This window comes from Sphingomonas sp. ABOLG, assembly GCF_003950435.1.
GTDB lineage: Bacteria > Pseudomonadota > Alphaproteobacteria > Sphingomonadales > Sphingomonadaceae > Sphingomonas > Sphingomonas panaciterrae.
On sequence record NZ_QQWW01000009.1, the window covers coordinates 1 to 175727 of the forward strand.

Here is a 175727-nt window from a genome sequence, read left to right on the forward strand (position 1 = left end):
CGAACTTGGCCGATTGCGACAGCGGCGCCATGATCCGGCCGAACATATTGGCATCGATCCCGGTGCCAGCGACCCATTGCCAGTTCACGCTGTTGTTGCCGTAATCCGCATCGACCAGCGTGTCCCAGAACCACCGCTCCCCCTCGCGCCAGTCGATCAGCAGATGCTTCACCAGGAAGCTCGCCGTGATCATCCGCACGCGATTGTGCATCCACCCCGTGGCCCACAATTGCCGCATCCCGGCATCGACGATCGGATATCCGGTGCGCCCCTCCCGCCACGCCTTGAGCTCGCTGGGCGCATGCCGCCATTTCAAACGGTCGAACTGCGATCGCCCATTCTTCTCTGCATAATCCGGCAGCGCCAGGATCAGCCCGGCAGTGAAATCACGCCACGCCAGCTCACGCCGGAAGGATTCAACTACCTTCCCCCGTCCGTTCAGGGCCTGCCAGACCTGCCGCGGCGAGATCTCACCCTGATGAAGATGCGGCGACAGCCGCGACGTTCCTTCAACGGACGGCAGATTACGGGCGTCGTCATAATCAGCCACCGCGTCAGCGAAGTCATCGATCGCCGCTGCCGCCCCCGCCTCGCCTGGGGTCCAGCCCTCGAACCCGATCGCCCAATTGGGCTTGGCGGGCAGCAGCGCCCAATCATCTAGAGAGTCGCTTTTCGGCCAACGCCCCGGCGCGCTCAGTTGCTTCGGCGCGGCAGATGGCGCTTCCGGCGGCAACATGGCCAACAGCGCCCGGTAGAAGGCCGAAAACATCCGGAACTGGCCGCCGCTACCCGTGCGTACACTCTCCGGCGGCCGAAGATGATTCCCCTCATGAAGGCACAATCGGTCGCCCAGAGCCTCCTCGGCTTGGCGCCACCATGGCTCATAATGCCGGATGGCGTGGATCGTCTCGGCGCCGCAATCGTCCGCAATGTCCGTCAGAACCGTAGCGGCAGGTCCGCGCCGCAGGATCAACCGGCTGCCAAGATCGCGTAGCGAGCGGTCCAGCGCTTGCAGGCTGTGGTGCAGCCACCACCGCTGCGCGCCACCGATCCGCCAGTCGCCCGGCCCTTTGTCATCAAGGACATAGACCGGAATGACGTCCCCTTCCGCCACTGCGGCGACAAGCGCGGGTTGATCGTGAAGGCGAAGGTCCTGGCGAAACCAGACGAGGGCAGGCATCGCGCGACTACGCAGATCGCGTGCGGGCGGTTCCCCCGCGCCAGCCGCGTTCAAAGGCCTGACCCAAGCGTAGGATCACATCCACATGCCGCCGCGCGATCGCCATAACGTCGTCGCCATATCCGCCCCCCACTGTGCTCGCGAGCGGCAAGCCGTGTTCCAGTGCCATTTCCGCCACCAGCATATCGCGTGCCGCCAGCCCTCCGTCCGTCAACGCGAGCCGGCCGAGCCGATCACCCGCGTAAGGATCGACACCACCTTGATAGAGGATGAGGTCAGGTTCAAACCGCGCGATCAGCGAGGGCAATGTGCTTCGGATCGCATCGAGGTACGCGTCATCGCTTGTCCCATCAGGCAGCGGGACATCCATGGTCGAGCAGGCCTTGCGCGCCGGAAAGTTCTTCTCGGCATGAACCGAGTAAGTCGCGACACCGGGAAAACCTGCCGTCAGCGCCGCCGTCCCGTCTCCCTGATGAACATCCAGATCCACCACCAGAACCCGGCGGCCTTCCGCGGCCAGCTGCACAGCGGCGATCGCAAGGTCATTCAAGACGCAAAAGCCTGCCCCGGTCTCCGCAAGAGCATGATGACTGCCCCCCGCGGTGTTGGCGGCAAACCCATGCTTCAAAGCAATCTGCGCGGCGAGGTAGGTCCCGCCCGACACAAGCTGCGAGCGGCGCGCGACGTTCGCTGTCACGGGGAAGCCAATCCGCCGCTCCTTCTCGCGAGGAACCGCGGCGGCGATTACCTCAGCCACATACGCCGGGTCGTGCACCGCCTCCAGCCAGCGGCGCGGCGCCGCTTCCGGACTCTGCCAGACGATCGAGTTCCCAGCCGCAAGCAGAAGATCGCGGATCGCGCCGTTCTTGCCCCACCGGTACGTACTCCTGACGGGCGCCTCGGTGACATAATCGGAGTGATGGACGACGGCGATCATCTGCGCCAAGATAGGTAGCAAAAGCGAACTTTAGGAGAGAGATCGTATGACCGACACGCTTATTCGCGCGGACGATACCGACGCTGCCGCCAATGCCGGCAAACCTTACGTGCGCCCCGACGTGCGCGGATTTCTCGATTATCTCAACAGCGTCGAAGGCCCCAAGACCCATGAGGGAACCGCAGAGGCGGCGCGCGCCATGTACCTCGGCATGAAAGATGTCGCCGATTTGCCCGTCGGGGAGTTGGCGACGATCAAGGACCTGACCATCCCTGGCCCCGCGGGCGACATCCCCGCGCGCCTGTTCGACGTTCGGGAGTCTCGCGAGCCGGGCCCGGTGGTAGTCTTCTTTCACGGCGGTGGCTTCGTCATCGGCAATATCGATACGCACGCTAGCTTTACCGCTGAGATGTCGCGTCAGCTGGATCTCCCGGTGGTGTCGGTCGACTATCGTCTAGCCCCCGAGCATCGCTTCCCCGCGGCACCAGCGGATTGTGAAGCCGCCGCGCGCTGGGTCGCCAGCAATCCGCCCGAACTGGGGCGGACCGCGACGAGCCTAGTCCTCTCGGGCGACAGCGCAGGGGGAACGCTGACCATCACCACTGCCATGGGTCTGCGCGACGAGCCTGCGCCCGTCCCCGTGATTGTCCAGGCGCCGATGTATCCGGCGGCCGACATGAACAAGGTGTACCCCTCGTTCGATGATTATGCCGAGGGCTTCTTGCTCACGCGCGATACGATGATCTGGTTCGCCGAACATTATCAGGCAGATTTCACCCATTTCCAGGGTTCGCCGATGGTGGGCAGCCTCACGGGCCTACCCCCCGCCGTCATCATCACCGCCAGCCTCGATCCGATCCGCGACCAAGGGCGCGCCTATGCCGCAGCATTGGTACTGGCCGGCGTTCCCGTCACCTTCCGAGAGGCGGTGGGCAACGTTCACGGCTTCATCACGTTGCGCCAAGCGATTCCGTCCAGCAGCGGCGACGTTGCGGGCTACCTCGCCGCGGTCAAGGACGCGGTTGTCGAGGCGGAGGGCCAAAGGGTGATGGCTCAGGCTGCGGGCTGAGGCCCCCAGCGCAAAAAAGGGGCAGGCTTTGGCGGCCTGCCCCCTTCGAGATCATTGCTGATCGGCTTGATCAGTAACGATAGTGATCCGGCTTGAACGGACCGTCGACCGACACGCCGATGTAGCTCGCCTGCTTCTCGCTCAGCTTGGACAGCTTCACGCCCAGCTTCTCCAGGTGAAGCGCCGCGACCTTTTCGTCGAGGTGCTTGGGCAGGACATACACTTCGTTCTTGTAGTTCTCGCCCTTCGTCCACAGCTCGATCTGGGCGAGCGTCTGGTTGGTGAACGACGCGCTCATCACGAACGAAGGGTGGCCGGTGGCGCAGCCCAGGTTCACGAGGCGACCCTTCGCCAGGACGATGATCTGCTTGCCATCCGGGAACTTCACCAGGTCCGTGCCCGGCTTCACTTCGGTCCACTCGTAATTGTCGAGCGCAGCGATCTGAATCTCGCTGTCGAAGTGGCCGATGTTGCACACGATCGACATCGGCTTCATCGCCTTCATGTGATCGGCAGTGATCACGTCGGCATTGCCGGTCGCGGTGACGAAGATGTCGGCGCGCTTCACCGCCTCGTCCATCGTCACGACCTCAAAGCCCTCCATCGCCGCCTGAAGCGCGCAGATCGGATCGATCTCGGTCACGAGCACACGGGCGCCGCCGTTGCGCAGCGACTGAGCCGAGCCCTTGCCGACGTCACCGAAGCCGGCGACGCAAGCGACCTTGCCGGCGAGCATCACGTCGGTGGCGCGGCGGATCGCGTCGACCAGCGATTCCTTGCAGCCATAAAGGTTGTCGAACTTCGACTTCGTGACCGAGTCGTTGACGTTGATCGCCGGGAACGGCAGCTCACCCTTCTTGGCGATCTCGTACAGGCGGTGGACGCCAGTGGTGGTCTCTTCCGAAACGCCCTTCAGGTTCTTGACGGTCTCGGTCAGGTAGCCCGGCTTCTTGGCGATGAACGCCTTCAGCGCGCGCTGGAACTCGACTTCCTCGGCATTCTCCGGCTCCCCGAAGCTTTCGCCGCGCTCGAGCTTCGCGCCCCACAGCGCGAACATGGTGGCGTCGCCGCCGTCGTCGAGGATGATGTTGGCGGTCTGGCCGTTGCCGTCGTCCCAGTCGAAGATCGAGCCGACATAGTCCCAGTAATCGGCCAGGCTCTCGCCCTTCACCGCGAACACGGGGATGCCCGCAGCGGCGATCGCGGCGGCGGCATGGTCCTGCGTCGAGAAGATGTTGCACGTCGCCCAGCGCACGTCAGCGCCGAGCGCCGTCAGCGTCTCGATCAACACGGCGGTCTGGATCGTCATGTGCAGCGAACCGGTGATGCGCGCGCCCTTCAGCGGCTGCGACGCGCCATATTCCTCGCGCAGCGCCATCAGGCCGGGCATCTCGGTTTCTGCGATGTTGATCTCCGCACGTCCGAAATCAGCAAGGCTGATGTCCTTGATGACGTAATCGGTAGCGGTGGGGCGATCGAGAACGGTGGCCACTACGGGTCTCCAGAAATTGTGACGCCGGCCAAGGTACGATTCACCGGCCGGCATGTACCCGCACATAATCGTGAGCGCGTAGCAATACAAATATAAAGATATCTTTATATGTGAATTGCGCTCTCGAACCTTCATTACGGGTGCGCATCGGGCGGTTCGCTATGCGCTTCCATGCCGTGCATCCTCCGGGCAAGAAGCATCGTTGTACGCCCACGATCCGCTGAATGAGGTTGATGATGGACAGTTTGCTCTCGCTGTTTACCGACCCTGCCGCCTGGGCAGCACTAATCGCGCTGGTGGTGATGGAGGTCGTGCTCGGCATCGACAATCTCATCTTCATCTCGATCCTTTCCAACAAGTTGCCAGAGGAACAGCGCACGCGCGCACGCCGGCTGGGTATCGGCCTCGCGCTTGCCATGCGGCTGGTCCTGCTCTCGATGATTGCATGGCTGGTGGGGCTGACGGCGGTCGTCTTCGACCTCGGCATTCGCGGGCCACTGAATGACTATGGTCAACCAAGTTTCGAAACGGCGTTCTCTTGGCGCGATATCATTCTTGTCGTCGGGGGCCTGTTCCTGATCTGGAAGGCCACCAAGGAGATCCACCACAATGTCGATCCGAGCCCCAGCGACGACCTGCTCGACAAGAAGCAGGCAGCAACGATGAATTTTGGCGCGGCGATCATTCAGATCATCCTGCTCGACATGGTCTTCTCGATCGACTCGATCCTGACGGCAGTCGGGATGACGGACAACCTGGCCGTGATGGTGATCGCGGTCTTGGTAGCAGTCGGCGCGATGGTTCTGGCGGCGGATCCGCTCGCCAATTTCATCGACCGCAATCCCACCGTTGTGATGCTGGCGCTCGGCTTTCTGCTGATGATCGGTGCCGTCCTGATTGCGGACGGCTTTGGCGTTCATGTCCCCAAGGGGTATATTTATGCCGCGATGGGTTTCTCCGTACTCGTCGAGGCGCTCAACATCCTCTCGCGCCGCGCGCAGAAGCGCAAGGCAGCGGCGGCAGGGAACGAGAGATGAACCAACGCGCCTGAGGGCCGGTCAAAAATACCTTCAGGCGTGGCCGCTTTCCGTGCCAAGCAGTCGCGGATCGATGCCGGCAGCGTTGAACCCCCGGGTCCAGCGCTGCGCGGTTTCCGTTTCGAACAGCATGCTCGCGTCATCGGAGACGTTCAGCCAGCCGTGCCGCGTCATCTCGGCATCAAGTTGACCGGCAGACCATCCGGCATAGCCCAAAGCCACGAGCCACTGCGTCGGCCCTCTCCCCTCCGCAATGGCGCGTAGCGCATCTAGCGTTCCGGACAGTGCCCATTTGCCGGCGACATCAATCGTGTCCTGCCCGCTCCAGTCGCGCGAGTGCAGCACAAAGCCGCGGCGCGTCTCGACAGGGCCGCCGAAATGGATCGGCGCATTGGGCGTATCGCCTGGCGCGATGTTCACTTGTTCCAGAACATCATGCAGCCCCAGTCCAGCAATCTGCGCACCGACGCCGATCCCGATCGCACCCTTTCCGTCGTGCGCGCACACCGCGATCACCGCTTGGTCAAAGCGCGGGTCGCCAATTCCGGGCATGGCGAGCAGGAACTGCCCAGTGAGAAAAGTCGTGGTCTCCATGGCTTACTTCTACGCCGAGCGGCGGCAAATCGTCACGCTTGAAAAGCCATTCCACCCCTGCGACGTAGTCACGCACACCAGCGCTGCACGGAGCAACAGAAAATGACAATCAACGTCGGCGACAAGCTGCCCAAGACCACCCTCGTCAAGGCGACGGATGCTGGCCCTGAGGCGGTCGATTCGCAGAATTACTTTGCCGGCCGCCGCGTGGCGCTGTTTGCCGTTCCGGGTGCATTTACTCCGACCTGCTCGGCGAAGCACCTTCCGGGCTTCGTGGAGAAGGCGGAGGACCTGAAGGCCAAGGGCATTGATGAAATCGTCTGCACGTCCGTGAACGACCCGTTCGTTCTTGGCGCATGGTCGAAGTCAGCGGATGCAGCCGACGTCACCATGCTGGCCGACGGCAATGGCGATTTCGCCGAAGCGCTGGGTCTCACCATGGACGGCTCGAAATTCGGTATGGGCAAGCGCAGCCAGCGTTATTCCATGATCGTGAACGACGGGGTGGTGGAGCAACTCAACGTCGAGGCGCCCGGCGAGTTCAAGGTGAGTTCGGCGGAGCACCTGCTGGGCAACCTCTGAGATTACAATGCGTTGGTTGTGGAGTTGATGAGGAGTATCGCACCATGACCAACGCAACCCAGAACAAGGCTACGTCGGCTCACGAAGCGAGCCTGGCAGAGCGCGCGCGCCATGCCGCGTCCGGTGCGCAAGCCAAGGTGAGCGCTGCAACGTCCGCAACCACGGGGGCCGTCAAGGATCACCCCTATGCCACGGCGGGGATCGTGGCCGGTGTCGCAGCAGCGATCGGGGGCGCAGCCTACGCTGCCAGCCGTCGCAACGCCGAGCAGGGTCACGGCAGCACGAAACACTGATGCGCAGGGTCGCTCCGGGTAAACACCCGGGGCCACCCATCGCGCTGGCAGACTACCCAGTCTTGCCAGTGTCAACATCGCGGCGTAACGATCCGCGATGACTGCTCAAGACATCGTTGCCGAACTCGATCGGCTCTATACCCGCGCTGTCGCACGCTTGCAGGCAGCGCTGGATCTCTACCTTACCGAAGGAACACCGCCGCCGCCCGAGGCACGCCGCGACGGCTCGTTCGCTTATCCCGAGATCCGCCTCACCTTTGCCGGCGGTGGTGACCATCGGCCGGCGCCGTTGCGCTCCTTCGGTCGGCTTGTCACGCCGGGCGAGTACCGGATTTCAGTCACGAAGCCCGCGCTGTTCGCGGATTATCTCGTCGAGCAACTGACCCTGTTGATGGAAGATTATGAAGTCTCCGTCCAAGCAGTGGCGGGCGCCACGGAAATCCCGTTCCCCTATGTTCTCGACGCCGGCCACGCGCTGAGCCTGGACGAGGTTTCGGCCGCCGAACTCGCACGCCATTTCCCCGCGACTGAGCTCGCCCATATTGGCGACGAGATCGCGGACGGTCTGTGGGCCTCTATCGATGGCACCCGTCCCCTCGCGCTGTTTGACGGGCTCCGCACCGACTTCAGTCTCGCGCGGCTGCGCCACTATACCGGCACGTCGCCGGAGCATGTGCAGCGCTACGTGCTGTTCACCAACTATCACCGGTACGTCGACGAATTCGTTCGCTGGGGCGCGAGCCAGGTGACCGGCGACAGCCGCTTTACGGCACTCGCTGGTCCAGGTGGCGTCATGTTCCACCCCGGCGATGATCCGGCGGTACTCGACGACAGCGCATGGCGGCGGCTGCAGATGCCAGCCTATCATCTGATGGCGCCGGATCGATCGGGCATCACATTGGTCAACATCGGCGTTGGACCTTCCAATGCGAAGACGATCACGGATCACCTGGCCGTCACCCGTCCTGATGCCTGGATGATGATTGGCCATTGCGGCGGGCTGCGCCCATCGCAGCGGATCGGCGATTACGTGCTGGCACACGCCTACCTGCGTGACGATCACGTGTTGGATGACATGTTGCCGCCTGAAATCCCGGTACCAGCGATTGCGGAAGTTCAGCAGGCATTGGCGCGCGCGGCCGAGACCGTGTCTGGCCAGTCCGGTGAGGAACTGAAGCGGCGGCTGCGGACCGGTACGATCGTCACCACCGATGATCGCAACTGGGAGCTGCGATACAGTCGCTCTGCGCTCCGCTTTTCGCTAAGCCGCGCAGTGGGGATCGACATGGAATCCGCCACGATCGCCGCTCAGGGCTTCCGCTTCCGCGTGCCCTACGGCACGTTACTATGCGTATCCGACAAGCCGCTTCATGGCGAGTTGAAGCTGCCGGGCCAAGCCAACCGGTTCTACGAGCGCGCGATCTCCGAACATATGCGGATCGGGATCGAAACCTGCGAGGAGCTGTGGCGTGAAGGCCAGAAGCTCCACAGCCGTAAGCTGCGGGCGTTCAACGAGCCGCCGTTCCGCTGACAAACCGTGCGAGCGGTGCGGCACCAGTGCTGCACTGCTCGCAACGAAACGATTTATCTCCCCGCTGCGTTACCGGCCTGACTGCATGCGAAAAGGGGAGCAGACCATGGCCGACAACGAAGACACCCCAACACCAAGCGCACCCAAGCCGCCTGCGCGGCGCGCGCCGCGCAAGAGAACCGCAGCCAAACCGGCTGACGCAACCCCGGCGAGCAAGCCGGCAGCCAAGCCGAAGCGGAAGCCGGCGAGCTCAGCGGCTCAGGCGAGCGGATCAACCAGCTCCGTGAAGAAGCCGGCCGCACCGCCGAAGCCGCGATCATCAAAGCGCGCGACGCCGCCCCCGAAACGCCCGGCCAAGCCAAAAAGCGCGAGCGCATCGTCGACTGCCAAGACGCCGATGTGGAAAAACAAGGCAGCCATCGCCGGTGGCCTGGCCGCGGTTGGCGCCGCTGCGACGGCGGCATTGCTTTCCTTGCGCGGATCGACGCCCCGGACGGACGATGGCAACGCCGATCCGGCGTCAAGCAAGGGCAAGAAGAACAGCAAGGCTTCCGAGCAAGCCCAGAAGCCGGCCGAGCCGTCAGGTCACGCGCACATGCCTGATGGCGCCGACGCGTCGGCATCGTTCAAGGCGGGGATCGCCGACGAGAACGTCATTCCCGATTGAACTGGACGCGCGCGGGGGCCTCTTCCCCGGCACCTGAAGCTGCCGGACGGGTCAGAAACTGACCCGTCCGGCCGCGCGTTTAGCAGCGCTTACCAGCCGCTGGGCTTGCCCTTGTTCTGCTCATCGAGCCACTTCTTGAGCGGCGCGAAATAGGCCATCATCGACTTGCCCGACATTTCCCTCGTGCCGGTGAAGGCCTGAAGCGCGTCGGGCCACGGCTTCGACTGTCCCATCTTCATCATCGCGTCGAGGCGCGATCCGACTTGCTTGTCGCCGTAGAACGAGCAGCGATGCAGCGGCCCCTTCCACCCCGCCTGCTTGCAGGCCGCCTCGTAGAACTGAAACTGCAGGATACGGGCGAGGAAGTAGCGGGTGTAGGGCACGCCCGCCGCGACGTGATATTTCGCCCCGGCGTCGAATTTGCTTTCGTCGCGTGGGACTGGGGGAACAATGCCTTGATATTGTAGGCGAAGCTTGTCCCATCCTGCCTGGAGCTGCACCGGCGCGATTTCGCCTGAGAACACCTGCCAGCGCCATTTGTCGATCAGCAGGCCGAACGGGAGAAAGGCGATCTTGTCCATCGCCTGCCGAAGCAGCAGGCCAATGTCCTTGTCCGCGGCCGGCACGCGTGCCGGATCGAGGAGGTTGATCTTTACCAGATAGTCCGGGGTGATCGACAATGCGACGAAATCACCGATCGCCTCGTGAAAACCGTCGTTCGCACCGTTCTTGTAGAGGAACGGCTGCTTGTTATACGCCCGCTGATAGTAATTGTGGCCAAGCTCATGATGGATCGTGATGAAATCATCCGAATTCACCTTGGTGCACATCTTGATACGCAGATCATCGACGTTGTCGACATCCCAGGCGCTCGCGTGACAGATCACCTCGCGGTCGAGCGGTTTGACGATCTGCGAGCGGGCCCAAAACGTTTCCGGCAATGGCGCAAAGCCGAGCGAGGAGTAAAAGCCCTCGCCCGTCCTGACCATCTTCACCGGATCATATTGCTTGGCTTTCAGCAGATCGCCGATGTCATAGCCAAGGTCGCCGGTTCCCGGAGGTGCAACGACATCATAGATATTGCCCCACTCCTGCCCCCACATATTGCCGAGAAGATCCGCGCGGATCGGACCCGTCTTTGACTGGACCGCGTCCCCGTACTTCTCGTTCAGTTTCCACCGCACATAGGTGTGCAGCGCCTTGTACAGCGGCTCCACCTCGGCCCAGAGCTTGTCGGTCATCGCCGCAAACTGGTCCGGCGGCATATCATAGCCGGACCGCCACAATGCGCCGGCATTCTTGAAGCCAAGGCCGGCCGCGCCCTCGTTAGTCAGCTTCGTCGCGGCGAGATAATCTGCGCGCATGGGCGCGCCGACATTGTCATGCCAGCTGACCCACATCTCCTTCAGCTTGGCGGGATCGCGTTCCTCGCCCATCGTCGCTTCAATGTCCGACCCGTTGATCGGCTTTCCGTTCAGCGTGCCGCGTCCCTTGCCGTAGCTGGACCCCATGCGCGTGAAGAGCGTGGAGAGTTCCTCGGCCGCTCCCGGGCGAGTGGGCGCCGGCAGGGTGATGCCGCCGATGATGAGGTCCAGCTTGCGGCGCGTGTCGGCGGACAAGCCGGGGAGCGAGCGGTAGCGCGCGGCCTCGTTCGCCACCTGTACGGCACGCTCGGTGTAGCGGCCGCCGGCGGCCGCCGCGAGCGCATCCGTATCCTCCGTGATGTAGGTCGCATTGACCCAGGAAATGCGGGCTACATCGACGCTGAGCTTGGCAAACTCTTCCTCCACGGCCGCGACAAAGGCGTCGGCCTGCGCCACGGTAGGCGCGGCGGCTGGGGCAGAGGCGGGCGCTGCCTGCTCGGCGACGGCGGGAAGCGCGGCAAGCGCCACTGCCAGCGCCATCAGCGAAGAAAATCGACGGATCATAGATTCCTCAGATATTTAGGCTATGCGGCAACACTGAAAGCTGGCCTCCGAAGGGTCAAGGCTGGAGAAATTCGGCCATTGCCTGACCAAGCTCGGCCTTGGTGACGCAGCTCATATGATTGCCGGGGATCTCCACCAGCCGGGCGTTCGGCAACAGTGCTGCGAGCGCTGCGGCAGAGCCATTGTCGTCGTCATCCACGCCGTTGACGACCAGCGTCGGCTGAGAAAACTGCGCCACGCTTTCACGCGGAGTGGAGACGAAGGTGTCGATCACCCGAAGCAGGGCGACGGGATCGCCGCCGGTCGTTTTCAGGAACGCCTCCGCGAGCCACGCCGGGCTTCCCCGTTCGTGCTGCCCAAGGTTGGAGAGGATGTGGCGGAAATGATCGGCACGCCGTTCAGCATTGGTCAGCCCCTCCAGCCCCATGCCGGAGAAGATCACGCGACCGGGCGTGGCACCGGTCGCCAGCATCCGTGCCGTGGTGCGCGCACCCAGTGAATAGCCGCCCAGGTCATAGTCGGTGAGCCCCAGGTGAGCGATCAGCGCGTGGCCGTCGCGCGCCAGCGCATCAGGCGGATAGTTGACGGGATCGTGCGGCTTGTCGCTGTCACCGTGCGCCCGCAGGTCCGGCATGATGACCTGAAAGCCCTTCGCTGCGACCGCCTCTGCATGGCCGTAGCGGATCCAATTGGTGTTCGCGTCGGAGAAATAGCCGTGGATCAGGACGATCGGGCGCCCCTCCCCCATGGTGTGCCATGCCAGCCGCGTTCCGTCGAAGCTGTTGAAATACTGCGTCTCAGTCGGGAGTTTTGCCACAAGCGTCCATCCAGCGTTTGATCACGCCCTCATTCTGCTCACTGCGCATGCGTGGCAAGTCGCGCGTGTCGATCCATGCCTCGTGCATGCTTTCGACGGCATAATGGTGCACCGGGCGGAAACGCGACGGATCGTCGAAGCTGCCGACCGTGACATCGACGTTCTCGACATTGCGCAGAAAGGCGAAGCCGAGCGGCGTGCCGCAGGCGGCGCAAAAGGGGCGACGTGCAATGGGGGAGGATTGGTACCAGTCGGGTTCGGTCAGCCATTCCAGCGATGAAGCGGGGATGTTCTTGAAGGCAATCGAGACGCCGCCGGTGGCGCGCTGGCACATGCGGCAATGGCAAAGATAGGCGTCATCATCCTCGATCACAGCAACGTAGCGGACACGGCCGCATTGGCATCCGCCCTCCATCCTCGATCCCGCGCTGCCCACCGCCATGATCCCGTGCCAGTCATGCCTTCGCCTCTCTAAACGCGAGCGCGGGATTTTGGTGGCACGCGGCTCGGGATGTTGATGGCTTCCAATTCATAAGCCTGCTTATTATGTGCAGGGGTATGACCGAGACATTCGGATTTCTGTTGAGCGATACGTCCCGCCTCCTGCGAAAGCGGTTCGACGAGCGCGCGCGCCAGCACGGCGCCACCCGCGCGCAGTGGAAGGCGTTGCTCGGCATCAGCCGGCATGAGGGGATCAATCAGGGCGGGCTCGCCGAGTTACTGGAGGTGGAGCCGATTACCCTCTGCCGCCTGGTGGATCGGATGGAAGAGGCCGGATTGGTCGAGCGCCGGCGGGATCCGAAGGATCGGCGCGCCTGGCGCTTGTACCTGACACCCAGGGCACGCCCCGTTCTCGACGAGCTACACGCCACCGCCGACGAGCTGATGGCGCAGGCGCTACGCGGCATATCCGGGGAGCAGACGGACATGATGATCGACCTTCTCCACCGCATTCGCGACAATCTGGACCCGGCCGACACGCAGGAGGCGAGCAATGGCTGATGCGGATCCGAGCCGCGGCGCGGCTGCGGGTGAACCGGCAGCAGATCGGATGACGATCGAGCCCACCGGGTCTGCGACATCGTCCAGTCCGCGTCATCGCGGCTGGCTGCGTCCGGTGCTGATGTTCGGCGTGCCGCTGCTGATCGCAGCCGTGGGCGCATTTTTCTATTTCACCTCCGGCCGCTATATCGCGACCGACAACGCTTATGTCCGGCAGAACATGATCTCGGTCAGCCCGGACGTGTCGGGCCGGATCGTTGCCGTCAATGTGCGCGAGAACCAACGCGTCAAGGCCGGCGACGTCCTGTTCCGTATCGATCCCGAGCCCTATCGCATTGCCTTGGCGCAGGCCGACGCCGACCTTGCCACGGCGCGGGTTTCCGTCGCGACCATGGCCACCTATACCGGGAGCGCCGCCGCCGACATCCAGAGCGCGCGCGCCGAGCTGACGCTGGCCGAGGCGACCTATCGCCGTCAGGCAGAATTGATGAAGCGCGGCTTTACCACGACGGCCAGCCTCGACGCGGCGACCCAGGCGGTCGAGGCCGCCAGGGCGAAGATTGCCACAGGAGAGGCCGCGGCCGCGCGCGCCCGCCAGCAGATCGGATCAGGAGGCGGCGCAAGTCAGCCGGCGGCGATCCAGGTGGCCCTCGCCAAGCGCGCGCAGGCTGCCATGAATCTGGAGCGTACCGTCGTCCGTGCGCGCACCGATGGCGTAGTCAGCCAGACGAACCGGCTGCAGGTCGGCAACATCACGCCGTCCGGCGTGCCGGCGCTAAGCCTGGTGGTCAGCGACCGCCCCTGGGTGGAAGCAAACTTCAAGGAAACCGACCTCAATCACATGAGGGTGGGACAGGCGGCCGAGATGGAGTTCGATGCCTATCCGGGGATCAAGGTTCACGGCCGCGTGGAATCGATCGGCGCTGGCACGGGCAGTGAATTCTCCGTCCTCCCGGCGCAGAATGCCAACGGCAATTGGGTCAAGGTGACGCAACGAGTGCCCGTGCGCATCGCCATTGATGGAGCCCCGCCGCGGGCGATGATCGCCGGCCTGTCGACCGACGTTACGATCGACACCGGGGCACGCTGACGTGGCCTCCAGCGCCGCTGCGCCGCGTTCGGCAGCGTCGGGCGGGCATGGTGCCCAGCCGCAGGCTCAGGGCAAGCCGCTGCTGGAGACCCGAAACCGCGGACTGCTGACCATCGGCATCATGGGGGCGATGATCATGCAGATTCTCGACACCACGATCGCCAATGTCGCCCTTCCGCACATGATGACGAGCCTGGGGGCGACGGTGGACACCGTCACCTGGGTGCTGACGAGCTATATCGTCGCCACCGCGATCGCCCTGCCCGCCACTGGCTGGCTGTCCGACCGGTTGGGCAGCCGCAACCTTTTCCTCATCGCCACCGGCGGCTTTATCATTGCGTCCATGCTGTGCGGCATCGCCACCAGCCTGGAGGAGATGGTGATCTTCCGTGTCTTTCAGGGCATCTTCGCGGCCTTCATCAATCCGCTGTCGCAAACGTCGATGCTGGACATCAACGCACCCGAAAACGCTGCCAAGGCGATGAGCGTGTGGGGCATGGGCGTGATGGTCGGCCCGATCATGGGGCCGGTGCTCGGCGGCTGGCTGACTGAAAGCTACAACTGGCGCTGGGTCTTCTACGTCAACGTGCCGGTGGGCGCCGCCACCTTCGCAATCCTGTGGTTCCTGCTGCCGAGCAGGCCCAAGGCAAGGCGATCCTTCGATTATGCGGGCTTCGTCTATCTGGGCGTTGCGGTGGCCGCGTTCCAGCTGATGCTTGACCGGGGGCAGAGCGAGGACTGGTTCGACAGCTGGGAAGTCATCATCGAAGGATTGGCAGCGCTGGCGTTCACCTGGCTTGCCATCTTCCACTTTGCGACGGCAAAGAAACCGCTGTTTGATCGCGCGCTGTTCCGAAACCGCAATCTCGTCACCGGGCTGTTGTTCATGCTGATCGTCGGCATATCGACCATGGCGCCGATGGCGCTGTTGCCACCGATGCTGCAGAACCTGTTCGGCTATCCGGTGATCGACACCGGCATGATGATGGCGCCGCGTGGGGTTGGCGTGCTTTTCACCATGTGGCTGGCCGGGCGGCTGATGGGCAAGGTCGATACTCGTATCGTCATCATGGTGGGGCTGATCATCTTCGGCATCTCGCTACGGCAGATGGCGGGTTACTCGCTGGAGCAGGATTACTGGCCAGTGATCACCGCCGGGTTCGTCCAGGGGCTGGGCATGGGACTGGTGTTCATGCCGCTCAACGCCATGGCCTTTGCCACGCTGGACGGGCGGTATCGCACCGACGGGTCAAGCCTGCTCAACCTGTTCCGCTCGATCGGCCAGTCGGCCGGCATTTCGATGGTGACCGTGCTGCTGGCGCGGAACACGCAGACCAGCCATGCCGATCTGGCGCAGCATGTGACCGGCACGGTGGTGTCCGGCTTTGACCTCAACATGCTGCGTGGGTTGGGAACCGTATCGGACGCGGCCATGTCGATGCTGGATGGCATGGTGAACAAGCAGGCGGCGATGATCGCCTATATCGACGATTTCTACCTGATGAGCTGGATTTCGTTCGCCGCCGTTCCGCTGGTCCTGCTGCTACAGAAGCCCCGCGGCAAAATGGAAGTCGTGCATAGCGAATGATGCAGATGGGTTGAATCGCGAGCGGCGGTTCTTCGGAAACTGAAACCTTTCCTTTCGCCCGCTGCGCTTGATCGACCGCGGTCGGCGGGCCACATGGATGGCATGCTGATCGAAACCGAACCCACGCCCAATCCGGCAACGCTGAAGTTCCTGCCGGGCCGCACCGTCATGGACGCCGGTACACGGGATTTCGCCACGCCCGAGGAGGCAGAGGTATCTCCGCTGGCCAAGGCGCTGTTCGACCTTGGCGATGTGACCGGCGTGTTCTTCGGACGCGATTTCATCTCGGTCACGATTGCGCCGGGCGCCGCATGGCATGAGGTGAAGCCGGACGTCCTGTCGATCCTGATGGATCACTTCACCGCGCAGATGCCATTATTCCGCACCGGCGGTACCGCCGGGTTCAGCGTACCCGCGGAGGAAGAAAGCTTCTCGGATGACCCCGCCGATGCCGAGATCGTCGCGCAGATCAAGGAGCTGATCGAGACCCGCGTGCGCCCAGCGGTGGCCAATGACGGCGGTGACATCGTGTATCGCGGGTTCGACCAGGGCAAGGTATACCTGCGCATGCAGGGCGCCTGCTCGGGTTGCCCCTCCTCGACCGCGACGCTGAAGAACGGCATCGAACAGCTGCTGCGTTACTACGTGCCCGAAGTGACCGAGGTTCGCGCAATCTGATCGCGAGGGGCGCTGTGGTAGCCGGCATCGCCCCACCTTTTCACGCCCGACCTTGCCCGCGCCGCACGTGGTATCGGGCGTCGGTCTGCCCCTTTTTCTGATGGAGAATCCGTTTGGCCACCCCGCTCGATGACGTCGCGCTCGATCAGTTGTTCCGCACCGCCCGGACCTACAACGGCTATACCGACGAGCCGGTACGCGAGGAGGAGCTGCGTGCGATCTGGGACCTGATGAAGATGGGACCGACCAGCGCCAATCAGCTGCCTGCCCGCCTAATCTGGTGCACAACGCCGGAGTCGAAGGAGAAGCTTGCGTCCTTCGCGAGCAGCACCAACGCCGACAAGATCCGCCAGGCGCCTGTGACGGTCATCATCGGCATGGACGTGAATTTCCATGAGCACCTGCCCGACCTCTTCCCGCATACCGATGCCAAGAGCTGGTTCGACGGCAACACTGAACTGCGCGAGGCTTCCGCGTTCCGCAATTCCTCGCTTCAGGGCGGCTATTTCATCCTCGCCGCTCGGGCGCTTGGCCTCGACACCGGTCCGATGAGTGGCTTTGACGCTGCGGAAGTCGACAAGGCGTTCTTTGCCGATCAGCCGGGCGTTCGAACCAACTTCATCTCGACCCTCGGCCACGGCGATCCGGCCACCATCTTCGAACGCAGCCCACGCCCGGACTTCGAGAGGTTCAACCGCATCGCCTGATAATCGTGTCGGCAGAGGCCCGGTCTGATTAGGGGTTGAGCCACGGTGCGGCTTTGGCAAAGGGATGTGATGCAGCGTACCCTTGTCATCGATACCGCCACCGCCGCCTGCTCTGTTGCCCTGCTGGAGGGCGATCAGGTGATCGCCGCAGGCCATGATGTGGTCGGGCGCGGTCACGCCGAACGGCTGGTGCCGATGATTGCGGCTCTCCCGGACGGCGGCCGCGCTGACGAGATCCTAGTCGATGTCGGGCCGGGCAGCTTCACCGGCATCCGGGTGGGCATCGCCGCCGCGCGCGGCCTGGCGCTGGGCTGGGGCGTGCCGGTTCGCGGCTATTCTTCCACCGCGCTGCTGGCGGCGGCGGCGATCGCCGATGGCGTGAAAGCCCCGCTTGCGGTCGTGCTTGAAGGGGGCCACGGTGAGGTGTTCATGCAAGGCTTCACCGCCATTCCGCTGCAACCCAGTGATCCGCTCGTGTCCCTGCGGCCCGACGCTGCCATCCTCGCGCTGGGAGACCGGCCGGCGGTCGGCAGCGGCGTTCGCTGGCTGTTGCCGATCGATCCCGGCTTGCAGGCCCACGATGCCCTGCCGGACGCATCGCGCGCGAATCTGCTGCCCGCGTCGCTCGCCGACTTGCCGCCACGCCCGCTGTACGGCCGCGCGCCCGACGCGAAGCTGCCGGCGTGAGCACCCGTCTGCACATGATTGAGCTGACCCGCGGCTCGCCCGGCGACATCGCAGCGGTCGAGCAGGTGATGGCCGACGCGTTCGATGGAAGGTTCGGTGAGGCATGGACCCGCGCCCAATGCCTGGGCATCCTCGGCATGCCGGGAGTCTGGCTGACCCTAGCCAAGATCGACGGCGAGATCGCCGGCTTTGCCTTGACGCGCGCGATCGTCGACGAGGCCGAGCTGCTGCTGATCGCCACCTCGCCCCGCTTTCGTCGCAAGGGTGTGGGGGCAGCGCTGTTGCGCAGCGTGATCGCCGATGCACGCGCGCGAGGTGCGGTTCGCCTGCATCTCGAAGTGCGCGCCGGCAATCCGGCCACTCACCTTTATAGCAGCCACGGCTTCGCCAAGGTGGGGGAACGCCGCGCCTATTACCGGGGCCGCGGCGGCGAAGCCTTCGACGCGCACAGCTATGCGGTCGCGCTAACCTAGGCTTGTTGCGAGTCGATAACGCTTTCGACCTGCGCCCTCAGCGACTACATGGATGCCATGCCACGCAAGATTGATCTCGAAGCCCTTTGTCAGGAAAAAGGCCTGCGCATCACCGAGCAGCGTCGGGTTATCGCCCGCGTCTTGTCAGAAGCCGACGATCACCCCGACGTGGAAAAGGTATATGAACGCGCCTCGGCGATCGATCCGGGCATCTCCATCGCGACGGTGTACCGCACGGTGCGCCTGTTCGAGGAAGCGGGCATCCTTGATCGCCATGATTTCGGCGACGGACGTGCCCGCTACGAGCCCTCGCCCGAAGCTCATCACGACCATCTGATCGACGTCGAGACGGGCAAGGTGATCGAGTTCGTCGATCCCGAGCTGGAATTGCTGCAGAAGCAGATTGCGGAGCGACTGGGCTTTCGCCTCGTGGATCATCGCATGGAGCTGTACGGCGTCAGCCTGAACCGCAAGGACTGACCTTCAACGGCCTTCTGCAGGCCGCTACCCCTATTCGGCCATGAAGAACGAGCTCGCGCTGAGCGTGAGCCCGGGCGGGTATGCCCAGGCTCACGCTCAGCACGCCGCGCATCAGGATGGCTGGAACACGCCGCAGGCGATGCGGGCGCCGCTATTGCCTGACGGGTCGGTCTTCAGATCGTCCGCATCGGCATGGACCACGAAGGCAGCGCCATCGGTGTCGAGCAGCCCGGCCATCGTCGCGCCGGGAATCGTCGCGGCCACTGTGCCGCGGCCGGCCGAATCGATAATCAGATTGGGAACGTCGCCCTGATGGGGGCCCCGCGGGTTCATCGTCCCGTGCTTCGCGCCCGTCGGGTTCCAGTGGCCGCCAGCCGTTTCGAAGCCGGGAGCATCACAACGACCGGTCGTGTGGACATGGGCGCCGTGTGTTCCCGCCGGCATGCCCTTTGCGTCGACCGTGAAGCGCAGGCCGCCCGTGACTTCGCTGGCGGTGACGCGACCGACATCGGCGCCGGCCGCAGTGCGCAGCATCGCAACCGCCGTCGCGCCGCCCGCGGTCGGCATGCCGGTTTCCAGCTTACCCTCATCACATGCAGCCAGTGCCAGGACGCATGCGCCCAGTCCGGCGATCGTGAAGCTCTTCATCATGTTCTCCCGTTTCGAGGACGAAACGAGGACTGGAACAGCCGGTTCCATGACGCAATCACGATCAAGGCTGCTGCGCTCCCTCGCGACCGGGGTGGCGATCAGCTCCGGCCCCGGGCGATCAGTGTGACGAGGCGACGGCATTGCACGCGCTGCCGCAGGATGGCCGCGACGAGGACGACGTTCAGGATGGTCAGTTCCACGAGGAAGAACCACATCGGACTCCCGGCGATCATGCTGAGGCCAAGGATGATCGTCCGCGGGTTGGCGCCGAGCACCCCCGGCAGGAACAGGAAAGATGGCCCAACCTCGCGCGCCAGCCTCGCGATCCGCTGCCGCTCGGCCGGATCGACTTCAGCGCCGGCGACAATCGCGTTCACCTTGGCCGTGGCGCCGGTCAACACGTGCGAAACCCCTAGATACGCCTTGCCGAGCGCGCCGCCGACGCCGGTCGGCGCGCTGCGATTGTGCTGGAGCCATGGCACGCCATAGGCCCACCATTGGTAGCTGCGCCGCGAACTCTCCGCGAAGACCGACTGGATGATGCGCGATCCGCCCGCCCCGACCGCAAGTACCCATGCGAATGCCCCGAGCGTATCATCGAGCAGCGCGCCGAGCAGAAGGTAAAGGACGACGTGGCCGCCGTAATCGCACAATCCGTCGACCACCTCGCCGCTCGGGCTCGCACGTCCGGTCAGCCGCGCGAGATCACCGTCGGCACCGTCCACGACATGCCACAACAGGTGGAGAGCGAACCCAGCCGCGATCGCTGCCGGCGTGCCGATCCGCGCGTAGAGGATGCCCGTTGCGACCACCATCATCGCCCCGAACACCGAAACCATGTTGGGCGTGATCGGAGTCGCGGCCAACGCTCGCGCCAGCCGCCGCGCCGCGGGATGATAAAGCGTCCTGTTGAGAAACCCTTGCAACTCGCGTGGCTTTCCGGTCACGCTTGGCTGCAGTTCGATCGTTGCCACTTTTCGTGTCCCCTTGCCGGCCCTCTACCACCGGCATGGTTTGCTTGACAGGCGTCGCGTATCTGTCACCACGCTGCCATTCATTTGTCACGTCGGGAACTGTTTCCCGGCGCTTCGGGGTTCAAGAGAATGGCGACGATCAAGGTGGCGGTTATCGGTGTCGGCAACTGCGCATCCAGCCTGGTTCAGGGCAAGTATCATTATGCTGCCAGCAACACGGCCCATGGCCTGATCCACGAGGAAATTGGCGGCTACCGCGTTTCCGACCTGGAATTCGTGGCGGCGTTCGACGTTGATTCCCGCAAGGTGGGGCTCGATCTCGGCCAAGCCATCTTTGCCAAGCCGAACTGCACCAAGGTGTTCCATGCCGATGTGCCGGCCACCGGCACGATCGTGAAGATGGGCGCGAAGCTGGACGGCGTCGCGCCGCACATGCTGACCGCGGCAAACGATCGAGGCTTCGAGGTGGATGAAACCCGCGACGCCACCAAGGCCGAGATCGTTCAGACGATCAAGGATTCCGGCGCCGAGATCCTCGTCAACTTCCTGCCCGTCGGCAGCCAGGACGCGACCGAATTCTACATGGAATGCGCGCTTGAGGCAGGCGTGGGCGTGGTGAACTGCATGCCCGTGTTCATCGCGAGCCGCCCAGAGTGGGAAAAGAAGTTCGCCGACGCCGGCCTGCCGATCATCGGGGACGACGTGAAGGCGCAGGTGGGTGCGACCATCGTCCACCGCGTTCTGTCCAACCTGTTCAAGCAGCGCGGCGTGACGATCGATCACACCTATCAGCTGAACACGGGCGGCAACACCGACTTCATGAACATGCTCGATCGCAATCGCCTGTCGAGCAAGAAGGAGTCGAAGACCGAGGCGGTTCAGGCCGTGCTGAGCGAGCGCCTCGCGGATGAGAACATCCACGTCGGCCCGTCGGACTACATCCCCTGGCTGCACGACAACAAGCTGTGCTTCCTGCGCCTCGAGGGCAACCTGTTCGGCGACGTGCCGATGAACCTGGAGCTTCGTCTCTCGGTCGAAGACAGCCCGAATTCGGCTGCTGTGGTGGTGGACGCGATCCGCTGCGTGAAGGTTGGCCTCGATCGCGGCATTGCCGGCGCGCTCACCGGTCCGTCGGCGTTCTTCTGCAAGCACCCGCCGGAGCAGTTCACCGACGACGTCGCAGCGCAGATGACCGACGATTTCATCCAGGCCGAATCGCCGCTCGCTGCCGAGTAAGTGAAAGCGCTGATCGTCGCAGCCGGCTTTGGCAGCCGGCTGCGCGCCGTTTCTCCCTCCAAGCCGCTGACCGAAGTCGCGGGCGTTCCGATGATCGCTCGCGTCATCGACGCAGCACGTGCTGGCGGCGCGACGGAGTTCGTGGTGGTCACTGGCCATGAAGGCGAACGCCTGAGCGGGTTCCTCGCCCGCCTTGACCCGGCCATCACCTGCGTCGCGACGCCGGATTGGGCACAGCCCAACGGCCATTCCGTCCTGACCGGCGCCGCGGTAATTGGGCCGGAGCGCCATCTGCTGATGATGGCGGATCATCTGTTCGACCCGGAGATCGTACGATCCGCCATCGCGGCCGTGCCAGCAGCGCTGACTCTTGCGGTTGATCGCAACCTCGACAATCCGCTTGTCGACCTGGACGATGTTACGCGCGTGCGGACGCAAGGCGACCGGATCGTCGCGATTGGCAAGCATTTGGACGGTTACGACGCGTTCGATTGCGGCATCTTCTGTGTCGACGGCCGGTTCCACGACGCGCTCCGGGCCGCAATTGCGGAGGGCCGCGCCGGCTCGATCTCCGATGGCGTAACGGCACTGGCGCAGACCGGCGATGCACGGGTCGTTGATGTCAGCAATCGCTGGTGGCTCGACGTGGATGATCCGCGCGCGCTGGCACAGGCAGAGGCTCATTGGGCGAGCGCGCTGAGCGCCTGATAACATCTCGCAAGAGAAACCAGCCGGCGCATGGCTGGTTGTCGCCACTCCACGGGAGAAGCGGCAATGACACAGGCGCAAATCTATCGCGAGCTGAAGGCGGATCACGACAAGCAGCGCGAGATGCTGAAGCAGCTCGGCGAGCTTCAGGGTGCCTCCGGAGAGCGCCAATCGCTGTTCGAGAGCTTCCGGCTGGAATTGCAGAGCCACGCCGCGGCGGAGGAGGAAGCGCTATATTCGGTCATGCTTGCCGACCCTGAGCTGCGTGACGATGCGCGCCATTCGGTCGCCGAGCACAAGGAAGTTGATGATCTGCTCGGCGAGATGATGGCGATCGAGTTCGGCTCCGAGGAATGGGAGCAGAAGTTTGACCATATGCGCCACCGCTACGAGCATCATATCGACGAGGAAGAGGAGGACATGTTCCCCGCCGCTGAAGCCGAGCTGGACGATGAGGTGGAGGCGAAGATTGCGGCGACCTATGAGGAGCGCAAGCCCAAGGAACTGGAGATTGCGCGTGAGAACCCGCCGGGCGGTGATGAGCGCGACTGAGGCGCTGCCGCACCATGCGGATCGTCACTCTGTCGGCACCCGACGACTTTGATGGATGGCGCGAGGCGGCACGTGGCTTGATGAGCCAAAGCGTGCCGCCGGATGATGTCGTGTGGCAGGTCGGCGGTGAGACGACCGATCTGTTCGCCGCAGCGAGGGCGCCCACGCCCGCTGCGGTCGCGCCGGACGCACCAGCGGCGAGCGCCTTCAAGGTACCCCGCTCGTTCATCGATCTTGGCCGAAGTGCCATCCTTCACCGCGATCCCGAGCGGTTCGCCATGCTCTACACCTTGCTCGACCGGCTGCGGCGAAGGCCCGGGGTGATGGAAGATCATGCCGACCCGCTGCTGCGCCGGTTGGAAGGTCTGGCGAAACAGGTTCGGCGAGACATCCACAAGATGCGCGCCTTCCTGCGGTTCCGCGAAGTGGCAGATGCAGATGGTGGGGATGCCGAGGAGGGGCGCTATGTGGGCTGGTTCGAGCCGGAGCACCATATCGTTCGCGCCAACGCCGCCTTCTTCGTCAACCGCTTCGGCAGCATGCGCTGGTCGATCCTGACGCCGGAGGTGTCGCTGCACTGGGACGGAAGCGCACTGCAGGAGGGGCCGGGCGCGACAAAAGCGGATGCACCGCAGGGCGATCCGGTCGAGGAGGTCTGGAAGACCTATTATGCCTCCATCTTCAACCCCGCGCGGGTGAAGGTGGGCGCGATGCTCAAGGAGATGCCGCGCAAATACTGGAAGAACATGCCGGAGACCGCTCTGGTGCCCGACCTGCTCGCCACGGCGCAGAAACGGGAGAGTGGCATGATCGAAAAGGCGAGGACGATGCCGGGCAACAACAGCGAGGCGGCGTGGCAGGCGCTTCGGGAGGAAGCGCTCAGTTGCACCCGCTGCCACCTGTACAAGCACGCGACACAAACGGTGTTCGGCGAGGGCCCTCTCGACGCCAGCATCATGTTCGTCGGCGAACAACCTGGCGATCAGGAGGATTTGGCGGGTCACCCGTTCGTCGGCCCCGCCGGTCAGTTGTTCGATCGTGCGCTGGCTGAGGCCGGGATCGATCGCGCACAAACTTATGTCACCAATGCGGTGAAGCATTTTAAGTTCGAACCCCGTGGCAAGCGGCGGATCCACGCAAAGCCCGACGCGGGGGAAATCGAGGCATGTCGATGGTGGATCGAACAGGAACAGGCGCTGCTGCGGCCCAAGGTGACGGTTGCGCTGGGTGCGACGGCAGCGCGCTCGCTGTTCGGGAAGGTGATGACGATCAGCCGCGAGCGGGGACGGCCGCTTCGCCTGCCGGGTGATGGCGGTGACGCGTGGATCACGGTTCATCCCAGTTACCTGCTGCGGCTGCCCGACGAGGCCGCGCGATCCAGCGAATACGCGCGGTTCGTGGAAGATCTGCGCCGGATCGGCGAAACCGCCGCCTGAAGCGCGCGGCAACAGCCGACTGTCGTGCCGTCGCCTCGGCACCACGCGCATCTCGATTGACCGGCCTGTCGCCTTCCCCCACAGGCGCCGCATGTTCGAGAAGATACTTGCTGCCCTCGCCATCTTCACGGTCGGCGTGATCCGTGCCGGTGGCTATTGGGGAATCGTGCTGCTGATGGCGATCGAAAGCGCCTGCATTCCGCTCCCCTCAGAGATCATCATGCCCTTTGCCGGCTATCTGGTCTCGACGGGCGAGATGAACATCTATCTGGCGGCAACCGCGGGCGCCTTCGGCTGTAATGTCGGGTCAGTGGTCGCTTATGAGATCGGGCGGCGCGGCGGGCGGCCCTTGGCAGAAAAGTGGGGCAAATATGTTCTGGTCGGCCCGGGCGAGCTCGACATGGCGGACCGGTTCTTCAACCGCTGGGGCGCAGCGGCGATCCTGATTGGCCGGATGCTGCCGATCATCCGGACCTTCATCGCCTTCCCCGCCGGGGTAGCACGCATGAAGCTGATCCCCTTCCACGTCTACACGTTCATCGGCTCCTGGCCGTTCTGCTACCTGCTGGCGTGGATCGGCGCGCAGCTGGGCCAGTCATGGAACAACGATCCGCGCCTCAAGGCCTTTTTCCATCAGGCGGATCTGGCGATCGGGCTGACGCTCGTCGCGGCCGGCGGGTTCTACCTCTGGCACAAGCTGCACGGCCTTAAGAAGAAGCACTGAAGGCAAGGGCATGACGCAGCGCCGGATGCGCCACCGTCCTTCCGGGACCAGCCTAGCGCAAGCCCAACAATTTGTGGGTTTGCAGCGACAATCGCCACCGCGGACGTTCCATGACCTTCGCCATCGCAGCAGCCTGGTTGGCGACGGCATTGGGATCATCGAGCGGCTGCAGGAGGAAGTGGCGAAATCCCCACTCTTCCATCGCCTCCAGGTTCGTGCCGGGCTGCGGCCACACGACCTTCAGTTCGTCACCACTACGCTGGACCGTCTCGCTGCCGGCCTTGGGGCTGATGCAGACCCAATCGATCCCTGGATGAACGGGGAGCGTGCCGTTACTCTCGATTGCCAGGAAGAAGCCGGCGGCGTGCAGCGCGTCGACCAGCGCATCGTCCACCTGCAGCATCGGCTCGCCGCCGGTCAGGACCGCGAAGCGGTCCTGCTCGCCGCCGTCCCACATGGCCACCACCGCAGCGACCAGCGCATCGGCATCAGCGAAACGGCCACCGCCCAGCCCGTCCATGCCGACGAAATCGGTGTCACAGAATTTGCAGATTGCGGTAGCGCGATCCTCTTCCCGGCCGCTCCACAGGTTGCAGCCGGCGAACCGGACGAATACCGCCCGGCGACCAGCCTGAACGCCCTCGCCCTGGAGCGTCAGGAACATTTCCTTGACGGCATAACTCATCGTCAGGGCGCCGGCGGTGTCGTCGCGTAAGCAGTCGGATCAACGATCCCCGCGTCCTGGAACCCCTTGTGCCGCAGGCGGCAGCTGTCGCACAGCCCGCAATGCAGACCGCCGGGCGCCGGATCGTAGCAGGACCAGCTCAGCCCCAGGTCCAGACCCAGTCTATCGCCTTCACGCACGATATCCGCCTTCGTCATATGCTGCAGCGGTGCCTGAATCCGGAAGGCATGACCCTCCACCCCCGCCTTGGTGGCGAGTTCGGCAAGGTTCTCGAAACCGGCGATGAACTCGGGGCGGCAGTCGGGATAGCCGGAATAATCGAGCGCGTTCACACCAATGTAGAGCGCGCGGGCGCCCACCGTCTCCGCCCATGCCAAAGCGAGGCTGAGGAAAACGGTATTGCGGGCCGGCACGTAGGTGATCGGTATCCCCTCCCCGACCCCATCCTTCGGCACGTCGATATCGGCAGTCAGCGCCGAGCCACCGAATGCGGAAAGATCGATCGGGAGCACCACGTGCCGAACCGCGCCAAGCTGACGTGCGATTTGCCGCGCCGCGGCGAGCTCCACCTGGTGGCGCTGGTTGTAATCGATCGATAGCGCATAGAGGCGATATCCGGCCTCCCGCGCCAAGGCAGCAGAAATCATCGAGTCCAGGCCGCCCGATACAAGGACGACGGCAGATGGTTGATCGTTGGTCATGATCGCGCGGCGGCTAGGCTCATCAGTGGCATGATGCAAGGAATGAGGCCGAAGAAAACGGCCGTCCGCACAGGCGAACGGCCAGGAAGTCCCGGCTAGAGGACTGAACTAGGGAGAGAAGTGCTCGGCTAGAAGCACGTCGTCAGCTTAAGGATCGATCGTTAAGATCGTGCTAACGAATGCCCGGCACCTGCCCGTCGGATCAGCCGGCAAGCTCCTCAACGGGAACGGGAAACACAGTCGAGCAAAAGGCGCAATCGACCCCGATCACCCCGTTCTCATCCGCCATGGCGAGACGTTCGTCGTGGGGGAACTTCGCCAACACGCCGCGGATGTGCTCCAGGGTGCACCGGCAGCCGCGCGAAAGGGCGGTATCCGCAAGGACGCGAACCTCATCCTCCTCGTTGAACAGGCGCCACAGCAGCGTTTCGAGCGGTAGCGACGTATCGGCCAGCTCATCCGCGCCCATGGTGGCACCCAGCGCCGCCACATGCTCCCATTCAGGATGATCGAGCTTGGTATGGAGACGCGCGCGACCTTCTTCGCCCTCGGGAAGATGCTGAAGCAGCAGGCCGCCGGCGACGCAGCGCCCGTCCTGCTTGGCAAAGCCGACGCGGACCTGCGTGGGGATCTGCTCGGACTGGGCGAAATAACTCTGCACGGCATCGGCGAGGCGATCGCCATCGAGCGGAACGATGCCCTGGTAGCGCTCCTTGGTGGTCGCCAGATCGAAGGTGATCGCGAGATAGGCCTGGCCGAACAAATCCACGAGCGCCGGATCTTTCGGGGCGGCCGCCAACAGGTCGGCATCGAACTGCACGTAACCGCGAATTTCGCCGCCCCGATAATCGCAGACGAGCAAGCGAACGACGCCCGTCTCGCTCTGGGTCTGGAGCGTCAGCTGACCGTTGGCGTCCTTCAATGTCGCGCCGACCAAGGCGGTGACGGTCAGCGCCTCTGCCAAAAGCGATTCGATGACCGGCGGATAGGCGTGGGCGGCGAGGATTTCGTCGAGCACCGGGCCGAGGCGCACCATCCGGCCGCGGGCATTCTGGCCCGGGATGGTGAAGCCAATCGCGCGGTCAAAATCAGGTTTGACGGTCTGCATGCTGTTCATTCAAGCCTTGCCCGCTGCAACTCCGCCCACGCAAGCGTGAGCGCCCTAGCCAATCCGGGGAGAACGGGAATGGCAGCCTAGATGGTGCGGGAGAAGATCGGGATCAACCGATCTGGCCCAAGCACCAGCGCAGAATGGATTTTTGCGCGTGCAGCCGGTTTTCCGCCTCTGCCCAGATCAGCGATTGCGGACCATCGATGACGTCGGGCGTCACCTCTTCCCCGCGGTGCGCGGGGAGGCAGTGGAGGAACTTCGCATCGGGCTTGGCGGCCGCCATCAGCGCGGCATCGACCTGGAACGGCATCATGGCCGCGAGCTTGGTGTCGGCATGCGCCTGGCCCATCGAGATCCAGGTGTCGGTGACGACGATATCGGCGCCTTCGACGGCCTCGCGCGCATTAATGACGACCTTTGCGCGGCCCTTGCCGAGCGCAAGGTCTTCTTCCGACGGCTGATAGCCCTGTGGGCAGGCAGCGACGACATCGAACTGCATCAGCCCAGCCGCCTCGACGATGGATGCCAGGACGTTGTTGCCGTCGCCGAGCCACGCGACTTTCAGGCCTGGGAGCGACTTGCCCTGTTCGATGATGGTGAGGAGGTCGGCCGCGATCTGACACGGATGCGACGCGTCGGTGAGGCCGTTGATGACCGGGACGCTGGCGTAATGCGCCATTTCCTCGACCTTGGCGTGATCGTCGGTGCGGATCATGATCGCGTCGACATAGCCGGAGAGGACCCGTGCGGTGTCGGCCACCGTCTCGCCCCGGCCGAGCTGCATCTGGCCCGCTTCCATCACGATCGACTGGCCGCCGAGCTGGCGCACCGCCATGTCGAAGGAGACACGGGTGCGGGTGGAATTCTTCTCGAAGATCATCGCCAGGACGTGACCGGCGAGCGGGGCGTCGGCGTCCACGCGGCCCTTGGTCCAGCCGGCGCGGGCCTTCTTGCGATCGAGCGCGTCCGCGAGAATGGCGGCGAGGCCATCGGCACCGGCGTCCGACAGGTTCAAGAAATGGCGGGTCACTTCAGCTCCTCCAATGGCCTCATGCGCATCATGGGTGGCCGCTATCCGGCGAAAATCGGCCTCGATCCAAACAGGCGCGGCCAGATCCGTCCGAACGGCTCCGGCGCATGGCACCGGAGCCTTTTCCATCAATCGTCGCTGGCGGGAACGTAGACGCGCGCCGCCTCGCTGAGCTTCTCGATACACTCGGCAATGTGGCTTTCGTCGATCACCAGCGGCGGCAGAACGCGCACGACATTCTCGCCGGCCGAGACCAGCAGCAGGCCATGGTTGTCGCGGGCGAATTCAACGAAGCGGCGGCTGTCGCTCTTGAGCTTCAGGCCGAGCATCAGGCCGTGGCCGCGCACGCTGTCGAACAGGTGATCGTGGTTGGGGATCATCTGTTCGAGGCCCGAGCGCAGCCGCTCACCCATCTGGGTCACGCGATCGAGGAAGCCGTCTTCGAGGATCACGTCGAGCACCGCCTCACCCGCGGCCATCGCCAGCGGGTTGCCGCCATAGGTAGAGCCGTGCGTGCCGATCACCATGCCCTTGGCCGCTTCCTCGGTAGCGAGGCAGGCGCCGAGCGGGAAGCCGCCGCCGATGCCCTTGGCCGATGCCATGATGTCGGGCGTGATGCCGTAGAGTTCGTGCGCGAACAGCTTGCCGGTGCGGCCATAGCCCGCCTGCACCTCATCGAGGACCAGCAGCAGGCCGTGTTCGTCGCACGCCTTGCGCAGGCCCTTGAGGAATTCGGGCGTCGCGGCGCGGATGCCGCCTTCGCCCTGGATCGGTTCGACCAGGAAGCCGGCGGTGTTTTCATCGATCAGCGCCAGCGCGCCTTCGAGATCGTTGAACTCGGCGTACTTAAACCCGGGTAGCAGCGGTTCGAAGCCGTCACGCATCTTGGCCTGGTTGGTGGCCGAGATGGTGCCCATGGTGCGGCCGTGGAACGCCATCGAGAAGGTGATGAGGTCGTGGCGCTGCGGATTGCCATTGGCGAAGTGATAGCGGCGCGCGGTCTTGATCGCACATTCCACCGCCTCGGCGCCCGAATTGGTGAAGAACACCGTGTCGGCGAAGGTGTTGTCGACCAGACGCTGCGCGAACTGTTCACCCTGCGGGCTGCCGTAGAGGTTGCTGACGTGCATCAGCGTGGCGGCCTGATCGGCGATCGCCTTCACCAGTTTCGGATGGCCATGGCCGAGCGCGTTCACCGCGATGCCGCTGGCGAAATCCAGGAAACGGCGGCCATCCTCGCTGATCAGATGGCACCCCTCGCCTCGCACTGGCCGCACCCCGCAGCGGGGATAAACGGGCATCAGGGCGGTGATCGACACGGGGCGTCTCCTTGAAAGAGCAAGGGCGGCCCAACAGGGACCGCCCTGACGCCCTGATACGGATTCGGTGCCGGGGGCGTCAACACCGTGAAAGGCGTGACGCCATAACCGGCGGATCAGCCCTTCGCCGCGTCCAGAGCCTGCGCCAGATCGGCGAGGATATCGTCGATATGTTCGAGCCCGATCGAGAGGCGGACGTAGCCAGCGGACACGCCGGTCGCGAACTGTTCCTCCTCCGACAATTGCGAATGGGTGGTGGAGGCGGGATGGATCGCGAGGCTGCGTGCGTCGCCGATGTTGGCGACATGGTAGAACAATTGCAGCGCATCGATGAAGCGGCGGCCGCCGTCGCGACCGCTGGCAAGCTCGATCCCGATCAGGCCGCCCAGACCCCCGGTGAGGTAGCGATCGGCACGGGCGCGCTGCTTCCCCTCCTGAACCGAGGGGTGGATGATGCGGGTGACGTCCGGGCGGCCCTTCAGGAAATCGACCACCTTCAGCGCATTGTCGCAATGGCGCGGCATGCGCAGCGGCAGCGTTTCCAGCCCCTGAAGGATCTGGAAGGCGTTGAACGGTGAGAGCGCGGCGCCGAGATCACGCAACAGCACGGTGCGGGCGCGTAGCGCATAAGCGATCGGGCCGAGCGGCTTTGCCGCCTCCGCCCAGACGGCGCCGTGATAGCTGGGATCGGGCGTGTTGAGCAGCGGCTGACGCTCAGGATAGGCCGACCAGTCGAAATTGCCGCCGTCGACGATCATGCCGCCGATCGAGGTCCCATGGCCGCCGATATATTTGGTGGTCGAATAGACGACGATCGCCGCGCCATGATCGAGCGGGCGGGCAAGCAGCGGGGCGGCGGTATTGTCTACGATGAGCGGGATGCCGAGCTCACGCCCCGCGGCGGCAATCTCCGCCAGCGGTGAGACAACCAGCTTCGGATTGGGCAAAGTCTCGACATACCAGGCGCGGGTGCGATCGTCGGAGGCAGCGGCGAAGGCGCCCGGGTCGCTCGGATCGACGAAACGGGTCTCGATCCCCATGTCGCGCAGCGTGTTGGCGAAGAGATTGTAGGTACCGCCGTAGAGGTCGGTCGCGCTGACGATATTGTCGCCGGCGCGGGCAAGGTTCTGCACCGCATAGGCCGACGCTGCCTGCCCCGAGGCGACCGCGACCGCCGCCGCGCCGCCCTCGATCGCGGCGATCCGCTGTTCGAGGATGTCGGTCGTCGGGTTGCCGATGCGGGTGTAGATGTTGCCGAGTTCCTGCAGTGCGAACAGCCCGGCGGCATGATCGGCATCGCGGAACTGGTAGGAGGTCGTCTGGAAGATCGGCGGTGCCACCGACCCGGTGGCGGGGTCCGCGCGCCAACCGGCATGCAGCGCCAGCGTTTCCGGACGGTAATTGGCCTTGCTCACGAACACTCTCCCTTGGCTTGGTTGCAGACAGGCTATCGCCTCGCGCCGCGATCGCGAACCTAGAAAGGGTTTCGATCCCCCAAGATGGTATCGCCGTGACGCCAGACCGAGTGGCGTGTGCGACGATCCCCCCTTCCCCGGCGATGCCCGGCCGGAGTATCGATGTGTGTTAAGTGATCAACACAGACGAATGGAGCATGTCACATGGCCGGTCCCTGGTCCCATCACGCCCGCACCGGGCTGTCGGACGATATCGATTTCGAGATCAAGGGACAGGAATTGCAGTTCGTCGAGATCGAACTGGACCCCGGCGAAAGCGCGGTCGCCGAGGCGGGGGCCTTCGTGTGGAAGGATGCCTCGATCGAGATGACCACCGTCTTCGGTGATGGGTCCGGCGGCAGTGATGGCGGGTTCATGGGCAAGCTGCTGGGGGCGGGCAAGCGCCTCGTCACCGGTGAAAGCCTGTTCACCACCGTCTTCACCCATCGCGGATCGGGCAAGGCGCGGGTCGCCTTCGCCAGCCCGACGCCGGGGACGATCCTGCCGATCCGCCTCGCTGACCTGGGCGGCACGCTGATCTGCCAGAAGGACAGCTTCCTTGCGGCGGCGAAGGGCGTGTCGATCGGCGTCGCGTTCCAGCGGCGGATGATGACCGGGCTGTTCGGCGGCGAAGGCTTCATCATGCAGAAGCTGGAGGGCGATGGCTGGGTGTTCGTTCAGATGGGCGGCACGCTGGTGGAGCGCGAGCTTGCCCCCGGCGAGCAATTGCACGTCGATACCGGCTGCCTTGCCGCGTTCACGCCGTCAGTCGATTTCGATCTGGAGATGGTGCGCGGCGTGAAGAGCATGATCTTCGGCGGCGAGGGCATGTTCTATGCGCGGCTGACCGGGCCGGGCAAAGTGTGGGTCCAGTCGCTGCCCTTCGCACGGCTTGCGGGCCGGATGATGGCCGCAGCGCAGGGCGGCGGCGGCAACCGTGGCGAAGGATCGGCGCTGGGCGGGTTTGGCGATTTCATCGGCGGCAATCGCTAGCCGCGCAACCGGGGCGGCGACCGGCGTCGCCCCGCGATTTTCGGGAGGTAGCCATGCTGGATCATGTGAGCATTGCGGTGGGCGACATGCGGCGCTCGCTCGCCTTCTATGACAAGGCGCTGGCGCCGCTCGGCATCACGCGGGTCATGGTGCAGGGCGGCAGCGAAGAGTTGCCCGACCAGGTGGGCTATGGCGTCGGACCCAAGCCGTTCCTGTGGATCGCCAAGGGACGGGCGATCAGCGGCGCCATCCATATCGCGGTTGCGGCCCCCGACTGGGCCAGCGTTGACGCCTTTCACGCGGCGGCGCTGGCGGCCGGCGGGCAGGACAATGGCGCGCCCGGCCTGCGGCCCCATTACCATCCGGGCTATTACGCTGCCTTCGTGCTCGATCCCGACGGGTGCAATCTGGAGGCCGTCCACCACAGTTTCTGAGGCGTGGCGGGCGGCCCCCGATGCTCAGCCGGCGGCGGCGTCGATCACCGCGGCGGTCATGCGCGAGAGGCAGATGAGCTTGCCCGCATCATCCTCGATCCGGATCGTCCAGACCTGAGTCGTGCGGCCGAGCTGCTCCGCCTTCGCGGTGGCGTGGACATAGCCGTCGCGCGCGGCGCGCACGTGATTGGCGTTGATGTCGAGCCCGACCGTCACCTTGCCGTCGGGCACGGCCATCGCGCCGGCGACCGATGCGACCGTTTCGGCCAGCACCACCGAGGCGCCGCCGTGGAGGCGGCCGAAGGGCTGATGCACCTTCTTGCCGACCGGCATTCGCGCGCGCAGCCAGTCATCGCCGTGATCGGTGAACTCGATCTCCAGCAGCCCGGGGAGGACGCCCTCCCCCAACGTGTTGAGCTGCGCGAGGTCGATCGGGCGGGTCCAGATCGCCATCAGTAGGACCGTCCGATCAGCACGCGCTCGACCGCCGGGCCGCCGGTGAAGATGCAGGGTGCGCCGGGGTGGCCGGTCTGTCCCATCGGTGCGTTGCGGATGGTGAGCTTCAGCGCCTTCAGCCGCTCGACCACCTTGTCGAGTTCGGCGCCGGTCGGGCGCGACCAGGCGACGTCGGCCCAGCCGGGCTTCGCCGCGCTGTCGGCGAACATCGCCTCGACGCCGGCCCAGTCATCGACCGGGCTGATGCTGGCCTTCAGCCGCTCGGACGCCTCCTTGTGGAGCGCGACCTGGATATCCTCGAGCATTGCGCCGGCCTGTTCGACGAACGTGTCCTGCGTGACGATCGCGCTGTCGAGCTTGCCATCCTCGCGATAGAGGCGATCGCGACGGACGACCGAGACGTTGCCGCCGGCCATGTCGCGTGGGCCGACCTCGACAATGATCGGGGCGCCCTTCTTCACCCAGCCCCAACGCTTCGTCGCGGCCTTGGCGGGCTTCAGGTCGAGCAGCGCGCGGACCGGCTCGCCGAGCGCGGTCTGCTTCGCGAGCGACGCCTGCAGCGCCTTGCAATAATCGACCAGCTCCGCGTCCTCCGGCTTGTCGCGCAGCATGGGGACGATCACGATCTGCCACGGCGCGATGCGCGGCGGCACGCGCAGGCCATCGTCGTCGCCATGCACCATGATGACGCCGCCGATCATTCGGGTCGAGACGCCCCAGCTGGTGGTGTTGGCGTATTCGAGCTCGCCGTTCGCATTCTGGAAGCGGATGTTCTGCGCATGGGCGAAATTGGTGCCGAGGAAGTGGCTGGTGCCCGCCTGGAGCGCCTTGCCGTCCTGCATCATCGCCTCGATCGAATAGGTCGCGACGGCGCCGGGGAAACGCTCATTCTCCGGCTTCTCGCCAGCGACGATCGGGAGCGCGAGGCAGTTTTCGGCGAAGTCGCGATAGACCTCGAGCATCTTGAGCGTCTCGTCGCGCGCCTCATCGGCGGTGGCGTGGGCGGTATGCCCTTCCTGCCAGAGGAATTCGCTGGTGCGCAGGAACATGCGGGTGCGCATTTCCCAGCGGACGACATTGGCCCATTGATTGATGAGCACGGGGAGATCGCGCCACGACTGCACCCAGCGCGAGAAAGCGGTGCCGATCACCGTCTCGCTGGTGGGGCGGACGACCAGCGGCTCCTCCAGCTTCGCCTCGGGGTCCGGCGTCAGGCCGCCCTTGCCGTCGGCGACGAGGCGATGGTGGGTGACGACCGCCATCTCCTTCGCAAAGCCTTCGACATGCTCGGCCTCCTTCTCGAAATAGGAGAGCGGGATGAAGAGCGGGAAGTAGCAATTCTCATGGCCGGTCGCCTTGATGCGATCGTCGAGCAGGCGCTGGATTCGTTCCCAGATGCCATAGCCCCACGGCCGGATGACCATGCAGCCGCGCACGCCCGATTCCTCCGCGAGGTCGGCTTCCGAAATGACGGCCTGGTACCAGGCGGCGAAATCCGCCTCGCGCGTGACGGGGAGTGCATGCTTGATCATCAGGCGCGGATAGCTTCTCGCGCGGTCGCTCGCTAGGGCCTGTTCCAATGGGTCAGGATAACGTTGTTCGCGCCATCGGCCTGCGCCTTACGTCCGTCGCGCTGTTTGCGACGATGAACGCGGTGATCAAGGTGGCGGAGGCTGAGGGTGCGGGGCTGGGCGAGATCCTGTTCTGGCGGCAATTCGGCGCGGCTTTGCTGGTGGTGTCGATCGTCGGGACGGGGCCGGGATTTGCCTCGCTCAAGACGCAACGGTTCGGGGCGCATGTGCTTCGCTGCGTGATCGGGCTGACGGCGATGACGCTGACCTTCTGGACGTTGCTGCTGCTGCCGCTGGCGGAGGCGACGACGCTGGGGTTCTCGATGCCGATCTTTGCCACGGTGCTGGGCGCGTTGTTGCTGCACGAAGCGACCGGGTGGCGTCGCTGGGCGGCGGTGCTGGCGGGGTTCGTCGGGGTGCTGATCGTGACTCAGCCGGGGGACGGACATATCCCGCCGCTGGGCATCGCGACCGGGCTTGGCGCGGCGTTCGGCACCGCGTGCATCTCCATCCTGCTGCGGACGCTGGGCAAGTCGGAGGCGGGGCTGACCACCGTGTTCTGGTTTTCCACGCTGTCGCTGGTGCCGCTGTCGGTGGTGTACGCCGTGTCGGTGAAGGCGCATCCGCCGCTGGTGTGGGTGCTGCTGCTTGCGATCGGCCTGCTGGGCGGGGTGGCGCAGATCGCGATGACGCGATCGCTGCAACTGGGTGACGTCAGCCTGGTGGTGCCGATGGATTATACCGCGCTGCTGTGGGCGACGCTGTTCGGCTGGCTGGTGTTCGGGATGCTGCCGGTGCCGAGCACGTGGCTGGGCGCGCCGATCATCATCGCATCGGGCCTTTACATCGTGTGGCGCGAGCATGTGCGGCGGCAGAAGGAGACGAAGGGCGCGATTTCGATGGAGTGACGGCTTGCGGGGATGGTGATGATCGGACACCTAGCCTGACATGCCCTTCGTCACCTCGCTGGCGCTTGTCGCCGCCGCCGTCGCCCCTGCCCCTGCCGCCACCGCCGCGGATGCCGCCTTTGACGCCATCTGGCGCGCGGAATGGGCGTGGCGACAAAGCGAGGGACTGGCGGATGCTGGCCCGGGCGTGGTGGATGACCGCCTGCCCGACGTGTCCGCCGAGGCGCACGCCAGGCGGCTCGCTTATTGGAAGGGGACGCTGGCGAAGCTCGACGCGGTGGATACCAAGCGGCTGTCGCCCGACACGCTGATCGACTGGCAGGTCTATCGCGCGCAGATCGCCGCGCTGATCGATGAGGAGCAGTTCCGCGAGTGGGAGAAGCCGCTGAACGGCGACAGCGCGTTCTGGAGCGACCTGCATTATACCGCGCGCGGCAGCTTCGCCGGGGGCGAGAAGGATTACCGCCGCTATCTGAGCTGGCTGCGCACCATGCCGCGCTACCTGGGCCAGCAGACCGACAATATGCGGCTGGGCCTGAAGCGCGGCTTCACCCCGCCCGCCATCATCATGCAGGGGCGCGACAAGGCGGTGGAGACGATCGCGACGGCGACCGACCCGACGACGGTGGTCTATTACCAGCCGTTCGCCAAGCTGCCCGCCTCCATCCCGGCCGATCGCCGTGCGGCGTTGCAGGCCGAGGCGCGCGCGATCATCGCGGACGAGATCGTGCCGGCGCACAAGACGCTGCTGACGTTCCTGCGCGGCGAATATTTCCCGGGCATGACCGACGAGCTGGCGGCGACGCGCTATGACAATGGCCAGGCCTATTACCGCAGCCGGATCCGCGCCTTTACCACGCTGGACATGACGCCCGACGCGATCCACGCGCTGGGCCTCGCCGAGATCGCCAAGATCCGCGCCGAGATGGAGCAGGTGAAGAAGGACGCAAAGTTCGACGGCGACCTGCCGGGGTTCCTGAAGTTCCTGCGCACCGACCCGCAATTCTACCCCAAGACCGCCGACGAGCTGATGAAGGAGGCGGCGTGGCACGCGAAGCGTTTCGACGCGATGGCGGGCAAGTGGTTCGGCCGGCTGCCGCGGCAGCGGTTCGCGATCATCGAGGTGCCGCCCGATATCGCGCCCTTCTACACCGCCGGGCGTGGTGGACCGGGAACGTATCTGGTCAACACCTATGACCTGCCGTCACGGCCGCTGTTCCAGCTGCCCGCGCTGACGCTGCATGAAAGTGCGCCCGGCCATGCGTTCCAGATGCCGCTGTCGATCGAGAACATCACGCTGAAGCCGTTCCGACGCAACAGCTATATCTCCGCCTTCGGTGAAGGATGGGCGCTGTACACCGAGCGGCTGGGCGACGAGATGGGTTTCTATCGCACGCCCTTTGAGCGGTTCGGGATGCTGTCGTATCAGGCGTGGCGCGCGGCGCGGCTGGTGATCGATACGGGTATCCACGCCAAGGGCTGGACCCGCGACCAGGCGCTGCAATATTTCCGCGAGAATACCGCGCTGAGCGAGCATGAGATCACGACCGAGGTCGATCGCTACATCGGCTGGCCGGGACAGGCGCTGAGCTATTACCTGGGCCAGCTGGCGGTGCAGCGATCGCGCGCCAAGGCGGAGAAGGCGCTGGGCGACCGGTTCGACATCCGCAACTTCCACGATCTGGTGCTGAGCCTTGGCAGCGTGCCGATCCCGGTGCTGGAGGCGCGGGTCGATCGCTTCATCGCGGAAGGGGGACCATCGCCCTACCCCAAGGAACCCGCCGCCTGACGCCGAGCGTTTAGCCCGGCATGGATGACAATCTGGCGCTGGGCCTAAAACGGTCGGCCGAAATGGCCGCGGTGTTCATGATCGGCGACGGCCTGCTCGGGCTGCTGCAGCCCAAGCGGCATGTCGCGCTGTGGCGATCGGAGGTCGACGCGGTCGACGCGCTGGTCCGCCCGTTCGGCGGCCTTCCCGGACGGCGGCGGCTGTACGGGCTGGCGCAGATCGGCGCGGGGATCGTGCTGGCGGCGTCGCTCAGGCCGAAGCGGAACAGCGACTGACGGTTGTCCGATCGGCCGGCGTGCTGATCAGGAGACGATCGCGATGAGGCCGGCGAGCGTGACGGCAAGCGCGATGCCGAACAGGATCAGCCACGGCCGCAAGGACTGCCCACGCCGCACGCGGCGCACCATCCCGATGGTGCCAAGCAGCGCACCGAGCGCCATCGAGATCGGCACCACGCCGCCAAGCATTGCGATGCCGGGCTTGGGATCATCGTTAAGCGGCGGCAGGCGCAGCACATTGTGCCACAGGTGAACGAAGAGCAGCGCGGCGAGCAGCCCCAGCGCCGCGCCGCCGACAAGGCCGGCGGTGCCCGCCAGCACCGCCCTGCCCGTCATTTACTCGGCCGCCTCGCTGGTGACGACCGGCGGCTTCCACACCAGCTTCGGCTTGCGCGCGGCCAGCGTCTCGTCGAGGCGGCTGCGCGGCGCGAAATGCGGCGCGGTCTTGAGGCTCTGGTCACCGGCCTTGGCGCGTTCGGCCACCGAGCGCAGCGCGCCGATGAACTGATCGAGCGCGGCCTTGGATTCGGTCTCGGTCGGCTCGACCAGCATCGCGCCATGGACGACCAGCGGAAAATACATGGTCATCGGGTGGAAGCCCTCGTCAATCAGCGCCTTGGCGACGTCGATCGTCGAGAAGCCTTCGGGGAAGCCTTCGTCCGAGAAGATCGCCTCGTGCATGCACGGGCCGGAGAAGGCGAACGGCGCGTCGAGCGTGTCCTCGAGGCTGCGCAGGACGTAATTGGCGTTGAGCACCGCATCCTCGGCGACCTGACGCAGGCCGTCGGCGCCGTGGCTGAGGATATAGGTCAGCGCGCGGGTGAACATGCCCATCTGGCCGTGGAAGGCGGTCATGCGGCCGAACGTGTCGGGGTGATCGTCGCCCGCCGTCTCTTCCTCGATCAGCGCGATATGGCCGTCCTTCATCCGCGCGGTGAAGGGCAGCGGGCCGAACGGCGCCAGCGCCTCCGACAATACGGTCGGGCCGGAGCCCGGGCCGCCGCCGCCATGCGGGGTGGAGAAGGTCTTGTGCAGGTTGATGTGCATCGCATCGACGCCAAGGTCGCCCGGACGCACGCGACCGACGATCGCGTTGAAGTTCGCGCCGTCGCAATAGACGTAGGCGCCGGCGGCATGGACCGCATCGGAGATCGCCTTCAGATCACGCTCGAACAGGCCGCAAGTGTTGGGGTTGGTGATCATCACCGCCGCGACATCCGGGCCGAGCCGCGCCTTCAGCGCCTCGGTATCGACGCGGCCTTCCGGCGTTGCGGGGATGTCCTCCACGCTGAAGCCGGCGAAGGCGGCCGTCGCGGGGTTGGTGCCGTGGGCGCTTTCGGGGACCAGCACGACCTTGCGATGGCCCTCGCCACGCTTCTCCAGCGCCGCCTTGATGCACAGGATGCCGCACAGCTCGCCATGCGCGCCGGCCTTGGGGCTCATCGCGACGCCGTGCATGCCGGTCAGCTCGATCAGCCACACCGCCAGTTCGTTGATGACGCCGAGCGCGCCCTGCACCGTATCGACCGGCTGGAGCGGGTGAACGTCCGCAAAGCCCGGCAGGCGCGCCATCTTCTCATTGAGGCGCGGGTTGTGCTTCATCGTGCACGAGCCGAGCGGGAAGAGGCCGAGGTCGATGGCGTAATTCTGCCGGCTGAGGCGCGTATAATGGCGCACCGTCTCCGGCTCGCTGAGGCCCGGCAGGCCGATCGGCGCGGTGCGCGCGAGATTGCCGAGGCGCGCGGTGGAAACGTCGCCGCCAGCGAAGTCGACGCCGGTGGTCTGATCATCGCCGATCTCGAAGATCAGCGCCTCTTCGAGCATCAGCGCCTTGTTGCCGGTGAAGGTGGCGGGGGCGCCGCCTTCATTTGCCTGGGGGGACGTGGGCTTCCAGCCGCTCTGGTTGATGGTCATGCCAGCACCTCCTGAAGCGCGGTCGCCAGCGCCTCGATATCCTCGTCGGTCACGGTTTCGGTCACCGCCACTACCAGGCCATTCTCCAATGCGCCTTCGCCCGGATAGAGCCGGCCGAGCGATACGCCGGCGAGCACGCCGCGATCGGCGAGCGTGCGCACCAGCGGGCGCGCCTCCTGGCCGAGATCGAGCGTGAATTCGTTGAAGAAGCTGTCGTTGACGAGCCGCACGCCCGGCACCTTCGCGAAGCGGTCGGCGGCGCGGCAGGCCTGGGCGTGGTTGATCCCGGCGAGCCGGCGAAGGCCAGCCTCACCCAGCAGCGTCATGTGGATCGAGAAGGCCAGCGCGCAGAGGCCGGAGTTGGTGCAGATGTTGCTGGTCGCCTTCTCACGGCGGATGTGCTGCTCACGCGTGGAGAGCGTCAGCACGAAGCCGCGGCGGCCGTCGGCGTCCACCGTCTCGCCGCACAGTCGGCCGGGCATCTGGCGGACATATTTGTCCTTGCAGCCGAACAGGCCGACGTACGGTCCGCCGAACTGGAGGCCGACACCGATCGACTGGCCCTCGCCGACGACGATATCGGCGTCCATCTCACCCGGCGACTTGACCGCACCCAGCGCCACCGGCTCGGTGACGACGGCGATCAGCAGCGCCTTCTTCGCGTGGCACGCGTCAGCCAGCGGCCGGAGATCGGTGATGCGGCCGAGGATGTCGGGGTACTGCACGACGACGCAACTGGTGTCGTCATCGATGCTGGCGATCAGCGCGTCGACGTCCGTCTCTGCGGTCAGTGCAGGGACCGAGGTTTCGAGCGAGTCGCCGGTGTATTTCGCCATCGTCCTGGCGACGGAGACGTAATGCGGGTGGAGGCCGCCCGACAGGATCGCCTTGGCGCGCTTGGTAATGCGGCGCGCCATGCCGATCGCTTCCCAGCAGGCGGTGGAGCCGTCGTACATCGATGCGTTGGCCACATCGGTCCCCAGCAGGCGCGCGACCTGCGTCTGGAACTCGAACAGCATCTGCAGCGTGCCCTGCGCGATTTCCGGCTGATAGGGCGTGTAGGCGGTCAGGAACTCACCGCGCTGGATCAGGTGATCGACGCTGGCGGGGACATGGTGGCGGTACGCGCCGCAGCCCAGGAAGAACGGCGCCTCGCCCGCGGACAGATTCTGCCGAGCGAGCTTCGTCATGTGGCGTTCGACCGCCAGCTCGCTCGCGTGCGCGGGGAGGTTCGCGATCGGGCCGGACAGGCGCGCGGATTCGGGCACGTCGACGAACAGGTCATCGATCGAGCCGGCGCCGATGACGGCGAGCATCTCGCGACGGTCGTGGTCGGTAAGCGGTAGGTAGCGCATTCGATACACTCCTCCCCTCCCTCGCGAGGAAGAGGCTGCTGGATCGGAGTCTCACCGCACCAAGCGCGTGCGGAGAGGCCCCACCCCAACCCCTCCCCTGAAGCGGGAGGGGCCAGTCTGGATCAGAGCTTGGCGACGAACGCCTCGTAGGCGGTTTCGTCCATCAGGCCGTCGAGCTGCGACGCGTCGGACAGCGTCAGCTTGAAGAACCAGCCCTCACCCTCGGGATCGGTGTTCACCAGGCCCGGCTCGTCGGTGAGCGCGGCATTGCCCTCGATCACGGAGCCCGAGACCGGCGAATAGACGTCGCTGGCGGCCTTCACGCTTTCGACCACGGCGGCCTCGTCACCCTTGGCGAGCGACTTGCCGGCTTCCGGCACGTCGACGAACACGATGTCGCCGAGTTGGCCCTGCGCGTAATCGGAGATGCCGACCGTGCCGACATCACCGTCGACGTCGATCCACTCATGATCCTCGGTGAAATAACGGCTCATTTACTTCGCTCCTCGGACGTAGCGGTGGGGGACGAATGGCATGGGGGTGACGGTGGCGGCGTGAACCTTGCCACGCTGCGAAAGCTGGATGCGGGTGCCGGGCGTCGCCATCGCGAGCGGAACGTACGCCATGGCGATCGGTGCCCCGACGGTCGGCGCGAAGCCGCCGGAGGTGACGTTGCCGACGGTGTTGCCGTCCGCATCGACCACGGTCGCGCCCTCGCGCACCGGCTGGCGTCCCTCGACCAGCAGGCCGACCCGCTTGGTGACGGGGCCGTTCTCACGCTCCGCCAGGATGCGCTCGGCACCAGGGAAGCCGCCTTCCTGGCGGCGGCGCTTGAACAAGGCGAAGCCGAGGTCCGCCATTACCGGCGTCGTCTCGGGCGAGAGGTCATGGCCGTAGAGCGGCAGGCCGGCCTCGAGCCGCAGCGAATCGCGTGCGCCAAGGCCGATCGGCTTCACCTCGGGCTGCTCCAGCAGCGCATCGGCGAACGCCTCGGCAGCCTCTGCCGGGATCGAGATTTCGAAACCGTCCTCGCCGGTATAGCCCGAGCGGCTGACCCACAGATCATGCCCCTGCCAGGTGAAGGGCGCGGCCTGCATGAACACCAGCGCATCGACGCCCGGGACGAGCCGGACCAGCGCATCCACGGCCTTGGGGCCCTGAAGCGCCAGCAGCGCATGGTCCTCCATCAGGTTCAGCGTGATGTCGTCGGGCAGATGATCGAGCATGTGCGCGATGTCGTCGTACTTGGTCGCGCCGTTGACGACCATGTAGATGCGCTCGCCATCCTCGTCTGCGGGCAGGCGCGTCAGCATCAGATCGTCGAGGATGCCGCCGTTTTCGTCGAGCAGCAGCGAATAGCGCGCGCGGTTGAGCGCGAGGCCGGCGATGTCGGCGGGCATCATCGCCTCGAGCGCGGGCACCAGCCCCTCGCCGCGGAAGGTGATCTGGCCCATGTGGCTGACATCGAACAGGCCGGCGCTTTCGCGTGTCCACAGATGTTCGGCCATGATGCCTTCGAACTGCACCGGCATCCAATAGCCCGCGAATTCGACCATCCGGCCGCCATGGGCACGATGCCACGCGTCGAGCGGCAGCGTCATGGTTTCGATGATTACGTCTTCGTCGTCGTGATCGCTCATCGCGGATCGTCCGTCTTCAAGGGCGATCGTCCCGCCGTGGTGGCGAAACGAACCGGACCCCCTCTGTCACGGAACCTGAGAGCTTTCGCACGGATAACCCGTGCTTACACCTTCGGTGGGCCACGCGTGTCAGCGGGGCCGCTTTCCAGAGCGTCGATGGGTATGCGCGGTCCCTGCTGCCTGAGAGATTCCGGGGTGGTTGCTCCTTCGGCGGCGGATCATGCCTGAAAGGCCATCCGCGCTCTCCCGCGCGCCCACGCCGGTTGCCCGGCATCGACAATTGCGCCTGTGGCGGCGCGCGCGGTGCGAGTCAATCGCCCATCAGTGCTGGCGCGGCCTGCGCGCCGGCAGGGCTTAGCGCTGGGCGTTGTAGCGCAGCTGGTCCTGGGTGAGCTGGAAGCCGACCAGCGCCTCGAAGCTGGCAGCGAGCACGGCCTGACGCACCTCCGGAGTCGCCAGCGGGTCGATCGCGGCATCCTGATCGCCGGCCTTGCGCTTCCGCGTCAGTTGCTCACGCACCGAATCGGGCAAGGTCGCGGCGGCGCGGTTCACGTTTGCGCTCGCCTGGCCTGACGTGCTCGCCAGTGCCTGACCCGGCTCGAAATGGACCGAGACCGCGCCCACGCGCTTCGCCACGACCTGAGTCCCGCCGCGCACGATGGAGATGAAATAGGGCAGCGTCACGTCGCGCGGGCCGTCCGTGCGCGTGCGGCGGGCGCGCACGTCGAAGGTCACGTTGCTGACCACCTCCGCCCCGGTATCGTCGCACGTGCCGCGCACGTTGGTGAGCACCGCCGTCACGTCAATCGCGCTGGCATCGCGGCTGGTCGCCGGATCGAACAGCGTGATGTCCCCCGTGCCGACCGGCACGCCCACGACCGGACAGGCCGAGCGAACCGCCGTGATCCCGACGCCGCCGTCGAGCGAGATGTCGCCGCTCTTGGCACAGCCGCCCGCAAGCAGGAGCAGGGCGAGCGGGGCAACGCCGGCGAACCGAACGGCGGGGCGGCGAGCGTGGGTGCGAAAGGACACGTGCGGAGAAACCTCATGCAATCGGGTACGAAGTGCCCGCGCGCTCATAACCGCCTTCCGTGCGGGCAGGCAATCGCGTAAGCGGCAGGGATGACCGACAAGCCATCGCTCGAACTGCTGATCGCCGCCCCGCGCGGCTTCTGCGCCGGCGTGGATCGCGCGATCCGCATCGTCGAACTGGCGATCGAGAAACATGGCGCCCCCGTCTATGTCCGCCACGAGATCGTCCACAACAAGTTCGTCGTCGACACGCTGAAGGCGAAGGGCGCGGTGTTCGTCGAGGAACTGGACGAGGTGCCCGACGACGCGCCGGTGGTCTTTTCCGCGCATGGCGTGCCCAAGTCGGTGCCGGCCAATGCGGAGGCGCGCGGGCTGGAATATCTCGACGCCACCTGCCCGCTGGTATCCAAGGTGCACCGCCAGGCCGAACGGCTGGTCGCCGCCGGGCGCCACATCCTGTTCATCGGCCATGCCGGCCACCCCGAAGTGATCGGGACGTTCGGCCAGGTGCCCGAGGGCGCGATGACGCTGATCGAGGATGCGGCGGATGCCCAGGCGCTGCAGCCGGCCGATCCCGAGAACCTCGCCTTCCTGACGCAGACGACGCTGTCGGTGGACGATACGGCGGAGGTGGTGCGGATCCTGCAAACCCGTTTCCCGACCATGCAGGCGCCGCGCGGCGAGGACATTTGCTATGCCACGTCGAACCGCCAGGCGGCGGTAAAGGCGATCGCCAGCCAGTGCGATGCCATGCTGGTGATCGGCGCGCCCAATTCGTCCAACTCGCTGCGGCTGGTCGAGGTGGCCGAGCGCGAGGGCATCCGCGCGATGCTGGTGCAGCGCGCCGCGGACCTCGACTGGTCGTTCCTCGAAGGCGTCGGCACCCTGGGGCTGACCGCAGGCGCATCCGCCCCCGAGCTGCTGGTGCGCGAGTTGGTCGACCTGCTGTCGACCCGCTATGCCGTGACCGAGCGGGAAGAGGAAACCACCCGCGAGACGATCGCCTTCAAGCTGCCGCGGTCGCTGGAACAGGCAGCGTAGCATTATCGGACGGACGGCCGTAGCCACGGCCGGGAAGGACGCCCTGTCGATCCGCCGGGGCGAAAAGCGGGGTGTGTGTGGCGGTCTATACTCACGTGTCGGCGGAGGCGCTTGCGACGTTCCTCCTCCAGTACGATGTCGGGGAACTGGTGTCGGCCAAGGGCATCGCCGAGGGTGTCGAGAACTCGAACTACCTTGTCGATACCACGAAGGGCCGTTTCATCCTGACGCTGTACGAGAAGCGGGTGGCGGCGGACGACCTGCCATTCTTCATGGCGTTGCTCGATCATCTGGATGGCAAGGGCCTGCCCGTGCCGCCGGCGATCAAGGATCGCGAGGGCCGCGAGATCCAGGAACTGGCCGGGCGGCCGGCGTGCCTGATCAAGTTCCTGTCGGGCGTGTCGCTGTCGCACCCCACGCCGGCGCAGGCGCTTGCCGCGGGCGATGCGATGGGCGCGATGCACGGCGCGGTTGCGGATTTCGCGCTGTCGCGGCCCAATTCGATGGGCATGGAGAGCTGGCGCCCGCTGTTCGAGCGATGCGGCCGCAGCCTCGATGATATCGCGCCGGGACTGTACGACGATCTCGCCTTCGCGCTGGACCACGTCGAGGCGCGCTGGTTCGCGGGCGAGCTGGACCAGAGCGCGATCCACGCGGACCTGTTCCCGGACAATGTGCTGATGCTGGGCGACAAGGTCACCGGGCTGATCGACTTCTATTTCGCGTGCACCGACATCCGCGTCTATGACCTGGCGGTGATGCACACGGCCTGGTCGTTCGACGCGCAGGGCCGCGGGTTCGACGCGCGGGTCGGCGATGCGCTGATCGCCGGTTATGAGCGGCATTTTCCGCTGTCGTCGGTGGAGCGCGCGCAGTTCACGACGCTCGCCAGCGGTTCGTGCATCCGCTTCGCTTTGTCCCGCGCCTGGGACTGGCTCAACACCCCGCCCGACGCCCTGGTCGTGCGCAAGGACCCCCTCGCCTATGTCCGTCGCTTGCAACATTACGACCCCTCGCTGGTGACGCGCGTCGCATGAGTGAGATCACCAAGGTCGAGGCGTTCACCGACGGTGCGTGCAAGGGCAATCCCGGTCCGGGCGGCTGGGGCGCGGTGCTGCGCATGGGCCAGCATGAAAAGGAATTGTCTGGCGGCGAGGCGCTGACGACCAACAACCGCATGGAGCTGACCGCGGCGATCGAGGCGCTGAACGCCTTCACCCGGCCGTGCCATGTCACCGTCTATACCGACAGCCGCTACGTCATGGATGGGCTGACGAAGTGGATCCACGGGTGGAAGCGGAACGGCTGGAAGACGGCGGACAAGAAGCCGGTGAAGAATGCGGAATTGTGGCAGGCGCTGCTGGAGGCGGCGGGACGCCACAAGGTCGAGTGGCAATGGGTGAAGGGCCACGCCGGGCACCCGGAGAATGAACGCGCGGACCGGCTGGCCAGCGATGCGGCGGTCGAGGCCGGCAAGCGCGGCTGATCGGCGCGCGGGCCGGGGCTAGTCCTTGCGGAAGCGCGCGGGGGCGTAGCGGTCCACATCGATGCCGAGCGTCGGGCGCGCTCCCAGCAGGAGCGATGCGCCGATCGATGCCGCGGCGGGGGCGGTCTGGATGCCGAACCCGCCCTGCCCGCCGAACCAGAAGAAGCCGGGCATGACGGGATCGAAGCCATAGACCGGGAGACGGTCCGGCGCGAAGCTGCGCAGGCCCGCCCATTTGCGCTCCACCTGGACGACGCGCCAGTCGACCGCCTGTTCAAACCGGTCGATCGCGATGGCGACGTCGAGCTCCTCCGGCTGCGCGTCGCCCGGCGCCGCCGGCGTCTCGTCATGCGGGCTGAGCCACAGGCGGCCACCAGCCTCCGGCTTGAAATAGAAATCACCGCCAACATGGACGATGTGGGGGATGCCGGCGGGCGGCGCAGGCTGGGTCGCCAGTTGCACCATGGTGCGGCGATAAGGCTGGATGCCGAGCGGCGCGGCGCCTGCCGTTGCAGCGACCGCATCGGCCCAGGCGCCGGCGGCGTTCACCAGCAGCGCCGCCTGATACCGGCCGCCGGGGGTTTCCAGCTGCCACCCCCGGGCCGTCCACGTCGCACCGGTGAGCGGCGCGCGTAGCACCAGGCTTGCTCCGGCCCGCCGGGCGCGAGCGAGCATGGCGGCATGCAGCGCCGCCACGTCGATATAGGCGCAGCTCGGCTCCATGATGCCGATCGTCCAGCCGTCCCGCAGACCCGCGACGTGATCGCGCGGGTCGACCGGCGTCAGCGCCACCCCGCTGTTGGCAAATTCGGTCAGGAACGCATCGGCCGCGGGCGCATCGGTTGCGCGCCCGATGTGCAGCGAGCCGAGCGGCTCAAGGAAGCCTCCGCTGCGCAGCGCGTCGCCAGACGCCGTCGTCAGCGGCTGGATGCCGGCGCCGCCATAGGTTTCGGACCAGAAGGCGGCGGAGCGGCCGGTTGCGTGGTAGCCGGGCACCTCCTCCGCCTCGAGCAGCAGCACGCGCGCGCGGTCGCCGATCTCGGCCGCGAGCGAGGCGCCGGCCATGCCGGCACCGACGATCGCGATGTCGTACGTCATCCGCGCTGCCCGTCGAGGAAGGCATCAATCGCTGCCAGCGCGCGGTTACGCACGGGATCGGCCTCGCGAAGGATTTCGTGCGCCGATTCGGCGCCGAAGCGCTGCACCGTCACGTTGGGCAATCTGTCGGCCACACGCAGCGCGGCGCGCGGGTCAACCAGCCGGTCCTGCTCGGCGACCAGCATCAGGATCGGCAGGGTCAGCGTCTTCAGCCGCGGATCATTCTGCTGCGCCAGGGTGGAGGCAAAGGCGCGGGCCAGCCAGCGCCAGCTTGGCGGGCCGAGCTGAAGCTCCGGCACCTGCTGGTACCACCATTGCTCATCGGCATAGCGATCCGCGTCGGCGGTGAGCAATTGCTGTCGGCCGAAGCGGCTGCCGGGCCGTTCATTGGCCTTCCATGCCGCGCGCGCGGGGTTGCCGATCCTGCACATCGCGCGCGCCACCCAGGCCGCGACATGTGCCGGGAACGGCGAGCGAAGGCCGAGCATCGGGGCGATCAACACCGCCGCCGCCGGATCGATCACCCGGTCGAGGAGGGCGCCGAGCACCAGGTGGCCGCCCATCGAATGGCCCATGACGATGCGCGGGCCGGGCGCGTCCCAACTGCGCCAGAAGGCGGCGAGATCGTCCACCAGCGGCGCGAAATCCTCGACATGCCCGACATGGGGGTTGGGTGACAGGCGCCCCGACCCGCCCTGCCCGCGCCAGTCCAGCGCGGTGACCGACCAGCCGGCACGATGCCAGTGATCGAACGATTCCAGATATTTCTCGAACACGTCGCCGCGACCGGTCTGGAACAGGATGGCGCCGCGCCCGCTGCCGGGCCAGTCGAAGCGCCGCAGCGGCCAGCCGTCGGGCGCGCGCCAGTAAGACACCGTCGCGTCGTCCGGTATCGCCCGGCGGATCGGGGGATGCGTGTTCATGATGAAGCGGCTTGGTTACGGTTTCGCAAGCCATTCCGTCTAGTGGCCCTTTTCCATGGGGTGGGAATTTCTTTCCTTGGCGCTGCCGCTGGGACTCGCGCTGTTGCTGGTTTCGGCCGGCATCGAAGACGCGCGTGTGCGCGAGATCGCCAATTGGAAGAACGCGGCGATCGCCTTGCTCGCGCCGCTGTGGTGGGTGTCGATCGGCATGGCGCCGTGGCCCGACATGGCGATCCAGGTCGGCGTTGCGCTGATCGTGCTCGCCGCCTTCTGCGTCGCCTTTCACTTCGGGTGGATGGGCGGCGGCGACGTGAAGATGATCGCTGCGCTGGCGCTCTGGGTGCCAGTACCGGCGCTGATCCAGATCCTGCTGGTCATGTCGATCGTCGGCGGCCTCATCACAGTCGTGATGCTGCTCGACCACAGAATTCGCAAGACCGCGGGCAATCCCGAAGTCCCTTATGGCGTGGCGATCGCAATAGCCGGACTGATGATCCTGCGCGAACCGCTTCTTAACCACTTTATCTTATGATGCCACAGCATGGACAGAACTGGCCAGCGCTGATGCGAAAGGCACGATGATCAATGGATAGTCGCAAGCTTATATTGCTGGTGGGGGCACTCATCGTTGCGGCGGTGACGGCTTTCATGGCGCGCACGCTGATCATGGGCTCGAGCGCGCCGCAGGCCTCCGCCGTTCCCGGCGATCCGGCGATGGTGCCGCAGGGCCCCAAGGTGCTGGTCGCCACCCGCGCGCTGCCGGTGGGCACGATCATCGATCCGGGCGCGGTCAAGTTCCAGCCGTGGCCGGCCGAACTGGTCGAGGGCGCCTATTTCCAGGAAGGCGCCGAGTTCGACATGAAGGCGGTGATCGGCACCGTGGTGCGCAACCCGATCACGGCAGGCCAGCCGGTGACCCAGGGCGCGCTGGTGAAGCCGGGAGATCGCGGCTTCCTGGCGGCGGCGCTCGGGCCTGGCATGCGCGCCGTCACCGTGCCGGTATCGACGCAATCCTCCGTCGCTGGCTTCGTCTTTCCGGGCGACCGGATCGACCTCTTGCTGACGCAGGAGGTCGAGGGTGGTGGCGACGGTCCGCCGCTGAAGGCGGCCGAGACGATCATGCGCAACCTGCGCGTGCTGGCCACCGACCAGCGCACGAGCCAGGAAAAGGACGAGGCCGGCAATACCGTCGTGCAGACCTTCTCCACCGTGACGATCGAGGCGACGCCCAAGATCGCGGAGGAAATCGCCGTGGCGCAGACGCTCGGCTCGCTGTCGCTGTCGCTGCGATCGATCGCCGACAATGCCGCCGAGCTGGAACAGGCAATCGCCTCGGGCGACGTGAAGGTGCCGGATGGTTCCGACGCCAAGGCCGAGCGCGCGATGATGCTGCAACTCGCCAGCGCGCCGCAGACGGGCAATCCCACCTATGCGGTCGGCGCCGACGTGTCGCGCTTCCAGCGCCGCACGGTGCCGGGCCGGACCGAACAGCCGGCGGCGATAGTAAGCACCGCAGGGCCGATAGCGGGGTCACCGCCCGCCACCTATCCGGGAGCGCCAGCGCGCGTGTCGGGCCCGGTGGTCCGCATCGCCCGCGGCAACAATGTGACCGAAGTGCCGGTCGGGGGGAAGAACTGAGATGCGTTTCCGCTCATCAGCCATGAAATGGCCGGCCGCCGCCGCGCTCGGCGTGGTCGCCATCGGGGGAACGCCTGCCGCGGCCCCGGCGCAGAATGCCGCCGCACGGGGGCCGTCCTCCGTCCTGCAGATCGCCACCAATCGCGGCCAGCTGATCACCCTGTCGCGACCAATGAGCGACCTGTTCGTCGCCAATCCGGAGATCGCCGACGTCCAGGTCCGCTCGCCCACGCAGCTCTATGTGTTCGCCAAGAAGCCGGGTGAGACGACGATCTCGGCCACGGCGAAGGGCGGCGCGGTGGTGTATGCAACCACGGTTCGCGTCGGCAACAATTTCGACTCGCTCAGCCAGATGCTGTCGCTCGCCATGCCGGAGGCGGCCGTGACCGCCACGACGATGAACGGCATCATCCTGCTGACCGGCACCGTCGCCAATCCCGAGGATGGCGCCGAGGCAGAACGCCTGGTCCAGGCATTCGTCGGCGAGGAGGTGCGGGTCGTCAGCCGCCTGCGCACCGCGACGCCGCTGCAGGTCAACCTGCAGGTGCGCTTCGCCGAAGTGAGCCGCAGCTTCGTCAAGAACATCGGCAGCAACCTGTCGACGATCGATGGCTCCGGCGGGTTCAAGTTCGGCATCGGCAGCGGCCGTCCGCCGGCAAGCTACGTGACGACCGATCCCAACCTGCCACTCGGCGTCGGCCAGAGTGTTCAGGGCTATACGATCGACCCGATCACCCGCCAGATTGTGCAGCGCCCCGGGACGACGATCACGCCGGGCCGGGAGCGCACCACCATCGGCTATCTGACTAGGCTTCTTGGTCTCGACTTGGTCGGCGCGCTCGATCTGGGCGAACGGATCGGCCAGGTGACGAGCCTCGCCAACCCCAATCTGACCGCGCTTTCCGGTGAGACGGGCACCTTCCTTGCCGGTGGTGAGATCCCGATCCCGATCGCGCAGGGACTGGGCGGCGTCGGCGTCGAATATAAGCAATATGGCGTCAGCCTGGCGTACACGCCGACGGTGCTGTCGGACGGCCGCATCTCTCTGCGGGTTCGGCCGGAGGTTTCGCAGCTCGATTATTCCAACGCCGTGACCGTGGGTGGCGCCCAGGTGCCCGGCCTGACGACGCGGCGTACCGAAACGACGGTCGAACTCGGGTCCGGCCAGAGCTTCATGATCGCGGGGCTGCTGCAGAACAACCACAACAATTCGATCGAAAAGACCCCGGGCGTCGGTGACATTCCGATCCTTGGCGCGCTGTTCCGTTCCAACGGTTTCCAGCGCAACGAGACCGAGCTGGTGATCGTCATCACGCCGTATCTGGTGCAGCCGGTCAACGGCAACGACATCAAGCTGCCGACCGACGGGTACAAATCCCCCACCGATGTGGAGCGCGTGCTGCTGGGGCAATTGTCGGCCGGTACGACGGGCGGCGAGCGGCCCAAGCCGTCGCTGGAGGCCGGCCCGCCGGTCGCACCCGCAATCGGCGCGGTGACGCCGATCACGCCCGCAGCACCGCCGATGCTGCCCGGCGCCGGACCCGAGCCCAAGGCGGTCGCCGGCGACAAGGGCAAGAAGGACCGCAAGAGCAAGGGCGCCGCCCCGGCCCCCGGCTTCTCGTTCAATTGATGATCATGGTCAGGAACAGCATCATGCTCTCGCGCACTATTCTCCCCTGCCTTGCCCCCGCGCTGCTGCTCAGCGCGTGCGGCGGCACGGCCAACCGCGGCCTGGAATCGGTCCACCAGCCGGTCGTCTCGCGCGCCGACTATGCCTTTGACGTCGGGGCGGGCCCGGAGGGGCTGGCGCCCGGCGAGGCGCAGCGGCTTGGCGCCTGGATGGGCTCGCTCAAGGTCGGCTACGGCGACCGGATATCGGTCGACGACCCGGCGAGCGACCCGGCGACCCGCGCGGATGTGGCCGCGGCCGCAGCCCGATTTGGCCTGCTCATCGCGGACGAGGCGCCGGTCACCGCTGCGCCGATCGCGGCCGGGACGGCGCGCGTCGTCGTCAGCCGCGCGCGCGCCTCTGTGCCGGGCTGTCCGGACCACAGCCGGATGTACCAGCCCGATTTCGAGGGGCACACCGGGTCCAACCACGGCTGCGCGGTCAATTCCAATCTGGCCGCGATGGTCGCGAACCCGACTGATCTGGTGCGCGGAGAAACCACGCGCGGCCTGTCCGATCCGGCGGTCGCGACCAAGGCGATCGACCGCTTCCGCAAGGCCGAGCCGACCGGCGGCGGTGGCACCGCGGTTCGCAGCGAAAGCACGGGAGGCCAAGCGAAATGAACGCGCCATGGAAGCCGGCGGGCGCCGCCGCTCGCGAGGATTTCGTCGCCTATGTCTGCGACGAGGGGACGGCCAACACGCTGCGGCCGATCGTCAGCGAACTCGGCTGGTCGGCGGAAAAGGTGCACAAGGGCGGCCTGCGCAATGCGGTGCAATCCCTGTCGGTCACCGCCTCGCCGCACATCCTGTTCGTCGACCTGGCGGAATCGGGCGATCCGCTGAACGACATCAATTCGCTTGCCGAGGTCTGCGAGCCGGGGACGATCGTGATCGCGGCGGGGCAGGTCAATGACGTCCGCCTGTACCGCGATCTCGTCGCGAGCGGCATCCAGGATTATCTGCTGAAGCCGCTGAGCGGCGACGTGCTGCGCGAGGCGTTTTCGCAGGCGCAGGCGCTGCTGAACGCGCCCAAGGTAATCGACGCGGCGGCGGAGCACCCGCATTGCTCGGTCGCGGTCATTGGCACGCGTGGCGGGGCCGGCGCGTCGACCATCGCGACCTCGCTGGCCTGGTTGATGAGCCAGAAGGAGCGCCGCTCCACCGCGCTGCTCGATCTCGACGTGCATTTCGGCACCGGTGCCCTCGCGCTCGATCTGGAACCCGGCCGCGGGCTGACCGACGCCATCGAGAATCCAAGCCGCATCGACGGGCTGTTCATCGAACGCGCGATGGTGCGCGCGTCGGACAAGCTGGCCGTGCTGTCGGCCGAGGCGCCGATCAATTCCCCGATCATGACCGATGGCGGCGCATTCCATCAATTGCAGGATGAGATGCGTGCCGCGTTCGAATGCACGGTCGTCGACCTGCCGCGATCGATGCTGGTGAACTACCCGCATCTGGTGAAGGATGCGCAGACGATCGTCCTGGTGACCGAGCTGACGCTGGCTGCCGCGCGCGACAGCATTCGCCTGCTATCGTGGCTGAAATCCAATGCGCCGGACGCCCAGGTGCTGGTGCTGGCCAACAAGGTGCATCCCGGCCAGCAGCTGGAGATCAGCCGCAAGGATTTCGAAACCTCGATCGAGCGCAAGATCGACTTCGTGGTGCCGTTCGACCAGAAGCTGGCCGCGCAGGCCGCGAAGCTGGGCAAGCCGCTGTACGAGGTGGGCAAGGCCTCCAAGACGGTCGCGCCGATCGTCGATCTGGTGACGCGCCTGTGCTTCATTTCCGACGATAGTGCGCCGGCCAAGGCCAAGGCGCCACGTCGCGCGGGGACGTCGCTGATGGGCAAGTTTGCCGACCTCAAGGGTCTGGTGCCCAAGCGAGCCGCCAAGAAATGATCCTGCGCGGGCACCCTGAAGAGGGGCCTGCCCTGCTGTTGCCAGGAGAACGGACCAAGACATGCCCCTGTTACCGGTGATCCTTCTCGCGATCGGCGCGCTCACCACATTGGGCCTGTTGTTCTTCGCCTTGAGCGGACCGTCGACGCAGCGCGCCGGCGACCGGCGGCTGTCCGCGGTCCGCGACCGCCACTCGCCCAACGCGAACACCGCGGTCGAAGTGCAGATGCGGCGGATCACCGGGCGGACCGCGACCAGGACCGACCAGGCAGCGATGCGCTTCCTGCCCCGGCCCGAGGAGTTGCAGAAGCGCCTGGCGATGACCGGCAAGCCATGGACCGTCGGCCAATATGGCGCGACGACGCTGGGCATCTTCGTGGGCACGCTGCTGCTCCTGCTGCTGCTGGGCTTTCCGCTGCTGCTGGCGCTCTTTCTGGGCCTCGGCATGGGCGCTGGCATCCCGCACTTCGCGGTCGGCTATGTCATCAATAAGCGTGTGAAGGCGTTCAACGCCAAGTTCCCGGATGCGATCGAGCTTCTGGTGCGCGGCCTGCGTTCAGGGTTGCCGATCACCGAGACGATGGCGGTCGTGGGTAGCGAGGTGGAGGGCCCCGTCGGGGAAGAGTTCCGCGCTGTCGCCGACAAGATGAAGATCGGCCGTTCGATGGACGTCGCGCTGCAGGAAACGGCAGACCGGCTGGGCACCAAGGAATTCCAGTTCTTCGTCATCACCATCGCGATCCAGCGCGAGACCGGCGGCAACCTCGCCGAAACGCTGCAGAACCTGGCGACCGTGCTGCGCCAGCGCGCGCAGATGAAGCTGAAGATCAAGGCCATGTCGTCGGAATCGAAGGCGTCGGCGATGATCATCGGCGCCCTTCCGTTCATCGTGTTCATCCTGATCTGGTTCGTGAACAGCGCGTACATGCAGAACTTCTTCGTCGACCAGCGACTGATCGTCGCCGGTGTCGGGGGGATGATCTGGATGTCGATCGGCGCCTTCATCATGGCCAAGATGGTCAGCTTCGAGATCTGATATGGAACCCACGCAGACCCCAACGCTCCTCGGTGTCGACGTCCTGTGGGTCGCGACCATCCTGGCGGCGATCGCAGCCGGTGCCGTCCTCGTCGCAATCTATGCCGCGCTCAGCGTCCGCGATCCGATGGCGAGGCGCGTCAAGGCGCTGAACGACCGGCGCGAGCAGTTGAAGGCCGGCATCACCGCCTCGACCAGCAAGCGCCGGGCGAAGCTGGTCCAGAAAAGCGAGAGCGCCGACAAGATCCGCGACATCCTGGAATCGCTGAAGGTCCTGCAGGACAGCCAGGTCAAGGAAGCGCAGACCAAGCTGCTGCAGGCGGGCATCCGCAAGAAGGAATGGGCAGTCGGCGTCATCTTTGGCCGCCTTGTCCTGCCGATCGTCCTGGGCGGCTTCATGGTCTTCGTCGTCTATGGCACCGACACGTTCGGCGACTGGAGCCCGCTGAAGCGCTACGGCCTTGTCGCCTGCACCTTCATCCTCAGCTACAAGGCGCCTGACCTTTACCTGAAGAACAAGATCACCAAGCGGTCGGACGCGATCCGCAAGGGCTTGCCCGACGCGCTCGACCTGCTGGTGATCTGCGCCGAAGCGGGCCTGACGGTGGACGCGGCCTTTCACCGCGTGGCGAAGGAACTGGGCAAGGCCTATCCGGAGCTCGGCGACGAATTTGCCCTGACCGCGATCGAGCTCGGCTTCCTCACCGACCGGCGTGCGGCGTTCGAGAACTTCGCCCATCGCGTGGCGCTGGACGAGGTGAAGGGCATCGTCACCACAATGGTCCAGACCGAGAAGTACGGCACGCCGCTGGCCAGCGCGCTGCGCGTCCTCTCCGCCGAATTCCGCAACGAGCGCATGATGCGCGCGGAGGAAAAGGCGGCGCGGCTGCCGGCGATCATGACGGTGCCGTTGATCCTCTTCATCCTGCCGGTGCTGTTCATCGTCATCCTGGGGCCGGCCGCCTGCTCGATCAGCGACTCCTTCGTCAACGGCAACATATAACAGGCGGGAACGCACGATCCGCGGCATCGTTGAACCTGCGTAACAGGAGGTTCGTCATGCTCTTCAGCACCCCCACGCAGTGGCTGGCGCTTGCCGTCGCGTTGATCGCTGGCTGGCTGTTCGGTCTCGCCAGTCATCCCGGCGGGCGCAAGTGGAAGCAGCGTTATGCCGATGAGCGCGACGTCCACAGCCGCAACCGCAAGGATTTCGACAGCCGCCTGGCGGAGCGGGACGCGCGGATCAAGGAACTGGAGCGCGAGAATGCGCGCCTGGCGGCGGCAACGCCGGGCGCACCGGTTGCGCCCAGCGCACCCGTGGTCACCGAGACGCACGTCCGCGAGCCTGTCGCGCCGAACCGCACGGTGGCGCAATCGGCGGCGCGCCCCGCCGGCACGACGCGGGCGCGCTGGTTCGACTGGAACAATCGCGCCACGACGAGCAGCTGAGCGCGGCGTGATCTGCCGCTGCTGAGCTGGACGTAAAAGAGGCCTCGCCGCGAGGATTTGCGGCAAGGCCTCTTTTTATGTGGACAGCGGAGCGCATCGGACCGGTTCATCCGGCCCGATCGCTCCGTTGGCACCTTACGCCTTGCGGCCGCTCTTCAGCGCCGCCTGCGCCGCGGCGAGGCGGGCGATCGGCACGCGATAGGGCGAGGCCGACACGTAATCGAGCCCGACGCTTTCGCAGAAGGCGATCGATGCCGGATCACCACCATGCTCACCGCAAATGCCGAGCTTCAGGTTCGGCTTGGTCGCGCGGCCACGCTCCGCTGCCAGGCTGATCATTTCGCCGACACCCTCGACGTCGATGCTGACGAACGGGTCCTTCGGGTAGATGCCCTGTTCGACGTAGGAGCCGAGGAAGCGGCCGGCGTCGTCGCGGCTGACGCCGAGCGTGGTCTGCGTCAGATCGTTGGTACCGAAGGAGAAGAACTCGCCCGCCTCGGCGATCTCACCCGCACGCAGCGCAGCGCGCGGCAGCTCGATCATCGTGCCGACCAGATATTCGACGGTCTTGCCGCGCTCCTCGAACACCGCCTTTGCCGTGCGATCGACGACGGCCTTCATCAGCTCCAGCTCGCGCTTGGTGGCGACCAGCGGGATCATGATCTCCGGGATCGGCGCCTCGCCCGACTTGTCCGCGACGTCGAGCGCCGCCTCGAAGATCGCGCGGGCCTGCATCTCGTAGATTTCGGGATAGGTGACGCCGAGGCGGCAGCCGCGGTGGCCGAGCATCGGGTTGAATTCGTGCAGCTCTGCTGCGCGACGCTTGAGCACGTCGACGTCAACCCCGGCCGCCTTGGCGACCTCGCTGAACTCCGCCTCTTCGTGCGGCAGGAATTCGTGCAGCGGGGGATCGAGCAGGCGCACCGTGACGGGGAGCCCGGCCATGACCTCGAAGATCTCGGCAAAGTCGCTGCGCTGTTCGGGCAGGAGCTTTTCGAGCGCGGCACGGCGGCCGGCCTCGTCCTCGGCGAGGATCATCTGGCGCACCGCGGTGACGCGATCCGCCTCGAAGAACATATGCTCGGTGCGGCACAGGCCGACGCCCTCGGCGCCGAAATCGCGCGCGGTGCGGCAGTCGAGCGGCGTTTCGGCGTTGGCGCGCACCTTCAGGCGGCGGACCGCGTCGGCCCATTCCATCATCGTGCCGAAATCGCCCGCCAGTTCCGGCTGGATGGTGGCGACTTCACCCGCCATCACTTCGCCCGTCGCGCCGTCGATGGTGAGAAGGTCGCCCTCCTTCACCTCACGGCCGCCGACGCGCGCGATCTTCGCCTTGGCGTCGATCGAGAGCGCGCCAGCGCCGGAGACGCAGGGGCGGCCCATGCCGCGCGCCACCACGGCGGCGTGGCTGGTCATGCCGCCGCGCGCGGTGAGGATGCCCTTTGCCGCGTGCATGCCGTGAATGTCCTCCGGGGAGGTTTCGGTGCGCACGAGGATCACGGCCTTGCCGTCGGCGGCCCACTTTTCGGCCGCGTCGGCGGTGAACACCGCCGCACCGCTCGCCGCGCCCGGCGAGGCCGGCAGCCCCTTGGTCAGCACGTCGCGTGCCGCCTCAGGATCAAGCGTCGGGTGTAGCAGCTGATCGAGCGCCTGCGGATCGACGCGCGCGATCGCTTCCTCGCGGGTGATGAGGCCTTCGGCGGCCATGTCGACCGCGATCTTCAGCGCCGCCTTCGCGGTGCGCTTGCCCGAGCGGGTCTGGAGCATCCAGAGCTTGCCCTGCTGCACCGTGAATTCGATGTCCTGCATGTCGCGGTAATGCCGCTCCAGCTGGTCGAACACGGCGGCAAGCTCGGTATAGGCGGCGGGAAGCGCCTCCTCCATGCTGAGCGGCTTGGCGCCGGCCTCTTCACGCGCGGCCTTGGTCAGATATTGCGGGGTGCGGATGCCGGCGACGACGTCCTCGCCCTGCGCATTGATCAGGAATTCGCCGTAATAGGCATTGTGGCCGGTCGAGGGGTCACGCGTGAAGGCGACGCCGGTCGCCGACGTATCGCCCATGTTGCCGAACACCATCGCCTGCACGTTGACCGCGGTGCCCCAGCTGCCGGGAATGTCGTTGAGACGGCGATAGACCTTGGCGCGGTCCGACTGCCAGGAGCCGAACACGGCACCGATCGCGCCCCACAGCTGGTCATGCACGTCCTGCGGGAACGGCTTGCCCTGCTGCTGCTCGACCAGGCCCTTGAACTCGGCGACGAGCGCCTTGAGGTCGGCCGCCGACAGTTCGGTATCGAGGGTGAAGCCCTTGTCTTCCTTGGCGATTTCCAGCGCCTCTTCGAACGCGCCGTGATCGAGGCCGAGCACCACGTCCGAATACATCTGGATGAAGCGGCGATAGCTGTCCCAGGCGAAACGCTCATCGCCGCTGGCGCTGGCGAGCCCCTCGACGGTCTGGTCGTTGAGGCCGAGGTTGAGGACGGTGTCCATCATTCCCGGCATCGAGACGCGGGCGCCGGAGCGGACCGAGACGAGCAGCGGGTCGGTGGCGTCGCCGAACGTCTTGCCGGTGATCGCCTCGATATGGGCGATGCCCTGGGCCACTTCGGCGCGCACGCTGTCAGGGAAGGTTTCGCCTTCCTCATAATAGCGGGTGCACATGGCGGTGCTGATGGTGAAGCCAGGAGGGACCGGGAGGCCGATGGAGGCCATTTCGGCGAGGTTCGCGCCCTTGCCGCCCAAGAGGTTCTTGTCCCCGCTACCACCGTCGGAAACGCCGCCACCGAAGCGGTAGACGTACCGTTCATCCGCCTGGGTCTTGACCGCGGTCGCCATGGGTTATCGCCTCCTGAAACTCGTTATGTGCGTCGCAACACACGCCCGGACGCCGGATTGCAAGTACAAAGCGGCACCCAAACAGATGTAACCGTTTACCCCCTCACCCTTCGATGCGGGAGAAGTCAGCGACCGCGTGAACCGCCGCGCGGACCCGCGCCAACAACGCCAGACGGCCGGCACGTTTTCCGGAATCGGCATCGTTTACGGTCACTTGGTCGAAGAATGCGTCGATCGGCGCGCGCAGAGTCGCGAGCGCAGCCATCGCCGCCTCGAAATCCTCGTTGGCGATCGCATCGGCCGAGGCAGGTTCGGCCGCATCCAGCGCGGCGACCAGCGCCGCTTCGGCCGGTTCCCGGTCATAATCGGCCGCGGATGGCGCGGCGTCGGCCAGATAATCTTCCTTCTTCAGGATATTGGCCGCGCGCTTGTAGCCAGCGAGGAGGTTTGCGCCATCCTCGGTCCCGACGAACGACTGCAACGCCTTCACCCGCGCGAGCAGGCGGACGAGATCGTCCTCCCCGCCGAGCGCGAACACCGCGTCGATCAGATCGTGGCGAACGCCGGCTTCGCGCTGCTGAACCTTGAGGCGGTCGGCGAAGAAATCGAGCACGTCGCCGCTGACGATGCGTGACAGCGGGAAGCGGAGGCCGTTGTCGAGGATCAGCGCGAGGATGCCCAAGGCGGAGCGGCGAAGCGCGAACGGATCCTTGGAGCCGCTGGGCTTCAGGTCGGCGCCGAAGAACTGGGTGATGCTGTCGAGCTTGTCCGCCAGTGACACGGCAACCGTTACCGGCGCGGTGGGGACGTCGTCGCCCTGCCCGACCGGCTTATAGTGATCGCGGATCGCTTCGGCGACTTCGGCGGGTTCGCCCTGCGCGGCGGCGTAATAGCCGCCCATCAGGCCCTGAAGCTCGGGGAATTCGCCGACCATGCCGGTGACGAGGTCGGCCTTCGCGAGGCGCGCGGCGCGCTCGGCGAGGTCGGGGTTCGCGCCCTTGACGATGCCTTCCTCGGACAGCCAGCGGGCGAGCTTCGCGACGCGGTCGACCTTGTCGGCGACGGTGCCGAGCTTTTCGTGGAAGACGATCTTTTCCAGCTTCTTCGCCTGATCGGCGAGCGGCACCTTGAGATCGGTCTCGTAGAAGAAGCGCGCGTCGGAGAGTCGCGCGGCGAGCACCTTGCGGTTGCCCTCCACGATCCGCTCGCCGCCGTCCGCCGCATCGATGTTCGCGGTGCAGACGAAGGCGTTGGCGAGCGCGCCGCCGGCGTCGCGGCAGACGAAATACTTCTGGTTCACGCGCGCGGTGAGCTGAATCACCTCGGGCGGCACGTCGAGGAACGCCGCGTCGAAGCGGCCGAGCAGCGGCACCGGCCATTCGGTGAGGCCGGCGTTTTCGCTGACCAGCCCCTCATCCTCGACCAGCGTGAGACCGGCCATGTTCGCGGCCAGCTTCGCACCGAGCGCGATGGTGGCGCGGCGTTCGTTCTGGTCGACGATGACATGGCAGGCGCGCAGTTTCTCGACATAGTCGGCGGCGCTGCCGATGGTGATGACGCCCGGGTGATGGAAGCGGTGGCCGACGGTGGCCGCGCCGCTTTCGACGCCGGCGATCGCGCAGGGCACCACATCGTCACCGAACAGCGCGATGATGCCCTGCAGCGGGCGGACCCAGCGCGGGCTTTCGGTGGAGATCGACGCCTCGCCCCAGCGCATCGACTTGGGCCAGGGGAAGGCGCGGATGATCGCGGGGATCGCCTCTGCCAGCACATCGGCGGTGGCGCGGCCGGGCTTGTCGATCACCGCGAACAAGGTTGCGCGGCCCTTCACCTCGCGGGTCTGGAGCGCGTCGCGGGTGAGGCCAGCCTTGCGCAGGAAGCCTTCGACGGCGGCGTCCGGGGCGTCGGCGGGCGGGCCCTTCAGCTCATCGCTTACCGCCTGCGTCTGCGCAGGCAGATCGCGGGCGATCAGCGCGAGGCGTCGCGGCGTCGCGTAAGTGACGAGTTCGGCGGCCTTCAGCCCGGCCTTGCCGAGTTCAGCGGCGAACAGGCGGGCGAGATCCTCGCGCGCCTTGTCCTGCATGCGCGCCGGGATTTCCTCCGAGCGCAGTTCGAGCAGAAAATCGGTCATGCCGCGCTCCAGTTCGGGAAGCGGGCTTTCCAGCCCTCGGCATTCTTTTCCATATACGCCGTGCAGGCCCCCTTCGCGAGATCGCGGACGCGGCCGATATAGGCCTGGCGCTCGGCGACGGAGATGACGCCGCGCGCGTTCAGCAGGTTGAAGATGTGGCTCGCCTCGATCGCCTGCTCATAGGCCGGGATCGGCAGCTTCGCGGCGAGGCAATTCTCGCACTCGGCCGCCGCCTTGCGGAACAGGTCGAACAACGTGTCGGTATCGGCGACCTCGAAATTCCAGGCCGACATCTGCCGCTCATTCTCGAGGAACACGTCGCCGTAGGATACGCCTGCATCGTTGAAGCGCAGGTCGTACACATTGTCGACGTTCTGGATGTACATCGCCAGCCGTTCGAGCCCGTAGGTGAGCTCGCCCGCGACGGGCTTGCAGTCAAAGCCGCCCATCTGCTGGAAATAGGTGAACTGGGTCACCTCCATCCCGTCGCACCACACTTCCCAGCCGAGGCCCCAGGCGCCCAAGGTCGGGCTTTCCCAGTCATCCTCGACGAAGCGGATGTCGTGGCGGGTGAAATCGATGCCGATCGCCGCGAGGCTGCCGAGATACAGCTCCTGCAGATCGGGCGGGCTTGGCTTCAGGATCACCTGATATTGGTAATAATGCTGCAGCCGGTTCGGGTTCTCGCCATAGCGGCCATCGGTCGGCCGGCGGCTGGGCTGAACGAAGGCGGCGTTCCACGGCTCCGGGCCGAGCGCGCGCAGCGTCGTGGCGGGGTGAAAGGTGCCCGCGCCCATGCGCATGTCATAGGGTTGCAGAATGGCGCAGCCCCGCGCTCCCCAATAGGAATGGAGGCGCAGGATCATGTCCTGGAAGCTTAACGGCGCGTCTGTTGAGGTGGCGTTCATCGCGCGCCGGGCAATGGCGGATGGCTCGCCAACAGGCAAGGCCCCCGCTAGGCTGGCTGCGCCCCGACCAAGGAAGGTTGCCAAGACCCGTGTTACGACCCTTCACCTCTTTGTTCGCCGCCCTCGGCCTTGCCTTCACCCTGCCCGCCTGCGCGCAGCCGGCGCCGGTGGTGCAGCAGGACGCCGACCCCGCGCTGTGGGTGGTGCGCGACAAGGATACGACGATCTACCTCTTCGGGACGATCCACGTCCTGAAGCCGGGCCTGTCATGGTTCGACGAGGCGGTGAAGAAGGCGTTCGACCGGTCGGGCACGCTGGTGCTGGAGATGGTCGAGCCGGACAAGGAGACGCAGGAGCGTGTCGTCGTGTCCAAGGCGTTCGACCCGTCGGGCCAATCGCTGATCGAGAAGCTGCCGGAGGACAAGCGCCAGCCGTTCATCAAGGCGCTGGAAGACAACAAGCTGCCGCGCGCGACGTTCGAGCGGATGCAGCCGTGGTTCGCCGCGATCAGCCTGTCGGCGCTGCCGGTGCAGAAGCTGGGCTATGACGCCAGCAACGGGCCCGAAGGCGTGCTGACCAAGGCGGCCAAGGCGCAGAAGAAGCAGGTCATCGGGCTGGAGACGTTCGAGGGCCAGATGTCGATTTTCGATTCGCTGTCGCAGAAGGCGCAGCTCGAGCTGCTGACGTCGACGGTGGAGGAGCTGCCCAAGGCCGGCGAGACGATGGACCGGATGGTGTCCGACTGGGCCAAGGGCAATCCCGACGGCCTGGCCAAGACGATGAACGACAGCCTGAAAGACTCGCCGGAGGTGAACAAGGCGCTGCTGGTCGATCGCAACGCCAAATGGGCGGCGTGGATCGCGGAGCGGATGCGCACACCCGGCCGCGTCTTCATCGCGGTGGGCGCGGGACACCTCGCCGGGCCCGACAGCGTTCAGGCGCAGCTGGGGAAGTACAGACTGAAGGCGGTGCGGGTTAAGTATTGAGCCCGGGGCAGCGGTGGGCGCAGGTTCGGCCGCGAGGATTGCCTTTCGCGCCCCTCCCCGCTATGCGCGCCCGCTTCCGGCCATGGTCATCCCTGGAGGCGTGGCGCGGAAGGACATACATGAGTTTCGGAGAATATTGATGAGCGACCAGCTGACGCTCGCAGCCGAGACGCGTGACCGGGTTGGCAAGGGAGCCTCCCGGGCGCTGCGTCGTGACGGCCGCGTACCCGCCGTGATCTACGGCCAGAACAAGGAACCGACCTCGATCCATCTCGAGGAAAAGGCGCTTGTGAAGGCACTGGGCACCGGCCACTTCATGAACACCGTCGTGATGATCAACGGTGAGCGCACCCTGCCCAAGGACGTGCACTTCCACCCGGTCACCGACCGTCCGGTTCACGTCGACTTCCTGCGCATCAGCGCGCACACGACCGTCACCGTCGCGGTGCCGGTCGTGTTCGTCGACGAGGAAGAAGCCCCCGGCATCAAGAAGGGCGGCGTGCTGAACGTCGTTCGTCACGAGCTGGAGCTGGTGTGCGACGCGAGCGACATCCCGTCGGAAGTCACCATCTCGCTGAAGGGCCTGGAAGTGGGCGATTCGCTCCACATCTCGGCCGTGACGCTGCCCAAGGGCACGACGTCGGCGATCGACGACCGCGACTTCACCATCGCAACGGTGGTTGCACCGTCGGCGCTGAAGTCGTCCGAGGGCGATACGTCGACCGAGGCGACCGAGGAAGCTGCGGGCGAGTAACATCGCCTGGTGCCGCCCGGGGCGGCACGGTTTCGCGGGCGGGTGGCGGCAACGCCCCCGCCCGTTTTCGTTTGGCGCCAAGCGGCACGCCCGTGACAGGGCGCTGACACGCCAGTGAGACGATGGGATTGGTGATGCAGCTATGGGTCGGCCTAGGCAATCCGGGCCCGCAATATGCGATGCAGCGGCACAATGTCGGCTTCATGGCGGTCGATGCGATCGCCGAGGTGCATGATTTCGGCGCGACGGCGAAGAAGTTCCAGGGCTGGGTGCGCGAAGGTCGGCTGGGCAACGAGAAGGTGCTGCTGCTGAAGCCCGCGACCTTCATGAACGAAAGCGGCCGCAGCGTTGCCGAGGCGCTGCGTTTCTACAAGCTGGGCGTCGAGGCGCTGACGGTGTTTCACGACGAGCTGGACCTGGCGCCGATGAAGGTGAAGGTGCGGATGGGCGGCGGGCTGGCGGGGCACAATGGCCTGCGCTCGATCGACCAGCATCTGGGGCCGGAGTTCCGCCGCGTGCGGATCGGCATCGGTCATCCGGGGCACAAGGACCGGGTGACTGGCCATGTGCTGGGCAATTACGCCAAGAGCGAGATCGATGCGCTGACCGACCTGCTCGGCGCGCTGGCCTCCGAGGCGCCGACGCTGGCGGCGGGGGACGACGTGCGGTTCATGAACGACGTGGCGCTGCGGCTGCAGGGCTGAGGGGGCGGCGGGGGTTGCCCCTCCACCCGGCCTTCCCCGTCGCCCTTCCCCATTGGCGCGCCGCGCGATAACGGATCGAGCCATGTTGTTTCCGCCCGCCTCCTGCCCGCGCCTCGTGGTGAAGATCGGCTCGGCGCTGCTCGTCGACCCGTCGGGCGCAGTGCGGCGCGACTGGCTGGCGGGGATTGCCGCCGATGTCGCGGCGCGCGCCGACACGGGGCAGCAGGTGGCGATCGTCTCCTCGGGCGCGATTGCGCTGGGCGCACGGCGGCTGGGACTGCCGCGTGGCGGGCGGGCGAGCCTGGAGGATGCGCAGGCGGCGGCGGCCACCGGGCAGATCGCGCTCAGCCAGACCTGGGCCGAGGTGCTCGCCGCCAACAGGCTGACCGCGGCGCAGATGCTGGTGACGCTGGATGATCTGGAGGATCGCCGCCGCTACCTGAACGCCGCCGCGACGCTGGGGCGGCTACTGCAGTTGGGTACCGTGCCGGTCATCAACGAGAATGACAGCGTGGCGACGGCCGAGATCCGCTTTGGCGACAATGACCGGCTGGCGGCGCGGGTGGCGCAGGCGGCGGGGGCGGACGGCGTGGTGCTGCTGTCCGATATCGACGGCCTGTATGATCGCAACCCGGCGCAGCCCGGCGCGGTGCATATTCCCGAGGTGGCGCAGATCGACGCGCGGATCGCGGGGATGGCGGACGATGGCTCGGCATCCGGCATGGGATCGGGCGGGATGGTGTCGAAGATCGCCGCGGCGCGGATCGCGACCGGCGCGGGAGTCGCGCTGGCGATCGCATCGGGGCGGATCGAACGGCCGCTGTCGACCAACGCGCGGCACACGATCTTCCTTCCCGAGAAACGCGCGCGGGCGCGCAAGGCGTGGCTGGCGGGGCGGCTGACGGCGAAGGGCGTGGTGACCGTGGATGCCGGCGCGGCGCAGGCGCTTGCCGGTGGGCGCAGCCTGCTGGCGGCGGGGGCGATCGCAGTGTCGGGCGATTTTGCGCGTGGCGACGTGGTGACGATCGCGGGCCCCGAGGGGCCGATCGCGCGCGGTCTGGCGGAATATGATGCGGGCGAGATGCAGCGCCTGCTGGGGCGGCGCAGCGAGGAGCAGGAGGCGCTGCTCGGCTATGCGCCGCGTGCCGCGCTGATCCACCGCAACCATATGGCGCTGCTGTGATCCTGGCGCTGACCGGCGGGACCGGCTTTGTCGGCCGGGCGACGATCGATGCGGCGCTGGCCGCGGGGCATCGGGTCCGCGCGCTGACGCGGCGGCCGCAGGCGGCGCGCGACGGCGTCACCTGGGTGGCGGGGGCGCTCGACGATGCCGCGAGCCTCGCCGCGCTGGTCGAGGGCGCCGATGCGGTCATCCATATCGCCGGGGTGGTCAATGCGCCCGACAAGGCTGGCTTCGTCGCCGGCAATATCGAGGGCACGCGCGCCGTCGTCAGCGCAACGGGGACGCGGCGGCTGGTGCATGTGTCGTCGCTGTCGGCGCGCGAACCGCAGCTGTCGATGTACGGCTGGTCGAAGCGCGAGGCGGAGACGATCGTCGCCGAGAGCGCCAGCGACTGGACGATCGCTCGCCCGACCGGCGTCTATGGACCGGGCGATACCGAGATGCGCGACATGTTCCGGCTGGCGCGGCTTGGCCTTGCCTTCCTGCCGCCGCCGGGGCGTGTGTCGCTGATCCATGTCGAGGACCTTGCGCGTTTGCTGGTGCTGCTCGCCGAGCGGCCGGGGGCGCATGAATTGTACGAAGTCGACGATGGCGAGACGCTGACCCATGCCGATCTGGCGGCGGCGATCGGGCGCGCGGTCGGGCGGCGGGTGATGCCGATGCATTTGCCCAAGCCGCTGATGCGGGTCGCGGCGCGGATCGACCGCAAGTTACGCGGTGGCGGGGCGAAGCTGACGCTCGACCGGGTCGAGTATCTGAGCCACCCCGACTGGACCGCGCGCGCCGATCATCGTCCGCCCGCGAGCCTGTGGGCGCCGCGGATCCCGCTGGATCAGGGCATGGCGCAGACCGCGCGGGCGTACGCCATCGCAGGATGACCACGCTTCCGCCGCATTCGATTGGCACCTCGCCCGCTTGCAGCTAAGGACCCGGCATGAGCGACCGCGACAGCATCTTCGACACCGTCAAGGCCCAGATCGAACCCTTCAACAAGAAGGGCGTGACGGTGACCGAGGCAACAACGTTCCAGGGCGATCTCGAATGGGATTCGCTGACCGTGATGGATTTCGTCGCCGCGATCGAGGACGAATTCGACATCATCATCACGATGAACATGCAGGCGGAAATCGAAACGGTGGGTCAGCTTGCCGATGCCGTGGCCAAGCTGAAGAACTGAACGACCCGTCCCTCGCGACGCTTGTTCTTCGCGACGGATGACCAGGAACGTGGCCGGGTGCGGTGCGCCCGGTGAATCGACACGACCCGATGTGAACGGTTGGGAATTGAACACATGACCGAAACCGGCCTCCAGGCTGAAGCCCTGCCCGTCGAGCCTGCCGCCGTGGCTCCGGAACGCGACCTGTTCGACAAGTTCGCGCCGCTGATCGCCGAGCGCCAGGCGCTGCTCGACAGCGGCGTGCGCGATCCGTTCGGCATCGTCATGGAAGAGGTGAAGAGCCCCACCGTCGCGGTCATCAAGGGCCGCGAGACGATCCTGCTGGGCACTTACAATTACATGGGCATGACGTTCGACCCCGACGTCATTGCCGCGGGCAAGGACGCGTTCGACAAGTTCGGCAGCGGCACCAACGGCAGCCGCGCGCTGAACGGCACGTTCCACGACCATATGGAAGTCGAGCAGGCGCTGCGCGACTTCTATGGTATGTCAGGTGCGATCGTCTTTTCAACGGGTTACCAGGCGAATCTCGGCGTTATCTCTGCCATTGCGGCGAAGGGCGAGTACATCATCCTGGACGCCGACAGCCATGCGTCGATCTATGACGGATGCGCGATGGGCAATGCGGAGGTCGTGCGTTTCCGCCACAATTCGGTCGAGGATCTCGACAAGCGGCTGGGTCGCCTGCCCAAGGAGCCGGGCAAACTCGTCGTCCTTGAAGGCGTCTATTCGATGCTGGGCGACATCGCACCGCTGAAGGAGATGGTCGCCGTCGCCAAGAAGCATGGCGCGATGGTGCTGGTCGACGAGGCGCATTCGATGGGTTTCTTCGGCCCCAACGGCCGCGGCGTCTATGAAGACCAGGGGCTGCAGGACGAGGTCGATTTCGTGATCGGCACCTTCTCCAAGTCGGTCGGCACGGTCGGCGGCTTCTGCGTGTCGAACCACCCGAAGTTCGAGATCCTGCGCTTCGTCTGTCGACCCTATATCTTCACCGCCAGCCTGCCGCCCGCGGTGGTCGCGTCCGCAACTGCGTCGATCCGCAAGCTGATGCACGCCAAGGACAAGCGCGAGCGGCTGTGGGCCAATACGCGCCAGCTGCATGGCGGGCTGAAGCAGCTCGGTTTCCGCCTGCCCACCGACGAGCCGGAATCGGCGATCGTCGCGGTGATCCTGGACGACCAGGAGCAGGCCGTCCGGATGTGGCACGGGCTGCTGGAGGCCGGCCTCTACGTCAATGTCGCGCGTCCGCCCGCGACACCGGCCGGCATGTTCCTGCTGCGCTGCTCGGTCTGCGCAGAACATACGCCCGAGCAGATGGCCAAGGTGGTCGCGATGTTCGAGGCCGCTGGGCGGGCGACCGGCGTGATCGCCTGATCGCCATCGCATCGCTTCCGCCAGACGTGCAGCTTTGATAGACCGTGAGGCCGTGGCTGCCGCGGGCATAGGATCGGCTTTCAAAAGCGTGGCTTCGGCCTGGCGCCTCATCACCTTTGTCGTGATGGGGGTGGCCGGCGTCGGCGTGCTGGTTGCGCTGATCCTGACGCTGGGCGAGGCCAACAACCAGCGCAACCGCGCCTCCTCGCTCCAGTCGCACAGCTATGACGTGATGATCCTGGCGCGGACGCTGTCGGGCACGATCGCACGGTCCGAGGCGGCGCTGGGGCGCTACGTCATCTCCGGCGACAAGCAGCTGGGGCGGCTGTATTTCGAGGATTGGCGCCGCGCGAGCGACCAGTTGCAGCGGCTGTCGTCGCTGACGCGCGACAATATGGCGCAGCGCCCGCTGATCGGCCGGTTGCAGGCAGCGTTCAACGAGCGCGGCGAGCAATTGTCGATGACGGCGCTGGCGACGAATTACGGCAAGAACCAGCAGGCGCTGTCGCGCTATTACGAAGCGCGGCAGGCGTCGGCGCTGACCGAGATCAACCGGCTGCTGGACGAAGTGATCGCCAGCGAGCGCACGCTGCTGATCACCCGCACCGAGGCGACGATGGCGCTGGTCGAACGGTCGACCCGCGCTGCGTTCGTGCTGTCGGCGTTTGGCGTGCTGCTGCTGATCGGGGCGATCATCCTTGGCTGGTTGACGATGCGGGCGTCGACCGATCGCGCACTGGCCCGTGCCGAGGCCGATGCCGCGCGCGCGCGCGCCGACGAACTGGCGGTGGCGGTGGCGGAAGCCACCGAGGAATTGCGTGCGCAGGAAGCGCGGTTGCGGCAGGCGCAGAAGATGGATGCGATCGGCCAGCTGACCGGCGGTATCGCACACGATTTCAACAACATGCTGGCAGTTGTGATCGGCGGGCTCGAACTGGCGCAGCGCGCGATTGCCAATGGCGGGGCGGACGCCGCGCGCCATGTCGAAAGCGCGCGTGAGGGGGCGGTCCGGGCGGCGGAACTGACCCGCCGGCTGCTCGCCTTTGCCCGCGAGGGGGCGATCGCGCCGGAACGCATCCATGTCGGCGCCTTGCTCAACGGGATGCGCGACCTGCTCGACCGCACGCTCGGCGATGCGATCCAGGTCGAGATCGCCTGCCATGGCGAGGACGCCTATGTCCGCGCCGATCGGGTGCAGTTCGAGAATTGCATCCTGAACCTCGCGGTCAATGCGCGCGATGCGATGGACGGGCGCGGGCGGGTCAGCATCACGTCGGGGGTGGAGCGTTCAACCAACGGCACCTTCGTCACCATCACGGTGCGTGACGACGGATGCGGCATGACCCCGGACATCGTCGAGCGCGTGTTCGAGCCGTTCTTCACCACCAAGCCGGTCGGCAAGGGCACAGGCCTGGGGCTGAGCCAGATCTTCTCCTTTGCGCGCCAGCTGGACGGCGAAGTGGCGATCGATTCCACGCCTGGCGTCGGGACGAGCGTGATCATGCGGCTGCCGCACGACAGCGAGGCGGAAACGCCGGAACGCGCCGACGAGGAAGCCGCCATCGCCACCGCGGCGCCGGAGGAGCTGACCATCCTGGTGGTGGAGGATGACCAGCGCGTGCTGCGCGCCACCGTCGGCGCGCTGGAGGAGCTGGGCCATCGCGTGATCGCATGCGACGATCCACTGCGCGCCCCCGCCCTGCTCGACCAGCACGCGCCCGTCGACCTCATCATGAGCGATGTGCTGATGCCGGTGCAGACCGGCCCGGAAATGATCGAGGCGCTGCCCGAACGCCACGCGCGTACCGCCGTGCTGTTCGTCACCGGCTTCGCCGGCGAGGCGAGCGACGCCGCGATGTTCAACGGCCATCATGTGCTGCGCAAGCCCTTCACCCTCGCCGCGCTGGCGCGCGCGCTGGCCGATGCCTTTGCGCGCAGCCCGGCCGCCGCGCCTGACCGGATGGCGGCGGAATAAGGCAAAGCGAGAGGAAAGCGTCGCGGCGCTGGACCGAAAAGGGCTGGCGCTCGTTACCTTCTCGCCTATACCGGCGCACCCATCCGCAAGATCGAGCCCCTTAGCCGCGCCTCATGAAATCGATCGACCGCTACATGGCCCGGCTGATCGCGCTGCCGCTGTTCTCGACGCTCGTCATTGCGGCGATGCTGCTGCTCCTCGATCGCATGCTGCGCCTGTTCGACTTCGTCGCCACCGAGGGTGGCCCGGTGAGCGTGGTGTGGCAGTTGCTGGCCAACCTGCTGCCGGAATATCTTGGCCTTGGCATTCCGATCGGCTTGATGCTGGGCGTTCTGCTCGCCTTCCGGCGCCTCGCCACCTCGTCCGAGCTGGACGTTATGCGCGGTGTTGGAATGAGTTACGGGCGATTGCTGCGCGTCCCTTACATGTATGCGGTGGGGCTGGCGCTGGTCAATCTGGCGATCGTCGGCTTCATCCAGCCGCGCGCGCGTTATGCCTACGAAGGGCTGCGGTTCGAGCTGCGCACCGGGGCGCTGGGGGCGTCGATCAAGGTCGGCGAATTCACCCATCTGGGCGATCGCATGACGATGCGGATCGAGCGCAGCCGGGACAAGGGCCGCGAGCTGTCCGGCATCTTCGTCCATGCGCAGACACCCAAGGGTGACTGGATCGGCGTGACCGCGGAGCGCGGCCAGTTCTTCGCCACCGACGATCCCAACACGATCATCTTCCGCCTGACCAACGGCACGCTGATCCACAACCGGCCCGATTTTCCGAGCCCGCGCGTGCTGACCTTCAGCGCGCATGACCTACCGATCGACCTGCCCAAGTTCGAGCAGTTCCGCGCGCGCGGCGGCCGTAACCTGGAATATACGCTGCCTGAGCTGGTGAAGATCGGCACGACGAGCGGGAGCGAGGAAGCGCGCGATTCCAGCCAGGCGGAGTTGTATTTCCGGCTGGCGGAGGTGCTGATGATGTTCCTGCTGCCGCTGCTGGCGGTGGCGCTGGGCGTGCCACCGAAGCGATCGACATCGGCGCTGGGCGTGTTCCTGTCGATCGTGATGGTCGTCGCCTATCACAAGGTGAACCAATATGCCGCGTCGATAGGCGAGCTTGGCCGCGTTGACCCGTTCATTGCGCTGTGGACGCCGTTCGCGATCTTCGCCGCGCTGATCATCTGGATGTATTACACGCTGGCCTATGTTCCGGGCGGACAGCCGATCGGCGCGCTGGAACGGGTGGCCAGCAAGACCCTGAAAGCGATCACGCGTCGCCTGCCCGGCCGCCGTGCGCGAGAGGCACGGGCATGACGTCTTTCTTCCCGTCCAAGACGGTGGCGCTGTACATGGGCCGGATGTTCCTGGTCCGCACGTTCGGCATCCTTGCCGGGCTGGTGCTGGTGCTCCAGGCGCTCGACCTCTTGGGGGAATCCGGCAAGATCCTGGCCGTTCCGGGCAATACCGACGCGCAGGTGTGGCAGTATATGTCGCTGCGCGTGCCGCAGATAATCGCGCGCTTCCTGCCCTTCTCCGTCCTTCTCGGCACCATCCTGACGCTGATCACGATGAACCAGAACAGCGAGATCGTGGCGCTGAAATCGTCGGGCATGTCGGCGCACCAGGTGCTGGCGCCGCTGATCACCGCAAGCCTGGCGATCGCCGCGATCAGCTTCGTGTTCAACGACCGGGTGGTGTCGCGCGCGACGGCGACGCTGAGCCAGTGGCAGAAGGTGAATTACGGCACGCTGCCGATCGACCGGGGTGACCGGTCCAACGTCTGGGTCAGGACCGGGGACGACCTGGTCGAGGTGGACCAGATCCGTGGCCGCGGCGATGCCGCGCGGCTGGGCGGCGTGACGCTGTACGAACGTGACGGCGGCAAGCTGCGCACGATCATCACCGCGCCCACCGGGCGGCGCAGCGGCGATGGCTGGGCGATCGGGCCGGCCAAACGCTTTGACGTGGCGACCGGCCAGCAGCGCGATGTCGGCACGATCGTGATCGCGCGCGGCGTGACGCCGGACCAGTTCACCCTGTCGTCGGTGAATGCCGACGGACTGTCGTTCCGCGCGCTGAACGAGGCGATCGACGACCTGGCCGCGGCCGGGCGGCCGACCGCGGCGCTCGAGGGATCGCTGTGGCACAAACTCTCCGGGCCGCTGTCGTCGGTGCTGATGCCGCTGCTGGGCGCGGTGGCCGCGTTCGGCATCGCACGGTCCGGCAAATTGTTCGTCCGCGCCGTGATCGGCATGGCGCTGGGCTTCGCCTATTTCGTGGCGGACAATTTCGCGCTGGCGATGGGCAATCTGGGCGCCTACCCGCCCTTCCTCGCCGCCTGGGCGCCGTTCCTGCTGTTCCTGCTGATCGGCGAAGCGGTGCTGCTGCGCACCGAGGAATAAGCCGGCGGCGGCCGGGATGCTCCCGGCTGTAGCGGGAGCCAGATGCGAACTTATGGATCGATGGCCGGGGCGGCGGTGACCGCCCCCGGCCGATATCAGCGCGGCAGCATCGTGCTGCGCGCGATCTTGGCGATGAGGCCCGGCATGCCGACGTAATTGGCCTTGTAATAGGGCGATTCGCGATCGAGCACGGCGCTCAGCCGGCGATGAGCCTCGCCCAGCGCGTGATAGGGGACACCCGGCAGCAGATGGTGCAGCGCGTGGTAGCGCAGGCCAACCGGCGCCCAGAGCGCGGGCAGCGTGGCCGGCGGCGGCACGTTAACCGAGTCGAGATACTGGGCGGTGACGGTCATCACCTCGCCCTCATTCTCCCACAGGTGCGCGACCAAGGTCCGCAGCTGATTGATGACCGCGACGCCCGAGGCGACCGCCATCATGATGGCAAAGGCGCGCAGCGGCAGCGTGCCGGTGGCAACCAGGGCGATCAGCGACATCGCCCAGACGGCGCATGCGGTCTCGATCGCGATCCACTGGCGACGGAAATCCCCCTCCGGCAGGCGGCGGCGGAATTGCGGGTTGATCGCCAGCGCCGAGAAACGCTCCACCACGATGCGGCGCAGCGACGGCGACAGCAGCGACAGCGGCGACAGCACGCCGTAGCGGAAAATCAGCGCGAACGGCGCGAGCGCGGCGACCAGCACGAACACCGGCAGCGACCACGGCTTCATCAGCGCGAGCGGCAGGTATTCGGGATCGTCGCTGGTACCGTAGCGGGTGCGCGCGTGGTGAAGATTGTGGACGCCCTCATACATGAACGAGGGCACCAGCATCGGCACGCCGATGAAGATGTTATAGCCCAGCCGGAAATGCGGCAGCGACGCATGCTTCACATGGGTGAGTTCATGGATGAAGCTCATCCCGCGATAGAGCGCGAACATCGCCACCACGCCGGCGACGATCGTCAGCCACAGCGGGGTCGCGGCGATCGCCACGGCAAGACCGGCATAGCCGATCGCCACCGAGCCGAGGAAGTCAGCCCAATAGACGGCGGGCCGCGGCGCGTTCAGATCCCGCGTCAGTTCAGCCGCCGCCTTCAGCATCGCGCGGTCATCGGCGATGCGAACACGCGCGGTCGGGGTGGCTGCTGCTCGTGACAGAGTCGTGGTCGTCATGGGGGTGTCCATTGGCCCAAGATAGTGGCGATACGGTGGCTGGAACAGGTGCGCGCCGCGCGGAAAGGCCGCTCGCCATGATCGCTTCGGGCGATTACACGCAGCGCCATGACCGGCTCTCTCACCATCCGCCCCGTGACGGGCAAGCGCGACCGCAAAACGTTCATCGACCTGCCGTTCCGCCTGTACAAGGATGATCCCAACTGGGTTCCGCCGCTGAAGCGCGAGGCGCTGGGGCTGCTCGATCCCGAGAAGAACGGCTGGTACAGCCACGCCAAGGCGCAGCTGTTCCTGGCCGAGCGCGACGGGCGCGTGGTGGGGCGTATCTCCGCGCATATCGACCTTCTGGCGCTGGACATGCCGGCCGCGCAGGGCTTTGGCCCCGGCACCGGACAATGGGGGCTGATGGAGGCGGAGGACGACGGCGTGTTCCGCGCGCTGATCGAACGCGCCGAGCAGTGGCTGCGCGAACAGGGCATGACCCGCGTGCTGGGTCCGATCTCGCAATCGATCTGGGAAGAACCGGGGCTGCTGATTACCGGCTACGACCATCCGCCCTCCGTGATGATGGGCCATGCCAAGCCGGAATATCGCGGGTGGATTGAGGCGGCCGGCTATGCCCCGGTCAAGCAAATGATGACCTATGAGCTGGATATCACGCAGGAATTCCCGCCGATCGTCCAGCGGATCATCAAATCGGGCGAGAAGAACCCGCGCATCAACGTGCGCCCGGTCGACAAGTCGCGGTTCGACGAGGAAGCGGCGATCATCCTGGGCATCCTGAACGATGCGTGGAGCGACAATTGGGGGTTCGTTCCCCTCACTCCGCCCGAAATCCGCGACGTTGGCGTAAAGCTGAAGCCGATCGTCTTCAATGACCTGATCCGCATCGCCGAGGTGGATGGCGTGCCGGTCGCCTTCATGATCACCCTCCCCGACCTGAACGAACCGCTGAAGGGCCTGAACGGGTCGCTGCTGCCGTTCGGCTGGGCGAAGCTGCTGCTGTGGCTGCGCAAGCCGAAGGTGCGTACGATGCGCGTGCCGCTGATGGGGGTGGTGAAGAGCCTGCAATCGTCGCGCATGGCGAGCCAATTGGCGTTCATGATGATCGAGTACATCCGCCGCGCGGCGGTGCAGGATTATGGTGCCTCGCGCGGCGAGATCGGCTGGATCCTCGATGACAACCAGGGGATGCGGTCAATCGCCGAGACGATCGAGAGCCACGTCAACAAGGTCTATCAGGTGTACGAAAAGGCGCTGTGAGCGCCGGTGAACCGCGGGGTCTCGCGCAGCGGCCAGACCGGCCGTGCGCGAGCCCGGTAAGCGGCACTTAACGGCGCGCGAGCGGGTCAGTGCCCTGTGCGACCCAGGTCGCGCGCGTCTGGCAATAGCGACGGGCGATGCCCGGGCCACTGAGCGTGTCGATCACGCACACGCGGCGCTGGTCGGTTTCGGGATCGAACGAGCGGGCGCCATACTGATCGGCGGGGATGGTCGGCGCAGGTGCCGGCGCAGGTGCCGGGCGCGGCGCGGGTTCGGGGGCGGCGCCCAGCATGAGGGCGGCGGTGGCGATGGCGGTGATGGTCATGGCGTATCCTCTCAGGTTCCGAACAGCGCCCCTTTCGCGCTGTCACCTGAGACTTTGCATTGACCGTGCCAATTGCCTCACGGACGCCATTTCAATGACTTAGCAAAAGCATCAATGTGCGTGTTGCCGATGATGGGCGCCGTGCACCAAGTGACGGCGCGTTTTACCATCCAAGCGATGTGCGCTGACGGACGCACGGGCGCCCCCTGTCCGACAGTGAACGATTGAGAAGCCAGCGGACCGCCGTGGCCGCCGCCCGCCGCCCCGGGGCTCAGTCGCGCAGGCGAACCCAGGTGGGCGCGTGATCGCTGGCCTTGTCCCGGCCACGATAGTCCTTGTCGACGCCGGCCTCGACCAGCCGATCGGCGACGGCGGGTGACAGCAGCAGGTGATCGATGCGGAAGCCCGCGTCGCGGCGCCACGCGCCCGCCTGATAATCCCAGAAGGTCCACACGCCGCCGGCGGGATGACGCACGCGCAGCGAATCGGTCCATCCTTGCGCGAGCAGCGCGCGATAGGCGGCGCGGCTTTCCGGCTGCATCAGCGCATCATCGGCCATGGCGCGGGTGGAGAAGGTATCATCGTCATTGGGGATGACGTTGTAATCGCCCGCCAGCACGGTCGGAATTTCAGCGGCAAGCAAGGCGCGCGCACGGGCGGCGAGCCGGTCCATCCAGCGCAGCTTATAGTCGAACTTCGGCCCCGGCTGCGGATTGCCGTTGGGCAGATAGATGGACGCGACGGTCAGGCCGTCGACGTCGCATTCCAGATAGCGGCTGTGATCATCGTCGGGCTCACCATCCAGGCCCCGCTGACGCTCGACCGGATCGGCGCCGCGAGCGAGCACGGCGACGCCGTTGAACCCCTTTTGCCCATGCCACACCGCGCCATAACCGGCGGCGCGGATGTCATCGATCGGGAAGGTATCGTCAGCGGTCTTGAGCTCCTGCAGGCAGACGATGTCCGGCTGCTGCTCGGCGAGATATTCCAGCAGGCGCGGCAGGCGGGCCTTGATGCCGTTGACGTTGTAGCTGACGATTTTCACGAGGACGGCTTACACCGAGAAGCTGGTGCCGCAACCGCATCCTGATGCTGCAATCGGATTGTCGACCTTGAACGCCGCGCCGCCGAGCGATTCGACGAAGTCGACCGAGGCACCGCGCACGAGATCGAGGCTGATTTCGTCCACGACAAGCTTGACGCCATCCGTCTCGGCGACCTGATCACCCGGCTCCGGCGCGTCGGCCAGACCAAAACGATATTGGAACCCGGAACAGCCGCCCCCCTCCACCGAGAGGCGCAGGATGGCAGGCTTTTGCTGCTTTTCCGCAATCGCCGCCACACGGGCGGCGGCGGAGGGCGTCAAGGCGATATCGGGTGCGAGCGTTGCCATGAGAGCGAAATAGGATCGCCGCGGCGCGCCCGCAACCGGATCAGTGACCCAGGCCGTCCTGTGCCGCCGGGCCGCTGGTCGACACCGGAATCTGGCCGACCGAGCGATCCTGCGCCGCGAGCAGATAATCCGCCGTGGTCAGGAAAGGGATCGGATTCACGGCGCGGCCGTCGATACGCACTTCATAATGGAGGTGCGGGCCGGTCGAGCGGCCGGTGGAGCCCATCAGGCCGATCATCTGACCGCGGCGCACGCGCGCGTTGTTGCTGATCAGGATCTTCGACAGGTGGCCGTAGCGGGTGGTGATGCCCTTGCCGTGATTCAGCTCGATCATGTTGCCATAGCCGCCCTGACGCGCGGCATGGTTCACGACGCCATCGGCGGTCGCATAGATCGGCGTGCCGGTCGGACCGGGGATATCGACGCCAGCATGCATCGCGGCGGTGCCGCGGAACGGATCGCTGCGCACGCCGAAATTGCTGGTGAAGGTGAGGTGCTGGACCGGCTGGACCGACGGGATCGAGATAACCCCCTGCTCCAGCGTGTCGAGCTTCTTCCAGGTCATGAACAGCGAGCGGAATTGCGCATCGGCGTTCAGATCAGCCGTCGCCTCGGCGCTGGCGGCCGGGATCAGCGGGCCGCCCATGCTGGTGTTCTTGCCGCCCTTGGCGACACGCTCCGGCCGCAAGCCGCGCTCACGCAGCGCCTCTGCTGCCGACTGATAGCGGTCGTTGAGGTGATCGAGCGCGAGTTCGGCCAGGATCTCTTGGCGACGCTCGATCTTGGCGAAGGGAGCGACCGCATAGGCGGCCAGGCGGTCACCCGCCGGATCGATCTTCAGCGTGGCAAGCGCCAGCTTCTTCTCGTCACCCACGCCAGTCAGCGCGGCAGCGAGCAGTGCCTGGCGATTTTCGAGCTGAGCAGCACGCGCCTCCGCAGCCTTGCGGACATTGGCCACGCGCTGGTGCATGTGGACGAGCTTGCGCTCCATCGTCTCGATCCGCTCGGCCTGCGGCGCAGCGGCGCCGGCCTGACCGGCGGCAGCGGCGGCGCCGTAGCCCGCGAAGGCGACCACGACCGCGGCGGTCCCGGCCAGCGCGCCCTGCGAGAGGCGGCCCAGGCGGATCCGGCGCACAGCGCGGCCATCATGGAAGATCACGTTGCGTGGGGAGAAGAGCAGGCGGGCGCCAGCAGCGATGCGGTTGGCCGGCGCGGAAGAAATCTTGGACATCGAACCCCGAGCAAGATTGTTGAAGCGCGCGCGATCAGGACGAGCCCACGCACGACGCATGTTCAAAAAACTGGTCTGGATTGCGGCCCCCCGCTCACCGGACACCGTCAACTGCCCTTCTTTTGAGCAGTTAAGCAATAGCGCCGTAGTAATCCCGCGTCAGGCCGGCAGACTCGCGCGCTGAGTCGTTGAACGGACCTTTCACGATGCCCCGAAAACGGCCTCCAATGAGGGATTTCCAGTGGGTGGCCGGGTGCAAACCGGCCGCCGCGCACCGCTCCTCGAACCACCGCGTGCCGACCGAAACGTGCCGGATTTCATCGGTGTAGATGCGGTGGAGGATGCGCGCGCTGGCCGCATCGCCGGCGGCGTGGAAGCGGTCGACGGTGGCCGGCGTCACGTCGAGCCCCCGCGCCTCCAACGCCATCGGGACGACGGCGAGCCGGGCGAGAACGTCATCGGCGGTCGCATCCGCTGCCTCCCACAGCCCGGCATGGGCCGGGAGCGCGCCATAATGGCTGCCCATCGCGCGCAGCCGGCGATCGAGCAGTGCGAAGTGCATCGCCTCGTCCGCGCCGACGCCAATCCAGTCGTCCACGAATTCCCGCGGGAGAGCCGCGCCAAAACGCCCGGCCATGTCGAACGCCAGGTCGATCGCGACGTATTCGATATGCGCCAGCGCGTGAAGCAGCGCGATGCGGCCCCGTTCCGACCCGCCCTTCCCCCGTTTCGGCATTCGGCCCGGGGGCAGCAATTCGGGCTGCTCGGGCCGTGCCGGTGCATCGGGCATGACGATGTCGAAGCTGTGAGTGAGCCGCCCCGCCCGCCACGCGCGGGCCGCCTGACGCGCGGCCTTCACCTTGGTGGCGGGATCCGCCGCATTGAGCACGTCGCGCGCGGCGGCGGCGAGCGTTGTCACAGGGCGCGGGCCGCCTGACGCGCGGCCTTCACCTTGGTGGCGGGATCCGCCGCATTGAGCACGTCGCGCGCGGCGGCGGCGAGCGTTGTCACAGGGCGCGCGCCGCGGCCAGCACCTCCGCCGCATGTCCGGGGACTTTCACCTTGCGCCAGGCGCGGGCGAGCTGGCCGTCGCGGCCGAACAGGAACGTTGCGCGCTCGATGCCCATGTAGCGGCGGCCGTACATGGATTTTTCCACCCAGGTGCCGAACGCCTCGCAGGCGGAGCCATCCTCATCGCTGGCGAGCGCCACGGCGAGATCGTATTTCGCGACGAACTTCTCATGCTTGGCGGGCGGATCCTTGGACACGCCGATCACGACGACGCCTGCGGACGCAAACTCCCCGGCCATGGCGGAAAAATCCTGCGCCTCGCGCGTGCAGCCGGCAGTATCGTCCTTGGGATAGAAATAGACGACCAGCGGCAGCGGCTGATCCTTCAGGCGGAGCGGCTGACCATCAATCGCGGTCAGCGTCACGTCCGGCAGTGTGTCCATCGGTCAATCCTTTCCACGCCGCCGTAACCTGCTGCCGGGCGGTGTCAAAGCCGGCGAGCACCGCGTCCCAATCATCGAGATGGAGCACCCGCGCGACCAAGGCGCGCGTTGCTTCCGAGGGTGGCTCGGCCGCATCCGGCGCGACCAGGCGAAGCGTGACGATGAGGCGGGTGAGCAGATCGTGCGCGTGGTGGAGGTCTACACCGAGCCCGAGCAGATCGATCGCGCGGCCGAGATTGGTGTCGAAGCCCTCCCGCCGGGTCAGCTGCGCGACATGGACGGTGAATTCCAGATCGACCAGCCCGCCGGGCAGCAGCTTGGCGTCGAGCGCCCCGGCGGGCGGCTTGTGCGCCGCCATCTCGGCCCGCATCGTGATGGCATCGGCCACGACGTCGCGCTGCGGCCGGTCGCCCTTGAGCACGCCGTCGATGATCGCCTGTAATTCGGCGCGCGCCTTTGCGGAGCCGAACACCGGCCGGGCGCGGGTGAGCGCCATATGCTCCCACGTCCAGGCGCTTTCGCGCTGGTAGCGGGCAAAGGAATCGACATTCACCACCAGCGGGCCCTGTGTCCCCGACGGGCGAAGGCGCGTGTCGATCTCGTAGAGCGGGCCCGCGGCGGTGGGCACGGAGAGCGCGGCGGAAACGCGCTGCGCAAGGCGATTATAATAAAGCGTCGCACCCAAGGGCTTGGGGCCGTCGGACTCCGCCGCAAAATCACCAGTGAACAGGTAGATCAGGTCGAGGTCGGAGGCATGGGTCAGCGCCCCTCCCCCGAGCCGCCCGAGCGCCAGGATGACGAATTCGCTGTCCGGTACCCGGCCATGCGCCTGGGCGAATTCCGCCACCGTCTCGCTCGCCAGCACCTCGATCGCGGCCTCTGCCACGCGCGAATAGCCCGCCGCTACGTCGAGTGGATCGGCCACCGCGGAGATGATCTGCGCGCCCAGGGCGAAGCGGTGTTCGTTGACGATGCGGCGGACGTGATCGAGCTTGGCCTGGAAATCCGCGCGCCGTTCATTGCTGCGCATCATCGCGGCGATGGCGGGCACGTCTGGCACGGGATCGAAGGCGGAGGCGTCGATCAGCCCGTCGAGCAGGTCAGGCCGACGCGCGAGTTCCTCGGCCAGGGTCGGCGTGTGGCTGAGCAACCGGACAAGGAGGGCGATGAGCGCGGGCCGCGCCTCCAGCAAGCGGAAGATGTTCACCGCGCTGGGCAAGCGTTCGAACAGCCGGTCGAGGCGGTTGAGCGCGGCCTCGGGCGCGGGTGCCTCCCCCAGCGCCGCGACGAGGCCGGGCAATACGGCCTCAAGCGCGGCCTGCGCGGCGGCACTGCGCAGCGCGGGATAGCGCGCGGCACGCCATGCCGCGATCCGGGTTGCCGCAACGTCGGGATCTGCGAAGCCCGCCGCGACAAGCTGGGCGGAAAGGGCATCGCTGTTGGCGGACAAATTGTCCCCGGTGGTAGGCGCGAGCTGCCCGAAGATGGCGCCGACGCGCGTGACGTGCGGTTCAAGATGGGCGAGCAACGCCGCGCCGTCGGGGCGCCCGTCCAGCCGTGCCACGCGCTCCAACGCGTCGCCGGTCGGAAGCGCATGCGTCTGGCGATCATCGATCATCTGGACGCGGTGCTCGGCCGTGCGCAGCGCGACATAGGCGTCGCAGAGCGCCTGTGCGTCATCCGGGCCGATCCGGCCAGCGGCGGCCAGTGCGGCGAGCGCCCCGCGGGTATCGCCGGTACGCAGCGCGGGATCGCGCCCGCCGTGTATGAGCTGGTGAATCTGCGCAAAGAACTCGATCTCACGGATCCCGCCTCGCCCCCGCTTCAGGTCATAGCCCGGGCCGAAGGTCTGCCCCTGCGAGTGGTGATCCCGAATCCGCCGGGTGATCTCCAATATCTCCCCCACCGCGCCGAAATCGAGGCTGCGGCGCCAGATGAAGGGGCGGATCGCGTCGAGGAACTGCTCGCCCAAGACGATATCGCCGGCAGCCGGGCGTGCGCGGATGTAGGCTGCCCGCTCCCATGGCAGTGCTTGCGATTCATAGTAAGTGATCGCGGCTTCGATCGGCAGCGCGATGGGCGTGACCTCGGGCGTGGGACGGAGCCGCATGTCGACGCGCAGGACATAGCCGTCAGCGTCGCGGGCCTGGAGCAGTTCGATCACGCGCCGGCCGATGCGCACCGCTGCGTCGACCGGCTCCTCGTTGCGGCGCGTGGGCAGCGTCCGGGGATCGAACAGGAAGATGGGGTCGATGTCGGAGGAATAATTCAGCTCGCGGCTGCCCTGCTTGCCAAGCGCCAACGCAACAAAGCCCTCTGGCCCCGCCCCTGGGCTGCGCTCCGCGATCGCAGTGCGGATCGCCTGGTCGAGTGCGAAATCGGCAAAATCGGTCAGTCGGTGCGTGACGGCGGTCAGATCGAAGATGCCGGACAAGTCGCCGATCGCGACCTGAAGCGCCAACTGACGACGGGCAAGACGCAGCGCCCGGCCTATCGGCACATCGGGGTCGAGCGTGACCGGCCGGTCGAGCGATGCCGCGGAAAAATGGTCGCCGCGGTCCAGCAAGTTCGCGAGAAATGGCGAGAATCCGTGCGCCCGGCCGACCGCGTCCGCGACCAGCAGTTCGACATTTTTTTCGCTTGACAAGGGGAAATCCGTAGCCTGGACCATGAAACCAACGCGTCTCCTGATCCGTTCTATCGCGCATGACGACACATGAACATCATCATCGCGAAGGAGGCAGTGACGGTTACTATGTCCGGTATCCGCGGGCTACCGACGCTATCGGCGAATCGCTGCGTTTCGCATTCAATGATGCGCGCAGCACCCCTGACGACCTCAAGACACTGGTAGAGGCGCTTTATGGCGTTCCAAGAAACTAGGTCCGAAAGGCAGGTCTAGCAGTCGCGCCCTGACAGGGCGGTGGCAAGCCCACCCCGCGATCAGCGATCGCGGCTGAGCTCGTCCACCTCGTCCATGATCTCGTCGAGCGTCGGTTTCAGGCTGGGGATCATGTGATCGGTCCGCGACGTCATGTCACTACCGCTCATGAGCGCCTCCAGCGCGACACGGCCGCGCGCCACGCGGCTCTTGATCGTGCCGACCGCCACGCCGCAGATCTCCGCCGCCTCTTCATAGGCGAAGCCGCCCGCACCGACGAGGATCAGCGCCTCGCGCTGTGGCTGCGGCAGATGAAGCAGCGCGCGCTGCATGTCGGCAAGCTCGACATGCTTGTCCTGGCTGGCGGGTGCCGCCAGCAGGCGATCAGCCACGAGATCGTCCCACTCACCCTTGAAGCGCGCGCGCCGCATCTGCGAGAGATACAGGTTGCGCAGGATGATGAAGGTCCAGGCGCGCATGTTGGTGCCAGCCTGGAACCGCTTGCGCGCGGCCCATGCCTTCAACAGCGTTTCCTGCACCAGATCGTCGGCGAGATCGCGGTTGCCCGACAGCGAGCGCCCGAAGGCGCGCAAATGCGGGATTACCTGAGCAAGCTGCTTCTTGAATTCCGGATCGGATAGCGAAACGTGCTCGACCGATGCTCCATCGGCCGCGGCATCATCACGCGGTTCAGCTTCGGTCATAATATGTCGTTCGGTCCCCGCACCGGAATGAACCGGCATCCTCTCCGTAAGATAGATAGTACCGGCGTCGTTTGCCACCCGTCCGGTCAACATGGTGATCGCGTCTACAACCGCGTGAACAGCAGAAACGCGAATATCGCGATCACCAGCACCAGCGAAACGGGCAGGATATACCGGGTCATGTGCGGCGTAGTGCCAGCGCGAGCCTCGTCAGTGCTCAGCTCGACCTTGTGATTTTCGTCAGCCATACAGCTTTAACGATCCTGCACCGTTTTGGGTCCGTATCGTTTTTACGAAACCGGCGCGGTTGATTGATCGAAGAACAGCGCCTGGCTGATCGCCGCCTTCACCGTCGACCGCTGGAACGGCTTGGTGATGAGGAACGTCGGCTCCGGACGCTCACCGGTCAGCAATCGTTCCGGGAAGGCGGTGATGAAGATCACCGGCACCTGGAATTCACCCAGGATGTCCTTCACCGCATCGATGCCCGACGAATCGTCGGCGAGCTGGATGTCAGCGAGCACGAGGCCGGGACGATCGTCCATCGCCAGCGCAACCGCTTCGTCACGGGTCACGGCGACACCGGTCACTTCATGGCCGAGATCGCGCACGATCGTCTCGATATCCATTGCGATGATCGGTTCGTCCTCGATGATGAGGACGCGGGCGCGGGTCTGATTCTCGATCTCCGACAGCGCGTCGGCGACGAGCGATTCGACCTCGCTGGGCGAGACGTTGATGAGATAGGCCGTGTCCTCGACCGTGAACCCCTCCATCGCGGTGAGGAGCAGCGCCTGGCGCGACAGCGGCGTCATGCGTGCGAGGCGCGCGCGGGCCACCGCCTCTTGATCGTCCACATCCCCCGGATCAGCCTGCTGATCGTCGTTGGTCGATCCCCAGATCGCCTGGAACGTACGGTACAGGCCAAGGCGCGGATCGACGTCGCGCGGAAATTCCTCGGGAGCGGCGACGATCGCTTCGAGCGTGGCGCGGACATATTTGTCGCCGTGCGACTGGCTGCCGGTGAGCGCCCGCCCATAACGACGCAGGAAGGGCAGATGTGGGGCGAGCTGTTGTCCAAGCGACATGAGGCGGAACGACTCCCAATAGATTAGGGTTTCGGCTTTGCGCGCCAAACCCGGATTGATCAACTTCGACAAACCCCCGCAGGCGCGCGGCGCCCAACGACGCAATTCGTCGTCGAGCGGTGGAACCAACGAACCGGTATTTTGTTTCCATGACGCGAGCCTTGATGAACAGGCTGGTGCCAAGGCCCGTAAGCGGCCAAGGAATCGTCACAGCATGTCAGACAGGTGTTTCGGGGGGTAAGCGTTGGTTTCGGACAAGGAAGCGCCAAAAAAGCCGGTCAAGAAGAAGGGCAGCACTGCGGTGCAGTCCAAGGACCGGGACATGGGTGCGGCGCTGCGATCAATCTATCAGAAGACGATCGACGAGCCGGTCCCGGACGAGTTCGTTTCCCTCCTGGGCAAGCTAGACTAAGCACAGACATGGCAACGACGGCGGACGATTCGCGCGTTGGCGCGACGACGCCGACGTTCATGATGCGCTGGCCCACGGGCGCGAAGCTTCTGGTGATCCTGTCGATCGCGCTGCTGCCGCTCGCGATCATCGCAGTGTTTGCGACGCTGCGCATCACCCAGATTGCCGATACCGAGGCACGCGCGGGCCTGCGCGTCGCGGCGGCCGAGAGCAGCCGCGCGATCGCGATCGAGCTGATCGGCGACATGACCGCGCTGCGTGCCGCGGTGGATGCGCTGGAGGCGGACCCCGGCGACACGCCCAGCTGCGCGCGCGTTCAGGGCGTTTTCGCGCAACAGGCATTCAACGGCGCGCGATTCGCGGTGTTCGGCCCCAAGGGTCGGCTGCTGTGTGGCAGCAGCTTCCCCGGGGCGCTGGAGGTGGCGCGAACCGCCCGCGACGCGGCCGTGGCAGCGCAGATCCTGCCCCAGCGCGGCCTGCTGCTCGGGGTGGTCGGTCGTTCGGGGCAGGTCACCGCAGCGGCATACTTCCCGACCGACTTCCTGGCGGAGCTGAGCCGCCCGAGCGGATTCACGCCGGCCTATGCCGCGACCCTGATCCACGGCGCGAACGAGCTGGTGCTGCGGTCGCTGGCGCGCGAGAACGCATTTGAGCGGCGCGAGAACAACCTCACCGACCTTGGCATCGGCGACCTGAAGCTGGCGATGGAGGTGCGCACCGCGCCGATCACCTCGCCGCTGGTCATCGCGCTGCTGCTGCCGCTGGTCATGTGGGCGGCCGCCGCCGGCATCGCCTGGTTCGTCGTCGATCGCCTGCTGATAAGGCCGATGCGCCAGCTGCGCGCGCGCGTCGCGGCCTTCACGCCGGGCGAAGAAACCGATTCGCAAGTAATCCGCGCGCTGCCGGCGCAGGAATTGCGCGAATTGGGCGATACGTTTCGCGCGCTGACCAAGACGGTGGCAATCCACGAGGCGGGACTTGCCGAAGGGCTGGTGCGCCAGACGAAGCTGACGCGCGAAGTGCATCACCGGGTGAAGAACAACCTCCAGGTGATTTCCTCCCTCATCAACTTTCACGCGCGTGGCGCGAAGTCGCCCGAGGCGTCGCAGGCCTATGCGTCGATTCAACGCCGGGTCGATGCGCTCGCGGTGGTGCATCGCAACCATTACGCCGAGATGGAGGAAAATCGCGGGCTCTCGCTGCGGCCGATGCTGGGCGAGCTGGCGTCCAACATCCGCGCGACGGCGGCCGAGGGCACACAGCTGCGCATTCAGCTCGACATCGATCCCTATCTGGTGACGCAGGACGTCGCAGTCGCGGTGGCCTTCCTCGCCACCGAGTTGATCGAACTGGCCGTCACCTGCGATTCCGCGGCGCAATTGCGCGTGTCGGTCAAGGAAGCGGCGACGCCGGATCGCGCGACGCTGCGCGTCTCGTCGCGGGCGCTGATCGAAAGCCCGGAACTTCGCGACGGCCTCGCCACCCGCTTCGGGCGCGTGATCGAAGGCCTGTCGCGCCAGCTGCGCGCGCCGCTTCACCACGATCCACTGGCTGGCGCGTACGAAATTTCGATCGCGGTGCTCGGCCGGGATTGAGGCTGGGCCGGCGGCAGCGCCGCGGCTCAACTTTTTTCCACGATTGGCGCGAAAGCCTAGGAACCCCCGCCGCCGATCGACGTTCTACACTTCGGATAGCGACCTTATGCCCCCCCGCTCTCGCTATCCGCGACATAGGCCCGGAAGCGTCAACCCTCCCCCCCCGGTGACGCTTTCGGGCCTTATTTCATTTCCTTGAGATCGATGGCGCGAAGGAACGAAGTTCCTCACCACGCATTTTCCCGAATGCGAAATGACTGCGCGCAGGAGGGCTTGATGAAAAAGTTGTTCGGAATGGTTGTGGTGGCTGGCGCCCTGATGGTTTCGGCGTGCAACACGGTCGAAGGTGTCGGGCGCGACGTATCGTCGGCGGGCCACACCGTCGCCAAGACGGCGGACGACGCCAAGTAACCACGGCTTCATTGTCAGGAGACGGGCGGCGTCGAGGAGACACTCGACGCCGCCCTTCTTTTATTCGCTGGCGGCGGCGGCCGTTTTCTCTCGCGCGCGGCGGCGCTCGGTAAACCAGATGCCGATCAGCGCGAGTTCGTAGAGGATGCACAGCGGGATTGCGAGGAGCAGCTGCGACCCGACGTCGGGTGGGGTCAGCACCGCGGCAATCGCAAAGGCGGCGACGATCGCGTAGCGGCGTGCCGACACAAGCTGCTGGCGAGTCACCACGCCACCGCGTTCGAGCAGCATCAGCAGCACCGGCAGCAGGAACGACAGGCCGAAGCCGAACAGGAACTGCATGATGAAGGACAGGTAATTGCCGATCGACGGCAATGCGTCCTGGCTTACCCCGCCGATCTCCCCTTGGAAGCCGAGCAGGAAGTGCAGCGCCACGGGAACGGCAATATAATAGGCCATCGCGGCGCCAGCGAGGAACAGGATCGGCGTCGCGAGCAGGAAGGGCAGCAGCGCACGCCGCTCATTGCGGTAGAGGCCCGGGGCGACGAACTGCCACAATTGGTTGGCGATCACCGGGAACGACACCATCATCGCGGCGAAGAAGGCCACCTTGATCTGGACGAAGAAGGCCTCGAAAATCTGGGTGTAGATCAGCCGCTTCTGGCCGGCCGCGAGGAGCGGCTGCACCAGGAAGGCGAAGATCGCCTCCGCGAAATAATAGCAGACAGCAAAGGCCAGCAGCAGCGCGCCGATGCAATATAAAAGACGGCGGCGCAGCTCGATCAGATGGTCGAGCAGCGGGGCGCGCGTGTCATCCAGTTCGTCGGCCGGGTTCATGACGGGGCCTTGCCATTGGCGTCAGGAAGGGCCGTCTCGTTTGCCGGGCGCAGCACAGGCTGTTCGACCATCACTGGTTCATCGGGCTGGGACGCGTCCTGCGGGGCGACGTCACCACTTGGTGCGGTCCCCGTCGGGTCCTGGGCAACAGGCGGCTGCCCGGCCGCGGGCTCGGCCGGCGCAAGCATCGGATGCTCGCGCATGATCCGCTCATTTTCCGCCTTCCACTTCTTTTCCATCTCGGCGAGCTCGGCCTCGCGCACCATCTCGTCAAAGCCAGCGCGGAACTGGCGGGCAACGCCACGCGCCTTGCCGACCCAATAGCCGAGCACCCGAAGCGCCTTGGGCAGGTCCTTCGGGCCGATGACGAGCAACGCCACCACGGCCACGACGGCCATTTCGGAAATGTTGAAGTCGAGCATGGCGGACGATGGCGACGCGGATCAGATCAGCGCGCGACCTTGTCTTCCTCGACGATCGTCTCCGAGGCGGGACGCGCCGTCTGCTGCGCCTCGATCCGCTGCGCGGGCTTCGCAGACGCTTCCTCGTCTTCTTCCGACATGCCCTTCTTGAAGTTCTTAACGCCCTTGGCGACGTCACCCATCATGCTCGAGAAGCGGCCGCCACCCAGCAGAAGGATGGCAACGATCGCGAGAATAAGGATGTGCGGGAGGCTGAAGCTACCCATGGGGATTCTCCTGAAGTCCCGACCATCTAGTGCTCATCGTCGTTCTTTTCCACCGCGAGTTGTTCGACTGCCAGATCGACCGGATCGAGCAGGCCGGCGGCGCGCAGATCCTCGATCCCGGGCAAGTCGCGGCGCGATTTCAGGCCGAAATGCGAGAGGAACGCCGGTGTCGTGACGAACGTGAGCGGCCGGCCCGGCACCTCGCGCCGGCCAGCCGGGCGAACCCAGCCCGCCTCCATCAACACGTCGAGCGTGCCCTTGGAGATCTGGACGCCGCGAATCGCCTCGATCTCGGCGCGGGTCACCGGTTCGTGATAGGCGATGATGGCCAGCGTCTCGATCCCGGCGCGGCTGAGGCGGCGAACTTCCTCCCGGTCACGGCGCAGCACATGCGCCATGTCGGCCGCGGTCTGGAAATGCCAGGCGTCGCCGCGCTGCACAAGATTGATGCCGCGCCCGGCATAGTCGCGGGCCAGTTGCTCCACCGCGGCGCGCACGTCGCCGCCCCCGACATAGGCGCGGATCGAATCGATCGTCATCGGATCAGCTGCCGCGAACAGAACCGCCTCCACTGCCCGCACCACGTCATTGGGGGGGGTCACGCGGGCAGCCTCAGGTACAATGGCGCAAAGGTGCCGTCCTGCCGCAGTTCGACCCTGCCCTGCCGCGCCAGTTCAAGCGCGGCGAGAAAGCTGGAGGCGAGCGCGGAGCGGCGAAAGGCACCGTCCACGCCGTCGGGCAGGAAGCGGTGCAACATCGACCAGTCGATCGCCGTGCCGAGCAGGGCGGAAATGCGCGCGATCGCCGACTCCAGCGTCATCACCTGCCGATCCTGCACGACATGCATGACCGGGCGGGTGCGCGCGCTGATCCGGCCATAGGCCGAGATGAGATCGTAGATTTCCGCCGACCAGCGCGCCTTGCGGATGGTGCGCAGCCCGTCGGGCGCGGGGCGGCGGAACACGTCGCGGCCGAGCCGATCACGCGCCATCAGCCGCGCCCCCGCCTCCCGCATGGCGGCGAGCCGCTCGAGCCGCAATTGCAGCCGCAGCGCCAGTTCCTCGGGGTCGGGCTCCACCTCTGGATCGCGCGGCAAGAGGAGCGCCGATTTGAGATAGGCCAGCCACGCCGCCATGACGAGATAGTCGGCGGCCAGTTCCAGCTGCAGCGTGCGGGCGCGTTCGACATAGGCCAGATATTGTTCGACCAGCGAGAGAATCGAGATCTGCTTCAGGTCGACTTTCTGCGAGCGGGCGAGATTGAGCAGCAGGTCGAGCGGGCCTTCCCACCCGTCGAGATCAAGCGTCAGCTGCTCCCCACTCACGCGCCGATCGCGAGCAATTCGTCGCGCTTGGCGACCAGATCCGCGAACACGCCCTCGGCTGGCCGCAGCGTCGCCATCGCCCGATCGAGCCGGTCGCGTGACGGCTGGGCGATATCGTCCAGCCGATCGGCGATCGCGACCATTTCATCGAGCCGCGCCCAGCAGTCGAGCACGATGTCGCAGCCAGCGGCGATCGCCCCCGATGCCTTGTCCGCCGGCGTGCCAGACAGTGCCTTCATGTCGATATCATCGGTCATCAGCAGGCCATCAAAGCCGATCTTGCCGCGGATCACATCGTTGATGATGGTCGGAGACATGGTGGCGGGGCGCTCAGCATCCCACGCCTCGAACACGATGTGACTGGTCATGCCCATCGGCGCATGGGCCAGCGCGCGGAACGGCGCGAGATCATCCTCCAGCTCCGCCGCGGTCGCCGTGACGGTGGGGAGCAGATGGTGCGAATCTACCTTGGCCCGGCCGTGGCCCGGCATGTGCTTGAGCACCCCGACGACGCCGCCGGCCGCCAGCCCTTCGAGCGTCGCGCGGCCAAGCGCGGCGACACGCTTTGGCTCGCTGCCGAAAGCGCGGATCGAGATCGCCTCAGTGGTGCCGGGGCCGATCACGTCGAGGATCGGGTGGCAATCGACGGTAATCCCGACCTCCGCCATCATCAGCCCGAGCGCCTGCGCATTGGCGCGCGCTGCCTCGATCGCGGACATAGGCGCGATGTCATACAGGCGGTCGAAATCGGGGCCGGCGGGAAAGGCGGGCCATTCCGGGGGTCCCAGCCGGGCGACGCGACCGCCTTCCTGATCGACCAGGATCGCGACGTCCGAGCGACCCTCCAGCGTACGCAGCTCGTCGGTCAGCGCGCGAAGCTGCTGACGATCGAGGCAATTGCGCTTGAACAGGATGTACCCCGCCGGACGCGCCTCGGCGAAGAATGCGCGTTCGTCGGAGGTAAGCGTCGGCCCGGACAGGCCAAAGATCACTGGCTTCATGGCCCGGTATTAGCGGGTCCGCCGGGGGTTTCCACCCCGGCGCGCGGGCGTCCCGCCGCGGTCAGCTGGTGACGAAGCACTTCTCGCCGGCGACGGTCAGGCGGCCACACAGATCACTCGCGGCGTCCGCGCTGCCGGCATTCACCTTCAGGCGATAGACCTTGCGGCCGTTGACCTCGGCGGGCTGGACGGTTTTGCCCAGCGTCGCGACATAGGAGAAGCGCTTGGCCACCGCGCTCCACGCGGTGTTCGCCGCCGCCTCGCTCGGGAAGGCGCCGAGCTGGACCAGCGACCCGCCCGAGTTGGCACCCGGTATCTGCTTCTTCGGTGCGGCCATCGGTGCGGCGGCGACCAGCCGTCCGCCCGAGCCGGGAACCTCAGCGACGGTGCGTGCGCTGCCGTCGGTGGCCGGTGCCGGCGCGTCGGCGCGGCGGCCGGCGATCGGCGCCTCTGGCACGGCCTTCAGATCGATCGCGGCGGTGGCGCTTGCCCCCGCGCTGGCGGCGATCGCCGAATCCCCTTCCCCGTCGACCTTCAGCCCGCCGGGATCATCCGGCTTCACCTTATAGTCGCCCGGCTGCGCGGCGATCAGTTCACCCTGGCCGTCCGGCGCGCGGGTCTGGAAGCTGAATACGGCAAAGACGATGGCGGCGAGAAGCACGAGGCCGACGGCGACCAACAGCAGGACGCGCAGCACGCCCGGCCCTTCCGGCTCGTCCGGCTCCACCGTCTCAAGCCACGGAAGCCGGTCTTCATCCCTGAGATCGAATTCCTCGGTCGCCATGAATCACATCTCCGAGACTGCCTCCACGCCCATGATGGAGAGACCGTTGCGGATAATTTGTCCGACGCCTTCCGCCAAGAACAGACGCGCCGCCGTCATCGCCGGGTCGTCGGGCAGCAGGAAGCGGCGGTCGGGCCGATCGTTACCGACATTCCATAGCGCGTGAAATGCCGCTGCCAAGTCATACAGGTAGAAGCCAATTCGATGCGGCTCACGTGCCGCAGCGGCCGTTTCCACCACACGCGGGAATTGCGCCGCCAGCTGCACCAGCGCCAGTTCCTCCGTATCAAGCCGGGACACGTCGGGATGGGACAGGTCCAGCCCCGCTTCGGCTGCACGACGCCGCAGCGAGGCGACGCGCGCATGGGCGTATTGGACGTAGAAGACGGGATTATCCTTCGACGCCTCCACCACCTTGGCAAAGTCAAAGTCCATCTGCGCGTCGGAGCGGCGAGTCAGCATGGTGAAGCGGACGACGTCCTTGCCGACTTCGCGCACCACGTCCGCCAGCGTGACGAAGTTGCCGGCGCGCTTGGACATCTTCACCGGCTCGCCGCCGCGCAGCAGGCGCACCATCTGCACCAGCTTCACGTCGAAGCGGGTGCGCCCCTCGGTCAGCGCCGCGACCGCTGCCTGGATGCGCTTCACGGTACCGGCGTGGTCCGCGCCCCAGATGTCGATCAGCGCATCCGCCGTCTGCGCCTTTTGGAAGTGATAGGCGAGGTCGGCGCCGAAATAGGTCCACTGGCCGTTCGACTTCTTGATCGGGCGGTCCTGATCGTCGCCGAACAGCGTGGAGCGGAACAAGGGCAGCTCGACCGGCTCCCAATCCTCAGGTGTCTCTCCCTTGGGCGCTTCCAGCGTGCCGTCGTAGACGAGGTCGCGGGCGCGCAGCCACGCCTCGGCCGCCTGGGGCTTGCCCTCGGCCTGAAGCTCAGCCTCCGACGAGAATACGTCGTGGTGGATACCGAGCAGCGCCAGATCGGCCTTGATCAGCACCAGCATGGCATCGACCGCGCGCGTGCGGAACAGGGGCAGCCAGTCAGCCTCGGGCGCAGTCGCATAGCGATCACCGAATTCCTGGGCGAGCTGCTGGCCCACCGGGACCAGATAGTCGCCGGGGTAAAGGCCTTCGGGAATCGCGCCAACATCCTCGCCCAGCGCCTCACGGTAACGCAGGTGTGCGGAACGCGCGAGCACGTCGACCTGACCGCCCGCATCGTTGACATAGTATTCGCGGATCACGCGGTTGCCGGCAAACTCCAGCAGCGACGCCAGGGCATCCCCTACCACCGCGCCGCGGCAATGGCCCATGTGCATCGGGCCGGTCGGGTTGGCCGAGACATATTCGATGTTGACGGTGGTACCCTGCCCTACGGTGGAGCGACCATAGTCAGCGCCACGATCATGGATCGCGGCAAGTTCCGCCCGCCAGCTGTCATCGACCAGCCGGAGGTTGATGAAGCCAGGACCGGCGATCTCGACCGCGGCAACCTCATCCAGCTGCTGCAATGCAGCGCCGATCTTCTCGGCCAGCGCGCGCGGGTTCGTCTTTGCAGCCTTGGCCAGCACCATCGCCGCATTGGTGGCGAGATCACCATGGGCGGGGTCACGCGGCGGCTCCACGGTCACGGCGCGGCGCTCGATCCCCAACGGCAGGTCGCCAGCTGCCTCGAGCGCATCGAGGGCAGCGTCAACGTAAGCGGCGAAACGGGAATAGAGCGTCATGGCAACCAATCGTGTTCGTGAAGACGCGCGCGATAGACCAATGCGACGAGCGCGACAAATCCGCTCGCGATTGCGTCCGCTGCAACTGTATTTTCGACTTTTGCGCTTTGGTTGGTGCGGCGCAGCATCTATTGTGCACTTGCGAAAAGATTTGGTTTCAAACCGAGGAATCCTACCATGCGCAAGCTCATCATGACCGCCGCTTTCCTCACTGCACTGGCGCCGTTTGCTGCGCAGGCGCAGGACGAGAAGAGCTTCCAGCACGAGAACCAGACCTACGTTTACAAGACCAGCGAAGGCCGCGAAGGCGCGACCGTGATCACCGGCCGTCGCGTCGGCGGTGACCGTTTCCGCCTGGTCGTCGAGGGCGAGAAGGTCCGTGGCAACGTCGGCGGCACGCCGGTCGCTTTCCGCGCGCCGCAGGGCGGTGCGGTGTCGGTGCTGACCGCGAACTGATCCACTCGGGGGGGGGCCAAGCCCCTCCGCAGATGATCAATGGGCCGCTGGCGCTGAGATGGCGCCGGCGGCCTTTTTCATGGCCGCTGCCCGGCGGCGTGGGCTGCCCTCTAGCGCAGGGCGCCGCTTTGGGCGGTGACGCTGATCGGATGCTTGGGTTCTGGCGAGAGGGTCCGGGCCAGGGTTTCGAACCGGCCATCGGCGATCCTGATCTCGTTGAACGCCGGCGGTGACGAGCGCAGCCGTTTTGACAATGTTCCCGCGCCGATCATCCGTACCGTCCAGTCGCCAAATGTCACTGGCTTGTCGAAGGGATCATGCACATGGCCCGACAGGACGGCATGGGTGCCGGCCTCCGCCAGCGCCTTCAGTGCCTCGTCACCATTGCGTGTCTTGGCGGTGCCGCGCGTCCCTCCTTCGATCAGGGGATGGTGACCAGCGACGAAGATGAGGTTGCCTCGCGGCGCCGCGGCGATCAGGTCCAGCGTATTGTTCAGCGCGTCGCGGCTGACATGCCCCTTTGACCAGTTGAGCCGCAATTGCGCGCGGGCCGTTGTCTTGAGCGGGACGATCGTGATGCCGGGCAGGTCGAGAGTCTTTTCGATCATGCGTTCCGCCGCACCATAGCGCTTGTACGGACTGAACAGCCGGCGCAACGGATCCCAATAATAGGGCAAATCATGGTTGCCGACCTCGATCGTCACCGGGACGCCGAGCGACATCAGCCACTTTCCACCGGCGTCAAATTCGCGGGTGCGGGCGCGCATGGTCAGGTCGCCCGTCATGATCACCGCATCGGGCGACTCGTCGGCGACGCATTGCGCGAACCAGTCGAGCGCAGCGGGATCCTCAGCACCGAAGTGCACATCGCTTACGTGGAAAAGCTTCATCGACATGCCAACGCGCTGCCCGCGATTCGGTTCGCGGGCAAGCGCCTAGCGTGTCGCAGGTCAGCTGCGTCGGTGCTTCCCGCCGTAATGCGGGCCGATATAGCTGGCGATCTTCGCCATCTCCTGCGCGGCGCTGCGCGCGGCCTCGGCGCAACAGGGGATCGGATCGCGCTCTGCCTGGCTCGCGCGCATCGCCACCCGATCGGTCAGCGTTTCGATATCCGCGCGGGTCAGCACGTTTTTCTCCCGGAGCAAGCAAAGCAGGCTTTGCAGGATCACCAGGGATTCTTCGCCCGCGCGCTCTTGTGGCGTCATTGGCTCTCTCCTCTTCCTAAGTACGGGAGAGTAACAAAAACGTTCCGGGAGGCAAGGCAGTTAGTTTAATCCACCACCCAGCGACCGGTAGAGTTCCACAAGATTGCTTCCGCGCGCCAGACGCGTCGTCACCAATTGCTGTTGTGCAGCATAAGCGGTGCGCTGTGCGTCGAGCGCCACGAGGAAGGAATCCACGCCTGCCCGGTAGCGCGCGTCGGACAGGCGGGCCGCCACCGAGGCTGCCTCCGCCCGCGCCGCCTGCGCGGCGACCTGCTCCTCGATCGTGCCGCGCTGCGCGAGCGCATCGGACACTTCGCGGAACGCGGTCTGGATTGCGCGTTCGTAGGTGGCGACCGCCACCTGCTGCGACGCCTTGGCATAGTCGAGATTGGCGGCGTTGCGACCGCCGTCGAACAGCGGCAGTGCGACCGACGGCGCGGCATTGTAGGTGAAGCTGCCGCCGCCGAACAAACCCGACAGCGCGGTAGAGATCGTCCCGATCGTCGCGGTGAGCGAGATACGCGGGAAGAATGCCGCGCGCGCCGCGCCAATGTTGGCGTTCTCGGCAATCAGCTGATGCTCCGCCTGGAGCACGTCAGGACGGCGCAGCAGCACTTCCGAGGACAGATTGCCGGGCAGCGCATCGCGGGTCACCGGTGCGTTGCCGAGTTCGGTCGGCAGCTGGTCCGCGGGCACGGTGGCGCCGACGAGGAGGTTCAGCGCATTCTGATCGCGGGCAACCTGAGTCTGCAGCGCCGCAATGTCATTGCGCGCGGCCTGGTAATTGGTCTCCGCCTGCCGCGCCTCCAGCTCGGACGCGACGCCGATGCGGAACTGCGCGCGGGTGAGCTCCAGCGATTGTTCGAACGCCTTCAGCGTCTCGCGGCTGATCCGCAGCTGTTCCTGGTCCGCCGCCATGGTCAGCCAGGCATTGGCGATTTCGGCGATGAGGCTGATCCGCGCGGTGCGCTGCGCCTCTTCGGAAGCGAAATATTGCTCCAGCGCGGCGCGCGAGAGGTTGCGGACGCGACCGAAGAGATCGAGCTCGAACTGCGAGAAGCCGGCGTTGACCGAGTAGAACTCAAGGTTCGACGAGGCCGAGCCGATCCCGCCGCCAACCGCGCCAGCCCCTGCCCCGGCGCCGACACCCGTGCCGCCGCCAACACCGCCGGTGCCGGTGCCAGACCCGGTGCCAGTGCCCGTGCCGCCGCCGGCCATTCCGCCAGCGCCGAGCCCGCCGCCGGCCGCGCCGAAGACGTTGTTGGTGTAGGTGCCCGAACCGGAAATGGTGGTGTTCGGCACCTGGCTGGCACGCTGGACGCGATATTGCGCCCGCGCCTGCAACACGTTGCCGGCGGCAATCCGCAGGTCACGATTGTTGGCAAGGCCGGTATCGATCACTTGCCGAAGCCGCGGATCGAGGAAGAAATCGCGCCAGCCCACCTGGGTGATGTCCGGCGCATCGGTCGCGGCGCGTGGATAGATCCCACCTTGCGGCAGGGTTTCCGGGGCGGCGCCGACCGGGCGGACATATTTGGGCGCGAGATTGCAGCCCGACAGGGTGGTGGCGACGGCGAGCGCCGCCAGGAGGGAACGGGACTTCATCTGGATCATGCTCCCTGCGGCGTCGGGCCACGATCGCGCCCTGCGTCGCCATCGTCCCCGTCGTCACGCAACGGTTCGTAGTTGTTGACGTTCTGATCCCCCTCATCGTCCTTGCCGTGGCCGAACAGCCGCGAGACGACGACGAAGAAGGTCGGAACCAGGAAGATCGCCAGCACCGTCGCGGAGAACATGCCGCCCACCACCGACCGGCCAATTGCATTCTGACCACCGGCACCCGCGCCGGTCGAGATCGCCAGCGGCAGCACGCCGAAGATGAAGGCAAGGCTGGTCATCAGGATCGGACGTAGGCGTAGTCGCGCAGCCTCCACCGCCGCGTCGAACGGCTTCATCCCTTCCGCGATACGTTCCTCCGCGAACTCCACGATCAGGATCGCGTTTTTCGCCGCCACACCAATCGTGGTGATGAGGCCGACCTGAAGGTAGATGTCGTTGTTCAGCCCGGTCAGCGTCGCCGCCAGGAGCGCACCGATCACGCCCAAGGGGACCACCAGCATCACCGCGATCGGCACCGACCAGCTTTCGTACAATGCCGCGAGGCACAGGAAGACGATCAGCAGCGACAAGGCATAGAGTGCCGGTGCCTGGCCACCAGACAGCCGTTCCTCGAACGACAGCCCGGTCCACTCCAGCGCGGTGCCGGGTGGGAGCTTGGCCTGAATTTGCTCCATTGCCTCCATCGCGGCACCGGTGCTGACGCCCGGCGCCGGTGAACCCTGCAACTGCATCGCGGGCTGGCCATTGTAGCGAGTCAGCGACACCGGCGCGTTGGTCCAGCTCACCGTCGAGAAGGAGGTGAACGGCACCATCTGGCCCTGGTCGTTGCGGACGTAGAAGTCGGCAATATCCTCCGGCCGGACACGATAGGGCGTATCGGCCTGGACGTAGACGCGCTTCACGCGGCCGCGGTCGATGAAGTCGTTGACGTAGGAGCCGCCCCACGCCGTCGCCAGCGTCGAATTGACCGTCGCCAGATCAAGGCCCAGCGCGCGCGCCTTGTCCTGATCGATATCGACCTTCAGCTGGGGCGCGTCCTCCAGGCTGAGCGGGCGAACCTGCGCGATCAGCTTGTCCTGCATCGCCATGCCCAGCACCATGTTGCGCAGCTGGGTCAGCTTTTCATGGCCGATCCCGCCCGTGTCGACGAGTTGCAGGTCGAAGCCAGTGGCGTTGCCCAGCTCCTGCACCGCGGGCGGCACCAGCGCGAAGATCATGCCGTCCTCGTACTTCGAGAATACCCCCATGGACTTAGCCGCGATGGTCTGCGCCTTGTTGTCGATCCCCGGCCGTTCGTCCCACGGCTTCAGGCTGATGAAGGCGAGACCCGCATTCTGCCCCTGCCCGGCGAAGCTGAAGCCGTTGATGGTGAAGACGGACTGCACGCCCGGCTGCTCGAGGAAATAGTTGCGGACGAGGTCGAGGCCCTTGTCGGTGCGCGCGGTGGTGGCGCCCGCCGGTCCCTGCACCAGCGCGATGACCGTGCCCTGATCCTCGTCGGGCAAGAAGGCGCTGGGCAGCCGGGCGAACAGCAGCACCATGCCGCCGACGATCAGCAGATAGACGAGCATCGAGCGCTTCCAGCTGCGCGCGGTCTTCTTCACGCCCCGCTCGTACTTGACCGTCCCCTTTTCAAAGGTGCGGTTGAACCAGCGGAAAAAGCGGGCGAAAATCCCGTTGCCTTCGTGCTTGGTCGGATCGTGCGGCTTCAGGATGGTGGCGCAAAGTGCCGGCGTCAGGATCAACGCCACCAGGACCGACAGGATCATCGCCGAGACGATCGTGATCGAGAACTGGCGATAGATGACGCCCGTGGAACCGCCGAAGAACGCCATCGGCAGGAACACCGCCGACAGCACCATGCCGATGCCGATCAGCGCGCCCGAGATTTCGTCCATCGACTTGCGCGCGGCGTCCTTCGGGCTGAGCCCCTCGTCGACGATCAGACGCTCGACGTTCTCGACCACAACGATCGCGTCGTCGACCAATAGACCGATGGCCAGCACCATGCCGAACAAGGTCAGCGTATTGATGGTGAAGCCCGCCACCTGCATGATCGCGAACGTGCCGAGCAGCACGACCGGCACCGCGATCGTCGGGATCAGCGTGGCGCGCCAGTTCTGCAGGAACAGGAACATCACCAGGAAGACGAGGACCACAGCCTCGACCAGCGTGTGGATGACCTGTTCCACCGACAGGCGGACGAACGGCGTGGTATCGAACGGGTAGACGACCTTGACGTCGGCCGGGAAACCCTTGGCGATCGATTCCACTTCGGCCTTCACCGCGTCGACGGTGTCGAGCGCGTTGGCACCCGCGGCAAGACGGACGCCGAAGCCCGAGGCGGGCTTGCCGTTGAACTTGGTATCGAAGCCGTAATTCTCGGCGCCAAGCTCAACCCGAGCCACGTCGGCCAACCGAACAACCGCGCCATTTTCCGTCGTCTTCAGGCGGATCTGACCGAATTGCTCCGGCGTCTGGAGGCGTGACTGGACCGAGACGGTCGCGTTCAGCATCTGCTCCTTGGGAGCGGGCTGAGCACCGATCTGGCCGGCCGAGACCTGGGCATTCTGCGCCCGCACGGCATTGGTCACATCGGCGATGGTGAGCTGATAGTTGTTCAGCTTCAGCGGATCGATCCAGATGCGCATCGCATATTGCGAGCCAAAGATCTGAAGCTCGCCCACGCCGTTCACGCGGCTGACCGGGTCCTGCAGCCGCGACACGACCATGTCCGACAGGTCAGTGATCGAGTGCGAGCCGTCTTCCGAATACAGGCCGACGATGACGAGGAAGCTGGCGGCGGACTTCTGAACCTGAATGCCCTGTTGCTGCACTTCCTGCGGCAGCAGCGGAGTCGCCGCCTGCAATTTGTTCTGAACCTGCACCTGCGCGATGTCAGGATCGGTGCCCTGTTCGAACGTCAGCGTGATCGTGAGCACGCCCGACGAGGAGGACGAGGACGAAAAATAGCGCAGGTTATCGATGCCGCGCAGCTGCTGCTCGATAATCTGCGTGGTGGTGCGTTCCAGCGTCGTCGCATCCGCGCCCGGATAGGTCGCGGTGATCGACACCGTGGGTGGCGCGATCTCCGGGAACTGCGCGACGGGAAGGCTGCGGATGGCGATGACGCCAGCCAGCATCAGGACGATCGCGATCACCCATGCGAAGATGGGTCGATCGATGAAATAGCGTGCCATGTAGGGTTACTTCGCCTGAGCCTGGCCGTTGGGCTGCGCCTGGGGTTGGCCAGCCTGGGCCGGTTGTCCCTGCCCCTGCCCCTGCCCCTGCGGCTGCCCTTGTGGTTGCCCCTTGCCTTGCGGCTGACCGGGCGCGCCAGGGGCACCCGTGCCAGCGGGCGCCGCATTCGGGTTCCACGGCTTGGGCGAGACGGGCATGCCCGGACGCAGCATGCCGCCGCCACCTTCCACGATGACACGATCCCCAGGCTTCAGCCCGGCGGTTACCAGCCAGTCCTCGCCAATCGTGCGATCGGTGGTGAGGATCCGCGGTTCGACCTTGTTGTCCCGTCCGACCACCATCGCAGTGGCCTGGCCGCTTTCGTTGCGCTGCACGGCGCGCTGCGGCACCAGGATGCCGTTGCGCTCCGTCCCCTCGACCAGTTCGGCGCGGACGTACATGCCCGGCAGCAGCAGGCCGCGCGGGTTCTGGAAGATCGCTCGGATCGTCTGCGTTCCGGTGGTCGGATCGACGGTGACGTCGGTAAACTGCAGCTTGCCCTCGATCGGGTAAAGCGAGCCATCCTCGAGCCGCAAGCGAACGCGCGCGGCGCCGCCGCCGCGGGACAGCTCGCCAGCCGCGATCGACTGACGCAGGCGCAGGAGGTCGGCGCTCGATTGCGGCACATCGACATAGATCGGATCGAGGCGCTGGATGGTGGTCAACGGATTGGTCTGGCCCGAGGTCACCAACGCGCCGGTGGTCGACTGCGCGCGACCGATCCGGCCGGAGATCGGCGCGCGGACCGTGGTGCGCTCAAGATCGATCTGTGCGGAGCGCAAGGCCGCCTGCTGGGCCGCGACGTCGGCCTGCGCCTGCTGTGCAGACGTGATCGCATTGTCATATTCCTGGCGCGAGATCGCGTTGATCTTCACCAGTTCGCCATAGCGACGCTGCAGCGCCGCGCTGGAGGCGATGGCGGCGCGGGCTCGCGCGAGCGACGCCCGCGCGCTGGCGACCGCGGCGAGATAGGGCTGCTGATCGATGCGGAAGAGCGGCTGGCCGCGACGAACCGAATCGCCCTCCGTGAACAGGCGCTCAACGATCAGGCCATTAACCTGCGGGCGCACTTCGGAGGTTTCAAACGCGGCCGTGCGGCCCGGCAAGGTCGTTGTCAGCGTCACAGCCTGCGGCTGGACGGTGATGACCGATACCTGAGGGGGTCCCGCCTGCTGTTGCTGCTGACCCTGATCGTTCTGCCCACCACAGGCGGACACCGACGCCAGCAGCAGGGCTGATAGCGCGACCCTCTTGAATGCCATATCGTTCTCTGAAATAAAGTGAGTGATCGTTCACTCACGTTTGCTGCTACTGCGAACTGGAAAACGCGTCAAGTCGAGGAGAGAGGTCATCGAACAATGTGGCGCAGCCCTCCCCGGCTTGCGCATCGGGCGGGCAAACGCACGGCGCGAGAAATTGATCCAGGCGGCACGTGAAGCCTTTGCGGCGACCGGGTTCCACGGCACGGGCATGGCGCAGATCGCGCAGACGTCGGGAATTGCCGTCGGGCAGATCTATCGCGATTTCGCCAACAAGGAAGCGATCGTGGCGGAGATCGTCGCGCGCGATCTGGAAGACTTTCTGTCGGAACGTGGCCTGTGCGCCGCGGGCGCCACGGGTGATCCCGCCGTGGTGCGCGCGTGGATCGGTCAGTTCGTTGCGTGCGAGAACCCGAGGGGGGACGACTCGTGGCGGAGATCATGGCCGAGGCATCGCGCAACGAGCGGATTGCCGAAATCGTCCGCGCGGTGCGGGAGCGGATGCGCAGCGAGCTGACGTCTGCCTTGTGCCTGCTTGTGCCGGCATCGGTGTCGTCGAGCCGGTTCATCCAGGTGGCGGAAATGATCCAGACGATTGCTGCCGGCGTTTTCCAGCGACGCGTGACCGAGCAGGATCAGCCCAGCCCGGACGTGATCCGCGCGTTGATGACGTGCATCAACGCGGCCATCGACGGACTGCAGCACGACGCGGGCGCCAGCGAAACGGACGCCAGCGCCGAAGCCGCCCTTTCGTGACGGGCGCGCCTAGCCGCTGAAGCGCACGCCGATCCACAAGGTGCGCGGCGTCGCACGTTCAATCACATCGGCGCCGCTGACGCCCGCTTCGACCAGCGCATCGAACAGGTTTTCGCCCCGCGCCTCGATCGCAAGCCCTCGCGTCACCGGCACCGACAGATACGCGTCGAGCGTCGTTGCGGGGGCAAGCACGCGGGCGTTCTGATCGTCCTCGAACTGGCCGGACATGTGGCGCAGCGTCGCCGACGCGGTCCAAGCGCCCTGACGCCAGCCGAGCGTGCCCGACAACTGATCGCGCGGCGTCTGCGCCGGGCGCAGGCCGTCGAGCGGCGCGGCGGCACCTGATGCTTCCACCCGCGGATCGACATGGCTCCACGAGGCGATGGCGAACACCGGCCCCGCCTGCCAGCGCGCGTCCAGCTCAAGCCCCTTGGAGCGGATCGCGTCCAAATTCTGCCGCACGCGATAGGCGCCGTTGACGAAGCCGACGCCCGGGAAGGTGCCCGGCCCCTGCCCCGCGGTCACATTGGCGATGGCATTGTCCAGCCGGTTCCAGAACACGGTGGCGGACAGCGTCAGATTGGCCAGGGGCGCCAGCGTCACGCCGCCGTCGACGCCGCTCAGCCGCTCGGGCGCGAGATCCGGGTTGGCGGCGGTGGCATCGGCGCCGACCCGGAACGGGCGGTACAATTCGTTGAGCGTCGGCAAGCGCCAGCCGCGATAGCCGCTCACCCGCAAAATGACGGCCTCCACCGGCGCGAAGGCGAGACCGGCGCGACCGGTCCATTCGGTGCCGTCGCGCTCCGGAAAGCGGCTGGCCGTCAAGGGCACGCCGGTCGCCAGCGTATATTCGTCAAGCTGCCCGTCGGCGATGCGCCAGCGATCGAGGCGCCCGCCCAGGGTGAGCGTCCAGCGTCCTGCCTCCACGCTGCCGTCGGCGAAGATGCCGGTCGTCTTGCTGCTGCCGCCGGCGATGCGCCGCCGCGTGGGCGCACCGCCGACATAGGTGTAATTTTCCTGGGTGCGCCCGGTCACGTCGCGCACGTCGATGCCCAGGCGCAGGTCGCGGCCCGCACCGACGGGCGGCACGATCTCGAACCGCGCGCCGATACCGGTGGCAGGGGTGTTATACTGGTCGAGCGTCTGGCTGGCGCTGACCCGGCCTGCGGAGACACTGGCGAATTGCGACGCGAAGGAGCGGGTCTGGAGATAGGCCAGCGCCGAATAGCCCCACGCCCCGCGCCCGACGATGCGCAGGCTGGCGTCAGCCCCCTCGCTGCGATTGGCAGTGAAGGCGGTGCCGCGTTCGCGATGATCGGTGAAGCCGCTGACATTGGCCTGAAGCTCGGTATCGGGCGCCACGCGGATGACCCCGCGCAGCGCCGCCGATGCTTGTTCGTAAGGCGCGGGCCGGTCGGCCGGACCGCGATCTGCCGCGACCACCGGGATGAAGCCGTCGCCACGCGCATAGGCGGCCGAGACGGTGGCAAAGCCCGGTCCCGACAGAAACGTGCCCGACGCCTGTGCATCGAGCGAATCGCGACTGCCATAGGCAAGGCTGCCGAGCAGCGTCGGGCGATCGCGCGGGTCAGCGCTTTCCAGTTCGACCGTGCCAGCAAGCGCGCCGGGGCCGAAATAGCCGCTCCCCCCGCCGCGGGTGACACGGATGCGGCCGATCCGATCGGTGGCATAGGCCGGAAATGGCACCCATCCGCCGAACGGATCTGCCTGCGGCACGCCATCGAGCACCAGCAACGCGCGGCTGGACGCGTTGCCGCCGATCCCGCGCAGCGAAATGCCCTGGCTGGTCGGATTGGCCGAGCGCGAGTCCGAGCGGCGAAACTGCTGCAGCCCCGCGACATCAGCGAGAACGCTTTCCAGCCGATCGCTGGCATTGGCGCTGATCCGCTGCGCGTCGATCGTGACTACGTCTGCGGTACGGTCGCCGGGACGGTCGTCGAGCCCGCGGCCAGTGACGACGATGTCGGGACCCGCCTGGGCGTGGGCCGCAGTGGGCAATAGGATCAGGACGAGGGCAGCGCTGGCGCGAGAGGTCATGCGCCGCCTATGGGTTGCCACGCCCCCTTCGTGCAAGCGGCGCAAGCGCGGTCAGACCTCCAGCGCCACCTCTGCCACCCGCTCCGTCGACGCCAGCACCTCGGTGAAGCGCTTGCGCCACCAGATCACGTCCTCGTCGACGACATTGTCGAACATCGGACGCCAGCGCGCGATCCGCTCGTCACGCGGCATGTTCAGCGCATGCTCGATTGCGTCCGCCATCTCGTCGGGGCTGTAGGGGTTGATCAGCAATGCCCCGGTAAGCTGCGCCGCGGCGCCAGCGAAGCGGGACAGGATCAGCACGCCGGGATCCTCGGGATCCTGCGCCGCCACAAACTCCTTCGCGACAAGGTTCATGCCGTCGCGAAGCGGGGTGACCAGCCCGATCTTGGCGGCGCGATAGACACCCGCGAGCACGCCGCGCGGCAGCCCGCGGTTGACGTAGCGCAACGGCACCCAGTCGATTTCCGCATGCGCCCCGTTGATGCGGCCGGACAGCGCGTCGAGTGTTGCGCGAATGTCCTGATAGCTCTGCACGCTGGCACGCGACGGAGGCGCGATCTGGAGCATCGTGACCTGGGCATGGGCGTCGGGCCAGGTATCGAGGAAGCGAAGATAACCGTTGAACCGTTCCTCCAGCCCCTTGGAATAATCCAGCCGGTCGACGCCGACGATCAGGCGACGGCCGCTCAGGCTTTCGACGACGCGGTTCTGGGTCGTCACCGCCTCATTGCTCTGCGCGCTGGCGATGAATTCGCGCGCGTCGATGCCGATCGGACAGGCGATCGCCCGGATCGTGCGGCCGCCGACGGTGACGCGGTCATCATCCTCGATCGTGCCGCCCATCTCCCGGACGACATAATCGTGGAACGTCTCCAGCCATTCGCGCGTGTGGAAGCCGACCAGGTCATAGGCGAACAGCGCCTCCACCAACCGCCGATGCTCGGGCAGGGCATGCAGCAGGTCGGTCGGCGGCCAGGGGATGTGCAGAAAGAAACCTAGGCGATTGGTGATGCCCTGCTGGCGCAGCAGCCAGCCGAGCGGGATCATGTGGTAATCGTGAACCCAGATCAGGTCATCGGGCTCGATATGTGGGCTGATCACTTCGGCGAACAGCCGGTTCACCCGTTCGTAGCCGCCTTGGAAATCGCGTTCGAACTCGGTCAGGCCGAGGCGATAGTGGAACAGTGGCCAGAGCGTGCGGTTCGCATAGCCGTCGTAATATTCCTCCACGTCCTGTTCCGGCAGATCGATCGTGGCGGAGGTCACCCCATCGAACGTCTCGAACTTCAGCTCACCCGTCTCGCCCGTCTCCCCCGACCAACCGAACCATATGCCGTCCGCCTCGCGCAGCGCGGCGGTCAGGGCGACCGCCAATCCTCCTTGTGCGCTTGGCTGTTGCGGGGTTGGTGCAGAAACGCGGTTGGAGATGACGATCAGACGGCTCAACGTTTGGCACTCCAGGGTTTACTGAGCAGGACGGCGCAATTGATCACGCCGACGAGCGAGTAGGTCTGGGGATAATTGCCCCACAATTCACCGGTATTCGGGTCGATATCCTCCGACAACAGGCCGGCGGGGGTGCAGCGCGCCAGCATTTCTTCAAACAATTCACGCGCGTCGGCATCCCGGCCGGTGAAATGAAGCGCCTCGATCAGCCAGAAGGTGCAGACGTTGAACGCCGTGTGCGGCAGGCCGAAATCATCCTCCGTCGCGTAGCGCAGCATGTACGATCCGCGGCGCAAGCCCCCCTCCACCGCCTCCAGCGTCGTGCGGAAACGTGGGTCGTCGGGCGAAAGGAAGCGGAGGTCGAGCAGCTGCAGCAGGCTGGCATCGAGGTCGTCGCCGCCGAAGGTCGCCGACATGCGCTGCGTGTCGGGGCGCCAGGCCGCTTCCTCGATCCGCACGCGCATCGTCTCTGCCCGCTCGCGCCAGAAATCGGCGCGGTCGTCGAGCTTCAGCGCCTCTGCGGCATTGGCGAGCCGGTCGCATGCCGCCCAGCACATCGCCGCCGAATAGGTGTGCACATGGCTCTTGGTGCGCAATTCCCACAGGCCCGCGTCAGGCTGATCGAACTTCTGCCAGGCACGCTCGCCGATCGGCTCCAGCGCCTCGAAATCCTCGCGCCCGGCGACGCGCAACAGGCGATGATCGAAGAAGGCTTGCGCGTTGGAAAGGACGATCTGGCCATAGGCATCATGCTGGATCTGCTCATAGGCCTGGTTGCCGACGCGCACCGGCCCCATGCCGCGATAGCCCGACAGCGCCGGCGCCTCCCACTCGATCAGGGTCGCCTCCCCGCCGACGCCGTAGAGCGGCTGGATGTGGCCATCCTTGGCGTTGTCGACGATGTTGCGCAGATATTCGAGATACCCTTCGAGCACATCGAGCGCCCCCAGCCGGTTGAGCGCTTGGACGGTATAGTAAGCGTCGCGGACCCAGCAGTAGCGATAGTCCCAGTTCCGCTGGGAATCTGCATGTTCGGGGATCGACGTGGTCAGCGCGGCGACGATCGCGCCGGTTTCCTCATGCTGGCACAGCTTCAGCGTGATGGCGGAGCGGATCACCGCCTCCTGCCATTCATAGGGCGTCGCGAGCCCGCGTACCCAATGCCGCCATTCTTCGATCGTCCGCTCGAGCATATTGTCGAGCGCAGCGTGAAGGTCGTCGGAAAAGCTTTCGTCTGGCCCGAGGAAGAAGTGCAGCGGACGCTCCACGCGGAACATCCGCTCATCCTCGATCCAGCCGACCGGCGCCGTGGTCGACAGGCGAAGCACGCTGTCGTCCAGCAGGTAGCGGATATGGTTGGACCCACGCGTCGTCCTGGCCCGGGCGGAGCCCCAGGTCACGGCGGGGCGCAGGCGAACGCGGATGCGCGGGCTGCCTGCGACGGGTCGCACAATGCGGGCGAACGCCACCGGGCGATAGCGCCTGCCATTACGGGTGAAGCGCGGGCAGAAATCGATCACCTCGATCGCATTGCCGTCCTCATCCTCGTGCCGGGTGACCAGAATGGGCGTGTTGCGCAGATAGGATTGCGTCGTCGTGCGGCAGCGATCGATGTCGATTTCCCAAAAGCCGAACGCATCGTCACCGGCCTTGGGATTGTCATCGAGCAGCGAGCAGAAGGCCGGGTCGCCATCGACGCGCGGGGTGCAGCCCCACACGAAGCGGCCGGCGCGGTCCACCAGCGCGGATACCTGGCAATTGCCGATCGGCCACAGATCCATCGTCGCGGTCATGCCGCCTTCTCCAACCAGGCGCGCACGGCGGCCACATCATCCAGGCGGAACTTCGCCGCCGTCTCGCGCGGGGCGCCAACCAGCACGCCGACACCGCCGCGCTCGGCGACGAGCGCCAAGCCGGATTCGTCGGTCACGTCATCACCCGCGAACACTGGCATGTGCCCGGCAAACGGCTCATGCCGCAGCAGCGCATCGATTCCAGTGCCCTTGTCGTGGCCGCCGACGCGCAGTTCGACCATCATCTTGCCGGTCTGCAAAACCAGCCCGTCCCGATCAGCATATTGTTCGGCGAGCCGCCGGGCGGCTGCGCCATGCTCCGGTGCCATGCGATAATGAACGGCAACGCCCAGCGATTTCACCTCGACCACAACCCCCTCTTCGCCCGCGAACGCCGCGGAGAATGCCCGCTCGGCCTCGACCAGCGCGGACGGACGATCCGGCGCGATGTTCCGGCCTCCCAGCCGCAGTTCGGCGCCATGACTGCCCACCACCGCGATTTCCGCGGCAGCATCACCCAGGAACCCCTCGATCTGCGCCACTGATCGTCCACTGACTAAGGCGAAACGGCCGGCAAAGGTTCCAGCGAGCTGGTGAAGAAGATCAATTAGCTCGGCATCGACCACGATCGCGTCGGGCCGATCCACCAGGTCGACCAAAGTGCCGTCGAAATCGAGAAGGAGGCAATGGCCGCTCGCACGAAGGGGCGGCGGCGGGGGAAGCGACGCAACTGGGCTCATGGCCGACGCTCTAGCGTGCGCGCCCGCGTTCGTCAGCGTCCGATGCTGGCGCCATCCCGCCAAGTCTGTCATCAGCGGCAAAAGAGCAGATAAATGATGGGGCGGATGGCCGATGTTCCTCAACTTCCTCGATGAGCTGCGCGTCGCGGGCATCCCGGCGAGCCTGAAGGAGCATCTGCTCCTGCTCGAAGCGCTCGATGCGGAGGTGATCGATCGCACGCCCGAAGATTTCTACTATCTGTCGCGCGCTGTGTACGTGAAGGACGAGGGCCTGCTCGACAAGTTCGATCAGGTGTTCGCCAAGGTTTTCAAGGGGATCGAGAACAGCTTCATCCAGGAAGGCGCGCAGATTCCGGAAGACTGGCTGAAGGCGGTCTCCGAGAAGTTCCTGACGCCCGAGGAGATGGAGGCGATCAAGTCGCTCGGCTCCTGGGAAGAGATTATGGAGACGCTGAAGAAGCGGCTCGAGGAACAGCAGAAGCGCCACCAGGGCGGCAACAAGTGGATCGGCACCGGCGGGACCAGCCCGTTCGGAAACTCCGGCTACAACCCCGAGGGCGTGCGCGTCGGCGGCGAATCGAAGCAGAAGCGCGCGCTGAAGGTGTGGGACCAGCGCGAGTTCAAGAACCTCGACAACACCAAGGAGCTGGGCACCCGCAACATCAAGATCGCGCTACGCCGGCTGCGCAAGTTCGCTCGTGAGGGCGCGCAGGACGAACTGGATATTGACGGCACGATCGACGGGACTGCGCGGCAGGGCTGGCTTGACATTCGCATGCGCGCGGAACGGCGCAATGCGGTGAAATTGCTGTTGTTCCTCGACGTTGGCGGATCGATGGACCCGTTCGTCAAGCTGTGTGAGGAACTGTTCTCGGCCGCCACCAGCGAGTTCAAGAACCTGGAGTTCTTCTACTTCCACAACTGCCCTTACGAAGGGGTGTGGAAGGACAACAAGCGCCGCTTTTCCGAGCGGACGCCGATGTGGGACGTGCTTCACAAATTCCCGCACGACTACAAGCTGGTGTTCGTCGGTGACGCGTCGATGAGCCCGTATGAGATCACCCATCCGGGCGGCTCGGTGGAACATTTCAACGAGGAATCGGGCGCGGTGTGGATGAACCGCCTGACGACTACTTACCCGGCCGCCGTCTGGCTGAACCCGGTCGCGCAGGCGCAATGGGGCTATTCGCAATCGGTGAAGATCATTCGCGAACTGATGAACGACCGCATGTACCCGCTGACGCTCGCCGGGCTGGACGATGCGATGCGGGAACTCACGCGCAAGCGGTGACCTTGCGCTGATCCGCCCGCCCTGCCCCCGTTCGTCGCGGGGCGGGCGAGCGATCGTTCAGCGCTTGCCGGTCCAAATGCGGACGCGGGCGTTTGGCTTCACGCCGCCCTGGTGCGCCGGGCAGCGGGTGTAGCGGAACTTCCTGTCCATGCAGATCCAGACCTCGTTCAGCCAGCCCATGCGGTCGGTCGTGACGCGCATCATGTCGGCGCGCATGCCGCGATTGACCCGCGCGATTGCGGTGGCGAGCTTGCCGGCGGTCAGGCTCTGGCGCGCGAGGGCGTTCATGTCGGGATAGCGGACCTCGTTGAAGAGCGAGGTCGCCTTGCCGAAATAGCTGTCGGGCGTTTCGCCGGGCATGCAGGTGCCGTGCTTGGCCCATTCATGCTGCAGCAGCTGCGCCGACGGGGTCGCGCACAGGTTTGCCCGCACCGTGCGTTGCGAAATCAGCGGCGTCGCCTTGCAATATTGCGGCCACTCCTTGCCGAACCCGTCGGGCCAGAGGCCGTGCAGGACGAAGCCGAAGCGGTTGCCGCTGCCGCACTGGAACGTGGAGCGGGCGGCGCGATCGGGGGTGCGGCAGTGCTGCGGCGACCAGCTGATCGCCAGCGTATAACTTCCGATTGGCAGCAGGCGCTGTGGCTCGCTCTTGCTTGGCAGGTCGGGACGCACCCGCAGGTCCGTGCCGGCCGGAACCGAGCATTGATATGCCTGGGCGGCGGCCACGCCCGGCATCAGCGCCAGCGCCAGAGCAAAGCCACGGATCATTCGGTAAACTCCTGTTCTTCAACGGCATGTTCGCCGAACCAAAGCCTGGCATCGGGGCGAAACAGATAGGCCGCCGAAACGACGTACAGCGCGCCCGACGCAAGGCCGGCGAGTGATGCCGCCAGCGACGGCGTGGCACCGACGATCAGCGCGACCAGGCCGAACAACAGGATCACGAAGGCGATCGCCGCAAGCACCACCACGAACCATTTGGCCGCGATGCTCGGCTGGCGGGCGGTGAAATACCACAGCAGCAATCGCAGCGTGATGTTGAAGACCACCGATGTCGGCAGCAGCCAGCCCATCTCCGCCAGCGCAGGATTGCTGGCGAAGCTTGCGACACGCTGAGGCCAGTCGAGCATGGTGCTGAGCAGGCCGAGCGCGAGCGCCAAAAGGTACAGGCGCTCAAAGCGCCTGATCGACAGGGGACGGATCAACGGCGAGGTTCCTCAGGCGAGAGCGAAGTCGAGGCCGATATCCGCGGCAGGCGCGGACTGGGTGAGACGCCCGACGCTGACGTAGGTGACGCCGGTTTCCGCAATGGCGCGGATCGTATCCAGCGTGACGCCGCCGGATGCCTCGGTGGGTACCCGCCCACCGACGAGCGTCACCGCACCGCGCAGGATCTGCGGGGGCATGTTGTCGAGCAGCAGCCGCGTCGCGCCGGCGGCGAGCGCTGGCTCGATCTGCTCCACCCGGTCGACCTCGACGATGATGTCAGCGACGCCGGCATCACGGGCGCGGCGCACTGCTTCCCCGACGCTGCCGGCGACGGCGATGTGATTATCCTTGATCATCGCCGCATCCCACAGCCCCATGCGATGGTTCTGCGCACCGCCCATGCGGGTGGCATATTTCTCCAGCAGCCGCAGTCCCGGGATCGTCTTTCGCGTGTCGAGCAGGATGGCCCCGGTGCCGCGGATACGATCGGCATAGGCGGCGGTCAGGGTTGCGATGCCCGACAGGTGCTGGACGGTATTGAGCGCCGACCGCTCCGCCGTCAGCAGCGCCCGCGCGCGGCCGGCCAGCCGCATGACCGGCGTGCCGGCCGCGACGCGATCGCCATCGCTGGCCAGAAGGTCGACCGAGGCATCAGGATCGAGCCGGCGAAAGAAGGCAGCGGCAATCGGCAGCCCGGCGACGGCAATCGCGTCGCGCGTGGCCATCACCCCCTCAAACCGGGCGTCGGCCGGGATCACCGCCTCGGACGTGACGTCGCGGCCGCCGCCGAGATCCTCGGCAAGCGTCGCGCTGACAAAGGCGTCCATGTCAAAGCCAGCGATCACGGCAGCACTTCCTCTTGTTCCACGCCCCAGAGGCGGCTGATTTCCACGAAGCCCGCCTGGCCGCGAATATCGAGGCGGCACCAGCCGCGCGCGCATTGGCTGACCCGGCCGATCACGCCCGGTTCGGCGCGCCACAGGATGCGCGCGCCATAGGCGGGCCGGTCACGCAGTTCGGCGATCGACTCCTTGATCATCGCGGTGCGCGTGCTGCTGATCAGCGAGCCGAGCATCCACCCCTGGGTACCGCCGGGATCCTCCACCTTGCGCCATTCCTTGAACACGTCGACGACGCGGACCGGCAGGTCGGCGCGGACGTAGAGCCAGGTCGCCGGATAACTGCGTCCGGGGCCGGAGCGCATCCGGGCCTTTCCGGCCGAAATGGAGGCGAAATAGGGTGGTTTCGGCCTGTCCTTGGCCTGCGCGGCGACTTCATTGGCCACCAGCCCGAACAGCACGGCAAGCGCCACCCATCCCGCCGTCCATCGCCGCATCGATACACCCCCGTCGACCAAGCCGTTCCTGTAGCGCCCGCACGGCTGCCGCATCAACCGATCGTTGACGCCCGCGCCGCGCTTCGCCAATCCAATGCCATGGTCGATACTCGCCGCTGCGCCAATCCCCGCGTGATCGTGACGCGCGAATTGCCCGACATCACCATGGACCGGCTGGAGGCCCTGTTCGACACGGTCAACAACCGCGGTGACAAGGCGATGACCCGCGAGGAGCTGGCCGCTGCCATGTCCGATTGCGACGTGCTGGTGCCGACGGTGGTGGACACGATCGATGCAGAACTGATCGAGGGTGCCGGCGAGCGGCTGAAGCTGATCGCCAATTTCGGCGCGGGCGTGAACCATATCGACCTGAAGGCGGCGCGCCGGCGCGGCATCATCGTCACCAACACGCCCGGTGTGCTGACCGAAGATACCGCCGACATGACGATGGCGCTGATCGTCTCCGTCCCGCGCCGGCTGGCCGAGGGCGAGAAGCTGGTGCGGTCGGGCGAGTGGAAGGGTTGGAGCCCGGGCGGGATGCTCGGCCATCGCATCGGCGGCAAGGCGCTGGGCATCGTCGGTATGGGCCGCATCGGCCAGGCGGTGGCGCGCCGCGCGCGCGCGTTCGGCCTGTCGATCCATTATCACAATCGGCACCGGCTGCCGAAGGTGGTGGAGGCCGAATTGCAGGCGCAATGGCATCCCAATCTGGACGAGATGCTGGCCAATATCGACATCCTGACGATCCACACGCCGCGCAACGCCGACAGCGAAAACCTGATCAGCGCCGAGCGGATCGCGCTGCTGCGCCCACACGTCTATCTGATCAACGCCAGCCGCGGCGGGATCGTCGACGAGGATGCGCTGATCGACGCGCTGGAGGCGGGCCGGCTGGCGGGCGCGGGGCTGGACGTATGGAAGCACGAACCGGCGATCGACCCGCGGTTGCTGGCGCTGCCCAATGTCGTGATGACGCCGCATATGGGATCGGCCACGTTCGAAGGGCGGCTGGCCACCGGCGAAAAGGTGATGACCAATATTCGCATGTGGGCCGATGGTCATCGGCCGCCCGACCAGGTGCTGGAAGGCTGGGTCTGAGTAGCCGAGAACTGTAAAGTTGCGTGTCCTGCCGGAACGCAACCTATGTTGGGCGCATTGTCCGGTTGTTAATTCGATCGGAGAATGTGCGATGAAGAAGACGTTTCTTCTGTTGATGCTTGGCGCCACCGCCGTGACTACCTCGGCCTGCTCGACGCTGCGCGGCGCGGCAATTGGCGGTGCAGGTGGCGCTGGCGTAGCAGCGGCCACTGGTGGCAGCGTGGAAAAGGGCGCGGCGGTGGGCGGTACCGCCGGCGCGGTGATCGGCACCATCGACAATTGATGCGCCCCCCCCTGGCCGTCATCCTTCTGGCGCAATGGCGCCAGGCAGGATGACGGTGGAGGGGTTGAAGGCCGGAGCGCGGACCCCGGCCAGACAGGATCAGTCGCCCGTCAGGATCCGGTCGACCAGCTGCTTCACCGTCGGCACGAAGCCGTTCGAGTAGAAGGGATCACGCTTGAAATTATAGGCTGCATGGCCGGCGAACATCAGGTTCGCCTCCGTATCGCCGCCGTGCGCGATATCCTGCAGCGTCTTCTGGATGCAGAAGCTGCGCGGGTCGGCGAGACGGCCGGTCGAGTTCGTCTCGGTATCCGCCCAGCTCGAGAACAGGCACTGGCTGAGGCAGCCCATGCAATCCGCCTGATCCTTGCGGATCTCCGCCTTTTCCTGCGGCGTCACGAACACGAGCGTATTGTCCGGCGTCTTCAGCGCATCGGTGAAGCCGTGGCCGAACCACTCGCGCGCGCGCAGCAGATCACCCTTGGTGACCCAGAAGTTCTTGCCCTTCACGCCCACGTCCAGCTGGAAGATGTGGTCGCCAGCCTCCTTCGTCGAGAAAGCGATCTGGCGTTCCGAGCGCGCCTCAAGGCTACGCAGGAAAGGATTGCGGACGGCCGACGAATAGAAGCCGGTCGGCGAGAAGCGATGCAGGAGGACATCGCCCTCCTCGATCGTCATCAGCCGCTCCTTCCACTGCTGCGGAATCGGGCTTTCCTGCGTCAGCAGCGGGCGCGTGCCGTACTGGAAGGCGATGGTGCCGAGTTCCGGATTGTCGATCCAGTCGTTCCAGTCGCGCAAATACCAGACGCCGCCGGCCATGATGATCGGCGTGGTGTCGGGAATGCCACCCTCGCGCATCGTTTCGCGCAGCGCCTTCACGCGGGGATAGGGATCCTCCGGCTTCAGCGGGTCTTCGGCATTGGACAGGCCATTGTGGCCACCGGCGAGCCAGGGATCCTCATAGACGACCGCCGCCAGCAGCTCCGACACCTTGGAATAAGCGCGCTTCCACAGCGCGCGGAAGGCGCGGCCGGAGGAGACGATCGGCAGGTAATTGACGTTGTACGAAGCCGCGATCTCGCTCAGCTTGTACGGCATGCCGGCACCGCAGGTGACACCGGCGACCATGCCGCGGGTCCGTTCCAGCACGCCTTGCAGCACGCGCTGCGCACCGCCCATTTCCCACAGGACATTGATGTTGATCGCGCCCTTGCCACCGGCGATCTCCCAGGCGCGCTGCACCTGCTGCACGGCGCCTTCGATGGCGTATCCGATCAGTTCCTCGTGCCGGTCACGGCGCGTCAGCGCGTGATAGACCTGCGGTATGATCTTGCCTTCGGGATCGTAGCTGTCGGCGTTGACGGCGCTGACCGTGCCGATGCCGCCCGCGGCCGCCCATGCGCCGGCCGACGCATGATTGGTAGCCGCAACACCCTTGCCGCCTTCCACCAGCGGCCAAACCTCACGGCCATTGTAGACGATGGGCTTGAGCCCCTTAAACACGGCAGTCGCCACGGCCTTAAATCACCTCTCGAAAATCCAATAAGGCGCCCTAGCGAGAAAGGTTGCACGGCGCGAGCAATTTACGCCCTTGTCAGTGCGCCCGGCCGTCCGAGCGCTGATTCATACAGCGCGGCGTACCGTGCGATCATCTGCCGCTCGTCATATTCCGCCTGTGCCTTGCGGCGGTTGGCGTTACCGACGGTGCGTCGCAATTCAGGGTCGGCGATCAGCGCCTGCATCGCGTCGCGCAGCCTGACCTCGCCCGGATAATTGGTGATGAAGGGCGCGTTTTCCGGCGCCACCATGAACGGAACGTCGCCGACCGGCGGGGCGACGATCGGCAGCCCGGCGGCCATCGCCTCGACCACCGCAATGGGAAATTGCTCGGACCGTGAGGACAGCGCCAGCATGTCGAAATGCCCCATGAAACGATACGGCCGGTCGAGGAAGCCGGGAAGGACCAGCTCGTCCTCGATCCCCATCGCCAGCGCCGCCTGTTCGATCGCGGCGCGTTCCGGCCCCTCGCCAACGATCACCAGCCGGAAGCGGTGCGACAATCCTCCCGCGGCGCGGACCAGCGCCGGCAAATCCTTCACCGCGCGAAGGCCAGCGACGGTGCCGATCACCACTTCCTTGGGCTTGCGCACGAAGCCGGGGATCGCCTTTGGCTCGGGGCGTTTGGCATAGAGCTCGGTGGCAATGCCGTTGACGATGCGGTGAACTTTCGCGCGCGGCTGTTTCCAGGTTTCGAGCGCGATCCGCTCCAGCGTGGTGGAGGGCACCGCAAGACCGTGCGCGGCCGACAGTGCGAGCCGGCGGTAGAGGTTGCGTTCGCGCTTCAGCCCGCCGGCCTCATCCTCGTTGAAGCCATCCTCGTGGTGCACCACGGGCGGCACGCCGCGCCCGAACACCCGGCGCGCCATGACGCCGTCGATGGCGCCCCAATTGTAGGTCAGCACCAGATCGAAGCGGCGCATGTAGCGGGCGATCGCATCGTAGCGGCCAACGGAGGGCTTGCCCTGCAACGGCGGGGGCGTCTGCGCGATTTCGTAGCGGATGCCCCTGGCGATCCGCTCGCGCGCACCATAGCGCCCCTCCATGCCCGACACGATCGTGTGCCGGGCACGATCGCCAAAGGCGTTCATCAGCCGCACCGCGCGCGCCTCCTTGCCGCCCAGGTCAAAGGTGGAGTGGAGGTGCAGGATGTTGATCGGCTGTGGCATCGCGCGCCGCTTTAGCGGTGATCAGGGCGAATGTTGAGCCATTGCCGCGATGCGCCTTCTTGCCGACGCGGACCCATGCCGGCTCCCGCCAGTTAGACCGCTGAGACAAGCGGAGAACAACATGGATCAGGCGTTGCACGGGATCGTTCAGGACATTGCCCGCGAGATTAAGGCTGATGCGGTGGAGATCGAGGCCGCGGCGGATGCCAAGGAGGAGGGCAAGGCGCCGGGCGATTTCGGCATGGCCGTGGTGACGATGGACGAGGAGGTGATCACCGGCGGCGCGGCGGACACCCCCTTCCCGCTGCAAAGCATCGCCAAGGTCTTTGCACTGGAGCTGGCGCTGTGCGCGCTGGGCGACGACGTGTTCAAGCGCGTCGGGCGCGAGCCGTCGGGTGACCCGTTCAATTCAATCATCGACCTGGAGCGGACCGGCGGCATCCCGCGCAATCCCTTCATCAACGCTGGCGCGCTGGCCGTGGTCGACATCCTGGTCGAGCAGCTGGACGACGACAAACAGGCCAGCGCGGTGGTGGATTTCGTGCGCCATCATGCGTGCGTCGACGACGTGGCGCTGAACCAGGACGTGCTCGATTCCGAGCACAAGGGCGGCGACCTGAACCGCGCGATGATGAGCTTCATGCGCCACCACGGCAACCTCAACAGCGACCCGGACGAGGTGATGGAAGCCTATGTCAAGCAATGCGCGATCATGCTCGATTGCCGCGGGCTGGCGCGGACGGGGCTGTTCCTGGCGCATACCCGGCGCAATCCCGACGATGAGGATGCCGATGCCGTAGCAGTGCGGATGCGCAAGCTGCTCGCCCTGATGATGACGTGCGGCCATTATGATGGCTCGGGCGACTTCGCGATGCGGGTCGGCCTGCCCGCCAAGAGCGGCGTCGGTGGCGGCATCCTGGCGGTGGCGCCGGAACAGGGCGCGATCGCGGTCTGGTCCCCCAACCTCGACCAGAACGGCAATTCGATGCTGGGCGTGCGCGCGCTGGAGATGTTCGCCGACCGGACCGGCTGGTCGGTGTTCGGGCCGCCTATGGTGGCGTGAGCGCGCGCGGCGGTCGCGCCTCAGCCGGGCACGATCGCCGTCTTGGGGATGTGGGTGATGCGGCAGGCGAGATCAGCCTCGCCGCTCGCCACGATCCAATGGTCGCCCGCGTCGACGATGCCGGTCGTGAAGACCACATTGTCGAGGTACATGAGGTCCTTCAGCGGCTCGGTCAGCGCCGGGTTGGGCTCCAGCAGCGGCTGGTGCTGGGTGGCGACGGTGCGCCAGGGCTCGTCACGGTCGAGCAATGTCCAATAGGTGCGGTAGATGCCGACCACGCCCGATGGCTCGACGCCATGCCAGAGCGTGAGCCAGCCGTCGTCGGTCATCAGCGGCTGCGCGCCGCCGCCCATCCGCGCGGTGGCGACGGTCGCGGCATGGGGGCGAATGCCGGGATGGTCGCTCGGCTTCCAGTGCAGCGAGTCGGGTGAGGAGGCGAGGTTGATCGACGGGCCGGCGCGCCATTCGCTGTCGGGCGGATAGGCGAAATAAAGGTCGCCCAGCGGCCGCGTCTGCGACCAGAACTTGCCGCCGATCCGCCCTTCGAAAATCAGCATGTCCTTGTTCTGGTGATCGAGGACGATCCCCTCGAGCTGCCAGTCGCGCGCGTCATCGCTGGTGTAGAGCGTGGTGGAATGCCGCTCCGGACTGACCGAGCAGGTGGTCATCAGATAGCGGCCGTCGACACGACTGATGCGCGCATCCTCGACACCGTAATTCTGGTAGCTGGCACGCGGCGCGATCGCCTGGTCGTAACGCACCGCCTCGACGCGGCGGCCGCTCGCGTCGAGCTCGACCGGAAGCAGCCAGGACAGCGAGGTCAGCGCCATCACCTTCCACCCGCCGCCGCGCATCATGAACTTGCGTGGATCGGCGGTGTCGACGAGCTGCAGCGGCCAATTGTCGAGGTGATAACGCCCGTCGTGCCAGCGGATGGCGCGGACATGACCCTCGCGGATCGGCGTGCGCAGCGCCTCCGCCACCCGGACCATCATCAGCAGATTGCCATTGGGCAGCCGCGTCATGCCCGGGTTGAATGCGCCCAGGACATAGGTTTCCTCGTCGATGTGCCCGGCGAGCGGGGAGCGCGACAGGTCGACGTCGTGCGGGGTGAATACCAGATGGTCGAGCGGGAAGGTCATTCTTCGTCCTGCATCCGGGGAGATATGGTCAGTTGCTGGACGACCGCGCGGCGCGGCTGGGTCAGCAGGTAATGGACGCCGACGGCGATATCCTCCGCGCGCAGCATCTCTTCCTTGGCGATCCGCTCCGCCTGTTCCTCGGGCGTGCCGCCGACCATGTCGCTGCCGGTCAGCCCGGGCTCTACCAGCGAGACTCGCACGCCCTTGCGCCCAAGCTCGCGCCGCAGAGCAATGGCGAAACCCTGAATACCGTATTTGATCCCGGCATAGACGGTCGAGCCCTTGCCAAGAACATAGGCGCTCATCGAGCCGATCAGGACGATGTCGCCGCTGCCCTTCGCATCCTCGCCGTGCGCGCCCATCGCCTTCGCCGCAGCCTGCGCCGACAGGAGATAGGCGGTGAAATTGCTGCCGATCGTGTAGCGAAGCTCCGCCTCGCTCATGTCGGTCAGCCCCTCGGCGCCGCGTGCGGCGTTGATCACCGCGACGTCCACGCCACCGAGATAGGCGCTTGCGGCATCGAACAGCCGGGCGACATTATCTTCCTCGGCGAGGTCGATGCTCATGCCGTCGCACTCGCCCACCTCCCGGATGCGCTTCAGCGCGTCGGCGAGATGGGTTTCGTCGCGGCCGCAGACGAACACTTTTGCGCCCTCGCTCGCCAGCAGCACCGCGATCGCGCGGCCGATCCCGGTGGTGCCGCCGGTGACCAGAACCCGCCGCCCGGCAATCGGCGTCGTTGCGGTATGCGCATCGGAAATGTCGGCCATGAAAGCTCCTGTTGGCGGGAGCAGTTCCGACGTTTCAGGCGCTTGCGGGTTCCACGGCAGCGCGCGCGAGCCATCGGTCGATCGGCCCCTGCACCGCCGGCTCGGTGAGCAGCGGTGCGTGCCCCACGCCCGGCACCGTCACCAGTTCAGCGAGCGGCAGGCTGGCGACCATGCGTTCCGCCACGCTGGCGCTGAGCACGTCCGATCGGCCGCCGCGAACGATCAGCACCGGGACCGACGCCAGCGCATGAAGCGCGCCCCACATGTCAGGGCCCGTCTCGTTGCCCGGCACGCGAAACGGCTCGGCAATGCGCAGGTCGTAGTCGAGCACGATGCGGCCATTGCTGGTCAGCCGGTACAGACGCTTGGCCATCGCCAGCCAATCCTCGATCCCGAAATCGGGATAGGCATCGGCATTCGCCTCCCGCGTGGCGCGCGCGGCGTGCATCCAGGTCGGCCAGGTGCTGGACCGCCCGACATAGCCCCGGATGCGCGCGAGCCCAGCCGGTTCGATCTCTGGCCCCACATCGTTTAGCAGCGCCCCGGCAATGCGGCCCGGCACCAGCCCGGCGAGCAACATGGTCACGATGCCGCCCAGCGCGGTCCCGATGGCGATGAACCGGTTGATCCGATGTTCCGACAGAAATGCCGCCACGTCACGGGCATAGGTGGTCGGCACGTAGCTCATCGGATCCCTGGCGTGGGCGCTTTCGCCGCGGCCGCGCAGGTCGAGCGCGAAGACCCGCCGCTCTCCCGCGATCCGCCGGGCGAGCGCGTCATAGTCGCGCGCATTGCGCGTCAGGCCCGGGAGGCAGACCACCGGCAGCGCGGCATCGTCACCGGGATAGTCGCGGGCGTGAAGCCGCAACCCGTCGTCCGATGACCAAAATATGTCCTGCCAGGCGGCCATCCTTGCACCTTTCGTCGCGCGCGCCCCATATCCACGCATGGCCCCAGAACCACAAGCTGCCCCGCACGCCTATCAACCAGAGACACTGATCCTGTCGCTTGGCGACGCCTTTTACGATCCGGTGACGGCGGCCGATTTCCCCGAGACCACGCTGCGGTTCCGCAATGATCGCGCGGCGGCGGAGGTTGGCCTCGACACGCTCGACGATGCCGCGTGGCTGGCGCATTTCGGCCGCTTCCGGCCGCTTCCGGCCACGCTGCAGCAACCGCTGGCCCTGCGGTATCACGGCCATCAGTTCCGCGTGTACAATCCCGATCTGGGCGACGGGCGCGGCTTCACCTTTGCCCAGCTGCGCGACCGCAACGGGCGGCTGATGGACCTTGGCACCAAGGGATCGGGCCAGACGCCGTGGAGCCGCGCCGGAGATGGCAGGCTGACGCTGAAGGGCGGCGTGCGCGAAGTGCTGGCGACCGAGATGCTGGAGGCGCTGGGCGTCCGCACGTCGCAGACGTTTTCGCTGATCGAGACGGGCGAAGCGCTGGAGCGCAACGATGAGCCCTCCCCCACCCGCGCCGCGGTGCTGGTGCGGCTGAGCCATGGCCATGTGCGCATCGGATCGTTCCAGCGGCTGGCCTATGAGCGCGACGAGGAATCGATGCGCCGGCTGGTCCGCTATGTCCTGACCAACCTTTATGGCGAGGACAGCGATGATCCCGTCCGGCTGCTGAACCTGGTGGTCGACGGCACGGCGCGGCTGGCGGCGAGCTACATGGCGGCGGGGTTCGTCCATGGCGTGCTCAATTCCGACAATATCAACGTCACGGCCGAAAGCTTCGACTATGGCCCGTGGCGGTTCGCGCCGACGTGGGAGCCGGGCTTTACCGCCGCCTATTTCGACCATGCCGGGCTGTACGCCTTTGGCCGGCAGCCCGAGGCGATCCATTGGGACGTGATGCAGCTTGCCGCGTCGCTGCGGCTGCTGTCCGAGGCGGAGCCGCTGATCGCCGCGCTGGAGCGGTTCGCGCCGGAATATCAGCGCGCGGTGGTCGATGCTTTCCTGTGGCGGATGGGACGCCGGCCGAGCGGGAGCGACGCCGACCGGGCGCTGGTGCAGGCCACCGAGCGCGCGTTGCGCGAAACGGCGACGGGGATCGACCGTTTCTTCTTCGACGCCTTCGCCCAACCGCTGCCGCCCACTTATGGTGAGCCATGGACGGAGGTGCGCGCACTGCTCGACGCCGCGCCGCTGCGCGCCGACCGATCACATTCCTATTGGCAGGGTGAGCCCTGTTCGATGCTGATCGAGGAAGTGGAAGCCATCTGGCAGCCGATCGCCGAGCGCGACGACTGGGCACCATTCCATGCCAAGGTCGCCGCGATCAGGGTTATGGGCGAGGCACTTCGCTGACCTTGTGACACCGCCGGTTCCTATCCTAAAGCAAGCGACGTGACGTCAAAGGGCCATCCGTGAGCGAGATCATCTCCTTCGAACCAGCGACCGGCGCCGAATTGTGGCGCGCGGCGGTGGGAGACGTCGACGCGGAGGTCGCGGCGGCGCGATCGGGCTGGGCCACCTGGGCGGCTCGCCCGCTGACCTATCGCATCGAGACGCTGCGCCGCTTCGCCAATGTCGTGCGATCGCGGCACGAGGCGTTCGCCGACGTGATCGCGCGCGAGACGGGCAAGCCGCTTTGGGAGGCGCGCACCGAGGTCGACACGGTGATGGCCAAGGTGGATATCTCGGTGTCCGCTTATGCCGACCGGACGGCGCAGCGCCGGCTGGACGCGCCGATGGGGTCGCGCATGGCGGTGCGGCACAAGCCGCATGGCGTGCTGGCGGTGCTGGGGCCGTACAATTTCCCCGCGCATCTGCCCAATGGCCACATCGTCCCCGCGCTGATCGCGGGCAATGCCGTGGTGTTCAAGCCATCGGAAAAGACGCCGGCGTCGGGCGCCTTCCTGGTCGATTGCTATCGCGCGGCAGGCGTGCCGGAGGAATGCATCCGGCTGGTCATTGGCGGGCCGGACGAGGGCCGCGCATTGGCCGGGCATGACGGGATTGACGGATTGCTGTTCACCGGATCGGCGCGCACCGGCCTGGCGCTCAACCGTGCGTTCGCCGAGAAGCCGGAGAAGATCCTGGCGCTGGAGATGGGCGGCAACAATCCGATCATCGTGTGGGACACGCCCGACCTGTATGCCGCGTCGATCATCATCATCCAGTCGGCCTTCACCACCGCCGGCCAGCGGTGCACCGCGGCGCGGCGGCTGATCGTTGACCAGAAATTGTTCGATCCGCTGATGGAGCAGCTCGACAAGCTGATCTCGCGGCTGATCGTCGGCGCGCCGCATGATGACCCGGCACCGTACATCGGCCCTGTGATCGACAATGAGGTGGCCGACCAGCTGAGCGAGAGTTTCCTTGCGCTGCTGATGCGCGGCGGGCGGCCGATCCGGCATCTCCAGCGCACGCAGCCCGATCGCCCGTTCCTGCTGCCTGGCGTGATCGACATGACCGAGGCGAGCGAGCGGCCCGACATGGAATTGTTCGGTCCAATCCTTCAGGTGGTGCGGACCGAGACGTTCGACGAAGCGATCGCGGAGGCGAACAACACCCGCTACGGCCTGTCCGCCTCGCTGATCAGCCAGACACCGGGGCTGTACGATCGTTTCTGGTCCGGCGCGCGGGTGGGCATCGTCAACTGGAACCGGCCGACCAACGGCGCCTCCTCCGCCGCGCCGTTCGGCGGCATCGGCTGGTCGGGCAATCACCGGCCGAGCGCTTATTATGCGGCCGATTATTGCGCCTATCCGGTGGTGTCGAACGAGGCGGATGCGGCGCGTGCGTCGATCGGCATCGGGCTGCGCGACGCCTGATCCGGGCGCAACCCGACGGCTGGTCGGCCGTTCAGCACGGATGCGAAACCTTTCCCCGGCGCTGATCCTGGCGGTCGCGCTTGCCGCCTGCTCGTCCGAGCCCGAGAGCCCCAACAGCGCAGCGCCGGTCGATGCAACGACCGAAGCGACGGAGGGAGCCACCGTGCCGGCAGCCACCCCCACGCCGCTCAGCAGCCCGACACCGGTCGCCAGCCCGACTGCGGCGCCGACACCCGCCGAAACCCCAGCGCCGGGCAAGACGCTGGCCCTCGAGGGGTTGGGCGCGTTGCGCATTGGCGAGGCGGTGCCGCGCGGCAGCGGCTGGGCCGAGCGCGGCGCGCAGATCGATGAGGGCTGCCGCACGGTCAGCTCGCCCGCCTATCCCGGCGTCTATGCGATCGTGACTGAGGGCAAGGTGCGCCGAATCACCGTGGGCCAGCGATCCGACGTGAAGCTGGTCGAGGGGATCCGCGTCGGATCGAGCGAACAGGCCGTGCGGCAATGGTTCGGCGGCTTTCGCGCCGAGCCGCACAAATATGAGGATCGCCCGGCGAAATATCTGACCGCGCCCAATGCCGCGAGCGGCGACCCCGCGGTGCGGTTCGAGATCGGGCAGGACGGCAAGGTCAGCCTGATCCATGTCGGGACGATGCCGGTGCTGGCCTATGTCGAAGGCTGCGCCTGATCTCGGCGGGCAGCTCGCGGCAATAGCTGACCTAGGGGCTCGGCAATTATCGCTCGGTTGCTGCGCTGTCACGGCAGGACCATGTTCACGCAACGATGGCCAGCCTTCTTGATCCTGATGCACGCGGACGCGTGATCCTTGTTGGTGCCGGCCCGGGCGATCCGGGCCTGCTGACCGTTCGCGCCGTGGAGGCGCTGAAAGCCGCGGACGTGGTGGTGCACGACGGGTTGATCGACCCGCGCGTGCTCGACATTGCGCCGGCCGATGCGCACCGCATCTCGGTGGCGAAGCGGCGCGCGCGCCACACATTGCCGCAGGAGGCGATCAATGCGCTGATCGTGGCGCATGTGCGCGCGGGCAGCCAGGTCGTGCGGCTGAAGGGCGGCGACCCGTTCATCTTCGGGCGCGGCGGCGAGGAAGTGGAGGCGGTGCGTGCCGCCGGTCTGCCCGTCGAGGTGATCCCCGGCGTCTCGGCGGCGCTCGGCTGCGCGGCGGAGGCGATGCTGCCGCTGACGCACCGCGATCATTCCAGCGCGGTCAGCTTCGTCGCTGGCCAGTGCAAGGGGCTGACCGAACAGGATTGGTCGGGCCTCGCCGGCCAGGGGCGCACGCTGGTGATCTACATGGGCGTTGCCACCGCGGATGCGATTGCGGACAAATTGATCGCCGATGGCGTCGCGCCCGACATGCCCGTCGCGGTGCTGGAAAAGGGCACCTGCCCTGGCCACCGCGCGCTGAAGACGCTGCTGGCGGATCTGGGCGCGATGGTGGGACGCGAGAAGGTGGCAAGCCCGGCGATCATCGTCGTGGGCGAAGTCGTCGAACTGTCGGATGCGGAGGACAAATTGGTAGCCTGGGCACGTGCTGCGGAGAGCATGAACGGATGAAATTGCTGACGGGGAATGATCTGGTGACCGGCGACGTCACATGGTGGACCGGCGAAGGCTGGTCGCGCCATGTCGAGGATGCCGTCGATGTGGGCGATCGCGGCGAGGCGATCGCCAAGGCGGAGGAAGGCGCGCGCCGGGTCAACGTGCCCTATGTGATCGACGCGGTGGCGACGCCCGAGGGGCCGCGGCCGGCGCATATCAAGGACCGCATCCGCGCGCTGGGGCCCACCGTCCGCCCGGACCTGACGCTGAAGCCGGCTGATCCCGATGCGGGCAGCTGGGTAATTTGACCCGCGATCCCGCCGGCGAGCGGCGGGGACCAGGAAGACACGATGTATCAGTATGACCAGTATGACCAGTCGATCGTCGACGCCCGGGTGGAGGAATTCCGCGACCAGGTGAAGCGGCGCCTCGCGGGTCAGATGACCGAGGACCAGTTCAAGCCGCTGCGGCTGATGAACGGCCTGTACCTGCAGTTGCACGCCTATATGCTGCGCGTGGCGGTGCCCTATGGCACGCTGAGCAGCCGGCAGATGCGGATGCTGGGGCATGTCGCGCGCAAGTATGACCGCGGCTATGGCCATTTCACGACGCGCCAGAACATTCAGTTCAACTGGATCAAGCTGGAGGATGCGCCCGATATCCTCGCCGAGCTGGCAACGGTGGAGATGCACGCCATCCAGACCAGCGGCAATTGCATCCGCAACATCAGTTCGGACCAGTTCGCCGGCGCGGCCGCCGACGAAGTGACCGACCCGCGCCCCTGGGCGGAGCTGCTGCGGCAATGGTCGACGTTCCACCCCGAGTTCACCTACCTGCCGCGCAAGTTCAAGATTGCGGTGATCGCGGCGGCGGAGGATCGCGCGGCGATGCGGCTGCACGATATCGGGATCGAGCTGCTGAAGAAGGACGGCGTGCTGGGCGCCAAGATCTTCGTGGGCGGCGGCATGGGCCGCACCCCGATGATCGCACACGAAATCCGCGATTTTGTCACCGCCGACGAGCTGCTGAGCTACCTCGAGGCGTGCCTGCGCGTGTACAATCGCTACGGCCGGCGCGACAATATCTACAAGGCGCGGATCAAGATCCTGCTGCACGAACTGGGCCCGGACGAATATCGCCGCCAGGTCGAGGAGGAATTCGCCCATGTGAAGACGCTGGGCATCGACCCTCCGGTGGCGGAGCTGGAGCGGATCAGCGCCTTCTTTGCGCCGCCGTCGTTCGAAAGCGGCCTGTCGGATGAGGTGGATCGCAGCGATCCCGATTTCGCCGTCTGGCTGGATCAGAATGTGAAGCCGCACAAGCAGCCGGGCTATGCGATCGTGAACGTCTCACTGAAGCCGGTCGGCGGCATCCCCGGCGACGCCTCCGCCGACCAGATCGACGTGATGGCGGACCTCGGCGAGCGTTACTCGTTCGACGAGCTGCGCGTCACCCATGCGCAGAACATCGTCCTGCCGCATGTGCGCAAGGCGGACCTGTATGCGGTGTGGCAGAAGCTGACCGAGGCGGGGCTGGCCGAGGCGAACCTCGACCTCATCAGCGACATCATCGCCTGCCCCGGCCTTGATTATTGCAGCCTCGCCAATGCGCGGTCGATCCCGCTGGCGCAGAAGATCGCGCAGCGCTTCAGCGATCTCGATCGCCAGCGCGATCTGGGCGAGCTCAAGCTCAAGATCTCGGGCTGCATCAACGCCTGCGGCCACCACCATGCTGGGCACATCGGCATCCTGGGCGTCGATAAGAAGGCCAAGGAAAACTACCAGCTCTCGCTCGGCGGATCGGGGGCGGAGGACGTGAGCCTCGCCAAGATCACCGGCCCCGGGTTCGACGAGGATGGCGTGGTCGACGCGATCGAGCGCGTGACCGACCGTTTTGTTCAGGTGCGCGAGCCGGGCGAACGCTTCCTCGACACCTATCGCCGCGTTGGCTTCGAGACGTTCAAGGAGGCGATCTATGGATAATCTGCTCCGCTTCCGCGACGATGAGGCGCATGACGAGCCGGCGATCACGCTGGATTCCTTCCTCGACGGCCAGACCAATGCCGGCGCGGTGCGGCTGGAAGCGGGCGACGATGCGCGCGCGCTGCTGCCGCTGCTTGGCCAGCTGGCGCTGGTCGAGGTGAGCTTTCCCAGCTTTCGCGACGGGCGCGGCTATTCCGCGGCGCGGATCCTGCGCGAGGCGGGTTACACCGGCGAGCTGCGCGCCGCGGGCGACGTGCTGGTCGACCAGATCCCGCATATGCGCCGCTGCGGCTTCGACAGCTTCGCGCCCGAAGCGCCGGTCGATGCCGAGACGCTGAAGCGCAGCCTCAACCGCTACGACCATCCCTATCAGCGCGCGGCCGATCCGGCGGTGCCCGTTTGGAAGCTACGCCATGGCTAGTGCTGCTCGTTGCCTCGACATGATCGATGTCGCGCCCGCCTTCACCGCCGAGGACGCGGCGGCGATGGAGGCGCGCTTTGCCGGCGTGTCCACGCAGGACATGCTGCGCGATCTGCTCGGCGGCGAGCTGAAAGGCCGCATCGCGGCGGTTTCGTCGTTCGGGACGGAATCGGCCGTGCTGCTGCACATGGTGGCGCAGGTCGACCAGGACGTGCCGGTAATCTTCACCAACACGCAGAAGATGTTCGGCGAGACGCTGGAATATCGTGACGAGCTGTCGGAGCGGCTGGGCCTCACCGACCTGCGCGTCTTTCGTCCCGATCCGCGACTGCTGGCGGCGAAGGACGCAAACGGGCTGCGCTGGTCCTACGATCCCGACGGCTGCTGCGACCTGCGCAAGGTGGAGCCGCTGCGCCGGGCGCTGCTGCCGTTCGACGCCTGGATCTCGGGTCGCAAGGGCTTCCAGTCGGCGACGCGCGCCGCGCTGCCGCGGTTCGAGGTGGACGACGGGCGGTTGAAGCTGAACCCGCTGGCCGACTGGGACCGCGCGCGGCTGGAGGCCTATTTCGACGAGCACGAGCTGCCGCGCCATCCGCTGGAGGCGAACGGCTATCCTTCGATCGGATGCAAGCCGTGCACGTCCAAGGTGCAGCCGGGCGAGGATCCGCGCGCCGGCCGCTGGCGCGGCTGGGACAAGGTTGAATGCGGCATCCACGTGCCCGAGAAGCCGGGCGAAGAACCCGCCTTCTGACCCTTTGCGTCGCGGGGCGGGCGACCGTCGCCGCCCGGCCCCGCCGCGCGATCAATAGCCGGCGTAGTCGCTGAAACGCGTCACGCTCGGGTCGAACTTCATCGTCACCTTGCCGGTCGCGCCGTGACGCTGCTTGGCGATGATCAGCTCGGCAAGGCCATACACGCGCTCCATGTCGCTCGCCCATTGCGCGTGATCCTCAAAGATCTTCGCCGCGTCCCCCTCGGTCGGGCGCTTGGGCTCCTTCGCCGCGACGTAATAATCCTCGCGGAACACGAACCAGACCATGTCGGCATCCTGCTCGATCGAGCCGGATTCACGAAGATCGGACAGCTGCGGGCGCTTGTCCTCGCGCTGCTCCACCGCACGGCTGAGCTGTGAGAGCGCGAGCACCGGGACGTGCAGATCCTTTGCCAGCGTCTTCAGGCCACGGCTGATTTCCGAGATTTCCTGCACGCGGTTGCCGTCGCTCGCCTTGCCGCTGCCCGACAGCAGCTGAAGATAGTCGACGATGACGAGGCCAATCTCGTTATTGTGGCGGCGCTGGAGCCGGCGGACGCGGGTGTGTAGCGCGCTGATCGAGAGGCCGCCGGTGTCGTCGATGAACAGCGGCAGGCTTTCGAGATCCGCCGCCGCCGCAGCGAGCTGGTGAAACTCGGCGCGGCTGATGTCACCGCGGCGCAGCTTTTCCGAGGTGATGCGCGATTGTTCGGCCAGGATACGCGTCGCCAGCTGATCGGCGGACATTTCGAGGCTGAAGAAGGCGACCTTCGCACCGATCGATTCGCTGGGCGCGATGCCGGCCTTCATGTCCATCATCCACCGCTGCGCGGCGTTGAACGCGATATTGGTGGCGAGCGAGGTCTTGCCCATGCCCGGACGGCCGGCGAGGATCATCAAGTCCGACCGGTGCATGCCGCCGATGCGGGCGTTGACGGTGTCGAACCCGGTAGTGATACCCGAGACCTTGCCGCCGGAGTTCAGCGCCGTCTCCGCCATCTTCAGCGCGACCTTGGTCGCCTGCGCGAAGCTCTTGATCGCATTCTCGGTCGTGCCGTCGGCGGCGACCTTGAACAGTTCCTCCTCGGCGAGTTCGATCTGGGCGCGCGGGTTCACCTCCTCCGACGTGTCCATCGCGCGCTCGACCAACGTGCGCCCGACCGTCACCAGCGAGCGGAGCATGGCGAGGTCGTAGATCTGCTGCGCGAACTGGCGTGCGCCGATCAGGCCCGCGCCCGAGCCGGTGAGCTGTGCGAGATAGGCCGGGCCGCCAAGTTCGCGCATCCCCTCGTCCGCCTCGAACATCGGGCGTAGCGTGACCGGGGTCGCCAACATGTCGTTCGAGCGCAGCGTCTTGATCGCGGCGAAGATGCGGCCGTGGACGGGCTCATAGAAATGCGCCGGGTCGAGCCGGTCGGCGATATCGTCAGCCAGCCGATTGTCGATCATCATCGCGCCGAGCAGCGCGGCCTCCGCCTCGACGTTGCGGGGCAGCTGAACGGGTTCGGCCGGAGCCGGTTGGGGGAATGCCAGAGTAGCCATCAGACGACCGCATCTACCCCCGATCGCGCGTTGCGTGAACCGGCAGGACGTTGAAAGCTGTGGATGAGATTGCCCCACCCCTCATTGCCGCGCCCGCCGTTGGCCAGTATCGGGTCGTGATGGCCGATCCCCGGATCATCGATATCGAACTGGACGAGCGCACGATCCTGTGGCGTTCGGCCGATATCGAGCAGGAACGGCGGATTGCGATCTTCGACCTGATCGAGGGCAATTACTTCGCCCCGCAGAAACTGCACCCCGATGGCTATGCCGGGCCCTACCGACTGGCACTGTCGGTCGAGGAAGGACGGCTGATCCTGCAGATCAAACGCGAGGATGGCAGCCCGCTGGAGGCGCATATCCTGGGCATGGGGCGGTTCCGCCGCCCGATCCGCGATTATTTCGCAATCTGCGACAGCTATTACCAGGCGATCCGGCAATCCACGCCGCAGCAGATCGAGACGATCGATATGGCCCGTCGCGGGATTCACAATGAAGCGGCGGAGTTGCTGAAGGATCGACTGGCGGGCAAGATAGAGCTCGATTTCGATACCGCGCGCCGGCTGTTCACGCTGATCTGCGTGCTTCACATCAAGGGTTGATTTGTCTTGTTTCGGTTGAGGGGTTTCCTGCTGCTCGTCGGCGTGCTTGTCGTTGGCGCGCTGTTTGCCTGGCGTGCGGCGGTGCAATGGCATCCGGCGGTGGCGGACTATGCGGTGCAGGGCGTCGACGTGAGCGATGCCAATGGCGCAGTGGAGTGGAAGGTGGTCGCCGGGGGCGGAGCCGATTTCGCTTATGCCACCGCGACGCATGGGGCGCGGCGGCGCGACCAGCGGTTCGAGGAGAATTGGGAGGGAATCGCCGGCGCCGGGATGCGACGAGGGGCGGTGCACCGCTGGTCCTTGTGCGACCCGGCGATCGACCAGGCAAATGCCTTCAACACCATGGTCCCGCGTGATGAGGAGGCGCTGCCCGCGGCGATCGATTTCGACTTTGCCGAGGATTGCGCCAACCGCCCCGACGCCGCGACGCTGATCGAGGATGTGCGCAGCGCCGCGGCGCTGATCGAGGCGCATACCGGCAAGCCCGTGCTGCTGCGCGTATCGCGCGCGTTCGAGCGCGATTATGACTTGGCGAGCGCCCTCCCCCGCCCGGTGTGGGCGAGCGGTTTCTTCTTCAAGCCCGATTATGCCGCCCGGCCGTGGCGCATGTGGCGGGCGAGCGACATACGGCGTATCGACGGCATCGACGGTCCCGTGAACTGGAACGTGGCAGCATCATGAACGACGAAGCGACTACCCTGATCGACCAAGCCCGTGCCGCGGCGCGCAATGCCCATGCGCCCTATTCCAACTTCGGCGTCGGCGCGGCGGTGCTGCTGAGCGACGGCCAGGTGGTGAGCGGGGCGAATTTCGAGAACGCCAGCTACGGCCTGTCGCTTTGTGCGGAAACGGTGGCGATCGCCACGGTCAACGCACAGGGGCGGCTGGCCGATGTGGTGGCGATCGGCGTCGTGGGCGGCATGATCCGCGATGGCGCGATCGTCGGCGCCGACGTGGTGCGCCCGTGCGGCCGCTGCCGACAGGTGATCAACGAGGCGGCGCAGATCGGCGGGCGCGACATCCGCGTGCATTGCGCGGGCGCCGAGGGCGACGCGCTGACCAGCTATCGCCTTTCGGAGTTGCTGCCCGACGCCTTTGGCCCAGCGGACCTGGGCATTTCCGCCCGCCGCGACTGATCGACACGCCACCCACAGACAAGGGTGGCGTGCCGTTGGTGGATCAGCCGAGTGCGTTGGCGCTGGCGTCGCCCAGATCGCTGCCGCCGTCGACGTTGAGGATCGCGCCGGTGACATATTTTGCCGCCGGGCTGGACAGCCACAGCGCCGCCTCCGCCACGTCCGACTTGGTGCCGTAGTCGCGCAGCGCGAGGCGGCCCTTGATCTGCGCCTCGCGCGCGGGATCACCGCCAAGACGCTTCATCCCCTCGGTATCGCCGATCGGGCCGGGCGAGATGCCGTTGACGCGGATCCCGGCCGGTCCCCATTCCAGCGCCAGGCACTTGGTGACCATGTTGACGCCGGCCTTGGCGGCGCAGGCGTGGATCTGGAACGCGGACGGATGCACCGCCTGCCCCGCGGTGATCGCGATCAGTGATGCGCCCGGCTTGGTCAGGTGATCGTAGCCGGCGCGGAACACGTTGAACGTGCCAAGCAGGTCGATTTCGACCACGGTCTTGAAGGCATTGGCCGACAGCTTCACCGCAGGCGCAAGGAAATTGCCCGCCGCACCCGAAATCAGCACGTCGATCGCACCGAACTTGGCCGTCGCCTGCGCATAGGCGGCCTCCAGCCCGTCATAGTCGCGCACGTCGCAGGCGATGCCGAGTGCCTCGCCACCGGCATCGCGGATGCCCTGCGCGGCAGCCTCGATCTTGTCGGCGCTGCGGCTCAGCACCGTCACCTTTGCGCCGGCCCGCGCGAAGCTGTGCGCGATCTCCAGATTGATGCCGCTCGATGCGCCCGCGACGAACACGTGCTTGCCGGAATAATCCTGGCTCATGGCTTTCCCCTCCGTACCATAACTATAGTTACGCCCCTCCATCGCGTGATCCGCGGACGAGCGCAAGACCTGCCCTTGTCGCCACCATTGCGGGCGGCTAGCGCAGCGGCAGGGAGCGGGAGCACAGATGCAGTCGGATCGATCGGCAGCCTTGTCGTGGGAGGATGTGGACGCACTGGCGGCCGAGGTAGTCGCCTATGGCGCACGCGTCGGCCTCCCCTATGTGGCGGCGCAGAGCGACCTCGGCGATCCGGTGCCGATGGCCGATCGCGACGGCCGCGCCTATGCCGAGCGGATGCCGTGGGTGTGCGCCAACGACACCTATTGGCGCAACCGCAGCCTGGCGCTGCGATCCAGCTTCCTTCACGCCGCGCGGATCTTTGCCGAGCCGATCTGGTATGCCGACGGGCGGCTGGGATCGTGGCGCGCGACCGGGTTGCTCGAGGCGATCGATTGTTCGCGGGTGACGGAGGAATTCGGCTTTACGGGCGCACTGATCGCGCCGGTGCATCTGGCGGGCGGACAGGTGGGCACGGTGCTGTGGGTCGCGACCCAGCCGGTCGACATGCCGGCGATCTTTGCCGAATGGGCGGAGCCGCTGTTCGCGCTCGCCTATCGCCTGCTCGCCGCGCATACCGAGCTGACGATGCGGCGCGTGCGCACGCCGCCGGGGCAATTGTCCGCGCGCGAGGCGCAATGCGTGCGCTGGGCCGCGGCGGGCAAGACCAATGCCGAGATCGGCACGATCCTGTCGCTGTCGGTCTCCACCGTCCGCTTCCACCTGCGCAACGCGGCGGAGAAGCTGGGCGCGACCACGCGCGCGCGGATGATCCAGATCGCCACTGGTCACGGCTTCCTCGGCCCGCACGCCTGACAAGCCTGCTCCCTGACAAGCCTGCTCCCTGACAAGAGCGTCAGGTGCATGGCCGGCGCGCGGCGCGCACGGTGGCGGCATGGAGAGCCTGAACAGCGCAGACGCGCGCGCCTTTCGTGATGAGGTGCGCACCTTCCTGTCCGAGAAGCTGACGCCCGAGCTGCGCCGCGGCGCCCGGCGCGGGACGAGCGTATTCCTGCACCCCGATGTCGCCGACGCGTGGCAGCGCATCCTGCACGCGCAGGGCTGGGCCGCGCCCGACTGGCCGGTCGAATATGGCGGCACCGGCTGGAATGAGATTCAGCGCTATATCTGGGCGGAGGAATATGCCCGCGCGCACGCGCCCGGCCTGTCACCGATGGGGCTGAAAATGGTGGCGCCCGTCATCATGCACTACGGGTCGCCCGAACAGAAGGCGACGCTGCTGCCGCGCATCCTGTCGGGCGAGGATCGCTGGTGCCAGGGCTATTCGGAGCCTGGCTCCGGATCGGACCTCGCCTCGCTGAAGCTGCGCGCCGTGCGCGACGGCGACGATTACGTGCTGAACGGCTCAAAGATCTGGACCACGCATGCGCATTTCGCCAACCGCATGTTCTGCCTGGTGCGCACCAGCACCGAGGGGCGGCCGCAGACCGGAATCACCTTCCTGCTGCTGGAGATGAAGACGCCGGGCATCACCGTGTCGCCGATCCACACGCTGGCCGGCGAGCATGAGTTTAACCAGGTGTTCTTCGACGACGTGCGCGTCCCCGTCAGCGGGCGGCTGGGCGAGGAGAACGACGGCTGGACCGTGGCGAAGCACCTTCTGACCTTCGAACGGTCGGGCCGCTACGCCCCAGGGCTTGCCGCGTTCCTCGAGATGGTGCGCGAGGCGGCGGAGGCCACCGGCTGGCTGAGCCATGAGGGCAATCGCGAGCGGCTGGCGCGCGAAGCGATCGCGGTCGACGCGCTGCGCGCGATCGAGCTGGCCGGGCTGGAAGGCGGCGGGCCTGCCGATGCGGTGCGGCCGTCGATGCTGAAGGTGCTGGGCACCGAGGCGTCGCAGCGGATCGACCTGCTGGCGCTGGAGATCGCCGCCCGCTGGGAGGGCGACCTCGAGGACGCGCCCGACGCGATCGCGATCGCCATGCCCAAATATCTCAACAATCGCGCGGCCAGCATCTACGCCGGGTCGAACGAGATCCAGCGTGACCTGATCGCGCGCGTGGTGGTGGATCAGGCGGCCTGATCGGGAAACCGTCGCCTCCGACAGTTCACGGGGCGGGCGGCGGCGAGGCGGTTACTGGATCATCGATCCGCATGCGCCGGAAGGCTCAAGAGGTGAGGACGATCCAGCCCTTCGCCTGCCGCTTCCGGGCCGACCGGCCGCCGGGCGGTGAGCGCGATCCATGGTCCCTGCCCGCTTTCATAGCCGCCGCCCACATATTCGACGACAGACAGCAGTTCCCAACTCGCGCTGCGCTGATAGGCCGCGACCAGCGCGTTGCCGTCGGGGTGATTGAAGTAGCGGCCGGCATGGTCGCGGCCCGGCGTTCCGGCCGCTTTATAGCTCGCAAAGTGCAGACCGCCCGGCCTCAGCGATCGGAACACCCGGCCCAATACAGCGGGCAACTTCCCCAAAGGCACATGCAGCAGGCTGGCGCTCGCCCATACGGCGTCATAGGCTTCGACGCTGGAGAGTTCGTCGAAGCGCATCACCCTGACTGGGCGACCTAGCCTCTGCTGCGCCTTTGCGGCGATCGCTGCGCTTCCATCCGTCGGCTCAACATCAAGGCCGCGGAGGAGCATCGCCTCCGCGTCCCGGCCGCCACCACAGCCCAGTTCAAGCACGCGGGCGCCGACGGGAAGCATGTCGATGAACTGCGGCAGCCAGCGGCTGACACCATCCTTGCCGCTCGCAACATATTCGGGCGCCTCGGCGTCATAGAAGGCCAGCGTCGCCGGATCATAGGCGCCGCCGGGTTCAGCAGGCGCGCTCATTCGGCGCTGCCTGACGCACTATCGTCGATCATCATCGCGGCACCGCAGGGCTGCATCAGCTCTATCCGATTGCCGAACGGATCGGTGACGTAGCGTCGGTCATACCCCTCGAGCGGCTCGTCCTCGATCGATGTGAAGCCAGCATCGGCAAGGCTTGCGATCAGGGCGTCGAGATCGGTAACCAAGAAGGCGGGATGCGCTTTTCGGACTGGGCGAAAGTCCTGCTCCGCGCCGAGATGAATCTTTAGCGCGCCGCGTTCGAACCAGCAGCCGCCGCGCTCGGCGAGATGGGCGGGCTTGGGAACTTCGGGAATACCCAGCAGACCGGCGTAGAAGCGGCGTGCCGCATCTTCGCCGCCGGGCGGCATGGCAAGTTGAACATGGTCTGGCGCCTCGACTGGCATTTCACCCCTCCCCCCCGCACATGGTGACCGGTGCGCGCATCCTACAAGAATTGCCCCCGGCGCCGAGGCATGTTGCCGTTTGGCCGCGCACCTGTTGTGATGGGGCATGATACGGGCTTTTGCCAGATCGGTACTCGCCGGCGCGCTCGTCGGGGCGGCGCCCTATCTGCTCTTTTCCACCTTCTTCGCGCTGCTGGGCCTGACCCGGGTCGAGCGCGCCACCGACGTTCCGGCCTCGCTGCTGCTGGCGATCGCGCCGCTTCTGGTGGCAGCGCCGATCGTGGCGGGCGGCGCGCTGCTGATCGGTCTGCCGTTCACGGCGTGGCTGACCCGCCATGATCGCGAAAGCGCGCTGGCCTATATTGCGGGCGGCCTTGTCGCCGGGGCAGCATTCGCCGCGCTGCTCGTCTTCGTGATCGACGTGCGCGATGGTTACTGGCTCGCTGGCCTCGGCGCGGCGAGCGGCGGCGTAACCGGCTGGACCTGGTGGGCGTCCGCGCGACGGCCGGACGCCCGTTAAGACCGGATCAGGGGATTCGTCAGGCGGCGTAGCGTCGCAGGTGATGGCGGGCGGTGCCGTCGCCTTGCGCCAGCGTGCGCGCGCGGCGGAAATAGCCGCCCAGCCGCAACTCGGCGGTCAGCCCCATCGCGCCGTGGATCTGCACCGCGCCCTCGCCGATCAGGCGCGCGGCGTCGTCGCAAACCACGCGTGCGGCGGACACCGCCCGCGCACGGCCGGTCTCATCGCCGTCGAACGAGGTGATCGCAGCAGCCGTGATCGCCTCTGCCTGCTCAAGGATCATCGCCATGTCCGCCATGCGATGGCGCAGCGCCTGGAAGCTGGCGATCGCGACGCCGAACTGGCGGCGCTCCTTGGAGAAGGTCGCGGCGTCGCGCAGCATCGTCCGGCACAGGCCGACGATCTCCGCGCAATGCAGCACCGTCAGCGCATCCTCGGCCCATTGGCGCTCGCGCGGCTCCCTTGCACGCGCGAGCGCCGCGACGTCGGCATCCGCACGCGGGCCATTCTCCCCCCGCGCACCCAACCGGGTCGCAACCCAATGTTCCGCCCAGGGCAACGCAGCGTTCGCACGCCCGAAGGCAGCCGCAACTACCGCCGCATCGCGCAGGTCGGTGCCAAGCCCCTCCTCGTCCGCCGACACGCCCAATTGGCCGAGCCCGGTGTCCACCACGGCCGCCTGCCAGTCGGCCCCGTTCGAAAGGGCAACGTCCAGCGTCTCGGCCAGCATCCGCTGTTCGTCGGTGCGTGCGAAGCTCGTCAATTCACTCTCCGTTCGTGGCCGGCCCAGAAAGGCTCGCGCAGTGTGCGCCGCAGGATCTTGCCCGACGGATTGCGCGGCAGCGCCTCGATGAACTCGACGCTCTTGGGGCATTTGAAACCGGCGATCCGCTCGCGGGCATGGGTGATGATCGCGTCGCCGTCACACTCGGCGCCGGGCTTCAGCACCACCATCGCCTTCACCGCCTCACCCCATTTGGGATCGGGAACGCCGATCACGGCGACGTCCGCCACCGCAGGATGGCCGTAGATCGCGCTTTCCACCTCGGCGGGATAGACGTTCTCCGCGCCGGTGATGATCATGTCCTTGATGCGATCCTGGATGAAGAGATAGCCCTCCTCATCGAGGATCCCCGCGTCGCCGGTGCGCAGCCATCCATCGCCGATCAGCGCTTTCGCGCTTTCCTCCGGCTTGTTCCAATAGCCGCGCGTGTTGTTGGGGCTGCGGATCGCGACCTCGCCGATCTCGCCGGGCGGCAGCGTGTTGCCATCCTCGTCGATGATCTTCAGCTCAACGCCAGGCAGCGCCTTTCCGGCGGCGGTCATCTTGTGCTCGCGCCCGGGCAGGTGATCCTCCGGCGGGAGGGCGACGATCGAACCCCACGTCTCCGTCATGCCATAGACCTGGACGAAGCCGCACCCGATCCGCTCCACCGCCTGCTGCAACAGCGGCAGCGGAATCGGGCTGGCGCCGTAGGACAGCGTCTCGATCGAGGAGAAATCGGCCGTCGCGGCCTTGGGATGCTGCAGCATCAGGCCGATCGCGGCCGGAACCAGGAACAGCCGTCGCACGCCATGCTCGGCGATCGCGTCCATCACCGCGCCGGCGTCATATTCGGCGTGGATGATGAGTTCCTGCCCGCTGTTGACGGCGCCGAGCGCGACGCCGACGCCGCCGATATGGCCGTAGGGCATCGCGATGATCGTGGTGTCACCCGGATCAGCGAGCAGCCAGTCGATCCGCGCGTCGATCTGCTTCTGCCGCTGCTGAATGCCATTGGCGTGGCTCAGCATCACCCCCTTGGGCGCGCCGGTGGTGCCCGAGGTGTAAAGCTGGAGCACCACGTCGTTCTCGGTGACGGTCACCGGCGGGGGCGTGCTGCTCTGCGCGTCGCGCCAGCGGGCGAAGCCGTCATCCATGACCACCACCTGCGCGGCCGGAAAGTCGCGGGCGAAGGCAGGCTCGACGAACAGCGTCTGCGCACCGGAATCGGCCAGGATCCCGTCCACTTCAGCGGGGGCGAGCCGCCAGATGATCGGCACCAGCACCATGCCAGCGCGCGCGGTGCCGAGCGCCAGTTCGACCGCCCAGTCGCTGTTCTTGCCGACATAGGCGACGCGATCACCGTGCTTCAGCCCCATCGCCAGCAGACCGTTGGCGATCTGCGACGCATGGGCATCGAAGGTCGCATAATCGGTCACCCGGTCCTCGAACCGAAGCGCCACCTGTTGCGGCCGTTCCGCCGCGTGCCGCGCCAGTGCCTCACCGAATGTCGGCGGCAAGTTCGTCATGCCTCTCCCGCTCCTCTCTCCACGCCTCAGAACCGGAAGGTCGCGGTGGCACCGTATGTGCGTACCTGGCCGGGGAAGCGCACGACGATGTTGGCGTTGCTGGCGACCGCGTTCCAGTAATATTCGTCGAAGAGGTTGCGACCCCAGACGTTCACCGCCCAGCTTTCGTCCGCCGCCTTCACGCCGAAGCCGGCGTTGACCACCGCGTACGGCTTGATGTCGTACAGCGGATTGAATTCGAAGATCGTCGTCTGGCGCGACTGCCAGCGTACGTTCGCATTGGCGGTGAAGCTGACATCGTCATTGACCGGCTGGTCGAACAGCGCGGTGCCCGACAGCGTCCATTCCGGGCTGTAGATGAAGCGTGCACCGTCGAAATCCTGCGGGCGGCCGGCGGCGTTGGTGCCGACATAGCCGTTGATCCGCGTCTTCAGCCACAAGGCGTTCGCCATCAGCGTCAGCGGGCGGGCGGGGCGGACCGTCAGCTCGCCCTCGATGCCATAAGCCTCCGACTTCGGAATGTTATCCAGCCGAGCGAGCGCGGTGTAGATCGGATCAGCGAAATAGGCGCTGATCTGCTTGTCCTTATAGTCGTAATAGAAGCCGGCGACGTTCAGCTGCACGCGGCGATCGAGGAAGCCGAGCTTCGCACCGATTTCGTAGGCGGTCAGCCGCTCCTGCTTGGCCGGCAGGTTCTGCGCCGCGTTGCTGGCCGCGTTGATCGGCGAGGTGCCCGATTTATACCCGCGCGAGATCGAGGCGTAGAACAATGTCGTCGCGTTGGGCGTGAAGTCGAGCGCTGCGCGCCACGCGAAATTGTCCTCGTCCAGCCGCGAGTTGACGATGCCGAAGCTGTTGGTCGCCGGATTGAAGGTGTTGCAGTCGTTGCGGCCGATCGGCGCGGCGAGCGGCTGCGTCGGGTTGAACAGCTGCTGATAGAGGCCGCGATTGAACAGGTTGATGTTGGTCTGCATGCTGCCGTTGAAATCCCGCGAGCAGCCAGTGAATTTCTGCAGATCCTGGGTGTAGCGCGCGCCCAGCGTGAGCTTCACGAGGTCGGAGAAGGCATAGTCGCCATTGGCGAAGATGCTCCACGTCGTCGTGTCGAACGCGCCTTCGTCGCGGTAGGTGCGGAACGTCGTCGCCGCATCGGCCAGCGTATAGCCGAAGGTGTTGATCGGCGAGTTGATCAGCTGCGACGTCGCGAAGCGGAGCAGCGCCGAATTGGCGTTTTCGCCCAAGAGCGTACGGTTCGTGTCGCGGATCTTGTCCTTGGCGTAATAGCCGCCGACCAGCCAGTTGAAGCCGGGGCCATCGCCCTCGACGCGAAGCTCCTGCGCGAAGCTCTTGATGTTGCCGTCGGCCTGCTGGATCAGCACCTCATTGGGAATGCCGGACCAGTCGAACGTCGCCTTGCGATCGAACTCGTTATAGCCGGTCAGCGACACCGCGCGGACATTGTCCGAAATGTCGAGCTGGACGCGCGCCTTCAGCCCGATGAAGTAATTGTCCTCGGCCAGCGGCCCCTTCAGGCCAGCACCGCGACCGATATCGGCGGAGCGGCGGGCATAGGGCGCCCAGTCTGCCTGGCTGCCGCTGGTCGGGCGGTTGGCTGCGATATAGGCCGCCGCGCCGGGCGCGTTGAAGTTGCTCGCCGCGCCGCCGCTGCCCGGCGTCGTGGCGGGGGTGAAGCCGATCGCCTGGCCCGCCACCGTGTCCGACTTGTTGACCCAATAGGTGGCCGACACGTCGATTTCGAACGGACCCGGCTGCGCCGCCAGCGAGCCGCGCACGCCGTACCGCTTCACGCGGCCAAGCCGCTCGTTGGGGCGGCTGTTGCTGATCTGCCAGCCCTCGTTGCTGAGATCGACGCGATAGCCGATGCGGCCCTGGATACCTTCGGCGATCGGGCCAGTGACATAGCCGCCGACATTGAAGGTCTGGTAGTTGCCGACATCGACCGACATCGCACCCGACGCATCCTCGCTCGGCTTGCCGGTGACGAAGTTGATGAGGCCGGCGGTGGTGTTGCGGCCGTAGAGCGTACCCTGCGGCCCCTTCAGCACCTCGACCCGCTCGATATCGATCAGCGGGCCGGTGTTCATGATCGGATAGGCATAGGCGACCTCGTCGACATAGGTGCCGACGGTCGACTGGGCCGACAGGTTGATCGAATTGAAGCCGATGCCGCGCAGCGTGTAGGTGGGCACGCCCTGGTAGCTTTGCGCGACGGTGAAGCTGGGGACGACCGCGGTCAGGTCACGCACGTTCTGGACGCGCAATTCCTGCAGCGTCTCGGACTCCAGCGCCTGCACCGAAATGCCGACCCGGTTGATCGATTCCGCGCGCCGCTGCGCCGTAACGACGATGTCGCCGAGCGCGGCGTCACTTGGCCGTGTCTGCTGACTGGTCGTTGCCGGCGCTTCCTCCTGCGCCGGCGCGGTGGCATCGGGCGCGCCCGCCGCCGCGTCCTGCGCCTGCGCGGCGCCTGCCATCACCGCCAAGATGCTGGCGCCCAAATACATCGCCCGGCGCGTACGGCCCATTGCGGTCATCGATCCTCTCCCCGATCAAAGCTCAAGCGCCCTTTTCGGGCGTCTTCATCCTGTTCTACTAGCAGCGCCGCCGGGCGCAGCGCCTGACACCTGTGTCAGGTGGCGGGCGCGGCCTGTGTGCCGATCCCGGCGTGGCCCAGCATCCGCGCCTGCGCGCGCGGCGAGCGCCAGGCGAAATCGCCCGGCAGGCCGAGCCGCCGTGCCGCCTGCCACGCGGGCGAACGCGGGTCGCGCACCCGGTCTGCGAGCGTACCGGCTGCGAGCAGCATCAACCGGTCGCTGCGCCGCAGATCATAGTCGGCGCCAAGCTCCAGTCGCTGGCGCACCGCCGTCGGCAGCAGCGACACCGCCGCACGGGCGAGCGCCTGGTGAAGGAAGCGCGGCACGGCCGGCGCGGCCTTCCCCGACTGGATGATCGCCAGGAATTCCATGTTGATCGGGTGCGCCTCGAACCGGGGCAGCAAGCGATCCAGCATGGCGAAGAAATCCTCGTCGCTGGTGAGCGGGTTCTCCACGCCGTACAGGCGCACCACGGGTTCGCCGTCGCGGTAATAAGCGCGTCGCTCCGCCTCGCTGAGGGGTGCGACGAAGCGATGATAAGCCTCCAGGAAGCCATAGGCCGCCGTCGCGCTGACCCAATCGAGCAACTCGGGATCAAGCGCGCGATAGGCTTCGCCGCCGGGCGTCTCGCCGGTCACCTTGCGGTGCATGCGATTGACGCCGCCGATGATCCGCCGCGCCGTGCTCGCCGGCCCGAATACGCCCGCCATGGCGGCAACACCGGTCCGCTTCGACCGGCCGATCGGATCGACCTTGTAGGTGGAATGGTCCCACACGCCCGAGCGTATCCGCGCGTCGGCGAACTCCAGCAGCACCGCCGCCACGCCGCCGACCGCGATCGCCACCGGGTTCTTGAACACGCGCCATTGCGGCGACGTCGGCGGGACGAGCGACGCCTCCCCCACCGGGTTCGCATAATCCACCTGATAGCCCTGATGTCCGACTGACATATACAATTCCGATCGTTCGATAGGATTTGATATGCTGCAATGGGCTGTCACGCAACCCCGGTGGGCCGTATGGAGGGTGGCGTGACCAGCACCTCGCCCCCTCACCCGCGCCCGCCGCGCGGCCCGTATCGCAGCAGCGCGGAGACGCGGCAGCGCCTGATCGGCGCCGCGCTGGCGCTGTTCAGCAAACACGGGTTCGAAGGGACGAGCACGCGCGAGATCGCCGCGAGGACTGGCGTCGCGCTGCCGGCGATCACCTATCATTTCGGGGGCAAGGAAGGCCTGTACCGCGCCTGTGCCGAACATGTGGTGGAGCGCTATCGCGCGCGCATGCTGACCGGTGTGTCGGCGATCCAGGCGGGGATGCCCATGCCGCCCGATGTTGCGCGCGCGGCGTTGCAGGAAGTGGTGTCGCTGCTGGCAGGAATGCTGCTCGACGTCGCGGAGGACGACAGCTGGGCGACGTTCATGATGCGCGAGATGAACCACAAGGGGCTGGCGCATGACCTATTATACCGCGACCTGTGGGAGCCGGGGCTGACGCTGGTCGCGGGGCTGGTGGCGGCGATCGGCGGCCGCGCGGAACCAGCCCAGGAGGACCGGCTTGAGGCATTGCTGCTGCTGTCCAGCTTCTCCGCGTTCACCACGGCGCGGCGGGTCGCGCTGGATTTCGGCGGATGGGCGGCGGTCGATCCTGCGCTGGTGGCCGCGATCGTGGCTCGTCTCCAGGCCAGGATCGCGGCGCTTTAGCCAGCGGCGAGGATCACCGCGCGGCGATCATTCCTTGCCCGATCCCGGCTCGGCCATCGCACGATGCCGCTCGGCCAGCACCGACTGCGGCACGACACCGGAGCCCAACACCTGGATCTTGTTCTTCAGGCCCGACACGATGTGCCCCTTGCCGGCCATCAACGCGTCCCAGCCGTCCTTCGCCACGTCGGCAGGATCGGACTTGTTCTCGCTCTGCCCGACGGAGGTGTCGAGCATGTCGGCGCGGGCGAAGAATTCGGTGTCCACCGGCCCGGGCATCAACGTGGTGAGCGTCACGCCGTCCACATCCTTGATCTCGTTGCGTAGCGCCTCGGTGAAATTGTCGATGAACGCCTTGGTGGCATTGTAGATCGCGTTGAAGCTGCCGGGGATGTAGCCGGCGATCGATCCCGTCACCAGGATCTTGCCCGATCCGCGCGCCACCATGTCGCGCAGGCTCTTCTGTAGAAGATAGACGGTGCCGGTGACGTTGGTGTCGATCGAATGGCGCCAATCCTCGATGCTTTCGTCGAGGAAGGGCCCGCCCTTGCTGATCCCGGCGTTGGCGCAGACCAGGTCGATCTGGCGCCCGGCCGCGGCGGCGAGCGCGGCGTCCACGCCTTCCAGCGTGGAAAGGTCCGCCTCTACCGCCACGACATTGGTGGCGAACTGCTCGAAGTCGCGCGCGGCGGCATGGATCAGTTCCTCATCGGCGACCACGATCAGGTCATGACCTTCCCGGGCCGCGATGGTGGCAAGTTCGAAGCCGATGCCGGTCGAGGCGCCGGTAACAAGGGCGAGCTTATTGGCCATGGCACCTCTCCTCAAAGGTCGATTTCGATCCGCTCAAGGCCCGGCTTCAACACCACCTTGGTCACTTCATTCTGCTTGTCGTGGAAGATGCGGTAGCCGTCCGGGGCATTTTCCAGCGGCAGCGTGTGGCTGATCAGGAAGGTCGTATCGATCTTCTCCTCCATGATCGCGTTGAGCAGCCCGGGCATATAATGCTGGACGTGGGTCTGACCGGTCTTGAGCGTCAGCCCCTTTTCCATGAACGCGCCGAGCGGAAATTTGTCGACGAAGCCGCCATAGACCGCCGGCATCGACACCCGCCCGCCCTTGCGACACGCAAGGATCGCCTGGCGAATGGAGTGCGGGCGATCGGTGCCGAGGAAGGTCGACGCCTTTATCTGATCGATGACATTGTCGACGAACAGGCCGTGCGCCTCCAGGCCGACGGAATCGATGCACGCATCCGGCCCGATGCCGCCGGTCATCTCCATCAGCGCCTCATAAGTGGCGGTTTCCTCGAAGTTGATCGTCTCGGCGCCGAACTTCTTCGCCAGTTCCAGCCGGCGCGGAAAGTGATCGATCGCGATCACCCGCGCCGCGCCCATCAGGAAGGCGGACTGTACCGCGAACAGGCCGACCGGCCCGCAGCCCCACACGGCCACCGTGTCGCCCGGTTCGATCTCGGCATTTTCCGCCGCCATCCAGCCGGTGGGCAGGATGTCCGACAGGAACAGCACCTTCTCATCGGGGACGCCGTCCGGCACCACGATCGGGCCGACGTCGCTGAATGGGATGCGGACATATTCCGCCTGGCCGCCCGAATAGCCGCCGGTCAGGTGACTGTAGCCGAACAGGCCCGCCATGGGCTGACCATACATCTCCTGCCCCAGATCCTGGTTGTCGGCGGGCAGGCCGTTGTCGCAGGCGGAATATTGGTGCTTGCTGCAATGGTAGCAGGCGCCGCACGAGATGGTGAATGGCACCACCACGCGCTGGCCCTTCTTCAACGTCGATTTCGGGCCGGTCTCGACCACCTCGCCCATGAACTCATGGCCCAGGATGTCGCCCGACTGCATCGTGGGGATATAGCCGTCGTACAGGTGAAGGTCGGACCCGCAGATCGCCGTCGAGGTGATCTTGATGATTGCATCACGCGGGTTGAGGATTTCCGGATCGTCGACCGTGTCGACGCGCACGTCATGCTTGCCGTGCCAGGCCAATGCTCGCATCAGTTCTTCCCCTCGTCCAGAAGGCGGCGGTTGCGCGCGCCGGTGGCGATTTCGCCGGTTTCCATCAGTTGCTTGAACCGACGCAGGTCGCGCCGCGCCTGGATGGCGGGTTCGCGCTGGAACATCTTGGCGATGACCTTGCCGATCAGCCCGGCGGGCGGATCATAAAGGATCGTCGCGGTGACGATCGTGCCGCGATCGCCCTGCGCGTCGCGGAAATCGATACGCCCGCTGTTGGGCACGTCCGCACCCTCCTCCGACGCCCAGGCGATATACTCGCCCTCCTTTTCGTCGGTGATTGCCGCCACCCATTCGACGGTGTTCCCGCCTGGTGCGGTCACCGTCCAGTGCGAGCGGCGGTCGTCCAGCACCTCAATCCGCTCGACATTCTCGAGCACGTGGGGAAGGTTGGTGAAGTCTCGCCAGAAGGCGAATAGTTCGGCGCGCGGGCGCCGGATCGTCACGGTGCGCCCGATCAGCGTATCGGCATTGCCGTCCGCCGGATGCGGCAGCGTCGCATTGCCCGCTGCCTCCACGGCAGCACCGCGGTGTTTCGATGTGGAAAGCGGCGCGTCGTCGGCACGCGCCGGGTCGATCGTGTCGGCCATTGCATCCTCCTGAGGAATGCGGCCTTAACGAGTGCAATAGCAGGCCCGTTCCCGACACAATCCGATGAAATCAAAAACTTGCCCGACCAGCCCCTAAAGATTGAAGAAGAAGCGCAGATCGCATCCTGTCGTCGCGCACATCAGATGCAACGTCGATCACCTTCTATATTGATGCAGATCATATCTCATCTGGTCACGATACTGACCCACATCGCATCGTCCGCAGCTTCGAACATGCCACGACTACATCAAGACTGATGGACCCGTCGGCGTGATACTCCTCGCATCGATCACCCTCGCAGCCAACGCACGAGCGCGCCGGCGGATGCACTCAGCGGCGACGGCGGCGCTGCGTGCGCGCCGCCGCAATGCTCGCCATCATGGTTTCATACTGACCATGGGTGAAGCCGGCGTCGAAGAAGGCGCGAAGCTCGCTTGCCGCGACCTGGAAGCTCTGGTGCCAGGCGAGCACCGCCATCCGCCGCAACGCCTCAAGCCGCTCGTCGGCAAGACGGGGATTGTTCTGCCGCATCACCGCCCGCAGCGCGACCGACAAGCGACCTGGCTCGCGCAAGGATGACAGCCGATCATTGCGCGCCAACGCAATGACAGACCATTCCAACGCGCCGAAGCGGGCATCATCGGCATAGCGATCGTCCCGCGCAGTGCTGGCGGGGATCGGATCGGCGATCGGCGCCAGCGGAAGCGCAGCGTCGATAGTGTTGAAGGCGAGATAGGCCATGATGCTTCCCTTCTGCCCTGTTGGGCGCGCGACCGGGCACCGTCGCGCGAGCGACGGGCGGGCGGTGGCAATCTGAACAGTTAATCTTCCCGGCGTCGGTCGCCAGGCATCCTCGGCGCCGTTCCCGCATCATGGCCGATGATACGGGAGCAGCTGTTGTGTACCGGTTGGTATAGAGACGCTGCCAGTGCCGGTCAACCATTCATACCGATCGGTATGTTTTGAATCAACTGCTGGTCGGGAAGTGTCCGACCTACTGCGCGACGAGACTGATGCTCGTCAGGCGATCCACTCGGGCGCGCCACGATGATTGCGGATGCCCGCCCACCATCCCGCCAGCGCGTCGCGCCATTGCCGCACCGCGCCGCGCCGGGCGAAGCGTGCCGCACCCAGTACCAGCGCCGACACCGCCGCGAGCGGCAGATGCGCCGGCGTCGTATCGCGCACCACGTGCAGCTTGTTGCGCTCATCAAGGAAGATCGGCAGCCGCGGCCGCTGCCGAATGGCCGCGGCGGAGCCGGTGGTGCCACCCTGTCCATGACAGACACGGGCCCCTGGGGCGAAGCCCAGCCGCAGGCCCTGCTGCTGCGCGCGAAGGCACCATTCGATCTCTTCAGCGTAGAGGAAATAATCGTCCCGCATCGGCCCGGCGGTCTGCACAAAGGCACGGCTGACCAGCATGCACGCCCCCAGCAGATAGTTCATGTCCCGCTCGACCCGGGCCGCATCGGGCGGCGCATCGATCGAAGCACCGACCCCGATCGAGGTTGCCCGCGCCAACACCGGGTACCAGCGCCCACCATAGGCCTGCACCCGGCCGCCCGGGTGGTACAGGACGCCGCCCACCGCGTCGCAACCCCCCTGCCCCAATCGCGTCACCAGTGCGGTGAGCGCACCGGGTTCCGGCGTCGTGTCCGGATTGAGCACCCACCAGGCCGCGGCGTCGCGCCGCGCGGCGATGCAGGCATTCACCCCGCCGGCATAGCCCAGATTGTCGGACTGGGGGACGACCGTGACCGGCTGCCCGCCGGGCAGCGTCGCGGGCAACCGGTCCTGCAACGCACGCCGCGCCGCTGCCCCGCCATTCTCGCAGATTACCACCGCGAAGTCGGTGAACGTCGAACGGGCCAGTGCCGTGAGGCATTGTACGACCAGCGCCGGATCACGGAACGACACGATACACACTGCGACCTCGATCACGGGCGTGCGCCCACCAGCCGCAACATGCCATCGGCACAGCGCCACAATCGCAGCCGCGCGAGCGTCGCGAGACCACGCCGACGCTCCCGCCAGTTGGTCAGCGCGGGGCTGGTCAGGATGCGCAGCCCATGCACCAGAATCGACACCGGCATCGCCGCGCTTGCCACGAACCACCGCAACCGCCCGCCCCGGCGCTCGCGGGCAAAGGCGAACATCTCCGCGTTGAGCCGGCGCCATTTGCACAGCAACGCCGGCCAGTCGCCGCGCGCGGGGTGCCCCACCACCGCTGCCGGAGCGTAGCCGATCCGAAATCCCAGCGCCCGCGCCCGGACGCACCAGTCGCGATCCTCCGACGTGCCGGCGAGAAACGGACCAGAAGCGGCGAAGACCGTCCGGCGACAGAACAGATTGGCCGTGACCGAGAAACCCTGCTGCTCGACATAGCGCCGGTTGCGAAAGGCGAAGACCGCCTCATACGCCTCCGACCCGGTCTTCTCCCCGTCATTGTCGATCAGCACATCGACCTGCCCGCCGACAAAGTCATGATCCCATAGCGCCGCCAATCCCGCCTCGAGCCAGCCGGGGGCCGGCACGCAATCCGCATCGGTGAAGGCAAGCACCGCGCCGCGTGAATGCGCGACGGCGACGTTGCGCGCGGGCCCGGCCCCGCGCTCCCGCGCCAACACCACCCGCGCTCGCCCTGCCACCAGCGCACGCACGGCGTCCTCCCCGCACATGCTCATGTTATCGGCCACGATAATCTCAAACCGGTCGCGCGCCATGGTCTGCCGCGACAACGCATCCAGGCAGCGATCAAGCCCCGCCAGATCATCATGATGCGGGATGATCACGCTGACCTCCATCATCGTGCTCATGCGGCGCTCGCCAGCCCCGCCGCCGTGGCGACGTGCGCGCGCCCCGCCGGGTCAAACACGAACCCGGGGTCGCGCAGGACCAAGTCACGCAGCTGCGCGAGATCCATCTGCCACCATTGGCTTCGCTCCAGCACGGCCTGAACCTCCGGCGTGAAACGCTCGCGCAGCACGCGCGCGGGGTTGCCGGCGACAATCGCATAGCGCGGTACGTCGCGGGTCACGACCGCCCCCGCCCCGATGATGCTGCCCCGGCCGATCCGTCGGCATCCAGGCAGGATCACGGCATTGTGGCCGATCCACACGTCGTCCTCGATGACCTGCGGTGAATCATAATGCAGGTCGGCGTCCACCACGCCGAACTGCCGCTCGTACAGCACCGGGTGGGTCGAGATCGCGGCAATGGGATGGTTGATCGGCGCCGAATGGACCGTCTTGGCGATCGAACAATACCGCCCGATCACCAGCGGGCCTGGCATGCGCCACGGATCGAAGCAGCCGTACGTGTAGAGCCCTACGTCAACCCGATAGCGTTCCCGCAACCAGCGACGCAGCGCCAGGCTATGCAGCGGATCGCGTTGCCAGCGCCACAAACGCGCCTTTTCGATCGCGCGTCCCACCAATCGCCGCATCGCTTGCCCTCAACCGCCAACACGCGAGGGGGCATACCGCGCCGGAACGGAGATGCCGCTCCAGCCGCTCGGAAATGGACCTAATTTCGGAAGACCATTGGTGGCGGCATCATCAACTGCGCACGGCGAATGCAGCCACCACCAGCCCGGCGACGATCGCGATCAGCTGCACCGTTCGCCAGTCGATCACGCCCACCGCATCGGGATCGTGCCGCTGGGTCCGGCGCCGATCGCCCCAGGCCGCGCCCGCGGCCGCCGCTGCGCATGATGCCGCCACCCCGTACAGCATCGCTTGCGTTGACATTCACTTGCCTCCACACCCCACCGGCGTTTTGCCGGGAGAGATAAAGATAATGCGCACCATCGCCATTGCGACCGCCCTGCTAGCCAGCGCCGCGGCGGTTTCCGCCCAGACGGCACGGCCCGCCGCACCGCAACCCTCAGGCGCCATCAGCAGCGCCGTCAATGATGCGCAACGCAGCGCCGCCAACCGGCAACGCGATCAATATCGCCGCCCCGCAGAAACGCTCGCCTTCTTTGGCGTGAAGCCGACCGACACGATCGTCGAATTCAGCCCTGGCGGCGGATGGTACACCGAAATCCTCGCGCCCATGACCAAGGGCAAGGGCCGCTATGTCGCGCTGGTCAACCAGCGCGGCGTCGACAGCGCTCAGAAGATGCTGACGGCGAAGCAGGCGTGGTTCGGCCCGGCGACGGTCGCCACGATCGATCCCGCCACCGGCACCAGCACCGTTCCGGCCGGTAGCGCCGACGTGGTGCTCACCTTCCGCAACGTGCACAATCTGCTGATGAACGACGATCCCGCAGTGGCCGCGCGCACGTTCAAGGCGTTCTTCACGATGCTGAAGCCGGGCGGGGTGCTGGGCATCACTGACCACCGCCTACCCGAAACGATGGACACCGCGCTGGAAAAGAAAAGCGGCTACATCAAGCGATCGACGGTGGTGCAGCTTGCCGAAGAGGCCGGGTTCAAGCTGGCCGGCGAAAGCGAGATCAACGCCAATCCCAAGGACACGCACGATCATCCCAATGGTGTGTGGACCCTCCCGCCGACGCTCGCGCTGAAGGACGTCGATCGCGCCAAATACGCAGGGATCGGCGAGAGCGACCGCTTCACGCTGAAGTTCGTCAAGCCGCGCTGAGCGGAAGACCGGGCGAGGCGGGAACGGTCAGGCGCCGCATAGCGCCTGCCCACCTCGCGTCGCCTGCCGAAGGGGACGAGTACCCGGCCCGAAGCTTGCGCAGCGGGAGCGTTGTCTCGGCAGCCGATAAGAGCGCTCAACCGGGATCGGAGCTGAAAACTCGGCCGGCGCATCCGCCTTTCAACTCTTGTTCTAGTACCTTTTGATTATGCTAAAGGCACAATCTTATGGTTCCAGATCTTCCTGAGGCTTTGACCCTGCTACGTGCAGCGGCCAACCGCTTGCTTAAGCTTTGCCACTCGCCAACATCGTTCTGACGCTTCCTGATCTATGACCAATGTCGCTTCATTTGGTCGCGCCGTACGGTGCTGGTCTGCCGCATCTTCTGACGGTCACCAATCCGGTAGCCGCTGCTCCCGAACCCGCACTTGGTCAAAACGCGGCGAGAAAGCTCCCGACCAGTCGCACGCGATCGCTCGAGAGTTCGGCCACCGTGCGATGGACGTCGGTGAGCAATGTCATGTCGCGCCGCGCAACGATCAGGCCGTAGCGAACGCCCATCGCGATCTGCCGCGCGTCGCTGCTGCCGTCGGTTGCGGGGGTGTCGACGATGGTGAACTCATAGGCGCGCATGCAGTCATCGATGATCTGCTTGAAAAGGCGGCTGGCGATCAGATCGTGCGCGCGCGGTGATGCGCCACCGGCATAGAGCACCGACAGGTTGGGGCGCACCTCTCGCCGGATCTCGTCGGATCGCTGCTCGGCCCCAACGGACAGCATCTGCACCAGACCGCGTGCGGGCTGCTCCGGGCGGATGAAGTCCTGCACTGCCGGGCGGTGCAGATTGGCGTCGATCAGCAGCGTGTTGATCCCGGCCTGGGCAAAGGCCACCGCGAGGTTCACCGCCACGCTGGTGCAGCCGCAGGCCGGCGTGGGCGCACATACCGCCAATCCCCGCCGTCCATCGCGCACATGGCCGGCGAGCAGATGCGTCTGGAGGGCGCGATATCCCCGTGCCGCCACGCCGGCGGGCTCGGAAAGGCAAGCGATGCGTCGGGAAAAGCTGTAGTCAAACGTGCCCCGGACTGGCGGCTCCGAAGCATCGTCAGCAGACACCTTCTCGTGCTCGCCCCCCCTGGCCTCGGCATCGGCCCTGCCGTCCTCCGTCGGGCCCATCGCGGTAGCAGCAGCAGCGGGCACTGAAGCAGAGGTGGAGACGGCCGATTGCGCCAAGGGACGGTCGCCCTCCACTTCATGGTCCTGTCCGCCGCCCGCCTCCCCGCGGACGCCAGCCTCCTCCCGTCCCGCCACTCGGTGATCAGCGACGTTCAGCGCAGTCGCCTCGCTCGCAAGCGCCTGTGCCGAAGGGCGGTGGTCCATTCCGTTGGCTGCCGGCACCGTCATCGTTTGAGCGTCCATGTCGCTTCTTCCCCCATCGCCTTTGGCGTCGCGCCGATGAGCCGAACGATCGCCCTTGGTCATTCCGGCGCTCCGCCCTATCGCGCCCCGCCCGGAGAAATCTCCGCGCGCTCTTCGCCGTGCGTGACTGCCTTCATGCCTTGGCGAGCAGCGGGGGGAGCGCCCGAGGCGGCGACGGTCACCATGCGCGCTGCGGCCGTGCAAACAGGCCGCGCCATCCGGCGGTCGCCGTCGGGCGCGGCAGATCCAGCATCCCGATCAGGGGCAATCCGTCGATCTGCTGCAGATCCTCCGCACCGCGCACCCGCCGGGCGAACAATTCGGCGGCAATCGCCAGCATTGCGCCCAGGATCATCCCTGCGATGCTGCCGGCCAGCACCAGCATCCAACGCGGCGGATTGATCGGCGAGCGGGGCGTCGCCGCGGCCCCGAGCCGGCTGAACCCGGCATCGGTCGATTGCGCCTGCAGCTCAAAATCGGCCGCGCGCTGCATCGTCTTGGCCACTTGCTCGCGAAGCACGACAACATCGCCCGCGAGTCGCCGTGCCGCATCCACCAGCCCCCGCTGCGCCAGCACTTTCTGCGTCTGGGCGCCGAACTCCGCCGCCTGACGATTGCCCGATGATCCCGACCCGCCACGCATGCTGCCCATTTCTCGAGCGACCGCGGCGGCAAGCGCGCCGCGTTGCCGCTGGAGCGCCACCATCTCCGGATGGTTCACGCCCAGCGTCTGTCGCGCCGCCGCAAGCTGGGCATCGACCTGCGCCAATTGCCCGGCCGACGGCGCCACCACAGGCCCCGTAGCGATGGCTGCGACCGCCGCCGGGGCGCTGCTGGCCAGTGCGCGCAGCTTGGACGACTCTGCGTCGATATTGTCATCCTGCAGCACGATGTTGTTCGCCCGCTCGAACGCGGCCTTGCGCTCCTCGGCAGCGGCCAGGCGCGCCTTGAGCGACGCCGCCTGCCGCGCGAACCAGCCGGCGTTCTGCGCCGCGTCACGCCGCTTGCTGTCGAGCGCCTCTGCCAGAAACGCCTCGCGCACCGCGTCCGCGCCGCGCCGCGCGGTCCCGGGCACGGCGGACACATAGGCGATCTCGAGGATCGGACTACCGCGGATCAGCTCGGCACTGGTGCTGGCCGACGCCTGTTCCGCCAGCCAGTCGCGCAGCCCCGCCCGGGACCCCGCGGCTTGCGCCGCGGCATGTTTCGCGCGCAGCTCGGGCGATTGCGTCCACCCGAACTGGTCCGCCACCCGCCGCGTAACCCGGGGGTCACGGATCAATTCGACCTGCGCGGCCAGAAAGGCCTCCATCGTCTTGGGCGGAAGCGCCTGCCCGGTCACCGGGTCGGCGCGCAGCAGGTCGACGACCACGCGGGACCGCGCCTCGTAGCGTTTGGGAATCTGCCGCGCGGCGATCAGCCCGGCCACCGCACCGATCACGGCGAGCAGCACGATCAACCAGTAGCGCGCCAGAAGCATGCGAAGGATCTGTTGCGGTCGCATAGGGGCCTCAGAAAAACCGCTCGCCGACGACCAGCACATCGTCGGGACGCAAATTCTCGCTCAGCGCCACCTTCGTCTCACTGCCCCCGCGCACCAGCTTCACCCGCCGCACCGAGCCAAGCGGCGTAAGGCCGCCGCTCCGCGCCAACGCCATTTCCACAGTCAGCGGCCGATCGATCGGGTAGCTGCCGGGCGCATTGACCTGCCCGTAGATGAAGAAGGTGGCAGGCGCGGCGACGAACACCTTGTCGCCCGATTCCACCGTCGGATCATCGCTGACCGCGCTGGTCGCGAGCGTCCGCAGCGACAGCGCACGGGACGAACCGTCCGGGCGGGTCAGCGTTACTGCGTCCGCCGCCTTGTCGCTGGGCCCGCCGGCCCGCGCGACAATCTCCGTCAGGCGATAGGCGCGGTCGATCGGCACCACCCCCGGCTGGTTCACCTGCCCCAGCACCGTGACATATCGGCTGCCGTAGCTGGCCACCATCACGCTGACCGCCGGGTTCTCCAGAAAACCGCCCTGCTGCAGCCGGGCGCGCAGATCATCGCGCAGCTCCAGCACACTGCGCCCAGCCGCCGGAACGCTGTTCACGAAGGGCAGCTGGACCGTGCCATCCTCCTGCACCTGGACCCGCGCGGTAAAGTCGCTGCGGCCCAGCACCGCCGTCTCGATCACGTCGCCCGTGCCAAGGAGGTAGCCCGTCGCGGCGGGAGCAGTCCCCACCGGCGACGTCGTCCCCTCCCGCGTGCCGGCCGCGGCGTCATTCCTCGCCTGAGCCGCCACCGACGACGGCGCCAGCGAGCACAGCGTGGCCCCAGCCAAGGCTGTCGCCATGATCCAACGTCGCATCGTCTGCATGCCGCCCGCTCCTGCCCGGCCGGATGAATCCTGCCGTTGATCGCCATCCGCTTCTGCGCCGCCTGATCGACCACCATCCCTGACAAGCGAACAGAAGAACAGCGCGTGTCGACCGTGGTACAGCCAGGGAGCGTTTGCTCAACACCTCCGCAGGACTACTCGCTCCGTTCTGGATCAATTGCCCCGGTTACTGGTCCAGAACAGAGGCTCCATTCATGCCCGCGCGCCATTTGCTTTATGCCTCGCCGCACTGACTGAGCGGCGGCGCCGGATATACACGGCATGGTAAGCCGCACGACGCAGTCGGATCGCGTCCCTTAGCCTTGGCGACGTGCCTGGAAAGTAGCCCGCCGGGTCCGTGCACGCATGAACGAGAGGATCATTATGGCCACCCTGATGGCATCCACTGCCGCCGAGTTGATGAGCCTCGCGGGCGCGGCACGTGCGGGAGACGTGATCGCGCTGGCCCCCGGCAGCTACGATCGCGTCGCCCTGCGCGATCTGCGCTTTGACGGTGAAGTCATCATCACCTCGGCCGATCCCGCGCGACCCGCCCAGCTTACGGGGCTGAAGGCGTTCGGGGTCGAGAACATCACCTTTCGCAATCTAGTGCTGGCCGATCATGAACCGGGCGGGCTGTTCGGTTTCGAGGTGAGGCAGGCCGCACGGGTGGCGTTCGACCAGATCCTCGTCCACGGCCCGCCGGGGGAGCGCGGTTACGACACCAACGCCTTCATCATCCGGGACAGCATCGACATCTCGATTACCCAGTCGGAATTCACTCACCTGCGACATGGCATCAACATGCTCGACAGCGTCGGGGTGACGGTGCGCGGCAACTACTTCCACGACCTGCGCTCGGACGGGGTGCGCGGCGGCGGCGTGTCGGACATCGTGGTCTCTGATAATCTTTTCACCAACTTCCGACCGGCATTCGGCGATCACCCCGACGCCATCCAGTTCTGGACGCTGAACCAGCCGAACAGCGCCAGCGCGATCACCATCACCGACAATGTCATCCTTCGCGGGGCGGGTGCGGCCGTGCAGGGCATCTTCATGGGCGATGAGAATGGCGCCAGGCCCTATGTCGACGTCACCATCGCCGACAATCTGGTGCTCGGCGGGATGTTCAACGGCATCTATGTGGAACGCGCCGACGGCCTGTCGCTCACCGACAATGTCGTGGCGGGGTATCTCGATCAGCCGTCCTGGATTCGTGTGTCCGACGTGGATCGAATCGTGGGGAACGTGGCACAGGTCTATATCATCGACGGCATCATCAAATGGCCGCCGGCCGGCAATCAGGCGACCTTGCCCGCCCTCGACAAGGGAGCCGGGCTGATCGGCGCCTGGCTCGCCAGCCATGGCGACTGGGTCACGATGGCGGCCGAATCGCCGGTGCTGGCGGAAGGACTCGCCGACCTCCTCGACCTAACGGGCCCCCGGCCGCCCGCCGGCCCGGTCACCACGATCGAGGGGACGCCGGGTGCCGATCGACTAGTGGCAGCGGCCAAGGGGGACAGCATCCTCCTGGGCGGCGATGGAGACGATCACCTGACCGGCGGTGCGGGCCAGACACGGATGGACGGCGGGAATGGTGACGACACCTATATCGTCGCCTCGTCGCGCGATCGGGTGATCGAGCGCGCCGGCGGCGGCAACGACACGGTCTGGACGTCGGTCGATCACACCCTGGCCGCGCATATAGAGACCGTACGGCTCACCGCGGGGGACCTTACCGTCCACGGCAATGTACTCGACAATCGCATGATCGGCTCCGACGAACAGGACCGGCTGTACGGAGGCGCTGGGCATGACCTGATCCAGGGTGGCGCCGGTGACGACCACCTTCATGGCGACAATGGCAACGACACGCTGCACGGCGGCGACGGTGCCGACCGGATCGAGGGCGGCTCGGGCGACGATCTCCTGATCGGCGGCGCGGGGGGTGACCGGCTGCTTGGCGGCACGGGGCGCGACACGCTGGACGGCGGCAGCGGCAACGACGTCCTCACTGGCGGCAGCGGGCCGGACATGTTCCTGTTCCGCGCCGACACTCTGGGCGACCAGGACACGATCGCAGACTTCTCACAGCGTCAGGGTGATCGGATCGGCCTGTCGCCGATCGATGCGGACATCAGCACGGCGACCGACGATCCGTTCCGCTTCCTGGGCACGGACGCATTTTCGGGTCAGGCCGGCGAGCTGCGCTACGACTCCAGCGCCGCGGGCGCGATCCTGTCGGGCGATGTGGACGGGGATGGCCGCGCGGACTTCACCATCCTCATCGAAGGGGTCGATTGGCTGAGTCGCGACGCCTTCATCCTCTAGCGCTCGCGACAGCGAACAAAATGCGTGATCGTTACGCCTTCGCAACACCGCGCACGAGAGGCCGGAAGGCATTGGTTAACCATGTTGCGCAACCTCTCGCATAGAAACGGCGGTTAGTTTTTGCCCCGTGATGAAGCGCTCCCCCCTCGCTCTCGTCGCAGCGTTCGTTTGTGCCCTCGGCTCCCCCGCGCATGCGCGATCGCTGCTGGACTATAATGGCCAATGCGTGCCCTTCGCGCGCCAGGCGTCAGGCATCCAGATCTATGGCGATGCCTGGACCTGGTGGGATCAGGCACACGGTCGGTACAAGCGCGGCGATCAGCCGAAGGTCGGCTCGGTCATTGCCTTCGCGCGTCAGTCGCGTCTTCCGCTCGGCCATGTCGCCGTGGTCAGCCGGATCGTCGAGGATCGTGTGCTGATGCTGACCCACGCCAATTGGTCACGCATCGACGGTACGCGCGGCCACGCCGAACAGGATGTCACCGTATTCGACGTCAGTGAGGCGAATGACTGGAGCCGGGTGAAGGTCTGGTACCGCGATTCGAACGGCCTAGGCGGCACGATCTATACGGTGCACGGCTTCATCTACGCGCCTGGGCGCCCGCACGAACATCTCACCGCGCAGAACCCCGATTACGTCGGCGCGCTGATCGACGCCTATGTGCCTGGGGCGGGAGCCGGCAGCAGCGCACACGCCTCGCGTTAATCCGCGCGGCGGTAGCGGAAGTACCAGACCTCATGGCCCTGCCGCCGGGCCTTGCGTTCATAGCGGGTCTCGGGCCAGTCCGGCGGGCGCTCCAGGAAATCCGCCGGCCGGTGCGCCAGCCAGGTGAAGTCCGTCCGCTGGGCCATGATCATCATCGACCAGCGGCAATAGGTCGGATCATCGGTGCCGAGGCGGAACTCAGCCCCCGGCTTCAGCTTGGACGCGATCAGGTCCAACGGCCCGTGGTTCATCATCCGCCGCTTGGCATGGCGCGCCTTCCGCCACGGATCGGGATGGAGCAGGTAAACGATGTCGAGCGACTGGTCCGGCAGTCGCTCAACGACGTCCAGCGCATCACCCATGTGCAGCCGCACATTCTCCAGCGCGCCATCACGGATATGGCCGAGCGCGCCCACCACCCCGTTCAGGAACGGCTCGCAGCCGATGAAGCCGGTATCCGGCGCCGCCGCGGCCTGCCCGGCCAGATGCTCGCCCGCGCCAAAGCCGATCTCCAGCCGCAGCGGGCGATTGTCGCCGAACAGGTGCATCGCATCGAGCGGCCCCGTCTCCGGCACGGCAACGCGCGGCAGCAATTCCTCGACCAGCGCGGCCTGGCCCTTGCGCAGCTTGTGGCCCTGGGCGCGCCCATAAAGCCGACGGATCGTAGCGGGATCGTTCATCGGCCGGCGCGATAGCGTCCTGAGCGGCGGGAGCAAAGCGACCCGCGCATCGTTTTCCGCCCGCTATGGGAAAGAAGCACAAGAAGGCGCGCGATCTCGCCAAGGCAGAGCATGACGCAATCGGCGCCGCGGCAAAGGCCGCCGACCACCCGCCCGTCGCGCTGGCCGGCAAGGCGAGCGAGATCGCCGATCAGCCGCCGCTCGTCGCCCTGTCGCTCGCGACGATCGGCGTCGGCCTGATGCTGCGCCGGCGCGATGTGACTCGCACCGGCACGCGCATGCTGCTCGCCCATGCGCTCGCCACCGCCGGCAAGACGGTGCTGAAACGCGCGATCGACCGCTCGCGCCCGCGCCGCGCGCTGAAGGATGGAGAGCATGAGGCGCGCGCCGGCAGCGGCAGCGACGATACCGAGTTCAATTCTTTTCCATCGGGCCACACCGCGGGCGCGGTCAGCGTGGCGGAGGCGATCGCGCGTACCGCCCCAACCTATGCCGCGCCGGCGCGCGGTGGCGCGGCGTTCGTCGCGGCGGTGCAGTTGCCGCGCGGCGCGCATTATCCCAGCGATGTCGCGGTGGGCGCCGGGATCGGCTGGGTCGCCGACAGGATCGCTGGCTTGGCGATCAACGCGGGCGAACGCGCCATCGATCGCCGGCGGCAGAACAAGGAAGATGCGGGCGCGCTCGCCGAAGCGGAGGCGCATCCGAGCTGACTCGCGATATCCCGCCGGTTAGAAGAAAGGGGCCGCCGTTCCCGGCAGGCCCCTCATCAGATCATCAGGCGAGTGCCGCCTTCAGATCATCGACCAGGTCCAGCTTCTCCCACGGGAAGAAGTCACCCTCGGCCTGACGACCGAAGTGGCCATAGGCCGCGCTGCGCTCATAGATCGGCTTGTTGAGGCCGAGGTGCGTGCGAATGCCGCGCGGCGTCAGGTCGCCCAGCTTCTCGATGCCCGCGATCGCCGCCTCGATCTTGTCGTCGCCCACCGTGCCGGTGCCATGCGTATCGACATAGAGCGACAGCGGCTTGGCGACACCGATGGCATAGGCCAGCTGGATCGTGCAGCGCTTGGCAAGGCCCGCCGCGACGATGTTCTTCGCCAGATAGCGGGTGATGTACGCCGCCGAGCGATCGACCTTGGTCGGATCCTTGCCGCTGAACGCGCCGCCGCCGTGCGGGCTCGCGCCGCCGTACGTATCGACAATGATCTTGCGGCCGGTAAGGCCAGCGTCGCCATCCGGCCCGCCGATCTCGAAGCTGCCCGTCGGGTTGATGTGATAGACGGTGGCGTCGGACAGCAGCTCTGCCGGCAGCACATCGGCCACCACCTTCTTCACATAAGCGTGAAGCTCGGCTTCCTGCTCGCCCTTGTCATAGCCGGCGGCATGCTGCGTCGAAACGACGATTGCGGTGCAGGCGACGGGCTTGCCATCCTCGAAGCGCAGCGTGACCTGGCTCTTGGCGTCCGGCTCCAGGAACGGTGCCGCGCCGGAGTGACGGTCGTCGGCCATGCGCTGAAGGATGCGGTGGCTGTAATACAGCGTCGCCGGCATGAGGTCCGGCGTCTCGTCGCAGGCGAAGCCGAACATGATGCCCTGGTCGCCGGCGCCTTCGTCCTTGCTCGCGCTCGCATCGACACCCTGCGCGATCTGCACCGACTGGCCGTGCAGGTTGTTCTGGAAGCGGAAGGTCTCCCAGTGGAAGCCCTCCTGCTCATAGCCGATGCGCTTCACGGTGTTGCGGACCGTCGCCTCGATCTCTTCCTTGGCGCCCGGCACCCACTCGCCATTCTCGTACACGCCCTTGCAGCGGATCTCGCCCGCCAGCACGACCAGCTGCGTGGTGGTCAGCGTCTCGCAGGCGATGCGTGCCTCCGGGTCCTTGGACAGGAACAGATCGACGATCGCGTCGGAGATCTGATCGGCGACCTTGTCCGGGTGGCCCTCGGAAACCGATTCGCTGGTGAACAGATACGATTGGCGCATGGTTACTCCGCCTGAGCTGGTGAGGGAGATAAGGATATAAAGATAGCTTTATATGGCTCTACCGATGGCGGCGGCGGATGGCAATGGCTGCCCCCGCCAGCAGCAGCGCCGTCAGCCCCGCCAGCCAGTTGCCCCACCGCGAAAAAAAGGTCGGCGGCAGCGGCTCGGGAATCGCCACCTCGATCGCGCCAGCCTTCTGATGCGGCACCGTGCTCACCAGCCGGCCATCCGCGGCGATCACGGCGGAAATGCCGTTGGGGGTGGCGCGAATGACCGGCAGCCCTTCCTCGATCGCGCGCAACCGTGCCTGCGCCAGATGCTGCGGCGGTCCCCAGCTGCCGAACCAGGCATCGTTGGACGGATTGAAGATCAGCCGCGGCCGGTGCGCCGGATCGACCACCTCGCCCGAGAAGATGATCTCGTAGCAGATCTGCATCCCGATCGACCCGAAGCCGGGCACCTCCAGCGCGCGCGGCCCCGGCCCCTCGGCAAAGTCCATCGAACCCGGCACCAGTCGCGCCAGCCCGAGCGGCTTCAACAGCCAGGGCATCGGCAGATACTCGCCATAAGGCACCAGATGCGCCTTGTCGTAGCGGCCGCGGATGCGCGCACGCGGATCGATCGCAAAGACCGAATTGGTCGCGGTGGTCGCCGTCCCCGCCTTGTCGAACTGGAGCGCCGTGCCGCCAGTCAGCAGGATGTCCCGCGGGCCAAGCAGCTTCGCCATCCGCCAGCGGAGCCAGAACGGATCGGCATCATAGACATAGTCGGGATAGCCATCCTCGAAATAGTCGCGGATGACGCCTTCCGGCCACAGGATCAGCCGCGGCGCCTCGCCCGGCCGGCCCGACAGCTCCGACAGGCGGGCGAGCATCATCTCCCCGTCGCTCTCCCCACGCTGGTCCTGCGGCACGTTCGGCTGCACGACCCGCACCCGCGGCGTGTCGATCGCCACTGGCCCGTCCGCGTCGCGATAGCTGAACAGCTGCGCCGCGATCAGCGCGGCAAATCCCGCCAGCGCGGTCGCGAACGGCGCCAGCCGACGCGGCAGGAGCAGCAGGCTTCCCGCCAGCAGCACGGTCAGCCCCGACAGGGCATAGGTGCCGACCCAGGCCGACAGCGCCGCAACCGGCTGCACCGGCACCCAGATCACGCCGATCGGATCCCAGGCATAGCCGGTGAACATCACGCTGCGCAGCCATTCGGCGACGATCCACGCCGCGGCGAACGCCAGCACATAGGCGGCGTCCACACGGGTCCCGCGCATCTTCCACGCCAGCCCCGCGGCGAGCGCCGGATAGACGGCGAGATACAGTGCCAGCGCGATCGGCGCAGCATAGCCAAGCTCCGCCGGCATCGCATCCTGGAAGGTAAAGGCGTGCTGGAACCAATTGTTATTGATCGTAAAATGCCCCAGCCCGAACATCCACCCGCGCCACAGCGCGGCCTTCAGCGTGGGCGCGCGATGCACCAGCAGGATCAGCAGCGAGAGCGCGGCAATGGTCAGCGGCCACAGCTGCAACGGGGCAAAGCCACAGGCCGCCGCCGCACCCAGCAGCAGCGCGGCCAGCCGCGGATATTTATCGAGGAGGGACATCATTGCCCGTGCCGCTACCAAATCATGCGCCCGGCGGGGAGAGGCGATACGCGCGGCGGCTCACCGCGCAGAAGCACTGGCGCCCTCACCCCCTTCCCGCTGGCGCCGCAGTTGGTGTATCAACCGCGCATGACACTGCGCCCCTTTCACCTCGCCTTTCCGGTCCATGATCTCGCCGCCGCGCGTGCCTTCTACGGCGGCGTGCTCGGTTGCCGCGAGGGTCGCTCCAGCGACCGCTGGATCGACTTCGATCTCGGCGGGCATCAGATCGTCGCCCATCTCGACGATACCGCGCGCCCGGCCGGCGCCAGCAACCCTGTCGACGGGCATGACGTGCCCGTGCCGCATTTCGGCGTGGTACTGATGATGGCGGACTGGCAGGCGCTGGCCGCTCGGGTTGAGGCGGCCGGGGTGCCGTTCGGGATCGCGCCGCACGTCCGCTTCAAGGGGCAGCCCGGCGAGCAGGCGACGATGTTCTTTCGCGATCCCTCCGGTAACGCGCTGGAGTTCAAGGCGTTTGCCGACGACGCCCAATTGTTTGCCACGGAGTTCACGGCATGAGCGCCCCGATCGAAGTTGATATCCCGCACCAGCTCGGCACCGCCGCCGCCAAGCAGCGGATCGGCAGCAGCTTCGGCAAGCTGGCGGATTTCATTCCCGGCGGCGCGATCACCGAACATCGCTGGGAGGGCGATTCGCTGACCTTCACCGTGGAGGGTCTGGGGCAGCGCGTCGGCGCCCGGCTCGACGTCAGCGACAGCAACGTCCACGCCACCTTCGAATTGCCGGCGTTCCTCGCCATGTTCTCCGACAAGATCCGCGACAAGCTGCAGCGTGAGGCGCCCAAGCTCCTCCAATAGCCGTGGATGAAAAAGGGCCGCGCTCCCGGGTGGAAGCGCAGCCCTTTTTTTTATGCCAACGCATCACGAAGCGCAGGCAAATCGTTTTGGTTAAACGATAATCAGAACAGCAGCGTCAGCCCGTAAAAGGCGCTGCCAACGATCGCCGAGCACGGAATCGTGATGATCCAGGCGACCACCACGTTGCTCGCCGTGCCCCACCGCACCGCAGAGGTGCGGCGTGCGACGCCCGATCCGATGATCGCGCCGGTGATGGTGTGGGTGGTCGACACCGGGATGCCCATCGCCGACGCGGCAAACAGCACGATCGATCCGCCGGTCGAGGCCGCAAAACCCTGATGCTGCGACAATTTGGTGATCCGCGAGCCCATCGTCTCGATGATCTTCCACCCGCCCGACAAGGTACCGAGCGCGATCGCGACATAGCAGCTGATCGCCACCCAGTGCGGCACTTCGAACTCGCCGGTCAGCTGGCCGGTCGAATACAGCAGGACGGTGATGATCCCCATCGTCTTCTGCGCGTCGTTGAGCCCGTGGCTCAGCGAATAGGCAGCCGACGATACGAGATGGAGCGAACGGAAGGTCCGCTCCGCCTGGCGGGCGGTATAGCGGCGCAGCGCCCAGCTGCTCGCCAGCATCACCAGCAGCGCCAGGATCATGCCCAGCGTCGGCGACACGACGATCGCCACCATGGTCTTGGTCAGCCCGCCGACATGGATGCTGTGCACGCTGGCATGGGTCACGCCAGCACCGACCAGCCCGCCGACCAGCGCGTGGCTGGACGATGAGGGGATACCCTTTTGCCACGTCACGACGTTCCAGAACATCGCCCCGCCCAGCGCACCGAAGATAACGGCTGGCGTGACAACATCCTGATCGATCAGTCCCTTGCCGATTGTTTCTGCGACAGCATGCAAGCTGGGAAAGGCAAGGGTGACGAAATAGGCGGCGAAGTTGAAGAAGGCGGCAAAGGCCACCGCCTGCACCGGCGACAGCAGGCGCGTGGCAACGACGGTGGCGATGGAATTGGCTGCATCGTGCAGCCCGTTGAGAAAATCGAACGCAAGCGCGACGAGGATCAGGCCGACGAGCAGCGGGAACGCGAGTTCATGCATGGGGCTGCGATCGCTCAGGCGTGATCGATGACGATGCCGTCGATCTCGTTCGCCACGTCCTCGAACGCGTCAGAGATCTTCTCGAGATGCTTGTAGATTTCGCGGTCGACGACGAACTGCATCGCGTCCCCGCCCTCATGGTGATGCTTTTCGAAGAGGCGGCGCAGGCCCTGTTCGTGGAGGCCGTCAACCTCGCCCTCCAGCCGCACCAGTCGCTCCGTCAGCGTGTGCAGGCGGGGGCCGTTGCGCGCGACATCCCGCAGCAATTGCATCGCCTCGACCGACACGCGCGACGCCTCCAGCATCAGCTTGGACATGGCGTGCATGTCGGGCGCGAAGCTGCGTACGCCGTAGAGGCTCACTGCGGTCAGTGCCGCGTCCATCGCGTCGATCGCATCGTCCATGCGGTTGATTAGATCGCTGATCGCGCTGCGATCGAACGGCGTCAGGAAGGTGACGCGGACGGTCTGCAGCACGGTGCGGGTGATATCGTCGGCCTGGTGCTCATAATCCTTCACCTCGGCGATCAGCGCGTCGATGTCGCCGTCACCGGCGAAGATCTTGGTGGTGGCCTCCGCAGCCTTCAGCGTCACCGCCGCATGCGCGTCAAACAGTTCAAAGAAATTGCCGCGCTTGGGAAGAAGGCGCTGGAACCAGGCGAACATCAAGAGAATCCTTGAAGAGAAACAGAGGAATAGGGATCAGCGCCCGAAACTGGCGGGCGCCGGTGACACGACGGCGGTGTTGCCGCTGCGGATTTCCTGAACTTCCAGCGCGCGCTCGGCGATGCCGTCCCGGCCGAAGCGGAAGGCACCATCGATGCCGGAGAAGCCCTCGCCCGACCGCAGCCGCGCTTCGGGGAAGGGCGCGCCGACCTTCCAGTCGCGCGCAATGCGTGCCGTCAGCAGCACCGCATCATAGCCAAGGCTCGACAGGCGATAAGGTGCGGCGCCGAAGCGGGCGCGATACTTGGTCGCATATTGGCGGTACAAACCATTGGAAACACTGGCATACCATGCGCCGTTCAGCGCCGGACGCGCAGCCACGCCGCTGTCGGTGTTCCACAATTCGGTGCCCATCACCTTCATGTCCGGGCTGGTCTTGCGCAGCAGCGGCACGGCGGTGGCCGCGGTCCCGGCCGAATCGGCGATCAGCACCCCGTCGAACGGCGCGTCCTTGGCCATCCGCGTCACCGCCGCGCCGATCGCGCCGGGGGTGCGGTCATAGGTCTGCAACGCCACGACGCGCCCGCCGGCGGCCTCGACCGCGCGCAGGAAGGTGGTGGAGGCACGGGTGCCATAAAGCGCGTTGGGGACCAGCCCGCCGAAATTGGTGACCCCCTTGCTGCGCGCATAATCGACCACCCGCTCGATCGACTGCGACGGGGTATAGCCCATCAGGTACACGCCATCGCCCGCGACGCTGACGTCGTTCGAAAAGGACAGCACCGGCACCCCCGCGCGCCGCGCGATCGGCGCTACCACGCGCACGTCATCGGCCAGCAGCGGGCCGAGAATCAGCTGCGCCCCATCGGCCACCGCGCGCTGGGCGGCGGCTGCGGCGCCTTGCGCGGTGTCATAGTTGGTGACGCGAATCTGCTCGTTCTTGGTGTCGAGCAGCGCCAGCTGCGTCGCATTGGCGAGGCTCTTGCCCACTCCCGCATTGGCGCCCGACAGCGGCACGAGCAGCGCGACCCGATTGCGCGCGGTATCGCGCGGGATGCCCGCTTCCACGCCGACATCGGGCCGGGTGCTGGGCGGCGGCGCCTTGGTCGGCGGCGGCGCGGAGGGGCCCCGCGGGACAACGGTGGAGCAGGCAGAGACCAGCAGCGCGGTGAGCGCGACAGCCACCGGGCCGGCGATGCGGCGCGGCGATGACACGCCTCCGGGAATTCCACGAACGATCACGTTCGCCCGTTGCGATACGGTTGCGGCCTCTGCCATGACACTCCTCGTGGAAAACCTAAGTCCCGGCCTGTACATCGTCGCAACCCCGATCGGCAATCTCGGGGACCTGTCTCCACGCGCCGCCGATATTCTGTCGCGCGCGGCCGTAGTCGCTGCAGAAGACACTCGTGTTACAGCTGTGTTACTACGGCACATCGGGACGAAGCGCCCGATGGTCCCCTATCACGATCACAATGCCGATCAGATGCGGCCGCAATTGATCGCCCGCATGGCGAGCGAAGCGGTCGCGCTGGTGTCCGACGCCGGCACGCCGCTGATCTCCGATCCCGGTTACAAGCTGGTGCGCGATGCCCGCGCCGCCGGCCATGCGGTGGTCACCATCCCGGGGCCGTGCGCCGCAATCGCCGCGCTGACGCTCGCCGGCCTGCCCACCGACCGCTTCCTTTTTGCCGGCTTCCTGCCCTCCAAGGCAAAGGCGCGCAGCGAGACGATCGCGGAGCTCGGCGCGATACGCGCGACGCTGGTGCTGTACGAGAGCGGCCCCCGCCTCGCCGCGACGCTCGCCGCGCTGGCGGAAGGGTTGGGCGATCGCGACGCCGCGGTCACGCGCGAGATCACCAAACGCTATGAGGAAGCGGTGACCGGCACGCTCCCCGTCCTTGCCGCGCGCTATGCCGATGCCCCGCCCAAGGGGGAGATCGTGATCGTCGTCGGCCCGCCGGGTGAGCCGCCCCCCGCCAGCTCCGAGGATGCCGACGCCGCATTGGTCGAGGCGCTGATCCGGCTCCCGGTCGCCAAGGCTGCCGGAGAGGTCGCAAAAAAGTTCGGGCTCGATCGCAAGGAACTCTACGCCCGGGCCCTCGCGCTGAAGGACGCCTAGCCACCGACCACTCCCGATTCGTTGGGGGCTGAGGGCGTCGCTCGCATCACCCCTCGCCCTCCTCCTCCGGGCGCGCTAGCATCGCTTCTGCGCCCTCGGGCTGGCGCAGGCGATGGGCGAGGCAGCATGATGCGGACGCACAAGGAAAGCCATCTTGTCACGCGAGTCGGTTGGCTCCGCGCGGCCGTGCTGGGCGCCAATGACGGGATCGTCTCCACCTCCAGCCTGATCCTCGGCGTCGCCTCGGCGGGGTCGAGCCATGGTGCGGTGCTGACCGCCGGGGTCGCCTCGCTGGTCGCAGGCGCCATGTCGATGGCGGCGGGCGAATATGTCTCCGTCAGTTCGCAGGCCGATACCGAGAAGTCGGACCTCGCGCGCGAACGCCGCGAACTCGCCACCCGGCCGGAGGCGGAGCTGCAGGAACTGACCGGCATCTACATCGATCGCGGCGTCGATCCGGCGACCGCGCGCACCGTCGCCACCCAGATGATGGCGCATGACGCGCTCCAGGCGCACGCCCGCGATGAGCTTCACATCACCGACGAGACGATCGCCCGCCCGGTCGTCGCCGCGATGGCGAGCGCCGCGAGCTTCACCGTGGGCGCGGCGCTGCCGCTCGCGCTCACCGCCGCGCTGCCGCTCGCCACGATAGGTCCGGGTGTGGCAATCGGATCGATCCTGTTCTTGGCGCTGCTCGGCGCGATCGGCGCGCGCACCGGCGGCGCCCCCATGATGCGCGCAGTCGTGCGCGTCGTCTTCTGGGGTGCGATGGCGATGGCGCTGACCTCGCTCGTCGGGAAGCTGTTCGGCGCCGCCGTCTGATCGCGCGGGCGGACCAGCACTTGCGCCGCCACGCGCGCCTGCCACACTGCGCCTGATGCCGCCCGCCCCGCCCTCCCGCAGCAGCGACGATCGCCGCCGCGCCGACGCCGCCGGCCGACGCGGCGAGCGATTCGCCGGTTGGTGGCTGCGACTGAAAGGCTGGCAAATCCTCGACCAGCGCGTCCGCACCCCCGCCGGGGAGGTCGATCTGGTAGCGAAGCGCGGCGCGCTGATCGCCTTTATTGAGGTGAAGACCCGCGCCACCGCCGCCGCGCTCGACATGGCAATCGACCAGCGCCGGCTGGCGCGTGTCGCCGCGGCCGCGGAATATCTGATGCCGCGCTATGCACTGGACGGCGAAGACATCCGCGTCGACGTCGTCCTGCTCGCCCCCGGCACCGCGCTGCGCCATATCGAGAATGCCTGGATCGGGTGACAATCCGGCGCCGCGCGCCTACCTCCCGCCACGCATCCTGTGTGGAGGAACACCTTGGCCCTGACCGTCGCCGTCCAGATGGACCCGCTCGAAACGATCAACATCGCGGGCGATTCCAGCTTCGCCCTGATGCTCTCCGCGCAGCAGCGCGGCCATCGCCTGTTCCATTACGCCGCGGAGGATCTGAACTGGTCCAACGGCCGCTTGTGGACCAAGGCGCGGCCCGTCACGGTGCAGCGGGTCGCGGGCGACCATTTCACCGCCGGCGCCCCGGTCAGCCTCGATCTGGGCGAGGAGGCGGACGTGGTCCTGATGCGCCAGGACCCGCCGTTCGATCTCGGCTATATCACTGCCACTCACTTGCTGGAGCGGATCTCGGACCGCACGCTCGTCGTCAACGATCCTGCGAGCGTGCGCAACGCCCCCGAAAAGGTGTTCGTGCTCGATTATGCGCGCTTCATGCCGCCGACGCTCGTCACCCGCTCGCTCGATGAGGCGCGCGCCTTCCTGAAGGAACATGGCGCGATCGTCGTGAAGCCGCTGCACGGCAATGGCGGCAAGGCGATCTTCCGCGTCGGGCCGGAGGGCGAGAACCTCTCCGCGCTGATCGAGGTGTTCAACCAGACGTGGCGCGAACCGCACATGGTGCAGGCCTTCCTTCCCGGCGTGGCGCAAGGCGACAAGCGGATCGTGCTGGTCGATGGCGAGGTCGCCGGCGCGATCAACCGCCTGCCGGGTGAGGGCGAGTTCCGCAGCAACCTAGCGGTCGGCGGCTCGGCGGAAAAGACCGAGCTTACGGCGCGAGAGCGGGAAATCTGCGACGCGCTGGGGCCGGAGCTGAAGCGACGCGGGCTTATCTTCGTGGGGATCGACGTGATCGCGGGGCAGTGGCTGACGGAGATCAACGTCACCTCCCCCACCGGCATCGTCGCGATCGAGCGGTTCGACGGCACCGATGTCGCCGGCCTGATCTGGGACGCGATCGAGCGCCGCATCGCGGAACGATCCCGCTAGGACGCGCGCTTTCGCCCCTGCGACACGCTCGATCGACCGGGCTGGTCCTGCGCGGGACAGATCACCCCGCCATGGCCGACCGGCAGATGTGCTGCATGGACCGGTGATCTTCTCAGAGGCGCATGACCGAATTCATCATCGATTGGATCGCCTGGGGCGGCTACATCGGCATCTTCCTGCTGATGGCGCTGGAAAACGTGGTGCCGCCCGTCCCGTCGGAAGTGATCATGGGCCTCGGCGGCATCGCCGTCGCGCGCGGCGACATGGCGATGATCCCGCTGATCCTGTGGGGCACCGCGGGCACCACCGTGGGCAACATGTTCTGGTATGAAATCGGGCGCCGCATGGGCGTGGTGCGGTTCAAGCCGTTCGTCGACCGGCACCAGCGATGGCTGACGATGGACTGGGAGGATGTGGAGCGGCTCAACCGCTTCTTCCACCGCCATGGCCATTGGGTCGTATTCGTCTTCCGCTTCCTGCCCAGCTTCCGCACGCTGATCTCGCTGCCCGCCGGCATGGCGAAGATGCCGCTGTGGAAGTTCCTGCTGTTCACCTTTGTGGGCAGCGCGATCTGGAACACCGTGCTCGCCGGGGCCGGCCTGTTCCTCGGCCGGCGGTTCGAGGAGCTTGATCGCTATGTCGGGCCGGTCGCGATCGGCCTGACCGTGCTGATCATTGCCGGCTATCTCTACCGGGTCATCACCTGGAAACCGAGCGGCGAGCGTCCGGGCAACTGACCGGCCCGCCCGCGCCGCAGGACGCGGCGGCGCGGGGGCAGGACATCAGATCAGGCCCGCGAGTGGCGAGGACGGGTCGGCGTAGCGGCGGATTCCCATCCGGCCGGCGCGATAGGACAGGCGCCCCGCCTCGACCGCGGACTTCATCGCCGCCGCCATCAGGATCGGGTCCTTCGCCTCGGCGATCGCAGTGTTCATCAGCACGCCGTCGCAGCCAAGCTCCATCGCCACCGCCGCGTCGGATGCCGTGCCGACGCCGGCGTCGACCAGCACCGGCACCTTTGCGCCCTCAACGATCAGGCGGATCGTCACCCGGTTCTGGATGCCAAGCCCCGATCCGATCGGCGCACCCAGCGGCATGATCGCCACCGCGCCCGCATCTTCCAGCTGCTTCGCGGCGATCGGGTCATCGACGCAATAGACCATCGGCTTGAAGCCCTCCTTCACCAGGACCTCGGTCGCCTTCAGCGTCTCGCGCATGTCGGGGTAGAGCGTCCGCGCCTCGCCCAGCACTTCCAGCTTCACCAGATCCCAGCCGCCCGCCTCGCGCGCCAGCCGCAGCGTGCGGATCGCCTCGTCCGCGGTGAAGCAGCCCGCGGTATTGGGCAGATAGGTGAACTTCTTGGGATCGATGAAGTCGGTCAGCATCGGCGCCTTGGGATCGCTGACATTGACGCGGCGCACCGCGACGGTGACGATCTCGGCCCCCGATGCTTCCAGCGCGGCGGCGTTCTGCGCGAAATCCTTATACTTGCCGGTGCCCACGATCAGCCGCGATCGAAACGTCTTGCCGGCAACGCTCCACGTGTCGTCGCCGCCGGATACAGCATGGTCGCCGCCGCCGACGAAATGGACGATCTCTATATCGTCGCCATCCTCGACACACACATCCGCGAGAGTCGAACGCGGCACCACTTCCAGGTTGCGCTCCACCGCGACCTTCTCGGGCACCAGCCCGAGTTCGGTCGCCAGTTGCGCCAGGGTCATGCCGGCGCTGACACGGCGATGCGCGCCGTTCACGGTGATCGATACGGTTCCGTCGGTGTGGGGCATGATATCCTTTGCGGGGCTGCGCGCCCCATCGTCCTGGCAGGCGGGGTGATTTGCCTTCCACCTAGGCTTGGCGCACATGGCGTTCAAGGAAGGAGCCGCCTTTGCCTCTCGTCTATGTCCTGAACGGGCCGAACCTGAACCTGCTCGGCACGCGTGAGCCGGAGATCTACGGCCATGACACGCTGGACGATATCGCCGGCCAGCTCGAAGATCGCGGTCGCGAGCTCGGCCTCGAAATCGACATGCGCCAGTCCAACCACGAGGGGCATCTGGTCGACTGGCTGCACGAGGCGCAGGCTCAGGGCGCCCGCGCCGTGTTGCTGAACGCGGGCGCCTTCACCCACACCTCGATCGCGATTCACGACGCGATCAAGTCCGTCCGCACCCCGGTGATCGAGGTGCATTTGTCCAATCCGCACAATCGCGAAGAATTTCGCCATGTCTCCTTTGTGGGGCGTGCGGCACGGGGAACTATCGCCGGGTTTGGCGCGATGTCATATCTGCTCGCGCTTGAAGCGGCGGCGCGATTCTGACACAGCGCGCGCCCTGTTACAGGGAAGGGGTCGCAATGAGCGATAAGGAACATGGAGCGATGAAGGTCGACGTCGATCTCGTCCGCCAGCTTGCCGAGCTGCTCGACGCAACGCAGCTCACCGAGATTGAGGTCGAGGACGGCGACCGCCGCATCCGCGTCGCGCGGGAAGTGACCGCCGCACCGGCCGTTTACCACGCACCGGCGCCCGCCGCTGCTGCCGCGCCGGCACCGGCGTCGGCCACCGCCGCGCTGCCGCATGCAGAGCCGGCCGCTGCCGAGCCGTCGCTTGCCAATGCGGTCCGCTCGCCGATGGTCGGCACCGCCTATCTCGCCGCCGAGCCGGGCGCCGCGGCGTTCGTCGCGATCGGCAAGCAGGTGCAGGCTGGCGACACTTTGCTGATCGTCGAGGCGATGAAGGTCATGAACCCGATCACCGCGCCCAGCGCCGGTACGGTTAAGGCGATCCTGGTCGACAACGGCCAGCCGGTCGAGTTTGATCAGCCGCTGGTGGTCGTCGAGTAAGATGCCCGAGATCAAGAAGCTCCTGATCGCCAATCGTGGTGAGATCGCGCTGCGTATCCACCGCGCGTGCCACGAAATGGGGATCAAGACCGTCGCGGTGCACTCCACCGCCGATGCGGACGCCATGCATGTCCGCCTCGCGGATGAGGCGATCTGCATCGGCCCGCCGTCCGCGGCGGAGAGCTACCTCAACATCGCCAACATCATTTCCGCGGCCGAGATCTCGGGCGCGGATGCGATTCACCCGGGCTATGGCTTCCTCAGCGAAAACGCCAAGTTTGCCGAGATCGTCGAGGCGCACGGGCTGATCTTCGTCGGCCCCAAGCCCGAGCATATCCGCACCATGGGCGACAAGGTGGAGGCAAAGCGCACCGCCGGCGCGCTCGGCCTGCCGCTGGTCCCTGGTTCGGACGGCGCGCTGACCGATTCGGCGGAGGCCAAGCGCCTCGCACGCGACATCGGCTATCCGGTGCTGATCAAGGCTGCATCGGGCGGCGGCGGCCGCGGCATGAAGGTCGTGCCGTCGGAGGACATGATGGACACGCTGATGGCGCAGGCCGGCAGCGAGGCGAAGGCCGCGTTCGGCGACGCCACCGTCTACATGGAAAAGTACCTCGGCAATCCGCGGCACATCGAATTCCAGGTGTTCGGCGACGGCAATGGCAATGCCATCCACCTCGGCGAGCGTGACTGCTCGCTGCAACGCCGCCACCAGAAGGTGCTGGAGGAGGCGCCCTCGCCCGTCATCACGGCCGAGGAGCGTGAGCGGATGGGCGGCATCGTCGCGAAGGCAATGGCCGACATGGGCTATCGCGGCGCCGGCACGATCGAGTTCCTGTGGGAAGACGGTGAATTCTACTTCATCGAGATGAACACCCGCCTGCAGGTGGAGCATCCGGTGACGGAGGCGATCACCGGCCTCGATCTCGTCCGTGAGCAGATCCGCATTGCCGAGGGTCATCCGCTGACGCTGCGCCAGGAGGATGTCATCTTCCGCGGCCACGCCATCGAATGCCGCATCAATGCCGAGGATCCGCGTACCTTCGCGCCCTCGCCCGGCCTCGTGAAGCAATATCACGCCCCCGGGGGCATGCACGTGCGCGTCGATTCGGGCCTCTACGCCGGCTACAAGGTGCCGCCGTATTACGACAGCATGATCGCCAAGCTGATCGTCTATGGCACCACCCGCCAGGGCGCGCTTCGCCGCCTGCGCCGCGCGCTGGAGGAATTCGTCATCGACGGGATGAAGACCACTATCCCGCTCCACCAGGCACTGCTGGACGATCCGGAGTTCCAGGAGGGCGAATATACCATCAAGTGGCTGGAGGACTGGCTGGCCAAGCAGCAGGCCTAGTCACCCCTTTCCCCGCGGCCGCGCCATGGAAGCGTGCGCCGCGGGGCCACCGCCCGCCCCCTCGACATGACGCGCGCACTGCGTTGCGCTAGGCTCCCCCCTCACGGATGGGAGGAACCATGTTCATCGGCCATTACGCGCCGGCACTTCTTGCAGCCGCCCTGCCCCATGCGCCGCGGCTCGGCACGCTCTTCGTCGCCGCCCAATTGGTCGATCTCGCCTTCTTCGCGCTGACCTTGCTCAACATCGAACATCTGCGGCTGGTGCCCGGTAGCAATGCGCAGACCTCGCTCGATCTGTATCACATGCCCTATACGCACAGCCTGCTCGGCACGATGGCCTTTGCCGCCTTCTGGGCCGCCGGCGCGCGGTTGGCGCATGTGCCGTGGCGCGCAACCATGATCGGCGCGCTGGTGGTGCTGTCGCATTGGCCGATCGACTGGCTGGTTCACCTTCCCGACCTCACGCTCGCCGGCCAGCCGCCAAAGCTGGGCCTTGGCCTTTGGGCGACCCCGCTCGTCGCCCGCCCGCTGGAGCTGGCGCTGACCGCCGCCGCCTTCGCCTGGTACGTGAGATGCACGCGCCCCGCCGGGCGTCATGCGACACTTGCCCTCGTCACGCTGGCGGGCGCGATGCTGGCGGCGCAACTGGTCGACTGGTCCGCGGCGCCGCCGACCCGCATCGTCGACCCGATCCACCCCGCGCTGCCGCTCACCGCGCTGGCCGCATTCACCGTGCTTGCGCTGCTCGCGACCTGGGTCGGCCGCACCCGTCGCTTCGCGCTTGGTCCACGCCTGCGGACGCTATAGACGGGGCCAATGAAGGCGACGATCTGGCACAATCCCCGCTGCTCCAAGTCCCGGCAGGCGCTCGCGCTGCTCGAGGAGGGGGGCGCGAGCGTCACGGTGGTCGAATATCTGAAGGCGCCGCCGACGCGCGATGAACTGGCGCGGCTCTATGCCCGCGGCGGGATCGCCCCGCGCGACGCGCTGCGAAAGGATGCGCCGGCGGTCGACAGCGATGCCGCCGCGCTCGACCTGATGGCCAGCGATCCGGCAACGATCGAACGGCCGTTGGTCGAAACGGAGAAGGGCGTGGTGCTGGCCCGCCCGCCCGAGCGGCTTCGCGACATTCTGTGACGCTCGACGAGAAGAGCCGCTGGCGTGTCGAGCGCGCCTCGCGCGCGGCCGTGATCGTCGACGCCGATGATTATTTCCGCCTCGCCCGCGCGGCGATGATGAAGGCACAAAAGCAGATCCTGCTGGTCGGCTGGGATTTCGATGCCCGCATCCGGCTGGCGTGGAAGAACGAGCCGCCCGGCGTCCCGACCGAGGTGGGCGAGTTCATCAACTGGCTGGTGAAGCGCCAGCCGGACCTGAACGTCTATATCCTGCGCTGGGACAAGGGGGCGCTGAAGACGCTGTTTCGCGGCAAGACGCTGCTGACGCTGACCAAATGGCGTTTCCTGCGAAAGCGGATCCATCTGAAGCTCGACGCGCATCATCCGATCGGCGCCTCGCATCATCAGAAGATCGTGGTGATCGACGATTGCCTCGCCTTTTGCGGCGGCATCGACATGACCGACGAGCGGTGGGACACCCGCCAGCATCGTGACGAGGACCCGCATCGCACGTCGCCCAACGGCTTTGCCAATGCGCCCTGGCACGATGCCACCACTGCGCTGCAGGGCCCCGTCGCAACCGCGCTGGGGGAGCTGTGTCGCGCTCGCTGGGAAATCGCCGGCGGGGAACCGATCGCGGCGCCGGTCGGTGAAAATGATTGCTGGCCGCAGGATCTCGAACCGGATTTCCGCGACATCGACGTCGCCATCTCCCGCTCGCAGCCCGATCACGGCGGTCAGCCCGAGGTGCGCGAGATCGAGAATCTCTATCTCGAACTGATCGGCCGCGCGAAGCGGCGGATCTATGCCGAAAGCCAGTATTTCGCCTCGCGCCGTGTCGCCGAGGCGATCGGCAAGCGGCTGGATGAGCCCGATGGCCCCGAGATCGTCATCATCAATCCGGTCACGGCGCAGGGCTGGCTGGAGCCGGTGGCGATGGATACCGCCCGCGCGCGGCTGTTCCAGGCGCTGAAGCAGCGCGACACCCACAACCGGCTGCGCATGTATCATCCGCACACCGCCGGCGGCACGCCGATCTATGTCCACGCCAAGGTGCTGGTGATCGATGAGGACGTGATCCGCGTCGGCTCGTCCAACTTCAACAATCGCTCGCTCCGGCTCGACACCGAATGCGACGTGACGATCGAACATGACGGCGACCGTATCGCCGCGATCCGCGACGATCTGATCGCCGAGCATCTCGCGGTCGAACCGGCCGAGGTAACCGCCGCTATCGCCCAGCATGGCCTGATCGGCGCGATCGAGCGGCTGCGGGGCCAGGGCAAGACGCTCATCCCCTATGAGGTGCCCGACCTGTCGAGCGTCGAGGAATGGCTGGCCGACAACAAGATCCTCGATCCCGAAGGGCCGGGCGAGATGTTCGAGGCATTGTCAGCGCGCAAGCCGCTGCTCGGCCGGCTGCGCCAGCGGATCGGGCGGCGGCGCCAGCGGCGGTGACGCGGTTGCGGCGCTGATCTGCGCGTGGCTGGTGACACCGGCGGGCTTGGCCGCTATCGCGCGCGCATGACCGCCATCACGCCAGAAGTCGTCGCCGAGCACGGCCTTAGTCCCGAGGAATATGATCGCGTCCTCCACGCGCTCGGCCGTGAGCCGAACCTGGTGGAACTCGGCATCTTCTCGGTGATGTGGTCGGAGCATTGCTCCTACAAGTCGTCGCGAATCCACCTGAAGAAGCTGCCCACGGAAGCTCCCTGGGTGATCTGCGGCCCGGGCGAGAATGCCGGCGTCATCGACATTGGTGATGGTCAGGCTGCGATCTTCAAGATGGAATCGCACAACCACCCCTCGTACATCGAGCCCTATCAGGGCGCGGCGACGGGTGTCGGCGGCATCCTGCGCGACGTCTTCACCATGGGCGCGCGCCCCATCGCGAACATGAACGCGCTTCGCTTCGGCCGTCCCGATCACCCCAAGATGCGCCACCTGATTTCCGGCGTCGTCCATGGCATCGGCGGCTATGGCAATTGCGTCGGCGTGCCGACCGTTGGCGGCGAGGTGAACTTCCATCCAGCCTATGATGGCAACATCCTCGTCAATGCGATGACGGTCGGCGTCGCCGATCAGGACAAGATCTTCTATTCGGCCGCCAGCGGCATCGGCAATCCGATCGTCTATGTCGGCTCCAAGACCGGCCGCGACGGCATCCACGGCGCCACCATGGCCTCGGCCGATTTCGGCGAGGATGCCGAGGAGAAGCGCCCCACCGTCCAGGTTGGCGATCCCTTTACCGAGAAGCTGCTGATCGAGGCCTGCCTCGAGCTCATGGCCTCCGACGCGATCGTCGCGATCCAAGACATGGGCGCCGCCGGCCTCACCTCCTCCAGCGTCGAGATGGCGTCCAAGGGCGGCGTCGGCATCGAACTGATCATGGACGACGTGCCGCAGCGTGAAGAGGGCATGACGCCCTATGAAATGATGCTCTCCGAATCGCAGGAGCGCATGCTGATGGTGCTGAAGCCGGGCCGCGAGGCCTTCGCCGAGGCGATCTTCCGCAAGTGGGAACTCGACTTCGCCGTCATCGGCCATGTCACCGACACGGGCCGCATGGTGCTTAAGTGGAAGGGCGACACCGTCTGCGACATCCCGCTCGCCCCGCTCGCCGACGAGGCCCCGCTCTACGATCGCCCGCACGTCCCCACCCCGCCGGCCAAGGCGCTGGTCGACGTGCCGGAGTGCAAGGACATCGCAGCCGATCTCGTCACGCTGATGGGCTCGCCCGACATCGCCAGCCGCCGCTGGATCTGGGAGCAGTATGACCACATGGTCGGCGCCGACACGGTGCAGCGCCCGGGCGGCGACGCCGCGGTGGTGCGCGTCCACGGCACCGACAAGGCGCTGGCGATCACCACCGATTGCACCCCGCGCTATTGCTACGCCGACCCGGTCGAGGGTGGGAAGCAGGCCGTCGCCGAGACCTGGCGCAACCTCACCGCGGTCGGCGCAAAGCCGCTCGCGATCACCAACTGCCTCAACTTCGCCAACCCGCAACGCCCGGAGATCATGGGCCAGATCGTCGGCTGCCTCGATGGCATGGCGCAGGCGTGCCGCGCGCTCGACTATCCGATCGTCTCCGGCAACGTCTCGCTCTACAATGAATCGAAGGCGACCGGCGGCGGTTCGGCGATCCTCCCCACCCCCGCGATCGGCGGCGTCGGCCTGATGCAGGACTGGACCAAGAGCGCGACCATCGCCTTCAAGGGCGCGGGCGACGTCATCCTCGCGGTCGGCACCCGCCGCGGCGATCTCGGCCAGTCGCTCTGGCTCCGTGAAGTCCACGGCCGTGAGGAAGGCCCCCCGCCCCGCGTCGATCTGGCGCAGGAGAAGGCCACCGGCGATCTCATCCGCACCGCCATCGACCTCGGCCAGCTCTCCGCCGTCCACGACGTCTCGGATGGCGGCATCGCCGTCACGCTCGCCGAGATGGCGCTCGCCGGCAACATCGGCGCGATCATCGACCGCAAGCAGCCGTTCGACTGCGCGCATTCCTTCTTCGGCGAGGATCAGGGCGTCTACATCGTCACCGTCCACGATCACGCGCTGGCCGATTTCCTCCAGGCCGCGCTCGAGGCCGGGGTCGAGGCGGAGCCGATGGGCCGCACCGGCGGCAAGCGCCTGATCTTCGAGCGGCCCGACCGCGACGATGTCGTCACGCTCGACACGCTGCGCGACGCGCATGAGGGCTTCTTCCCGAAACTCATGAGCGCGGAGGTATCGCTGGAGGGCTGACCGGCCCTCCCGCCCCTCCCCAGCCCCTCTGTCCTACGGCTGCATGTTCGCGCTACGTTCCGCGACATGCAGCCGTAGGACAG

179 protein-coding genes, 1 pseudogene and 1 riboswitch are annotated in these 175727 nt (G+C 66.5%); of the genes and pseudogenes, 89 read left to right on the forward strand and 91 right to left on the reverse strand.

Annotated features, from left to right (window positions below):
* Window positions 1-1180 (reverse strand): deoxyribodipyrimidine photo-lyase (locus CA236_RS11505; RefSeq protein ID WP_164518925.1); only part of this gene is annotated, 1180 nt, incomplete at its 3' end.
* Window positions 1181-1187: 7 nt separating this feature from the next.
* Window positions 1188-2117, reverse strand: a complete 930-nt coding sequence (locus CA236_RS11510; protein WP_125945718.1) for a histone deacetylase — start codon at window positions 2115-2117, stop codon at window positions 1188-1190.
* 46 nt (window positions 2118-2163) lie between these two features.
* Here CA236_RS11510 and CA236_RS11515 point away from each other — a divergent pair, with 46 nt between their 5' ends.
* Window positions 2164-3186 (forward strand): alpha/beta hydrolase, encoded by a 1023-nt coding sequence (locus tag CA236_RS11515; protein WP_125945719.1) that lies wholly within the window; start codon window positions 2164-2166, stop codon window positions 3184-3186.
* Between the two features lie 70 nt (window positions 3187-3256).
* On the opposite strand, the gene ahcY is transcribed toward CA236_RS11515, so the two are convergent.
* Complete coding sequence (ahcY, locus tag CA236_RS11520) at window positions 3257-4678, reverse strand: adenosylhomocysteinase (RefSeq protein ID WP_125945720.1); 1422 nt, start codon at window positions 4676-4678, stop codon at window positions 3257-3259.
* A 236-nt stretch (window positions 4679-4914) separates the two neighbouring features.
* Here ahcY and CA236_RS11525 point away from each other — a divergent pair, with 236 nt between their 5' ends.
* The gene (locus CA236_RS11525) at window positions 4915-5715 is read left to right on the forward strand and encodes a TerC family protein (RefSeq protein ID WP_125945721.1); all 801 of its coding nucleotides are present in this window, start codon (window positions 4915-4917) and stop codon (window positions 5713-5715) included.
* Window positions 5716-5748: 33 nt separating this feature from the next.
* Here the strand turns inward: CA236_RS11525 and CA236_RS11530 are convergent, their stop codons facing one another.
* Window positions 5749-6309: a YqgE/AlgH family protein gene (locus CA236_RS11530; protein ID WP_046410858.1), complete on the reverse strand. Its 561-nt coding sequence runs from the start codon at window positions 6307-6309 to the stop codon at window positions 5749-5751.
* Between the two features lie 102 nt (window positions 6310-6411).
* Here CA236_RS11530 and CA236_RS11535 point away from each other — a divergent pair, with 102 nt between their 5' ends.
* From CA236_RS11535 to CA236_RS11550, 4 genes are all read left to right on the forward strand, one after another.
* Window positions 6412-6891: a peroxiredoxin gene (locus tag CA236_RS11535; RefSeq protein WP_125945722.1), complete on the forward strand. Its 480-nt coding sequence runs from the start codon at window positions 6412-6414 to the stop codon at window positions 6889-6891.
* A gap of 44 nt (window positions 6892-6935) precedes the next feature.
* Window positions 6936-7184 carry a hypothetical protein gene (locus tag CA236_RS11540; RefSeq protein WP_125945723.1) on the forward strand — a complete coding sequence of 83 codons (249 nt, stop codon included), beginning with the start codon at window positions 6936-6938 and terminating at the stop codon, window positions 7182-7184.
* 97 nt (window positions 7185-7281) lie between these two features.
* A complete protein-coding gene (locus CA236_RS11545; protein WP_125945724.1) occupies window positions 7282-8715 on the forward strand; it encodes an AMP nucleosidase in 1434 nt (477 codons plus the stop codon).
* 106 nt (window positions 8716-8821) lie between these two features.
* Window positions 8822-9382 (forward strand): hypothetical protein, encoded by a 561-nt coding sequence (locus CA236_RS11550; RefSeq protein ID WP_082103254.1) that lies wholly within the window; start codon window positions 8822-8824, stop codon window positions 9380-9382.
* 89 nt (window positions 9383-9471) lie between these two features.
* On the opposite strand, the gene CA236_RS11555 is transcribed toward CA236_RS11550, so the two are convergent.
* Genes CA236_RS11555 through CA236_RS11565 form a run of 3 tightly spaced genes read right to left on the reverse strand, consistent with a single transcriptional unit; the run spans window position 9472 to window position 12569 of the window.
* The gene (locus CA236_RS11555; RefSeq protein WP_125945725.1) at window positions 9472-11310 is read right to left on the reverse strand and encodes a M2 family metallopeptidase; all 1839 of its coding nucleotides are present in this window, start codon (window positions 11308-11310) and stop codon (window positions 9472-9474) included.
* Window positions 11311-11365: 55 nt separating this feature from the next.
* Window positions 11366-12127 (reverse strand): alpha/beta fold hydrolase, encoded by a 762-nt coding sequence (locus CA236_RS11560; protein WP_125945726.1) that lies wholly within the window; start codon window positions 12125-12127, stop codon window positions 11366-11368.
* On the reverse strand, window positions 12108-12569 hold the full coding sequence (locus CA236_RS11565) for a GFA family protein (protein ID WP_241212622.1): 462 nt from the start codon (window positions 12567-12569) through the stop codon (window positions 12108-12110). Before CA236_RS11565 ends, CA236_RS11560 begins: the two co-directional genes overlap by 20 nt.
* 140 nt (window positions 12570-12709) lie before the next feature.
* On the opposite strand from CA236_RS11565, the gene CA236_RS11570 reads away from it, so the two are divergent.
* From CA236_RS11570 to CA236_RS11605, 8 genes are all read left to right on the forward strand, one after another.
* Window positions 12710-13129, forward strand: coding sequence for a MarR family transcriptional regulator (locus CA236_RS11570; protein ID WP_346962771.1), 420 nt, complete (start codon window positions 12710-12712; stop codon window positions 13127-13129).
* Window positions 13122-14219 carry an HlyD family secretion protein gene (locus CA236_RS11575; RefSeq protein ID WP_125945729.1) on the forward strand — a complete coding sequence of 366 codons (1098 nt, stop codon included), beginning with the start codon at window positions 13122-13124 and terminating at the stop codon, window positions 14217-14219. Before CA236_RS11570 ends, CA236_RS11575 begins: the two co-directional genes overlap by 8 nt.
* A 1-nt stretch (window position 14220) precedes the next feature.
* Window positions 14221-15807, forward strand: coding sequence for a DHA2 family efflux MFS transporter permease subunit (locus CA236_RS11580; RefSeq protein WP_241212623.1), 1587 nt, complete (start codon window positions 14221-14223; stop codon window positions 15805-15807).
* A 102-nt stretch (window positions 15808-15909) separates the two neighbouring features.
* Entirely contained in the window at window positions 15910-16485 is a 576-nt protein-coding gene (locus CA236_RS11585; RefSeq protein WP_046411803.1) for a NifU family protein, read from the forward strand.
* Between the two features lie 113 nt (window positions 16486-16598).
* A complete protein-coding gene (locus CA236_RS11590; RefSeq protein WP_046410874.1) occupies window positions 16599-17192 on the forward strand; it encodes a malonic semialdehyde reductase in 594 nt (197 codons plus the stop codon).
* A gap of 69 nt (window positions 17193-17261) precedes the next feature.
* The gene (gene tsaB / locus CA236_RS11595) at window positions 17262-17879 is read left to right on the forward strand and encodes a tRNA (adenosine(37)-N6)-threonylcarbamoyltransferase complex dimerization subunit type 1 TsaB (protein ID WP_125945730.1); all 618 of its coding nucleotides are present in this window, start codon (window positions 17262-17264) and stop codon (window positions 17877-17879) included.
* Window positions 17876-18352, forward strand: coding sequence for a ribosomal protein S18-alanine N-acetyltransferase (gene rimI, locus CA236_RS11600; protein ID WP_164518926.1), 477 nt, complete (start codon window positions 17876-17878; stop codon window positions 18350-18352). Before tsaB ends, rimI begins: the two co-directional genes overlap by 4 nt.
* A 57-nt stretch (window positions 18353-18409) precedes the next feature.
* Window positions 18410-18832: a Fur family transcriptional regulator gene (locus CA236_RS11605; RefSeq protein ID WP_046411805.1), complete on the forward strand. Its 423-nt coding sequence runs from the start codon at window positions 18410-18412 to the stop codon at window positions 18830-18832.
* Between the two features lie 111 nt (window positions 18833-18943).
* On the opposite strand, the gene CA236_RS11610 is transcribed toward CA236_RS11605, so the two are convergent.
* Both CA236_RS11610 and CA236_RS11615 read right to left on the reverse strand, forming a co-directional pair.
* Window positions 18944-19480 carry a superoxide dismutase family protein gene (locus tag CA236_RS11610; protein WP_125945731.1) on the reverse strand — a complete coding sequence of 179 codons (537 nt, stop codon included), beginning with the start codon at window positions 19478-19480 and terminating at the stop codon, window positions 18944-18946.
* A 101-nt stretch (window positions 19481-19581) separates the two neighbouring features.
* Entirely contained in the window at window positions 19582-20457 is an 876-nt protein-coding gene (locus tag CA236_RS11615; protein WP_241212624.1) for a CDP-alcohol phosphatidyltransferase family protein, read from the reverse strand.
* Window positions 20458-20586: 129 nt separating this feature from the next.
* Here CA236_RS11615 and CA236_RS11620 point away from each other — a divergent pair, with 129 nt between their 5' ends.
* The 5 genes from CA236_RS11620 to CA236_RS11640 all read left to right on the forward strand — a co-directional run bounded on the left by CA236_RS11620 (window position 20587) and on the right by CA236_RS11640 (window position 25113).
* Window positions 20587-21693, forward strand: a complete 1107-nt coding sequence (locus tag CA236_RS11620; protein ID WP_125945732.1) for an inositol-3-phosphate synthase — start codon at window positions 20587-20589, stop codon at window positions 21691-21693.
* On the forward strand, window positions 21694-22401 hold the full coding sequence (locus CA236_RS11625; protein ID WP_125945733.1) for an NTP transferase domain-containing protein: 708 nt from the start codon (window positions 21694-21696) through the stop codon (window positions 22399-22401).
* Window positions 22402-22467: 66 nt separating this feature from the next.
* A complete protein-coding gene (locus tag CA236_RS11630) occupies window positions 22468-22953 on the forward strand; it encodes a hemerythrin domain-containing protein (RefSeq protein WP_046410885.1) in 486 nt (161 codons plus the stop codon).
* A gap of 14 nt (window positions 22954-22967) precedes the next feature.
* Window positions 22968-24389 (forward strand): UdgX family uracil-DNA binding protein, encoded by a 1422-nt coding sequence (locus CA236_RS11635; RefSeq protein ID WP_125945734.1) that lies wholly within the window; start codon window positions 22968-22970, stop codon window positions 24387-24389.
* Between the two features lie 91 nt (window positions 24390-24480).
* On the forward strand, window positions 24481-25113 hold the full coding sequence (locus tag CA236_RS11640; RefSeq protein WP_046410888.1) for a DedA family protein: 633 nt from the start codon (window positions 24481-24483) through the stop codon (window positions 25111-25113).
* Window positions 25114-25165: 52 nt separating this feature from the next.
* Here the strand turns inward: CA236_RS11640 and queE are convergent, their stop codons facing one another.
* The 6 genes from queE to CA236_RS11670 form a co-directional block, all read right to left on the reverse strand.
* Window positions 25166-25798, reverse strand: coding sequence for a 7-carboxy-7-deazaguanine synthase (queE, locus tag CA236_RS11645; RefSeq protein ID WP_125945735.1), 633 nt, complete (start codon window positions 25796-25798; stop codon window positions 25166-25168).
* A 2-nt stretch (window positions 25799-25800) separates the two neighbouring features.
* Window positions 25801-26499, reverse strand: a complete 699-nt coding sequence (queC, locus tag CA236_RS11650) for a 7-cyano-7-deazaguanine synthase QueC (RefSeq protein WP_125945736.1) — start codon at window positions 26497-26499, stop codon at window positions 25801-25803.
* A 202-nt stretch (window positions 26500-26701) separates the two neighbouring features.
* Window positions 26702-27616, reverse strand: coding sequence for an Hsp33 family molecular chaperone HslO (locus CA236_RS11655; RefSeq protein WP_241212625.1), 915 nt, complete (start codon window positions 27614-27616; stop codon window positions 26702-26704).
* A gap of 103 nt (window positions 27617-27719) precedes the next feature.
* Window positions 27720-28640 carry an ornithine carbamoyltransferase gene (argF, locus tag CA236_RS11660; RefSeq protein ID WP_241212626.1) on the reverse strand — a complete coding sequence of 307 codons (921 nt, stop codon included), beginning with the start codon at window positions 28638-28640 and terminating at the stop codon, window positions 27720-27722.
* A gap of 128 nt (window positions 28641-28768) precedes the next feature.
* Window positions 28769-29959 (reverse strand): aspartate aminotransferase family protein, encoded by a 1191-nt coding sequence (locus CA236_RS11665; protein WP_125945738.1) that lies wholly within the window; start codon window positions 29957-29959, stop codon window positions 28769-28771.
* Window positions 29960-30075: 116 nt separating this feature from the next.
* Complete coding sequence (locus CA236_RS11670) at window positions 30076-31374, reverse strand: PLP-dependent transferase (protein ID WP_125945739.1); 1299 nt, start codon at window positions 31372-31374, stop codon at window positions 30076-30078.
* Between the two features lie 204 nt (window positions 31375-31578).
* Between CA236_RS11670 and CA236_RS11675 the strand changes: the two genes are divergently transcribed.
* A complete protein-coding gene (locus CA236_RS11675; RefSeq protein WP_046410897.1) occupies window positions 31579-32406 on the forward strand; it encodes a TIGR00266 family protein in 828 nt (275 codons plus the stop codon).
* Between the two features lie 53 nt (window positions 32407-32459).
* Window positions 32460-32840 carry a VOC family protein gene (locus CA236_RS11680; protein ID WP_125945740.1) on the forward strand — a complete coding sequence of 127 codons (381 nt, stop codon included), beginning with the start codon at window positions 32460-32462 and terminating at the stop codon, window positions 32838-32840.
* A 24-nt stretch (window positions 32841-32864) separates the two neighbouring features.
* On the opposite strand, the gene CA236_RS11685 is transcribed toward CA236_RS11680, so the two are convergent.
* Both CA236_RS11685 and proS read right to left on the reverse strand, forming a co-directional pair.
* On the reverse strand, window positions 32865-33293 hold the full coding sequence (locus CA236_RS11685; protein WP_125945741.1) for a hotdog fold thioesterase: 429 nt from the start codon (window positions 33291-33293) through the stop codon (window positions 32865-32867).
* Window positions 33293-34828, reverse strand: coding sequence for a proline--tRNA ligase (gene proS, locus CA236_RS11690; protein ID WP_125945742.1), 1536 nt, complete (start codon window positions 34826-34828; stop codon window positions 33293-33295). Before proS ends, CA236_RS11685 begins: the two co-directional genes overlap by 1 nt.
* 47 nt (window positions 34829-34875) lie before the next feature.
* On the opposite strand from proS, the gene CA236_RS11695 reads away from it, so the two are divergent.
* The 3 genes from CA236_RS11695 to CA236_RS11705 are packed head-to-tail and all read left to right on the forward strand — an operon-like array spanning window position 34876 to window position 37839.
* Window positions 34876-35775, forward strand: a complete 900-nt coding sequence (locus CA236_RS11695) for a DMT family transporter (RefSeq protein WP_046410901.1) — start codon at window positions 34876-34878, stop codon at window positions 35773-35775.
* Between the two features lie 40 nt (window positions 35776-35815).
* Entirely contained in the window at window positions 35816-37564 is a 1749-nt protein-coding gene (locus CA236_RS11700) for a DUF885 family protein (RefSeq protein ID WP_125945743.1), read from the forward strand.
* A 20-nt stretch (window positions 37565-37584) separates the two neighbouring features.
* Window positions 37585-37839 (forward strand): hypothetical protein, encoded by a 255-nt coding sequence (locus tag CA236_RS11705; RefSeq protein WP_125945744.1) that lies wholly within the window; start codon window positions 37585-37587, stop codon window positions 37837-37839.
* 27 nt (window positions 37840-37866) lie between these two features.
* On the opposite strand, the gene CA236_RS11710 is transcribed toward CA236_RS11705, so the two are convergent.
* The 6 genes from CA236_RS11710 to CA236_RS11735 form a co-directional block, all read right to left on the reverse strand.
* A complete protein-coding gene (locus CA236_RS11710) occupies window positions 37867-38178 on the reverse strand; it encodes a hypothetical protein (protein WP_125945745.1) in 312 nt (103 codons plus the stop codon).
* Complete coding sequence (gcvPB, locus tag CA236_RS11715; protein ID WP_125945746.1) at window positions 38179-39756, reverse strand: aminomethyl-transferring glycine dehydrogenase subunit GcvPB; 1578 nt, start codon at window positions 39754-39756, stop codon at window positions 38179-38181. It lies immediately after the preceding gene.
* Window positions 39753-41111: an aminomethyl-transferring glycine dehydrogenase subunit GcvPA gene (gcvPA, locus tag CA236_RS11720; protein ID WP_125945747.1), complete on the reverse strand. Its 1359-nt coding sequence runs from the start codon at window positions 41109-41111 to the stop codon at window positions 39753-39755. Before gcvPA ends, gcvPB begins: the two co-directional genes overlap by 4 nt.
* 122 nt (window positions 41112-41233) lie before the next feature.
* Window positions 41234-41605, reverse strand: a complete 372-nt coding sequence (gene gcvH / locus CA236_RS11725; protein ID WP_125945748.1) for a glycine cleavage system protein GcvH — start codon at window positions 41603-41605, stop codon at window positions 41234-41236.
* Entirely contained in the window at window positions 41606-42751 is a 1146-nt protein-coding gene (gcvT, locus tag CA236_RS11730) for a glycine cleavage system aminomethyltransferase GcvT (protein WP_125945749.1), read from the reverse strand.
* A 157-nt stretch (window positions 42752-42908) separates the two neighbouring features.
* A riboswitch (glycine riboswitch) is annotated at window positions 42909-43010 on the reverse strand.
* Window positions 43011-43105: 95 nt separating this feature from the next.
* Window positions 43106-43714, reverse strand: a complete 609-nt coding sequence (locus CA236_RS11735) for a hypothetical protein (RefSeq protein ID WP_046411818.1) — start codon at window positions 43712-43714, stop codon at window positions 43106-43108.
* A 159-nt stretch (window positions 43715-43873) separates the two neighbouring features.
* On the opposite strand from CA236_RS11735, the gene ispH reads away from it, so the two are divergent.
* The 3 genes from ispH (at window position 43874) to rnhA (ending at window position 46310) form a co-directional block, all read left to right on the forward strand.
* Complete coding sequence (gene ispH / locus CA236_RS11740) at window positions 43874-44824, forward strand: 4-hydroxy-3-methylbut-2-enyl diphosphate reductase (RefSeq protein WP_046410911.1); 951 nt, start codon at window positions 43874-43876, stop codon at window positions 44822-44824.
* A gap of 77 nt (window positions 44825-44901) precedes the next feature.
* Window positions 44902-45861, forward strand: coding sequence for a homoserine kinase (gene thrB, locus CA236_RS11745; protein ID WP_125945750.1), 960 nt, complete (start codon window positions 44902-44904; stop codon window positions 45859-45861).
* The gene (rnhA, locus tag CA236_RS11750) at window positions 45858-46310 is read left to right on the forward strand and encodes a ribonuclease HI (RefSeq protein ID WP_046410915.1); all 453 of its coding nucleotides are present in this window, start codon (window positions 45858-45860) and stop codon (window positions 46308-46310) included. The genes thrB and rnhA overlap by 4 nt, the downstream gene beginning before the upstream one ends.
* An 18-nt stretch (window positions 46311-46328) precedes the next feature.
* Here the strand turns inward: rnhA and CA236_RS11755 are convergent, their stop codons facing one another.
* Window positions 46329-47408: an FAD-binding oxidoreductase gene (locus CA236_RS11755; RefSeq protein ID WP_125945751.1), complete on the reverse strand. Its 1080-nt coding sequence runs from the start codon at window positions 47406-47408 to the stop codon at window positions 46329-46331.
* Window positions 47405-48331 carry an alpha/beta hydrolase gene (locus tag CA236_RS11760; RefSeq protein ID WP_125945752.1) on the reverse strand — a complete coding sequence of 309 codons (927 nt, stop codon included), beginning with the start codon at window positions 48329-48331 and terminating at the stop codon, window positions 47405-47407. Before CA236_RS11760 ends, CA236_RS11755 begins: the two co-directional genes overlap by 4 nt.
* 55 nt (window positions 48332-48386) lie before the next feature.
* Here CA236_RS11760 and CA236_RS11765 point away from each other — a divergent pair, with 55 nt between their 5' ends.
* The 8 genes from CA236_RS11765 to CA236_RS11800 all read left to right on the forward strand — a co-directional run bounded on the left by CA236_RS11765 (window position 48387) and on the right by CA236_RS11800 (window position 56026).
* Window positions 48387-48863, forward strand: coding sequence for a prepilin peptidase (locus CA236_RS11765; RefSeq protein ID WP_125945753.1), 477 nt, complete (start codon window positions 48387-48389; stop codon window positions 48861-48863).
* Between the two features lie 53 nt (window positions 48864-48916).
* Window positions 48917-49969: a Flp pilus assembly protein CpaB gene (cpaB, locus tag CA236_RS11770; RefSeq protein ID WP_125945754.1), complete on the forward strand. Its 1053-nt coding sequence runs from the start codon at window positions 48917-48919 to the stop codon at window positions 49967-49969.
* A gap of 1 nt (window position 49970) precedes the next feature.
* Window positions 49971-51599: a type II and III secretion system protein family protein gene (locus tag CA236_RS11775; RefSeq protein WP_125945755.1), complete on the forward strand. Its 1629-nt coding sequence runs from the start codon at window positions 49971-49973 to the stop codon at window positions 51597-51599.
* Between the two features lie 23 nt (window positions 51600-51622).
* On the forward strand, window positions 51623-52261 hold the full coding sequence (locus CA236_RS11780) for a CpaD family pilus assembly lipoprotein (RefSeq protein ID WP_241212627.1): 639 nt from the start codon (window positions 51623-51625) through the stop codon (window positions 52259-52261).
* Window positions 52258-53541, forward strand: coding sequence for a pilus assembly protein CpaE (locus CA236_RS11785; RefSeq protein WP_125945756.1), 1284 nt, complete (start codon window positions 52258-52260; stop codon window positions 53539-53541). Before CA236_RS11780 ends, CA236_RS11785 begins: the two co-directional genes overlap by 4 nt.
* 61 nt (window positions 53542-53602) lie before the next feature.
* A complete protein-coding gene (locus tag CA236_RS11790; protein ID WP_046410928.1) occupies window positions 53603-54577 on the forward strand; it encodes a type II secretion system F family protein in 975 nt (324 codons plus the stop codon).
* 1 nt (window position 54578) lies between these two features.
* Window positions 54579-55580, forward strand: coding sequence for a type II secretion system F family protein (locus CA236_RS11795; protein WP_125945757.1), 1002 nt, complete (start codon window positions 54579-54581; stop codon window positions 55578-55580).
* A 56-nt stretch (window positions 55581-55636) separates the two neighbouring features.
* Complete coding sequence (locus CA236_RS11800; protein ID WP_046410931.1) at window positions 55637-56026, forward strand: hypothetical protein; 390 nt, start codon at window positions 55637-55639, stop codon at window positions 56024-56026.
* A gap of 135 nt (window positions 56027-56161) precedes the next feature.
* Here the strand turns inward: CA236_RS11800 and ppdK are convergent, their stop codons facing one another.
* From ppdK to CA236_RS11815, 3 genes are all read right to left on the reverse strand, one after another.
* Window positions 56162-58861 carry a pyruvate, phosphate dikinase gene (gene ppdK / locus CA236_RS11805; protein WP_125945758.1) on the reverse strand — a complete coding sequence of 900 codons (2700 nt, stop codon included), beginning with the start codon at window positions 58859-58861 and terminating at the stop codon, window positions 56162-56164.
* A gap of 103 nt (window positions 58862-58964) precedes the next feature.
* On the reverse strand, window positions 58965-60992 hold the full coding sequence (gene glyS, locus CA236_RS11810) for a glycine--tRNA ligase subunit beta (protein WP_125945759.1): 2028 nt from the start codon (window positions 60990-60992) through the stop codon (window positions 58965-58967).
* On the reverse strand, window positions 60989-61858 hold the full coding sequence (locus CA236_RS11815) for a glycine--tRNA ligase subunit alpha (RefSeq protein ID WP_125945760.1): 870 nt from the start codon (window positions 61856-61858) through the stop codon (window positions 60989-60991). Before CA236_RS11815 ends, glyS begins: the two co-directional genes overlap by 4 nt.
* 131 nt (window positions 61859-61989) lie before the next feature.
* On the opposite strand from CA236_RS11815, the gene CA236_RS11820 reads away from it, so the two are divergent.
* From CA236_RS11820 to lptG, 10 genes are all read left to right on the forward strand, one after another.
* Window positions 61990-62886: a TraB/GumN family protein gene (locus CA236_RS11820; RefSeq protein ID WP_241212628.1), complete on the forward strand. Its 897-nt coding sequence runs from the start codon at window positions 61990-61992 to the stop codon at window positions 62884-62886.
* Window positions 62887-63025: 139 nt separating this feature from the next.
* Window positions 63026-63640, forward strand: a complete 615-nt coding sequence (locus tag CA236_RS11825) for a 50S ribosomal protein L25/general stress protein Ctc (protein WP_125945762.1) — start codon at window positions 63026-63028, stop codon at window positions 63638-63640.
* 134 nt (window positions 63641-63774) lie between these two features.
* Complete coding sequence (gene pth / locus CA236_RS11830) at window positions 63775-64344, forward strand: aminoacyl-tRNA hydrolase (protein WP_125945763.1); 570 nt, start codon at window positions 63775-63777, stop codon at window positions 64342-64344.
* Window positions 64345-64426: 82 nt separating this feature from the next.
* Window positions 64427-65527 (forward strand): glutamate 5-kinase, encoded by a 1101-nt coding sequence (gene proB, locus CA236_RS11835; RefSeq protein WP_125945764.1) that lies wholly within the window; start codon window positions 64427-64429, stop codon window positions 65525-65527.
* Window positions 65524-66405 carry an NAD-dependent epimerase/dehydratase family protein gene (locus CA236_RS11840; RefSeq protein WP_125945765.1) on the forward strand — a complete coding sequence of 294 codons (882 nt, stop codon included), beginning with the start codon at window positions 65524-65526 and terminating at the stop codon, window positions 66403-66405. Before proB ends, CA236_RS11840 begins: the two co-directional genes overlap by 4 nt.
* A gap of 56 nt (window positions 66406-66461) precedes the next feature.
* Window positions 66462-66704 carry an acyl carrier protein gene (locus tag CA236_RS11845; RefSeq protein ID WP_046410945.1) on the forward strand — a complete coding sequence of 81 codons (243 nt, stop codon included), beginning with the start codon at window positions 66462-66464 and terminating at the stop codon, window positions 66702-66704.
* 114 nt (window positions 66705-66818) lie between these two features.
* Window positions 66819-68081, forward strand: coding sequence for an aminotransferase class I/II-fold pyridoxal phosphate-dependent enzyme (locus CA236_RS11850; RefSeq protein ID WP_125945766.1), 1263 nt, complete (start codon window positions 66819-66821; stop codon window positions 68079-68081).
* An 88-nt stretch (window positions 68082-68169) separates the two neighbouring features.
* Window positions 68170-70056, forward strand: coding sequence for an ATP-binding protein (locus tag CA236_RS11855; RefSeq protein ID WP_346962772.1), 1887 nt, complete (start codon window positions 68170-68172; stop codon window positions 70054-70056).
* A 113-nt stretch (window positions 70057-70169) separates the two neighbouring features.
* A complete protein-coding gene (gene lptF, locus CA236_RS11860) occupies window positions 70170-71366 on the forward strand; it encodes an LPS export ABC transporter permease LptF (protein ID WP_197075567.1) in 1197 nt (398 codons plus the stop codon).
* A complete protein-coding gene (gene lptG, locus CA236_RS11865) occupies window positions 71363-72454 on the forward strand; it encodes an LPS export ABC transporter permease LptG (protein ID WP_125945767.1) in 1092 nt (363 codons plus the stop codon). Before lptF ends, lptG begins: the two co-directional genes overlap by 4 nt.
* Window positions 72455-72549: 95 nt before the next feature.
* On the opposite strand, the gene CA236_RS11870 is transcribed toward lptG, so the two are convergent.
* Window positions 72550-73626 (reverse strand): fatty acid desaturase, encoded by a 1077-nt coding sequence (locus tag CA236_RS11870; protein WP_241212629.1) that lies wholly within the window; start codon window positions 73624-73626, stop codon window positions 72550-72552.
* Between the two features lie 108 nt (window positions 73627-73734).
* Between CA236_RS11870 and CA236_RS11875 the strand changes: the two genes are divergently transcribed.
* Complete coding sequence (locus tag CA236_RS11875) at window positions 73735-74889, forward strand: GNAT family N-acetyltransferase (protein WP_046410951.1); 1155 nt, start codon at window positions 73735-73737, stop codon at window positions 74887-74889.
* Between the two features lie 67 nt (window positions 74890-74956).
* Here CA236_RS11875 and CA236_RS11880 read toward each other — a convergent pair whose 3' ends face one another.
* The 10 genes from CA236_RS11880 to CA236_RS11920 form a co-directional block, all read right to left on the reverse strand.
* Window positions 74957-75214, reverse strand: coding sequence for a hypothetical protein (locus CA236_RS11880; RefSeq protein WP_046410952.1), 258 nt, complete (start codon window positions 75212-75214; stop codon window positions 74957-74959).
* A 271-nt stretch (window positions 75215-75485) separates the two neighbouring features.
* On the reverse strand, window positions 75486-76259 hold the full coding sequence (gene xth, locus CA236_RS11885) for an exodeoxyribonuclease III (protein WP_125945769.1): 774 nt from the start codon (window positions 76257-76259) through the stop codon (window positions 75486-75488).
* Window positions 76260-76268: 9 nt separating this feature from the next.
* Window positions 76269-76607, reverse strand: coding sequence for an iron-sulfur cluster assembly accessory protein (locus tag CA236_RS11890; RefSeq protein ID WP_046410956.1), 339 nt, complete (start codon window positions 76605-76607; stop codon window positions 76269-76271).
* 40 nt (window positions 76608-76647) lie between these two features.
* Complete coding sequence (locus CA236_RS18800; RefSeq protein ID WP_164518927.1) at window positions 76648-77838, reverse strand: M23 family metallopeptidase; 1191 nt, start codon at window positions 77836-77838, stop codon at window positions 76648-76650.
* Between the two features lie 130 nt (window positions 77839-77968).
* Entirely contained in the window at window positions 77969-78757 is a 789-nt protein-coding gene (locus CA236_RS11900) for a ferritin-like domain-containing protein (RefSeq protein ID WP_241212630.1), read from the reverse strand.
* Between the two features lie 88 nt (window positions 78758-78845).
* Window positions 78846-79292: a peroxiredoxin gene (locus CA236_RS11905; RefSeq protein WP_046410958.1), complete on the reverse strand. Its 447-nt coding sequence runs from the start codon at window positions 79290-79292 to the stop codon at window positions 78846-78848.
* Complete coding sequence (locus tag CA236_RS11910; RefSeq protein WP_241212631.1) at window positions 79255-81939, reverse strand: bifunctional [glutamine synthetase] adenylyltransferase/[glutamine synthetase]-adenylyl-L-tyrosine phosphorylase; 2685 nt, start codon at window positions 81937-81939, stop codon at window positions 79255-79257. Before CA236_RS11910 ends, CA236_RS11905 begins: the two co-directional genes overlap by 38 nt.
* Before the next feature lie 296 nt (window positions 81940-82235).
* Window positions 82236-82877, reverse strand: coding sequence for a sigma-70 family RNA polymerase sigma factor (locus CA236_RS11915; protein WP_046410961.1), 642 nt, complete (start codon window positions 82875-82877; stop codon window positions 82236-82238).
* Window positions 82878-82981: 104 nt separating this feature from the next.
* A complete protein-coding gene (locus CA236_RS18805; protein ID WP_046410963.1) occupies window positions 82982-83125 on the reverse strand; it encodes a hypothetical protein in 144 nt (47 codons plus the stop codon).
* A gap of 42 nt (window positions 83126-83167) precedes the next feature.
* Window positions 83168-83965: a response regulator gene (locus tag CA236_RS11920; protein ID WP_046411827.1), complete on the reverse strand. Its 798-nt coding sequence runs from the start codon at window positions 83963-83965 to the stop codon at window positions 83168-83170.
* Window positions 83966-84209: 244 nt separating this feature from the next.
* Between CA236_RS11920 and CA236_RS19125 the strand changes: the two genes are divergently transcribed.
* From CA236_RS19125 to CA236_RS11930, 3 genes are all read left to right on the forward strand, one after another.
* A complete protein-coding gene (locus CA236_RS19125) occupies window positions 84210-84377 on the forward strand; it encodes a NepR family anti-sigma factor (RefSeq protein ID WP_231622004.1) in 168 nt (55 codons plus the stop codon).
* 8 nt (window positions 84378-84385) lie between these two features.
* The gene (locus tag CA236_RS11925; RefSeq protein ID WP_125945772.1) at window positions 84386-85972 is read left to right on the forward strand and encodes a histidine kinase dimerization/phosphoacceptor domain -containing protein; all 1587 of its coding nucleotides are present in this window, start codon (window positions 84386-84388) and stop codon (window positions 85970-85972) included.
* A gap of 276 nt (window positions 85973-86248) precedes the next feature.
* The gene (locus CA236_RS11930; RefSeq protein ID WP_125945773.1) at window positions 86249-86383 is read left to right on the forward strand and encodes an entericidin A/B family lipoprotein; all 135 of its coding nucleotides are present in this window, start codon (window positions 86249-86251) and stop codon (window positions 86381-86383) included.
* 60 nt (window positions 86384-86443) lie between these two features.
* Here CA236_RS11930 and tatC read toward each other — a convergent pair whose 3' ends face one another.
* The 8 genes from tatC to argS form a co-directional block, all read right to left on the reverse strand.
* Window positions 86444-87220, reverse strand: coding sequence for a twin-arginine translocase subunit TatC (gene tatC / locus CA236_RS11935; protein ID WP_046410964.1), 777 nt, complete (start codon window positions 87218-87220; stop codon window positions 86444-86446).
* A complete protein-coding gene (tatB, locus tag CA236_RS11940; RefSeq protein ID WP_125945774.1) occupies window positions 87217-87642 on the reverse strand; it encodes a Sec-independent protein translocase protein TatB in 426 nt (141 codons plus the stop codon). The genes tatC and tatB overlap by 4 nt, the downstream gene beginning before the upstream one ends.
* A 26-nt stretch (window positions 87643-87668) precedes the next feature.
* Complete coding sequence (locus CA236_RS11945) at window positions 87669-87908, reverse strand: Sec-independent protein translocase subunit TatA (RefSeq protein ID WP_046410967.1); 240 nt, start codon at window positions 87906-87908, stop codon at window positions 87669-87671.
* A gap of 26 nt (window positions 87909-87934) precedes the next feature.
* Entirely contained in the window at window positions 87935-88510 is a 576-nt protein-coding gene (gene scpB / locus CA236_RS11950; RefSeq protein WP_125945775.1) for an SMC-Scp complex subunit ScpB, read from the reverse strand.
* Entirely contained in the window at window positions 88507-89232 is a 726-nt protein-coding gene (locus CA236_RS11955; protein WP_125945776.1) for a ScpA family protein, read from the reverse strand. The genes scpB and CA236_RS11955 overlap by 4 nt, the downstream gene beginning before the upstream one ends.
* Window positions 89229-90233, reverse strand: coding sequence for a beta-N-acetylhexosaminidase (gene nagZ, locus CA236_RS11960; RefSeq protein ID WP_125945777.1), 1005 nt, complete (start codon window positions 90231-90233; stop codon window positions 89229-89231). The genes CA236_RS11955 and nagZ overlap by 4 nt, the downstream gene beginning before the upstream one ends.
* 61 nt (window positions 90234-90294) lie before the next feature.
* The gene (locus CA236_RS11965; RefSeq protein WP_046410971.1) at window positions 90295-91017 is read right to left on the reverse strand and encodes an SPOR domain-containing protein; all 723 of its coding nucleotides are present in this window, start codon (window positions 91015-91017) and stop codon (window positions 90295-90297) included.
* Between the two features lie 3 nt (window positions 91018-91020).
* Window positions 91021-92745, reverse strand: a complete 1725-nt coding sequence (gene argS / locus CA236_RS11970; RefSeq protein ID WP_125945778.1) for an arginine--tRNA ligase — start codon at window positions 92743-92745, stop codon at window positions 91021-91023.
* A 177-nt stretch (window positions 92746-92922) separates the two neighbouring features.
* On the opposite strand from argS, the gene CA236_RS11975 reads away from it, so the two are divergent.
* Window positions 92923-93201, forward strand: a complete 279-nt coding sequence (locus CA236_RS11975) for a hypothetical protein (RefSeq protein ID WP_125945779.1) — start codon at window positions 92923-92925, stop codon at window positions 93199-93201.
* A gap of 110 nt (window positions 93202-93311) precedes the next feature.
* On the opposite strand, the gene CA236_RS11980 is transcribed toward CA236_RS11975, so the two are convergent.
* Genes CA236_RS11980 through CA236_RS12000 form a run of 5 tightly spaced genes read right to left on the reverse strand, consistent with a single transcriptional unit; the run spans window position 93312 to window position 100528 of the window.
* The gene (locus CA236_RS11980) at window positions 93312-94091 is read right to left on the reverse strand and encodes a metallophosphoesterase (RefSeq protein ID WP_125945837.1); all 780 of its coding nucleotides are present in this window, start codon (window positions 94089-94091) and stop codon (window positions 93312-93314) included.
* A 60-nt stretch (window positions 94092-94151) separates the two neighbouring features.
* Window positions 94152-94406, reverse strand: a complete 255-nt coding sequence (locus CA236_RS11985; protein WP_046410975.1) for a hypothetical protein — start codon at window positions 94404-94406, stop codon at window positions 94152-94154.
* A 60-nt stretch (window positions 94407-94466) separates the two neighbouring features.
* Window positions 94467-96020, reverse strand: coding sequence for an efflux transporter outer membrane subunit (locus tag CA236_RS11990; RefSeq protein WP_125945780.1), 1554 nt, complete (start codon window positions 96018-96020; stop codon window positions 94467-94469).
* Window positions 96017-99226 (reverse strand): efflux RND transporter permease subunit, encoded by a 3210-nt coding sequence (locus tag CA236_RS11995; protein ID WP_125945781.1) that lies wholly within the window; start codon window positions 99224-99226, stop codon window positions 96017-96019. Before CA236_RS11995 ends, CA236_RS11990 begins: the two co-directional genes overlap by 4 nt.
* A gap of 6 nt (window positions 99227-99232) precedes the next feature.
* Window positions 99233-100528: an efflux RND transporter periplasmic adaptor subunit gene (locus CA236_RS12000; protein ID WP_164518928.1), complete on the reverse strand. Its 1296-nt coding sequence runs from the start codon at window positions 100526-100528 to the stop codon at window positions 99233-99235.
* A 154-nt stretch (window positions 100529-100682) separates the two neighbouring features.
* Here CA236_RS12000 and CA236_RS12005 point away from each other — a divergent pair, with 154 nt between their 5' ends.
* Together CA236_RS12005 and CA236_RS12010 are read left to right on the forward strand one after the other, a co-directional pair.
* Window positions 100683-101042, forward strand: coding sequence for a TetR/AcrR family transcriptional regulator (locus CA236_RS12005; RefSeq protein ID WP_164518929.1), 360 nt, complete (start codon window positions 100683-100685; stop codon window positions 101040-101042).
* Window positions 100967-101281 (forward strand): hypothetical protein, encoded by a 315-nt coding sequence (locus CA236_RS12010; RefSeq protein WP_125945783.1) that lies wholly within the window; start codon window positions 100967-100969, stop codon window positions 101279-101281. The genes CA236_RS12005 and CA236_RS12010 overlap by 76 nt, the downstream gene beginning before the upstream one ends.
* Window positions 101282-101290: 9 nt before the next feature.
* Here CA236_RS12010 and CA236_RS12015 read toward each other — a convergent pair whose 3' ends face one another.
* The 4 genes from CA236_RS12015 to otsB are packed head-to-tail and all read right to left on the reverse strand — an operon-like array spanning window position 101291 to window position 107321.
* On the reverse strand, window positions 101291-103339 hold the full coding sequence (locus tag CA236_RS12015; RefSeq protein WP_125945784.1) for a TonB-dependent receptor: 2049 nt from the start codon (window positions 103337-103339) through the stop codon (window positions 101291-101293).
* Between the two features lie 51 nt (window positions 103340-103390).
* On the reverse strand, window positions 103391-104788 hold the full coding sequence (locus CA236_RS12020; RefSeq protein ID WP_125945785.1) for a trehalose-6-phosphate synthase: 1398 nt from the start codon (window positions 104786-104788) through the stop codon (window positions 103391-103393).
* The gene (locus CA236_RS12025; protein ID WP_125945786.1) at window positions 104785-106581 is read right to left on the reverse strand and encodes a glycoside hydrolase family 15 protein; all 1797 of its coding nucleotides are present in this window, start codon (window positions 106579-106581) and stop codon (window positions 104785-104787) included. The genes CA236_RS12020 and CA236_RS12025 overlap by 4 nt, the downstream gene beginning before the upstream one ends.
* Window positions 106578-107321, reverse strand: a complete 744-nt coding sequence (gene otsB / locus CA236_RS12030) for a trehalose-phosphatase (RefSeq protein WP_125945787.1) — start codon at window positions 107319-107321, stop codon at window positions 106578-106580. Before otsB ends, CA236_RS12025 begins: the two co-directional genes overlap by 4 nt.
* A gap of 112 nt (window positions 107322-107433) precedes the next feature.
* On the opposite strand from otsB, the gene CA236_RS12035 reads away from it, so the two are divergent.
* Window positions 107434-108612 carry a VWA domain-containing protein gene (locus CA236_RS12035; protein WP_046410989.1) on the forward strand — a complete coding sequence of 393 codons (1179 nt, stop codon included), beginning with the start codon at window positions 107434-107436 and terminating at the stop codon, window positions 108610-108612.
* 57 nt (window positions 108613-108669) lie between these two features.
* On the opposite strand, the gene CA236_RS12040 is transcribed toward CA236_RS12035, so the two are convergent.
* The 4 genes from CA236_RS12040 to CA236_RS12055 are packed head-to-tail and all read right to left on the reverse strand — an operon-like array spanning window position 108670 to window position 111121.
* Window positions 108670-109380 carry a ribonuclease T2 gene (locus CA236_RS12040; protein WP_046410991.1) on the reverse strand — a complete coding sequence of 237 codons (711 nt, stop codon included), beginning with the start codon at window positions 109378-109380 and terminating at the stop codon, window positions 108670-108672.
* Entirely contained in the window at window positions 109377-109817 is a 441-nt protein-coding gene (locus CA236_RS12045; protein ID WP_125945788.1) for a hypothetical protein, read from the reverse strand. Before CA236_RS12045 ends, CA236_RS12040 begins: the two co-directional genes overlap by 4 nt.
* 12 nt (window positions 109818-109829) lie before the next feature.
* Window positions 109830-110648, reverse strand: coding sequence for a carboxylating nicotinate-nucleotide diphosphorylase (nadC, locus tag CA236_RS12050; RefSeq protein WP_046410993.1), 819 nt, complete (start codon window positions 110646-110648; stop codon window positions 109830-109832).
* 14 nt (window positions 110649-110662) lie between these two features.
* Window positions 110663-111121: an SH3 domain-containing protein gene (locus tag CA236_RS12055; protein ID WP_231622005.1), complete on the reverse strand. Its 459-nt coding sequence runs from the start codon at window positions 111119-111121 to the stop codon at window positions 110663-110665.
* A 135-nt stretch (window positions 111122-111256) separates the two neighbouring features.
* Here CA236_RS12055 and CA236_RS12060 point away from each other — a divergent pair, with 135 nt between their 5' ends.
* Window positions 111257-112255, forward strand: a complete 999-nt coding sequence (locus tag CA236_RS12060; protein WP_125945789.1) for a D-glycerate dehydrogenase — start codon at window positions 111257-111259, stop codon at window positions 112253-112255.
* A gap of 91 nt (window positions 112256-112346) precedes the next feature.
* The gene (locus tag CA236_RS12065; protein WP_046410997.1) at window positions 112347-112538 is read left to right on the forward strand and encodes a hypothetical protein; all 192 of its coding nucleotides are present in this window, start codon (window positions 112347-112349) and stop codon (window positions 112536-112538) included.
* A 99-nt stretch (window positions 112539-112637) separates the two neighbouring features.
* On the opposite strand, the gene CA236_RS12070 is transcribed toward CA236_RS12065, so the two are convergent.
* Window positions 112638-114041, reverse strand: a complete 1404-nt coding sequence (locus CA236_RS12070; protein ID WP_125945839.1) for a nitronate monooxygenase — start codon at window positions 114039-114041, stop codon at window positions 112638-112640.
* 80 nt (window positions 114042-114121) lie between these two features.
* Window positions 114122-115264: a glycosyltransferase gene (locus CA236_RS12075; protein WP_125945790.1), complete on the reverse strand. Its 1143-nt coding sequence runs from the start codon at window positions 115262-115264 to the stop codon at window positions 114122-114124.
* 121 nt (window positions 115265-115385) lie between these two features.
* Between CA236_RS12075 and glsA the strand changes: the two genes are divergently transcribed.
* A complete protein-coding gene (gene glsA, locus CA236_RS12080; RefSeq protein ID WP_052742612.1) occupies window positions 115386-116327 on the forward strand; it encodes a glutaminase A in 942 nt (313 codons plus the stop codon).
* A gap of 20 nt (window positions 116328-116347) precedes the next feature.
* Here the strand turns inward: glsA and CA236_RS12085 are convergent, their stop codons facing one another.
* From CA236_RS12085 to CA236_RS12095, 3 genes are read right to left on the reverse strand one after another with little or no spacing between them, the layout of a single operon-like run.
* Window positions 116348-117469: a glycosidase gene (locus CA236_RS12085; protein WP_125945791.1), complete on the reverse strand. Its 1122-nt coding sequence runs from the start codon at window positions 117467-117469 to the stop codon at window positions 116348-116350.
* A complete protein-coding gene (locus CA236_RS12090) occupies window positions 117466-118239 on the reverse strand; it encodes an SDR family oxidoreductase (RefSeq protein ID WP_125945792.1) in 774 nt (257 codons plus the stop codon). The genes CA236_RS12085 and CA236_RS12090 overlap by 4 nt, the downstream gene beginning before the upstream one ends.
* A 34-nt stretch (window positions 118240-118273) precedes the next feature.
* Window positions 118274-119149 carry an alpha/beta hydrolase gene (locus tag CA236_RS12095; RefSeq protein ID WP_125945793.1) on the reverse strand — a complete coding sequence of 292 codons (876 nt, stop codon included), beginning with the start codon at window positions 119147-119149 and terminating at the stop codon, window positions 118274-118276.
* Between the two features lie 37 nt (window positions 119150-119186).
* Here CA236_RS12095 and CA236_RS12100 point away from each other — a divergent pair, with 37 nt between their 5' ends.
* The 8 genes from CA236_RS12100 (at window position 119187) to CA236_RS12135 (ending at window position 126737) form a co-directional block, all read left to right on the forward strand.
* Entirely contained in the window at window positions 119187-120557 is a 1371-nt protein-coding gene (locus CA236_RS12100) for a protein adenylyltransferase SelO family protein (protein ID WP_125945794.1), read from the forward strand.
* A 59-nt stretch (window positions 120558-120616) separates the two neighbouring features.
* Complete coding sequence (gene astD / locus CA236_RS12105; RefSeq protein WP_125945795.1) at window positions 120617-122026, forward strand: succinylglutamate-semialdehyde dehydrogenase; 1410 nt, start codon at window positions 120617-120619, stop codon at window positions 122024-122026.
* A 40-nt stretch (window positions 122027-122066) separates the two neighbouring features.
* Window positions 122067-122711 carry a hypothetical protein gene (locus tag CA236_RS12110; RefSeq protein WP_125945796.1) on the forward strand — a complete coding sequence of 215 codons (645 nt, stop codon included), beginning with the start codon at window positions 122067-122069 and terminating at the stop codon, window positions 122709-122711.
* A gap of 95 nt (window positions 122712-122806) precedes the next feature.
* Window positions 122807-123598 carry a uroporphyrinogen-III C-methyltransferase gene (gene cobA, locus CA236_RS12115; RefSeq protein WP_046411010.1) on the forward strand — a complete coding sequence of 264 codons (792 nt, stop codon included), beginning with the start codon at window positions 122807-122809 and terminating at the stop codon, window positions 123596-123598.
* The gene (locus CA236_RS12120) at window positions 123595-123891 is read left to right on the forward strand and encodes a DUF2849 domain-containing protein (protein ID WP_046411012.1); all 297 of its coding nucleotides are present in this window, start codon (window positions 123595-123597) and stop codon (window positions 123889-123891) included. The genes cobA and CA236_RS12120 overlap by 4 nt, the downstream gene beginning before the upstream one ends.
* Before the next feature lie 42 nt (window positions 123892-123933).
* Window positions 123934-125565 carry a nitrite/sulfite reductase gene (locus tag CA236_RS12125; RefSeq protein ID WP_125945797.1) on the forward strand — a complete coding sequence of 544 codons (1632 nt, stop codon included), beginning with the start codon at window positions 123934-123936 and terminating at the stop codon, window positions 125563-125565.
* A complete protein-coding gene (locus tag CA236_RS12130) occupies window positions 125558-125986 on the forward strand; it encodes a DUF934 domain-containing protein (protein WP_046411016.1) in 429 nt (142 codons plus the stop codon). The genes CA236_RS12125 and CA236_RS12130 overlap by 8 nt, the downstream gene beginning before the upstream one ends.
* Complete coding sequence (locus tag CA236_RS12135; protein WP_046411017.1) at window positions 125979-126737, forward strand: phosphoadenylyl-sulfate reductase; 759 nt, start codon at window positions 125979-125981, stop codon at window positions 126735-126737. The genes CA236_RS12130 and CA236_RS12135 overlap by 8 nt, the downstream gene beginning before the upstream one ends.
* Window positions 126738-126788: 51 nt before the next feature.
* On the opposite strand, the gene CA236_RS12140 is transcribed toward CA236_RS12135, so the two are convergent.
* Entirely contained in the window at window positions 126789-128279 is a 1491-nt protein-coding gene (locus CA236_RS12140; RefSeq protein WP_046411019.1) for a replicative DNA helicase, read from the reverse strand.
* Window positions 128280-128398: 119 nt separating this feature from the next.
* Between CA236_RS12140 and CA236_RS12145 the strand changes: the two genes are divergently transcribed.
* From CA236_RS12145 to CA236_RS12155, 3 genes are read left to right on the forward strand one after another with little or no spacing between them, the layout of a single operon-like run.
* The gene (locus tag CA236_RS12145) at window positions 128399-128881 is read left to right on the forward strand and encodes a UPF0262 family protein (RefSeq protein WP_125945798.1); all 483 of its coding nucleotides are present in this window, start codon (window positions 128399-128401) and stop codon (window positions 128879-128881) included.
* Window positions 128882-128887: 6 nt separating this feature from the next.
* Window positions 128888-129562, forward strand: coding sequence for a GH25 family lysozyme (locus CA236_RS12150; protein ID WP_241212632.1), 675 nt, complete (start codon window positions 128888-128890; stop codon window positions 129560-129562).
* Complete coding sequence (locus CA236_RS12155; protein ID WP_125945799.1) at window positions 129559-130017, forward strand: cytidine deaminase; 459 nt, start codon at window positions 129559-129561, stop codon at window positions 130015-130017. Before CA236_RS12150 ends, CA236_RS12155 begins: the two co-directional genes overlap by 4 nt.
* Window positions 130018-130060: 43 nt before the next feature.
* On the opposite strand, the gene CA236_RS12160 is transcribed toward CA236_RS12155, so the two are convergent.
* Entirely contained in the window at window positions 130061-130840 is a 780-nt protein-coding gene (locus CA236_RS12160; RefSeq protein WP_125945800.1) for an SDR family oxidoreductase, read from the reverse strand.
* A 127-nt stretch (window positions 130841-130967) separates the two neighbouring features.
* Between CA236_RS12160 and CA236_RS12165 the strand changes: the two genes are divergently transcribed.
* Together CA236_RS12165 and CA236_RS12170 are read left to right on the forward strand one after the other, a co-directional pair.
* Window positions 130968-131714 (forward strand): LuxR C-terminal-related transcriptional regulator, encoded by a 747-nt coding sequence (locus CA236_RS12165; protein WP_046411027.1) that lies wholly within the window; start codon window positions 130968-130970, stop codon window positions 131712-131714.
* 79 nt (window positions 131715-131793) lie between these two features.
* Complete coding sequence (locus CA236_RS12170) at window positions 131794-132942, forward strand: acyl-CoA dehydrogenase family protein (RefSeq protein ID WP_125945801.1); 1149 nt, start codon at window positions 131794-131796, stop codon at window positions 132940-132942.
* 59 nt (window positions 132943-133001) lie between these two features.
* Here the strand turns inward: CA236_RS12170 and CA236_RS12175 are convergent, their stop codons facing one another.
* Window positions 133002-133694: a class I SAM-dependent methyltransferase gene (locus CA236_RS12175; RefSeq protein ID WP_125945802.1), complete on the reverse strand. Its 693-nt coding sequence runs from the start codon at window positions 133692-133694 to the stop codon at window positions 133002-133004.
* Complete coding sequence (locus CA236_RS12180; RefSeq protein WP_125945803.1) at window positions 133691-134098, reverse strand: VOC family protein; 408 nt, start codon at window positions 134096-134098, stop codon at window positions 133691-133693. The genes CA236_RS12175 and CA236_RS12180 overlap by 4 nt, the downstream gene beginning before the upstream one ends.
* 106 nt (window positions 134099-134204) lie before the next feature.
* Here CA236_RS12180 and CA236_RS12185 point away from each other — a divergent pair, with 106 nt between their 5' ends.
* Window positions 134205-134618 carry a hypothetical protein gene (locus CA236_RS12185; RefSeq protein ID WP_046411033.1) on the forward strand — a complete coding sequence of 138 codons (414 nt, stop codon included), beginning with the start codon at window positions 134205-134207 and terminating at the stop codon, window positions 134616-134618.
* A 19-nt stretch (window positions 134619-134637) separates the two neighbouring features.
* On the opposite strand, the gene CA236_RS12190 is transcribed toward CA236_RS12185, so the two are convergent.
* From CA236_RS12190 to CA236_RS12205, 4 genes are all read right to left on the reverse strand, one after another.
* Entirely contained in the window at window positions 134638-135381 is a 744-nt protein-coding gene (locus CA236_RS12190) for an acyl-CoA dehydrogenase family protein (protein WP_164518930.1), read from the reverse strand.
* A complete protein-coding gene (locus tag CA236_RS12195; RefSeq protein WP_125945805.1) occupies window positions 135378-136910 on the reverse strand; it encodes a fatty acid--CoA ligase in 1533 nt (510 codons plus the stop codon). Before CA236_RS12195 ends, CA236_RS12190 begins: the two co-directional genes overlap by 4 nt.
* A 26-nt stretch (window positions 136911-136936) precedes the next feature.
* Window positions 136937-139465 (reverse strand): TonB-dependent receptor, encoded by a 2529-nt coding sequence (locus tag CA236_RS12200; protein WP_241212633.1) that lies wholly within the window; start codon window positions 139463-139465, stop codon window positions 136937-136939.
* Window positions 139466-139560: 95 nt separating this feature from the next.
* Window positions 139561-140475: an oxygenase MpaB family protein gene (locus CA236_RS12205; RefSeq protein ID WP_125945807.1), complete on the reverse strand. Its 915-nt coding sequence runs from the start codon at window positions 140473-140475 to the stop codon at window positions 139561-139563.
* An 81-nt stretch (window positions 140476-140556) separates the two neighbouring features.
* Between CA236_RS12205 and CA236_RS12210 the strand changes: the two genes are divergently transcribed.
* Window positions 140557-141225, forward strand: a complete 669-nt coding sequence (locus CA236_RS12210; RefSeq protein WP_206430560.1) for a CerR family C-terminal domain-containing protein — start codon at window positions 140557-140559, stop codon at window positions 141223-141225.
* A gap of 27 nt (window positions 141226-141252) precedes the next feature.
* On the opposite strand, the gene CA236_RS12215 is transcribed toward CA236_RS12210, so the two are convergent.
* From CA236_RS12215 to CA236_RS12250, 8 genes and pseudogenes are all read right to left on the reverse strand, one after another.
* A complete protein-coding gene (locus CA236_RS12215) occupies window positions 141253-142038 on the reverse strand; it encodes an SDR family NAD(P)-dependent oxidoreductase (RefSeq protein ID WP_125945809.1) in 786 nt (261 codons plus the stop codon).
* 11 nt (window positions 142039-142049) lie between these two features.
* A complete protein-coding gene (locus tag CA236_RS12220) occupies window positions 142050-143246 on the reverse strand; it encodes a zinc-dependent alcohol dehydrogenase (protein ID WP_046411042.1) in 1197 nt (398 codons plus the stop codon).
* Window positions 143246-143854: an SRPBCC family protein gene (locus CA236_RS12225; RefSeq protein WP_125945810.1), complete on the reverse strand. Its 609-nt coding sequence runs from the start codon at window positions 143852-143854 to the stop codon at window positions 143246-143248. Before CA236_RS12225 ends, CA236_RS12220 begins: the two co-directional genes overlap by 1 nt.
* 331 nt (window positions 143855-144185) lie before the next feature.
* Window positions 144186-144596, reverse strand: a complete 411-nt coding sequence (locus CA236_RS12230) for a hypothetical protein (RefSeq protein ID WP_046411046.1) — start codon at window positions 144594-144596, stop codon at window positions 144186-144188.
* Between the two features lie 279 nt (window positions 144597-144875).
* Window positions 144876-145796: a glycosyltransferase family 2 protein gene (locus CA236_RS12235; RefSeq protein WP_241212634.1), complete on the reverse strand. Its 921-nt coding sequence runs from the start codon at window positions 145794-145796 to the stop codon at window positions 144876-144878.
* The gene (locus CA236_RS12240) at window positions 145793-146671 is read right to left on the reverse strand and encodes a glycosyltransferase (protein ID WP_241212635.1); all 879 of its coding nucleotides are present in this window, start codon (window positions 146669-146671) and stop codon (window positions 145793-145795) included. Before CA236_RS12240 ends, CA236_RS12235 begins: the two co-directional genes overlap by 4 nt.
* Window positions 146672-146781: 110 nt before the next feature.
* Window positions 146782-146988 (reverse strand): annotated as a pseudogene (locus CA236_RS19345) (antibiotic acetyltransferase); the annotation flags it as partial.
* A gap of 424 nt (window positions 146989-147412) precedes the next feature.
* Window positions 147413-147604 carry a hypothetical protein gene (locus tag CA236_RS12250; protein WP_125945812.1) on the reverse strand — a complete coding sequence of 64 codons (192 nt, stop codon included), beginning with the start codon at window positions 147602-147604 and terminating at the stop codon, window positions 147413-147415.
* 49 nt (window positions 147605-147653) lie between these two features.
* Here CA236_RS12250 and CA236_RS12255 point away from each other — a divergent pair, with 49 nt between their 5' ends.
* The gene (locus CA236_RS12255) at window positions 147654-148463 is read left to right on the forward strand and encodes a class I SAM-dependent methyltransferase (RefSeq protein WP_125945813.1); all 810 of its coding nucleotides are present in this window, start codon (window positions 147654-147656) and stop codon (window positions 148461-148463) included.
* 432 nt (window positions 148464-148895) lie between these two features.
* On the opposite strand, the gene CA236_RS12260 is transcribed toward CA236_RS12255, so the two are convergent.
* The 3 genes from CA236_RS12260 to CA236_RS12270 all read right to left on the reverse strand — a co-directional run bounded on the left by CA236_RS12260 (window position 148896) and on the right by CA236_RS12270 (window position 152209).
* A complete protein-coding gene (locus CA236_RS12260) occupies window positions 148896-149882 on the reverse strand; it encodes a CpsD/CapB family tyrosine-protein kinase (protein WP_125945814.1) in 987 nt (328 codons plus the stop codon).
* A gap of 178 nt (window positions 149883-150060) precedes the next feature.
* Entirely contained in the window at window positions 150061-151362 is a 1302-nt protein-coding gene (locus CA236_RS12265) for a Wzz/FepE/Etk N-terminal domain-containing protein (RefSeq protein WP_164518931.1), read from the reverse strand.
* Between the two features lie 31 nt (window positions 151363-151393).
* Window positions 151394-152209: a polysaccharide biosynthesis/export family protein gene (locus tag CA236_RS12270; RefSeq protein WP_164518932.1), complete on the reverse strand. Its 816-nt coding sequence runs from the start codon at window positions 152207-152209 to the stop codon at window positions 151394-151396.
* Between the two features lie 420 nt (window positions 152210-152629).
* Between CA236_RS12270 and CA236_RS12275 the strand changes: the two genes are divergently transcribed.
* On the forward strand, window positions 152630-154576 hold the full coding sequence (locus CA236_RS12275; protein WP_164518933.1) for a right-handed parallel beta-helix repeat-containing protein: 1947 nt from the start codon (window positions 152630-152632) through the stop codon (window positions 154574-154576).
* A gap of 130 nt (window positions 154577-154706) precedes the next feature.
* A complete protein-coding gene (locus CA236_RS12280) occupies window positions 154707-155282 on the forward strand; it encodes a CHAP domain-containing protein (RefSeq protein WP_046411055.1) in 576 nt (191 codons plus the stop codon).
* On the opposite strand, the gene CA236_RS12285 is transcribed toward CA236_RS12280, so the two are convergent.
* Window positions 155279-155962: a tRNA (guanine(46)-N(7))-methyltransferase TrmB gene (locus tag CA236_RS12285; RefSeq protein ID WP_125945818.1), complete on the reverse strand. Its 684-nt coding sequence runs from the start codon at window positions 155960-155962 to the stop codon at window positions 155279-155281. The genes CA236_RS12280 and CA236_RS12285 overlap by 4 nt on opposite strands.
* Before the next feature lie 65 nt (window positions 155963-156027).
* Between CA236_RS12285 and CA236_RS12290 the strand changes: the two genes are divergently transcribed.
* On the forward strand, window positions 156028-156672 hold the full coding sequence (locus CA236_RS12290; RefSeq protein ID WP_125945819.1) for a phosphatase PAP2 family protein: 645 nt from the start codon (window positions 156028-156030) through the stop codon (window positions 156670-156672).
* A 64-nt stretch (window positions 156673-156736) separates the two neighbouring features.
* Here the strand turns inward: CA236_RS12290 and metK are convergent, their stop codons facing one another.
* Together metK and lnt are read right to left on the reverse strand one after the other, a co-directional pair.
* Window positions 156737-157945: a methionine adenosyltransferase gene (gene metK, locus CA236_RS12295; RefSeq protein WP_125945820.1), complete on the reverse strand. Its 1209-nt coding sequence runs from the start codon at window positions 157943-157945 to the stop codon at window positions 156737-156739.
* A gap of 58 nt (window positions 157946-158003) precedes the next feature.
* Entirely contained in the window at window positions 158004-159545 is a 1542-nt protein-coding gene (gene lnt / locus CA236_RS12300) for an apolipoprotein N-acyltransferase (protein WP_125945821.1), read from the reverse strand.
* Between the two features lie 126 nt (window positions 159546-159671).
* Here lnt and CA236_RS12305 point away from each other — a divergent pair, with 126 nt between their 5' ends.
* Both CA236_RS12305 and CA236_RS12310 read left to right on the forward strand, forming a co-directional pair.
* Window positions 159672-160103 (forward strand): VOC family protein, encoded by a 432-nt coding sequence (locus CA236_RS12305; RefSeq protein WP_125945822.1) that lies wholly within the window; start codon window positions 159672-159674, stop codon window positions 160101-160103.
* A complete protein-coding gene (locus CA236_RS12310) occupies window positions 160100-160402 on the forward strand; it encodes a polyhydroxyalkanoic acid system family protein (RefSeq protein ID WP_125945823.1) in 303 nt (100 codons plus the stop codon). The genes CA236_RS12305 and CA236_RS12310 overlap by 4 nt, the downstream gene beginning before the upstream one ends.
* A 101-nt stretch (window positions 160403-160503) precedes the next feature.
* Here CA236_RS12310 and CA236_RS12315 read toward each other — a convergent pair whose 3' ends face one another.
* From CA236_RS12315 to CA236_RS12325, 3 genes are read right to left on the reverse strand one after another with little or no spacing between them, the layout of a single operon-like run.
* Window positions 160504-161517 (reverse strand): inorganic phosphate transporter, encoded by a 1014-nt coding sequence (locus tag CA236_RS12315; RefSeq protein ID WP_046411063.1) that lies wholly within the window; start codon window positions 161515-161517, stop codon window positions 160504-160506.
* Window positions 161518-161531: 14 nt separating this feature from the next.
* Window positions 161532-162182, reverse strand: a complete 651-nt coding sequence (locus tag CA236_RS12320; protein WP_046411064.1) for a DUF47 family protein — start codon at window positions 162180-162182, stop codon at window positions 161532-161534.
* A gap of 36 nt (window positions 162183-162218) precedes the next feature.
* Entirely contained in the window at window positions 162219-163460 is a 1242-nt protein-coding gene (locus CA236_RS12325) for a penicillin-binding protein activator (RefSeq protein WP_082103141.1), read from the reverse strand.
* Between CA236_RS12325 and rsmI the strand changes: the two genes are divergently transcribed.
* The 5 genes from rsmI to CA236_RS12350 all read left to right on the forward strand — a co-directional run bounded on the left by rsmI (window position 163459) and on the right by CA236_RS12350 (window position 167313).
* Complete coding sequence (rsmI, locus tag CA236_RS12330; protein WP_125945824.1) at window positions 163459-164304, forward strand: 16S rRNA (cytidine(1402)-2'-O)-methyltransferase; 846 nt, start codon at window positions 163459-163461, stop codon at window positions 164302-164304. The genes CA236_RS12325 and rsmI overlap by 2 nt on opposite strands.
* Window positions 164305-164433: 129 nt before the next feature.
* Window positions 164434-165126, forward strand: a complete 693-nt coding sequence (locus CA236_RS12335) for a VIT family protein (RefSeq protein ID WP_125945843.1) — start codon at window positions 164434-164436, stop codon at window positions 165124-165126.
* Window positions 165127-165181: 55 nt separating this feature from the next.
* Window positions 165182-165562, forward strand: coding sequence for a YraN family protein (locus CA236_RS12340; RefSeq protein ID WP_125945825.1), 381 nt, complete (start codon window positions 165182-165184; stop codon window positions 165560-165562).
* A 54-nt stretch (window positions 165563-165616) separates the two neighbouring features.
* On the forward strand, window positions 165617-166576 hold the full coding sequence (gene gshB, locus CA236_RS12345) for a glutathione synthase (protein WP_125945826.1): 960 nt from the start codon (window positions 165617-165619) through the stop codon (window positions 166574-166576).
* 122 nt (window positions 166577-166698) lie between these two features.
* Window positions 166699-167313, forward strand: a complete 615-nt coding sequence (locus CA236_RS12350; protein WP_046411068.1) for a DedA family protein — start codon at window positions 166699-166701, stop codon at window positions 167311-167313.
* 45 nt (window positions 167314-167358) lie between these two features.
* On the opposite strand, the gene thiS is transcribed toward CA236_RS12350, so the two are convergent.
* On the reverse strand, window positions 167359-168366 hold the full coding sequence (gene thiS, locus CA236_RS12355; protein WP_125945827.1) for a sulfur carrier protein ThiS: 1008 nt from the start codon (window positions 168364-168366) through the stop codon (window positions 167359-167361).
* 101 nt (window positions 168367-168467) lie between these two features.
* Here thiS and aroQ point away from each other — a divergent pair, with 101 nt between their 5' ends.
* From aroQ to purL, 7 genes are all read left to right on the forward strand, one after another.
* On the forward strand, window positions 168468-168899 hold the full coding sequence (aroQ, locus tag CA236_RS12360; protein WP_125945828.1) for a type II 3-dehydroquinate dehydratase: 432 nt from the start codon (window positions 168468-168470) through the stop codon (window positions 168897-168899).
* A 35-nt stretch (window positions 168900-168934) separates the two neighbouring features.
* Window positions 168935-169423 carry an acetyl-CoA carboxylase biotin carboxyl carrier protein gene (gene accB, locus CA236_RS12365; protein ID WP_046411071.1) on the forward strand — a complete coding sequence of 163 codons (489 nt, stop codon included), beginning with the start codon at window positions 168935-168937 and terminating at the stop codon, window positions 169421-169423.
* Window position 169424: 1 nt separating this feature from the next.
* On the forward strand, window positions 169425-170777 hold the full coding sequence (gene accC / locus CA236_RS12370; protein WP_125945829.1) for an acetyl-CoA carboxylase biotin carboxylase subunit: 1353 nt from the start codon (window positions 169425-169427) through the stop codon (window positions 170775-170777).
* Between the two features lie 119 nt (window positions 170778-170896).
* Window positions 170897-171586, forward strand: a complete 690-nt coding sequence (locus tag CA236_RS12375; RefSeq protein ID WP_125945830.1) for a hypothetical protein — start codon at window positions 170897-170899, stop codon at window positions 171584-171586.
* A 9-nt stretch (window positions 171587-171595) separates the two neighbouring features.
* Window positions 171596-171916 carry an arsenate reductase family protein gene (locus tag CA236_RS12380; protein ID WP_125945831.1) on the forward strand — a complete coding sequence of 107 codons (321 nt, stop codon included), beginning with the start codon at window positions 171596-171598 and terminating at the stop codon, window positions 171914-171916.
* Window positions 171913-173355: a phospholipase D-like domain-containing protein gene (locus tag CA236_RS12385; RefSeq protein ID WP_241212636.1), complete on the forward strand. Its 1443-nt coding sequence runs from the start codon at window positions 171913-171915 to the stop codon at window positions 173353-173355. Before CA236_RS12380 ends, CA236_RS12385 begins: the two co-directional genes overlap by 4 nt.
* A gap of 66 nt (window positions 173356-173421) precedes the next feature.
* The gene (gene purL, locus CA236_RS12390; RefSeq protein ID WP_125945845.1) at window positions 173422-175644 is read left to right on the forward strand and encodes a phosphoribosylformylglycinamidine synthase subunit PurL; all 2223 of its coding nucleotides are present in this window, start codon (window positions 173422-173424) and stop codon (window positions 175642-175644) included.
* The last annotated feature ends 83 nt before the right edge of the window (window positions 175645-175727 follow it).

Coding starts and splice junctions, on each gene's coding strand:
- CA236_RS11510 (WP_125945718.1), bottom strand. CDS start 2,117: ATGATCGCCGTCGTCCATCACTCCGATTATGTCACCGAGGCGCCCGTC.
- CA236_RS11515 (WP_125945719.1), top strand. CDS start 2,164: ATGACCGACACGCTTATTCGCGCGGACGATACCGACGCTGCCGCCAAT.
- CA236_RS11525 (WP_125945721.1), top strand. CDS start 4,915: ATGGACAGTTTGCTCTCGCTGTTTACCGACCCTGCCGCCTGGGCAGCA.
- CA236_RS11530 (WP_046410858.1), bottom strand. CDS start 6,309: ATGGAGACCACGACTTTTCTCACTGGGCAGTTCCTGCTCGCCATGCCC.
- CA236_RS11535 (WP_125945722.1), top strand. CDS start 6,412: ATGACAATCAACGTCGGCGACAAGCTGCCCAAGACCACCCTCGTCAAG.
- CA236_RS11540 (WP_125945723.1), top strand. CDS start 6,936: ATGACCAACGCAACCCAGAACAAGGCTACGTCGGCTCACGAAGCGAGC.
- CA236_RS11545 (WP_125945724.1), top strand. CDS start 7,282: ATGACTGCTCAAGACATCGTTGCCGAACTCGATCGGCTCTATACCCGC.
- CA236_RS11550 (WP_082103254.1), top strand. CDS start 8,822: ATGGCCGACAACGAAGACACCCCAACACCAAGCGCACCCAAGCCGCCT.
- CA236_RS11555 (WP_125945725.1), bottom strand. CDS start 11,310: ATGATCCGTCGATTTTCTTCGCTGATGGCGCTGGCAGTGGCGCTTGCC.
- CA236_RS11565 (WP_241212622.1), bottom strand. CDS start 12,569: ATGGCGGTGGGCAGCGCGGGATCGAGGATGGAGGGCGGATGCCAATGC.
- CA236_RS11575 (WP_125945729.1), top strand. CDS start 13,122: ATGGCTGATGCGGATCCGAGCCGCGGCGCGGCTGCGGGTGAACCGGCA.
- CA236_RS11585 (WP_046411803.1), top strand. CDS start 15,910: ATGCTGATCGAAACCGAACCCACGCCCAATCCGGCAACGCTGAAGTTC.
- tsaB (WP_125945730.1), top strand. CDS start 17,262: ATGCAGCGTACCCTTGTCATCGATACCGCCACCGCCGCCTGCTCTGTT.
- CA236_RS11605 (WP_046411805.1), top strand. CDS start 18,410: ATGCCACGCAAGATTGATCTCGAAGCCCTTTGTCAGGAAAAAGGCCTG.
- CA236_RS11610 (WP_125945731.1), bottom strand. CDS start 19,480: ATGAAGAGCTTCACGATCGCCGGACTGGGCGCATGCGTCCTGGCACTG.
- CA236_RS11620 (WP_125945732.1), top strand. CDS start 20,587: ATGGCGACGATCAAGGTGGCGGTTATCGGTGTCGGCAACTGCGCATCC.
- CA236_RS11630 (WP_046410885.1), top strand. CDS start 22,468: ATGACACAGGCGCAAATCTATCGCGAGCTGAAGGCGGATCACGACAAG.
- CA236_RS11635 (WP_125945734.1), top strand. CDS start 22,968: ATGCGGATCGTCACTCTGTCGGCACCCGACGACTTTGATGGATGGCGC.
- CA236_RS11640 (WP_046410888.1), top strand. CDS start 24,481: ATGTTCGAGAAGATACTTGCTGCCCTCGCCATCTTCACGGTCGGCGTG.
- queE (WP_125945735.1), bottom strand. CDS start 25,798: ATGAGTTATGCCGTCAAGGAAATGTTCCTGACGCTCCAGGGCGAGGGC.
- queC (WP_125945736.1), bottom strand. CDS start 26,499: ATGACCAACGATCAACCATCTGCCGTCGTCCTTGTATCGGGCGGCCTG.
- CA236_RS11655 (WP_241212625.1), bottom strand. CDS start 27,616: ATGAACAGCATGCAGACCGTCAAACCTGATTTTGACCGCGCGATTGGC.
- CA236_RS11675 (WP_046410897.1), top strand. CDS start 31,579: ATGGCCGGTCCCTGGTCCCATCACGCCCGCACCGGGCTGTCGGACGAT.
- CA236_RS11680 (WP_125945740.1), top strand. CDS start 32,460: ATGCTGGATCATGTGAGCATTGCGGTGGGCGACATGCGGCGCTCGCTC.
- CA236_RS11685 (WP_125945741.1), bottom strand. CDS start 33,293: ATGGCGATCTGGACCCGCCCGATCGACCTCGCGCAGCTCAACACGTTG.
- proS (WP_125945742.1), bottom strand. CDS start 34,828: ATGATCAAGCATGCACTCCCCGTCACGCGCGAGGCGGATTTCGCCGCC.
- CA236_RS11695 (WP_046410901.1), top strand. CDS start 34,876: ATGGGTCAGGATAACGTTGTTCGCGCCATCGGCCTGCGCCTTACGTCC.
- CA236_RS11700 (WP_125945743.1), top strand. CDS start 35,816: ATGCCCTTCGTCACCTCGCTGGCGCTTGTCGCCGCCGCCGTCGCCCCT.
- CA236_RS11705 (WP_125945744.1), top strand. CDS start 37,585: ATGGATGACAATCTGGCGCTGGGCCTAAAACGGTCGGCCGAAATGGCC.
- CA236_RS11710 (WP_125945745.1), bottom strand. CDS start 38,178: ATGACGGGCAGGGCGGTGCTGGCGGGCACCGCCGGCCTTGTCGGCGGC.
- gcvPB (WP_125945746.1), bottom strand. CDS start 39,756: ATGACCATCAACCAGAGCGGCTGGAAGCCCACGTCCCCCCAGGCAAAT.
- gcvPA (WP_125945747.1), bottom strand. CDS start 41,111: ATGCGCTACCTACCGCTTACCGACCACGACCGTCGCGAGATGCTCGCC.
- gcvH (WP_125945748.1), bottom strand. CDS start 41,605: ATGAGCCGTTATTTCACCGAGGATCATGAGTGGATCGACGTCGACGGT.
- gcvT (WP_125945749.1), bottom strand. CDS start 42,751: ATGAGCGATCACGACGACGAAGACGTAATCATCGAAACCATGACGCTG.
- ispH (WP_046410911.1), top strand. CDS start 43,874: ATGACCGACAAGCCATCGCTCGAACTGCTGATCGCCGCCCCGCGCGGC.
- rnhA (WP_046410915.1), top strand. CDS start 45,858: ATGAGTGAGATCACCAAGGTCGAGGCGTTCACCGACGGTGCGTGCAAG.
- CA236_RS11755 (WP_125945751.1), bottom strand. CDS start 47,408: ATGACGTACGACATCGCGATCGTCGGTGCCGGCATGGCCGGCGCCTCG.
- CA236_RS11760 (WP_125945752.1), bottom strand. CDS start 48,331: ATGAACACGCATCCCCCGATCCGCCGGGCGATACCGGACGACGCGACG.
- CA236_RS11765 (WP_125945753.1), top strand. CDS start 48,387: ATGGGGTGGGAATTTCTTTCCTTGGCGCTGCCGCTGGGACTCGCGCTG.
- cpaB (WP_125945754.1), top strand. CDS start 48,917: ATGGATAGTCGCAAGCTTATATTGCTGGTGGGGGCACTCATCGTTGCG.
- CA236_RS11775 (WP_125945755.1), top strand. CDS start 49,971: ATGCGTTTCCGCTCATCAGCCATGAAATGGCCGGCCGCCGCCGCGCTC.
- CA236_RS11780 (WP_241212627.1), top strand. CDS start 51,623: ATGCTCTCGCGCACTATTCTCCCCTGCCTTGCCCCCGCGCTGCTGCTC.
- CA236_RS11785 (WP_125945756.1), top strand. CDS start 52,258: ATGAACGCGCCATGGAAGCCGGCGGGCGCCGCCGCTCGCGAGGATTTC.
- CA236_RS11790 (WP_046410928.1), top strand. CDS start 53,603: ATGCCCCTGTTACCGGTGATCCTTCTCGCGATCGGCGCGCTCACCACA.
- CA236_RS11795 (WP_125945757.1), top strand. CDS start 54,579: ATGGAACCCACGCAGACCCCAACGCTCCTCGGTGTCGACGTCCTGTGG.
- CA236_RS11800 (WP_046410931.1), top strand. CDS start 55,637: ATGCTCTTCAGCACCCCCACGCAGTGGCTGGCGCTTGCCGTCGCGTTG.
- ppdK (WP_125945758.1), bottom strand. CDS start 58,861: ATGGCGACCGCGGTCAAGACCCAGGCGGATGAACGGTACGTCTACCGC.
- glyS (WP_125945759.1), bottom strand. CDS start 60,992: ATGACCGATTTTCTGCTCGAACTGCGCTCGGAGGAAATCCCGGCGCGC.
- CA236_RS11815 (WP_125945760.1), bottom strand. CDS start 61,858: ATGATCCTGCGCCTCCATTCCTATTGGGGAGCGCGGGGCTGCGCCATT.
- CA236_RS11825 (WP_125945762.1), top strand. CDS start 63,026: ATGAGCGACCAGCTGACGCTCGCAGCCGAGACGCGTGACCGGGTTGGC.
- pth (WP_125945763.1), top strand. CDS start 63,775: ATGCAGCTATGGGTCGGCCTAGGCAATCCGGGCCCGCAATATGCGATG.
- proB (WP_125945764.1), top strand. CDS start 64,427: ATGTTGTTTCCGCCCGCCTCCTGCCCGCGCCTCGTGGTGAAGATCGGC.
- CA236_RS11845 (WP_046410945.1), top strand. CDS start 66,462: ATGAGCGACCGCGACAGCATCTTCGACACCGTCAAGGCCCAGATCGAA.
- CA236_RS11850 (WP_125945766.1), top strand. CDS start 66,819: ATGACCGAAACCGGCCTCCAGGCTGAAGCCCTGCCCGTCGAGCCTGCC.
- lptF (WP_197075567.1), top strand. CDS start 70,170: ATGAAATCGATCGACCGCTACATGGCCCGGCTGATCGCGCTGCCGCTG.
- lptG (WP_125945767.1), top strand. CDS start 71,363: ATGACGTCTTTCTTCCCGTCCAAGACGGTGGCGCTGTACATGGGCCGG.
- CA236_RS11870 (WP_241212629.1), bottom strand. CDS start 73,626: ATGACGACCACGACTCTGTCACGAGCAGCAGCCACCCCGACCGCGCGT.
- CA236_RS11875 (WP_046410951.1), top strand. CDS start 73,735: ATGACCGGCTCTCTCACCATCCGCCCCGTGACGGGCAAGCGCGACCGC.
- CA236_RS11880 (WP_046410952.1), bottom strand. CDS start 75,214: ATGACCATCACCGCCATCGCCACCGCCGCCCTCATGCTGGGCGCCGCC.
- CA236_RS11890 (WP_046410956.1), bottom strand. CDS start 76,607: ATGGCAACGCTCGCACCCGATATCGCCTTGACGCCCTCCGCCGCCGCC.
- CA236_RS18800 (WP_164518927.1), bottom strand. CDS start 77,838: ATGTCCAAGATTTCTTCCGCGCCGGCCAACCGCATCGCTGCTGGCGCC.
- CA236_RS11905 (WP_046410958.1), bottom strand. CDS start 79,292: ATGGACACACTGCCGGACGTGACGCTGACCGCGATTGATGGTCAGCCG.
- CA236_RS11915 (WP_046410961.1), bottom strand. CDS start 82,877: ATGACCGAAGCTGAACCGCGTGATGATGCCGCGGCCGATGGAGCATCG.
- CA236_RS18805 (WP_046410963.1), bottom strand. CDS start 83,125: ATGGCTGACGAAAATCACAAGGTCGAGCTGAGCACTGACGAGGCTCGC.
- CA236_RS11920 (WP_046411827.1), bottom strand. CDS start 83,965: ATGTCGCTTGGACAACAGCTCGCCCCACATCTGCCCTTCCTGCGTCGT.
- CA236_RS11925 (WP_125945772.1), top strand. CDS start 84,386: ATGGCAACGACGGCGGACGATTCGCGCGTTGGCGCGACGACGCCGACG.
- CA236_RS11930 (WP_125945773.1), top strand. CDS start 86,249: ATGAAAAAGTTGTTCGGAATGGTTGTGGTGGCTGGCGCCCTGATGGTT.
- tatC (WP_046410964.1), bottom strand. CDS start 87,220: ATGAACCCGGCCGACGAACTGGATGACACGCGCGCCCCGCTGCTCGAC.
- tatB (WP_125945774.1), bottom strand. CDS start 87,642: ATGCTCGACTTCAACATTTCCGAAATGGCCGTCGTGGCCGTGGTGGCG.
- CA236_RS11945 (WP_046410967.1), bottom strand. CDS start 87,908: ATGGGTAGCTTCAGCCTCCCGCACATCCTTATTCTCGCGATCGTTGCC.
- nagZ (WP_125945777.1), bottom strand. CDS start 90,233: ATGAAGCCAGTGATCTTTGGCCTGTCCGGGCCGACGCTTACCTCCGAC.
- CA236_RS11965 (WP_046410971.1), bottom strand. CDS start 91,017: ATGGCGACCGAGGAATTCGATCTCAGGGATGAAGACCGGCTTCCGTGG.
- argS (WP_125945778.1), bottom strand. CDS start 92,745: ATGACGCTCTATTCCCGTTTCGCCGCTTACGTTGACGCTGCCCTCGAT.
- CA236_RS11975 (WP_125945779.1), top strand. CDS start 92,923: ATGCGCAAGCTCATCATGACCGCCGCTTTCCTCACTGCACTGGCGCCG.
- CA236_RS11980 (WP_125945837.1), bottom strand. CDS start 94,091: ATGAAGCTTTTCCACGTAAGCGATGTGCACTTCGGTGCTGAGGATCCC.
- CA236_RS11985 (WP_046410975.1), bottom strand. CDS start 94,406: ATGACGCCACAAGAGCGCGCGGGCGAAGAATCCCTGGTGATCCTGCAA.
- CA236_RS11990 (WP_125945780.1), bottom strand. CDS start 96,020: ATGATCCAGATGAAGTCCCGTTCCCTCCTGGCGGCGCTCGCCGTCGCC.
- CA236_RS11995 (WP_125945781.1), bottom strand. CDS start 99,226: ATGGCACGCTATTTCATCGATCGACCCATCTTCGCATGGGTGATCGCG.
- CA236_RS12000 (WP_164518928.1), bottom strand. CDS start 100,528: ATGGCATTCAAGAGGGTCGCGCTATCAGCCCTGCTGCTGGCGTCGGTG.
- CA236_RS12010 (WP_125945783.1), top strand. CDS start 100,967: ATGGCCGAGGCATCGCGCAACGAGCGGATTGCCGAAATCGTCCGCGCG.
- CA236_RS12015 (WP_125945784.1), bottom strand. CDS start 103,339: ATGACCTCTCGCGCCAGCGCTGCCCTCGTCCTGATCCTATTGCCCACT.
- CA236_RS12025 (WP_125945786.1), bottom strand. CDS start 106,581: ATGACCGCGACGATGGATCTGTGGCCGATCGGCAATTGCCAGGTATCC.
- otsB (WP_125945787.1), bottom strand. CDS start 107,321: ATGAGCCCAGTTGCGTCGCTTCCCCCGCCGCCGCCCCTTCGTGCGAGC.
- CA236_RS12035 (WP_046410989.1), top strand. CDS start 107,434: ATGTTCCTCAACTTCCTCGATGAGCTGCGCGTCGCGGGCATCCCGGCG.
- CA236_RS12040 (WP_046410991.1), bottom strand. CDS start 109,380: ATGATCCGTGGCTTTGCTCTGGCGCTGGCGCTGATGCCGGGCGTGGCC.
- nadC (WP_046410993.1), bottom strand. CDS start 110,648: ATGGACGCCTTTGTCAGCGCGACGCTTGCCGAGGATCTCGGCGGCGGC.
- CA236_RS12060 (WP_125945789.1), top strand. CDS start 111,257: ATGGTCGATACTCGCCGCTGCGCCAATCCCCGCGTGATCGTGACGCGC.
- CA236_RS12065 (WP_046410997.1), top strand. CDS start 112,347: ATGAAGAAGACGTTTCTTCTGTTGATGCTTGGCGCCACCGCCGTGACT.
- CA236_RS12075 (WP_125945790.1), bottom strand. CDS start 115,264: ATGCCACAGCCGATCAACATCCTGCACCTCCACTCCACCTTTGACCTG.
- glsA (WP_052742612.1), top strand. CDS start 115,386: ATGGATCAGGCGTTGCACGGGATCGTTCAGGACATTGCCCGCGAGATT.
- CA236_RS12085 (WP_125945791.1), bottom strand. CDS start 117,469: ATGACCTTCCCGCTCGACCATCTGGTATTCACCCCGCACGACGTCGAC.
- CA236_RS12090 (WP_125945792.1), bottom strand. CDS start 118,239: ATGGCCGACATTTCCGATGCGCATACCGCAACGACGCCGATTGCCGGG.
- CA236_RS12095 (WP_125945793.1), bottom strand. CDS start 119,149: ATGGCCGCCTGGCAGGACATATTTTGGTCATCGGACGACGGGTTGCGG.
- CA236_RS12100 (WP_125945794.1), top strand. CDS start 119,187: ATGGCCCCAGAACCACAAGCTGCCCCGCACGCCTATCAACCAGAGACA.
- CA236_RS12110 (WP_125945796.1), top strand. CDS start 122,067: ATGCGAAACCTTTCCCCGGCGCTGATCCTGGCGGTCGCGCTTGCCGCC.
- cobA (WP_046411010.1), top strand. CDS start 122,807: ATGGCCAGCCTTCTTGATCCTGATGCACGCGGACGCGTGATCCTTGTT.
- CA236_RS12120 (WP_046411012.1), top strand. CDS start 123,595: ATGAAATTGCTGACGGGGAATGATCTGGTGACCGGCGACGTCACATGG.
- CA236_RS12125 (WP_125945797.1), top strand. CDS start 123,934: ATGTATCAGTATGACCAGTATGACCAGTCGATCGTCGACGCCCGGGTG.
- CA236_RS12130 (WP_046411016.1), top strand. CDS start 125,558: ATGGATAATCTGCTCCGCTTCCGCGACGATGAGGCGCATGACGAGCCG.
- CA236_RS12135 (WP_046411017.1), top strand. CDS start 125,979: ATGGCTAGTGCTGCTCGTTGCCTCGACATGATCGATGTCGCGCCCGCC.
- CA236_RS12140 (WP_046411019.1), bottom strand. CDS start 128,279: ATGGCTACTCTGGCATTCCCCCAACCGGCTCCGGCCGAACCCGTTCAG.
- CA236_RS12145 (WP_125945798.1), top strand. CDS start 128,399: ATGGCCGATCCCCGGATCATCGATATCGAACTGGACGAGCGCACGATC.
- CA236_RS12155 (WP_125945799.1), top strand. CDS start 129,559: ATGAACGACGAAGCGACTACCCTGATCGACCAAGCCCGTGCCGCGGCG.
- CA236_RS12160 (WP_125945800.1), bottom strand. CDS start 130,840: ATGAGCCAGGATTATTCCGGCAAGCACGTGTTCGTCGCGGGCGCATCG.
- CA236_RS12165 (WP_046411027.1), top strand. CDS start 130,968: ATGCAGTCGGATCGATCGGCAGCCTTGTCGTGGGAGGATGTGGACGCA.
- CA236_RS12170 (WP_125945801.1), top strand. CDS start 131,794: ATGGAGAGCCTGAACAGCGCAGACGCGCGCGCCTTTCGTGATGAGGTG.
- CA236_RS12175 (WP_125945802.1), bottom strand. CDS start 133,694: ATGAGCGCGCCTGCTGAACCCGGCGGCGCCTATGATCCGGCGACGCTG.
- CA236_RS12180 (WP_125945803.1), bottom strand. CDS start 134,098: ATGCCAGTCGAGGCGCCAGACCATGTTCAACTTGCCATGCCGCCCGGC.
- CA236_RS12185 (WP_046411033.1), top strand. CDS start 134,205: ATGATACGGGCTTTTGCCAGATCGGTACTCGCCGGCGCGCTCGTCGGG.
- CA236_RS12195 (WP_125945805.1), bottom strand. CDS start 136,910: ATGACGAACTTGCCGCCGACATTCGGTGAGGCACTGGCGCGGCACGCG.
- CA236_RS12200 (WP_241212633.1), bottom strand. CDS start 139,465: ATGACCGCAATGGGCCGTACGCGCCGGGCGATGTATTTGGGCGCCAGC.
- CA236_RS12205 (WP_125945807.1), bottom strand. CDS start 140,475: ATGTCAGTCGGACATCAGGGCTATCAGGTGGATTATGCGAACCCGGTG.
- CA236_RS12215 (WP_125945809.1), bottom strand. CDS start 142,038: ATGGCCAATAAGCTCGCCCTTGTTACCGGCGCCTCGACCGGCATCGGC.
- CA236_RS12220 (WP_046411042.1), bottom strand. CDS start 143,246: ATGCGAGCATTGGCCTGGCACGGCAAGCATGACGTGCGCGTCGACACG.
- CA236_RS12225 (WP_125945810.1), bottom strand. CDS start 143,854: ATGGCCGACACGATCGACCCGGCGCGTGCCGACGACGCGCCGCTTTCC.
- CA236_RS12230 (WP_046411046.1), bottom strand. CDS start 144,596: ATGGCCTATCTCGCCTTCAACACTATCGACGCTGCGCTTCCGCTGGCG.
- CA236_RS12240 (WP_241212635.1), bottom strand. CDS start 146,671: ATGAGCACGATGATGGAGGTCAGCGTGATCATCCCGCATCATGATGAT.
- CA236_RS12250 (WP_125945812.1), bottom strand. CDS start 147,604: ATGTCAACGCAAGCGATGCTGTACGGGGTGGCGGCATCATGCGCAGCG.
- CA236_RS12255 (WP_125945813.1), top strand. CDS start 147,654: ATGCGCACCATCGCCATTGCGACCGCCCTGCTAGCCAGCGCCGCGGCG.
- CA236_RS12260 (WP_125945814.1), bottom strand. CDS start 149,882: ATGGACGCTCAAACGATGACGGTGCCGGCAGCCAACGGAATGGACCAC.
- CA236_RS12265 (WP_164518931.1), bottom strand. CDS start 151,362: ATGCTTCTGGCGCGCTACTGGTTGATCGTGCTGCTCGCCGTGATCGGT.
- CA236_RS12275 (WP_164518933.1), top strand. CDS start 152,630: ATGGCCACCCTGATGGCATCCACTGCCGCCGAGTTGATGAGCCTCGCG.
- CA236_RS12280 (WP_046411055.1), top strand. CDS start 154,707: ATGAAGCGCTCCCCCCTCGCTCTCGTCGCAGCGTTCGTTTGTGCCCTC.
- CA236_RS12285 (WP_125945818.1), bottom strand. CDS start 155,962: ATGAACGATCCCGCTACGATCCGTCGGCTTTATGGGCGCGCCCAGGGC.
- CA236_RS12290 (WP_125945819.1), top strand. CDS start 156,028: ATGGGAAAGAAGCACAAGAAGGCGCGCGATCTCGCCAAGGCAGAGCAT.
- metK (WP_125945820.1), bottom strand. CDS start 157,945: ATGCGCCAATCGTATCTGTTCACCAGCGAATCGGTTTCCGAGGGCCAC.
- lnt (WP_125945821.1), bottom strand. CDS start 159,545: ATGATGTCCCTCCTCGATAAATATCCGCGGCTGGCCGCGCTGCTGCTG.
- CA236_RS12305 (WP_125945822.1), top strand. CDS start 159,672: ATGACACTGCGCCCCTTTCACCTCGCCTTTCCGGTCCATGATCTCGCC.
- CA236_RS12310 (WP_125945823.1), top strand. CDS start 160,100: ATGAGCGCCCCGATCGAAGTTGATATCCCGCACCAGCTCGGCACCGCC.
- CA236_RS12315 (WP_046411063.1), bottom strand. CDS start 161,517: ATGCATGAACTCGCGTTCCCGCTGCTCGTCGGCCTGATCCTCGTCGCG.
- CA236_RS12320 (WP_046411064.1), bottom strand. CDS start 162,182: ATGTTCGCCTGGTTCCAGCGCCTTCTTCCCAAGCGCGGCAATTTCTTT.
- rsmI (WP_125945824.1), top strand. CDS start 163,459: ATGACACTCCTCGTGGAAAACCTAAGTCCCGGCCTGTACATCGTCGCA.
- CA236_RS12325 (WP_082103141.1), bottom strand. CDS start 163,460: ATGGCAGAGGCCGCAACCGTATCGCAACGGGCGAACGTGATCGTTCGT.
- CA236_RS12335 (WP_125945843.1), top strand. CDS start 164,434: ATGCGGACGCACAAGGAAAGCCATCTTGTCACGCGAGTCGGTTGGCTC.
- CA236_RS12340 (WP_125945825.1), top strand. CDS start 165,182: ATGCCGCCCGCCCCGCCCTCCCGCAGCAGCGACGATCGCCGCCGCGCC.
- CA236_RS12350 (WP_046411068.1), top strand. CDS start 166,699: ATGACCGAATTCATCATCGATTGGATCGCCTGGGGCGGCTACATCGGC.
- thiS (WP_125945827.1), bottom strand. CDS start 168,366: ATGCCCCACACCGACGGAACCGTATCGATCACCGTGAACGGCGCGCAT.
- accB (WP_046411071.1), top strand. CDS start 168,935: ATGAGCGATAAGGAACATGGAGCGATGAAGGTCGACGTCGATCTCGTC.
- accC (WP_125945829.1), top strand. CDS start 169,425: ATGCCCGAGATCAAGAAGCTCCTGATCGCCAATCGTGGTGAGATCGCG.
- CA236_RS12375 (WP_125945830.1), top strand. CDS start 170,897: ATGTTCATCGGCCATTACGCGCCGGCACTTCTTGCAGCCGCCCTGCCC.
- CA236_RS12380 (WP_125945831.1), top strand. CDS start 171,596: ATGAAGGCGACGATCTGGCACAATCCCCGCTGCTCCAAGTCCCGGCAG.
- purL (WP_125945845.1), top strand. CDS start 173,422: ATGACCGCCATCACGCCAGAAGTCGTCGCCGAGCACGGCCTTAGTCCC.